Genomic DNA, 230,686 nt, shown 5'->3' with positions numbered 1-230,686 from the left:
CGATAGCTTGTGAATCTTCGCGAGCACGTCATCAGGATCAGCCACCAACACGTTTTCATTCAGCTCGAGCGTCAGTAACCCAGGATCCGCGCCGGTCCGGTCAAGCGTGTCAATGATCTGCTCGGCAAAATCGCCCTGCTGGAACTGCCGAGCGCTGACATTGACGGACAACCGCATCCGACGGCCTTCCGCCTTCAGCCGCAACTGCAACAGACACGCCTGCGCCAACACCCATCGATCGAGCATGAGAATGAGGTCCGTTGCCTCCGCGATCGGCAAGAACGCCGCAGGGGAGATCAAGCCGTCCTGGGGGTGCTGCCATCTCACCAGCACTTCCGCACCGGCCACCTCCCCTGCCGGGCGCACTTGCAATTGCAGATACAACTGCAATTCGCCCGCCAGGATGCCGCGCCGCAACTCGTCTTCCAGGCGCGAGCGCCTCACGGCGGTTTCGGCCATGGACGGCTCGAACATGGCCAGACGTCCGTCTCCCGACAGTCGTGCACGGCGCAGCGCAGTGCTGGCACGCCCCAAGGCAGCCTCGGCGGTGTCGTGAGGCCTCACGGGAAAACATGTCGCACCGACGCTGACGCTCAGGTTGACGCTCAACGGTTCATCTTCGAACATCAAGGGCCGTTGCAACTCGATCATGAATGCCTCGGCCATCGTGCGCGCTTCACGTTCGCCCCGGCGAGGGTCTGCGTCGACGTCCTCAAGCAACACGGCGAACTCGTCGGCGGCAATTCGGGCGACCGCGGCGCTATCGCCCGCCAGCCGCCGAAGGCGCGTCGCCACGGTGCGCAACAGCCGATCGCCGGTTGCGATTCCGTAGAGCTCATTGAAACTGGTGAAGCGATCGATGTCGAGCAGCAACAGTACACGTGGCCGGGATGCCTGGCCGCCTTCCACTGCATGGATCGCGTACAGCCGCTCGAATAGCCATTGCCGATTCGGCAGGCCGGTCAACGGATCGTAGCGGCTCAGCCGGCGCATTTCTTCGGTAGCCCGACGCAATTCGGTGACATCCTCCTTGTATTCGACGTAATGGGTCGTGTCGCCCGTCAGGCTGCGCAGCGGCACGACAGTGACCGCCTCTACGATCTCTTCGCCGCTCCGGCGACGGTTGATGACCTCGTCGGCCCAACATTCACCTCGTGCAAGGACAGTGTCCAGGCTCGCTTTCTGAAGAACGCTCAAGCCGTTGTTCGAACGCACTGCCGACAGATGGCCTACCGCCTCGTCGCGTCGCCACCCCGCGCGCTTCAGGTAGGCATCATTCACGTATTCGATCCGGCCCCGCCGATCGGTAATGACAATGCTGTCCGGATGTTTTTCCACCGCCCTTCGCATCGCGTTCAGTTCGCGCTCCAGCACTTGCGACTCGTCCAGCCGTCGGCGCAGTTGCTCCAACTGACGCTTCTGCGCGACAACGAGGCAGCAGGTCGTCCATGCCGACAACGCGAGCAATGTCGCGGCGTAAGGAACGGTCATGTGCCCCGCCAGCGAAAGCGGTTCCACGAGCGTCTGTGTCACATGAAGCACCATCAGCATCACGACGACAAGAGCCGACGCCCAGGCGAGCGCCCGCGCATTGGATCTGCCCGCCAGCCGGGCTGTCAACCCGATCACGAGGGGATACGTCAGCAGCGCGGGGGACGCCAGCCCACCCGTGATCGGCAGGCGCAGGCTGCAGGCCGCCCAGACGCTCCACATCAGCAGCAACGCCGCGGCACGAGGGTGGCCGGCACGCGTGCAGCACAACGCAACAGTGGCCAGGCCCGCAACTGCAAGGTCAGGCGCAATCCGGGATGGGCTGCCAGGGTCGTTGACAAGCGCGACCACGAGCAGACTGCATATCGTCAACGCCACGCCACTGAGATACAGGAACGACTGGTGGGACGCACTGCGGTCATCGGATTGGCAAGTCGGTCCCACAGGGGGTTCGGAACTGAGCACGTTCTTTCTCGGAAATCTCGCACCGCCCCCAGGGCCGGCGATGACGGGCCGCGCCAGTAGCGGGCAGCATCAACGCCGGGGGAGAGTCCCGACAGAGGATCGGATGGGCAAGGACAGTCGGGACGCGCGGCGAGTGCGCCGATGGTGAGTCATCCACGTCAGACGTGAAAATCGTAATTCGTCCAAATTCCAGGCATCGGCGCGTTGGCAGACAGACCTCTGACAACATTCTGATTTTTAGATTTTTTACGATGTTCGGGGATTCCCGTGGCCTGCATCATTTCACCATCGATGCAGACAACGCGCCGCCAACACTTCGACTGGCAACGCATTTGTTTTTGCACCGAGCCAACCTTGACTCAAACGGTGCCCATTATGAAAAAGTTTGCCCTCGTCGCCACTCTGTTTGCTGCCTTGCCTTTCACTGCGTCCGCGCAGTCAGCGAACACCATCAACTTCAAGGGGACGATCGTCGACACGGGCTGCTCGGTTTCGAGCTCCACAGTGTCGGGCGGTGTCGCGAACCTGCCCGCGAAAACCGACGGTATCGAAGTCAACCTGGGGACGGTGGCCGCAACGGACATCGGAACCGCAGGCACCGCATTCAGCGGTGGCGCAGGCGTGCCGGCCGGCACCGGCGCCAATGTCACATTGACCTTCGACTGCGGCAACGCGAAATCGGGAGGCACCGGCGGTGGCGCCCCCACGAAATTTACCGTGTCCTTCAATGCCAAGAACAGCGACATCGACAACACGGCACTTGGAACGCTCAAGATCGCCGGCGGCACCGGCGCCGCAGCAGGGGTCGCCATTGCCCTGTTCCAGGATGAAAAGCTGATCAACATCCAAAGCAGTCAGGCTCCGGTCACCGGAAACATTGCCAACGGCAAGGGGACGATGAACCTGCGTGCGATGTATGTCCGCAACGGTACGGGCGCGATCGTTCCCGGGATTGCCAACGCATCACTGCCGTTCACGCTGCGCTACGAATAAGCACGCGTCCCGCCCAGGCATCGCCAGACGGGACCCACGCGGTCCCGTCTGTACGTTAAGCACCGCATACAGGGCGCCAGCCGCGCGCCGTAATACTCTCCTATCCCCCTTCACTTCTGAGGAGACCCGTCTTGTCTCGCCCATGCATCCTGATGATGGCGCTGCGGTCGCTGGCACTGGCCATCGTCCTTTCTGTATCAGCTCCCGCGGCACGCGCCGCGATCGTGCTTCAGGCAACCCGGGTCATCTTCGACGCTTCCAACAAGGAAGCCACGATGCTGGTCAGAAACGACGGCATGGAAGAAGCATTGATCCAATCGTGGATGGCGTCTTCCGACGACAAGGACGATGCGCCCTTTGCGCTGGTCCCTCCCCTGGCGCGTATCCCGCCGCAAAGCTCGCAGTTGCTGCGCATTCTGTACGAAGGTAGCGGGCTGCCCGAAGACCGGGAATCCGTTGCGTGGCTTTACGTACAGGACATCCCGCGCAACCCGGCAAGCGAAAATGTCCTGCAATTGGCAGTCCGTCATGCGGTCAAGGTGTTCTACCGTCCGCGCGGCTTGAAGGGGAACGTGGCTGACGCCCCCCGCGCGCTGATCTGGCGACGTGTCAGTGGTCCGGATGGGACAGCCATCGAAGTGACCAACCCCACTTCCTTCCACGTGTCCATGGTCGGGATTCGTACCGGCGACGGTGACCGTGCACACACGTTGGCGGACGGCCAAATGATCGGCCCACAGGGCACGCACCGGTTTCCGCTGAATGCAGCTGCCGTCAGCGATGACCTGCTGGTGAACTTCACCAGCATCAACGATTACGGAGGTGATGACGTCTTTCAGGTGTCGTTGAAGCCGAACGCCACGGCGTACGCATCGCCGGTCGTTACCAAGGTGCCGTGACATGCCTCGCCGCCTATTCGCGCTTCTTCGCACGCGCCGGATCGCGCTGGCCGCGTGCGCCGTGGCATCCGGCGGCGCCTTTGCCCAGCCCGCGCCTGGCACGCAGCCCTCATCGACGCTCGGCGCCGACTTCGCCCCTGGTGCGACGCGCGCGCGTGCAAGCGGATTCAACTCCCAATTCCTGACCGGCAGTATCCCGCCAAGCGATCTTGAAGAGTTCCTCAAAGGCAATGGTGTGTTGCCGCGCAATTATTGGCTGGACGTTGCCATCAATCGCGTGTCGGCCGGGCGGCACAACATCAGTTTCGTGCGCGACGATGCACTGGGCAAGCTCGTACCCTGCCTCACCATGTCCGCACTGGAAGACTTCGGCGTCGAGGTGAATCGCTTGCGCAGCCGCGGGATCGAACAAGGGCTGGAAGCCACCGCGCCCTGCGTGGACCTGCCCCGCCTGATTCCCGAGTATCAGTTCGACTACCAGCCCAATCGCCTGCTGTTGCTGCTGAGCGTGCCGCAAGCGTGGATGCGCCCGAATGCCAGCCGCCGGGTGGACCCATCCAAGTGGGATGCCGGCGCAACGGTGGCATTCACCAACTACAGCGCCAATACCCGTCGCGACTGGCGCGACAACACAGCACCGGTCAGCAACACGTTCGTGGGACTGCGCAACGGCGTCAACCTGGGTGCCTGGCGGTTGCGCAACGACTCCAATGTCGTCAGCAGCACCTTCGGAGGGACAGCGTTTTCCAGCAATCGCACCTATGTGCAACGCGACATCGATGCGCTGCAGGCGCAGCTGACACTTGGGCAGCTGTTTACCGATGGCCAGGTGTTCGATTCCGTGCGCATCCGCGGGATGTCGCTAAGAATTGACGAATCGATGCTGCCTTTCAATGAGCGCGGCTACACGCCGGTGGTACGTGGCATCGCCGAGACCAATGCGACGGTGGAAATCCGCCAGAATGGCTATCTGCTGAGCAGTACACCGGTGTCGCCCGGACCCTTCGTGATTGATGATCTCTACCCATCCGGTTCAAACGGCGAACTGGAAATCACCCTCATCGAGGCGGGTGGACGGCGTCGAGTGACCCGACAGCCATTCGGCGCCTTGCCCATGATGGTGCGAGCCGACGCGCTGCGGTATCACGCCGCGCTGGGCCAGTACGATGGCGGCACCCGCGCGGACGCCCGCCCCCATCCTGCGGTATTCGCCGGCACGCTGGCCTGGGGCGCTCGAGAAAACTTTACGGCGTTTGGCGGCGTGCAGGCCAGCAGCGGGTTTCATGCCATCAACCTGGGCGGCGCCGTCAATACCTTCTGGGGCGCCCTGTCTACCGACCTGACGCAGTCACGCAGCAATGTGCAAGGCGCGACTACCAGCGGCCAAAGCATTCGCCTGCTCTACAACAAGACGTTTACTCGCACCAACACGAACTTCACGCTGGCAGGCTACCGATATTCGTCAGAAGGATTTCGCACGTTTCAGAATCACGTCGACGAACGCGGACTTGCTGACTCTGTCGGCAACGGTGCCTACGCCTATGCCGCCGTCCGCATGCGGACCAGTTTCAATGTCAGCGTCTATCAGCAACTGGGCGAACGGCTCGGCAGCGTCTACCTGAGCGCCAATGACCAGACTTACTGGAATTCCAGCGGAAATCGACGCACGCTACAAACGGGCTACAGCAATACGTGGGGCTCGGTCGCCTATAACTTTTCCCTTTCTCATACGAGTGACATCAACGCATCCTACCCAGGCGGCTTTTCGTATCGGGCAGGGTCCGACACACGAGCCATGCTGACACTGTCAGCACCGCTGGGCACCGGACGCCACGCGCCGACGGCGACGAGCTACTACAGCGACGGCAACACGGGCGGCAGTTCGATGTCCTTGGGACTGAACGGCGCGTTGCCCGTCGAACGGGATATCTACTATTCGCTGTATGCAAACAAGGATACCCAGGTGGCAACATCCGGCAGTCTGTCGGGTCGGCTTCCCGCCGCGCAAGTCAGCGCATCAGTGAGTCAAGGCAAGGGCTACCAGAGCGCGTCGTTTACGGCCAATGGCGTGGCGGTGGCGCATGGCGGCGGGATCAACTTTGGACATTCCGCAGGCGAGACGTTCGGACTGGTTCAGATCGCCGACACCCGCCATGTCGGCCTGCAGGGCGGCGGCACGACAGGCGCGAACGGCTATGGGATAGTGCCTTACCTTGTGCCGTATGCGCGCAATCAGGTTGGTGTCGATACCCGCAAGACCGACAGCGATATCGAAATCGAGCAGACCTCGCAGCATGTGGTGCCGCGACGCGGCGCCGTCCCCTTGATCGTATTCAAAGGCTCGACCGGCCGGCGCGTCCAGTTCGAGCTCATCGCGTCGAACGGCATCCCTCTGCCGCTCGCGGCGTCCGTAGAAGATGCAGACGGGCGGCAACTCGGCATCACCGATGTCAAGGGGCGCGCCATGCTCTTTCTGCAGCAAGACAAGGGGCTTCTGCGAGCCAGGTGGAATCGCAATGTATGCGAAGCGGAATACACCTTGCCGGACCGCGACCCAGCCAAGGCATTCCAGCGCATGAAGCTGGTTTGCCAGATTCGAAGCGACAACCGTATGCAGGCGACACGATGACATTCCCGACCCCGAGCTCGCGTCCCGCACGCTCTGAAATTCAGGATCCGAAAGCCCTGACCGGCAAGACGCGGATCGAGGCAAGGCGCCGTTCGAGCCATCTTGTGACTGCGCTGACCACGTGCGTGTGGCTCCTTGGCATCCTGGCCTGCGGACAGGCGGCAAGCCAGTCGGTCAAGTGCGCCTCGATGACAGTGAGTGACAGGCGCGACACGAATTTCAACGGGGAGTACGAACTCTACGTCAGGCAAGTGCCCGCAATGATGAAGTCGATTGATCGGGTCAATTCCAGCCAGTGGTATGCACTGACACCAGGTTTCACGATCGCCACACAGTCCTGGGCAAACCGCGTGTTGTGCTTCGAAGCCAACGCCGGTGCCGCGCCCATCTATCTGAAGGTGGTTCCGTCGGAAAGCTACCTGAATGCGTTGAAGACCAATGGTCTGGATCTCAGAATACGCAGCACGATCGAGGCTCCGTCTGACGAGCTGATGTTGATACGCGACGGTGTCACGCCCGTGCAGGGGCGTTTGCTGGAGCTCAAGAATTTTCGATCCGTGCAGTGGAGCGATCCTACGTTCCCATTCTATTGGTCGCCCCACAGCCGGCCGGAAACTTCAGGCCACGTTCCATGGCTGAACATTCAGCTGGACTTCGTTGTGGCCGATTCAACGCGAGCCGATTCCGACGCCCGACGGACCATCGTCATACCCCGGGGGTCTGATATTGCACTCAAAGTGATGGCGCTGGGCCATGAAGCCACCGGCCTCGAACTGTTCCCTTTGGCCAACAGCAGCGAGATGACCTTCGGTGTCTGCGCTCCACCGGTCATTCTGGTCAACGACATGAGCACGAGTGTCGCGACCATCGATATGGGCGTGGTGCCGCTCGACCTGCTCAAGCAGGAGCAGCGGGTCGAGCAGCCCTTTCCATCACCGTGAAGCCACGACCCCGGGTATCAACTGCATGCTTGGCAAGCCGGGGCAACAAAGGTCCTGCAATGCGATTCGTGGCGACCGGCGGACGATTCCGCAACGGTCTGTTCCATGGCGAATCCGGCAACCCGGCCTACCCGGGAAACAGCATCGTCGGCGTGCAGATTCGTGACGGCACCAAGGTGCTGGGCGCGAACCTGGGAGATTCGGACACCGACACAGAGGTCAGGTTCACACAAGCAAGCGGCAATACCCGAAACTTCACGGCGATCGTGAAATACCTGGTCGGCGGTACGGAACGTGTGGGTCCGTTTCTGATTCCCGTGACCCTCGAGGCTTACTACAACTAAGCCCCTGCCTGGCAACTCACGAAGCGATCCACTTATGTCATTTCCGCAAAGGTTTGGGACGTCCCGCGACGACTTGGCAAACCTTACGCCGATGCGTGCCCAAGCGAGCCCGGATGCCACGCGCTCGATCCCGCATATTCTGTTTTTCGAACCATCCTGGCTGGACCGCCTTCGTGGTTCAGCAACCATCAGGCGGGCCAATGCGCGCGTGCTTTCGGCAGCACGCGTTGACCAGGCGATCCACCACCTGAACACCGCACGCGTCGACATTGCGTTGCTAGACCTGGATTTCTCACAAGGCCGACATGACGTGCTGTTATGCATGCTCCATGAACGGGCTCCTGAAGCGTATGTCGTCGCGTCAAGCGCGACGGCAAGCGACGCAGATATGGAAGCGTGCTTTGCGCGAGGCTTCGACGACTTTGTTCCCAAGCCGTTGGCTGCGTCCAGGCTGCGTATCGTCATTGACGCTGCAGCCGATGCACATCGTGCTTCGTCGGTCAGCCGAGCGGTGCCGATCCGGAACAACGACGACTTCTACTCGCCCGAGCTACATGCTCAATTGCTGGTGCACCTCCGAGAGGAGACAGACAAGCTCTATACGATGCTGAGCACCTCTACCTCTCTTGGCACGCAGTTGCATCGCCGGATGCACCGCATTCGCAGCGGCTTGTTGTTGCTGGGCCTGCGCCCGCTGGCTGACGAGTGTCGCGACCTGGAACGCGATTGCGAATTGCCCCATGTCGACGATGGCGTCCTGCGTCGGCGTGGTTGGCGGATTGCCCGACAAATGCGCGCACTCAGCGCTCCTGCGACCACCGAGCCCCTGGATACGGCAGGGGGGAACTCGCCGGCCTAGATCAGCCCGCTTTCATACGCATAACGTAGCAGTTCGGAACTGGATTTCAGATTCAGTTTTTTCATTGCGGTGTGCTTTTGCGACGATACGGTACTGACCGATCGGGACAGGCGCTCTGCAATGGCTACGAGCCCATGGCCGGCCGCGAACAGACGCAACACTTCCATTTCCTTCGGGGTCAGCGCCGGCACCTTGGCATCGGGCATCGCGCCGGCATCGTCCAATAACCGCCGCACAGTCGGTGAGCAGTAGGGCAGATCCTGTGTGCGCGCGTGATGGCACGCTCGGAGCAGTTCGTCCAAACCGTCTTCTTTACTCACGATGGCGTTGACGGGTTCCTTCAACGCACATGCAAGCACCCCTGGGTGCGCCTGCGCGGTCAGCAGCACAACCTTCGCTGACGGTGCGACGCGGCGCACGCGCTTGACCAGGGCCAGACCGTCAACCGAACGGTCATTGCGACTCATGCTGAAGTCCATTACCACCAGGTCAGCCGGGCGTTGCGCCAGCATTTCCAACAGCGACTGCCCGGTCTGGCATTCATGCAGGATGGTGTAGGCCTTCGTGGCGCGCAGGGCATTGCCGACGGCCTGGAGAACGAGGGGGTGATCGTCAGCGATGGCGACAGTGGGGTTCATGGCAGCTTCCTGGTGGGCATAAGTAGCGGGGCTAGGACATGAAACGAGCCAATGATGGCTGCGCATCGCCATTTCCTGGCGTCGCCTGAGGCACCCAGTTGGCAAGCAACTGCGCCGCAGTGGCTTTGCGCATCGGCTTGAGCGCGTGGGCGTTCATTCCCGACGCGTGGATGCGCGCCACCTGCTCGGGCGATGCGAATCCGGTGACCGCGATGATGGGCACGTCGGAAAAAGGCGCAGGCAAGGCGCGTATGCGCCGCGTGGCCTCTACGCCGTCCATCTCGGCCATGTCGACGTCCATCAGGACCAGATCGTAACGCTCTGCCGCGCAAAGCGACACCGCGTCAAGGCCATGCTCGGCAACGGTCACCCGGCAGTCCAGGCTCTCCAGCATCTTGGAGAGCACGAGCAGATTCATGGGCATGTCGTCGACGATCAAGACCGAGATATCCCTGCGCAGTGGCACGACCGAGGCGGCCGCCGATGCCAGGGTCTCCCTTGGCACCGGCGTCTCGACGTGCGCCAGCGGCAGATTGATGCGGAACGTGGCGCCCTGACCGGGCATGCTGTGCACGGTAATGCGGCCATGCATCAACTCTATGAGCGACGCCGAGATGCTCAGGCCCAAGCCCCAGCCAGTGGTTCCCGCGCGGGCGCCCGACGTCTTGAAGTCGGACAGCCTGGAGAAGCGTTCGAACATGACCTGCTGCTGCGCGTGCGGAATACCGGGACCATCATCGATCACGGCCACATCGAGCCAACCCTGACCGTTTTCCTTTCGGTAGGACGCCTGGATAACGACCGTGCCGCGCTGCATGACCTTGATGGCATTGCTGACGAGGTTGACGATGATCTGGCGAACGCGCCCGGCGTCTCCGTCGAGCCAGGACGGCACGGAATCGTCGATGGCGCACACGACAGAGATCGGCCTGCGCCGAATGGCTGCCGAGGTCGATACGATGGAGAGCCGCACCACCTCACGCAGATCAAAAGGCTGGATCGTCAGGGGCACGCGGCCCGCATTCAGGCGAGCCACATCCAGAAGATCGCTGAGCAGCGTCAGCAACATGCTGCTGGCATCGCGCGCGCGGGTCATGAGCGTCAGTTGCTCGTGTTCCGACAACCGCGATTCGAGCGCGATATCGAAATAGCCGACCACGCCCGACACAGCGTTCCGGATCTCGTGGTTCAGGTTCTCGACAAATGCCGTTTCGGCAAGCCGTGCCGCCTCGGCCTCCCGCCGCAATTCGTCAAGCTTCCGGTTGCGGCTCAAGAGCTCGAGAAAGTTGCTGTGATTGATCCACAACATCCAGAGCACCGCGATCTGCATCATGGCGATCATGCCCGCCAGGATCCCGCCGTCGACCGTCCATTCGTTGATCGCGAAATAGAGGCCGATGGCGTACATCGGACCCGCATACAGTGCGAACGCGCGCGGCACGGCCTGTAGCACGCCAGCGGCGCCGGCACCGAGAAAGCACGAGCAGACCAGCAGCAGACGTTTGGTTTCATGGTCGGTGTATGGCAGGTATCCGATCATGGCGCATGCCCAGAACATGCCCAGCATGCCGGAGTCGGCCACGACACGCCGCAACACCTTGGCGGCCCATTGCGGATCAGTGCGGTGGCGCAGACGGCCCAGCAGCATGCTGACCGGAATGAACTGCAACACGCCCATCACGATGGGCAGATAGATCAGCTCTGACCACGTGAACGTGTCGTGCAGGATGGCGACGGTAATCAGGCAGGCACCACCGTTGCCGAACACGCCCAGCGGCATCTGGCGATACGCGTTATGCGCCTGTGCACGCGCGATCTCTTGAGGCATGGAATCAATATCGAAAGGACTGGCAGGGCACGGGCCGGGCCTGCATGGCGGCAACGCACACAAGGGGCGTTGAGAGCAGCCGTCAGTCATGGGATGACGCGCTGGTCGAAGGTATCACTTCCATTCACGCTTGCGCGATTAGGAGAACCCGACAGTCGCACCCCGGTGATCGGGGCGCGCGGCGCGCCCGACGGGACTTTCCGCTATTGCAGGAACAGCTCCGCCACCACTTTCCGCAGCCACTGATTGGCGGGGTCGTGGTGGCTGCGTTCATGCCAGAACTGCTTGACCTCGAAGCGAGGCACGTCGATCGGCAGGGGCAGCGTCTTCAGACCTGGCATGGGCTTCATGTACGTCATGACATAGCTCGGCACGATGGCCAGCAGATCGGTCTGCTGCACGATGCTCGGCACCACCATGAAGTGCGGCACGCGCAGCGCAATGCGGCGCTTCATGCCCTTGCTGGCCAGATAGCGTTCGATCAATGACGTTGTGGAATGTTGCGCGCTGGCATGGCTGTACCGCGAGCCGGCCGGTTCGATCAGGACGTGCGATTCGGCGGCGAATTGCTTCAGGGTCAGCCGTTTGCCGACGCGCGGGTGTGCGCTGCGCGCCAGGCACACATACGAGTCATCGAACAGCCGCTGCTGGTAGAAGCCGGCCTGCAGGCTGGGCAAAAAGCCCATTGCCAGATCGGCGTTGCCGGCAATGAAGGCATTGCGGTACGACTCGCGGGGCAGCTGCAACACACGCAGGTTGGCGCCGGGAGCGATCTGCGACAGCCGCACGATCAGCTGCGGCAGGTACACCAGTTCGCCGATGTCGCTGAGCAGCAGCTGAAAGGTGCGGTCGGTGGTGGCGGGTTCGAAATGCGTGACGCGGTTCAGGCCGGCCTGCATCAAGGCGAGCCCTTCGCGTATCGGGGCGTCGATCTGTAGCGCGTAGGGGGTAGGTTCCATGCCGCCTGGGAGCCGGACGAACAGCGGATCGCCGGTCAGTTTGCGCAGCCGTGTCAACGCATGACTCATGGACGACTGCGACAGGCCGAGACGCAGTCCGGCGCGCGTCACGTTCCGGTCCTGCATCAAGGCCTGGAAGGCGGTCAGCAGGTTCAGATCCATATCGGTCATATCGATTTTGGTCATAGTGTGTATGAAGCGCTTCGATTGTTGAGCATGCTCAGCGAATGGTACCTTGCGAAAAAATAAAGCACGACGACAAAAGCAGGCCACCGAGGAGACACGATGCAAACAGGCCGCACCCCCATGCGTTCCGCCATGGGCCGCAGTGACGCGACCACCATTACGGTGCAGGGACTGGATCTGTGTTCCGAGGTGCTGGGAACGCTGAACCTGGGCGACTTCGCCTTTCTGGAAATCACCGGCAAGCGCCCGCATGCGCACCAGTCCATCGTGTTCAACGCCATGCTGGCCACCCTGGTGGAGCATGGCATGACGCCCATGGTGATGGCCGCGCGGCTGACCTACCTGGGCGCGCCGGAGTCGCTGCAGGCGGCAGTGGCGGCCGGGCTCTGCGGGATCGGCAGCACGTTTGCCGGGACGGCGGAAGGCGCGGCGAAGTTGCTGCAGGCGGCGTACCAGGCACCGGGTGGCGCGGCGGGTAGCGCTGCTGAAGGCGCGTCGACGTCCGCCGAAGACACGGCGCCTTCTGAGGTAACCATCGCTGACCTGGCCGCACGTATCGTGGCCGAGCACCGCGCCGCGCGCCGCCCGATTCCTGGCATCGGCCACAACCTGCACAAGCCGGTCGACCCTCGCACGACGCGCCTGTTCGACCTGGCCAGGGAACACGGTCTGCACGGGCGGTATGTCGCCTTGATGAACGCGATCTCGGCCGAAGCGGAGCGCGTCGCCGGCAAGCCGGGCCAGTTGCCCGTCAACGCAACCGGCGCCCTCGGCGCCTTGTGTTGCGAGCTGGCGATCCCGTGGCAGCTGTGCCGCGGACTGGCGGTGATCGGGCGATCGATCGGTATCGTCGGCCATCTGGCCGAGGAGCTGCGCAATCCCATTGCGCGGACACTGTGGGAACGCACCGAGGCCGAGACCTCGGGCGTCGATGAGGCATCCGGAGGAGACCAACTATGAACCCCCTGGTCACCCAGCGGCGGCGCCTATTGCGCGCGGCCACGATCGAACCGATGCTGCGGCTGGCGTCGATAGCACCCACTCTGTCGATGGTGCTGGCGCCGCCCGCATCGGCCGCCGAGACGGGCAAGACCTTGCCCTGGCCCGTGCGCCCCGTGCGCGTCATCGTCCCCTTCGCCCCTGCCGGCACCGTGGACATGCTGGCCCGCTATGTCGGCAACCAGATGCAGAAGCAGACGGGTCAGGCGTTCGTCGTCGAGAACCGGCCGGGCGCCGGGGGCAATGTCTGTACGGAACAGGCGGTGCAGGCGCCGGCCGACGGCTACACCCTGCTGGTAAGCGGGCTGCCGACGCACATCTTCAATCCTTTCCTGTACGCAAAGCTGCCGTTCGACCCGATGCGCGACCTGACGCACATCGCGATGCTGGCATCGGCGCCCAACCTGCTGATTGTCAACCCGGGGCTCGACATAAAAACGGTGGGAGAACTCGTGGAGCGGGCGCGTGCGCAGCCCGGCAAGATCAGCTTTTCGTCCGCAGGCAATGGGACCAGCGGCCACCTTGCGGGCGAGCTGTTGCGCGGCCAGGCGGGCGTGGCGGTGCAGCATGTGCCCTACAAGGGCCAGTCGGATGCCATCTCGGCCGTGGTGCGGGGCGACGTCGCCTTCGCCTTCGTGACGATTCCAGGCACGCTGGCACTGGTCAACGACGGCCGGCTGCGCGCCATTGCCGTCACCAGCAAGGCGCGCAGCAAGCTGGTGCCCGACGTGCCGACCGTCGCCCAAGCCGGCTATCCGGATTTCGAAGTGCTGGCCTGGTACTCGATGGCAGCGCCCGCGCGCACGCCCCCCGATGTGGTCGACACCCTGGCCGCATCCATGAGCCGCATTCTGGGCACCGACGAATCGCGCGACTGGCTGGCTGCGCAGGGGCTGGAGCCCAACGTGCTGACCAAGGACGCCTTCCTGGCCTACATGCGTGCCGAGACGGCCAAGTGGGGTCCCATCATCCGCGCGTCGGGCGCGGTGGCGAACTGAGCGGCGGCCATGCGTCTCGTTCGCCACACGCTGTATCGCTACCGGCTGCCCTATGCACGTGCCGTCAAATGGTCGGACATTGTCGAAGACGGCGCCGACTTTCTGCTGCTGCGCCTGACCGCGGACACCGGGGATGAAGGCGTCGCGGAAACCGTCCTGAAGCCCACATGGAATGGCGCGAGCGCCCGCACGATCGCGGCTGCGCTCGAAGACGTCCTGCTGCCCTGGCTGCAGGATCAGGACGTGTCCGACCCGTCGGCTGTGGCGGCACGGCTCGCCATGATCCCTGGCCAGCAGGCTGCCTGCACGCTGCTGGACAACGCCCTGTGGGATCTGCGTGCGGCGGCGGCCCGGACACCGCTATGGCGACACTGGGGTGGGCGCGGCACGGTGGATCTGTCGTGGGTACTGACGCGTCAGGCGCCGTCCCTGATGGTGCAGGAGGCCGACGACATCATCGCCCGCCATGGTTTTCGCGCCCTGAAGATCAAGGGCGGCCAAGGGGTGGACGTCGACCTGCAGGCCGTGCGGGCGATCCGCGACGCGGTGGGCAGCCGCGTCGCCCTGTATGTCGACGCCAATGGCGCCTATCCGCCCGACGTGGCGCAGGGGTATGTGGATGCCATGACGGAAGCGGGCGCGACCCTGGTCGAAGATCCTAGTCCCCTTGCCCCCGATGCGGAATTCGAAGCACTGCAGGCCTCGCTGGTGTCCCCCGTGCTGGTGGATTTCGGCAACACCGGTCTGCGCGACACGGCATTGTTCCTGGAACGCGGCGCCCGGGCGATCAGCCTGAAACCTGGCCGCTTTGGCCTGAGCGCCACACGGCAGATGGCGCAGATGGCCGCAGCCCACGACGCGTTGACGGTCGTTGGCATGTTCGGTGAAAGCGCCCTGGGCACCTTGACGGCGCTGGCCCAGGCCGCGTGCTTGCCCGACGACGCCCTGCCCGCCGAGACCACCTGGTATCTGGCCATGACCGCCCAGATCGTCGACCTGCCCGCGATTCGTGATGGGCGCTTGCGCCTGCCCGAGGCCTGCGGGCTGACGCAACAGGTGGACTGGGACCGACTGACTTCTTTGACACGATCCTAAGGAAATTTGCACCATGCAGCAGTTCGGGCTCAATGAAGACCAACGTCTGATCAGCGACGCCGTGCGTACGCTGGCCAGGGAAAAGTTCGCGCCGGGCGCCGCCCACGCCGACCGGGAGTACCGGCCGCCCGTGGAAAACGTCCATGTCCTGGCCGAGCATGGCTACACGGGCCTGTTCCTGCCGGAAGCGTACGGCGGCGCGGGGCTGGGCCTGATGGACACGGTCCTGGTGATCGAGCAACTGGCGCGGTCCTGCGCCAACACGGCCATTCTGTTTTCGTGCACCGACGGCGCCACGCCGCGCGCCCTGCTTCACCTGGGCACCGATGCCCAGAAGGATAGGTATCTGCATCGCATCGCCAAGGGTGAAGTCTTGACGGCATGGAGCATGTCGGAAGCCAATGCCGGATCGGACGTGGGCAACGTGCAGACCAAGGCCGTCCGGGACGGCGACAGCCTGGTGCTGAACGGCAGCAAGCTCTGGTGCACGGCCGCGCAGGTGGCGGACCTGTTCCTGGTGCTGGTCAGACTGACCGCGGCGCCCGGACTGGCCGGCGTGGGCGCCGTGCTGATCGAGAAAGACACCCCGGGCTTTACCGTCAGCAAGCACCTGGACCTGTTGGGCCTGCGGGGCACGGGCATGGCCGAACTGGTGTTCCAGGACTGCCGCATTCCGGCCGACAACCTGCTGTTGCCCGCGGGCGGCATGCGCCAGCTGTTCCAGGTGCTGGACGCGGATCGCATCGCGGGCAATCCCCCCATCTGCCTGGGGGTCGCCGAAGCCGCGCTCGAGAACATCACGACCCATTTGCAGGAGCGCACGCAGTTCGGCAAACCGCTCGCCGAACAGCAGGGCCTGCAGTGGAAACTGGCCGACATGGCGATCGATGTCGAAGCCGCGCGTGCCCTGCTCTACCGCGCGGCCGCCCGCGTCGATGCCGGCGAGCCCAGCATCGTCGACACGTCCATTACCAAGACCTATGTGAATCAGATGGCGGTGCGTGTCACCAACGAAGCGATGCAGCTGGCCGGCGCCTATGGGCTGTCCGAAGAGTATCCCTACGAGCGCCACTTCCGGGACGTGCGCGGCATGTCCATCGGCTACGGCACGACCGAAATCCATCGCAGTTCGATCGCCCGCGAACTGCTCAAAGGCAACTACGCATTCTGAGGATGCCCATGATTAACCTATCCACCCCTGACGCATCGACGCCCCACCCTTCCGGCGCTTCGGCGGTTTCAACCGTGACCGTTCCTGCCGGCGACGGACAATCTTTCCAGGCCTATGTGAGCCGCCCCGCGGCGCCGAACGGCCGCGCCATCATCGTGCTGCAGGAAATCTTTGGCGTGACCCCCGCCATCCGTGACGTGGCCGACCGGTTCGCCGCCGAAGGATACCTGGCCCTGGCGCCCGACCTGTTCTGGCGCATTCGCCCGGGCATCGAACTGTCGCATTCCAAGGAAGACATCGCATTCGCCTTTGACGCCCTGAAGCAATTCGACGAGTCGCTGGCGGTGCAGGACATCAACCGTGTCGTCGAGCACATCCACGGCGAGATGGGGCCAGATGCGCCGGTGGCCGTGCTGGGCATGTGCCTGGGCGGCAAGCTGGCCTATCTGTGCGCGGCGCGGATCGACGTCGGCGCCGCCGTGTCGTTCTATGGCGTCGGCATCGAGAAGAACCTGGACGAGGCCGACAAGGTCTCGTGCCCTTTGCTTTTGCATATCGGTGCAAGAGACAACTATATCGACGCCATGGCCCGCGAGCAGATCGCCCACACGCTTGCCACGCGCCCCGGCGTCGCCCTGCATGTGTACGAACAGGCAGGCCACGGTTTCTATACCCGCGAAGCGTCAACGTCGCGCGAGACCGCACATGAACGCACCATGGCCTTTCTGGAAGCCAGCCTGGGCAGCGCGGCATGAATGGCGTGATGACCTTCGATGCGCTGGAGGTCGGCATGAGCTGGCGCAGTCCCGCCCGCACGCTGACTGAAGCCGAACTGTCGTGGTCGTGCATGACCAGCGGCGACTGGCATCCCATCCACGCCGATGCGGCGTTCGCCGCCACGACGGCTGCCGGCCAGCGCATGTTCCAGGGCAGCTACGGCATCCACCTGGCGCTGGGCATGGCGACGCACTTGCCTGAACTGGGCGATGCGGTCATTGCCGCCCTGGGTCTGAACGACTGGACGTTTCGCGCGCCCCTGTTCATGAATGACACCATCCACGCCGAAGTCGAGTTGACCGGCAAGCGCGAAACCCGCGACGGCGCGCGCGCCGTGATCGAACGACGCGTCCGCCTGCTCAAGTCCACCGGCGACATCGCGCAGGAAGGACAGATCTCTACCCTTATCCACCGACGGAGCCACGCGACATGAATATGGGAGACGTGTTCATCCGGAACGCTCAGTGCTTTGGCGATCATCCGGCCGTCCGCTTCGAGGGCCATACGACGACCCATCGCGACCTGTTCAGCCGTATCCAACAATTGTTGAGCGCGCTCGACAAGCGTGGCGTGCAGCGGCAGGACCGTATCGCCATCCTTTCGCGCAATTGCGTCGAGTACCTGGAAATCTATGGCGCTGCGGCCGTGGGCGGATTGATAGGTGTCGGTATCAACTATCGGCTGTCATTGCCGGAGCAGACGGTGATCCTGCAGGACGCGGATCCGGCGGTGGTGTTTTTTGAGGACTGCTACACCGATCGTGTGGACGCCCTGCGGGCAAGCCTGGGTCCGGCGGTCATGTATGTCTGCATCAGCGGGCCTGATGGCGCAGCAGGCCCCAACGCTGCGCCGCCCCCCTCGTGGTCGACCCCCTACGCATCGATGCTGGCCGCGGGCGCTGACGGGATCACCACCCTGCGCGCCCGTGACGACGACACCTTTCTATTGATCTACACCAGTGGCACGACAGGCCTGCCCAAGGGCGTGATGCTGGGCAGCGCCGGGCAACTGGAACAGACGCGTTCACAGGCGATTTCGCACCTGGCGAGCCAGACCGACCGCATGTTGATCGTGATGCCCTTCTATCACATCGGGGGGCCGACCGAGCTGTTCACGTACCTGATCACGGGCGGCACCATCGTGTTGCACCGGACCTTTGATGCGGTACAGATCCTGGACAGCCTTGCGGCCGAACGCGTGACCGTCGCGCATCTGGCGCCCACCATGATCCAGATGCTGCTGGACGCACTGACGCACCATGCGTGCGACCTGTCGACCCTGCACACGATCGTTTATGCCTCGGCCCCGATGTCGGTCGCGCTGTCGCGACGTGCCCGTGCGGCGTTCGGACCGATCTTCATGCAAATCTATGGCATGACCGAAGTCGGCCTGGGCAGCGTGCTGCAGAAACATCAACACGTGCTGGACGGGCCTGCCGAACAGGTCAAGCGCCTGGCGTCCGCCGGGCAGCCGTATTTCGATACCGACATGCGCATCGTGCGCGATGACTTTAGCGAATGCGCGGTTGGCGAAGTCGGCGACATCTGGGTGCGCTCACCGGCACTGATGCAAGGCTACTGGCGCCGCCCCGACGCCACCGCCGCCGCGTTCCACGAAGGCTTTCTCAAGACCGGCGACATGGGCTACTGGGACGACGACCACTTCCTGTTCATCGTGGACCGGCGCAAGGACATGATCGTGTCGGGCGGCGAGAACATCTACTCGCGCGAAGTCGAGGAAGCCCTGCTGATGCACCCGGCCGTGGCCGAGGCTGCCGTGATTGGCGTGCCCGACCCGCAGTGGGGCGAATCGGTGATGGCGGTGGTGGTGCTGCGCCCGGGCGCGGAATTGACTTTGGACGACGCCGTCACGCATTGCCGGTCGCTGATCGCCAGCTACAAGAAGCCGAAGATCCTGCAGATCGTCGACATCATGCCGCGCGTGGCCAGCACCAACAAGATCGACAAGAAAACCCTGCGCGAGCCGTATTGGCGCGACCAGAACCGACAGATCGCCTGAAGGCGACGACCACTGAGGAGACATCCATGCGTACCCTGCTTCGCAGCCTGGCGGCTGCCGCCCTGCTTCCTGCCTGCCTGGCATCCCCTGCCTATGCGCAGACCACTGCCAGCGCGCCAGCCTGGCCCGTCAAACCGGTCAAGGTCATCGTGCCCTTTACCGCAGGCGGACTGACCGATGTGCTGATGCGCGGCATTGCGCAGGAACTCGGCCAGCAGTGGGGCCAGGCCGTCATTGTCGAAAACCGTCCGGGCGCCAACACCATCATCGGGGCCGAAGCCGCGGCCAAGTCCGCGCCCGATGGCTACACGCTGCTGATGGCGAACGACCCGACCCTGTCCGCCAACCAGCAGCTGTACAAAAAGCTGCCGTACGACCCGGTCAACGACTTTGTGCCGGTCATCAATCTGGTGGCCACAGCAGGGCTGCTGGTCGTGCGTGAAGAGTTTCCGGGCAAGACCGCGCAGGACCTGATCGAGCAGGCCAAGGCGCGGCCCGGCCAGGTCACCTATGGCACCTTTGGCCTGGGCAGCAAGGCACACCTGGACGCCGAAGCGCTGGCCCGTGCTACCGGTGTCAAGTTCAACCATATCCCGTACAAGGGCGTGACCGAGGTCATGGCAGCGCTGTCCGGCGGGCAGATCGACTTCACGATCGCCGGTCCCCCGTCTGCCATCCCGCTGGTCAAGGGCGGCAAGATCCGCGCGCTGGCGGTGGCCGCCTTGCAAAGGCATCCCTTGTTCCCCGACGTGCCCACCTTTGCTGAATCCGGCATCACCGGCATGGCATCCAGTTCGTGGTTCGGACTCGTTGCGCCACGGGGCACGCCCGCACCCGTGGTCAACCGGGTTGCCGCCGACGTGTCCCGCATCATCCGGCGGCAGGAATTCCAGCAGCGCTACATCACCGGTGTGGGACTGACGGTCCTGGACATGGACCCGGCAGCGTATGCATCGTTTCTTGAGGGCGACCGGCGCAGGTATGCGGAGCAGATCAAGGCTGCCGGCGTGTCGCTGGATTGATCATGAAAAAGGGCCTGCCGAGTCGCCCCGGCAGGCCCTTCTTTTTTGATGCCCTCAAGTTCAAGGCATCAGCTGTCGCACTTAGAAGTTCAAAGCGCGCTTGTCCACCGCCAGAGCGGCTTCCTTGACGGCTTCGGACAGCGACGGATGCGCGTGGCAGATCCGGGCGATGTCTTCGGACGCAGCACGGAATTCCATTGCGACCACGCATTCCGAAATCAGCTCGGACGCTTGCGGACCAACGATGTGCACGCCGAGGATTTCGTCGGTCGTGGCATCGGCCAGGATCTTGACCAGACCGGTCGTGTCACCCAGGGCACGCGCACGGCCGTTGGCCAGGAACGGGAAGGTACCGGCCTTGTAGGCGCGGCCTTCGTTCTTGAGCGACTGCTCGGTCTGACCCACCCACGAGATTTCAGGGTTGGTGTAGATGACCCAAGGCACGGTGTTGAAGTTGACGTGACCGTGCTGGCCGGCGATACGCTCGGCCACGGCAACGCCTTCTTCTTCGGCCTTGTGCGCCAGCATCGGGCCGCGGACCACGTCACCGATTGCCCAGACGTTCGGCAGGCCGGTCTTGCAGTCGGCGTCGACTTCCACGAAGCCGCGCTCGTCCAGCTTCAGGCCAACGCCTTCGGCATTCAGGCCGGCGGTGTGCGGCACGCGGCCGATCGACACGATCAGCTTGTCGACGGCCAACGTTTGCGCAGCGCCAGCGGCATCGGTGTAGTTGACCGTAATGGTGTCGCCCGACTGGATTTCGCCAATCTTCACGCCCATCGTGATCTTCAGACCTTGCTTGGTCAGCGCCTTGAAGGCTTCCTTGGCAACCTGTTCGTCGGCGGCGCCGAGGAAGGTTGGCATGGCTTCAAGAATGGTCACGTCAGCACCCAGACGGCGCCACACGCTGCCCATTTCCAGGCCGATCACGCCCGCGCCAATCACGCCCAGGCGCTTCGGCACTTCGGGAATGGTCAAAGCGCCTTCGTTGGACAGGATCTGCTTTTCGTCGAAGGGCATGCCGGGGAAGGCGCGCGGGCTGGAGCCCGTTGCGACGACCACGTGCTTGCCGACCAGGTCTTCGGACGCATTGCCGGTGACCTTGATGGCCCAGCCGCCTTCGACCTGGCCGGCAAACGCTGCCGTGCCATGGAAGAAGGTGACCTTGTTCTTCTTGAACAGGTACAGGATGCCGTCGTTGTTCTGCTTGACGACGGTGTCCTTGCGACCCAGCAGCTTGGGCAGGTCCAGACCCAGGCCTTCCACCTTGATGCCGTGATCGGCAAAGTGGTGACCGGCTTGTTCAAAGTGCTCGGACGATTGCAGCAGCGCCTTGGACGGGATGCAGCCGACGTTGGTGCAGGTGCCGCCGGGAGCGGGACCGCCCTTGGCGTTGGACCATGCGTCGATACACGCGACCGACATGCCCAGTTGGGCTGCGCGGATGGCGGCGATGTAACCGCCAGGACCCGCGCCGATGACGACGACGTCGAATTGTTTAGCCATTATTCCGTGACTCCTTAGATGTCCAGCAGCAGACGCTGCGGATCTTCCAGGGCGTCCTTGATCGCGACCAGGGCCAGGACGGCTTCACGGCCGTCGATGATGCGGTGGTCATACGACAGTGCAAAGTAGTTCATCGGGCGGATGACGATCTGGCCCTTCTCGACCACGGCGCGTTCCTTGGTGGCGTGCACGCCCAGGATGGCCGCTTGCGGCGGGTTGATGATCGGGGTCGACAGCATCGAACCGAAGGTGCCGCCGTTCGAGATCGAGAACGTGCCGCCGGTCAGGTCATCCATGCCCAACTTGCCGTCCTTGGCCTTCTGGCCGAATTCGGCGATCTTCTTTTCGATTTCGGCCAGGCTCAGCTGGTCGGCGTTGCGCAGGATCGGCACGACCAGGCCACGCGGGCTGCCCACGGCAATACCGATGTCGAAGTAGCCGTGGTAGACGATGTCCTTGCCGTCGACCGAGGCGTTGACGACCGGGTAGCGCTTGAGCGCGGCAACCACGGCCTTCACGAAGAACGACATGAAGCCCAGCTTGACGCCGTGATCCTTCTCGAACTTCTCTTTGTACTTGTTGCGCAAGTCGATGACGGCTTGCATGTTGATTTCGTTGAACGTGGTCAGGATCGCGTTTTCGGCTTGCGATTGCAGCAGACGTTCGGCAACACGGGCACGCAGACGGCTCATTGGCACGCGCTGTTCCGGACGGCCATTGACCAGCGTCGTGGCGTCGGCAACCGGAGCCTTCGGCGCAGCAGGCGCGGCCGGGGCAGCGGCAGGCGCCGAGGCGCTCAGGGCGTCGCCCTTGGTGATGCGGCCACCACGGCCCGAACCGTCGACCGATTCAGGGGCGATGCCCTTTTCGGCCAGCAGCTTGGCAGCGGCAGGCGACGGGATCGACGCGGCAGGCGCCGACGCAGCAGGCGCGGCGGCCGGTGCCGCAGCGGCGGGGGCTGCGGCGGGCGCGGCAGCAGGAGCTGGCGCTGCTGCAGCAGGCGCGGCGCCGGCAGCGGCGGCGGTGTCGATCTTGGCAAGCAGTTCGCCCGAAGCGACGGTGCTGCCGTCGGCCTTCAGGATTTCAGTCAGCACGCCAGCCGACGGAGCCGGCACTTCGAGCACGACCTTGTCGGTTTCGATTTCAATCAGGATCTCGTCGACGGCAACGGCTTCACCTGGCTTCTTCTTCCAGTTGAGCAGGGTGCCTTCGGACACGGATTCGGAGAATTGGGGGACTACAACGTCATGAACAGCCATTTCAGTATCTTCCGCAAAAATTATTCTGGTTTGCAATCAAGGCGAGGGGCGCCTGCGGGACCCGCGCACGGGCGAGTCCCGGTCATTCCTTACTTGGTGAGGAACACCCCTTTCATCTTGCCGAACGCCTGGTCCAGCAAAGCCTTGAGCTGCTCCTGGTGCTTGGCGTAGTAACCCACTGCCGGCGATGCCGATGCGGCACGGCCTGCATAACCGAGCTTCTGACCGGTGGTCATGTTCTCGTACAGATGATGCTGCACGTAGAACCAGGGACCCTGGTTTTGCGGCTCGTCCTGGCACCAGATGACTTCCGTCAGGCCGGGATACTTCTTCATCTCTGCCGCGACCATCTTGTGCGGGAAGGGATAGAGCTGTTCGACGCGGGCGATCGCCACATCGGTGGCGTCGCGTTCGGTGCGCGACGCGACGAGGTCATAGTAGACCTTGCCCGAGCACAGCACGAGACGCTTGACCTTCGAGGCGTCGAGCGTCTCGTCGGTTTCGCCGATCAGCGTCTGGAAGCCACCCGACGTCAGGTCGGACAGTGGCGACGAGGCAGCCTTGTTACGCAGCAACGCCTTTGGCGTCATGATGATCAGCGGCTTGCGGAACTGGCGGATCATCTGGCGACGCAGCACATGGAAGATCTGCGCAGCGTTGGTCGGCTGAACGACTTGCATGTTGTTGTCGGCGCACAGCTGCAGGAAGCGTTCAATGCGACCCGACGAGTGTTCCGGACCCTGGCCTTCGTAGCCGTGCGGCAGCATCAGCACGAGACCCGACTGACGGCCCCACTTGGCTTCGCCGGAGCTGATGAACTGGTCGATCACGACCTGGGCGCCGTTGGCGAAGTCGCCGAACTGGCCTTCCCAGCACACGAGCGTGTTCGGCTCGGCGGCGGAATACCCGTATTCGAAGCCCATCACGGCTTCTTCGGACAGCAGCGAGTCGATCACGCGGAACGGAGCCTGCGCTTCAGACACGTTCTGCAGCGGCACGTAGACGCCTGCATCCCAGCGCTCGCGCTTCTGGTCATGCAGCACGGCGTGGCGGTGCGTGAAGGTGCCGCGACCCGAATCCTGGCCGGTCAGACGCACCGGATAGCCCGACGACACCAGGCTGGCGAACGCCAGGTGCTCGCCCATGCCCCAGTCCAGGTTGAGTTCGCCGCGCGCCATGGCGCGACGATCGTTCAGGACCTTTTCGACGATCGGGTGGACCTTGAAGTCTTCCGGCACGGTCGTGATGCGTTCGCCCAGGCGCTTGAGTTCGGCCAGCGGCATGGCGGTATCGCCCACGTCGGTCCACTTGCGGTTCAGGAACGGCGACCAGTCGACGGCGTACTTGTTCTTGTAGTTGGTCAGGACGGGGTCGACCGTGTGGCGGCCTTCGTCCATGGCGGCGCGGAAGTTCTTGACGAACTCGTCGCCTTCCCCTTCCGCCAGCACGCCTTGCGTGACCAGCTTGTCGGCATACAGCTTGCGCGTGCCAGGATGCTGGCCGATGCGCTTGTACATCAGCGGCTGCGTCAGGGCAGGCGTGTCCTGTTCGTTGTGACCCAGCTTGCGGAAGCAGACGATGTCGACCACGACGTCCTTGCCGAATTCGGCACGGAAGTCCATGGCCATCTGCGTCGCGAACACGACGGCTTCAGGATCGTCGCCGTTCACGTGGAACACGGGCGCTTCGATCATCTTGACGACGTCGGTGCAATACAGGGTCGAACGGGTGTCGCGGGGGTCGGACGTGGTGAAACCGATCTGGTTGTTGATGACCAGGTGAACCGTGCCGCCCGTGCCGTAGCCGCGGGTTTGCGCCAGGTTCAGCGTTTCCATCACGACGCCCTGGCCGATGAAGGCCGCGTCGCCGTGCACCAGCACCGGCAGCACTTCCTTGCCACCTTCCATGCCACGGCGTTCCTGGCGGGCGCGGGCGCTGCCTTCGACGACGGGGTTGACGATTTCAAGGTGCGACGGGTTGAACGCGAGCGACAGGTGGACCGGGCCACCGCGCGTGGTGACGTCGCTCGAGAAGCCCTTGTGGTACTTCACGTCGCCGGCCGCCAGGCTGTCGTCGTTGTGCTTGCCTTCGAATTCGGCAAACAGGTCCTTCGGCATCTTGCCCAGGGTGTTGACCAGGACGTTCAGGCGACCGCGGTGGGCCATGCCGATCACGATTTCCTGGATGCCGCGCGCGCCGGCGTGCTGGATCAGTTCGTCCATCGACGCGATGAAGCTTTCGCCCCCTTCGAGGGAGAAACGCTTCTGACCGACGTATTTGGTATGGAGATAGCGCTCCAGGCCTTCGGCAGCGGTCAGGCGATCCAGGATGTGCTTTTTCTGGTCGACCGTGAACGATGGCGTGGCTTGCGTGCTTTCCAGGCGTTGCTGGATCCAGCGCTTGATGACCGGATCGGTAATGTGCATGAACTCGACACCGATGCTGCGGCAGTACGTATCGCGCAGCGCCTTCACGATCTGGCGGAGCGTCATGTGCTCGGCGGTCGTGAAGTAGGTGTTGGTGGCCGAGTAAACCTTGTCCATGTCCGCTTCGGTCAGACCGTAGAAGCTGGGCTCCAGTTCGGGAATGGCCGGACGTTCGGTGCGCTGCAGCGGGTCGAGATCGGCCCAGCGCGCACCCAGAAAACGGTACGCGGCAATGATCGACTGGACGTGGACTTGCTTGGATGCGACGGCGAGGTCGGTATCGGCAGCACGCGGCAGGAAGCCATTGCTTCGGGCGCGTTGGGCAAACGATTCAACGACGGGGGCATGAGCCTGGTCGCGAGTGGATTCGTTACCGTCGACCGCTGGCATGTGTTGCAGCTGGTCAAAATAGGTACGCCAGTTATCGGGGACCGATCCTGGATTGTCGAGGTAGGCCTCGTAGAGCTCTTCTACGTAAGGCGCATTACCCCCAAACAGATACGAGGTACTGGATTCTTGTAGGCTGGACATGATGTGCGCTTCACCTTGCCGGGTGTTTCACCCGTTCGATGCAGGACGTACCTTCCGCGACACGGCTTTGCCGTTCAGCGGATAGCGAGTGCGGGCAGAAGGTGGTGGATGGGAAACCGTGGCCGTTCGCAACCAAACGATGTCGCTAACGTGACAGTTCTCTGTGGTCTTCGTAAACCGATCAAGAATAGCATTTCGCATTTGATACCGCACCTGCATACGCATCAAAAAACACCACTCTCGATAGAAAAAAAGGGTTGCCGAAGCAACCCTTTCAACTTACACCAAACTTACCGCACGTTCAAATCGGCTACGTCACGAGCCGTTTCACCGGTGTACAACTGGCGAGGACGGCCGATCTTGTAATCGGGGTCCGAGATCATTTCGTTCCACTGGGCCACCCATCCGACGGTGCGGGCCAGCGCGAAGATCGCGGTGAACAGCGAGGTCGGGATGCCGATGGCGCGCTGGACGATACCCGAGTAGAAGTCGACGTTCGGGTACAACTTGCGCGACACGAAGTATTCGTCTTCCAGGGCAACCTTTTCCAGCGCCATGGCCAGCTTGAACAGCGGATCATCCTGCAGACCCAGCGCTTCGAGCACTTCTCGGCAGGTCTCTTGCATGAGCTTGGCGCGTGGATCGTAGTTCTTGTAGACGCGGTGACCAAAGCCCATCAGCTTGACGCCCGACGACTTGTCTTTGACCTTGGCGACGAATTCCGGCAGCTTGTCCACGCCGCCCTGCGCCAGCAGTTCTTCCAGCATCTGCAGCGCGGCTTCGTTGGCGCCACCGTGCGCAGGGCCCCACAGGCACGCCACGCCGGCCGCGATCGCGGCGAACGGGTTGGTGCCCGACGAACCGCACAGGCGGACGGTCGAGGTCGATGCGTTCTGCTCGTGTTCTGCATGCAGGATGAAGATGCGGTCGAGCGCGCGCTCGACGACTTCATTCACCACGTAGTCTTCGCAGGGATTACCGAACATCATGCGCAGGAAGTTCGCCGTGTAGGACAGGTTGTTCTGCGGATAGATGAAAGGCTGGCCGACGGAATACTTGTAGGCCATGGCGATCAGCGTCGGCATCTTGGCGATCAGACGGATCGACGAGATGTCGCGGTGTTCTTTCTTGGTGATGTCGAGCGAGTCGTGATAGAAGGCCGACAGCGCGCCCACCAGACCCGTCAGCACCGCCATCGGATGGGCGTCGCGGCGAAAGCCTTTCAGGAAGGTCTGCAATTGCTCGTTCACCATGGTGTGATGGGTCACGAGGTGATCGAAGTCGGCCTTCTGCTTTTCGTCGGGCAGCTCGCCCTTCATGATCAGGTGGCAGACTTCCAGGAAGTCGCACTTGACGGCCAATTGTTCGATCGGGTAGCCGCGATACAGCAGCTCGCCCTTGTCGCCGTCGATATACGTAATGCTGGACGAGCACGAGGCGGTCGACATGAAACCGGGATCAAACGTAAACATCCCGGTTTGTGCATACAACTTGCGAATGTCGACGACGTCCGGACCCACCGTACCTTGATAAACCGGAAATTCGGCGCCCTGGCTCCCATCGGAGAAGGTCAGGGTCGCTTTTTTATCGGATAGTTTCATCGGTAGTTCCTCGTCTTTGTCAGTGTTCAATTGTTCGGAAAGCTGCGGCTCAGACCTCGCGCAACCGCTTGATCAAGTCCAGCATGGCCGGTGTGGCCAGATCGCCTTCGGGCTCTTTTCGGCCCAGGAGGTAGTCCATCAACTCATTATCGGTTGCCTCGAGCAACTCGGTCAGCAGCGCGACGTCGACGTCGGTCAGCGTCTCTTCGTGGGCATCGAGGAACCGGGTAAGAATCAAATCATTTTCCAGCAGGCCGCGCCGGGCCCGCCAGCGCAGCCTTGCCCTGTCGTGCGGAGACAGTTGAATGGCCACGTCGTTACACCGCGCGCCGAACCAACAGGTCCTTGATCTTGCCGATTGCCCGGGTCGGGTTCAGGCCCTTGGGACAGACGTCAACGCAGTTCATGATGGTATGGCAGCGGAACAGACGATAGGGATCTTCCAGATTGTCCAAACGTTCCCCGGTCGCTTCGTCGCGCGTGTCGGCCAGGAAGCGGTAGGCCTGCAGCAGACCTGCCGGGCCCACGAACTTGTCGGGGTTCCACCAGAACGACGGGCACGAGGTCGAGCAGCACGCACACAGAATGCACTCGTACAGACCGTCCAGCTCTTCACGCGCCTCGGGTGATTGCAGGCGTTCCTTTTCAGGCGCCGGCGACGTGTTGATGAGATAAGGCTTGACCGAGTGGTACTGGTTGAAGAAGTGCGTCATGTCGACGATCAGGTCGCGGATGACAGGCAGACCAGGCAGCGGCTTCAGAACGATAGGCTGCTTCAGTTCGCGCAGGTTGGTCGTGCAGGCAAGACCGTTCTTGCCGTTGATGTTCATGGCGTCCGAACCGCACACGCCTTCGCGGCACGAACGGCGGAACGACAGGCTGTCATCGCCGTCGTTCTTGATGCGCACCAGCGCATCCAGCAACATTTTGTCGGTCGGCTCGAGTTCGACCTGGAGCTTTTCCATGTAAGGACGCTCGTCCTTGTCCGGATCGTACCGGTAGATTTCAAACTTGACGATTTGCTTGGCACTCATGTGATGCTCCTGCTTGCTGCAGACCGGCGCCGGCTGTAGAGCCGGCCGCCGGGGGTGATACTGTCTGGTGAAGGCGGACCGGCCGCCTTCGTCGCTTTAGAACGTCCGGGCCTTGGGCGGGAAGCTTTCCACCGTCATCGGCTTCAGGTTCACCGGCTTGTAGTCCAGGCGATTGCCTTCCGAATAGAACAGCGAGTGGCGCAGCCAATCCTGGTCGTTGCGTTCCGGGAAGTCGCGGTGCGCATGAGCGCCACGGCTTTCGTTGCGCGCGGCCGCCGACACGATGGTCGCCTTGGCCACTTCGATCAGGTTGTCCAGTTCCAGCGCTTCGACACGTGCGGTGTTGAACACCTTCGAGCGGTCTTTCAGGGCCACCGACTTGGCGCGTTCGGCAAGTTCGTTGATCTGCACGACGCCTTCGTCGAGCAGTTCCTGGGTACGGAACACGCCGCAGTGATGCTGCATCGAGTTGCGGATGTCGTTGGCCACGTGCTGCACGCGCTCGCCAGTCTGGCGGCCTTCGATCGCCGCCACACGCGACAGCGTCGCGTCGGTGCCGTCGGCCGGCAGCGGCTTGTGGCTGCGGCTCTTGAGGTTCTGCGACACGATGTGGTTGCCCGAGGCGCGGCCGAACACGACCAGGTCCAGCAGCGAGTTCGTGCCCAGGCGGTTGGCGCCGTGCACCGACACGCAGGCGCATTCGCCGATCGCGTACAGGCCGTTGACGATGGTGTTCGGGTTGCCGTCCTTCGGCACCACGACCTGGCCGAACACGTTCGTCGGGATACCGCCCATCTGGTAGTGGATGGTGGGGACCACGGGAATCGGTTCCTTGGTCGGGTCGACGTTCGCGAACTTGAGCGCGATTTCGGCGATCGACGGCAGGCGCTTGTGGATCACATCGGCGCCCAGGTGGTCGAGCTTGAGCAGCACATAGCTGCCGTCCGGACCGGCACCGCGGCCTTCCTTGATTTCCTGGTCCATCGAACGCGACACGAAGTCACGCGGCGCCAGGTCTTTCAGGGTAGGCGCATAGCGTTCCATGAAACGCTCGCCGTCCTTGTTCAGCAGGATGCCGCCCTCGCCTCGCACGCCTTCGGTGATCAGCACGCCCGCGCCGGCCACGCCGGTCGGGTGGAACTGCCAGAATTCCATGTCTTCGAGTGGCAGGCCGGCACGTGCCGCCATGCCCAGGCCGTCACCGGTGTTGATGAAGGCGTTGGTGGACGCGGCCCAGATACGGCCGGCGCCGCCCGTGGCGAACACGGTCGTCTTGGCTTCGAAGATGTAGATCTCGCCCGTTTCCATTTCGAGCGCGGTGATGCCCACCACGTCGCCTTCGGAATCACGGATCAGGTCCAGCGCCATCCATTCGACGAAGAACTGCGTGCGTGCGGCCACGTTGCGCTGATACAGGGTGTGCAGCAGCGCATGGCCGGTACGGTCGGCAGCGGCACAGGCCCGCTGCACCGGCTTTTCGCCGAAGTTGGCGGTGTGGCCGCCGAACGGACGCTGATAGATCGTGCCATCGGCGTTGCGGTCGAACGGCATGCCGAAGTGCTCGAGCTCATACACGGCATTCGGGGCTTCGCGGCACATGAATTCGATCGCGTCCTGGTCGCCGAGCCAGTCGGAGCCCTTGACGGTGTCGAACATGTGCCAGAACCAGTTGTCTTCGCTCATGTTGCCGAGCGAAGCGCCGATACCGCCCTGGGCCGCTACCGTATGCGAACGGGTCGGGAACACTTTGGAGAACACGGCCACGCTAAGGCCAGCCTGCGCCAGTTGCAGGGAGCAACGCATGCCGGACCCACCGGCTCCGACGACCACCACATCGAACTGGCGGCGCGGAAGAGTTGAATTGACAGCGACCACGACTCAGATTCTCCAGAGAATTTGTGCTGCGTAGACGGCAGAGCCGACCAGCCACAGTACGGTAAATGCCTGCAAGGTCAGACGCAGGCCGGCGTGACGCACATAGTCCATCCAGATGTCCCGCATGCCAATCCAGACATGGTAGAACAGCGACAGGAAGGTCAGCATGGCGAGCACTTTGCCCAGCGGGAAATGCAAGACTTCAAAATTGAACAGGTGCACCCAGTTTTCGTAGGTGAATGCCGGCATCATCAGCGTGCCGACACCCAGCACCAGGGTGTAAATGACCATCACCACCGCAGTCACGCGCTGGATGATCCATTCCTTGATGCCATAGTGCGCGCCGACGACAAGGCGTTTGCGACCGATATTTTCCGAGGCAGCCATCAGAACACTCCGAACAATTTGAGACCGAACACAGCCGTCAGCACCAGGCTGACGGCGAAAACGATGGCGGCGCTACGCGCGGCGGATGCCTTTTCGAGGCCGATATGCACGTCGAGCAGCAGGTACCGGATGCCGGCACAGAAGTGATGCAGGTAGGCCCAGATCAGGATCAGCAACACGACCTTGACGATCGGGTTGGTGGCGAACTCGGCAAAGTCGGCAAAACCGATTTCGGAGATCAGGCTGCGTTCGAAGAACGGCAGCAGGATCAGCGGCAGCGCCAGGAACAGGAGAAAGCCCGTAATACGGTGCAGGATGGACAGCTTGCCTGCCAGGGGCAGACGGTAGCTGGCAAGCTGGCCGAACGTTAGATTGCGGAACTGCGGGCGGGGTTTTGCTGCAGAGTCGGACATCACGACCTCGGGGAAAGTAACCAAACCATGGAAAGAAACCTGTCTTAGACGCGGGGCAATCGGCAAGCCATCACTGGCCTGATCCGCCCGACCCCGCGGATATTCTTTTGTACGCTTTTCTTGCTCCTTCTCTTTCTCCCGACCGTGCCTGTGCGAGCAGTGCCCGTTCAGTGTTCGAACAAACGTTCGGCCTTAGAACAGACCCAGCGACGTTCTACCCGGCGAAATCCGAGAAACACGCTATTTTCCCACTTTCCGGGGGGTCCTATCAAATCAGGTCGATAAGGGGTTCAACTGAGGCTGTTTCTGTAGTGGTAGTGCGTAGTCAAATACAGCCCGCGACGCATTTCGACAGGCCGGTCTTCGTAGGTGAACGACACGCGCTCGATCTGCAGCAGCGGCGCGCCGGCCGCGACTTTCAAGAGGGCGGCGTCGCTGTCCGCGGCAGCCACCGCGCGGATTTTTTCATCGGCGCGGATCATGCGCACGCCGAATTCGGTTTCGAACAGGCCATACATCGGACCCGTGTACTCAGCCAGGCGTTCAGCGGTCAGCCCGCGAAACTGCGCGCCCGGCAAAAAGATTTCTTCGATGACGGCCGGCACGCTGTCGAAGGACAGCACCCGCCGGATCTGTACCACGCTGTCGCCGCCGCGCAGGTCGAGCGTGCGCGCGACTTCGGACGGCGCGCGCATGCGGCGGCATTCGAGGAAGCGGCTGTCGGACTGGACCGGTTCACCGTCGTCGGGCGTCATCCGCAAAAAGCGGAAGCGCACCCGGTCTTCGTGGTGGGTGGCGACGAAGGTGCCCTTGCCCTGCCTGCGCAGCAGCAGATTCTCGGCCGCCAGTTCGTCGATGGCCTTGCGCACCGTGCCCTGGCTGACCTTGAAGCGGGAGGCGAGATCGAGCTCGCTGGGGATGGCTTCGCCGGGCTTCCATTCGCCCCGGTCGAGACTTTGTACGATGAGTCCCTTGATCTGCCGGTAGAGCGGGCTGAACGCCGCGCCGGGGGCCGACGGCCCAGCGGCAGACGCCGCGGCGGGCGCGGCTGGCGGCGCCGCGGTCGCTGGCTCGGAGGCCGGACGCGAAGCAGGCGTGGCAGGGGTTATCGACATGGGACGAATTGTGTCATGGCGCCGGGTGGAGTGTCCAACCGGAATACGGATTTACATCTTATGTCTTATATAAAACATAAGATATTTTATTGCTGGCGAACTTTCGAGTCCGTAAACTCGGGGGCCATGCCCGATGATCGATGCTCTTCCCTCGGTACACACCCGGCCGGCACCTCGTTTGCTACCGTTGGTATCGACCCGGGCATCCCAGCACCCCCGATGCGGAGTTACACTTCGCGTCGCGTCATTCCCACTTATCTTCCGCTTCGGAGACAACCATGACTAAGCCCGCAATGCGCGTTGCCGTGACCGGCGCCGCCGGACAAATCGGCTACGCCCTCCTGTTCCGCATCGCTTCCGGCGAAATGCTCGGCAAGGACCAGCCCGTTATCCTGCAATTGCTCGAGATCCCTGACGAAAAAGCACAGAAGGCGCTGAAGGGCGTCATCATGGAACTGGAAGACTGCGCGTTCCCGCTGCTGGAAGGCGTGACGGCGCACAGCGACCCGATGACCGCGTTCAAGGACGCCGACGTCGCACTGCTGGTCGGCGCCCGCCCGCGCGGTCCGGGAATGGAACGCAAGGACCTGCTGACCGTGAACGCACAGATCTTCACGGCGCAAGGCAAGGCACTGAACGCCGTCGCCAGCCGCAACGTCAAGGTGCTGGTCGTGGGCAACCCCGCGAACACCAACGCCTACATCGCCATGAAGTCGGCGCCGGACCTGCCTGCGCGCAACTTCACCGCCATGCTGCGCCTGGACCACAACCGCGCCCTGTCGCAACTGGCTGCCCGTACCAACGTGGCTGTCGGCGACATCGAAAAGCTGATCGTCTGGGGCAACCACTCGCCCACGATGTACCCCGACTACCGTTTCGCCACCCTGGCCGGCAAGCCTGCCCTGTCGGTGCTGAACGACGACGCATGGAACCGCGACACCTTCATCCCGACCGTCGGCAAGCGCGGCGCGGCGATCATCGACGCGCGCGGCCTGTCGTCGGCAGCGTCGGCGGCCAACGCAGCGATCGACCACGTGCGTGACTGGGTCCTCGGCAGCAACGGCAAGTGGGTCACGATGGGTGTTCCGTCGGACGGCTCGTATGGCGTGCCCGAAGGCGTGATCTTCGGCGTGCCGGTCATCACCAAGAACGGCGAATACTCGGTCGTCAAAGACCTGGAAATCGACGCCTTCTCGCGCGAACGCATCGAGTTCACGCTGAAGGAACTGATGGAAGAGCGTGACGGCGTCAAGCATCTGCTTGGCTGATCCGGCGACTTTCGTTTCAGCGTAATCAGGACAACAGCCCCATGACGCATCCCTCACAGGTGCTGCATGAATCCGGTCGGCAGCCTGTCGTGCTGCCGGTCTGCGATCACTATGCAGGCTCCGAAAAACTGATGACCAAAAGCCTCGCGCTGCAAGCCGAGGCGGGACCGGTCTTCGATGTCACCCTCGACTGTGAGGATGGGGCTGCCGTCGGACGGGAAGCCGAGCATGCCGAGATGGCTGCCCGGCTTGCCGCCAGCGACGCGAACCGGCACGGTCGTGTCGGCGCCCGCGTGCACGACGTGCATCACAAGGCATTCATCAACGATCTCGAGACCTTGATCGGGATCGCGGGCCACAAGCTGGCCTACATCACGGTACCCAAACTCAATTCCGCCCACGACGCCGCCAACGCCGTCGAGGCCATCGAACGCATTTCGAACGAAGCGGGCCTGACGCGGCCGCTGTCGGTGCATGTGCTGATCGAAACGCATGGCGCGCTGCGCGAGGTGTTCCGCATCGCCGCGCATCCACGCATCGAATGCATTTCGTTCGGGCTGATGGATTTCGTGTCGTCGCATCGCGGCGCGATTCCGGCCGATGCATTGACCGCGGAAGGCCAGTTCGACCATCCGCTGATCGCGCGGGCCAAGCTGGAAATCAGCGCGGCCTGTCATGCGTATGGCAAAGTGCCATCGCATAATGTCGTGACGGAACTCGATTCGCCCGACGTGCTGTCGCGCGCCGCGACCCGGGCGAGCCGCGAGTTCGCGTACACGCGGATGTGGAGCATCCACCCTGCGCAGATCCAGCCCATCGTAGCGGCGCTGTCGCCCAGCGCCGATGACATCCGGAATGCCGAACGCATCCTGATGGCCGCGCAGGACGCGGACTGGGGTCCGATCCGCGACGACGATGGATCCGGCAAGCGCCGGCTGCACGATCGCGCCAGCTATCGCTATTACTGGGACGTGCTGCGGCGCGCCCACGCCACCGGGGCGAGCCTGTCGCCCGCGGCGACGCAACGGTTCTTTTCCTGAGTCCCGGCGCGCGCTGAACCGGCGCGCGCCGCGCCACGCCTTCGGGCCTGGCAGGAGCAAGACATGCGAACAGCATTACCCGGCGCGCCAACGCGCCGATCAAACCACCGCAGCGCGATGTCCGCGCCGCTCATCCACGTCGCGCAACCGGAAGAAACACCGGTGATCGAGTATGTCGATCACCGCGCGTAATCACGCCCGCAGCGAATTCCGCGCACGGGCCATGTTCCAATAGACGCAAGCAACAGGTTTTCATTCAACTGGGGTTCTGTCTTTCCATGGAGGCATTCATGCCGCACAACACATTCGATACGCTCAAAGACTTCAAGATCGGCAAGAAAACCGGTCAGTTCTATTCGCTGCCCGCGCTTGGTGAGGCGCTTGGCGTTGCCGTCGAACGCCTGCCGGTGTCGATCCGGATCGTGCTTGAAGCCGTGCTGCGCAACTGTGATGGCAAGAAAGTCACGGAAGACCATATCCGTGAACTGGCTGCATGGAAGCCGAACGCCCCGCGTGAAGATGAAATCCCGTTCGTGGTGGCCCGCGTCGTGCTGCAGGACTTTACCGGCGTGCCGCTGCTGGCCGACCTGGCCGCCATGCGCACCGTGGCCGCCAAGCAAGGCAAGAACGCCAAGTCGATCGAACCGCTGGTGCCGGTCGACCTCGTGGTCGACCACTCGGTCATGATCGATGAGTACGGCAAGCCCAAGGCGCTGGACCTAAACATGAAGATCGAGTTCACCCGCAACCAGGAGCGCTACAAGTTCCTGAAGTGGGGCATGCAGGCTTTCGATACCTTTGGCGTCGTGCCTCCGGGCTTTGGCATCGTCCACCAGGTCAACCTGGAATACCTGGCGCGCGGCGTGTTCAAGCGCGACAAGGTGTACTACCCCGATTCGCTGGTCGGCACCGACAGCCACACCACCATGATCAACGGCATTGGCGTCGTGGGCTGGGGCGTGGGTGGTATCGAGGCCGAGGCTGGCATGCTGGGCCAGCCGGTGTACATCCTGACGCCGGACGTCGTGGGTGTGGAACTGAAGGGCCAGCTGCGTGAAGGCGTGACCGCGACCGACCTGGTGCTGACCATTACGGAACTGCTCCGCAAGGAAAAAGTGGTGGGCAAGTTCGTCGAGTTCTGTGGCGAAGGCACCACCAGCCTGAGCGTGACCGACCGCGCCACCATCGGCAACATGGCGCCCGAATACGGCGCAACGATGGGCTTCTTCCCGGTCGATGACCGCACCATCGAATTCTTCAAGGGCACGGGCCGCACCAAGGACGAAGTCGAAGCACTGGAAGCCTACTTTCGCGCGCAGAACATGTATGGCGTGCCCGCGGCTGCCGACATCGATTTCACCAAGCTGATCACGCTGGACCTGTCCACCGTGACCCCGTCGCTGGCCGGCCCGAAGCGCCCGCAAGACCGTATCGAGCTCGGCAACGTCAAGAACACCTTTGCCGACCTGTTCAGCAAGTCGGCGGCCGAAAACGGCTTTTCGCAACCTGCCGACAAGCTCGACCAGGTCTTCAAGGCCGACAACGGCGTCGAACTGCAGAACGGCGACATCCTGATCGCCGCCATCACGTCGTGCACCAATACGTCCAACCCCAGCGTGATGCTGGCGGCGGGCCTGCTGGCCAAGAAGGCGGTGGAACGCGGCATGAAGGTGCGCAAGCACATCAAGACGTCGCTGGCGCCGGGATCGCGCGTCGTGACCGAGTACCTGGAACGCGCGGGCCTGCTGCCCTATCTGGAAAAGCTGGGCTTTAGCGTGGCGGCGTATGGCTGCACGACCTGCATCGGCAATGCCGGTGACATCGCCCCGGAATTCAACGAACTGATCTACCTGAACAACCTGGTGTGCGCGGCCGTGCTGTCGGGCAACCGGAACTTCGAAGCGCGTATCCATCCGAACATCAAGGCCAACTTCCTGGCCTCGCCACCCCTGGTGCTGGCCTATGCACTGGCTGGCACCATGAAGCGCGACCTGATGACAGAGCCCGTGGGCAAGGGCAAGGACGGCGACGTGTGGCTGGGCGATATCTGGCCGACGTCGGACGAGATCAACGAAGTCATGAAGTACGCCATGGACCCGGCCGTGTTCCGCGCCAACTATGCGCAGGTCAAGGAGAACCCGGGCAAGCTCTGGGAGAAGATCAAGGGCGGCGAAGGCGACGTCTACGAATGGCCGGATTCGACCTACATTGCCGAGCCGCCCTTCTTCGACAACTTCGAGATGGAACCCGCCCCGATGCCTGCCGTGAAGAACGCGCGCGCGCTGGGGGTGTTCGGCGATTCGATCACGACCGACCACATTTCACCTGCCGGGTCGATCAAGGACACCTCGCCAGCCGGCAAGTACCTGATCGCCAATGGCGTGCTCAAGCCCGACTTCAACAGCTACGGCGCGCGCCGTGGCAACCATGAAGTGATGATGCGCGGCACCTTTGCGAACGTGCGGATCAAGAACCTGATGATTCCGCCCAATGCAGATGGCAGCCGGGTCGAAGGCGGCATTACCCGCTTCCAGCCCGGTGGCGAAGAAATGTCGATCTACGACGCCGCCATGAAGTACATCTCGGAAGGCACCCAGACGGTGATCTTCGGCGGTGAAGAGTACGGCACCGGATCGTCGCGCGACTGGGCGGCCAAGGGCACGCAACTGCTGGGCGTCAAGGCTGTGATCGTGCGCAGCTTCGAACGTATCCACCGCAGCAACCTGGTGGGCATGGGCGTGCTGCCGCTGCAGTTCAAGGGTGAGGACTCGGTGCAGTCGCTAGGCATTACCGGCGAAGAGACGTATGACATCTCCGGCCTGGAAAACGGCATCCGCCCGCAGATGGATGTGACGCTGACCGTGCGTTGGGCCGACGGCCGCACGCGTGACGTGCCGCTGCTCTTGCGGATCGATACGCCGATCGAAGTCGACTACTACAATCACGGCGGCATTCTGCCGTTTGTGTTGCGCCAGCTCATGGCTGCGTAAGGATACGCAGCTGGCCGGGCACTGAGCCGGCCAGGCCGTGTCAGCCGCCGCCCGCTTCGGTGCACTCTGTGTACCGGACCGGGCGGCGGCGTCGTTTTCAGGAATCCGTATGAACGTTTCGCGCTTCGATCTCGTCACGCTGGCCTTGTTCGTGGCGGTCGCCCGGCATGGCAGCATCTCGGCCGGTGCGCGTCAGGTGCACCTGGCGGTGGGCGCGGCCAGCCGGCGGATTGCCGATCTCGAGGCCGCGGTCAACGCGCCGCTGCTGTACCGGCGCGCCTCGGGTATCGAGCTGACCGAGCCGGGGCAGGCCTGCCTGACGCATGCGCTGCGCATCCTGAAGGATGTGGAACAGATGGCCGGAATGATGTCGGACTATTCGTCGGGCGCGCGCGGCACGGTGCGGATCTGGGCCAATACGTCGTCGATCACACAGTTTCTGCCCGATGACCTGTCGTCGTTCATGGTGGCCCATCCGGCCATCCGCATCGAACTGGAAGAGCAGAACAGCAGCAGCATCGTCGCAGCGGTCCTCGAAAATCGCGCCGACATCGGCATCTTTGCGGACCGCACACAGGCGCAGGGGCTGGTCACCCTGCCCTATCGGGATGACGAACTGGTGCTGATCGTGCCGCGTGGCCACGCCCTGGCGCGCAAGGCATCGGTCCGATTCGTGGAAACGTTGGACAGCGATTTCGTCAGCCTGCCCGAGGCGACCTCGCTGGCCAACCGCCTGCTGGAGGAAAGCAGCCGGATTGAAAAGCCCCTGCGCCTGCGCATCCAGGTGCGCAGTTTCGATGCGGTGTGCCGCATGGTGGCGGCCGGCATGGGGGTGGGCATTCTGCCAAGGCTGGCGGTGGAACCGCATGTGCGGTCGATGCGTCTCAAGCTGGTGCCTCTGGAAGACGCCTGGGCGCATCGCAGCCTGTTGCTGGGGGTGCGGGATCCGGATGCATTGACGGTGTCGGCGCGACTGCTGCTGGGGCACCTGGAAGCGTCCTGACTGGCGCTGCGACGTGGGCTTACCTCAGGCAACGTTTGCATCGTGTCTTCCATCATTTCTCCAGACAAGTCCGATACACTCGCGGCAAGTGCGGCGCCTTTGCCCGCCGGGATCACCCGGCACGATGGATGGCGCGCCGCCGTGTTTTTCAGGAAGCCGTATTCATGCGTGGGACGTCCCCCTTACTTGCTCTGGTTTCGGTCGTGCTGCTTGGCAGCGCGCTGGCGGGCTGCGCCAGCCGCAAGACGTCGATGTACGACCATGAGGATTTCGATGAGTCGTCGACCTACTCGCGGTCCTATGCGGCCCCTGCCGGCATCGCGTGCGAGTCGGCGCGGCGAACCTTGTTGAGCCAAGGCTACGTCATCACCAAGGCGTCGCCGGACGTCATCGATGGCCGCAAGAGCTTTCAGCAGACGGCCGAAGCGCATGTCGAAATCGAGTTCCACATTGTTTGCGCACCCGACAGCGCCGACGGGGCGTCGTCGACCGTGTTTGTCAACGCCGTCCAGGACCGCTATACGCTCAAGAAGACGGCGAGTGCGGCCAGCCTGGGCGTGAGCGTGCTGGGGTCGGTGTCGATGCCGTTCGGCACCAGCGACGATTCCATGGTGAAGGTCGGCAGCGAGACGATCGCCGCGCCCCGCTTCTACAACGGCTTCTTTGGCTTGCTGGAACAATATCTGGCGCCCATGCAGGGCCGCGCGGCGGCGCAGGCGGCCGAGGCGGCGGCTGCCGCGCAAAAATCGGCGGCTGCCAAGTCTGCGGCGCAGAAAGCGGCTGATCCGAAGTCGGTTGAATTGAAGTCGACAGAAAGCAAGCCGGCTGAATCCAGGCCGGTGGACCTCAAGCCGGTGGAACCGGCGGCGGCCGAGGCCAAGGCCGCGGAGTTCAAGGCGGCAGAGTCAAAGGCAGCGGAGTCCAAGGCAATCGAACCCAAGGCTGCTGACGTGCCAGCCGCCCCCGCGACCGATGGCCCAGCCCCCAACTGACGCCCCCTTGGCTGGCGACACCTTCGTGGTGCGCATCGAGCCGATGGACTGGACGTTTGACGCCACGCCCAACGAGTCCCTGTTCGAGGCGGCGCGCCGTTCGGGGATCCGTTTGCCGACCTCCTGCCGCAACGGCACCTGCCGCGCGTGCATCAGCGTGCTGGTCGACGGGTCGATCCGCTATCGCGTGGAATGGCCAGGTCTGAGTTCCACCGAGAAAGAGGAAGGCTACCTGCTGCCGTGCGTGGCCGTTGCCCAGTCGCCGCTGGTGATCGATGTGCCCGAAGCGGAGCGGATCGAGCCGCGATAAGGCGTACCGGCGGTGACGGTGTTGCTCCACGCTATATGGAGCCAGCCATCAATGCTGCGCGGCGAACGCCGTGGGAAGGCCGTAGGCAAAAGCCGGCAACGCCACGCTGCCGTGGACCTCGCCAGGGAACATGCGGAACCGGCTGCGCAAGCGATCGGGCGCCAGGGCATCGAGCCGTGCCGACAGATCCCGGTCGCTGTCGACCGACCGGCGGCGGGATGCACGAGCGGCGCGCTCGGCGGCATCGGGCGCGCGCAGTTGCTCGGGCGACAGCGCCTGTTCGTACTCCCCCACCGTCACCACCGCGGCAATACGATGCGTCCCTGCCTTCACCTTGGCGTTGAAGCCGGGTTCTTCGGACAACACGTAGCGCCCGTTCCAGCCAAGTGACGGGCTGGACAGCAGGTAGGTCTGGAACATCTCGGGGCGCGTAAACAGCGCATGCACCGCCAGCAGCCCGCCATACGAATGCCCGTACAGCGCCTGACGCTGCGGATCGATCCGGTAGCTGGCCTGCATCAGCGGCTTGAGTTCCTTGTCGAGGAAGTCCAGGAAGCCATCGGCGCCGCCGTAGACATCGTCGATCATCGGGCGGCCGTCGGGCCGGCGTTCAATGTCGGGCGAGACAGCGGACGCCGGCAGGTAGTCGTAGGACCGGCGCGAATCGCCGGGGTAGCCCACCCCGACGATGATCCCAGGCGTCATCGACCCGTTGGACGTGCGGATGAGGTGGCTGGCCAGGGCAACGCCGGGCTCGAAATAGTCGTCGCCGTCCAGGACGTAGACGACGGGATAGCCCTCTGCAGGCGGTGGCGCAAGAGGCACCGCAACACGGATCCGGTAGTCGCCCATCGCCCTCGACTTGACGATACGGTCGCGGGTCGGAGCCGCTGCATAGATCCCCACCCTGCCGGATGCGGTGGTTCTGGCGATGGCCGCAGCGGCGCTGGCAGACGTAAAGACCGCGAACCGGTCTGCCGCCGACAGGGCGGGCGGGGTAACGGCCGGGGTGACGGGCGGGGTGACGGGCGGGGTTCCAGCCGGGGTAACGGCCGGGGTCGCGACCGGCGCGTCGGCGGCCGAGACGGCGGCACTCGCCACCAGCAGGGCGCCGCCCACAGCCAGGGCCAGGGCCAAGGCAGATCGGGCGGTCAGGAAAGCGGACATCATGGGGATTCTCCAACAGGCGGGGCGGCAGGCCGGCGCGCGCCCGTCGCCTGCGGTTCAGCCGACAGCCTAGCCGGGATTGGCGCAAACCACTAGTGCGTGCAGGCAAGAGGCTGCAGGCCGGGTAAGTCCCCGTCTTCGCGAATGGAGAAAGCCCGTTTGCCGAATCGGCGCTTCCGCCCGCAACCGGCGCTCAGGCACACTGCAGGCTCTGGAAAGAAGCAGAACAACAAACGACAACGGCACGACGCCTGGCCATCTGGCCGCGTCCACCGGCACGCCTGCCGGCCTGCCTGATAACGGAAGACGCCATGACCCGCCAAATCCTCGATGGCATCAAGATCATCGAACTCGGCCAACTGATTGCCGGACCCTTTGCCGCCAAGACCCTTGCCGATTTCGGCGCGCAGGTCATCAAGATCGAACCACCCGGCCAGGGCGATCCGCTGCGCAAATGGCGTCTGCTGCATGAGGGCACGTCGGTATGGTGGGAAGCGCAATCCCGCAGCAAGCAGTCCGTGTGCATCGACCTGCGCCAGGAAGACGGCCAGGACCTGGTGCGCACGCTGGCCGCCAGCGCCGACATCGTGATCGAGAACTTTCGCCCGGGCACGATGGAAAAATGGGGGATGTCCTGGGAGGCGCTGCATGCCATCAACCCGCGTTTGATCATGCTGCGTGTGTCGGGCTATGGCCAGACCGGCCCGAAACGCGACGAACCCGGCTTTGCCGCAATCGGCGAAGCGATGGCCGGCCTGCGCTACCTGACCGGTGAACCCGGCCGCCCGCCCGTGCGCGCCGGCCTGTCGCTGGGTGACACCATTGCCGGGCTGCACGGTGCGCTGGGGCTGCTGCTGGCCCTGTACGAACGCGATGCGCGCGGCGGTGAAGGCCAGGTGATCGATGCGGCCCTGTACGAAGGCCTGTTCAACCTGAGTGAAAGCCTGCTGCCGGAATATTCGGTGTTCGGCGCGGTGCGACAGCCCGCGGGCGGCGCCCTGCCCGGTATTGCACCGTCCAACGCCTACCGCTGCGGCGATGGCGAATACATTCTGATCGCCGCCAATGGCGACGGCATCTTTACCCGCCTTATGCGCAGGATGGACCGCCCCGACCTGGCCGAGGATCCGGCACTGGCCCGCAACGACGGCCGCGCGCTGCGCTCGGTGGAACTCGACACCGCGATCGAAGCCTGGACCACGCAGCACGACAGCGGCACCATCCTGGAAGCGCTGCGCGAAGCCCAGGTGCCATCCGGCCGCATTTATACCGCCCGCGATATTGCCGAAGATCCGCACTATCGGGCGCGCGACATGATCGCCAAGATTACGGCAGCCAGCGGCATCGAGGTCGAAATGCCCGGCATCGTGCCGCGGCTGTCGGCCCACCCGGGCGCCATTCGCCACCGCGCCCCCACGCTGGGGGAGCACACCGACCCGATCCTGCGCGAGGCAGGCCTGACGAACGAACAGATCGCGCTGCTGCGCACCAAGGGAGTGATCGCATGAGCAACGGACCCAGCCGCATCGAAATGAACGAAGTGGCGCCGCGCGACGGCCTGCAGATCGAAAAACGGCAGGTGCCGACCGACGAAAAGATTGCCTTCATCGACGCCCTGTCGGCCTGCGGCTTCAAGCGCATCGAAGTCACCAGCTTTACGTCGGCCAAGGCCATTCCGGCGCTGGCCGATGCCGAAGCCGTCATGCAGCGCATTACCCGCCGTCCTGGCACCATCTACACCTGCCTGGTGCCGAACCTGCGCGGGCTGGAGCGGGCCTTGTCCAGCCATGCCGACGAACTGAACCTGGTGATGTCGGTCAGCGAAACGCACAACCGCGCCAACCTGCGCATGACGCGCGAGCAGTCGACTGCGCAATTGCTGGCCATGCTGGCCGAAGCCGCCAAGGCGGGCGTGGGGTGCACCGTGTCCTTGTCGTGCACCTTTGGCTGCCCCTTCGAAGGTGACGTCGACCCCGCCGAGGTGCTGCGGCTGGCGCAGACCTTTGCCGACGCGGGCGCCAGCGGCATCACGCTGTGCGACACGACCGGCATGGCATTCCCGACCCAGGTAGCGGCGATCTGCGACCAGGTGTCGCGCGCACTGCCGAATGTGGCGATCACGGCCCATCTGCACAACACCCGCGGCATGGCGCTGGCCAATGCATTGGCCGCCTGGCAGGTCGGCGTCATGCGCTTTGACGCTGCAGCTGGTGGTCTCGGGGGCTGTCCGTATGCGCCGGGCGCCAGCGGCAACGTGAACACCGAAGAACTGGTTCACATGTTCGAAACCATGGGCGTCGACACGGGCGTCACACTCACGCCCCTGCTCGACGTGGTGGCCGGCCTGCCGCTACTGGTCGAACGTCCCCTGTCCAACCAGCTGCTGTCGGCCGGACCGCGCCTGCGGACCCACCCGGCGCCGGCCTGGCTGGCCGAGCACTTTGGCGCTGCCTGACCTTCCGAACCCAAGCCGCTGAGCCCTGGCCCCCTCTTCTACCCGGCGCGGCTTCCCAGGTCTACCTGCCCTGGCCGCGCCATGCATGACCCACAACAATATCGGAGACTCTCCATGCTACGTACCCTGACCCCGCTCGCTCTTGCTGTTTCTTTCGCCCTGGCCCCCGCCGCCCAGGCTGCCGACGCCAGCTTTCCGCAACGCCCGATCACCCTGATCGCGTCGGCTGCTGCTGGCGGCACGACCGACCTGGCGGCGCGCCTGATCGCCGAACCGCTGTCCAAGGCCCTGGGCCAATCCGTGGTCGTTGAAAACCGCCCGGGCGCGTCCGGGGGCATTGCCGCGCAGGCCGTTGCGCGTGCCAAGCCGGACGGCTACACCATGCTGCTGCAGTATTCCGGCTACCAGGTAATCACGCCGGCCGTCGTCAAGAATTTGAACTGGGACCCGGTCAAGGACTTTGCGCCGGTCGCCAACGTGCTGTCAGCCCCGCAGGTGATCGTGGTCAACGCCAACCTGCCGATCAAGACCCTGAAAGACCTGGTGAGCTACGCCAAGGCCAATCCGAACAAGCTGAATTACGCATCGTCGGGCAACGGGTCGCTGCAGCAGGTGGCCACCGAGCTGCTCAAGATGCAGGCGGGCATAGACATCACCCACGTTCCGTACAAGGGCACCGGTCCGGCGCTGACCGACCTGCTGAGCGGCGCGGTCGACCTGACCATCACCACCCCTCCCCCACTGATGGGTCATATCCAGTCCGGCAAGCTGCGCGCCTTGGCAGTCACGGACACCAAACGCATCGACAGCCTGAAGGACGTGCCGTCGGCCCCTGAAGCCGGCTTTCCCGATCTTGAAGTGTCGTCCTGGTTCGCGATGTACGCGCCGACGGGCACCCCGCAACCCGTGATCGACAAGGTGGCCGGTGAGATCGGCAAGATCATGGCAACGGACGCGTTCCGCAAGAAGGCCGCCGAGCTGGGCGCCGAAGCCCGTTTCATGGGCCCGAAAGAGCTGGGCGCCTATACGCAGAGCGAGCTGACCCGCTGGGCAGCCGTGGTCAAAGCCGCCAACATCCAGGAATAGCCCGGTCATTCGGACGAGGCGCCGGGGGCGGGACGCGCGAGGGAGATACACTAGCGGGTTGTTATCCCCCGCAAGCGATTCAGATCCTCCATGGCCCGACCCCGCAACAAGACCAACGCCCGCTACACCCGTGACGCCGAACGGCTCGTCGCACTGTCGTTAGCCCTCAATGGCTCCGGCAGCCGTGTGGAAGACCGTTACTGGGAACGCGAGATCGAGACCCTGCTGGCCAAGCTGCTGCATGCCGGGCAAGATGGCGCGGTCGAAGCGGCCCTCGACGCGCTGCTGGAAACCGATGCGGGCGGCTACGAAATCCTGGTCGAACAGGCCGAAACGCTGTCCGAATCCACCTTCATGGAAAAGGACGGCGAGTCCTATGACGTGCTGCTGGTGGTTGCCCCGGTGGTTGCCTGGACACGATTCACCATCCCGTCCGGCCGCATCCGCCAGGAATCGCTGGACGCGCTGAGCGCGCACCTGCACGGCCACATCCTGGCCACCGACGTCCGCCTGGCGCTGGCGTCCGAACTCTACAGCGTCGACCAGATGCCCCGGTCATTCAGCACCACGCTGCAATGGCTGATGCGTTTGGGCGCGCGCGCGCTCGACTTGCCGGTGCCGCGATCGACCCTGGCAGCGTCCGAGGTGCCAAACCTGCTGGCCGACACCCGTTACGTGGTGGGCGCGGTTGCCGTGCCCCGTGGCAAGCCGGTGTTCCGCTGGCAGGAAGGTATCGGCAGTCCTGGCGCAGCGGCTGGCGCAACCAACGTGGGCCGCGACGAATGCCTGGACGCATGGGTCGCGCAGGCTACGCCAATCTTTGCCGACCGGCTGCCGGGTTGCGGCTTCGAATGCCTGTTGCCCGACGCGTATTACGTCAACAACCGCGAAGCCGACCGCCGGGTGCGTCCTTTGTCGATGCAGGCCGCCGTCAGCTGGATCGAAACGGCCCTGAACATGCCGCCCGCGCAGCTGCGCGCGGTCATTGCCGGCTGCGGCGAGACCGATATCGAGGAATACCGGGTCGGCTTTACCGCCCGCAACCGCAATGACGTGATCTACGGGGCAACCTGGCCGGTGTTTGGTCGGGACGATGACACGGAAGAGTCGCCGACCATCGAGCAGATTGCCAGCATCCTGAAGGAACTGGGCGTGGATGACATCCGCCGCCTGCCGGGCCTGATGCCGCTGGAATTCTGTGAAGACTGCGGCGCGCCCTACTTCCCCAATCCGCTGGGCGAAATGGTGCATGCCGAGCCGCCGGAAGAAGCGGATACGTCGCCTACGCATTTCCACTGATCGTCCGGCGCTCGAACAGACGTCCATAAAAAAGTCCGCACCGGCCAAGGCCGTGCGGACTTTTTTGTTGCGGCGACCGCTCAGGCGGCCGGCTTGACCTTGGGGGCTTCGACTTCCACCGGCGGTTCGATCCGCGACGCGTACCGGCGCGCCAGCACCGCGCACACCATCAGCTGCATCTGGTGGAACAGCATCATGGGCAGCACGATGGCGCCCACCGCGCCGCTCGAGAACAGCACCTTGGCCATCGGGATGCCCGACGCCAGGCTCTTCTTGGATCCGCAGAAGACGATGGTGATTTCGTCTTCTTTCGAGAAGCCCAGCGCCCGGCTGATGAAGGTCGTGAACAGCAAGGCAATGAACAGGATGACGGCGCAGACAGCCAGCAGGCCGGCCAGCACGGTGCCTGACACCTGGTTCCACAGACCGCCCACCACGGCTTCACTGAAGGCGGTGTAGACCACCAGGAGGATCGAGCCCTGGTCCACATACTTGAGCATGGCGCGGTGCTTGGTCACCCAGCCACCGATCCAGCGGCGTGCGATCTGGCCCAGCACGAACGGCAGCAGCAGTTGCAGCAGGATCTTGCCAATGGCGTCGAACGACAGGGCGTGCGTGCCGCTGGTCGTCAGGATCACGCTGACCAGCAGGGGCGTGAGGAAAATGCCGAGGAGGCTGGAAGCCGACGCGCTGCAGATCGCGGCCGGAATATTGCCCCGCGCGATCGACGTGAGCGCAATGGCCGACTGCACCGTGGCCGGCAAGGCGCACAGGAACAGGATGCCCGTGTACAGCTCGGGCGTGATCATGGGCGAGAGCAGCGGCTTGAGCGCCACGCCCAGCACCGGGAACATGGCAAACGTGCACAGGAAAATCAGGATGTGCAGGCGCCAGTGCGTGATACCGGCCACGATGGCTTCGCGCGACAGCTTGGCGCCATGCAGGAAGAACAGCAGGCCGATGGCGATGTCGGTCACCCACTCGAACACGACCGCGGTCTGGCCGGAACAGGGAAGGAAACTGGCGATGAGCACGGTCGCCAGCAGGCTGAGCGTGAAGTTGTCGGGAAGAAAGCGGGGACGGGTCATGGAGAAGGTTCGGGAACGGACGAGCACACGGCGAAGAGCCCGGTATTATCCCCCGATCCCGTCCATACCGGAAACGTGGTTACCAAGAAAGCCCGGTGAACCCGGGGGTTATTGCTGCCAAACCGCAAACGATTCCCTGATAATCGGCCTTTGACATCCTGCGCTGTCTCTCCGCGCACGCCTCTTTACGGAGTAGTGAATGACGACACCCCGCGCCCAACCGGCCCAGCAGCAACCCATCGAGGTCCATTCCTGGCCGACGCCCAACGGCCACAAAGTGCACATCATGCTCGAGGAGTGCAAGCTGCCGTACACGGTCACGGCGGTGAACATCGGTGCGGGGGATCAGTTCAAGGAAGAGTTCCTGGCGATCAGCCCGAATAACAAGATTCCGGCCATCGTCGATCCCGAGGGCCCGGACGGCAAGCCGATCTCCTTGTTCGAGTCGGGCGCCATCCTGCTCTATCTGGCGGGCAAGACCGGCAAGTTCCTGGGCAAGACCGACCGTGAACGCTACAACACGCTGCAGTGGCTGATGTTCCAGATGGGCGGCCTGGGTCCGATGCTGGGCCAGGCGCACCACTTCCGGATGTATTCGCCCGAGAAGATCGACTATGCGATCAACCGCTACACCAACGAATCGCGCCGCCTGTACGGCGTCATGGACAAGCAGCTGTCGCAGCACGCCTTCCTGGCCGGCCGCAACTATACGATCGCCGACATGGCCTGCTGGCCCTGGACACGTTCGCATGCCAACCAGGGTGTGGATCTGAACGATTTCCCGAACGTGAAGCGCTGGTATGACGAGATCCAGAGCCGCCCGGCCGCGCAACGCGGCGTGGCCGTGCTGGCCGAACAGCGCAAGCCGCAGGACGCGACCTCGTTCGAAAACATGTTCGGCAGCAAGCAGTACGAAAAGCGCTGAAGCGCGTCGGCGGCCAGGTCCGGTGATCGGCCGCAAGCTGCGCGCCGCCGGCCGGGCCGCTGTCTGACCCTACTTGCCGGCGATGGCAGCCGGCGCCGTATAGGCCTTGGCGGCATCCCGCACGAAAGACTGCACGGCCTGCACATAGGCCAGCCCGCTGCGGCTGGCGTTCGAGTGCGATGCCCCGTCCACCTTGAGCAGCCGCCGCAGCTCCGGCGGCGCCGATGTGGCGGCGGCCAGCAACTGGTCGCTCATGGTGTGCGGAATCACCGAGTCGTTGGTGCCATGAATGATCAGCACGGGCGACCTTACCTGTGACATCTTCTTCTTTGAATTGAAGTCCTGGGTCACCAGGATGGGCAAGCCTGGTATCCAGCCGTACTTGGTCGTCTGCACCATCTCGCCGATGCTGGTAAAGCTCGATTCGACGATCAGGCCTGCAAACGGGGCGGCAGGCGTGGCCTGCGACGCCAGTTCGACTGCCACGGCGCCTCCCAGGCTGTGGCCATACACGAACCGTTTTGCCGGATCCGGCTGGCGGCGCGCCAGTTCGAGCAAGGCGGCGGTCGCGTCTTCGTAGGCGGTGGATTCGGACGGCAGGATTTCGGTGGACTTGCCAAAGCCCCGGTAGTCGATCGCCAGAATCGAAAAGCCCATGTCGGCCCAGCGTTCGATGCGGAACGCGCTGCCGTTCAGGTTCCACCGCGAGCCGTGCAGATACAGCACGGCGGGGGCCTTGGGGTCGGGGCTTTGCCAGTACCAGGCGTGGACCTTGTCACCGCTGGCCAGGGCCAGGTCGAACTGGTCGGTGCCTTCCAGGGGTTCGCGATACCAGCTGCCGTCGGTGCGGGCGGGCGCAAAAATCTTTTCGCGCTGCCACGTGTCCCAACTGGAGCAACCAGTCACGGCCGCAACAAGGCTGCCAAGCGCGGCTACGCTGCGCCAGAGAGGAAAGGATCGAGTCATGGACCGTCAGACCTGCGAACGCGGCCGGGGGTTCCAGGCCTAGACGAACAAACGGGACAGAATCGGCAGCAAGGCCACCATGAGCAGTCCGCTGAAGATCATGAGCAGGCTGGCCATCACGCCGGTCTGCTCGGAATGCTCACGCGCCTTGACCGTGCCGAGCGCATGGGCGGTGGCGCCGTAGCTGGCGCCCCGCGACAACGAGGACTTGCGCGGCAGCAGCGCCAGAATCAATTCGCCGGTAATGATGCCGGCCAGGCCGGTGAACACGACGAACATGGCCGTCATGTCGGCGCGCCCGCCCATCTGCGTCGCCATCTCGAGGGCGAACGGCGTGGACACCGACCGCAGCAGCAGGCTGTGCGCAACGTCGGGCGGCAGTTCGAACACCTGGCCCAGGCCCCATGAGGTGGACACTGCCACCGTCACGCCAATGACCGTGCCGGCGGCCAGCGCCATCCAGTGATCGCGGATCAAGGTGCGATGCTGATAGATCGGCACCGCGAACGCCACCGTGGCGGGGCCCAGGAACCACAGCAGCCAATGGGTATCGGTCAGGTAGGTGTCGAACGGAATGCCGATGACTACCAGCGCCAGGACGATCAGCGCCGGCGTCAGGATGACCGGGCTGAACAGCAGGCGTGGATAGCGGCGGTACAACTGCTTGTTGGCAAAGTACAGGGCAACCGTCAACAGCACGCAGAAGGCTGCGAGCATCATGCGGGCTGCTCCTGCGGTGCGACCGGCAGGCCCCGGCCCGGACCACCGCGGCGCACGATGGCTTCGACGGCAAAGGCGGTCAGGAACATGACGCATGCATTGCCGATCACGATCAGGGCCATCAGCTTGACGCCGCTTTGCAGCAGCAGGTCCTGGTAGCGCACGATCGCCACCACCGCCGGGATGAAGAACAGGATCATTTCGGTCAGCAGCAACTGGGCGCCCATCTTGACCCGGTCGACGCGCAGCATGCCAGAGAACAACAGCGCCAGCACCACACCCAGGCCCAGCACGCCGCCCGACAGCGGCAGGTGCAACAGGTGAACCGCCACGTCGCACGCCCACCAGATGCCGATGAGCAGCGCGACCTGGACAATCATGTGCGCAAGCCGGGTGAAGATGGAGCCGTTGGTCGTGCCGTTCATTATTCTTCCGCTAGGGTTTTCCCTCAATACCGTCATTCTAGAGACTGGCCTTGCATTATCAAAATGAATAATATGAATGGAAAACATTCCATGGCGGCATGAATGGACCTGCGTGAACTGCGGTATTTCCTGGAAGTGGTGAACCGTCAAAGCTACACGGCGGCGGCGGAAGCACTGTTCGTCACCCAGCCCAATGTGAGCAAGATGATCAAGCAGATGGAAGTCAGCCTGGGCGCACCGCTGCTGGTCAAGGAAGGCCGGCGCCTCTCGCTGACCGATGCCGGCCGGGTCGTCTACCAGCGCGGCCAGGAACTGCTGGCGATGCACGCGCAGATGCTGGCCGAGGTCGCCGACCTGGATCAGCTGACACACGGCGAACTGGTCATGGGCATTCCGCCCCTGTCCAACGGCCTGCTGGCTCCGCTGATCGCCACCTTTCATCGCAAATATCCCGGCATCGAACTCAAGCTGTTCGAAAAAGGGTCGCGCACGGTCGAAGACGAGCTGCGCGCTGGCACGCTGGAAGTTGGCGCCATGTTGCTCCCGGTGGACGACGAATTCGACACCTTGCCGATCTGCCGCTATCCGCTGCAGCTGATCGCTCCGGCCGACTCGCCCTGGGCCGGCAGGACGTCCGTGCGGCTAGCCGACCTGGCCCAGGAACCGTTTATCTTCTACGGCGAAGGCTTCGTGCTGAACGAGGTCGTCCACGCAGCGTGCGTGCGGGCGGGCTTCACGCCCAGGATCGCCGGGCGCAGCAGCCAGTGGGACTTTGTCGCGTCCATGGTCGAAGCCGGCGTGGGCATCGCACTGCTCCCCGAGCTGTTTGGCATGCAGCTGAATCGGTCGCGCTTCGTGGTGCTGCCCATCGACGCGCCGCAAATCTGGTGGAATATGGTCCTGGCCTGGCGCAAGAACAAATACCTGTCGTTCGCGGCGCGGGCCTGGCTCGAACTGGCACGGGATGCGCTGGAAGGGCCAGGGCTGGACATCACGTCGGCGGCAACGCGCTATCCTGGCGGCCGGCAATCCATCGGATAGTCCGACAAAGGACGGGGGAATCAAGTTGCGCGTGGATGTGTTCTGTCGGGTCGTCGACAATTTCGGCGATATTGGCGTCTGCTGGCGGCTGGCCCGGCAATTGACCGCCGAAGGCTGGCCCGTGCGGCTCTGGGTGGATGACCTGGCGTCGTTTGCCCGGCTCGAACGCCGCCTGTCGGCCCGTCTGCCAGCGCAATCCATCGACAATGTGGAAATCCTGCAATGGACCCTGCCCGCGCCCGACGTGCTGCCGCACGAGATCGTGATCGAGGCCTTTGCCTGTGATCCCCCGCCCGCCTTCGTCCACCGGATGCAGGACATGGTGCAGCGGCCGATCTGGCTGAACCTGGAATACCTGTCGGCGGAGTCCTGGATCGACACCTGTCACGGCCTGCCCTCGCCGCAGCCCAACGGCATCGTCAAGACCTTCTTTTTTCCAGGCTTTACCGAAACGAGTGGCGGCTTGCTCCGCGAGGCCGGCCTGCTGGCCGAGCGCGACGCCCTGCAAGCCGATCCCCACGCGCAGGCGAATTTCCTGGCACGCCTTGACCTCCCGGCGCGCCTGCCCGGCGAAAGGCTGGTCACCCTGTTCTGCTATCCCGACGCGCCCGCGTCCGTCCTGGCCCGGGAACTGGCCAACGCCGCCACCCCCACCCTGCTCGTGATTCCCGAGGGCGTGGCCCCGTACCTGGGCGCCGGACAGCGCGGTTCCTTGCGCATTGCCCGCACGCCTTTCGTCGCGCCGCCAGACTACGACCGCCTGCTCTGGTGCGCCGACCTGAATTTCGTGCGGGGAGAAGATTCCTTCATCCGGGCGCACTGGGCGGGCCGGCCCATGGTCTGGCATATCTACCCGCAGGATGACGCTGCGCACGTCGACAAGCTGTCCGCCTGGCTGGGGCGCTGCGCCCTGCCCTCGCACGCCCACGATATCCACCTGGGGTGGAATGGCGAGACGACGCTGGAAGGCTTTGCCGAGCAGCTGCGCTACGCCCTGCAGCCCGAACCGTGGGCCGCCTGGACCCGCCGCGCCCGTGCCTGGAGCGACGCCCTGGCGGCCCAGTCGGATCTGGTGGCGCGCCTGCGACGCCTGTGCGAGTCCCGCCGCCAGTGACGCTGGCGGGGAGTCGGTACTCCCGGCTATACTTGATGGCTTTTCGTGAATTGCAAGCCGCTCCTTGACTGACTACCTTGCGTAGGCTGGCTTGAAACTATTTCGTCAGGCCCAAGCTAGGTTGGGTCAGACCACACTTTCGACTTGGTCGACGGCTCCCCCCGCAGTCACTCTGCCCGGCCCTTACGCACCGCGACCCTGTCGCGATGCACCCAGCGCGCTCGTCGTTGCTGGCCGAGGCCGGAGAGCCCCGGGGCAGATCGTCAGAACCAGTCTCTCGCTAAGGTTGATTCAAGTATGAAAACCGCTCAGGAACTGCGCGTCGGCAACGTGATCATGGTCGGCCAGGAACCCCTGGTCGTGCAAAAGGCCGAATACAGCCGTTCGGGCCGTAACGGTTCGGTCGTCAAGTTCAAGCTCAAGAACCTCTTGTCCGCTTCGGCGTCCGAGACCGTCTTCAAGGCCGACGAAAAGTTCGACGTCCTCGTGCTCGAGCGCAAGGAATGCACGTACTCGTATTTCGGCGATCCCATGTATGTCTTCATGGACACCGAGTACAACCAGTACGAAATCGAAGCCGACAGCATGGGTGACGCCCTGAACTACCTTGAAGAAGGCATGCCTGCCGAAGTGGTGTTCTACGAAGGCCGCGCCATCACGGTCGACCTGCCGAACATGCTCGTTCGCGAAATCATCTACACCGAACCGGCTGTCCGTGGCGACACGTCGGGCAAGGTCATGAAGCCTGCCAAGCTGGCTACCGGCTTTGAATTGCCCGTGCCGCTTTTCTGCGCCATTGGCGACAAGATCGAAATCGACACTCGCACTGCCGAATACCGCAGCCGCGTGAAGTGATCGTCGGCGGGAGTCATCCCGCCACGAAAAAGGCCAGTGCGATCCGTTCGCACTGGCCTTTTTTTCGGGTGCGCGCAGTACGCGCCCGGGCCGCGCCGGCGCCCGCTCAGCCCATTTCGCGCTGCAGGTAGGTGCGCAAGGCGTCGGGCGGAATGGGCCGCGAAAACAGATAGCCCTGGCCCTTGTCACAGCCCCCCTGCGCCAGCCGCTCGGCCTGCCATTCGGATTCGATGCCTTCGGCCAGCACCTCGCGATCCGCCGCATGGCAGAGCTCGATGATGGCGTTGAGCACCTGCCACATCCGCTCGTCGCCGTCCTTGGGCAGCAGGCTCTGGTCGATCTTGATCTTGTCGACTTCGAGCCGCGTCAGGTAGCTGAGCGACGAATAGCCGGTGCCAAAATCATCGATGGCCGTGCGTACGCCAATATTGCGCAGGTTGCGGATCGCCTCGATCGCCAGCGTGAGCTCGCTCATGGCAGCCGTCTCGGTAATTTCCAGTTCCAGCCGGGACGGCTTCAGCTTGGACGCATGCAGGGCTGCATCGATCGCGTCCAGCAGACCCGGATCGCGAAACTGCACCGTGGACACATTCACGCTCATGCGCATAGATTCGGGCATGTGTTCCGCCGCGAACCGCGTGGTCTCGGCAATCACCCAGGCGCCGATCGGCACGATCAGGCCATTCTGTTCGGCCATCCGGATGAACAGGTCCGGCGGCACGGGCGGACGGCCTGGCGGATGCCAGCGCAGCAGCGCTTCGACCCCCGACGGGCGGCGCGACGGAAGCAGCACCTTGGGCTGGTACAGCAGCGAAAACTCGTTGCGTTCAAGCGCACCCATCAGCGCGGTCTCGATCACCAGCAGGTCTTGCGCGCGGCGCGCCATGTCGGGGTTATAGACGCCCACCCAGCTTTCGCCTCCCGACGCGCGCCGGGCCTGCCGCAGCGCCAGGTCGGCGGCGTGCATCAGGCCTTCCGCCTCGCGGATCTCGCCGGCAGCCCAGGCCACGCCCGCCATGGCGCGTGGCAGGATGCGGCGATCGCCCAGCACCACTTCCTTGCCAGTGATCGCCCAAAGCAGTTCTTCGGCCTGGCTCATGGCGTGGCGCGCCGAGTGGATGCCCGTCAGCGCCACGGCGAACCGCGCGCCCCCGATCCGGGCGATCCGGGTCGACTCGCCCGCAGCGGCCCGCAGGCGTCCGGCAATCTCGTGCAGCACCAGGTCGCCGAACGCATGGCCAAGCGCTTCGTTGATGGTGGCAAAGTCCGCCAGGTTGATGACGACCAGCGCAAGTTCGGCGTCTTCGCCGCGCGAGATCAGGCCATCCAGGTAGGAAAAGAAGAAGCGGTCGGTGGACAGGCCCGTCAGTTCATCGCGTGCGGCCTGCTCCTGCAGCAACTGCATGGCATTGGCCAGCTGGGACATATTCGTCACGACGACAACGAAGCCCCGGAAGTCGTCGGCGTCGACCCGGCTGATGTTGGCCAGCACCGAAAACTCGATTCCGTTGGGCCGCTTGGCCCGAAGCGGGTGGGTGCGGCCGCTGATCGCAGGTGCAAGCGCGACGCCATGCCCCCGCGCGCCGGCGGCGACCGGATGCAAGGCCCCTGGCAGCAGGTCGTTCAGGCATAGCGCAACCAGGGTGTCCCGGTCGCGATCGAACAGGGCGCAGGCGACCCGATTGACGGCACAGATGCGCCCGGAATCGTTGACCGCGAGCAGGCCCTCTCCGATAGCGTCCAGAAAGGTGACTGCGATGTTTTCCAGCATCGTATCTGGGCGTCCGTGGGTGACGGCACATCCCTGCGGGGACGAAGGACTGGAACGGGTCAAGATATCGGCTTCTGGGCAGGAACGATGGGCGGCAGGACACTGGCCGCTCCCGACGCCGCCAGGGGCGCCGCCGGGTGCACTACCCTAACGGCATTCGTCGCCCGGACTTGAGGGCCCCGGCCTGATTCTGAGAGTTTTCGTGAGAATTAAGCCGCGGCGCGCGCTGCGAGCATGCACCACGACTCCATCGTCATGGCCAGTTCGCCGCGCTGGTTCACCGCCGTCACCTTGGTCAGGATCGACCCCTGCCCCGGCTTGCTGCGCGAGGGCCGGGTTTCGAGGATTTCGACCTGCACCGTCAGCGTGTCCCCCGCGCGCACCGGCTTCTTCCAGCGGATGTCCTCGACGCCCGGGGAACCGATGCTGGCGCTTTCCAGCAGATATGCATCGCACATCAGGCGCATGATCACCGCGCAGGTGTGCCATCCGCTGGCGATCAGGCCACCAAAAGGCGACGACGCCGCGGCCTTCTCATCGACGTGGAAAGACTGCGGATCGTAGCGGGTGGCAAATTCAATGATGGCGGCGCTGTCCAGGGTCACCTGGCCGAGCGGCAGGATCTGGCCGACGGAAAAGTCTTCAAAGTAGAAACGGGGCATAGGTCGCTTATTGGAGGCGGTCGTCGTCAAACAGCGCCGGAATGGGCGCCACGGCAATTCCCTCGTCGGTCAGGGACTGGCGTTCGTCGGCGGTCGCGACGCCGCGGATCGGACGTTCCGGCGCATCGCCATGATGGATGCGGCGGGCTTCGTCGGCAAACTGGGTGCCGACGTTTTCGGTGTTGCGGATCGCCTGGCGCAGATGCTGCAGGAACTGCGCCTGCATGGCAGCCGACGGTGGCGGGCCGCCTGCCGGCGCTGACGACGACGCGTCAGCGGGCGCCGGCATGGGCGGCCGGCCTTCCCGCAGTCCCGACACGTTCAGGCGCGGCGCCGACAGCTTCTTTTCGATGACGCCGTTGCCGCACATGGGGCAGGTGATCAGGCCGCGCGAGTGCTGGGAGTCGAAATCTGCGTGCGAGCCGAACCAGCCCTCGAACACGTGGCCTTGCGCGCACTGCAAATCGAAAACCTTGAGAGACATGAGGTGTTGCGGGGAAGGGTTGCAGCCAAAGCGCCATGGTAACGCAAGGCCGACGCAGGGGCTTGCAGCACCGGCACGCGGCACTGCCGGCGCGTCGGTGCCCACCCGCCGTTCAATCAGGGCGCGGCCGTTTCTGGAAGTGCCTGCCCCTGAAACTGACAGCTGCGGTTGCGGCCGGCGTGTTTGGCGGAGTACAGGGCGGCGTCCGCACGCTTGACCAGATCGGCCGCGGACTGCCCGTCGGCCGGCGCCAGGCTGTATACGCCGATGCTGACGGTCATGACACCTCTGGTGCCTTTGACGTGGGGAATTTGCGCGTCATGCACGGCGCAGCGGATCTTTTCGGCAAGGATCAGCGCGCCATCGGCAGACGTGCGGGGCAGCAGCACGGCAAATTCTTCGCCGCCGTACCGCGCGGCCATGTCGCCGGGCCGCCGGATGCAGTCCTGGATGATCCCTGCGATTGCCTTCAGGTAGATGTCGCCCTGCTGATGGCCGTAGTAGTCGTTCAGCGCCTTGAAGTGGTCGGCGTCGATCAACAGCAATGCCAGCTCGGTGCCATCGCGGATCGATCGCCGCCACTCGCGGTCCAGCGTTTCGTCAAACCGCCGGCGGTTGGCAAGGTTCGTCAGTGCGTCCGTGGCAGCCATCGCCTGCAATTGCGCATTGGCCGCTTCCAGGGCCTGTTCCGCCTTCTTGCGGCCGGAGACATCGCGCACGTTCGAGATGTAGCTCGCACCGTCGATGTCCCCGGACAGGCGGCGCACGCGCGCTTCGAGCCAGATCCATTGGCCGTCGCGATGGCGCGCCGGGAAGGTCAGCGTGGCGGGCGCGCTGGCGTCCGTGCGCTGGTCATCCAGCACCATCAGGTGATCCTTGTGCACGAAATCACTGATGCGCTTGCCCTCGATGTCGGCAGGCGTCCATCCCAGCACGTCCACAATGGCCGGCGAAATGTAGCTGACCCGCCCATCGGCCCCGCTCATCACGATGGTGTCCACCGAATTTTCGGCCAGCAAACGATAGCGCCGCTCGTTGCGGCTGGCTGCCCGTTCGGCCGCCACCCGCCGCTGCAGTTCGCTGCGCAGCAGCCACACCAGCACCACCGTTGCGATCAATGACGCCGCCATGATCAGGCCGATGATCAGCGCCTTGACATACCAGGCTGCGTAGATGTCCGCATGCGCCAGCCCGACCACAACCACCAGCGGCAAGGCGCCGACCGCATGATAGGCGTACAGGCGCGACACGCCCGTCAGCCGCCCCGGACCGTCGAAATGGCCGGTGGGCTTGCCCGGAAACTGTTCGAACAGCGACACGTTCTGCAGCCGCTGCCCTAGCGCGCTGCCCGCTTCGGGAAAGCGGGCCATGATGGTGCCGTCGGCCCGAAGCAGCTTGAGCGATCCGGCATTGCCCAGCTCGAGCTGCTCGAACAGGCGTTCCAGGTGCGCCACCCGCATCGACCCGACCACCATGCCGCCAAAGCTGCCGTCGGCCAGGATGATGCGGCGCGCGACCGGAATCACCCACAGTCCGGTCAGTTCGGTCTTGACCGGCGGCGCGATGTACAGGGACTGGGACGGCGCATTGCGCAGCGCCTGAAAGTAGTCGCGCTGCGCCAGATTCATGGCGGGGCGGCGCGGCATCGATGAGTTGTGGATGACGTCTCCCTTGGCGTCGACCACCAGCACGGCGCCCAGGCCCCGGGTGTGATCGATGCGGTCGAACAGCACCAGATGGCGCAGTTCTTCGCTCAGGCCCTGGATGTCCGGACGCCGCAGGTTGTCGATGACGGCCTGCAGCGAGATGTCGATCCGTTCGACGTCCCGCTCGATGTTGGTCGCCACCATCAACGAAAGATTGGCCGAAGCGGCCCGCGCGGCCTGGCCGGCATCCTGCCGCGTGCCGTACAACGTCGACGCAGAAATCGCCGCGAAACAGACGGCCAATAAGGTGCCCCACAATGCTAACCAGCGCATGGATTGACGGTGCTGCTGCTTGGAACGCAAAGGGGCAACGTCCTTATGGAGTGCGAAACTTCAGGGTGGGTCGGATGGCGGACGGACCTGGGTCAAACTGCGCGCGCGTGGCGCGGCAGACAGGCATGGGCCGATTCGGATGCGGTGATGTGGGCGCGGGTCGGAGCGGAACAACACGGTGCTGGCGGCCGGTCTGGACCGGCCCGGCACGAGTCAGACAGTTTCGAGGGACGCAGGTGCTTCGATCGTTTCGGATACGCCGCGGATCGGCCGCAGGAATCGGTCGAGCAGGCCACAGATGTGCGGAGGATCGTCGAACGACGACGTGACCCAGCTCGGCGCCAGGCGCCCGCTGCGGTCCACCATCTTGAGCGGCCGGCTGGCGCGCTCGAAGGCCCACCGTCCGTTCTCGGCGCCCAGAGGCTCCACGACGGTGACAAATGTTCCGATATTGCATTCCGAGCCAGGATGGCTGGAGACGATGACGGCCAGATCGCCAGGCTTGCAGTTCACCGATACACCTTTCGCTGAAACGGTCTAGTTGGGGGATTTGGTAACGAGATAATTTTATCTCATCCCGATGGATTAGGCTCCAACCAACATCAACAAGTGCGTTTCAAGGAGAAAGACCTTGTATCTACGCCACGAAAGGATGAGTTCGAATGGTTGATCGTTGCTTGGTGACAACGAACTGCCGGCTACGACTGGTCACATACCTTTCATAGTTGGCAGTTGCCCGACGGCGGCCGCGCATTGTGCTCACCGGCTGTGGGATCCCGGGCAGTCTGGTCTTGCACTGTTTGATCTTGCACTGTTTGATCTTGCACGGTCTGGCCTCACACGGTCTGGTCGCGCAGCTTGTCGCGTAACGCGTGCATCAACGGTGTCCAGACGGCCCGGGGCCGGCTGATCAGCACCCATTCACGAGGCGTATCCAGCGCGGTGAACGGCAGCCTTTTCAGACGGCCTGCCATCCGACGCAGAAAAAGGTCCGGGACAAAACACAGCAGGTCGGTCTGCGCAACGATGGTCAGCGCGGCTTCGGTGTTGTGTTCGATCTCCAGCACCACCGTAGGTGCTGCCAGTCCCTGCGCGGCGTACTGTCGATCGACATGCGTGCGTGCGGCGCTGGCCCGGCTGGGCAAAGTCCAGCCGTAGGGCATCAGGTCGTTGAAGCCCAGCCCGTCAGGTCGACGGCGGTGCGCAGCGAACAAGGGATGGGTCGGGCGGGCAGCCACGACCAGACGGTCTCCCCCCACCACGGCGGGTTCATCTGCAACGGCTTGCACGGACGGTGTCGGGCTGGCAACGCCGTGCCCGGAGCGTGTGGATCCTGCGCCGGCTTGCCCGGCACGTAGGGATCCTGCGCCGGCCTGCCCGGGGTAGGCCGGCACCACGGCCAGATCCAGCATCCCTTGGTGCAAAGCACGCTCCAGATCGTCCGACTTGCCGATCTCCAGCTGGATGCGCAAGCCCGGACGGTGCCGCAGCAGATCTGCCACCGCTCGCGGCGCGGTTCCTTCCGATGTCGCCTGCGTCAGGCCCAGGCGCAACAAGCCGCTGTGCTGGGCGCGGATGTCACGCGCCGCTCGCAGCGCAGCCTCGTGCTGCGCAATCAAGGGACGAACCTGGTCGCGAAAGAGATGACCGCTGGCGGTCAGGACCACGCCATGCGCGCCGCGCTCGAACAGCGGCATGCCCACCGCCTTTTCAATCCGTTGAAGCGTCTTGGAGACGGCTGGCTGCCCCACCTGCAGGGCAGCGGCGGCGCGTCCGACGTGGCCATGATCGACCACGGCCTCGAAACACAGCAGGTCAGCGTACGCAAACGCCATCGATAAGCTCCAGTGACGGGATCACAGCGCGATCGCCAGCGTGTTGTGACGCCCCGTCGAGCCACCATATCGATATTCCTGCCCGGAATCAATTTTTGCGCCATCAGGAATCCCCCAGCCCAGGGGCATCGTTTACTTTGTCTGGACACGCATCTTCCGGAGCCGACCATGTCACCCAATATCGTTCTGATCCTTGCCGACAATCTGGGATGGGGGGAACTGGGCTGCTATGGCGGCGGCGCCTTGCGGGGTGCGCCCACGCCGCGCATCGACGCTCTGGCCAGGCAGGGCCTGCTGCTGCAGAACTTCAACGTGGAAAGCGACTGCGTGCCGACCCGGTCGGCGCTCATGACGGGCCGCCATCCGATCCGGACGGGATGCCTGCAGTCGGTACCCCCCGGCCTGCCGCAGGGGCTGACCCGCTGGGAAGTCACGCTAGCCCAGGTGCTGTCCCAGGCGGGCTACGCCACCGGACATTTCGGCAAGTGGCATCTGGGCGATGTCGAAGGCCGCCTGCCGTCCGACCGGGGTTTCGACGAGTGGTACGGCATCCCCCGCACCACCGATGAAAGCCAGTTCACATCCACCGTAGGGTTCGATCCTGACGTCGTCGATACCCCGTTCATCATGCAGGGTCGCGCGGGCGAGCCTTCCACCCAGGTTCAGGTGTACGACCTCGACAGCCGGCGCGCGATCGACGAAACCTTGGTCCTTCGCGCGATCGGCTTCATGCAGACCCATCATGCTGCGTCCAGGCCTTTCTTTCTGTACCTGCCGATGGTGCATCTGCACTTCCCCACCCTGCCCCATCGGGACTTTGCCGGGCGGACCGGCGCAGGGGATTTTGCCGATGCCATGGTGGAGATGGATCATCGTGTGGGCCAGATCGTCGACGAAGTCGACCGCCTGGGTATTGCGGATAACACGCTCTTCATTTTTTGCAGCGACAACGGGCCGGAATTTCGTGCGCCCTATCGTGGCACGGCAGGCCCCTGGCGCGGCACGTATCACACGGCCATGGAAGGGTCGCTGCGCGTCCCGTTCATTGCGCGCTGGCCCGGCAGGATTGCGGAAGGGGTCGTCAGCAACGAGATCGTGCACGTGACCGACCTGTTCAAGACGCTGGCCGCGATTGCCGGCGCCACGATCCCGGCCGACCGCCCCATCGATGGCGTCGACCAGTCGGATTTTTTGCTCGGCAAGCAAGCCAAGTCAGCTCGCGAAGGGTTCCTGTTCCATATCAAGGGCGATCTGCGGGCGGCCAAGTGGCGTGACTGGAAGCTGCACTTCTATTGGGAACCGGAAGTCAACGAAGGCAAAGGCAAGCTCGAATCGCCTTACCTGTTCAACCTGACGCGCGACCCCAAGGAAGAGACCGACGTGCTCGTGTTCAACACTTGGGTGATGGGGCCGGTGCTGCGGATGATCCAAGGCTTCAACCAGAGCAGCAAAGCCCATCCGAACACGCCGCCGGGTACGGCCGACTGAACACGACGGATCCCGCAACCTTCAACCATTGTCCGGAACGCAACCATGAACGCTACGACGCCTGTCATTCGCGCCGCACTTGCCTGGGTCACGCTGGCGCTGTCGGCGCTGCCGCTTGCAGGCGCGCTGGCCGCATCGCCCGCCGATATCGCGCCCTGGCCGACTGCCAGACCCATCACCTGGATCGTCGGGTTTCCGCCCGGCGGCTCGCTGGACGTCCTGACACGCGTGGCGGCGCGCAAGCTGAGTGAAAAGACAGGGCAGAGTGTGGTGGTGGAAAACCGTCCGGGGGCATCGGGCCTGATCGCCTTGCAGACGGCGGCCCGCGCGGCGCCCGATGCCTACACCTTGATTACCCTTCCCGGGCCCCTGCTGTTCACGCAGCGCGTGCCGGAGCTCGGCCGCGAACTGACTGCGGTGGCATCGCTTGCGCAAGGCCCGATGGTATTGGTCGGCCCGGCATCGAACGCGCCGTCCACCGTGCAGGAACTGATTGCCGACATGCGCAAGGAACCCAAGCTGTGGAGCTACGCCAGTTCAGGCAACGGCACCTCGCAGCATCTGGCCGGCGAGCTGTTCAATTTGGCGGCTGGCACGGCCATGACCCACGTTCCGTACAAAGGCGGCGGGCAGGCCGTGGCCGATGTGGTGGGCGGGCAAATTCCGCTGGCTATGCTGGGCGTCACGCCCGTGGTGCAGCAGATCCGGGCCGGCAAGCTCAAGGCGTATGCCGTGACCACCCGCTATCGCATCGACAGTCTGCCCAAGGTACCGACGATGCAGGAGGCCGGCTTGAAGGGGTACGACGCGTCGCAGTGGTACATCGTGGGGGCGCCCGCTGGCACCCCGGCGGATCGTATCGAGCGGCTCAATCAGTGGATTTCCGAGATTTCGACGTCGCAGGACATGAAACCGGCGCTGGACGCCAGCGGGTCGGTGGCCGGGACCGGCAGCGCACAGGCGGTGCATGATTTCGTCACGCAGGACCTTCAAAGATGGCGTGACCTGGCCGATAAAGCCAGACTCAATTTGAATTGACGCGGCGGGTAGATGCTCAGGAGGCCGCGCACGGAGGTGCTGTCGGAGGTGCTGTCGGAGGTGCTGTCGGAGGTGCTGTCGGAGTGGCTGTGGGAGTTGCTTTCGAAGATCCTTCCGGGGATGCCGACGGGGCAAGATCGGGGGCAACGAACAAGGCGGCAATGACGCGGCACGCTTTGGCGTGAACGAAACCTGCTCGCTTATGGACTAAGCTGGGACTTTCCCCCTTCCCTGCTTTCTGGACCCGCCATGTATTCCGCTCATCATGAATGACCCTTTCAAAGACCCCGTCGAGCTGCGCCATTACCTGGTGATCATGTCCGCCTCGAAAGAGAGCGCATCGACCGTGCAGAAGGCCCTGCGCAATCTGCAGGAAAAAGTCGACAACCGCGCGGCGCCGCTATGGATCGATTCGCGCGGCGTGGGCGTGTTCGTCGCCAGCGACTTTCCGGCCTGCGACATCTACACCTGCATGTTCGATGCAGCCGCCAAGACAGATTTTGAAGATGCCAAGGATGCGTTGATCGTCGAGCTGGGCAAGGATTGGCACGCCAAGAAGGACGGCAAGCCGGCCAACTGGCTGACGACGCATCTGGAAGCGCCGATGCCATCGCAACGGGTCGCGAAGCCCCGCCGCTGAGGGCAAAGATCCAAGTCGGGATCTGGAGTGGTCGAGGGCTGGCTGGGCGGCGATGCTGCCAGCCATGCAGCCTGCAATATGCCGGCGGTGCTGCCGACAAGGATGCCGGCGGTGCCGCCATGCCGCACACACGCCGCCGTGGGTGCCCACAGCGGGTCGATCAAGAAGTGGTGCGCCTGACCGGAGTCGAACCGGTACGCCTTGCGGCGGCGGATTTTCTTACCTGCTACAGCTCGCGCTGCCGGCGCCGCTGAACTGCCGCGATCACCGTTTGGGGTCTGGACTTTGTCTTGACCATCGCCGGTCGCATCCGAAGGTTCTCGGTCACGCCCGGCATTAGGCCCTCGCCGTCAAGTCTCTACACACGCCCGGCCGTTGCAACAACGACCTGCTTGGCTCGGCGTTCCCGTGCCAGGGGTTCTCCGAATTTGACGAGTTCTACTCCCGGCCTTTCGCCCGGGGCACTCCGCATTGCTGGAAGTCCGCTACGTCTACCTGTTTCGTCACAGGCGCACGGCGCGTATTGTCGCACAGCCCGGCGCGGCTTCCTGCACCGGCCTGCAGCCCCTGGGTTACAGCCCCGGGTCACAACCCATACGTATCGCGCAGCACGTTCTTCTGGACCTTGCCCATCGTGTTGCGCGGCAATTCGTTCACGACGTGCAGGCGCTTGGGCACCTTGAAGTTGGCAATGCGCGTCTTCAGGATGGCCAGCATGTCGGCTTCGACCAGGTCGGCGCCCGGCTTGGGCACGACCACGGCCACCACGGCTTCGCCAAAATCCTTGTGCGGCACGCCGATCACGGCGCTTTCCAGCACGCCGGGCATGTCGTCGATCAGCGTTTCGATCTCCTTCGGGTACACGTTAAAGCCGCCCGAAATGATCAGGTCCTTGCTGCGCCCCACGATGGCCACATAGTTGTCGGGCACCACGGTCCCTGCCCCGTCGCCGCCCCAACGGCCGACGTCGCCCGTCTTGAACCAGCCGTCGGCGGTGAACTCCTGGGCCGTCTTTTCGGGCATGCGCCAGTAGCCCTTGAACACGTTCGGGCCCTTCACCTGGATGTTGCCGATCTCGCCCGGGGCGCATTCCTGGTCGGCGTCGTTCACGACACGCACCGACACGCCCGGCAGCGGCATGCCCACCGTGCCGCCGATACGTTCGCCCAGCGACGGATCGTAAGGGTTCGACACCAGCATGGCCGTCTCGCTCATGCCGTAGCGCTCCAGGATCGTATGGCCGCTGCGCTCGCGGAAATCGTTGAATGTCTCCATCAACAAAGGGGCAGAGCCGGACACAAACAGGCGCATGTTCCGGCACACGTCGCGATTGAACGCGGGTTCGTCCAGCAGGCGCACGTAGTAGGTCGGCACACCCATCATGACGGTGCAGCGTGGCAGCTCGCGCAGCGTGCGGGCCACGTCCAGCTTCGGCAACCAGATCATCTTTGCGCCGGCGAGCAGCGCGCCATGGGCGGCCACAAACAAGCCGTGCACATGAAAGATGGGCAGCATGTGCAGCAGCACGTCGTCGCTGCGCCATCCCCAGAACTGGTGCAGCACCTTGGCGTTGGACGCCAGGTTGTCATGCGTCAGCATGGCGCCCTTGCTGCGGCCCGTGGTGCCCGATGTGTACAGGATGGCGGCCAGGTCCTCTTCGGTCACGGCCACGGTCTCGAAGCTGTCGGCGTGCGCCTGCGCCGCATCGAGCAGCGACCCGGTGTGATTATCGTCCAACGTGAACACATGGCCCGTGCCGGCCTTGGCCGCCGCAGCGCCTACCCAAGCGAGGTTCTTGCTGCTGCACACCACCACCGACGGTTCGGCGTCGCCCAGGAAGTAATCGACTTCGCTCGATTGGTAGGCGGTGTTGAGCGGCAGGTAGACGTACCCGGCACGCAGGGTGGCCAGGTAGAGCATCAGCGCTTCAGGAGACTTTTCCACCTGGGCGGCCACGCGCGCGCCCTTGGGCAGCTCGAGCGCGGCAAGCAGGTTGGCCATGCGGCTGGTCATCGCATCGACGTCCTTCCACGTGAAGTTCACCCCGTCATGGGCTTCGATGCAGAGGCTGAGTCGGTCGGCCGGGAAGCCCGACGACAGCAGGGAATAAAGGTTGCCGTTCATGGAGACGTCGCTATGAAAAGAGTCGGTGAAAGGATGATCAGATAATCAAATAATGGGATGGGACGGATCGGGCGCCGGCGGACGCGGGGCTACCGCCCGCTGAACACTGGCTTGCGGCCGGCCAGGAACGCAGTCACGCCTTCGACATGGTCAGCTGAATCCCAATAGGCAAAACAGGCAAGCCGTTCGGCCTCGGTCAAAGGCGCCGGTTCGGGGCTCAACCGTCGCACCGTGTCCTTGTTGATGCGCGCAGCCAGGGGGGCACCCACTGCGATGCGGTCGACGCAGCGCTGGGCCTCGGCCACCAGCGCCTGGTCATCCACGACACGGGTCAGCAGCCCCTTGGCATAGGCCTCATCGGCATCGAGCAAGCGGCCTTCCAGCAGCAGTTCCAACGTGACCGCGCGGCCCACCAGGGCCAGCAGCCCCTGCATTTCGCCAGGCGCCATCGAAAAGCCCAGGCGATTGATCGGCACGCCCAACCGCGATGATCGTGCGGCGATGCGCAGGTCGCAGTGCGCGGCGATTTCAAGTCCGCCGCCGACGCACACGCCCTGGATAGCGGCCACTGTCGGATGCTTGCACTGGGCGACCGCTTGCAAAGCCGGCGCCAGGATGGCGTCGTGATAATGCATCAGGCTTTTCAGGTCGCCGCGCTGATCCGGAAATTCCGAGATATCGGCCCCCGCGGCAAAGTTGCCGTCCGCGCCGCGCAGCAGCACGCATCGCAGGCTGTCGTCGTCTGACAGATCGTCGAGCATGTGCCGCAATGTCAGCCACATCGCAACATTGAGCGCGTTCAGTTTCCCAGGGTGGGACAAGGTAAGGGTGGCGACACCCCCGTTGCGCGTCAGCAGCACCGTGCCGGCGGCAGATGCGTCCGGTTCGTTGTCGGTGGTAATCGCGGCATCCGCGGCATCCGCGACTTCCGCGGCAGGGGTCACAGCCGTCGCCAGCACGTCAGCCTCGGCAGGCACGGCCGCTGCGATGGCTGCAGCTGCCGGCCCGTGTCCACGCAATGGGGCCGTCGTCATGCGTCAGTCCGCCTTCACGCCGGCGTCTTGCGACACCTTGCGCCAGCGCTGCACTTCGCTTTGCAGATAGCTTGCGAATTCCGGCTGCGTATAGCGCGGCGTGTCGGAACCGTTGGCCAGCCAGGTCTTTTTCAGTTCCGGCGAATCGAGCGCCTTGCGCAGCTCGGCGCCCATGCGGTCGACGGCTTCTTTCGGTGTGCCCTTGGGTGCGAAGATGCCATACCAGGTCGACACTTCGTAGCCCGGCAGGCCCGCCTCGGTCGCGGTGGGGATATCGGGAAAGGCCGCCGAGCGCTGCGGCGCCGCCACCGCAATCGCCTTGATCTTGCCACTGCGTATGTGCTGCGCACTGGACCCCAGGCCGTCGAACGCCACGTTGACCTGGTCGCCCATCAGCGCCAGCAGCATCGGACCCGCTCCGGTGTACGGCACGTGCGCCATGTCGGTCTTGGATTGCAGCTTGAACAATTCGCCTGCCAGGTGGTGCGTCGTGCCATTGCCCGCGGAACCGAAGTTCAGCTTGCCCGAATTGCTCCGCGCATAGGCCACCATGCCTTTCAGATCCTTGAATGACGCCGCCGGACTGGCGACGATGACTTGCGGGGGCTGCGCAACCACGGTCACGGGAATGAAGTCCTTTTCAATGTCGTAGCTCAGCCCTTTGTAGAACGACGGCGCGATCGCGTGGTGCGCGCTGCCCATGAAGAACGTGTAGCCATCGGGCGCAGCGCGCGCCGCGATCGCAGCGCCCACTGTGCCCCCTGCCCCGCCGCGGTTGTCGACCACCACGGTTTGTCCCAGCTGGGCCGAGAGCTGCTGCGCCAGCGGCCGCGCAAAGGTATCGGTGCCGCCGCCAGCGGGAAAAGGAACGATCAGCACGACCGGTTTGGAAGGCCAGGCATCGGCAGCAAAGGCCGGCCCCGCGCAGGCCAGACCGGCCAGTACTGCAACTACCGTAAAGCGTCGCGCCATGAGTGTCTCCTCGATGTCATCGGGTGGATGTCGGGCTGGCTATGCCGCCAGTTTCCCTGTTGTCGTACTGCTTGGTTGATGCGTCGTCTTGGTTGATGCGTCGTCTTGGTTGTTGCGTCGTTCGTGCGTGCGTTGTCACGTTCACAGCAAACGGGCGATCGCCCGGCTCATCTCCGGTTTACCGTAACCGAGTTTGCTCAGGTTTGCATCCAATTCGTCCAGGTCATACAGATAGTTGACCATCATGGAGCAGGATTGGGCCTTTCCCTTCTTGGAAAGGTCGGCGCCCCACACCAGACGTTCGATCCGCGCGCCGTTGCCCAGGTGAAAGCGGGCCACCGGGTCCACCGGTTGACCGCCCGGGTTGCCATGGACCAGGTAGTGCGCGGCAAGCCGAAGGCCCAGGGCCTGCGTCTCGGCATCGTCGTCCTGCTGCAGGCGCGTCAGCACCTGGGCGCCGGTCACCGCGGCGGTGTCAACTTGCGTATCGGACGGCTTGCGGCGTTTGTCGGTGATGTCGGCCAGGCGCGGGGGCGGCAACTTCTTGAGCCAGTCGGCAAAGCCCGGAATCGGCGACAAGGTCGCAAATTTCTTGACCTTCGGCAGGTCGCGGTTGAGCTCGTCGATCACCCGCTTGAGCAGGAAGTTGCCGAAGCTGACACCGCGCAGGCCGGCCTGCGTGTTCGAGATCGAATAAAAGATGGCCCAACGCGCCTTGTCCAGATCTTCGAGCGGCGCCGACTCATCCAGCAGGCTCTGGACACTGTCGGCCATCTCTGCGCAGAACGCCACTTCCACGAAGATCAAGGGTTCATTCGGGATCTGCGGATGAAAGAAGGCGTAGCAGCGGCGATCGGAATCCAGGCGATTGCGCAGATCGGTCCACGACGAGATCTCGTGCACCGCTTCGTAGATCATCAGCTTTTCAAGCAAGGAGGCCGGCGAGTCCCACGTCATGCGTTGCAGCTCGAGCAGGCCGACATCGAACCAGTGCGACAGCAATTCCTGCAGGTCCGCATCCAGCGGCGCGATACCCGGCAGGGCCTTGCGCCAGTGCAGCAAGTCGGCGCGCAGGCCGAGCAGGAAACGCAGTCCATCGGGCAAGCCATTGAGCCGCTTGAAGAAACGGACACGCCCGTCGCTCAGTATCTTGGCCAGCGCCGCGCCTTCAGGCGCCGGGCCGGGTGCGGCCGGCGGGGTGTTCGCCATTTCGGTCAGCACTTCGATCATGGCGCGCCGGTGCACTGCGTCGGCCGCCTGATACTGCTCCTGCCATGCCAGCGCCGACCGGTTGGCCGCGACATCGGTCAGGCGCGCCTGGAAACACGGGCGCAGCAGGTTGCGCCAGCGCGTCAGGTGACGGGCAGCGACCGTGGGCGGGGCGGCCACATCCGCCTTGGCCGCTCCGTCGGGCTTGGCGCTGTCCTTCTTGCCCCACCACTTGCCCCACCGCGCCAGGATCGATTGCGGCGACGGGTCGGGGCCCGGCAGGTTGGCCGACGGACGGCTGTCGGTGTCGCCGGATGCGTCGCGCACGTTCTCGCTATCGCGGGACATGTCCAGGGATTCGTTGGCACTCATGACAGGCTCTCTCGAAAAAAGGATGGGAGGGACGGGGTGTCGGCTTCAGGCGCTGCGCGGCAACGACGCCATCAGGTCGGCGAAACGCTGGCCTTGCACGACCACATGCGCGCGGGCGCGTTCGGCACTGGTTTCCGCGTCGCCGGCAAGCAGCGCATCGACCAGGCCGCCGTGTTCGTCGTACGAGGTGGCAATGCGATCGCGCACCCGCAACTGCAGACGTCGATACGGCGCCAGGCGGCGATGCAGCTTGATGGCTTCTTCGGCCAGGAAATCGTTGTGACTGCCCAGGTAGACGGCGCGGTGAAAAGCTTCGTTGAGGTAGTAGTAGGCGTCGGTGTCGCCCGCATCGCGCGATGCCTTGCAGGCTTCATGCGCGGCCTGCAGCGCAGCCTGTTCCGGCGCGCTCATGCGACGGGCGGCCAACCGGGCGCACATGGCTTCCATTTCGGCCATGACCTCGAACATTTCGACCAGGCGATGCGGCCCGATCTGCGCCACCAGCGCGCTGCGCCGAGGCCGCATGTCGACCAGGCCGGCAGACGCCAGCTGGATCAGCGCTTCGCGGATCGGCGTGCGCGACACGCCAAGCGCTGCGCCAGGATCGTTTCGTCCAGCGCGTCGCCCGGCGACAGTTCACCAACGGCGATCAGTTCCTCGATCGTCTCGCGCAGGCTTGCAGCGCGATTCTTTTCGACCAGCATGGGGCACCACCGCGTCTATCCAGTGGGCAGATATTTCCACAAAGCCGTCATGTATACAAGAACTTTGTTGTCGTACACAAAATGGCCGATATCGTGGAACGGGCGTGATTTCGCTGTGTTCAGAGCGGCCCGTTACGATGCAGCGTTTGCAGCAGGACCCTCGTTTCAGTCGGGATCGCGGCGGGCGTCTGCGTCGCACGCTCGACGTACACGTGGACATAGTGGCCCTGCGCCGACGCCTGCACCTCATCGTTGCGGAATACACCCAGTTCGTAGCGCACGCTGCTGTTGCCCAGATGCGCGACGCGCATGCCGATGGTGACGCGGTCGGGATAGCTGATCGACCGGTAGTACTGGCACTGGGTCTCGACCACCAGGCCGACGACGGGTGACGCGGCGATGTCGAGCACCCCGGCATCAAGCATGTGGCGATTCACGGCCGTGTCGAAAAACGAGTAATAGACGACGTTGTTCACATGGCCATAACCATCGTTATCGCTCCAGCGCGTTTCCATCTCCAGGAAATGCACATAGTCGTCGCGTTGGGTGGGCGTGGCTTTCATGGGGCACCTTGAGGGCGGCGCGGCGGGGGCCGCCGCGCCGGGTTAGACACCCCGTCACTCTATCGGGCGGCGCGCCGCTGCGTCCAGAGCGTGACCGTAAGCATCAGCGACGTGGTGACCAGCACGGTCACCACACTCATGGCCATGCCCTGCCCGACCGATCCTTGCTCGAACTGCCGCCAGATGAACAAGGACACCGTCTGCACCCCCGTGGGCGCCAGCAGCAACGAGGCGACAAGTTCCCGCGACGCCACAGCAAACACCAGCAGCATGGCCGCGAGCAGCGACGGCGCGAGCAAGGGCAACAGGATGCGGACCAGGGCCGTCACTGCGCCCGCGCCATGCACGCGGGCGGCGGCTTCGAGACTGTCGCCGATCTGCTGCAGGGCTGCCTGCGCGTAACGCACGGGGTACGGCAGCAGCAGGCAGCAGTAGGCCAGCAGCAAAATGCCCCAAGTGTTGTACGGCGTGACGGGCCACCACTTCTGGTTCCACGCCAGGATGAGGCCCACCCCCACCACGATGCCGGGCAAGGTGTTGGGCAACATGGCCAGGGCGTCCAGCAGGACGCGTCCGCGGGTCCGGGTCTTGACGACGCAATAGGCCACGAGCAGGCCCAGCACACCGGTCAGCAACGCGGCGCCAAGGCCCAGCGCCAGGCTGGTGCCGAGCGCCTGCATGGCGTCCCCACCCGTCTGCGCGATGGCGCGAAAGTGCACCCATGACAGATTGGACACCGCCAGCCCGCCTGACAGGGTCCGACTGAATGCGGTGGCGACAATGGCGCACAAAGGAGCGACGGTGGCCACCAGGGCCACCATGGCGAACAGTGCCGTCACCGGCACCCGCCACGGACCCAGGGCCCGCAGTTCGACATCGATCGGCTTGCCGGTTGCGGTTTCGAAGGTGCGCCCACGCATCAGGCGGCGCTGGAACAGGAAGGCCATCATGGCCAGCGCGACCAGAATCAAGGACAGCGTCGACGCGCCAGGCAGGTCGATGGGCCACTCGGAAAAGCGCCGTTCAATGCCCGTGACCAGCACAAAGAAGCCGTCGTTGGCAGCCAGTGCGGCAGGCGTGCCGTATTCTTCGATCGCCATCGCAAACACCAGCAACAGGCTGGCGGCGATGCCCGGGGTGGCCAGCGGCAGGCTGATGCGCCAGAAACAGCGCCACGCCCCGCCACCGCACACCCGTCCGACGTCGGCCAATCGCGAGCCCGACGCGGCCATGCCGCGGGACACCGCGAAGTACACGACGGGCAGCACGTTCAGCGTCATCACAAACACGACGCCGCCAAACGAAAACAGCAGCGGCCCGGCGTGCACGCCGACCAGTTGCTGCACATAGCCACGCGGCTGCAGCAGCATGATCCAGCCCAGTGCCGCAATGTATGGCGGGATCATGAAAGGCACCAGCAGCACCACATCCCACACCCGTGCGAACGGCACGTTGAACAGGCCGCGCAAGGTACCGAGCGGGATGCCGATCAATGCCGCCAGCGCCACCACGCACGCGCCAAGTTTGAGCGTGTTCAACGTGAGGTCGAGCAGGGCCGGATCGCCCAGGGTTCGGCCGATGTGGCCGAACGGCTCGGTAAAGCGTCCCTGCGCCAGCGCCGGAAAGACGGCCTGCAGAAAGACGAAGGCGAGCGGCAGGGCCACCAGCACCGCCAACGCGGCGATGGTGGTGCCCGTCAGGCCGATGCTTGCGCGGGTTGCAGTTGCCCGGGTTGCGGTCGTCCGGGTTGCAGTTGCCCGGGTTGCAGTCGCCATTACTTGCGTTGATAGAGCGTCGAGAAGCGCTCGAGCAGCGCCTGGCGGCCCGCACGATCGGCGTCATTTTCAGGCGGCAGGGCCTTGATGTCCTTGATGCCGGGGCGGCGTGACGGCACGTCGGTGCGCGCAGGAATCAGGAACGTCGCGGCAACGCGAGCCTGGCCTTCGTTCGACAACACGAAGTCAATGAAACGCTTCGCGTCAGCAGCGGCCTGGCTGGACTTCAGGATCATCATGGGACGCGCGGCGATCACGGTGCCGCTGCTTGGAAAGATGACTTCGATCGCTTCACCCGACGCCTGGCTGCCAAGCGCCACGTAGTCGACCGCGCCAAACACCGCAGCCTTGGCGCCTTGCAGCACCGGGTTCATGGCCTGCGCGTTCGGGCCGGCGATGGCCATGCCGTTGGTCTTCAGTGCACTGAACAGCTTCCACGCGGTCTCGCTTTGCGCCGCCTGCATGCCCGAGAGCAGTTCAAGCGCCGTGCCCGACTGCGCCGGGTCAGGCATGTTGACCTTGTCCTTGAACGCGGGCTGCGTCAGGTCATTCCAATCCTTGGGGCGCGGCGTGCCGCTTTGGGTGTTCCATACGATGGCCAGCGCCGACAGGCCCTGGGCAACATAGCTCGGGCCTTTATAGGCCGCAGGCACGGTTGCCGCGTTCGGGCTCACGTACAGGAGCAGCCAGCCGCGCTTGTCCAGGTCCAGCGCGCTGTCCCACGATGCCGAGATCACGATGTCCGCACGCGGGTTGCCGGCTTCGGCTTCCAGGCGGGCCATGACCTTGCCGGTGTCGGCCTGGAACACATCGACGGTAATGCCGGTGGATTTCTTGAAGTCATCCGCCAACTGCTTGGCCAGTCCGGCAGGGCCGGCGGTGTAGACAGTCAATGCCTGGGCGGCGGGACTGAGAAAGACGGCGCCCAGGGTCAGGCACAGGCCGAGCACGGAGTTGCGGGTTTGCATGGGTTATCCAGATGAAAGGAAAGAGGTCGTGGACTGGCGGGCAACCCGACAGGGCATGGCGTGCCACCCCGGCCGGGTCTCCCTGTGCTGGCTCAGGCAGCCAGCGGGAACCACCGCAGGCGCGTCCAATCGAGTTCGAGCCCGATCGGCGCATGCAGCGGCAATCTTGCGTGGGTCAGCAAAGAGAGTTCGAAGCCCCCGTTTTCCGGACCGACACGCACGGTCGTCGCGTAGTGGCCGCTGCGATAGCGTTGCGCCACGACCGTGCCGCGCAAGGGCGCCGCATCGGCCGGCCGCAGGGCCGAATGGGGAATGAAGAGATGGCCGGGGCCGGGGGCATGCGCGTGATCGAGCCCACCCGCGTGGTGCGGCGAGACCAGATCGATGCCCTGCCCCAGCCGCCATCCCGTGTCGGTCCGCTCGCCTGCCGCAACGGCGCCCAGCTTGAGGAATTCCGCGACCGCCAGGGATGCCGGGTCGCCCATCAGGGCGTCTGGTGACGCCATCTGCTGAATGCGCCCGCCGCGCATCACGGCCACGGTATCGGCCAGCGTGAAGGCCTCTTCATGGTCATGCGTGACATAGACGGCGGTGGTGCCCAGCTCGCGCAGCAATGCGCCGATCTCGCCGCACAAGGATTCGCGCAGGTCGCGGTCCAGATTGGACAGCGGCTCATCGAACAACAACAGTTGAGGACGCGCGACGATCGCGCGCGCCAGGGCCACGCGCTGCTGTTGCCCGCCCGACAGGCTGCCGGGCTGCCGCGCGTCATACCCGCCCAGGCCAACCAGGTCCAGCGCGTGGGCGACACGGGTGGTGGCTTCGCGCCGGCCCACACCCCGCATTTCCAGCGGGAAGGCCACATTGCGGCCGACCGTCATGTGGGGCCACAACGCGTAGTCCTGGAACACCATGCCCAGGCCGCGCTTTTCGGGCGGCAGAAAATGGTTGCCATCGACAACGGTTTGCCCGCCGATGGCAATGCGGCCTTCGGTCGGCCGCATCAGCCCGGCCAGCAGCTTCAGCAGCGTGGTCTTGCCGCAGCCGGACGGCCCGAGCAACGCAAGCACGTGGCCCGCAGGCACGTCGAGGTCGACCCGGTCAAGGACGGTGTGGGAACCGAAACGCTGCACCAGGCCGGCGATCGAAACGGCGGCGCCGGTGGAAGAGGAAACAGGCATTGGGGCAGCAGTCAGGCGATCGGTCAAAGGGCGAAGACATCGGCGAAGGAAGGCTCATAGTCGGGCCGGGTTGCTGCCGTCGTTGGAAATAACGATGCCAGCACGGCGGCCTGATGAGCAGGCGCAGAGTCTAAGACGATCAGATGACGGTTCCATGACGGACGAGGGGTGATCGGTGTATCAGCCCTTCACTTTCGACTCGGCATCGCGAAACGCGTCGCGCACGCCCTCTTCGATCACCGGGTGATACACCGGCATCTGCAAGATCGTTGCCACCGTCAACTTCTGCTGCACGGCCCAGGCCAGCAGGTGAGCGACATGTTCAGCCGCAGGGCACAGGCCTTCTGCTCCAAGGAAACGCCCGGTCCTGCGGTCCGCATACACCCGCAGCAGCCCTTCGTTCTTAAGCATGACGCGGCTGCGTCCCTGGTCCTTGAACGAGATCTCGCCGATCACGATCGCCTTCTCATCCAGGTCGGAAAAACGCTCGCCCACCATCAGCAAGGCGGGATCGCTGAACACGATCGCCAGTGGCGCCCGGCGCAAGCCCGGCTTCACGTCAGGAAAACACGCGGCGTTGCGGCCGGCGATGCGGCCTTCGTCGATGGCTTCATGCAGCACCGGGGGATCCGTGTCGTTGTCACCCGCAACGAACAGCGGAAGCTTGCCGACCTGCATCGTGCGCCGGTTGTAGGACGGGATGCCCTTGTCGTCCAGCCTGGCCCGCGTCATCTCCAAGCCCAGCTGCCTGACGTTCTGCGACCGGCCGATCGCCACCAGCACGAAGTCGAAGCTCTCGGTGGTTTTCCTTCCATTGGACTTCTTGAAGGTGATATCGACCGAGTCGCCATTACGGGTCTTTTCCATTACCTGGGCATCGGCATCCAGTGCAAACGCCTGGCCGAATAGCGAACATGCTTCGGCAATCACCGCCGGGTCGGTCAGGGGGCCGATCTTGCCGCCTTCGCCGAACATGCGGACCCGAACGCCAAGGCGTTGCAAGGCCTGCCCCAGCTCCAGCCCGATCACACCGGTGCCAAACACGGCAACGCTGCCGGGCAGATCCTTCCAGTCGAACACATCGTCATTGGTCACGGCCCGGTCGCCGAGCGCCTTGAAGTCGTCGGGAATGATGGACGACGAACCCGTGGCCAAGACCACTGCCCGCGCCTGGATCTCGCTATGCCCGTCGATGCTGAGCGTGTCATGCGATACGAAGCGCGCATGCCCGTGCACCTTGCGAGAGGCAGGAATCCTGTCAACCTCTTCCACCGCCAATGCCACGAAACGATCACGCTCCTTGCGCAGCCGGTTCATGACGGCCACCCCGTCGACCTCGACCCGCGACGTCCGCACGCCAAACGCATCGGCACGCCGTACCGCATCGGCCGCGTCCGCCGCGGCGATCAGCAGCTTGGACGGCATGCACCCCACCCGCGCGCACGTCGTCCCGTACGGCCCGCTTTCAACCAGGATGACATTGGCCCCCTCTTCCCGGGCCGCCCGGAACGCAGACATGCCAGCCGTTCCCGCGCCGACGACCACCACATCCGCTTTCCGTCGTTTCATGCCTTGCCTTGAAAATTGTTGTCCATGACCGCAGTGTCCCGGAGAGCCGCCAGGACGTCCAACCCAAGGTGCAAGCAATTTTCTCTGCGTGTGAAAGTGCGCGTGGGAGGCCGTGAATGTTGGCAAATCATCGTCATGCGTTTGACACGCATATTTTCGATTTGCTATAGTCTTGTTCTCGCAACGACGCGGACATAACTGCAGCGCAAGCAGCGGTGACACAAAGCGGTTGTTGAAGCAGTGCGCGCAGGCGGTACGTGTGCAGAAGTACAGTCAGCTAGCACAGCAAGGAAGTACAGCAACAAGTAACCCAAGCGGGAGTAGCTCAGTTGGTAGAGCGCAACCTTGCCAAGGTTGAGGTCGCGAGTTCGAGCCTCGTCTCCCGCTCCATATTCAAGTCACTTCGGTTCACATCGTGGTGGCAGCGGTAAAGCAGCAGATCATGCAGTCATGCAACGGTGTGGCAACCCTTGTTGATCTGGATGCGGCAGTACCACCGTCCTGAACGCAAGTTCACGACATGCGGGAGTAGCTCAGTTGGTAGAGCGCAACCTTGCCAAGGTTGAGGTCGCGAGTTCGAGCCTCGTCTCCCGCTCCAATTTATGATCTGCAGACTTCCATTGGCGTCTGTAGTCATTGAAAAAAAGGAGCTTCGGCTCCTTTTTTTCATTTCAGCGAAAGCCACTGGGGATCCGCCGACAGCCTGCGTTGCCGAGGCCAACAACCAGGCCAAAGAATGCGGGCGGTTTACACCGACGGCCTCGGCCTGGTGGTCGCCCCTAGCGGCGGGAAGTCGTGGCACACGCCCTACTACCGGCTCGGCAGGCAATAGCGCATCTCGCCGGGCAACGACCCCGCGGCCTCCCTGCACGAAGCGCCTAGCTGCGCGACGAAGTGCGGGCACTCCTGGCCAAGGGTTTCAACCCGCATACCCACCGCAAACAGAAGCGGCAGATCCTGCGCAGGCCTTCACCACCGCAGAAAAGCTCCGCACTTGGCCTAACTTGATGTTCTGCTATGCCTAGGTCATCGGCCGGGGCTGGAAGTCAACGCGGCGGCCGAGGGCGGTGTCTGAAATATCAGCGCGAGGCACGAGCACTGCGGCGAGGGGACCTCGGACCACGGTGCCTACTCCTGCGCGCCGCCGTTGCGGAACTTCTTCATCTCCGGCCATCCGAAGGCGATTTCCATGTCTCTGTCCGCCTTTATCGCGCCCAGCGATTCTGTCATGGCTTCCAGAAAGGCGCTCGCCGCGGGTGAGAGCGAACGTCCCTTCTTCTTGACGGCGAAGAGCTCCCTTTGAAGAGCGGGCCTGCTCAGCCTGGCGTAGACCAGGCCAGAGGAGACCAGCGGCTGGGCCGCAAGCGCGGGCAGGGCGGCATAGCCGAATCCCTTTTCCAGCAAAGGGAGCAGCGACGGCATGGATCCGACTTCATAGGCAGGCGCCTTGAACTCGGCGGCGATCCTGGGATGCTGGTCTATCAGTTCGCGGATGCCGTTCGATCTGTGCAGTCCCACCATCCGATGCCCGGACAGCCGGTTCCAGGAAAGCGGCGAACCTTCCAGGCGCAACTCGTGGTCTTTGCTGAAGACCGCTCCATAGGTGTCTCTGAGGATAAGCGAGGCATCCAACTCCGGCACTTTCGAGAACAGCGTGGTCACGCCAAAGTCGGCCTCGCCGGAGGCCAGCAGGCGGCACACGCCCTCGGTGGTCTCTTCCCGCAGGCGCACGCTGACTCCCGGGTAGCTGTTCGCCATCCGGATCATCGCCGGCGTCAATACATAGTTGATGAAAGACGCGGCAGCAGCGACGACGGCGGTCCCGCGCTGGCGCTGGGCCGTCATTTTCATTTCGTCGAGCGCCTCTGCCAGATCGCGCAGCATGCGGTCGGCAGCCGGCAGAAATTTCGCGCCCTGCAGGGTCAGTCCGACCGTTCGCGTGGAGCGGTCGAACAGCCGCATGCCGATCTCTTCCTCGAGAATCCGGATCGATGAGGTCAGAGTGGACTGCGTGACATGCAGCTTCTCGCCCGCCCGAGTGAAGCTGCCTTCCTGAGCGACGGCGACAAAAGCCCGAAGCTGTTTAAGGGTGATATTCATCTATCGCTCGAATCAATAAACACATTGAAATTATTCGTTGGGCAGATTTCTCATTGAACGCTAAATTGTCGCGAAACACCAATCTCATATGTGGGGAGACAATCAATGACGCAGCACGCAATGGACCGGATCGCCGTTCCGCGGAGTATTGGCGGACCTGCCGCCTGGCGCGGCAGCGACATGGCGCAATCGAGCGATTGGATCGAAGTCTTGAATGAAACGGAGATTGCCGAGATCGAGCAGGCGACCCGGGCGTTCCAAGCCTCGGGCCTGGGTTTTGACAACATCAGCGAAGAAACCTATCCCCTCCCGGGGCTGGGGCCGCGGCTGAAATCAATTCTGCGCGATGTGCTGGATGGGCGGGGCTTCGTGTTGCTACGCGGGTTCCCGGTAGACCGCTACACGATGGAGCAAAAGGCAATCGCCTACCTTGCCATCGGCTCATACCTGGGCAGCTTTTGCTCCCAGAACGCGGCGGGCCATCTGCTTGGCCACGTGAGAGACACGGGCGCCGACATCAAAAAGCCCAAGACACGGTTCTACCAAACCAACCGCGGGCTTGAGTACCACACTGACTCCTGCGATATCGTTGGCCTGATGTGTCTGAAGCGCTCGAAGTCCGGCGGCGAGAGCAGAATCGTCAGCTCGGTAAGCGTGTACAACGAAATGATGAAGCAGCGTCCCGATCTTGCCGCACAGCTCTTCCATCCTTTTCCGACCGACAGGCGCGGGGAAGTGCCTGAGGGCGGAAATCCCTGGTTTGATGTTCCTGTATTTAATTGGTACGCCGGCCAATTGACGACCATATTCGTCGGCCAATACATCCGCAGTGCCCAGCTCAACTTTCCCGAGGCACGCCGGCTGACGGAAGCGGAGATCGAGGCGTTGGAGTTCATGGACAAGCTGACAAACGATCCTGCCTTGTGCCTTGAAATGGAGTTTCTGCCGGGCGACATGCAGTTTCTCCACAACCATCAGATCCTCCATTCGCGCACCGATTACGAAGATTGGCCAGAGCCGGAGAACAAGCGCCACCTCCTGCGTTTGTGGCTTGCCCCCAAAGAAGGCAGACCGCTTCCCGACTCATTCGCCGCACGATATGGTTCCGTGACGCCCGGGAGCCGCGGCGGCGTCATCGTCCAAGGCACCAGACTGCATTTCGCCCTCGATCCCGCTTGAGGGGCCATCGTGGCCAACGCAGGCATAGATCAATACGTGGAGAGTGGGTATGAATCGTAGGCAATTTCTGTACGCCGCCGCTGCCCTCGGTGCAGCGGCCGCCGGCAACGGAGCGCAGGCCGCGCAGTGGCCAGAGCAACCGTTGAAGATCGTCAACCCCTATCCACCGGGCGGCATCGTCGATATCTTGGCCAGGACGCTCGCGGAGCAACTTGCGGCAAGGTTGGGCAAGCCGGTCATCGTGGAGAACCGGCCCGGCGCGGGCGGCAACATAGGCACTGCCATGGTGGCCAGGGCCAGAGGCGACTTACATACCTTGCTGCTTGGCGCAAGCGGTCCGCTCGCCATCAGCTCGTCGCTTTATTCCGACCTGGGGTACGACAGCATGCGCGACTTCAGCCCGATCACCTTGCTGGCGTCCACTCCCCTGGTCCTTGTCGCGTCTCAGCGGACCGGCATTCGCACGCAAGCGGAGTTGGTCAAGCTGATGCGCGACTCGACCACGCCACTTTTCTTCGGTTCGGCCGGCGCGGGGACGCCGCAGCATCTGGCTGGAGAGCTGTTCAAACAGAAGAGCGGCATGAACGCCACGCATGTGCCATACAAGGGCGGGGCACCGGTCATTGCCGCCCTGCTCGGTGGCGAGGTCGCCTATGCGTTCGAGAACCTGATTCTCGTCGAGCCGCACATCGCGTCGGGCAAACTGACGGCGCTGGCTGTTACCAGCCCGACACGCGTTACCCGTTTGCCTGACTTGCCTACCGTGGCGGAGAATGGCCTGAACGGCTTCGAGGCTCGAGGCTGGTATGGCTTGCTCGCTCCCGCGGGTTTCCCGCAGCAAATCATCGACCGCCTCGTCAAGGAAACGATGGCTATCGCCGGGCAGCCGAAATTCAGGCAGATGCTCGCGACGTTTGGCTCCGCCGATGTCGCGCAGGGGCCGGAAAAGTTGTCCAAGCTAATAGAGGAAGACACCCAAAAATGGGGTGCCATCATCCGAGCGGGCAATATCAAGTTGGATGCCTAGCCAGGGTGGGTAGCATTTACGAGTTCGAGCCTCGTCTCCCGCTCCACATTCAGTAGAAAAAGGGAAGCTGTCCGCAGCTTCCCTTTTTTTCGTCTGGCCAATGTGCGCACCGTCGTGTTGGCAGAGCACGCGCCAGCGCATCCCTGAGCGCCACTCCGAACGCCATTCCTCACCGCCATCCCGCTCCACTGCAAGCAGCCACGCCGCAGCCATGGCAGAGTCAGCCTTACTCGTTGCCTTGGTGCAGCGCTGAGCAGGCGCAATCGCTTGCCCCCACTCACACGCACCTCACATGAGCCAGCCAGCCTGCATCGATGCGGGTCGCTTCTAAAATTGCACGTTCGCACCGGTTCGCGGCGCAAAAATTGCTTGCTGCATTCGGTACGACTGAATGACGAGTGACTATGACCCCTTCCCTTCGATGCATCGTAATTGGCGCGTCCGCCGGCGGCGTGGATGCCCTTCTGAAGATAGCCTCGCAGCTAGCGCCTGACTTTCCGGCGCCCATCCTTTGCGTGCAGCACATTGGCGCCCATCGCAGCCGCCTGGCGCAGTTGATCAATGCCAAGGGACCGAACCGCGCCGTGACGGCGGTCGATGGCATGGCGCCCCTTCCCGGCACCATCTACGTGGCGCCGTCCGACCGACATCTGATCATGGATGACGAAGGCGTGATCCGAATTTCCGCGGCAGCAAAGGAACACCATGCCCGTCCAGCGATCGACCCGCTTTTCCGCTCCGCCGCCCTCGCCTTCGGCCCCCGTGTTATTGGCGTCGTGCTTACCGGCCTGCTCGATGACGCGACCGCCGGCCTGCGAGCCATCAAACAGCTGGGCGGCACCGCCGTGGTCCAGGATCCGACCGATGCCTACGCGCCAAGCATGCCCGAGAGCGCGATCGCCAACGTGGACGTCGACCACATTGTGCCGATCGAGGCCATGGGCGGCCTGCTGCACCGGCTTGCCCAGAAGCCCGCGCCCGACCTCACCCTCGATGAACTCGACGACATACGTCAACGCATCGAATACGAGCACTCCATTGGTATGAAGCCCCCGACCTTGAAAAAACTCAAGTCGATCGGCGAGCCGTCGACCTTCACCTGTCCCGACTGCGGCGGCGTCCTGTTCGAGCTGCACGACAAACAGCCCGTCCGCTACCGCTGCCACACCGGCCATGCCTTCAGCCTGCGCACCCTTGCGTACACGCAGGAACAGATCACCGATCAGGCGCTGTGGACCAGCCTGCGATCCCTGCAGGAAAAGGAATCCATCTTGCGCCGTCTGGCAGAAACCGGCGACGGCAGCCCTGGCGAGCTGTCACAGGACGCATTACGCGAAGCCGATCAGCTGGCGGCCGCGGCAACGACCCTACGAAGGTTGGTGGAAGATGCGCCCCGCCCGCAAAGTTTTGACGAGCCCACCGGGCAGGCCACGGCCGGATACGGAGAAGGTGACGCAGAGGGCAAGGAGCGGGGCTAGAGGAATCAGCAGGTCGTCCATCATCCGGACCGTGGATGCGGTTTGTATTGACATATCGGTAAATCTCGATATCATGGAGCCATGGACCTGATCGAAATATTCAAAGCCCTGTCCAACCCTACGCGTCTTCAGATACTGAAAGGGTTGAAGGATCCCGCCAGGAACTTCCCTCCCCAGGATGAGGGCGACGTGCTCACGGTGGGCGTTTGCGTCAGCAGCATCCAGGAAGGCATTGGACTATCGCAGTCAACGGTATCCAGTTATCTGGCCACGCTGCAACGCGTGGGCCTGGTCGAAGTCAGGCGGATCGGTCAGTGGACCTACTACAAGCGGAACGAAGCAACCATCAGCGCGCTTGCCGACATCATAGGAAAAGAGCTCTAACCGCTTCAGTCCGTTTCTTCACCCGTGTTTTTTTCATCTTATATATCGAGATAATTCGATATTCCTTTTTATCGATACAAGGATGCATCATGAAAGCAATGGTACTCACCTCATTTGGCGGCCCGGAATCGTTTGAACTGCGCGAGGTGCCCAAGCCTGTGCCCCAGACAGGACAGGTCCTGGTCCGTGTGCACGCAACCTCCATCAACCCGCTGGATTTCCAGATCCGCCGCGGCGACTATCCCGACCTGGTGCCCCTGCCGGCCATTACCGGCCACGATGTGTCCGGCGTGGTCGAAGCCATCGGACCGGGCGTGACACACTTCGCCCCCGGAGACGAAGTCTGGTACACGCCGCAAATCTTCATCGGGCCCGGCAGTTACGCCGAATACCACGTCGCGTCCGAAAGCATCATCGGAAAGAAACCCGCCTCGCTCAGCCATCTTGAAGCGGCAAGCCTGACCCTGGTCGGCGGCACGGTGTGGGAAGCGCTGATCGTACGTGCCGCGCTCAGGGTCGGCGAACGCATCCTGATCCACGGCGGCGCGGGCGGCGTCGGTCATGTGGCGATCCAGTTGGCAAAAGCCATGGGAGCACAAGTGTTCACGACGGTGCGCGAGGAGAACTTCGAGTTCGCACGAAGCTTGGGCGCCGACGTGGTCATCGACTACACCAAGGAAGATTATATCGACGCCGTCATGCGGGAGACCGGCGGCCGCGGCGTTGATGTGGTGTTCGACACCATCGGCGGCGACACCTTGTCGCGCAGCCCCGACGCACTGGCACAGCTAGGCCGCGTCGTCACCATCGTGGACATTGCACAGCCACAAAACCTGGTTCAAGCCTGGGGCAAGAACGCGAGCTACCACTTCATTTTCACCAGACAGAACCGCGGCAAGCTCGATGACCTGAGTGCGGTGATTGCGCAAGGTCGGCTGCGTCCCCATGTCGGTGCCGTGTATTCGCTTGCCGACATCCCGCTCGCCCACGCCCGGCTGCAGAGTCCCGACAACGGGCTTCGAGGAAAGATTGCGATCGCGGTGGACCCGTCGCTGATGCCTTGATGGGCGGACAGCTTAGGGGGGCAGACAGTTCAGGGGGCGGACTGATTGTGTTGAGTCCTTGGCGTGCTGGCGATGCATTGCGCATCGCCAGCACGCGACATAAGCACGAAGTGAAATACCGCACTCGCACGTAGCGGGCACAAGAAGACCGTCCCTGGCGACGATTACATAGCTTCGCGACTCAGGGCCAGCAAAATGTGGTTGCCCACCATCCTGGCGAAGGTGTCAGCATCGATGTCGGCGCCCTCGCGGCCGACCGTGAAGAATTCGCCCACATCCCCGGCAATGAACCTGAACTTCGGCGTTGCCTGGTACTGAATCTCAAGCGCTTTGTGCAGGCATTCACGATGCATGGCGCTCGCCGGCCGTTTGACCTCGAACACGATCGCGCCAATGATGCCCGCGTCGGTTCGACGCACGGCAAAACGGGTCGTGGCCGTCAACGCATACGCCGTTGCCGCAAGGCCGCCGTCGCCCGTCCTGACGTAATACAGGCCGCAAGCTGCCTGCGTCTTGACCCAGTCTTCGCCCGCGAAACGGTCAATCATCTCGGGATACTGAAGCCGGAGCTGATTCGCGATCCGCGCCTCTTCAACGAGCCGCTTCGCTTGGCCTTCGGTCACTAAGGTGTGCATAGCGCTCTCCTGGAAAAAGAGGCAGCTTGGCATATTGAACGCGGCTTATCAACGCGGCCGGCCGTCGGGACGAGCACCTACGGCACGCCTGGCACGTCTGCTTACAAGGCTGCTGATCCGTGCACTGGAATTCGCCGGTTGACTGGGGTGTGTTGATCAGCGGCTGAGCGGTGCTGAGCCCGGACCTCGTCGCGTTTCAACCTGCCAGTCCCGAACAAAAAAAATCGCCGCAACCTTTCGGCTGACCTGCGGAAGGTCGACCCGCGTCCAGCCATCGTGACCACCGGCGAATCGCCGCCGACGCGTTTATCTTGTCTTGGGCGCGGGCCCAGGCCGTGCTTCCAGACGTAGCTTGTCCAAGGTCTGGTTCAGGTTTTTCACGCGTTCGGTCGTAGTCGGGTGCCTTTCGACCGGTCGCGTGACCATATCGATGAGAGACTCGGCATCTTTGGCCGACTTTTGAACGGCGGACACGGTGGATCGTGCCGAGCTCATCGCGACCAGAGGGGGTTCTCCCTTGCTTCCCGTCACCTTCGGCAAGCCCGCCACGAATTCCTGCACCACGCGCACCATTTCCGGAGCGGACGGCTGCGTACGATTGAGGACACGGACGGCGCAACCGTCGGAGTGCAGCTCCTGCTCAACGTAGAATTTTTCGAACTGCAGCTTTCCCGCCAGGAGCAGGGTGACGACGGCCTTGGGGCTACTCTTTGATTCCCCCATCACCCTGGCCAGGTCCGGCAACGAACCCTTCAGCGACACCGTATCGATAATGCGTGCCTGCATGGCACGCGTCTGGTGCCGCTGCAGAACATGTCCGATTTCATGGGCCATCGCAAATCGGGCCTTGCGGGCCAAGGTGGGATCATCGAGCAGTGCGGGATCGATCAACACAAGACCGCCCGGCAGTGCCTCGGCATTTTTCCCGGGTCGAGTCGTGACGACGGCTTTGAAGGTGTAGGCGTGGGGTTCGTTGACGCCCGCCAACGTCTCCAGCAGAAGTTTGTCTGCTGCGGCGTACAGTTTTGGGCCCGACTCGCTTTCCAGTGGCTCGATCTCGCCTGCAGCCTGAAGTTGACGGGCGAGTTCCTCGCCATAGGCGACTTCCAGTTCCATCGGCACCCAATTCATCTGGTAAGCGGCAGCCCGGAGCTGATAGGGGATGTTGTGCTTGGCGCTTTTCTCGATCGCCTGCCCTGCTGCGCCCCCGAAGGGATTGCGTTTGTATCGTTCCCACCATTCGGTCAAGGTTACCTGTATCCCTTCCGTTCCCAAGTTCTGCAGCATTTCGAAATTGGTAGTCAGCTCGAAGGGCGCCACCAGTTGGGTGCAGGTCAGGTCTCCGGCATTCGTCAGTGCAACGGGCGGCTTTCTGGGCGCCGTGAACGGCCTGCCTGCCGCCGGTCGCATCCAGGGCTCGACCCGCGCTGGCTTCGCTGTCGTTCCGGGTGAGGTGGACGGGGTCGGCGTGGCCGAGGGCTGAGGGCCCGCTGCCGGGTCGGCTTTGCCCCAACCGGCCGGGACGGTGGCGCAAGACGTGAGCAGGATCGACGCCAGGCTCACCGCGATCGATGCCGGGCTCAACGATGGCACGGTAGTCATAGCGGCCGCTCCGGATCGAGTTGCTGAATCAGCAGGTTGCGCGCCAGCAGTTGACGCTTGTCGTGCATGACGACCGCTTCGAGCAGCACCCGTTGCTGCGCATCCGTCACACCGGCCCACTCGGCGGCCACGGCCGCCTGGATCTCGGCGTTCGCCCTTGCTGCGTCCAATTGCCGCTGCGCATCTGCGCGATCCGCAGCAACGTTACCTTCCAGTTGGCGACCCGCGAGAATCTTGCCACTTGCGATTTGCTTCAGGATGACGAGCAGCGACGCGCAACGACTGCTTGTCACCGGACCCGCCAGCGCAGATCGCAAACCGTCGTTTTTCATGGCTTCCCTCTTCGCGGATTCCACGTCGCACACTTTCTTGGATGTCGCAGAGGAAGTCTGACTGGCAGCCCCGGATACAAGACCGAGGACGACCAGACCTGCCAGCAGGCCAGTGGTTAGAACGCGCATGAAGGCTCCTTGAATGAACGCGGCAAGGTGGGGCTAACCGTAGAGCAGCAAATAAATGAATGTGCCCACACTAAAGAGCAGGGCCACGGCCGTCTTGAACGCTGCGTGCCTGCTTTGGAAGCCGAGAAAACGACGGTCGCTAGAAGGAGGCGCTGACGACCCGGCGCGGCGTTCCGGCTCGTGCAGCTTTTCTGCCGCCGCCTCGGGCCCCTGGACGACGGCAGCTTCGATGAACATGCCGATCACGATGCCAGCGGGGAAGATGGCGGTTGAGCACACGCCACCGAAAATGGCCAGCGATGCCATCCCTATGAAGACCAACAGGACGGCGCCCAAGATCACCATCCAGACGAGCCACCCGTACGCGGCTTCAGGTCGCTGCGGGGTGGCCCACTGGAGAAAACCGGATTTTTTGCGTCCGGAAGGCCTGCCCGCCGAAGCCGTCGCTTCCTTCAGCCGTTCGCCACTGACGGTGTTGTAATACCCTCTCCAACACACCCCGAACACCCAGCCCAAGAACACACCCAGGACCACGTCAACGACGAAGTGTTGTAAATGGGTAGCGCCTGCGCGGGGACATATCGCCAACGCGGCATGAAGATCGACGCCATCGCGTGGCCCGGCGAAGGTCGAGTATCGATCATCGGGCGAGTAACCACTGCCTACGATTGCCGCTTTGATGTCGGAACACACCTTGGTTTCGTCGATGCCTGGTCGGCACACGTCGTTCATCGACACGGCACTGCCCATCGAGAACAAGGCATCCGTAGAGCGAATGGCGATCTGGCGATATGCGTGGCGGTCCTTTTCGGTCTCGAGGTGTGCATCGTTCAGAAGTGCTTGCCGAAATGCCAGTCCCAGTGCCGGGTCTTCGCCTGCGAACGGAATTACCCGGCGTGGCATACCAAAATTCGTCTGAATTTCGACATGCGCGAATTGGGCGCCCGCCGCCGTTCTCGCGGCCTGCCACTCGTTCACCATCGTCGCCCGTACACCTGCGTCATCCGACACGGCATAGGGTTTCATGAGGATCAATCTGGGACGAGAAGGCCTGGCCGAAGCATCACGCTTGGCGAACGTGTCGAGGGTCTGGTTGATGCGTTTCTGGCATTCGGCATCCTCGCCCCGAGCGACACGATACGGCGACAGATCGAAGTCGACGGCCACCAACTGTAGCTTCGGCAGGCCGAACAGACGCTCCAGATCGGCGGCCATCACACACCGATCCAGCGGCGATCGGGCATCATAAGCGGCGTGGTAGTGCGCGTCATCGATTTTGACCAGGGCGACTTCTCGCAGCAGCCGCTTGGTGTCGGCCGGCATGCCGTCGATGGCACCCTCGAAGTGGACGCTGAGCCCCGATGCCACTATTTCGGCAGGCGCCCAGAAGAACGGCGTCCAGGCCACGACGCTCGCCACCGTGGCGCTTGCCAGAAGGCGAGGCAGCCATTTTTGCGCAACGCCGAGCAGCCGACCTCGCGCTGGGCTCTTGGGCGGATAAGGCGGCGATCCGACGTCCGTCAACAGATCCTCCGATACCCGAGCGACAGCACTCAAACGAGGGGTGCCGCCAGGTGAGATCGTCAGCCGTCTGACCGACCCACCTACGCAAAGCGCAGCAGTATCGCCGGATGACGGGTTAATTCTGTCGTGAGTGGAGGTTTCTTATCTATACATCTTTCGGCGGAGCGGCGAGGTGTTGGGGATGTTGGTGCTCGCCAAATCATCGAACGCGTAGGCAACCGGCTTGAGCTGCAGCTTGTTGCGTATCGTGACTTTGAAGCGCTCAAACTGCGCAATACACGCGTGACTCGATCGCTCGTTCGAGTGATTTTCAGCGTGTTTGAGGGGTATCTCAACGGGTTTTCGGTGTGTCGGGGATTCATTGCGAATCGCCAACCCGTTGATTTGTATAGAGAATTTGGAGGCGCGAGCCCGAGTCGAACCGACCTACACGGATTTTCAATCCACATTTTCCCAATCAAAACAATAGGTTAGCCATAAATCACTCGGACCAGAGCACTAGGGATCACGGTCGCGCCGGAATAGTTGAACTCAGGCACGGTGCTGTCTGGGACTAGCACTTTCAAAGCACGTCGCCATTCACTATTTCCAGGCCAGCAACATCCGAGAGTGTGGAAAAAAGCACTTCCATGAAAACATGTACGGCCGGGGCAAGTTCCTTATGTCTTGGCCATGTGGCAACAACACTGCGGCGTATAAGTGGTTGAATAAGTTGCACGCTCCTGAGTCGATTTCCAAAAGACTCAGGTAAGACCGTTGTTGAAGGGACAATGGACAACCAGCCAGGGCGAAGTGCCAACTGCAACAGACTTTGCAGTGAGTCGATTTCCATGCGAGGTTGCAGAGTGAGGCCGTGAAGGCCAAACTGCGAATCTATAAGATTTCGAAGTGATTTGTGACGTGATGGCAAAATCAGCTTGAATGCTGAAAGCTCGTTACCCTTCAGCACATCACGCGCCGCAAGTGTCTCGCAATGACCTACCACGACTAGATCCTCACGCGAAACCATCCTTGTATGCATGTTTAGCAGATCCTGCGTCGTGCTTAATAATGCGAAATCCAATTCTCCTTGAATTAGCCATTCAATGAGATCACTGCGATATCCATCGCGGGCGAGTATGGCAACGTCGGGGCATAGCTGGTGAAAGGTAGCGAGCGTCTGCCCCATCACGTACTGATTGAACGATGCTTGGCTGCCCACAACCAATTTTCCGCTAAGATGACTCGATCCCTGACTGAGGACTGCCCTTGCCTGCTCCAATTCAGTTAGCACACCGATGCAATGATGATAAAACCGATGTGCCAGTGCGTTAGGGGTTACTCCATGCGGATCCCGCTCGAACAACTGGACGTCAGCATTGGCCTCCAGGCGTTTGATCTGCTGGCTGATCGCAGGCTGCACGACATGCATGCGCTTAGCAGCTTTTGTGATACTGCCCTCTTCGTATAGGGCCACAAAATATTGGATTTGACGTATGTCCACGGCAGCACCTTGTCAAAGATTGCGTATGACCGATGCTACGCTGATCATTAGGCGCCCGGAACCACGCCAGGAGGAAGCGCGGTGACATGCTCCGCAATTGCTTGAGGTGTCGTCAACCAAATTCGATCGCGCTGCTGGCTGATGTGTTCTAGGATTCGGCGCAGCTGGCGAATACGATGAGGCTGACCTGTCAAGAAAGTGTGCAAGGACAGGCAATACACTTGTGGGTAATTTTCGGATTCGGCCAATTGTTCGTCGAAAGCATCAATCGCCATACGAGTAAACTCTTCGTCACTAGCACCTCGATTGACATACGCAGGCAGGTCATTCAGCTCCATTGAAGGATAAGGCACCGCTAGAATTGGACCGTTGTCTGTCCTAAACCACATAGGCTGGTCGTCAAACCACCAATCCAACATGTATTTAAAGCCCTGTGCTTTCAACAATTCGGGCGTGCGTGAACTTTGCGAAATGAACGGTCCGAGCCATCCAGCCGGCGGCTTTCCTTCATATCTTTGAATCAATGCGCAAACGTCCTGAAGCATCGATCGTTCGGACTCCTCGCTCATATCCGCCTGCTTTTCGGAATTAGTCCTCCCATGACCAACGATTTCGTCTCCACGCTTGCGAAACGCGTCAAGCACCTCGGGGCATACGTCATAGACTGAGCCATTAGCAAGCACTGCCAATGGCATTCCAAATTGTTCGAACAGAGCATGAATGCGCCAGACGCCAACGCGGTTGCCATAGTCCCGGTAAGCGTACCCGCGATGGTAAGGTGCCGACGGCATAGAAGTGAAGTCGTTACCCGGATTTCGCCCGAATTCAAAACCTTCGATATTTAGTGCGAAGTAGACGGCCAAACGTTTGCCATCTGGCCAATCGTACACCGGACGCGTAGTGATCGCGCTGTAGTCGTACCGATCATTGCCATTCTCAAATTTTTTCATCGTAGCTCCAAATCATCGATCGGCGAGCTGCGCCAGCGCGCACAGCGTTGCTTCGGTCGTCATGACATCTGCATATTTTTCGGACATGTCGTACAGGTTCACAACATGTGACGCATGATTTCGGTCGTAAACCGCATCCTCGGGCACTGTGACCCGATAGTTATAAGAGAACGCGTCGACCACACTTCCGCGTACGCAGCCCGACGTGGCGCATCCAGTGACGATCAGCGTGTCAGCTCCGCTGTTAATCAGATAGCTCGCCAACGCCGTGCCAAAAAAAGCGCTTGGGTGCTTTTTGGGTATTAATACATCGCCTGCTCGAGGTGCGATTGATTCGACGAACTCGTAGCCTGCGGGCGCTATGTCCATCATTGTTGGAACTTTTTCAGTCAATCTGCCAGTGTCGAATGCAAACTTTTGCGCCACATGCGGATATAGCACCGGCCAGCCTTGTTGGCGAAAGACCGTCAAGAGTTTCTCGATGTTGCCGATCGCATCCCAGGCAACTTGGCCACATGCAGTAGGAAATTCCTTCATTGCTTCTACTAGCGGCAAAGGCTTCGTCCCTGCTGTGCGGTATTGAACATCAATGATCAGTAATGCTGGCCTGCTTCCCATCCCTGAAGAGCGGCCAAAACCTGCGCGATGGGAAGCAATGCGGTCTGCTTCAGGAACTAGCTCATCCCAGGTTCTTGGACTCATGTCGTTTCCTCCTTATGAAGATCCGCTCCGCGGACGATGTCTAGAATCCGCCCTGCGTCAGTAATGTCGGCACCGCGCCAAGCCACATGGCCGTCCGGTCTGACAAGCACCATTGGTGAACCGTACAGCTCAGCAACTTCAGGTTTGTCGATTTGAGTAACCGCCAACGGGACTTCCCGATCCTGAGCAGCAGACAATAGGCAGTCAATTGCCTTTTTACGTCGATGGTCAAAAACCAGCAGTGCAAAACCGCGGCCGAACAGGTCGAGCGTGGATAGGCCATCAGCAAGCCAAGCATGAGGTGCACGCGATCCCGGCCTTGCTGTCGGGACGTAAGTCGAATAATCATCTGGTGTCGGAGGCGTTCCATCAGAAACGCAAATTGAACTGCCTTCGTACCGATAACCCACTTGCAGACCCCAAGATTGCCATTCAGCTTGGGTCGCTTTCTTTAAACCCATTCCGACGGTGCGCCTTGCTTCAATCGCGCGATCGGAATCCTCAAGCAAGAAATCGCACGGAGCTGGGGAAGTCCATGTTTTGAAATTGTGCGTTGAATAAGCGGCGTTGCGTATTGCTATGGGCTTGCGCTCTTCTTCGTATGACGCAATCAGACGGTTTCCACCCCACCCCTTAATTACTGCCTCTAACTTCCATGCGAGGTCTGTCGCGTCACACAAACCCGTGTTCATGCCCATGCCGCCCGTCGGGGACATTGTGTGTGCGGCATCGCCAGCTAACAGAATGCGATTGGTGCCGTAGCTTGAGGCAATCAGCTCAGTTCGTTTCCAAGGCAATACTGATAGCACTGTGAAATCGATCTGGTCAGTGCCAAGTGCGCGGCGTATCCATTCTTCGGCGTTGAAATTTTCCATGTCGAACTTCGTGGCACTGCCATACACGGTCAGGCGCCATACAGCACGGCCGTCAATTACCGTCAAGTTGCCCCAGGTACCCTCTGGACCAATAAATAGAAAACGCTCTGCAGTCGCTTTCCCGCAGCGCTCTAGCAGACTACGACTTTCAAACAAAATGCCCATCGAATAATTAAGATGGGCATTTCCCTCCATAGAAATACCCAGCAGCGTGCGCACAGTACTCGTACCACCATCGCAACCGACCACATACTTTGCGTGCACAGTAAGTGGAGCGCCTGTTTCGGTGTTAACTGCCGACACGGTCACACCGCCAGCCGACTCTTCTAGGCCATGTACAGACGCATTCAGCTCTAAGCTTGCCTCAGAAAAGTCGGCCAACCTGCGTTTCAGAATTGGGTCGAGCCAATGCTGAGGGCACCGTTGCTTTTTTTCTGGCGTCCACGTAGGTGTTTCCATATCCCGAATGCTCGGATAATTGTCGCGTTCCAGGAGGTGGCCCGTCATGCTCGTGCAGAATTCGATGGAAAGGTCAAAATCGTCCGGAAATCCGCAGTGGCGGACGTCGGAGGTCAATCCCCAGCGCCGGAAGAACTCCATTGTTCGCACGGCAATCAGTCCAAGTCGTGGATGGTCGACTTTGCCATCGCTTTTTTCGAGCAGCACGACGTCGACACCACGCCATGCAAGATCAATGGCAAGGCTCAAGCCTATCGGGCCGGCACCGACAATAGCAACCGAGGTGTTGATGGTGGTGGACATGTAGTGTCTCCTGCTTGTGTTTATTCGACGTGGACTTTGGCTTGGGTTACGACCTCGCGCCATTTGGCACCCTCGGTACGGATAGCCTGCGAGAACTCTTCTGGTGACTCATCGACCGCAAGATATCCCAGCTTTGCAATGCTTTGACGTAGCTCAGGACGATTGCTGGCGTGGCGGAATGCGAGGTTCAACTTGTTCAAGGCTTCAGGAGGAATACCTGTGGGAGCAACCAGTCCAAACCACTCCATGGACTCAAAACCGGGAAAGGCTTCTGCTACTGTCGGCAGATCGGGCACGAGTGGATTACGCTCGACGCTGGTAATCGCAATTGGTCGTATCGCACCATCTTGCATATGGGGCAGCATGTGCCCAAGAGCGACGAAGGCCAGTTGCAAAGTTCCGCCAGAGAGGTCGGTCATAACTTGACCGTTCCCTTTGTACGGAACGTGAACGATGTCGATTCCCGCCTTGAAGCGAAGCATCTCGCCTGTCAGATGAATAATTGACCCGACCCCTGCCGAACCGTAGTTGAGTTTGCCTGGATTTTCACGAGCGACTTTTACAAGATCGGCCATTGTGTTTATGGGAAGCTTCGCATTAACCACTAATACGAGTGGGCCGCGAACTGCTCGACTTACGGGCTGGAACGATTTCAATGGGTCATAAGGAAGCTTTGCAAACAGAGAAGGAGCGACAGCTAAGGTGCTTGTCCCACCCCAAAGCAGGGTGTGTCCATCCCGTGTCGCTCTGGCTGCTGCACCGCCGCCTGTCATGCCGCCTGCACCTGGTCGGTTATCTACTATGACCGGTTGACCCAATTCGGTTGAGATTTCCTTGGCAAATAGCCGGGCTGTGGCGTCAGTTGGGCCACCTGCAGCAAACGGTACGATCAAGGTAATTGGTTTAACCGGATAGTCGGCCGCGTTGCTGCACATCGGGGCGATCAGTGCCGCCAAGACAAGCGTCATAGTGAAATGGACGTGACGAGGCAACGCGTACTTTTTGAGTGCGTTCATGCTGAGCTCCAGGAAAGGCTAATTAGTGCCACTTAACGCGGCGTTAAACGGGGATGCGGGTCGACCAACCACCGAACAGTGGCTCCCCTGGACCAGGAGGGGTTAAGTAATCTTCCCCACCGCAGGCTTTAACCAATGCCCATGCCAAACAAAGATTAGATGACAGAACAGGTTTTCCGGTCAGCTCGCTGACCTCGGCGATAGCTCGCAGCGTTGGCATGCCAGTACCAGTAAATACGATTGCGTCAGCGTCTTGCCAACGGAGCGCTTGGAACGACTGCAATGCCATTGGAGTAGTTATTGAATAAATATCGCGTGTGTCAGTTGTGTCGAACGCGATCGACGCGCACGATGTGATATCCATGCCGCGCTCCACCCAATATGCTTTGCTAAGCTCGACCATCCAAGGCGGGTATGGAGCAAATACCGCGATTCGGCGCGCACTTAGGTGTTCAAGTGCGGCCAGGATCGCCTGCGCTGAGGAAATGATTGGATAGCCGAATTTCTCGGCCGCGTCGGAAAGCGCGCGATTTTCCGCTTCCGCGCCGACGACATAAGAGCTACCAGTGCAGGCGTATCCCACAGCGTCTGGCTTTGCAGTGTCATATGCATCCAAACTCATTGGGAGATTGGTCAGATAGTCGACCATGCGTTGCCGGGAATCCGTGCGACTACCGCTAAGTCGCGTTACCATCATAGAAAACCCTGCAGGCAGCAACGCTGCAAATTCGGGTTCAACAACAGGATTGGCTTGAGGAACGGCAATTCCGAGGATTGCACCGTTCCCATATTCACGCGTCGCGTGGGACTCGTGGAATTGACCAACTCCTTTCTCGTGATAGTCGTTTTTCACCTTGGGCCTCAGCGGTTAATGGCAGAGGCTTCATTATTGTCAGGGTGCACCAATCCTTCAATTAACTAAATTTGATAGGGGGTATCACAGCGAGGTAGACGGATTCAGTCGACGCAGCTTGGTGGTGGCAGGGCGGCAGTTCGGTGGATAACGAGGCGTTGCGCCGAATGCGTACTACGGTTGATCAGGCCGGCTGACGCCGAGCCCGGAACAGGCGTCACGGGGGCAACGGATCCTACTACTTGGGGCCGCGGGCCACTCGGACGGCTGTTGCACGTTACCCGAGCAAGCGCGCGCGTGTGTACCAAAGGGTCTAGGAGGAGGTGGCACGCAAACACGTGTCGATGGGGGACCAACCGTTGTGAATCGTCACGATCGATTCGTAGCATGACGGAGGTATAGGTACCTCGATACGTCGGAAGACTTTAAACTGGGTCTAATGGACGCGAAATCGCTAAGCGCTTCAGCGGTTTCCGGTCGCGCAGACTGACATTGACTGGATGCACTGCGGCCCAAACGAGGCGTTGCAGCACAGAAAAAGCCTGATGCAGCGGGCTCTTTTAATATGCCTGGCCACGGTTACGCAAAGCAAACCCTGTCGGAAGTTCTAATATGGTTCTGTTTTCTGGGTCCAGTTTTGTCGCACTTAGTGATCACCGCCTTCAGACGGTCCATTAAAACCCATATGATTTAACATTTTGCAGGCGCTGAACGTTGCGCCGTTTGAAGACCGATACTGTTGATGGTCCAACTGGATGGGTAATGCCCCCGTTTTGAACGGGTCTCAGAAGTAGCGTTAAGCGGCGATGGCCAACCGCTGCTTCGGAGTAATGCCACCCAAGGCCATATTTGGGCGTTCGTGATTGTAGGACCACATCCATTGGGTGGCATGGTCTTGCACCTGCGCCAGCTGTCCCGACAGCCATTCGTAGCGAGCCGTGCGATTGAATCGCTCGATATAAGCATTTTGCTGCGGCTTGCCTGGCTGGATATATTCGAGCTTTGATGCCATCAGTCGAATAGCCCCGTGGAAGCGATGTCAGTGGATTCGGTAGACCCATGTCCGGTGACGTTCGGATTTCCCACGCGAGCATCTCAGAAAGTGCACCCACCCGCTTCCGAATGGTGCCCGGCGCCAGGTTCCGGACGCGCTTCATTCCGCGCACCCAGTCGTCCGCCCAGCGATACGTCAGTTGGGAGCGTTCCAACTTACCCAGTTCGTCGAACAGTAAGTCCAGGATAGCAACGTCAGATTTGGATGGCTCACCCGTATTGATCCAGGCCCGAATGCTCGGACCAACCAGCTTTCGTGCCTTCGTCGGCTCCGCAACCATCGCCGTGGGCACGATGCCGGCGGCTAGCCACTTTTCGCACTGCTCTGCATAGGCCTCAGCGCTCGGCAAGTCGTCGAAGGTGTAGTAGAGCGGCTTAGGGAGCAGCCGATTGCGGATTGTGACGCTGAAGCGTTTCCCGTTCGGTGTAGGGCGGATGGTTGGCACGTGGGTTCCTCGGTAGTTCGACTACCGATATTGGAACTCATCTACACGGAAAACTGCGCAATACACGCGTGTTTCTACCACTCGGACGAGTGGTTTTGAGCGTGTTTGAGGGGTATTTCAACGGGTTTTCGGTGTGTCGGGGATTCATTGCGAACCGCCAACCCGTTGATTTATATAGAGAAATTTGGAGGCGCGAGCCGGAGTCGAACCGACCTACACGGATTTGCAATCCGGTGCATAACCGCTTTGCTATCGCGCCATTGCCGAAGCAGCCTGCGATTCTAGTATTTCCAGAGGAAGAGCGCAACTCGCCAGCCAAGGTTTTTTGCCGTGTCGATCCATTGGGCGGCCAGAAACGCTAGCAAGCGCTCGCCAGCCCAGCGTCAGGCACCTGATCACCCCACCGAATTTCGTCAACTCCCGCCTACAGGCAAGCCTCGAGCACCGCGATCCGCTTGGCCATGGCCTCGTCGTCCCCCGAGGCCATCCGATAAAGACTGACTTCGGTGTTGACCGGACCCGGCCGCAACTCGAGCCGCTCGCGCTGCCCTTCCGACTCGATCCGTTGCCCGTTGTCGTTGGAAGCCACCACCGCCGCAGCCGGGCTGTTCTCGGCCTGGTGGCGCCAGCCCCAGGCGATGCACTCGGCCAGTCCTTCCATGGGCTTGCGGGAAATGAAAAATGCGTCGGGCTTGGTGGTGGTGGAAGCAGACACCACGCCACCGTTGCTGTCGACCATTTCCGGCGACTTCCACGGTCCCGACGGACCCTGACCGCTGCAAGCGGCCAATGCTGCAAGGCTGGCTGCGCCCAGATACCGTCTCATGCTTCCCCCCCGGGAATGTGCGTCGGTCGATCATAACCCGGGGTAATGGGGGGCAATCAATGGCATTCGTGCGCAGACCGCGCGGCCTGTTGTTTCAGGAAATATCCAGCGATTCCGGCCATTCCCGCACGCGCTGCACGGACGTCGTGCCAACGACCAGATAAACGGCCATCAGGCCGGCCTTGTTGCGGACCAGGACATAGCGCTGGCCGTCGGCTTCGCGGATCAGCGAGTCCTTGCCGGGTTGGTCGGGGGACCCGCTGCGCAGGTATGCCTTGATCGCGCGCTTGATCAGCGCGGCATCACTTCCTTGTTCCATTGCACTCTCGTTCTGGGAAAAACTACAAACCGCGCAGCATGGCGCGGCGCGTTCCATCAACCGTTTGCCGCGGAAAAAGCGGCGTCACGCCCGGTAATGACAAGGGGATGACGGTTCATGGCATCCGGTTTCGCTGCGCGGCACAAAAATTGCTGGAGGCACAATATCACGGAGATTGACATGTCCACCGCACTGCCCGCCTACGACATCTACTATCGCGCCATGCTGCTCGCGGCAGAAATGGCACTGCCCTACCACGGCGTTCCGGATCCGGATGAAACCGACTCGGAACAACCCGTGGAACCGGACTCGCCGGAACCCTCGCCGAACAGCCCGGTACTGAGCTGACACGGGATAGAGTCCGTCGTACCCGGCCGCCTCAGGCGACGAGGCTGTCCAGGGCCACACTACAGGACTGTTGGACCTTTAACGTCAACAAGTCATCGGCACGTGTCTGGCCCAGATTCACCGCGCAAATGGGTATGCCCAGCCGCGACGCCATCTGCGCGTAGCGGTAGCCCGAGTGCACCATCAATGATGACCCGACGACCAGCATGCCACCGGCGCTTTCCAGCGCATCGATGGCACGCGCAATGCGTTCGCGGGGCACTGCCTCTCCGAAGAACACGACGTCGGGCTTGAGGATGCCGCCGCAGACCTGGCAGCGCGGTTCGCGAAACTGAGAAAAGTCCTGGTTGTCGAGGTCGGCGTCACCGTCGGGAGCATCGCTTGCCGCCAGGTGCACCCATACAGGGTTGGCGCTTTCCAGCATGACCTGGACTTCGGGCCGCGGAACGACTCGCTCGCAGCCCATGCACCGGACACGATCCAGCCGCCCATGCAGGTCCAGCACGTTGGTGCTGCCCGCGGCTTCATGCAAGCCGTCCACATTCTGCGTGACGAGCAGGACAATATGGCCCTGCGCTTCCAGGCGCGCCAGCGCGGCATGGGCGGCGTTGTGGCGCGCGCGCCCGAAGCTGCGCCAGCCGATCATGCTGCGCGCCCAGTAGCGCGCGCGCGCGACGGCGTCGCCCATGAAGACCTGGTAGGTCATGGGGGGACGGCGTTTCCAGCCGCCGGCTTCGTCGCGGTAATCGGGAATGCCTGAATCGGTACTGCACCCTGCCCCGGTCAGGACGAAAAGCCGGGGATGGCGGGTAATGAAATCCTGAAGTGCGCTGTCGTTCACGGTCATGGAGACCTTCACCTCTTGTCTGATCGCTTGATTCTAGTGGCTTTTGCGCCGCGCTCCGGTCGCGCGTTTTGGACGTCGTAAGCGAGTGTGCGCTACCATTGCCCGCGTCCAAGTGAGCCTTGTCCATGAAGAAAATTTTCCAATACACCCGCCGGGCCGCCCAGCGCCGCCTGTACGCGTTCGAAATGTCCGCCCGTCACCATGCGGCCACCCTGCAGTCCGAGCTGGACTTGGGTGAGCCGTCGTTCGACAAGGCGCCCAATCCCACGCTGGTGGAAGGCCCGGTGCTTCGTCGCAAGATTACCGATACCGAGTACGACGGGCACGTCGGCTGATCCCGCACGCATCACGCTGACATATCTCGTTACCCTCAGGCCATTTTTGCTCCACATTGCAGGGCGAAAATGATTTCATCCGCAAACACCGCGGGGCTGGAGATCACAATGAAACGCGTCGCAACCGGACTTTTGCTCATCGCAACCTTGACCATGGCAGGCCAAGCCGCTGCATGGGGCGGCGGCCGGGGGCATGGCGGCCACGGCGGACATGGTGGTGGCCATCGTGGCGGCGGCAATGTCGCTGGCGCCCTGATCGGTGGCGCCGTGATCGGCGCGCTGCTTGGCTCGGCTGCCACGCGGTATTACGAACCGCCTGTCGTCTACTCGGCGCCGCAGCCGGTGTACGTACCGCCCCCACAGGTTGTGTATGAAGCGCCCCCGCCGGTCGTGTATGTGCGCCCGCGTGAACGCTGCTTCGATACCTATCTGCAGGAATACGTGCCCTGCTACGCACCGCGTCCGCGCCATCGCGACTACCCGCCGGCGGACTACTACTACGGCCGCTGAGCTGAATGAACAAAGGGACCGAAAGGTCCCTTTGTTTTGCGCCGTACGATTACTTCTTCTTTTTCTTCTTTTTCTTGCCGTCGGCGTCGTCCGATGCGTCATTGGACGCCTCGGTCGCAACTTCCAGGGCCGGTTCGAATTCGATGTCAATCTCCTCGTCCAGCGTCTGCTCGTAGACGGTACCGCAGAATTCACCCCACAGCGCCACGGCTGCCTTGCGCGCCGCGCTCAGGCTCTGCCCTGAGATTTCAGGCGTGCCCAGGGGGTCCAGAACCTGATGCGTGGTCTTGTCGTCGACAACGATTTCGATGATTGCCGCTGCGCCGCTGTCATACCAGCCGACGATCCGTGCAATGGGCGCCGTTGTCGTATCGGTTCGCGATGTATCCGCCATGTGCTGCTCCACCTAAGATGAGGCGTGACTGTAGCGCGTCCGCGTTGCAGCCACCACCCTGCCCGCCATCTGGTTACGACGTCAGCCCGCCGATGCGGCCGCGCGGCGAATCGCCCGGGTCTTGGCATGGGCCAGGGCGTCGCTTTCCGTCATGGAAATGCCGATACGTTTCCACGACCCACCATCCAGTTCGATCTCCGCGCTCCAAAGGCCGTCGGTCATGTGCGTGGCGCGATAGTTACCGACCGGCGAGTCGCGCAGGATGGCATGCACCACGCCGTCCATCGCTTGTCTGGCCGCTCCCTCGCGGTCCCAGGCGTGGCGCAGGATCTCCAGTGCACTGACGGACTGCTCCCGCGCCACGCGCTGCATGGCGTCAAGCACATCGGCGTGCGCCTGTACCCAGGTGTCTATCGTGTCCTGATCATCATCAGTTTGCCGCATGGCGGGTGCTCCGGTGGGAGGCGTCGGAATCAAGGGACGTTTCGGCAAAGTCACCGTCGGACAACAGCAGCATGCCGTCGCGAGGAACCTTGACCGTGGCCACCTGGTGGATCCTGGCCTGGTGGTTGACGTAGGCGTCCAGCAGATCATCGGGCGCGTCACTGCGGGCCTGAAATATGCGACGCAAGGTGCTGCGGGCCACTTCGACCACGACGGGGCCGCGTGTGTCATGGAACAGGGTGAACCGTACGCCGGTTCCATCGACAACGGGAGTGCTGCCAGCGGCAGTCTGATTGGTCATTGGAGGTGTCCTTTGCAAGGGTACGACGGCGTGTCAGTGGTTGATGGCGCTGATGCCAATCCGGGGCGGCTTGGCGCACGTGGCATCGACACACTTGCCGGTGAACCACACCTGCCCGGATCCTATCATCAGGCCGTTGCTGTTCGAAAACAGCGTCTCGTAGGTCTGCGCGGCGATCGCTGCACGTACCTTGGGCGTCATGATGTCGTCGTAGCGGGCCAGGAAGGCCTTGGGTGTCTTCAGCACCTTGCGGCGGGCCGCCAGCAGGGTCGAGAACGGATAGTGGACCATGTTCGCAATGGCCTGCCTGTCGTTGGCGGCAGATGCCTTTTGCAACGCGACCAGGAAGTCGGCGTAAGGTTGATGGGCGCCATAGAGACGATCCAGGCGGGCATCGACGTCAGCCTTGGTCGCAAGCGGCTCAGGCGATGGGCTGGGCGGTGGGGCAAGCACGGGAGCGGGTGCAGGTGTTTCTGCAGGCGTGGTAACCGGTGCAGTGCTTCCACTGTCCGCCCTGTCCGCCGGCGTGACGTTCTGTGCGTTGACCGGCAGCGCCAGACACACCAGAAGCATTCCCCACCATCGCACGTTCACGTTCATGTATCCCCGCATCAAGAGTCGTCGCAACCGGCAAGTCGGCGGTTGCATCAGCCGTAACGCTAGCACCGAAAACTCATCCGGCTCCGGCCACCCATTGCCAAGGACGTAACCTAATGAATCCCGAGACCTCCCATTCCACCGACCCCAGCACCGGCGCGACAGCCCGCGGACAGCAACACCAGCAGCAGCAACACGAGCAGCACCCGGCGCAGCAACAGCCCGGTCCGTTCAGCCCGAATCCCACGATCCACGAAAATGACCTGGTGCTGTATCACGCGCCCAATACCCGATCGGCTGGCGCGCGCATTCTGCTCGAAGAACTGGGCGTGCCTTATCGGCTCCATGTGCTCAACATGAAAGCGAACGAGCAGCGCAGCCCGGCATTTCTGGCGGTTAATCCCATGGGCAAGGTCCCTGCCCTGGTGCACCAGGGCGTACTGATTACCGAGCAGGCGGCCATCTATCTGTACCTTGCCGACATGTTTCCGCAGGCGGGCCTGGCGCCGGCGGTCAACGATGTCATGCGCGGCGCCTATTTGCGCTGGATGGTGTTCTATGGCTCGTGCTTCGAGCCGGCGCTGATCGATCGCGCGATGAATCGTGAACCCGGCCCGCCCTCGGCCACACCGTATGGGGATGCCGAGACGACCATCGCCACGATTGCCAGTCACCTTGAAAAGGGTCCGTACATCCTGGGCGACCGGATGACGGCGGTGGATATCTTGTGGGGGACGTCGCTGCAATGGGTGACGCGGTTCAAACTGATGACGCCGACGCCCGCGGTTCAGGCGTATATCGACCGCATGGCTGAGCGTCCGTCCTTCGCCAAGATCCGCAATGAGGATGCCGCCCTGTCGGCGCAGCACGCGGCCGACACGGACCCGCAACAGGCCGCGGGGCCTGCGTCCAGCTGAGATCGGTCTTGCTGCCGCTGGCTGCGGCGGCCCTGGAAAGATGAAAAACGGCTGCCATGACATCGGCAGCCGTTTTGTCATGCCCTGCGCCAACATGCGCGCAGGGCCGGGCAGCAATCACGGGTCAGACCATCGTGGCGTCCAGCTGCCGCGAGAACCGACGGGTCGCCAGCAGGCCCGGTTCCGTGTGGTGCAAGGCAGGCGACATCCAGGCGATCAGGTGGGCGCGGGCCTCCGCCGGCGTTGAAGCCGAGGCAAGCTGGTCTTCGAACTCGCGCAGCTCTTCGGACGCAGGCTCGCCGCCGCGCTTGCCGTTATAGCCCGTCGCCGCTTCCACCGCTGCGGTTCCCACGGCTTCGTCATCGTGCACGGCCAAGGTATTGAACAGGCGCTGGCGGGCGCGGAACGAGAGCTGGCGCGGTGGGAAGGTTGGCGCGGGCTGCCCTTCCACACGCGGGGCCGGACGCATCAACGCGTCACCTGCGATCCAGTCATGGATGACCTGACGTTCGTACCCATCGAACACGCCAAACATTTCGGCCCGCTCGCCCTGCAACAGCTTCCAGAAGCGGCTGTTTTGCGGATCCTGGTGGCGCTTGATCCAGCCATGCTTTTCCATCGCCGCCAGAAAGCCGGGGATCTGGTCCGGTTCGGCCAGCCAGTCCGTGACGCTGCGACCACCGACACGGCAGTAGTCGGAATGCACCAGCTTGCCCACATCCGCCTTGCGGACCAACACATCGAGAACCTCGGCGTCCAGGCTGTAGTTCTTGATGACCGATTCGGTGCTGGCACCGAGCGAATTCAGCATGTAGCCATTCACGACACGCTGGTAATACGCGTCGCGATCGCCCATCTTGGGCGCAGCGGCAAGCATGCCCTGCACGGCGCGGTGGGCGTGACCGGTGCTGCCGTTGTCGATCGTCACGTGCAGCGTGAAGTAATACGGGTCGATGCCCAGCTCATTCAGCTCGTAGGACGTGATCAGCAGATGCAGGGGCAGTTGCTCGTAGCCCAGGTTAAAGCCGATGATTTCGGGCAGGAATTCGTCGGCATGCGTTGCCAGGGCAAGCTGGATCGCACCCTGGACGAAGTGATCGTCGTTCAGTGTCTGCCAGGTATTGCAATCATTGGAGTCGAGCAAGGCGTTATAGAGCACGACATGGTTCTTACCCGGATCGCCGTCTCCAAGCTCTTCAAGGTAGGTTTTGACCAACGGCGTATACCGCGCATCCCCGCTACGGCTGAGCAAGCCATACAGCCAGGCGCCATCCACCAGCTTGGTCGGTGCAACGCCGCGGATGAAATGCAAGGCATGGGCACGGGTTGTGAAGTAGCGGCGCGGGGCGCCGGCTTTGCGTTCTGCAAGGTAGGCGCGGTACTGCAGACCTACGTTGTCGGCATGATCGGCCAGGGCGTCGGCAACGTCGTGCATATCCGACGGCAGTTCCGGGGCCAGCTCCCGGGCCAGCGCGAGCTGATCCTTGAGGTAATCCCGAGCGGCATCGGTCTGGCGGGCGGAAAAAGTGGGCTGCGACAAGGCGTCGTAAATACGTCGAGCCGGCCCCACGTGGTGGGGTCGTCGCGACGTAACAACTGGCAAACTTTCCTGGACGTCGTTGAGCATGTTCAATTTCCTCTGCCGCACCGCCTGCGTCGGATGCCGACGCGGATGCTGTTTTATCGATGGGTACCCTGACGCAAAGACCGTTCCTGCCCTGTTCCGCCCGGCCCGCCGTCAGGAACCGCTTATGGTTGAGCAGGCTGCCGTGTATGCTTTGCGTCCCCGACGGCAGAGGCGCACACCATGGTTGAACACACCGCGATCCAGGAAGACGATGAACTGCGTATCGACGCATTGATCGCCCTCACCTCCTATTTAAAGGACGGGGGCTACCGGTTCATTACTCCGAGTCCGGCGACCCATGCACGGGTGAACAATCGCCCGACGAACGCCCTGGCGCAGCGCCTGGAAGACGTCTTCGGCTGGAGCCGGCCCTTCGAAGAGGGGCTGCTGCCCGACGTCGTGTTCGCCATGATGGACCATGCGGGCGTGGCGCTGCGCGATGGCGACGACTGGCGCAGCGCCATCCGCGTGTCGACCCTGGACGGTCTGTGGCTGATGCATTCGGCCTACCCCACCACGGAAGCCGACGCGGTATTCCTGGGTCCGGACACCTATCGCTTTGCCAGCGCCCTGCGCCAGATGATGGACGGGCGGCGCGCCCCGGTGCAGCGCGCGGTGGATATCGGCACGGGCAGTGGCTGCGCCGCCCTGATGATTGCGCGTCAGTGGCCGGACGCCGAGGTCTGGGCTGCGGACATCAATGCCGCCGCGCTGGAGGCCACGCAAGTGAACGCGTCGGTGAACGGCACGCCCAACGTGATCCCGTGCGAAAGCAACCTGCTTGCGGGTGTCGAGGGCGAATTTGACTTGATTGTGGCCAACCCGCCCTACCTGGTGGACGCCAGCGAACGGGCCTATCGCCACGGCGGCGGTCCGCTGGGCGCGGGCCTGTCGCTGGCTATCGTCGATGCCGCAATGGCTCGGCTTGCGCCCGGGGGCACGCTGCTGCTGTACACGGGGGTGGCCATCGTCCAGGGCGAGGACCCTTTTTTGCAAGCGGCCGTGCCTATGCTCACGCGCCCCGACATGACCTGGTCGTACCGGGAAATGGATCCGGACATCTTCGGCGAAGAGTTGTTGTCGGCGTGTTATGCCGACACCGACCGCATTGCCGCGGTGGTGCTGACGGCAACCCGGCGGGGCGCGTAGGCGCGGCAGCAGCCCTTGCGGGCCCGGGGCAAAAAAAAACCGGCGCGGGATATGCGCCGGTTTTTTCATTGCAATGTGATCACTGCGGGGTGATCACTGCAAGGTACGTGTGAACACGAAGGCGTCGTCGTGCCAATCCACCGGCACCACGTCGTTCGGGCCAAATCTGCCTTCCAGGATCAGCTTGGCGACCGGGTTTTCGATCTCCTGCTGGATGGCGCGCTTCAAGGGCCGCGCGCCAAACACCGGGTCGAAACCCGACCGTGCGATCTGCGCCACGGCGTCGTCCGACACTTCCAGGCGCATTTCCATCTTGGCCAGGCGGTCGGCCAGGCGCTGCAACTGCACCTTGGCGATCGACTGAATGTGTTCGGCATCCAGCGCGTGGAACACGACGACTTCGTCGATCCGGTTGAGGAACTCAGGCCGGAAGTGGTTCTTGATCTCGTCCCACACCACCGCCTTGATCTCGCCATACGGCTGGCCGGCCATTGCCTGGATCTGATGCGACGCCAGGTTCGACGTCATCACCACCACGGTGTTGCGGAAGTCGACCGTCCGGCCCTGCCCGTCCGTCAACCGCCCGTCATCGAGCACCTGCAGCAAGACGTTGAACACGTCCGGATGCGCCTTTTCGACCTCGTCCAGCAGGATCACGCTATAGGGTTTGCGACGCACGGCTTCCGTCAGGTAGCCGCCCTCTTCGTAGCCCACGTACCCCGGGGGCGCACCGATCAGGCGAGCCACCGAGTGCTTTTCCATGAACTCGCTCATGTCGATGCGGATCAGGTGGTCGTCGGAATCGAACAGGAAACCGGCCAGCGCCTTGGTCAGTTCGGTCTTGCCGACGCCGGTGGGGCCCAGGAACAGGAAGGACCCATACGGACGTTGCGGGTCCGACAAGCCGGCACGCGACCGGCGGATGGCGTCCGACACCAGCCGCACGGCTTCGTCCTGGCCGATCACCCGCTGGTGCAGGCGGTCTTCCATCGCAAGCAGCTTGGCCCGTTCACCCTGCATCATCTTCGACACCGGAATACCGGTGGCGCGTGACACGACTTCGGCGATTTCCTCGGCACCCACCTGGGTGCGCAGCAGGCGCGGCTTGTCGGACGGCACGCCGCCGTCGGCATTGCCGACTTCAGCGGACTTCAGGCGCGCTTCGAGCTCGGGCAGCTTGCCATATTGCAGTTCGGCCAGCTTGTCGAACTGCCCCTTGCGCTGCAGGTCGGCCATGTCGGCCCGCACCTTGTCGATCTCTTCCTTGATCGACTGCGTGCCCTGCACGGCGGCCTTCTCGGCTTTCCAGACTTCTTCGTAGTCGTTGTACTCGCGGCTGAGCTTGCTCAATTCTTCTTCGAGCAATTGCAGACGGCGGCGCGACGACTCGTCGGTTTCGCGCTTGATGGCTTCGCGCTCGATCTTGAGCTGGATCATCCGGCGTTCCAGGCGATCCATGACTTCCGGCTTCGAATCGATCTCCATCCGGATGCGGGCTGCCGCCTCGTCGATCAGGTCGATCGCCTTGTCGGGCAGGAAGCGGTCCGTGATGTAGCGGTTCGACAGTTCCGCCGCGGCCACGATGGCCGGGTCGGTAATGTCGACGCCATGGTGCAGCTCGTAGCGTTCCTGCAGCCCGCGCAGGATGGCAATGGTCGCTTCCACGGTCGGCTCGCCCACCAGCACTTTCTGGAAGCGGCGTTCGAGCGCGGCGTCTTTCTCGATGTACTTGCGGTATTCATCGAGCGTGGTGGCGCCGATGCAATGCAGTTCGCCACGCGCCAGGGCGGGCTTGAGCATGTTGCCCGCGTCCATGGCCCCCTCCGCCTTGCCCGCGCCCACCATGGTGTGCAGCTCGTCGATGAAGACAATGTTGCTGCCCGCGTCGTGCGACAGTTCTTTCAGGACGGACTTCAGGCGCTCTTCGAATTCGCCGCGGAACTTGGCGCCGGCCAGCAGGGCCGCCATGTCGAGCGACAGCACCCGCTTGCCCTTGAGGGACTCGGGGACTTCGTCATTGACAATGCGCTGCGCCAAACCTTCCACGATGGCAGTCTTGCCCACGCCCGGCTCGCCGATCAGCACCGGATTGTTCTTGGTGCGGCGTTGCAGGATCTGGATGGCGCGGCGGATTTCGTCGTCGCGGCCAATGACCGGGTCGAGCTTGCCCTGGCGGGCGCGCTCGGTCAGGTCCATCGTGTATTTCTTGAGGGACTCGCGGTTGCTTTCGCCTTCCTGGGAGTCCACCGACGCGCCGCCGCGGACGGCGTCGACGGCGGCTTCCAGCGCCTTGCGCTGCAGCCCGGCGTCACGCAGCAGGCGGCCAATCTCGCCTTTGTCGTCTGAGGCGGCAAGCAGGAACAGTTCGCTGGCGATGAAGTCGTCGCCGCGCTTGTGCGCTTCCTTGTCGGTCTTGGTCAGCAGCGACTGCAGGTCACGGCTGGGCTGCAGGGTGCTGTCGCTGCCCTGCACTTGCGGCAGGCGCGCGACGGCATTGGCCAGGTCGGGCGTCAGCTTGCTGACCGCCACCCCGGCGCGCGCCAGCAGGCTGCCCGCGCCGCTTTCCGGATCGGACAGGAGCGCCGACAGCAGGTGGACCGGCTCGATATAAGGGTGATCGTTACGGGCAGCCAAGCTCTGGGCGTCGGCCAGAGCCTGCTGGAACTTGGTAGTCAGTCGATCGAATCGCATGATGGGTCACATTAGGTTAGTGGGGCCTATCGGCCTGATAGCGAGCACGTATGGGCATACAGGGCGAAATCAAGCGCTTGTGACCAGGGTACGACGTTTTGCATGGTGCTCGTATTGATCGAGCGCAACCCATGCGTCGCTACTCGCCCCGCAGCTTGTCCAGCGCGGCGTCCAGGCGGTCCACCGCCCAGATTTCCAGGCCTTCGATCGGCTGGCGCGGTGCGTTGGCCTTGGGGATCAGCGCGATGCTGAAGCCCAGCTTGGCCGCTTCGCGCAGGCGTTCCTGGCCGCGCGGCGCGGGCCGGATTTCACCCGCAAGCCCCACTTCACCGAATGTGATCAGGCCTTTGGGCAACGCCCGGTTGCGCATGGACGAGGTAATCGCCAGCAGCACCGGCAAGTCGGCTGCCGGCTCGGTGATCTTGACGCCGCCCACTGCGTTCACGAACACGTCCTGGTCGAAGGCGGCAACCCCGGCATGCCGGTGCAGCACGGCCAGCAGCATGGCAAGGCGGTTCCCTTCCAGGCCGACCGACAGCCGGCGCGGATTGGGAACGTGCGCGGTATCGACCAGTGCCTGGATCTCGACCAGCAACGGACGCGACCCTTCCTGCGTGACCATGACGCAGGAGCCCGGCACCTGCTGGTCGTGCTGGGACAGGAACAGCGCCGACGGGTTCGGCACGCCGCGCAGGCCGCGGTCCGTCATGGCGAACACACCCAGTTCATTGACCGCGCCAAAGCGGTTCTTGAACGCCCGGATCAGGCGGAACGACGAATGGGTATCGCCTTCGAAATAGAGCACCGTGTCGACGATGTGTTCAAGCACACGCGGACCCGCCAGCGCGCCTTCCTTTGTCACGTGGCCGATCAGGACGATGGTGATGCCACGCTGCTTGGCGAAGCGCGTCAGCTGCGCCGCGCATTCGCGCACCTGCGCCACCGACCCCGGCGCCGACGTGAGTTGTTCCGAGTACACCGTCTGGATCGAGTCGATCACGGCAACTTCGGGGGCGACGTCGGTCAGCGCGGCCTGGATGGCTTCCAGGCGGATCTCGGCCAGCAGATCGACATTGCCGGTTTCCAGGCCCAGCCGGGTCGCACGCAAGGCGACCTGGTCTCCGGACTCTTCACCGGACACATACAACACGCGGCGCGAGGCGGACAGGGACGCAAGCGCTTGCAGCAGCAGGGTCGACTTGCCGATGCCCGGATCGCCGCCGATCAGGATCACCCCACCCGCCACCATGCCGCCGCCCAGCACACGATCGAACTCGTCGATGCCGGTCGGGAAACGCGGCGTTTCGCGGGCTTCGATTTCGGACAGCTTGCGCACTGGCGACGACGCCGCCAGCGGCGCGTAGCGGTGGGCGGCCCCCGTCGGCGATGCCGTGGGCGCAGTGGTTTCGTCCAGGGTGTTCCAGGCGCCGCAATGCGGGCACTTGCCTGCCCACTTGGGACTGGTGCCACCGCACTCCGAACACACGAACATCGATTTCACTTTGGCCATGTCTTGTTTACGCCTCGGATCGGATGGCTACGCGGGGCGCGACTGCGCAAAGTAATTCATAGCCGATGGTGCCGGCCGCATGCGCAACCTCGTCCACCGACAGTCCTTCGGCTCCCCACAGCGTGACCGGCGTGCCGACGTGGGCGCCCGGCACTGGCGTCAGGTCGACGGCAATCATATCCATGGAGACGCGGCCCACCAGGCGCGTACGCACGCCGCCCACGATGACAGGCGTGCCCGTGCCGGCATGGCGCGGATATCCGTCGGCATAGCCGCAGGCCACCACGCCAATACGCATGGGCGATGGCGCGCGGAACGTGGCGCCATAGCCGACCGCGCCACCTGCAGGCACGTCTTGTATGCCGATCAGCGCCGAGCGCAGGGCCATGGCGGGCTTCAAGCCATAGGATTCGGCCGACCGGTCATCGAATGGCGTCGAGCCATACAACGCGATGCCGGGACGAACCCAGTCAGCTGCGACTTCAGGGAAGCGCAGGCTGGCTGCCGAATTGCACAGACTGACCGGCCCCCGCAGCCCTGACGTGACGCTGCGGAAAACTTCCAGTTGCGCGGCAATGCCGTCCGGACCGTCCGCGGTCGAAAAGTGCGTCATGTGACCGATGGTCGCGATCTTTCCGCGCTGCGCGAAACCCGACAGACGCTGGAACGCGTCCCGATAGTCCGATGGCACGAAGCCGAGGCGGTTCATGCCGCTGTTCAGCTTCAGGAACACGTCGACCGGCCGGGCGAAGCGGGCGTGCTCGATCATGTCCAGGTGCTCGTCGGCCGTAACCGCAATGGTCAGGTGGTAGCGGCCCACAATGTCCAGGTCGGCCGGCTCGAACACGCCTTCGAGCAGCAGGATTGGGCCCACCCAGCCTGCCTCGCGGCACCGCACGGCTTCGGCCAGGTCCAGCATGGCCAGGCCGTCGGCATTCGAAAAGCCCGCCATGGCGCGCTCGATCCCGTGGCCGTAGGCGTTGGCCTTGATGACCGCCCAGATCCGCGCAGGCGCCACGGCCGGGCCGCCCGCCCCGGTCGCGGCCGCCGGCACCGCGGCCAGATGCTGACGGACGGTGGCGAGGTTGTGCGCGAGCGCAGAACGAGAGACGGTGGCGTAGATGGGACGAGGCATATCGGAATACTGTGAGGCTGAGGAGGACGATTTCAAGCAGAGCGCGGTGCATCCGGGCGCTTGACCCGGAAGCAGGCCGCGTAAAGAGCCGGCAAGAATAGCAGGGTAAGAAACGTGGCCACGATGAGGCCGCCCATGATCGCAACCGCCATCGGCCCCCAGAAGGTGCTGCGCGACAGGGGAATCATGGCCAGCACCGCCGCCGCCGCGGTCAGCATGATGGGCCGCGAGCGCCGCACCGCCGACTCGACGATCGCCGTCCACACCGCCTCCCCTTCCTTCACGTGCTGCTCGATCTGGTCGATCAGGATCACGGAATTGCGGATGATCATGCCCAGCAAGGCGATCACGCCCAGCTGCGCAACGAACCCGAACGGCGCCTTGAACAACAACAGCGCCAGCGCCGCGCCAATGATGCCGAGCGGCCCGGTCAGGTACACCAGCACTGCCCGCGACAGGCTGTGCAGTTGCGCCATCAGCAAGGTCATGACGAGCACCAGCATCAACGGCACATTGGCGACGATGGACGACTGCGCGGTTCCGGACTCTTCGGTCGCGCCCGCCACGGCGATCTCATACCCGGCAGGCAAGGTGCGCCGCAGGTCGGCCAGCTTGGGATCGATCTGCGCCGTCACCGTGGGCCCTTGAATGCCGTGACGCACATCGGATTGCACGGTGATCGCGTAGTCACGGTTCTGGCGCCAGATCACGCCCGGCTCCCAGACCAGATGCGGCGTCGCGATCTGGGACAGCGGCACGTAGCGGCCCGACGTGGTGGGCACGCTGGCTTCGGCCAGCCGGGTCATGGCGGCGCGTTCATCAGCCGGCTGCCGCACGACGATGTCGATCAGCTTGTTCTCTTCGCGGAATGTGCCGATGGTCGCCCCGGTCAGCAACAGCTGAGCGGTGCGCTGCAGATTCTGCGACGTCACGCCCAGGGCCCGCGCCTTGTCCTGGTCGATTTCCAGACGCAGCACCTTGACGTTCTCGTTCCAGTTGTCGTTCACCCCCACGACGTTCGGGTTGCCGCGCACGATCTCCTTCACCTGATCGGCAATGCGCCGAACCCCCTCAATATCGGTCCCCTGGACGCGGAACTGCACGTCATAGGGCACCGGTGGCCCGCTGGACAGAAGCTTCACGCGCCCACGCACGTTCGGGAAGTCATTGTCGAACAGCGTCTGCAGGCGCGCCCGCAGCGCGTCGCGATCGGCCAGCCCGCGCGAGGTGACGACGACCTGGGCAAGGTTGACCTGATTCAATTGCAGGTCGAGCGGCAGGTAGAAGCGGGGGCTGCCGACCCCGATGTACGTCAGGTAGCTGCTGACCTCGGGCTGGGCCGACAGCCACTTTTCCAGCTTGAGCGCTTCGGCCTCGGTCGCCTGGAAACTGGCGCCTTCGGGCAACCAGAGGTCCACGGTCAGTTCCGGGCGATTCGATTCCGGAAAGAACTGTTGTTCGATCACGCTGAAGCTGGCGGCGCCAAGCACCAGCATGGCTGCCGTGACGCCGATGACGATCCAGCGAAACCGCAGGCAGGCATCGACCAGCCGGCGCAGGCCGCGATAGAAACGGGTATCGAAGACGTCATGCTCGTTCGGGTGCGTCGCGCCAGCGTCGCCGCCGTTGCCGTCCGCTGTGTGCTGCGGCTTGATCCGCAGCAGCAAAAAGCCGATGTAGGGCGTGAAGATGACGGCCGCGATCCACGACAGGATCAGCGCAATCGCAGTGACGGCAAAGATCGAAAACGTGTATTCGCCGGCCGACGATTTGGCCATGGCGATCGGCAGGAAGCCAGCCACGGTGATCAGGGTTCCGGTCAGCATCGGGAAGGCGGTGGACTGATACGCGAACGTGGCGGCATCCAGCCGATCCATCCCCTCTTCCATCTTCCGGACCATCATCTCGACGGCGATGATCGCGTCGTCCACCAGCAGGCCCAGCGCAATGATCAGCGCGCCAAGCGAGATCTTGTGCAGGTTGATGTTGAAGATATACATGCAGAGGAACGTGGCAGCCAGCACCAGCGGGATGGTCAGCGCCACCACCAGGCCGGGCCGCACATCCAGCCGCAGGGGCCGCGTATGCAAGCCCAGCGCCAGAAAGCTCACGGCCAGCACGATGACGACTGCTTCGATCAGCACGTGCACGAACTCGCCGACCGATTCCTTGACCGCGCTGGGCTGATCGGCCGTCTTGACCATTTCGATGCCCACCGGCAGGCTGGCGTTGATCCGGCGTTCGACTTCGGCCAGGCGCTCGCCCAGCCCGACAATATCGCCGCCTTTCACCATCGATACCCCCAGGCCGATCACTTCCTGGCTGCCCGCCGCCGTGCCGTGACGCATCTTGCTGGTGGGCGGATCGACATAACCACGCTCAACCGTGGCGATATCGCCCAGCCGGACCGTGCCGCCTGCCGATACGCCCGCCGCACTTTGCGCACTGGCCGCGACCCGGATGGGCAAGTTGCGCAAGCCTTCCACGTCTGCGATCTGACCCGTCACCCGCACCCACAGGCGCTCGTCGGGCAGCACGAGTACGCCGGACGGTTCAATAGCGTTCTGGCCTGTCAGCTGCGTGGACACCCCTTCCAGCGAGATGCCGTACTGCGCCAGCTTGCGCTGCGGAATCTCGATGTAGACCTTTTCGTCCTGCACACCGAACAGCTCGACCTTGGCGACGTCCTGCACCCGCAGGAGCTGCTGGCGTACGTTTTCCACGTACTTCTTCAGCTCGGCATAGTTGAAGCCGTCCGACGAGAACGAGAAGATGACCCCGAAGGTGTCGCCGAACTCGTCGTTGAAGAACGGCCCGACCGTGCCGGCCGGGAAGGTGCCCTGGATGTCCGACACCTTTTTTCGAACCTGATACCAGCTGTCGGCCACCGCCGATACGGGCGCCCCCTCTTCCAATTGCAGGATGGTGAGCGTTTCGCCCGGCTTGGCGTAGCTGCGGATCTTGTCGGCGTACGGCACCGTCTGCAGGGCGCGCTCGATCCGGTCAGTGACCTGTTCGATGGTCTGTTCCGCCGACGCACCGGGCCAATAGGCCCGCACCACCATCGCCCGGAACGTGAACGGGGGATCTTCGTCCTGGCCCAGCTGCAGATACGAAAAGACCCCGCCGAGCAACAGCACGGCAATCAGATAGCGGACGATGGACTGATGTTCGAGCGCCCAGCGGGACAGGTTGAAGCGGTGCTGTTGGGAACCCGGCATCAACGTGGCGCTCCGCTTGCTGCAGCGGTGTTCGAAATCACCGACGCGGCGCCATCGGACGCGCGCGGGGCAGACCCGGCCGTGACTTCACGGGTGGAAGCAGAACCGGGCGCCGCTGCGGTCTCCAGGCGCCTGACCCGCTGCCCTTCACGCAGCAGATGGACACCTGCCGTGACGATTTCCGCCCGCGCGGGCAAGGTGCTTTCAAGCAGCGCTTCGGTATCCGTGACGGTCGTCAGACGAACCTGGGTGCGTGTGACGACCCCGGATTCGGGCGAGAAGACCCAGACCCACGTCTGATCATCCTGCCGCAACAGGGCGCTGAGCGGCACGCGTACCAGGGGTTGCGCGCTGCGGCCCGCGAAGCGCGCGGTGGCCGTCATGCCGAAACGCACGCTGGACGGCGGATCGATCAGGCGCAGGCGCGCGGCGAAGGCCCGGGTGGACGGGTCCGCCGATGCGCTGATTTCGCGGATGACGCCCTTCATGGGCGGCCCCCCCGACCACAGGGTGACTTCCGCCGTGTTCAGGCCCCGCACCTGGTCGACGCGATTTTCCGGGATCTGGAAGGCGGCTTCCTTGTCGGCCGTTCCGGCCACATGCATGACGGACTGCCCGGCCGCCACCACCTGCCCCACCTCGGCATCGACACTGGTCACGACCCCGTCGGCAGGCGCTGTCAGCACGGCGTAGTCGGCCTGGTTGGTCTGCACCGACAACCCGGCGCGCGCCTGCTCGTACTGAGCCTGCGACGCTTCGGCCGCCGTGCGGCGAGACTCGAATTCGGCTGCGCTGATGAAGCCCTTGCGGCGCAGTTCGCCGTACCGTGCAAGATCGGCCTGCTTCTGCTTGCGGTCCACTTCGGCCGCGGCAAGCTGCGCGCGCGAGGCGCTTTCATTCAGGCGCAGGTCGGACGCGTCGATCCGCGCAAGGACCTGGCCCCGCTTGACCTCCTGCCCGGCCTGCACACGCCGTTCCAGTATCTTGCCGGCGACGCGAAACCCCAAGGCCGAGTCGACACGCGGACGGATCTCTGCCGGGAATTCACCGACCAGGTTCACGTCGGCCGATTCGAGCACGAGCGTGCGGACCGGCCGCAAGACCTCGGCCTCGACCGGCGCTTTATCCTTGCACGCCGTCAGCCCTGTCGCGGCAGCCATGCCCAGCAGCAGCACCATGACGGTCCGCAGCATCCGCCTGGCAGACCTGGAAACAGGTTGCAGGCGTGGGTGGCGCGCGGTAAAGGCATCGGACATGGCAAAACTCGAGAGTCGTGGGTGCCCCATTATCGACCACCTCAGGGCAAATCACTAACCGTCAACCCGGACAGTTTCATCCTATCGAAAACCTGTCTTCGTTCTGTCGGTATGATGCCTGCCTGCCCTTACGAGCCCCCATGCCCGTCGATCACTACGAAAACTTTCCTGTTGCGTCCTTCCTGCTGCCGCCGGCGTTGCGTGCGTCGGTCACCGACCTCTACCGGTTCGCCCGCAGTGCCGACGATATCGCAGACGAAGGCGATGCCAGCGATGCGGAGCGGCTGGCCGGACTGGCGCGGTACCAGGCGATGCTGGACCGGATCGAAGCGTCGGCGGGCTCTGCACGGTCGCCCTCTTTCGACTCCGACCTGGATCCTATCTTTACGCCCCTGTCCGCCACCATTGGCCGCCATGACCTGCCGCTGGCGCCCTTTCGCCGCCTGCTTTCCGCGTTTGCGCAGGACGTGACGGTCAAGCGCTATGCGGACTACCCCGTGCTGGCGGACTATTGCCAACGTTCGGCCGACCCCGTCGGTGAATTGATGCTGCGGCTTTACGGCGCAGCCACCCCGCAGCATCTGGCGTGGTCCAGCGCAATCTGCACCGGCCTGCAACTGACCAATTTCTGGCAGGACGTGGGCGTCGATTGGGAAAAGGGGCGGATCTATCTGCCGCAAGACGACCGCACCCGCTTCGGCGTCAGCGAAGCGGCCATTGCCGCGCGCCGGGTCGACGCACCCTTCCGCGCCCTGATGGCCTTCGAGGTCGATCGCGCGCGGGCGCTGCTACACTTCGGGGCACCCCTGGCCCTGGCGCTTCCAGGCCGCATCGGTTGGGAATTGCGCCTCGTGGTGCTGGGCGGGCTGCGCATCCTTGAACGCATCGAAGCTGTCGGCTACGACGTATTCCGCCACCGCCCCGTGCTTGGCAAATCCGACTGGCTCGCGCTGATCTGGCGAGCGTGCCGCCTGCCGCACACCTTGCCCGCAACCTCCACCTCACTATGACGCCTGATCAGTACTGCCAGGAAAAGACCGCGCAGAGCGGTTCCAGCTTCTACTACAGCTTCCTGTTCCTGCCCCCCGAGCGCCGCCGCGCGATCACGGCCCTGTATGCATTGTGCCGGCAGCTGGACGACGCCGTCGACGAAGCAAGCGACGCGTCGGTGGCGCGCATCAAGCTGGCCTGGTGGCGCACCGAAATCCAGAAGCTGTTCGACGGCAAACCGGATCATCCGGTCACCAAAGCGCTGCAGCCGCACCTGGCAAGCTGCGGGATCACCCAGGCCCGGCTGGTCGCCATCGTCGACGGCATGGAGATGGATCTGGACCAGACCCGGTATCTGGACTACGCGGGACTGCGTAAGTACTGTTGGCATGTGGCCGGTGTGGTCGGTGAGCTGTCGGCCGGTATCTTCGGGTACAGCGATCCCGCCACGCTGGTCTACGCCGACAAGCTCGGCCTGGCCTTCCAGCTGACGAACATCATCCGCGACGTCGGCGACGACGCACGCAAGGGCCGCATCTACCTGCCCGTGAACGAGTTGCAGCAGTTCGACGTCAAGGCGTCCGAGATCCTGAATGGCAAGTATTCGGACCGGTTCACCGCGCTGATGCAGTTCCAGTGCGACCGGGCCCGCGCGGCCTATCGCGACGCCCTGGCCGCCCTGCCCGAGCAGGACCGCCGGCCGCAGCGCCCCGGCCTGATGATGGCCGCCATCTACTACGCGTTGCTGGACGAGATTGAAGACTCGCAATTCCAGGTGCTCCATCAGCGGATTTCGCTGACCCCCGTTCGCAAGCTGTGGTTGGCATGGCGCACCTATGTCAGTGGCGGCAAGTACGTACAACGCCGCATCGGCGTCTGAACGGTGGCTCCAAGACGGCCGTGGATCGCGGTGATCGGCGCCGGCTGGGCCGGGCTGGCTGCCGCAACACGCCTGACGCAGCGCGGATGCGATGTCACGGTGTTCGAAAGTGCGCATGAGCCCGGCGGGCGGGCGCGGCGCGTCGCCGTCGAGCACGCTGCCGGCGACCATTCCCCCGCCGATGTCGGCTTTGCCGCACATCTTGACAACGGACAACACCTGCTGCTGGGCGCCTATGCCGAAACGCTGGCCTTGATGCGCAGCCTGGGTATTGCACCGGAAGCCGCCCTGCTTCGGTCCCCGCTGCGTCTTGTCAGCGCCGATGGTCGATTCGCGTTGAAGGCGCCTGCGTGGCTGCCCGCACCACTGCACGTCGCGGTTGCCCTGATGACCGCGCGCGGCTTTGCCTGGGCCGACAAACGGTCCGCCGTCCGTCTGCTGACTGCGCTGAGGGCTGCCGCTTTCCGGCCGGCGCAGCGCACTGTCAGTGAACTGCTTGCAGCGACCCGCCAGACCGAACGAGTGACCGAGACCCTGTGGCGCCCTTTGTGCCTGGCGGCCCTGAACACGCCTTTGGACGACGCGTGCGCGCGCCTGTTTGCAGTCGTCTTGCGCGACAGTCTGGCGACGACACGGGCAGACAGTGATCTGCTGATTCCGAAGGTGGATTTGTCGGCGCTTTGGCCGCAGGCCGCCGCCGCGCGATGCACAATGCGCTACGGCCATGCGGTCAGGTCGATTGCGGTGGTGGAGCCGGGCAAGGAAGCATCCGGCGCCAACGGCACGGGGGCCGGCAGCGCCAGCGTTGCCGGCAACTGGAGTGCAGGGGGTGCAGGGGGTGCCGGTGATGCCGTCACGGACGCCGCTGCGATGTCCGCAGCGGGTGGCGTCGAAGTGGACGGACTGCGATTCGACCAGGTCGTCGTTGCCGTCCCGCCAGTGGCCGCCGCCCGCATGCTCTCGGGACTGGCGCATTCCGGCGCGCTGTGCGACACGCTGCGCGCCTTCAGCTACCTGCCGATCGCAACCCTGACCTTGCGTCTGGCAGGCCCCTACCGCCTGCCTTCGCCCATGATGCTGCTGTACGACGATCCTGCTACGGGCCGCGATGGCCAGTGGGTGTTCGATCGGGGCGCCTTGCTTGGATTGCCGGGTAATCGCGCCGAATTGACGATCGTGATCAGCGAAGCCAGCACACTGGCCGATCGTCCTCGTGACACGGCCATCGCCCAGCTCGTCGTGCAATTGCGTGAACAGCTGGCGGCCCATCCTGACGGGCTACCTAACTTGCCGGATGTCACGGACACCTCGTTGATCATCGAAAAACGTGCGACCTTTGCCGCCGTGCCGGATCTGGTGCGGCCCGGCAATCGCACGCCCTGGGCAGCGGTGACGCTGGCCGGTGACTACACGGACACCGGCTACCCCGCGACGCTGGAAGGCGCCGTGCGCAGCGGCCTGGCCGCCGCGGATCGGGTTTACAGGCGGATCGAAGCGATCAGGCATTCAGCCGACGCGTTTTAAGAAAAACCGTGAAGTGTGGACCGCGGTCAGGCCTGACCCGGCAAAGTGCACCGTTCGAAAAGGACTGCATGGCGCACAGGAGTCAGACCCAGCCCAGCCAATCCAGCCACGCCCTCAGCCCTGCCCCGGCAGGCTCCAGCGCCTGGCCGCGTCGTGATCGCTTTCGCGCGCATCGACCCAGCGCGAGCCGGCGGCCGTTTCTTCCTTCTTCCAGAACGGCGCCTCGGTCTTCAAGTAGTCCATGATGAACTCGCAGGCCTGGAAGGCATCGCCCCGATGTCGGCAGGCCACGGCCACCAGCACGATCTGGTCGGTCGGGCGCAGCTCGCCCACCCGATGAATCACCCGGACGGCGTTCAGTGTCCACCGCGCCTGTGCCTGCTCGACGATCTCGGACAGGGCCTTTTCAGTCATGCCCGGATAGTGCTCGAGTGTGAGAGACGCCACCCCGTCCCCGGCATTGATGTCGCGCACCGTGCCAACGAAACTGGCGATGGCGCCCACGGACGGATCCTGCCGCAGGGCCGTCAACTCGGCGCCGGTGTCGAAATCTTCATGCTGCACGCTCACGGACATGATCAGCCGCCCGTGACAGGTGGAAAGAACGCGACTTCGGCGCCGTCGTGCAAAAGTGCGTCGGCGGTGACCATGGTCTGGTCGACTGCCGCGCGCACGGGGCGTGTCCCGCCCAGCGCGGCTGCCCAGTCTTCTCCACGCGCAACCAGCCACGCCCGCAAGTCGCCCACGGTCTGCACCTCGGGGGGCACGGTGGCGCGTTCGCGGTCCTTGCCCAGCGACTCGCGCAGCGACGCAAAAAAGCGCAATTCGATATTCATGTCAGAAGATCCGCAAAGCTGATGAACTGGACCATGTCGCCCTGGGCGATGGTCTGGCCCGGTGGATTGTCGATCACCCCGTCCCCCCAGACCGTTGACGTTAGCACGTTGGACAACTGGTTCGGGAACAGGTCCAGGCCGCCTTCAGCATTGCGCCGCACGCGCAGGAATTCCCGGCGGCGATCGCCCTTGGGCCAGACGAAATCGGCGCGCATGGGCACGCGCACCGGCGTCACCTCGGCCACGCCCGCGAGCCGCAGCAACAGCGGCCGCACGAAGAACGCAAACGTGACCAGGCTGGACACCGGGTTGCCCGGCAGCCCGATAAAGGCTGCCTCGGTGGCGTCGGCGCGGCGCACGCCACCGAACGCCAAGGGTTTGCCAGGCTTGATCGCCAGGTTCCAGAGGTCCAGATGCCCTTCGGCTTCCACCGCCGGCTTGACGTGGTCTTCTTCGCCTACCGACACGCCGCCGGTCGTGATGACCAGGTCGTTGTCGGCCGCGGCGCGGCGCAGCGTCTCGCGAGTCGCGTCGAGTGTGTCCGGGACGATGCCAAGGTCGACATGTTCCACAGGCAGGGCCTGCAAGAGGCCACGCAGCAGGAAGCGATTCGAGTTGTAGATCTTGCCAGGCGCCAGCGGTTCACCCGGCATGGCGAGTTCATCGCCAGTGAAGAAGGTGGCGACCCGCAAGCGCGGCCGCACGGTCAGGGTGGCCACGCCGACCGAGGCCGCCAGCGCCACGTCTTGCGGGCGCAAGCGCATGCCGGCCGTCAGGATGCGGGCGCCCGCCTCGATATCACAGCCGATCTGGCGCACCCACTCGCCGACGGCGGGCGTGGCGGTGAACCGCACCCGGTCGCCGTCGACCACGGCCTGTTCCTGCATGATGATCGCGTCGGCGCCTGCGGGCACTTCGGCACCCGTGAAGATGCGCGCGACGCTGTTCGGCGCCAGGGGGGTCGGCACGGATCCAGCGGGAATACGCTGCGAGACCGGCAGCCCCTGGGCCAGCGCATCCGCGTCCGCAGTCCGCACCGCATAGCCGTCCATCGACGAATTGTCGACCGACGGGACGTTGATGGTCGAGGTGATGTCGACGGCCAGCACACGGCCGGTGGCGTCCATCAGGTCGACGTCCTGGGTCGCATCGGTCGGCGGCGTTGCGCGTGCCAACAGACGCTCCAGCGCCTCGTCCATGGTCAGCAAGGGGGGTGCAACGGGCTTCACAAGGTCTCCTTCGTGCCGCTAACGCGCGGCAGGCAAGCGGTTCAGAGTATCGAGCAGCCACCGCGCAATCTGCGCCGGCTGGTCGAGGTCCAGCACATCCCGTTCCCCCGGGTCGGGGATCGTGTCTGGACAGTCGGTTGCGATCGCGATCACCGACGGGTCATCGAGGTACATGGGCGGCTTGCCGGTCGAGGCGCGCCACACCTCGAGCTTGGGCAACGGCCAGCGTTTGTACCCTTCCACCAGCACCACATCGCAGGGCGACAGCACGGCCAGCTGCGCCGCCATGTCCGGTTCCGCTTCGTTGCGCGATTCATGCATCAGCACCCACCGGTGCGCCGACGTGAGCAGGACTTCACTCGCGCCGGCTTCACGATGCCGGTAGGAATCCTTGCCCGGCCGATCGATGTCGAACCGGTCATGCGCGTGCTTGATCAACGATACCTTCAGCCCGTGCTGGACCAGGACGGGGATGACATGTTCGATCAACGTGGTCTTGCCCGCTCCGCTATGGCCGGCAATCCCGAAGACTTTCATCGGCCGGTCAGGCAGCGCCATGCTTGACGATATAGTCCTTGATCGTCTGCACATCGGCGTCCAGGATCTGCACGCGTTGCGGCAGCGCTTCGATGCCTTCAAAGGCCGGTGGGCGTGGCGCCAGTTCACCCAGCGCCTCTTCGATCGTCTCGCCGAACTTGATTGGCAAGGCGGTTTCCAGCACCAGCATGGGGATGCCGCTTTCCACGAACGGACGAGCGACCTTCACGCCATCGGCCGTGTGCGGATCAATGACCAGGCCCGTTTCGGCCTTGACCTGGCGGATGGTGGCCAGGCGGTCGGCATGCGTGCTCGCACCCGACACGAAACCAAATCGCGTTTCGAATTCGGGCTTGTACAACGAGAGGTCGAAGCTGCCTTCGGTTGCCAACTGTTCCCACAAGGCCTTGACCTTGGCGGCATCCCGTCCCATCAAGTCATAGACGAAGCGCTCGAAGTTCGACGCCTTCGAGATGTCCATGGACGGGCTGGAGGTCTGATGCGTTTCGGCCGACGCGCGAGGCCGGTAGATGCCCGTGCGGAAGAATTCTTCCAGCACGTTGTTTTCGTTGGTGGCAAGCACCAGGCGACGGATCGGCAGACCCATGCTGCGGGCGAAGTGGCCCGCGAGGATATTGCCGAAATTGCCCGACGGAACCGCAAATGACACCTGCGGCAGTTCGCCGCCGGTGGACGGTTGCGTCGCGATACGCCAGCCGTGGAAGTAGTACACCACCTGCGCGGCGATGCGCGCCCAGTTGATGGAATTGACCGCGCCGATGCGATGCTCGATCTTGAACGACAGATCGCCACTGACGGCCTTGACGATGTCCTGGCAGTCGTCGAACACACCCTGCACCGCGATGTTGTGGATGTTCTCGTCCTGCAGCGAATACATCTGCGCCCGCTGGAACGCGCTCATCCGGCCTTGCGGCGACAGCATGAACACCGACACGCCCTTCTTGCCGCGCATGGCATATTCGGCCGCCGATCCGGTGTCGCCCGACGTGGCGCCAAGAATATTGAGCGTGGAATGTCGGCGGCTGAGCGTGTATTCAAAGAGGTGGCCCAGCAACTGCATGGCCATGTCCTTGAACGCGAGCGTCGGGCCTTCGGACAGCCCCAGCAGCGACATGCCGCCCGCCAGGGGCTTGAGCGGCACGATCACGTCGCTGCCGAATACTTCCGGCCTGTAGGCGGCATGCGTCAGTGTGCGCAGGTCGTCGGCCGGAATGTCGGTCAGGAAATGCTGAAGGACTTCGAACGCAAGGTCGGCATACGACAGGTCGCGCCACGATTCCAGCTGTTCCGCCGAGATCTGCGGAATGCTTTCGGGCACGGCCAGACCGCCATCGGGCGCGAGCCCTTCCAGCAGCACGTCGGTGAACGGTTGCGGCGCCATGCCGCCACGGGTGGATAGATATCGCATCAGGGTCTCAGGCCAGGTTTTCGAGTCGCAGGCGGGTCACCTTGGACTGGACGGTGTTCAATGCTTCGATCCGGACAATGGCGGCATTCACATTGCGTTCGACGGCTTCGTGCGTCAGGAAGATGATGTCGGCCTGCGTCGAGCCTTCGCGCGGCTTCTGGATCATGGAACCGATCGAAATCGACGCGTCGGCCAGGATGCGTGTGATCTCGGCCAGCACACCTGGCACATCGTCGACCGTCAGGCGCAGGTAGTACGAGGTCGTGACGGCTTCGATCGGCAGGATCGGCTTGTCGGACATCGACTGGGGTTGGAAGGCCAGGTGCGGCACGCGGTGTTCCGGATCGGCAGTGTGCAGACGGGTGACATCGACAAGGTCGGCCACCACGGCCGACGCCGTGGGTTCTTCGCCCGCGCCCTTGCCGTAGTACAGGGTCGCGCCTACGGCGTCGCCCTGCACCAGCACCGCGTTCATCGCGCCTTCCACATTGGCCAGCAGACGCTTGGTCGGGATCAGCGTGGGATGGACGCGCAGTTCGATACCGTCGGGACGTGCCTTGGTCACGCCCAGCAGCTTGATCCGGTAGCCGAGTTCTTCGGCGTACGAGATGTCGATTTGGGACAGCGACGAGATGCCTTCGATGTAGGCCTTGTCGAACTGCACCGGCACGCCGAAAGCGATGGCCGACAGCAGCGTCAGTTTGTGCGCGGCGTCGACGCCTTCGACGTCAAAGGTCGGATCGGCTTCGGCATAGCCGAGCTTCTGGGCTTCGGCCAGGACCTCGGCAAACGGCAGGCCCCGGGCACGCATTTCGGACAGGATGAAGTTGGTCGTGCCGTTGATGATGCCGGCCACCCATTCGATCTGGTTGGCCGTCAGGCCTTCGCGGATGGCCTTGATGATCGGGATACCGCCGGCCACGGCGGCTTCGAACATGACCATCACGCCCTTTTCGCTGGCAAGCGCGAAGATCTCATTGCCATGCTTGGCCAGCAAGGCCTTGTTGGCGGTGACCACATGCTTGCCGTGGGCGATCGCCTCGAGCACCAGTTCGCGCGCCAGGCCGTCGCCGCCAATCAGTTCCACGACGATGTCGATGGACGGGTCACGCACGATCTCGAACGGGTCGGCCACGACCTGCGCGGCGTCGCCAACGCGGCTCTTGGCCTTGACGAGGTCACGCGCGGACACCTTGGTCACGACGATGTGGCGCCCGGCACGGCGGGCGATTTCTTCGGCGTTGCGCGCCAGCACTTTGAATGTGCCGCCGCCAACCACGCCAAGGCCCAGGAGGCCTACTCGGATGGGTTCCATGCTGCTTCCGGGGGGGATTGCTGAAAAAAATCGCGGTGATGACGCGACAATGACGCCAGTTTAACGGACGCCGGGGCCAGCCCGGCGTCCAGCAGGACAAATCAAGCCATCCGGATCACGCCGGACGGGGCACCAGACCGTCCTTGCGGAACATGTCCTTGATCCCGCGCACGGCCTGGCGCGTGCGCTGTTCGTTCTCGATCAGGGCAAAACGGACATGATCGTCGCCGTATTCGCCAAAGCCGATACCGGGCGAAACCGCCACGTGCGCATCCGCCAGCAAACGCTTGGCAAACTCCAGCGAGCCCAACGCCGCGTAGGGCTCGGGAATCTTCGCCCAGATGTACATGGACGCCTTGGGGTTCTCGACCATCCAGCCGGCTTCGTGCAGCCCCTTGACCAGAACGTCGCGTCGGCGGCGGTACTGCTCGACGACTTCGGCCACGCATTCCTGCGGGCCTTCCAGCGCGGCGATCGACGCCACCTGGATGGGCGTGAACGTGCCGTAGTCGTGATAGCTCTTGATCCGGGCCAGCGCATTGACCAGGTCCTTGTTCCCGACCATGTAGCCGACCCGCCAGCCGGCCATGTTGTAGCTCTTGCTCATGGTGAAGAACTCGACGGCGACGTCCCGGGCGCCCGGCACCTGCATGATCGACGGCGCCACATAGCCGTCGAACGTGATGTCGGCATACGCCAGGTCGTGCACGACCAGGATGTTGTGCTCGCGGGCCAGCGCCACGACGCGCTCGAAGAACGACAGATCCACGCACTGGGCAGTCGGGTTGCTCGGGAAGCCCAGGATGATCATCTTGGGCTTGGGAATCGATTCCTTGATCGCGCGTTCCAGCTCGACGAAAAAGTCGACGCCCGGCGTCATGCGCACCGACCGAATGTCGGCGCCGGCGATCACGGCGCCGTAGATGTGGATCGGGTAGCTCGGGTTGGGTACCAGTACCGTGTCGCCGCGGTCCAGGGTTGCCAGCATCAGGTGCGCCAGGCCCTCCTTGGACCCGATCGTTACGATCGCTTCGGTTTCCGGATCGATATCCACGCCATACCGGCGGCCGTACCAGTCCGCGATCGCCTTGCGCAGACGCGGGATGCCCTTGGAGACCGAGTACCCATGGGTGCCGGGCCGCCTGGTGGCCTCGACCAGCTTGTCGACGATGTGCGCGGGCGTATCGCCGTCAGGATTGCCCATCGACATGTCGATGATGTCCTCGCCTCGTCGACGCGCCGCCATCTTCAGCTCCGCCGTGATATTGAACACATAGGGCGGCAAACGCTGAATGCGCGAAAACTCGCGCGATGGGGTCGACATGGTGATTCCTTGTAAGTGACGAAAAAGCGGCCAGGGATCGATCCGGGGGTGGGCAAAAGCGTCCAGGTCCGGCCTGTGCCAGGCCGCATAAACCTATAATCTAGCTAAACGGGCTGCCCCTAGCAAATCGCTGGCGGCGCCTTCCCCGGCGGCCTTCCGCGTACCGGTGTGTGTTACTGACCCGGCAACGCGTCGGCCTGCCGCTCGCCCCTTTTCTTTCGGAGCAGAACGTGAAGTTGCATTCCGACCCCAATACGTCCCTGAACACCGTGACCGGCTACGGCGACGGCTATATCGAAGTGAACAAGACTGAGTACGCGCACGCCGTGGTCTTCGGCCCCGAAGGCGACGTGGCGCGCTGGTCGCCCGAGTCCGTCGAGCAGATCGACGCGACCGCGATGGCGCAACTGGTCGACCTGGACGCCAAGCCCTTGCCTGAAGTGCTGCTGATCGGCACGGGCAACAAGCAGCGTTTCCTGGCCCCTGCCCTGCTGCGGCCGCTACTCAAGGCCGGTGTGGGCGTCGAGATGATGGACAGCCAGGCCGCCTCGCGCACCTACAACATCCTGATGTCCGAAGACCGCCGCGTGGTGGTCGCCCTGCTGCCGGGTTGACCGGCGCGGCGGGTGCTGCCGCGGCTCCCGGTCGCGCCGTTCTGACTGTTCGTTTTCTGTTTCCGTTCTCCGCTGGCCCTTCAGCGACGTTTTCCCAAGGATCCCATGACCCTCGCCATCGACAGCCCTGCCCCGACCTTCACCGCCCCCGGCACCGACGGCGAATTTTCGCTGGAAGCGCTGAAAGGCCAGATCGTGGTGCTGTATTTCTATCCGAAAGACAACACGCCAGGGTGCACCACGCAAGGCCAGAACTTCCGGGATCTGCACGCCGAGTTTGAGGCCGCTGGCGCGCGGATCTTCGGGATTTCGCGCGACACCCTTTCGTCGCACGCCAGATTCCGCGAAAAGCAGGAATTTCCGTTCGCCCTGATTGCCGACCCCGACGAAAAGGTATGCGAGCTGTACGGTGTCATGAAAATGAAAAACATGTACGGCAAGCAGGTGCGCGGCATTGAACGCAGCACCTTCCTGATCGATGCCGACGGCGTGCTGCGCAAGGAATGGCGCGGGCTGAAGGTGCCTGGCCATGTCGACGCCGTACTTGCCGCGGTGCGCGAACTGGGGTGACCCGGCGGGGCGCGGCCGGCAGGCGCGGACGGTCACATCTTTTAATCGGCTCATCACGACGAAACGTCTACCGAAGTGCAGTATCGTTAGGATTCCAGTACGAGGAGATACGCGCTCATGCCGCTTCCAAAGATGCCCACCCGGCCCGCAGCTATTTTGTCTTTTCCTACGGGTGAACCGGCGCGACCCGCAACACGCACCAAGAAGTCGGACACCGCCGCGCCCCAGGCGTCTTCTTCCCTCCCGCTTGAAGTCCAACCTGAACTGTCCGGCATGCAGGCGGCGCCCGCCAAGACCTCGCGGCCCCGCGCCAGCAAGTCGGCCGCGGCCAAGACAGCTGCCGCCGCGCCTGTTGGCGTCCTGTTGACGCCAGACGCGCCGTCGGCAGCGCCACCGGCTGCGTCAGCTCCGGCGCTTGCCGCCGTGCCGGCCCCGGCCAACGCGCCGCAGGCTCGCAGCACGCCTGCGCCTGCTGAACCCGTCAGCAAGGCAACGACGTCGCCCAGGAAGCCGCCCGCTCCCAAGCAGGGCGGCGCAACCGCACGCGCCAAGGCCAAAGGCTCGCAAAAGACCAAGATGTTCGTGCTCGACACCAACGTGTTGCTGCACGATCCGAGCTCGCTCTTCCGGTTCGAGGAACACGATGTGTTCCTGCCGATGATGACGCTCGAAGAACTCGACAACCAGAAGAAAGGGATGTCGGAAGTGGCGCGCAACGCACGCCAGGTGAGCCGCTCGCTGGACATGCTGGTCAGCGATGTCGAGGACATCGAAAACGGCATTGCGCTCAACAAGCTGGGCAGCCGGGAAGCGCTTGGCCGCCTGCGCCTGCAGACAACGCTGGTCGAAACCGTGCTGCCGGCCAGCCTGCCGATCGGCAAGGCCGACAACCAGATCCTTGGCGTCGTCCGATCCCTGCAGGAACAGTATCCCGACCACGACGTGGTGCTGGTGTCCAAGGACATCAACATGCGCGTCAAGGCGCGCGCGCTCAGCCTGCAGGCTGAAGACTATTTCAATGACCAGGTGCTGGAAGACTCCGACCTGCTCTACACCGGCATCCTGCAGTTGCCAAGCGACTTCTGGGACAAACACGGCAAGGGCATCGAGTCCTGGCAACAGGGCGGCAGCACGTTCTACCGGATCACCGGGCCGCTGTGCACCCAGTTCGCGATCAACCAGTTCGTGTACTTCGAAGGCAGCATGCCCTTGTACGCGCAAGTCAAGGAAGTCATCGGCAAGACGGCCGTGCTCCAGACTCTGCGCGACCACACGCATTCAAAGAACAATGTGTGGGGCATCACCGCCCGCAACCGCGAGCAGAACTTCGCCATGAACCTGCTCATGAATCCGGATTGCGACTTCGTGTCGCTGCTGGGTCAGGCGGGCACCGGCAAGACCTTGCTGGCCCTGGCGGCCGGCCTGACGCAGGTGCTGGAAACCAAGCGCTACACCGAAATCATCATGACGCGGGTCACCGTGCCGGTCGGTGAAGACATCGGTTTCCTGCCGGGTTCGGAAGAAGAAAAGATGTTGCCGTGGATGGGCGCGCTCGAAGACAACCTTGACGTCCTGAACATGGGCGAGTCGGACTCGGGCAATCATGGCGGCGACTGGGGTCGCGCGGCCACGATGGACCTGATCCGTTCACGCGTGAAGGTCAAGTCGCTCAACTTCATGCGCGGCCGGACCTTCCTGAACAAGTTCCTCATCATCGATGAAGCGCAGAACCTGACGCCCAAGCAGATGAAGACGTTGGTCACGCGGGCCGGTCCGGGCACCAAGGTCATCTGCCTGGGCAACATCGCGCAGATCGACACCCCGTACCTGACTGAGGGCAGTTCGGGCCTGACGTACGTGGTCGACCGTTTCAAGGGATGGGCGCATTCGGGCCATGTCACCCTGCAACGGGGCGAGCGTTCCCGCCTTGCCGATCACGCCGCCGAAATCCTCTGATCCTGCAAGACGCTTCGGTGCACAGCACCGAAGCGTCTGCGGTGGGATAAGGAGGACGCAGCAGTCGCTTGCGGTCTCCAGCCAAAAAATCCCGGTTACGAAGCCTTCGTAGCCGGGATTTTCTTTACCTGCGTGCGCGCGCTGATGCAGCCCAACTCAATCGAACCGCCGCCCTTCCGATGCCAGCCGCACCAGCAATGGGGATGGCACCCAGTCATGCGTTTCGATGGGGCAGGTTTCGCCATGTTCGAGCAGGCTGGCCACCATGCAGTCGAGTCCGCGTTCGTGTGCATAAAAGAGCGGACCGCCAGTGTGCGCGGGAAAACCGTAGCCTTTCAGGCAGACCAGGTCGATGTCCGAGGCGCGCTGGGCGATGCCTTCGTGCAGCAGGTGAGCCGCCTCGTTGACCAACCCGCACATCAGATATTCAACGATCTTCGCATCGTCGATTTCACTGGTGTCGGGCGCGACGGCTTCCGGCGGCATGTCGGGCAACAAGGGAGGCGGATCGAAGCCGAAAGCGCCCAATGCCTGGACAATGCGCGCAAGCGGCACGCCGCGGTCCTGCAACGATTCGACATGACGGCCGTATCGACGACGCATGCGCTCGCCGATCATTCCATTCAGTCCCATGCACACGACGAACGGCAGTTCGATGCGATTGGCAAAGGCGACCGCCGTGGCGACGGTCCTGTCATCGGTATGTTTGCCGCGGCCGATCTCGAGCACGCCCAGCCTGAGCGACGAGCGGCAGCCATGCAAGGCCACGACTTTGTCGGGGCGCTGCGTGAAGCCCGCCAGCGCGTCGATGTCGGTGGTGGCCGCATCGGCCGCCAGGATCGCCTCGGGCTTCATCAGTTCGTCCAGGTCTTCGAATAGCGGCAGGTCGGGATCCATGCCGGGCTGCGACGTCACGATCACCAGGTCCGCGTCGGCAAGCGCTGCAAGGTCGGTCACATGGGTCAGGTTGTCGAAGGTGTCGGTTGCCTCGGCGTTTGCTCCGACGCTTGCTCCGGCACTTGCTCCGGCACTTGCTCCGGCACTTGCTCCATCCGTCGCCGCAATCGCCGCATCCGTGGCGGCGCCTGCCGTGTTGAACCACAACACCTTGCAGCCCGCGCGCGCAGCAATCTGCGCCAGGTCCAGGCCATGCCCGCCTTCTCCAACAAAGGCAATGACACCCAGCGGTCCGGCGGCCACGTCGGCAGGCAGACCATCGACGCCGCCTGCCGCCTGCTCACTGATCAACCCCTGCCGCAACGCGCGCGACTGGGGCGATTCGAGCAAGGCCAGGAAGTATTCCCGTTCGCGGCGCAGGCCTTGTTCGAACGGGTCGGTGGTGGCGGCTTCGATGGCGTCGATGCATCGAGCAGGCGCAGGCAAATGCGGGGACGTGTCCGCAATGCCCGCACGTGCCTGTTCAATCGCCAGCGCGGCGCCGTCGGTCTCCACCGCAAGGTCACGCAAGCGCGGCAGGCGCCCTTCGGATGCCGCCGGCATCGCCACACGACGTGCGAAGTCACAGGCGCCGTCGACCAGGTCGCCTTCGATCAGGGCCTGGATCAGCGGGGTGTCGGCAAAGTCGGTGGCCGGCATGGCATCGCCCGACAGGATCATGGCCAGCGAACGCGCAACACCAATGGCGCGCGGCAGGCGCTGCGTGCCGCCCGCGCCAGGCATCAAGCCAAGCCGCACTTCCGGCAAGGCCAGCCGCGCGTCGGGACTCGCGACACGATAGTGACAGCCCATGGCCAGTTCGAGTCCCCCGCTCATGGCGACCCCATGCATCGCGGCGATCACGGGCTTGCTTGCCGCTTCGACACGATCGATGGTCGACAACAGAATGGGTTCCTGCAAGGCCTTGGGCGTGTTGAATTCCTGCGTGTCCGTCCCGCCAGAAAACGCCTTGCCGGCGCCGGTGACGACGATGGCGCGAATGGCCTCGTCCTCACAGGCGCGCTGCACGCCTTCGACCAGATCGCGGCGCGTGTCGAAGCCCAGCCCGTTGACAGGCGGGTTGTCGAGGGTAATGACGGCGATGTCCTCTCGGACCTCATAGGCGGCAGCCATGGCAATCCTTGTCGTGATGTCTGCTCGGGGTCGTGCCCATGCCGGCAACGCGGCAGCGCACGGGTGTCAGCTACAGCTCTATCCAGTCGCGGCGCACGGCGGCATCCAGGCGCAGCGCATCGGGACTTCCTTCGAACGCGATCTTGCCATGGCCGAGCACATACAGACGACTGGAAATTTGCAAGGCAATGTCCAGACGCTGTTCAATCAGCAACACGGATCGCCCCCGATCGCGCAGCGCTTCAAGGCAATGGGCGACCTGGTCCACCAGCATTGGCGCGAGGCCTTCGGTGGGCTCGTCGACAATGAGCAGTGCGGGGTCGCCCATCAGCGTACGGCTTAGCGACAGCATCTGCTGTTCCCCGCCAGACAAGGCGTGCGCGGGCGTGTGGGCACGTCGTTCGAGTTGCGGAAAACGCCGCCACGTGTCGGCCAGGGTCCATGCCGACGACGCCGCCCCGCGGCGCACGCCCAAGGCCAGGTTCTGCAAGACGGTCAGGGTCGGGAAGACGTCACGGCTTTCCGGCACGTAACCGATGCCCGCGCGTGCAATGTCGACGGTGCGCCGTCCCAGCCATTGCTCGCCCCGCCAGAGCATCTGGCCGCGCGCCTGCACCATGCCCATCATCGCGCGCGCCGTGGTGGAACGGCCCGCGCCATTGCGGCCAAGCAAGGCCACGATCTCGCCCGGCTGCACGTTCAGGTCGACGCCCTGCAGCACATGGCTTGCGCCGTACCAGGCGTGCAGGTCTTGCACTATCAGAGAGGAGGCAGCACGGTCATGGCGCGTCATGGCGTCGCCTTGTCATCCGCGTGCGAGCGATTGCCTTGCGCGGCCTGGCTCTCGCCAGGCGGGATGTGTCCCAGATAGGCAGCCCGTACGCCAGGATCCTGCCGCACCACATCGGGCGCACCCGTCGCGATGACTTCGCCTTGGACCAAGACCGACAGCCGATCGGCCAACGCAAACACGACGGTCATGTCGTGCTCGATGATCAACAGCGACCGCCCGGCCGCCGCGTCGCGGACCAGATCGACCATACGCGCAGCTTCGCTGCGGTTCATTCCTGCCGTGGGTTCATCGAGCAGCAACACGCGCGCATCGGTGGCGATGGCCATCCCCAGTTCAAGCGCGCGCTGCTGCGCATAGGTGAGCTCGCCCGCCAGCCGCCTGCGGTCGGCGTGCAGGCCCAGGCGATGCGCCAGGGCGTCGGCACGTTCGTTGATCGGGCCCTGCGTCGACGCGTGCCGCCAGAACGCATACCCTGCCCCCAGCGACCACGACGCGGCGCATCGCAGGTTGTCGATGACCGTCAAGCGCGGGAAGACATTGGTGACCTGGAAGCTGCGCGACAGCCCCCGCCGGTTGATGACATGCGGAGCGAGACCGCCAATATCCCGTCCTTCGAGAAGGATCCGTCCGCCGCTTGGTGAAGCCAGTCCAGAAATGACATGAAAGAGCGTGGATTTGCCGGCGCCATTGGGACCGATGACAGCGTGACGTTCCCCGGCGGACACCGACAGTGTCACCGACCGCAAGACCTCGACCTTGCCCCAGCGTTTGGAAACGCCGGTCAACTGCAAGGCGGGTGTGCCTGACGATTCCGCCGATCCGAACGATCCCGGCGATCCGGAAGATCGCGAAATGCGAGCCACATCGTGCGCCATCAAGCCCCTCCCCGACGCGACGCTGCAGGAGCTGTATCCGCCCCGGCCCCGCGCCGATGGACCACGGCCAGTACCCCCGCCCCGACAGCGATTGCCATCACCGCCATCCACCAAGGCATGCCGCCGCCGATCTGCCACCAGGCAGACACTTCGCCCGCGACGTGGTGCACCGGCGTGACCGCCTGTCCAAGCCGCAACCGCTCGCGATACAGCGGTTCGACGAGTTCGACGGTGCCGAAGCCAAGCACCAGCAGGCCCACGCTTGCCATGCCATACCTGGCCAATGTCTTGCGCCATCCCGCCTGCCGGCCTTGCCGGGCAAGAGCCGCTGCGAAGCCGGCCATCCCGCCCGGCACGAACATCACGGTCCCGGCAAAGGCAAGCCCGAGGTACAACTGCCACGCCGGCGTGTGGCGTGACAAGGCCATCGCCATCAGGGTGACCGCGATGGCGCCAAGCACCGGTCCGATGAAGTACGCCGATCCGCCGATCACCACCGCCAGGAGTACCATGCCGGATCGCATCGACCCCAGGCTTTCGGCACTGATCACTTCGACGTTCAGCGCGGTCAGCGCCCCGGACACGCCAGCAAAAAATGCGGCGGCGACCAGCATCGTGCAGCGCACCCGCCGCGGGTCATAGCCGATGAAGCCAACCCGTTCGGCGTTATCGCGCACCGCCCGCGCAATCTGCCCAAGTGGCGTAAGGGTCAATCCGTACATGGCGAGGGCGGCCAGGAATGTCCACGCCGCGGTCAGGTAATAGACCTCGATGTCCGGGCCGAAAGTGATTCCCCACACGGGATCGCCAATGACCCGATTGGTGGCGATGCCTGCCTCACCCCCGAACCCGGCGGGGAACATGGCCGCCACCGCGTACACCAGCTCGCCGATGCCAAGCGAGATCATCGCGAACGGCGTGCCACCCCGGCGCGTGGTCAACCATCCGAACAGCAGTCCAAAGGCCGCGCCACCCAGGCCCCCGACCAGCGGCACCAGCGAGACCGGCAGCGGCAGTCCGTCACCCGCCAGGTTCAGGGCGCGCACCGCGACCCAGCCACCCATGCCCGCGTAGACCGCATGGCCGAACGACAGCAATCCCGTCTGGCCGAGCAAAAGGTTGTAGGACAGCGCAAACACCGTTATCGCGCAGATGTGGGACAACAGCGTTATTGCGTAGGCGTTGCCGGACGGGCCACCCAGCAGCATTGGCGCAAGCAGCAAGGCGATCGCGGCGCATAGCCACGTGATCAGCGACGCGGCCCCACCGCCCCCACCGGCCAGCGGCAATGCTTCACTCTCCATATCGATATGGCCTGCATCGTCCTTCATGATTCACGCCGCCCCAGCAAACCGAACGGCCGCCAGATCAGGACGATCACCAGCAGCAGATACGGCAACACCGGCGCGACCCGCGACAGGGGCAAGGCCAGCACGGGCGCCAGGGACGACAAGACCGACGAAACCACCGACGCAAACAAGGACGAAAACAACGACGACGCAGCCTCGGACGAAGACGGCGCATAAACACCCGGGTCCCCGGTCAACCCGAGCAGGTCGCCGACCGACGTATCGAACCCAACCGCGAAGGTCTGCAGGACACCAATCAGCAGACTGGCCAGGAACGCTCCTGTCAGCGACCCCAGCCCGCCGACCACGGTCACGACGAACACGATCGGCCCGACCGCCAGAGCCATGCCCGGATCGGTCACGAACACGCTTCCTCCGACGGCGCCGGCCAGTCCGGCCAGCAGGCACCCGCCAGCGAACACGGCCATCAGCACCCGAGGCACGTCGTGCCCCAGCGCTTCGACCATGGAAGGATGCGTCATGGCTGCCTGGATCACCAACCCGACACGCGTACGGTGCAGCAGCACCCACAATGCCAGCAGCATGCCGCCCGCCACGGCCATCATCAGCGCGCGGTAGGCCGGAAACTGGGTGCCATCGACCACGAACAGCGGCTGTTGCAGCACGTCTGGCAGGCGATACGGCACGGCCGATCGTCCCCAGATCAGTTGCACGACTTCGGCAATCACGTAGGCCAGCGCGAAGGTAAACAGCAGTTCGGCAACATGGCCCTGCCCGCGCACCCGCCGCAAGCCATACCGTTCCACCAGCGCGCCCAGCAGTCCGACCACCAGCGGCGCCAGCACCAGCGCAGCCCAGAAGCCGGCGCCGGCCAGCACCGGCACGGCGTCGATGCGGGTCGCGATGGCATAGGCGGCATACGCCCCCACCATATAGAAGCTGGCGTGCGCGAAATTGATTACGCCCATCATGCTGAAAATCAGCGTCAGCCCTGCCGACAGCATGAACAACAGCAGGCCGTAGCTGATGCCGTTGAGCAGGGCAACCAGTCCCCCTTCCAAACCCGCTTCCCCCCATGAAAACACTGTTGAAAACCGCCCGCAACCTGTTCCGCAACGCGTCCTGAACCTGGCGCTGGACCACGCGATACGCCCCGCAACACCTTGCGACGAAGCCCGCCGTCGCGAGTAGCCAAATAGGTTAACCTTCTTTTATCGAGTCACCCTGCTCTTGCCCTGGCCATGACTACCCCTCTCGCTCCTGCGCTCGACGCCTTGAAGGTCGTCAATTCCTTTGCCGACGCGTCTCCCGATTTCTATACCCGGGTCACTGCCCAACCGCTGACAGACCCGTGGCTCGTGCATGCCAATGCCGATGCTGCTGCGCTGATCGGTTTGTCGCCCGAAGCATTCACCACCCCCGAATTCCTGCGTGTGTTTTCCGGCGCCGAACCGCTGCCGGGTGGCGTGTCGCTGGCCGCTGTCTACAGCGGCCATCAGTTCGGCGTGTGGGCGGGCCAACTCGGTGACGGCCGCGCCTTGCTGCTGGGCGAGATCGACACGCCCGCCGGCAATTGGGAACTGCAATTGAAGGGCTCGGGGCGTACGCCGTACTCGCGCATGGGCGATGGCAAGGCCGTGTTGCGCTCGTCGGTGCGCGAGTATCTCGCGTCCGAAGCGATGGTAGGCCTGGGCATTCCGACCACACGCGCCCTGGCGCTGGTGGCGTCCGACGATCCGGTGCGCCGCGAGACCATGGAAACCGCGGCCGTCGTGACCCGCATGTCGCCGTCGTTCGTGCGTTTCGGATCCTTCGAACACTGGGCCAGCCGGCAACAGATCGAACCGCTGCGCATCCTGGCTGACTATGTGATCGATCACTTCTACCCGGAATGCCGCCCGGCGCCTGCGGGCGAGGCGGACGTGGCCGGCGGTCCGTATCTGCGCCTGCTGGCGGAAGTCACCCGGCGCACAGCCGCGCTGATGGCGCAGTGGCAAGTCGTCGGCTTCTGTCATGGCGTCATGAACACCGACAACATGTCGATCCTGGGGCTTACGCTGGACTATGGACCCTACGGTTTCATGGACGCGTTCGATGCCCACCACATCTGCAACCATACCGACAGCGCAGGCCGCTATGCGTGGGACGCCCAGCCGGCGGTCGGCCACTGGAACCTTTACAAGCTGGCCGGCGCGCTGTTTCCGTTGATCGAAGACGAAGACGCCATCCGGGCCTCCCTGGACGGCTACGAGAACACCTTCCTGGACACCTTTCATGGGCTGATGGCGCGCAAGCTCGGGCTTGTCGCCTGGCGCGAGTCGGATGCCGATCTCGTCAATGCCCTGTGGGCCGTCATGCACCGCAATGGCGCCGACTTTACGCTCAGCTTCCGCCGGCTGGCTCAGATCCACAAGGATGCGGCTACCGAAACGGCCGCATCGGCAGGCCGGGAAACCTTCGTGGACCTGTTCGCCGATCGCGCGGCAGCCGAAGTGTGGCTCGAAACCTACCGGACGCGGCTGCGCCTGGATGATCTGGAGGATGCGGAGCGCGCCGACGCGATGAACCGTATCAACCCGCTCTACGTCTTGCGCAACCACCTGGCCGAGACAGCGATCCGTGCGGCCACGCAGCGCGACACGTCAGAAATCGAGACGCTGGTGATGCTGCTCAAGGACCCGTATACGGAAAGACCGGGATTCGATGCGTACTGCCGTATCCCGCCCGACTGGGCGAGCCATCTGGAAGTCAGTTGTTCTTCGTGAGGACCCCCGCATGACAGCTCTAAAGAAAGTGAACAAATCCGACGCCGAATGGCGCACCCTGCTCACCCCGATGCAGTACGCGGTGGCGCGGGAAAAGGCAACTGAACGAGCTTTTACAGGCGAGTACTGGGATCACCACCAGCCGGGCATCTACCGCTGCGTGGCCTGCAATACGCCGCTGTTCGCGTCTGACACGAAATTCGATTCGTCTTGTGGCTGGCCAAGCTATTTCGCCGCGCTCAATCCTGACAATGTGCGGGAAGAACGGGACACCACCCACGGCATGGTCCGCACCGAAGTGCTGTGCAACGTGTGCGACGCGCACCTGGGTCATATCTTTCCCGATGGCCCTCCGCCAACGGGTGTGCGCTACTGCATCAACTCCGTTTCCTTGAAGTTCGAACCGTTCAGCCCGCCCGACCGCGCCTCGCGCTGACCCTCCCCCAGGATGTCGCGGGCTGCCAAGGGGCCGCGACATCCGGCCGGCGTGTGCCCGGCCAGCCCGCCGGACAGGACACCTGAAGCAGAGACCCCTCTACCTCTATATATAGAGGGCCTGCACGACTTTGCCGCGGCACCCCTCGACAGGATGCGGTGACCGTCGAGCTACTATCCGAGATAAGCTCCCTTTTCCTGCCGCCGCCTGCGCGCGTCTGCCCGCCGCCGCGCCATCACCTATTTCCTGACTATCGAGACTCAATGAAACTCCTGTTCGATCTATTTCCCCTTCTGCTGTTTTTTGGCGCCTATAAATTTGCCGATCTGTACGTGGCCACTGGCGTCGCCATGGCGGCCAGCGTGGTACAGATTCTCTGGCTGGTCGCGCGCCGCAAGAAAATCGAGCCCATGCACTGGATCAACTTGACGATCATCGTGGTGTTCGGCGGGGCGACGCTCTTCCTGCACAACGAACTTTTCATCAAGTGGAAGCCCACGGTGCTGTACTGGCTGTTCGCGGTGGTGCTGCTGGGTGGCCAGTGGATTGCCAAGAAGAATCTGATGCGCAGCATGCTGGGCGCGCAGATCCAGTTGCCCGATGCCATCTGGAACCGCTTGAACACGGCATGGGCCCTGTTTTTCGCGGTGGTCGGCTGCGTGAACTTGTACGTGGCCTATAACTGGCCGACCGAAACGTGGGTGACGTTCAAGGTGTTCGGCATCTTCGGCCTGCTGCTTGCGTTCGTCATCATCCAGTCGATCTACCTGGGTCGCCACATGAAGACGCCGGTCAAGGACGGTGCGGCCAAGGTCATCAAGGCGGAAACCGACGCCGGGGCGGAACGTTCATGACCGCCGCCCGCGTTGCCACCATCCGCAGTCTGCTTGGCAGCCTGGACCCGCAAGCCCTCGATGTGATTGACGAGTCGCACCTGCATGCCGGTCACGCCGGCGCCGCAGGCGGGGCCCGACACTTCCGGGTACGGATCGTTTCGGACCGTTTCACGGGCTTGTCAAGGGTTGCCCGACATCGCCTGGTGTATGATCAATTGAAGGATCTGATGCCTGACGAGGTGCATGCGCTTGCCATTACGGCGCTCACTTCCCAAGAAAATTCCGACAAGACCTAACAAATCAGGCTGGCTTCCGGCCGATCTATTCATAGTAAGGATTTCCCTGATGAAGCGTGTTTTGATGTTGACGGCTGCGCTGGCCGTGGCAGTTCCCGCCTTTGCCCAAAACGCTGCCGTCGTGAACGGCAAGGCCATTCCTTCTTCGCGCGTTGATCAATTCGTCAACCTGCTGACCAAGCAAGGCCAGCCTGACTCGCCGCAACTGCGCGAGCAGATCCGCGAAGAACTCATCAACCGTGAAGTCTTCCTGCAGGAAGCCGACAAGCGCGGCATCGCCAAACAGCCGGAAGTGCAGGCCGAAATCGACCTGACGCGCCAGAGCGTGCTGATTCGCGGCCTGTTCAACGACTACCTTGCCAAGAACACGATCACGCCGCAGCAAGTCCAGGCCGAGTACGACCGCGTCAAGTCCGCCCAGGGCGACAAGGAATTCCGTGCGCGCCACATCCTGGTCGAAACCGAAGCGCAGGCCAAGGACATCATTGCCCAGCTGAACAAGGGCGCCAAGTTCGAAGACCTGGCCAAGCAATCGAAAGACCCTGGCTCGGCCGCCAATGGTGGCGACCTGGACTGGGCGCCGGCCAGCACGTATGTAAAGCCGTTCTCGGACGCACTGGCGGGCCTGTCCAAGGGTCAGACCACTGCCAACCCGGTGCAGACCCAGTTCGGCTGGCACGTGATCCGTCTGGAAGACATTCGCGACAGCCAATTCCCGCCGCTCGATCAGCTGCGCCCGCAGATCGAGGAATCGATGCGCCAGGCTAAATTGCGTGACTTCCAGGCCAGCCTGCGTCAGAAGGCAAAAATCAACTGATGGCAAACGTTGGTTTGAACCAACACTAAAACTCATCCGGGCAGCTTAATTTACCGCTATCAGGGTTTGCCTTAGTTGTATAAAACGCTCCATTGAGCGGTGACGTCATGTCACTGCAACATGGGGCGTTTTTACTGAAACGTGTTTTGGCGCATCACGCTGTTTTCCCTCGCTATTCCAAGCTTCGGTTGCAAGGATGTCACAGCGTTTAGGGCAAATCGCAACACATCAATGTTGCAGCGGAATTAAGAGTTGGCACGCCTTCGGCTTTTCTGGTGAAATTCATTCCAGATTTCTCGCAGCCAGCACCATCGCTCACTGAAATCGAGAGCAAGGCCGCCGCGGCACATAGACAAAGGTTCGGCCCTAGCCGAGCGCTTGTGTATGACGCTGTTGGCTTATCGTGTTATTCACTCCGTTGGAGACCTAATTAAATGAAGAAGACCCTTCTCGCCGCCGCTCTGTTGGCTGGCTTTGCCGGTGCAGCTAACGCCCAAAGCAACGTTACGTTGTACGGTATCGCTGACATTGGTTTCCAGAACGAAAAGACCGAAGGTCAGAGCTCGCGTAGCGCCCTCGACAGCGGCCTTGGCGCTCAATCGCGTTGGGGTATCCGTGGTTCGGAAGACATCGGCAACGGCCTGAAGGCAATTTTCCAATTGGAAAGCGGCTTCCAGCTGGATGACGGCGCATCGACGCAAGGTCGTCTGTTTGGCCGTTATGCATTCGTTGGTCTGGAAAGCGCCCGCGCTGGCCGCCTGACCCTGGGCCGTACGACCAACCTGGGCTTCATGTGGGCTGCCGGTATCGTCAACCCGTTCGGTCTGTCGTACTCGCGTTCGGCAGTCAGCACCACGTTCGGCTACAACACGGGTGACTTCGGTGCCGGTTCGCGTGTCAACAACTCGGCTTACTACTACTCGCCAGTCATCGCCGGTTTCCAAGGCGCTGTGGGTTATAGCTTCCAGACCGGCACCGCTGGTGCTGAGCAGGAAGTCGCTGGCAACGGTAACAACAACCGTATGCTTGACGTTGGCCTGAAGTACGAAAACGGTCCTTTGAAGGGTGTTGCTACGTACTCGTACGCAAACCTGTCGGGCCCTCTGGAAGCTGCAAACGGTGGCGAAAAGCCCCAGAACCTGATCGTCGGCGCTTCGTATGACTTCGGCGTGGTTGCTGCGTACGCTGGCTGGTCGCACATGAAGAACCCGCTGAACAACGTTGGTGCTAACCTGGTGACGAGCGGCGTGCCTTCTGCTGCTAACCAGTTCGCCAACCTGTATGGCAACGACAATGCGTACACCCTCGGCCTGAGCGCACCTCTGGGCGCCGGCAAGGTCATGGCCGCATACCAGTACACCACCAAGTCGGAAATCGACGGTTACTCGGTTGGCTATGTGTATGACCTGTCGAAGCGTACCAACGTGTATGTCTTCTTCAACGACTACGATCAGCGTCAATTCCGTAGCCGTACCGACTACTCGGATCTGAGCAAGCGCCAGCTGGCCTTTGGCCTGCAGCACAAGTTCTAAGCATTTGATTCAGGCGCAAGCCTGATTCTCGGAACGTCGCAAGGCGTTCCAATGCTTAAGAATGAACAAAACCCCCGGGCTTGCCTGGGGGTTTTGTTTTATGGTTGCTCGGCTGCGCTCCCCCCGCGGGTGATCGCCCTTGTAGCTGTGCCGCCCGCGGTATGCCTGCTCGCACGACTGCATAAAAAAAGGCCTGTCCGTCTTTCGACGAACAGGCCTTTTTGTTCAGCGGCTCTACCCGCTACGTGGGGCTGCCTTGGTCGCCGGGCGTGATCAACCCACCCAGACCCGCGCGTTACGGAACATGCGCATCCACGGCGAGAATTCACCGCCGCTATCCTGCTCGCCCCAGCTCTTGGGCGCCCAAGACATCTGGACGTTGCGGAAGACACGTTCGGCGTGCGGCATCAGGGCCGTGAAGCGGCCGTCAGCCGTCGTCACGCCCGTCAAACCGCCCGCGCTACCGTTGGGGTTGTACGGGTACGTTTCGGTCGCCTGGCCGCGGTTGTCGACGTAGCGCAGTGCACCCAGCACCTTGGCTGCATCACCCTGCTGCGTGAAGTTGGCGTATCCCTCGCCGTGCGAGACGGCGATCGGCACCTGCGAGCCGGCCATGCCTTGCAGGAAGATGGACGGCGAGTCCAGGACTTCCACCATGGCAAAGCGGGCTTCGAACTTCTCGGACTGGTTGCGCGTAAAGCGCGGCCAGTGCTCGGCACCGGGAATCATCGATGCCAGGGCAGCCAGCATCTGGCAGCCGTTGCACACGCCCAGCGCAAACGTTTCCTTGCGGCCAAAGTAGGCCGAGAACATGTCCGCCAGCATCGTGTTGAACTGGATGGTCTTGGCCCAGCCTTCGCCCGCGCCCAGTACGTCGCCGTAGCTGAAGCCACCCACGGCCACCAGGCCGTGGTACTCGTTCAGGTCCACCCGGCCAGCCAGCAGGTCGGTCATGTGCACGTCGTGCGAGGCAAAGCCTGCCTTGTCAAAGCCATAGGCCATCTCGACATGGCTGTTGCAGCCCTGCTCGCGAAGGATGGCAACACGCGGACGCTTGCCGGTCGCGATCATCGGCGCAGCCACGTCGGCCTGCGGATCGAAGGTCACGCGCGGCGACAGGCCCGGGTTGTCCTTGTCGGCCCAGACGGCGAATTCGGCCTTGGCGCTGGCCGGATTGTCCCGCAGGGCCATGATGCGGTGGCTCACTTCGCTCCAGGCCTGCGCCAGTTCGACGCGCGGCTTGGACCAGATCTTCTTGGCGTCGCGATAGATGTCGATCGTGTCGGAGGTGTTCAGGCTGCCGATCACGTGCGAGTGCTTGGACAGGCCCGCGCCGCGCAGCACTTCCATGACCGCATTGCGGCTGGCCGTGGGCACCTGGATCACGGCGCCCGCCTCTTCCGAGAACAGCGCCTTGAAGGTGAGCTCGGCGCGCTGCACGGCGACCTGATCGGCGCGGATCTTGAAGTCGCCCCAGTCGGCGGCATGCGGGTCGAGCGTCAGCATGTCGATGTTCAACGTCACACCCACACGCCCGGCAAACGCCATTTCGCAGACGGTGGCGAACACGCCGCCGTCCGAACGGTCGTGGTAGGCCAGGATGACGCCGCTTTCTGCCAGGGTACGAACCGCGGCAAAGAAAGCCACCAGCTGGTCGGCCGACTCGATGTCCGGCACGCTGTCGCCGACCTGGTTGATCACCTGCGACAGCACCGAGCCGCCCAGGCGGTTGCGGCCCTGGCCAAGGTCGATCAGGATCAGCGAAGTGTCGCCTTCATCGGTGCGCAGTTGCGGCGTGAGCGAGGGGCGGACATCCTCGATGGATGCGAACGCGGTCACGACCAGCGAGACCGGCGAGACCACCTTGCGGTCTTCGCCATCCACCTGCCAGCCGGTGCGCATCGACAGCGAGTCCTTGCCGACCGGGATCGACAGGCCGACCTGCTGGCAGAGCTGGCTGACGGCGTCGACCGTATCGTACAGGGCGGCATCCTGGCCCGGCTCACCGCAGGCGGCCATCCAGTTGGCCGACAGCTTGATGTCTTCCAGGCGCGCCACGGGGGCCGCGACGATGTTGGTGATGGCTTCGGCCACCGCCATGCGTCCGGACGCCGCAGCGTCGATCACGGCCAGCGGGCTGCGTTCGCCCATGGCCATGGCTTCACCCCGAAAGCCCCGGTAATCGGCCAGGGTTACGGCGCAGTCAGCCACCGGCACCTGCCACGGGCCCACCATCTGGTCGCGCGACGACATGCCTCCGACCGTGCGGTCACCGATGGTGATCAGGAATGTCTTGTTGGCGACCGTGGGATGGCGCATCACGCGCAGCGCGATGTCGTCCAGGTCCAGGCCCACCACGTCCATGGGTTCGCGCACGCCGGGCAGGCGCGCCACGTCGCGCAGCATGCGCGGCGTCTTGCCCAGAATGACGTCGATCGGCACATCGACCGGACGGGAGGTGCTGGTCCATTCCTGGGCCGACGTGTCCGCGGCGTCGAAGCCTTCGCCGTTGACCACGCGCAACTGCCGCTGCTCGGTGGCGACGCCCACCACACCGTAGGGGCACCGTTCGCGGCGCGCCAGGGCGTCGAAGCGTTCCAGGTCGTTTGGCGCGATCGCCAGAACGTACCGTTCCTGCGATTCGTTGCACCAGATCTCGGCTGGCGACAGGCCGGATTCTTCCAGCGGCACCTGGGTCAGGTCGAAGGTCGCGCCACGATTGGCGCCGTCCACGACTTCGGGGAATGCATTCGACAGCCCACCGGCGCCCACATCATGGATCGACAGGATGGGATTGTCGGCGCCGAGCTGCCAGCAGCGATCGATCACTTCCTGGGCGCGCCGCTCGATTTCGGGGTTGCCGCGCTGCACGGAATCAAAATCCAGGTCAGCCGTGTTGCTGCCGACGCCCATGCTGGATGCGGCGCCGCCGCCCATGCCGATACGCATGCCAGGGCCACCCAGCTGGATCAGCAGCGAGCCCGGAGGCAAATCGAGCTTGTGGGTGTAGCCGTCGTCGATGCTGCCCAGACCGCCGGCGATCATGATGGGCTTGTGGTAGCCCCAGCGCGTGCCGCCCGCCGTCTGTTCATAGCTGCGGAAGTAGCCGACCAGGTTGGGGCGGCCGAATTCGTTGTTGAACGCCGCGCCGCCGATCGGCCCTTCGAGCATGATGGACAGCGGTGACGCAATGCGGTCCGGCAAGCCATGCGAGTCGGTTTCCCAAGGCTCGGGGGCGTCTGGAAAGCGCAGGTTCGACACCGTAAAGCCGGTCAGGCCCGCCTTGGGCTTGGAGCCGCGGCCGGTGGCCCCTTCGTCGCGGATTTCGCCGCCTGCGCCCGTGGAGGCGCCTGCAAACGGTGAAATGGCGGTCGGGTGGTTATGCGTTTCGACCTTCATCAGCGTGTGCACGATGGCGTCGCGCTTGGCGTAGGCCAGCGTCGTGTCCCCCGCCTGCACGTGGAAGCGCTCGGCCGGGCCGCCCTGCATCACGGCAGCGTTGTCGGAGTAGGCCACCACGGTGCCCAGCGGCTGCGCAGCGTGCGTTGCGCGGATCATGCCGAACAGGGTGTTGGGCTGGTCGGCGCTGTCGATGCGCCACTGTGCGTTGAAGATCTTGTGGCGGCAGTGCTCGCTGTTGGCCTGCGCGAACATCATCAGCTCGACGTCGGTCGGGTCCCGGCCAAGGCCGGTAAATGCGTTGACGAGATAGTCGATCTCGTCATCGGACAAGGCCAGGCCCATGGTCAGGTTGGCGGTGGCCAACGCGGCAATGCCCTGCTCCAGCACGGGCACCGTTTGCATGGGCTTGCCGGGCAGCGTCGCGAACAGCGGCGCGCCATCGAACTCGCCATCGACGACCGTTTCGGTCATGCGGTCATGCAGGACGGCGGCTACGGCCGCCAGGTCTTCCGGGCTCAGCGTCTTGGCGCCCGTGAATCCGCTGAGCAGGCCGCGTTTGGGCGACAGGGTGTACAACACGCCGCGTTCGATCCGGCGCACGCCTTCTAACCCGCAGTTGCGCGCAATGTCGGTGGCCTTGCTGGCCCAGGGCGACAGGGTGCCCAGGCGTGGAATGACGAGGAGCGACTGGCCCGCCGGGCTGGCCACGAACGGCTCGCCATAGTGCAGCAGCTTGTCGAGGCGCTCGGCGTCGGCACTCGACAGCGGCCCGTCGGTGTGCACGAAATGCACGTAGCGCGCCGTGACGTCGGCAATCGCGCCAGGCAGCGACTGCAGGCGTTCGAGCAGGCGATCGCGACGGAAAGAGGAAAGGGCGAGGGGTCCGGGCAGGCGCAAAATGGAGGCCACAATAAGAGACGACACTAGAATCGAGGAAGGGGAAACGCGGTTTCGCCCTCCATTTTACTTCGATGCGGGCAATCGAGGGAAAACGCGAAGAGCAAGCAGCCATCCGCAGGCGTCGGCCAGGGGAGACAGCCGCTTTAAGCCTGACTGGAACCGCGTACAATCCGATGCCCGCAGGTGCCCGCACGGGCCCAGCCACCCGGCGCGCGGGCGGGCGACAATCCTGCATCTCCTCCCGGCCACCGGGCCACCCCACAACGTTCAAGAGTCAATCAGGTTTTTATGCATGTGATAGTGGTGGGTGCAGGGATCGTGGGGGTGTGCACCGCCTATTTCCTGAGCCAGGAAGGCATGCGGGTCACCGTCATCGACCGCCGCAGCGGCGTGGCGCAAGAGGCCAGCTTCGGCAATGCCGGCTTCGTGGCGCCGGGCTATGCGTCGCCCTGGGCAGCACCGGGCCTGCGCGCCACCCTGCTTAGCGGACTGTTCAGGCCCGAAGCGCCCGTGCTGCTGCGTCCTTCATTGGATCCCACCGTGTGGCGCTGGGCGCGGCAGTGGCTTGGCCAGTGCCGCGCCGACCGGTCCATGGCCAATCACGAGATCATGCAGCGCCTGGCGCGATACAGCGGCGATCAGTTGCGCGTGCTGCGCGAGACGCATGCGCTGGAATACGAACAGCGCACGGGCCTGCTGCAACTCTTGCGCAGCGACCGCGATGTGGCCGCGTCATTGCACACGCGCCGTGTTCTTGAAGCCACCGGTGTCTTGCACGCCGTGCTGTCCCGTGACGACACCGCGCAGCTCGAACCCAGTCTGGCGCGCGCACTGGAAATCGGCACGCCGCTGGCCGGCGCGATTCACTTCCCGAATGACGAATCCGGCAATTGCCCGCTGTTCGCGCGGCAGCTGTCCACCCTGGCCGAACAGGCCGGCGTGACCTTCCTGTTCAATGCCACCGTCAGGCAACTGACGGCACAGGCCGGCGCCGTGCAGGGCGTGCGCCTGACCGACGGCCGCACACTGACCGCCGATGCGGTCGTGATGTGTGCAGGCGCAGACTCGTCCCGGCTTGTACGCCCGATGGGCGTGCGTCTGCCCGTGCTTGGCGTCAAGACCTATTCCGCCAACGTGGCCTTGCGCCCCGACACCATCGGTCCGCGTCAGACCGTGATGGACGAGGCCTACAAAACGAGCATCACCCCCTTCGGGCAGCGTCTGCGCATCGCCGGCACGGCCGAAATCGGCTCGCGCGACGCGACTTTGCGAAACAAGGCGTTGCGGACATTGTCACGGGTGGGCATGGATTGGCTGCCCGGACGGCTCGATCTGTCGCGTACCGCGTGGTGGTCGGGCGTGCGCCCCATGACCCCCGATGGCCCGCCCGTGCTAGGCCCCACGGGCATGCCAAGGCTGTTCGTCAACACGGGGCACGGGTCCCATGGATGGACATTCGCGGCCGGCGCGGGGCGCGCCGTCGCCGATCTGGTGGCCGGCAAGGCACCGGCCATCGATCTGACCGGATTGGACATCGGACGGTACACGCGCAAGAATTAAACGCTTGACGACCTCTTCGGAGTCCTGCGTATGCCTGCTTCCCCTCTTCTGCTGACTTCGACGGCCTTGCGCCGCATCGAAACGGACGCGGCCGCCACCTTGCCCTCCGGTACCCTCATGGACCGCGCCGCCCGCAGCGCCGCGTCCCGCATTGCCACCTCGTGGCCCAGCGGCGCCGTCGTTGTGCTGTGCGGGCCAGGCAATAACGGCGGCGACGGCCTGGTGCTGGCCAGGATGCTGCATGAGGCCGGCCGCCATGTGAAGGTGTGGGCCCTGCCCGCGGCACAGACGGGACGTCCGGACGACGCGCAACGCGCATGGGACGCCTTGCCGGCGGGGCTGTTGCAGACGGGTGATCCGGCGTGGCCCATCGGGAATGCGGGAACGGGTGCTGACGGGGGTCTGGACGGTGGCGCGGGGGACAGTGCCGCGGTAGACGCCGCTGACGCTGCCATGGAAGACATTACGCCGATTGCAGTGACCGCCGCACATCTTGCGGCTGAAGACGTCACCGCAACGGACGTGACGGCTGAGGACGTCACGGCGGAGGACTTCACCGCAAGCGACGTTACGGCCCGAGCCGCCACCGCAAGCGATGTCGCAGCCGGCGTCACCCCGGACGAACCGGCCGGTGCGACCGACGCAGCAGACGCGGGCATGTCCACCGATCCGCTTGCCGACACGGCCGACGCCGACTCGCTGTTTGCCTCGGGCGACCCGGCCGACGACCTGTCTCACGAACCGCTGTCCACCGGCGCCTTGTTCGATGCGCCGCTGCTCGACCAGGGGCGTATCACCGATGGCCTGCTGCTGGGCGGTGACATGCCCCGTGGGGTGATCGTCGATGCCCTGTTCGGCATCGGCCTGACGCGCCCGCTGGCTGCGCAGGCGCAGGCCTGGATCACGTGGGCCAACGCCCAACCGGTGGCGCGCCTGGCCATCGATGTGCCGAGCGGCCTGAATGGCGACACCGGCGCCGCACAGGACGTCTGCCTGCAGGCGACCCACACACTCACCTTCATCGCCGACAAGCCGGGCCTGCACACCCGTGCGGGCAGCGACGTGGCGGGCACCATCGAGGTGGATGACCTGCAGCTGTCGGCCTTTGTTGGTGCCACGGCGGACGGCATGGGGCATCTGATCGCGAAAGCCGACTGCCCTTCGCTGTTCCGGGCCCGCAGGAACGACACGCACAAGGGCAGCTACGGCACGCTGGCCGTACTGGCGGGCGCGCCTGGCATGACTGGCGCCGCCCTGCTGGCCAGCCGCGCGGCATTGCTGACTGGCGCAGGCAAGATCTTCGTGGCCCTGGCCGACACACTGCCACTCAGCCTGCCCTGCGACCCGGTGCATCCGGAACTGATGGTGCGCGACGCGACGGGCGTGCTCGACACCGCCGACGCCTTGGGCGTTGACACCTGGGTGGCAGGGTGCGGCCTGGGGACCACGGACGCCGCCAAGGCCTGGCTGACCCGATTGCTCCAGGAGCGGCCCGCGGCCCATGTCGTGCTGGACGCCGACGCCCTGACGCTTCTGGGGTCGGACACGGGCTTGCAAGGCCATTTCATGCAGCGCACCGGGATCAAGGTGCTGACGCCGCATCCACTGGAAGCGTCGCGTCTGCTCGGTACCGACACGCATTCGGTGCAGGCAGACCGCATTGCGGCCGCGCGGGCCATTGCGTCACGGTATGGCGCATGGGTGGTGCTGAAAGGCGCCGGCACGGTAGTCAGCAGCCCGTCGGGCGCCTGGCGCATCAACACCAGCGGCAATCCTGGGCTCGCCACGGCGGGCACGGGGGATGTGCTGTCGGGGATGCTGGGCGCCCTGCTCGCGCAGGGCCTGCCGGCCGACGAGGCCATTCCCGGAGGCGTATGGCTGCATGGCGCAGCGGCCGACCGGCTGGTGGAACAGGGAACCGGACCCATCGGCCTGAGCGCCAGTGAAGTCGCGCAAGCGGCGCGCTGGATCCGCAATCACGGGTGACTGCGCCACAGGGGATGGAGGCCCGGGCGGGGCAAGGACGCATCGCGGCATCCGTCGCCCGCCGACCGAATCGGACACTGACCGAATCGGACACTGACGGACTGAGACGGGCTTGGTCGGACTCAGACGGGCCCAGCCGGACTCAGACGGCTTCGACCGCCGAATCGCGCACCAGCCGCCCACCTGCAATGACCAGCTGACGACCACAGCGCTGCGCCAGTTTCAGGTCGTGCGTGACCATAAGCAGTGTGGTGCCGTTTTCGCGGTGCAGATCGAACATCAGGTTGATGATCGCTTCGCCCGTCGCCGAGTCCAGGCTGCCTGTCGGCTCGTCGGCAAACAGCAGGTCTGGACGCACGACAAACGCGCGCGCCAGGGACACGCGCTGCTGCTCGCCGCCGCTCAGCGTTTTCGGATAGTGGCGCAGGCGTTCGCCCAGCCCGACCCGTTCCAGCATGTCGCGCGCCGGCTCATGGGCCGGGAGGCCGGCCAGCTCCAGCGGCAACATCACGTTTTCCCAGGCCGTCAGGTGAGGCAGCAACTGGAAGGACTGGAACACAAAACCGACATGCCGCGCGCGCAACCGCGCCCGGTCATCCTCGCTCAAGGCATACAGGTCGTTGCCGGCCAGTTCGACCCGGCCGGCCGATGGCACGTCCAGTCCGGCCAACAGGCCCAGCAAGGTGGATTTGCCCGAGCCAGAACTCCCGGTGATCGCGACGGTCTCTCCCTTGGCCACCGTAAAATCGACGGCATCCAGGATCGCCAGCTGCCCGGTCGTGTCGGTGACATGCTTGGCCAGACCCTGCACGGCAATGGCGGGCGTGGCGCCCACGGCTGCCGTGCCCGTTCTGCCGGCGCCAGCAAGCCCTGACGGCTCGCCCGGCCTGACCACGGTGGTGGTGCCGGGAAGCGTGCCGACGTGAGCCGGTGCGTGGTGCTGCAAAGAATCGTCACCCGGGGGCTGCTTGCCCAGGGGTGCGCGGGTCTGTCCCGTCATAGTGGATCGCCCATTAAAAGGAAACTCATGATAAAGCCTTGCCCCCTGCCCTTTGCCGATACAGCGGCCCGATCCGCGCCGTTGCGCAAGGGGCAGTCGACCACCCTGCTGCAGCGGGGCCTGGGACGCCTGATGGCCATCTGCTGCCTGGCCATTCCTGCTGTGCTGCCGGCGACCAACGCCTTTGCACAGACCACCGGCGCAGCCGGGGGTTCCGCACCCGTGCTGATGGTGCTGGGCGACAGCCTGTCGGCAGAATACGGCATTGCACGGGGAACGGGCTGGGTGCCCCTGCTCGATCAACGCCTCAAAGAACGAAAGATCGATTACCGCGTCGTCAATGCCAGCATCAGCGGCGACACGACCAGCGGCGGCCGCAGCCGCCTGCCCGCCTTGCTCAAACAGCATCAACCCAGGCTGGTGATCGTCGAACTGGGCGCCAACGATGCGCTGCGCGGTCTGGCCCTCAACATGACCGAGGACAACCTGAACGAGATCGTCTCGTCATCCAAGCGCGCCGGGGCGCAGGTGGTGCTGGTGGGCATGCAGATCCCGCCCAATTACGGACGCGACTACACGCAGCGCTTCAAGGATCTGTTTGGCAAAGTCGCCGACAGGCAGAAGGTGCCGCTGGTGCCTTTCCTCCTGGAAGGCGTGGCGCAGCAGCCCGCCATGTTCCAGGCGGACCGCCTGCACCCGCTCTCATCCGCGCAGCCCACGATTCTGGAAAACGTGTGGCCCACGATTGCGCCGCTGTTGACGAAGAAATAAGGCAGTCCGTAACGGCGCAAAAAAAAGCGCCCCATTCCTGGGGCGCCATGCTTTTCGCATCCGGATCCTGAGGCTGCCAGACGGGCCAGCTTCAGCTTGGGCATGTCGTCAAGGGCATGCCATCAGGGGTGTCCCATCATCAAGGCTGCGCCGTCGTTGCCGTGGTCAGCGCCGTACCGTCGGCGGTCAATTTGACGCCGTACTTGTCACGCAGCGCCTGCAGCACGGCCAGTTGTTCTGCCTGGGCATAGCGGCGGTCGAGCGTCGATTTTTCGTTGTCGACCACGTTCGTGGCCGGACGCGGTGCTGCTTCCACCTTCGACACCCGTGCGATCACGTAGGCGTCGCCGGTCGACACGCCCACAAAGGCCGGCAGCTTGTCGGTCGGCGCGCGCATGACGGCGCCCAGCACCGCCGTCGGCATGCCTTGCGGGGCATTACGAGCCACGGTCACAGCCGGGGCGAAGCCGGTCTGGGCATCGGCCGCCTGCAGGGCTTTCAAACGCGCCTCGCCTGCTGCACGGGCCATTTCAGCCGCCTTCTGCTGCTTGAGCTGATTGGTGATCTGGGTCGAGACGTCGGCCAGCGGACGCACGGTGGCGGGCTGGTGCTTAAGGGCACGTACGGCCACCAGGGTATTTGGCGCCAGTTCGATCACGCCCGAATTGCGCTTCTCGCGCAGCACTTCTTCCGAGAACAGGGCCTGCAGCACCTTAGGATTGCTGCGGATGTCGGCGGCGGCGTTGGGTGCCTGCGGCGCTGCGGTGCGCGTCACGCCTTCAGCGGTCTGCAGCTTCAGGCCGAACTTGCTCGCGGCCGGCTCCAGCGTGTCGCTCTGCTCATAGACCAGGTTGGTGAACTGCTCGGCGGCGGCGGCGAACTGGCGGGCGGCCTGCTGCTGGCGCACTTCGGTCTGGATCTGCGCCTTGACCTCGGCCAGCGGCTTGACGACGGCGGGGCGCACGCCGGTCAGCTTGATGATGTGAAAGCCGTAATCGGTCGGCACCACACCCGAGATCTCGCCGTTCTTGAGGCCGAACGCAGCATCTTCAAACGCCTTGACCATCTGGCCCTTGCCGAACCAGTCCAGGTCGCCACCGTTGGCGGCGGATCCCGGGTCCTGCGAGTTGGCACGTGCAAGCTTGGCGAAGTCGGCGCCCGGCGCCTTGACCTGGGCCGCCAGATCGTCGGCCTTCTTGCGCGCGGCTTCGCGGTCCGCGGCCGATGCGCCGCTGTCGACCGTGATCAGGATGTGGCTGGCGCGACGCTGTTCTTCCTGGCGAAAACGCGCCTGGTTCTGGTCGTAGAAGCTTTGCACATCGGCGTCCGACACCGAGATCTTGGACGTCACGGCGTTCTGGTCCAGAACGACGTACTGCGCGTCCACCCGCTCGGGCAGTTCGAAGGAACGGCGATTCGCGTCATAGAAGGTCTTGACGTCGGCGTCGGTGATCTTGACCTGCGGCAGGTAGGTCGACGCGCTGATCGACAGCGTCTGCACCTGCCGGCGTTCGGTCGCGATGGCGATCAGGCGATCGAGCACGCTCGACGGCATGATGACCGATTCGGCCACCGGGGCAAGCACCTGCTGCAGCGACAGATCGCGGCGCAACTGGCTTTCGAACATGACCGGGGTCATGCCCTGGGCGGCCAGCGCTTCGCGATATCGCGTGTTGCTGAAACGGCCGTCTTCCTGCACCGCAGGGATGGCCTGGATGGTGTCGCGCAGGCGTTCGTCGGATGCCGAAAAATGCGCCTTCGAGGCTTCGGTCGCGATCAGGCGCGTGTTGATCAATTCGTCGAGGACGGCCTTGCGCATCACCGGCGTGTCGAAGGCGGCGGGGTCGAACTGCGGGCCCATCATCGAGCGCAACTGGTCCAGACGGCTGCGCACGGCGGCGTCGTATTCCTGCTGCGAGACGGCTTCGCCGTCGACCTTCGCCAGCGACTTGTCGTTGTCCATGAAGCTGGAATAGCCCTGGACACCCACAAACACGAACGAAGGCAGAATCAAGAGCAGCAGGACGAACTGCATCCAGCGGCGATGATTTCGGATAGTTTCAAACATTCACGCGTACTCCGATCGATTGCTCACAGCAAGGCGGGGCAACAAACAAAGTGCCCATAGGCAGCACGCCGATGGGCACTCTTTGACTGGCCAGATTCTAGCATGGTGCGCCCCGCCTGCCGGGGCGCCGGGCCCCGGACGCACCAAGGGAAAACGCCGGTGCGACAAGGGTGGGCGGCGGTCCTGCGACGCGACTGCTCCGCCTGTCTGCCCCGGCGTGGGTGCTCTGCCTCAGTCCCGATCCGCAAACACCATGCACACCGGACTGCCGCAGGCCACCGAACGCCCGGTGTCCGCCAGTTGCCCCGACCTGCCATCCACCGCAAAGGTCACGATGCGGTCGGTGTCTTCATTCAATACGAACATGTGCCGGCCGCCGTGCGCCAGGGCAAAGAAACGCGGCGTGCGGCCGCCCGAAGGCGTGGCGTCCACGAACGCCAACCTGCCGGTGGCCGGATCGACGCGGAACACGGCGATGCTGTCGTGGGCGCGGTTCGATGCGTACAGCGTGCGCCCGGCCGCATCGATTGCGATGCCCGACGCCCGGCTGTCACGCGTCCAGCTATCGGGCAAGGCAGAAAGGACCTGGAAGGCTTCCAGCTTGCCGGTGTCGGCCGCGTAGTGATACGCCGTCACCGTCGAATCGAGTTCGTTGATCACATAGGCATACGGCGCTGAAGGATGGAAAGCCAGGTGCCGCGGTCCTGCCGTCTCGCGGCTGTCCACCCAGGGCGTTGGCGCGGGTGACAGGGCGCCGTCGTCGAAGCGGAACACGAACACCCGGTTCACGCCTTTGTCGGGCACGACGACATGGCGCCCCGCAGGGTCGAAGGGATTGAAGTGCGGCTTGGCGAAGGGCTGCTCGACGCGATGCGGCCCGGGTGACCCCGGCAGGCTCACGATCTGCGTTGGCCCCGATAATTCGCCTGACGCCGCAACCGGCAGGACCGCCAGGTTGCTGCTGAGATGATTCGATACGACCAGATGACGTTCGGTCGGGTCCAGCGCCAGATGCACGGGATTCCTGCCACCACACGGCACGGTGCCCAGCAAGGCCAGATTGCCGTCCGCCAACACCTCGAATGCACTGGCTTCCTCGCTGTCACCATGCACGGCATACAGGCGATCGGCACGGCGATTCAAGGCGAGGTAAGACGGGTTTTTCAAGCCGCCCACGACGTGCAGCAAGTGCAACGAGCCGGTATCTGCATCCACCCGAAACACGCTGATGCCCTCCCCGCGCGCATTGCGCTGGCGCGTCGTACGCGATCCTACGTAGGCAAGTGTCATAGGGGGTCCTGCGCGCCCAGTGTCTCATGCAGGATGGCGGGGATCACGCCGCCTTCGCGCAGCAGACGCACTTCCAGCTGCGTTTCCACCGCGGCCTGCGCATCAAATGAGTCGATGTCGCCATTGGCCCGCAACACGCGCACGGGCACCGCCACGCGGGGCGCGATCGTGTCGAACGGCGCGTCGATCTCGATGCGGTCCCCCGGCAACAGTGCCAGGGTCGTCGGGTTCACGCCGTCGGGCATACGCAACGGCAGGATGCCCATGCCGATCAGATTGGATCGGTGAATGCGTTCGAAGCTCACCGCCAGCACCGTCCGGATGCCCAGCAGGCGCTGACCCTTGGCCGCCCAGTCGCGGGACGACCCGGTGCCGTACCGCGCACCCGCGACCAGCACCACCGCCTGCCCAGCGTCGCGATAGCGCTGCGCCACGTCCCAGATCGGCTGCACCGTGTTGCTCGGCACATGAAGGGTGTGGGCAACCGGCATGCCGGGCTTGAGCAGATTCACCAGCGTCTTGGAATGGAACGCGGCCCGCATCATCACTTCCCAATTGCCGCGGCGGGACGCAAACACATTCAGGTCGTTGCGATCATCGCCCCGCGCCACCAGGAAATCGGCCACCAGGCTGTCGGGAGGAATCGCGCTGGCGGGCGAGATATGGTCGGTGGTGATGTCATCGCCTACCACTATCAGCGGATAGGCAACGTAATGTCCCAATTGGCTGCCTTCGGTTGCCGACGCAAATGGCGGGCGGCGCAGGGCGGTCGATGCCGGGTCCCAGGGATACAGTGGCGTATCCGGCGCGGCCAGGGCGTACCAAAGCGGGTTCCGGCTGGCGATCTCGAAGTCCCGGCGGTAGTCCGTCGGGTCCAGCGCATCCTGCAAGTGGGCGGCCACCTCTTCACGCGTGGGCCACAGGTCGGACAGCATGACAGAGCGGCCATCGGCCGTGACCTGAACGGGCTCCGTGCGCAGATCGCGCTCGGCATCGCCCGCCAAGCCAAAAGCGATCACCAGAGGCGGCGACATGATGAAGCCCAGTTCCAGATCCGGATGTACCCGGCCCGGAAAATTGCGGTTGCCCGACAGGGCCGCGACCGGCAGCGCGGTACCAGCCGATATGGCCTCGCGAATGGACACGGTCAAAGGCCCTGAATTGCCGATACAGGTCGTGCAGCCGTACCCGACGATGCCGAAGCCCACCGCTTCCAGGTCCTCGAGCAGGCCTGATCGTTTCAGGTAGGATGCCGCCGCCGGCGAACCCGGTCCCAGCGACGTCTTGACCCACGGTGGCACGCGCAAACCCAGCGCACGCGCCTTGCGCGCCAGCACACCCGCCGCGATCAGCAACGCGGGGTCGGACGTATTGGTGCAGCTGGTGATGGCGGCGATGGCCACCGGATGGCGCGGCAGCGTGGCGGTGCCTGCCGGCACAAATCCGATGGCGGCCAGCACTTCTTTCGTCTGCCCCGCTTCCAGCAGGTCCTGCGGCCGCTTCGGCCCAGCCACGTGACACCCGATGGTATCCAGGTCGATATGGATCGCGCGGGTGTACCGGGGCTCGGCATCGGGGTCAAACCAGATGCCCAGATGCTGGCTGAACGCCTCCACCCGCGCTACGTGTTCCACCGTCCGGCCGGTGGCGCGCAGATAGGCCAATGTGGACGCGTCGATCGGGAAGTAGCCGGTCGTCGCACCGTACTCGGGCGCCATGTTGGCGACGACGGCACGGTCGCCGGCGGTCAGGGTGCTTACACCGGGGCCATAAAACTCGATGAACTCGCCCGACACCGACAAGGCCCGCAGGCGCTGCGTGACGGTCAGCGCCAGGTCGGTGGCCAGCACACCGGGTTTCAGGGCACCGGTGAGTTTTACGCCGATCACGTCGGGAATGCGCAGCAGCGTCGGCATGCCGAACATGACGGTCTGCGCTTCCAGGCCGCCCACGCCCCACCCCAGTACGCCAATGCCGTTGATCATGGGCGTGTGGCTGTCCGTGCCTATCATCATGTCGGGCACCAGCCACGTCGCGCCGTCTCGAATTTCGGTCGTCACCACCGTGGCCAGCTGTTCCAGATTGATGGTGTGCATGATCCCGGTGCCGGGCGGATGGATGCGCACGCCGCGCATCGATTTGGACGCCCACCGCAGGAAACGATAGCGCTCAGCATTGCGGCGGAGTTCATGCTGCAGATTGGTCGTGGCGGCGCCTGGCTCGGCATAGGCTTCGACCGCCAGGGAATGATCGACCGACACATCGACCGGCAGCATGGGATTGAGCAGCGACGGATCGGCGCCAGCTTCCGCCAGCACATTGCGCATCGCGGCAATGTCGATCAACGCGGGCGTGCTCGTCGTGTCGTGCATCAGCACCCGGCCGGGCTGGAAGGCCAGTTCGGCTTCACTGGTGCCGGTGTCCAGCCACGCTAGCAGCGCCGCGATCGCGTCGCTGCGTTCAGCGCCTCGCATGTTGCGCAGGGCGTTTTCCAACAGGAGCCGCAGTACGACCGGCAAGCGGTCCAGGCGCGGTCCACACCCGCCGCGCAGGTCTGCACACGCGTAAGTCTGCCCGTCATGGGTAAACGATGCAGGAAGAAAGTTGTCAGTGTTTTCCATAGGATTGATTTTGCATATTTAATCAATAAAATGCAATCACGTGCAAACCCTAGACCTGCTGTTCACAACACGATCTGTACTCGGAGACACCGTCATGCCCCTGCGCCATCCCTTTACTTCCTCTACTTTGGCCGTGGCTGGCGCCGCCGCCCTTGGTGCGCTCGGTGCCATCGCCAGCTTGCCTGCGCACGCCCAGGCGCCCTACCCGTCCCGTCCCATCACCATCGTCGTGCCCTTCTCGGCGGGCGGCGGCGTGGATGCGGTGGCCCGTCTGCTGGGCGACCGCATGCGGGTTGCGCTCAAGCAGTCCGTAGTGGTCGAGAACAAGGGTGGCGCCAGCGGCATGCTGGGGGCGGCGGCGGTGTCCAAGGCGGCGCCCGATGGCTATACGCTGCTGATGGGCTCGGCCGGCGAAACGGCGATCAATCCGCTGATCTACAAGCAGATGCAGTACACCCCGGAAAAAGACCTGGCGCCGATTTCCCTGGTCACGCGTGTGCCCAACGTGCTGCTTGCCAGCCCGGCCCTGCCTGTCAAAAACGTGGAAGAACTGGTCACGTACGCCAAGGCACACCCCGGGGTCACCTACGGCACCAGTGGGGTCGGCAATCCGCAGCATCTGAACGGCGAATTGCTGGCATCCCTGGCCGGCATCAAGCTGAGTCACGTGCCTTACAAGGGCGCCTCGGCCCAGCTGGTCGATGTCGCATCGGGCAACGTCAACCTGACCTTCGTCAGCATGGCCGGCGCCCTCCCCTTCATCAAGGGCGGCCGCGTCAAACCTCTTGCTGTCACTTCGGCCAAGCGCGCGAGCTTTGCCCCTGACATTCCGGCCATCGCGGAATATGCGCCGCTGTCGGCCTACACGCTGGAAAACTGGTTTGGCCTCTTCGCGCCGGCCGGCACGCCCACAGACATCCAGGTCAAGCTGAACACGGTCGTCAATCAGGTGCTGCGCGATCCGGAAGTGATCCGCCTGTTGCAGGAACAGGGCGGCGAAGCGACGCCCATGACGCAAGACGCCTTCCGCGACTTCATCAAGACCCAGACGGCGCAATACGCCCGGATCGTGAAGAGCGCCAACATCACGGCGGAATGAAGCACGCCTCAGGACGCCAGCAGCCCCGCGATCCTTTCAAGATTGGTCAACGTGCTGGACAGATGCGTCCGTAGCGCCTCCGACGCCGCCTTGAGGCGTCCCGCCTCGATCAGGCTCAGGATTTCGAGATGCTGGTGGCAATGCTCGACATACCGTTCCCTGTCCTTCATGGAGCGATACGACAGCAAGCGCCGCACGCGGTTGACACGTTTGATCGTCTCGATAAAGAAGGGATTGCCCGACGCTTCCACCAGCGACTCGTGAAAGCGCACGCCCCGCTCGTGGATCTGGGCAGCCGAGTCGGTCTCGATTCCGCCCGCCAGCAAGTGTTCTTCGGCCGCCCGGCAGCGCGCCAGCACGGCCGCATCCAACCGGAAGCCGGGTTCCAGCAAGGCCGCCGGCTCCAGCGCCAGCCGCAGGCGGTAGGACTGCAGCAGGCTGTCGGGGGTACGCAGCATGGATGAAAACGTCCAGCCGTACCCCGGCTTGCGTGATACCCATCCTTCCTGCGAGATGCGGTTCAGCACCTGCGTCATTTGCGCGCCCGTCAGCCCGTACTTGGCGCGCAGCATCGTCTCGGTCACGTCGACCGGCAGGCGGTCCTGCAAGACGTCTTCGGCGATCCGGAAATAGGTGTCATCCAGCGCATTGCTGTCGTCGAGCTGCAAGCCCTGCGCATCGGCCGCGCCATTGCCCGCAGACGGCCCGCCCACAAAATAGCCGCGATTCGGCACCCGCTGCAGCACGCCGCGATCGTGCAGCAGCTGCAGCGCCTGGTTTACCGGCGAGCGCGACACCCGCAAGCGGTCCGCAAGCATCTGCGCGGGCAGATGGCTTCCTTCGGCAAGATTCTCGGTTCGCACGAACTCGTAGATCTGCGCGGCAATGGCTTGGGTCGATGGCATAGGACGTGATTGTCGCACCGGCCGCGCGGGCCGATCAACCACGGTCCGCCGGCATCCCGGGCGCGCCACTGTGCCTGAGCAGGCGTCGACCTTGACCGTGTCACGAGCAGCCTCAGCATGCTAGGCTTTCGTTCCAGGTTTCCATCCTTCAGGAGTCAGCATGTACCAGGATCTCGCGCTGTATATCGACGGTGAATTCATCAAAGGCGGCGACCGTCGCGAGCAGGACATCATCAACCCGGCCACGCAGGAAGTGCTGGGCAAACTGCCGCACGCCACGCCCGCCGACCTGGACCGCGCCCTTGCCGCCGCGCAGCGCGCGTTCGAAACCTGGAAGAAAACGTCGCCGCTCGAACGCTCGCGCATCCTGCGCAAAGTGGCTGAACTGACCCGCGAACGCGCCCAGGAAATCGGTCGCAACATCACGCTCGACCAGGGCAAGCCGCTGGCGGAAGCCGTGGCCGAAATCATGGTCTGCGCCGAACACGCCGAATGGCATGCCGAGGAAGCCCGCCGCATCTACGGCCGCGTCATCCCGCCCCGCAATGCCGACGTGCGCCAGATCGTCGTGCGTGAACCCGTCGGCGTCTGCGCCGCGTTCTCGCCCTGGAACTTCCCGTTCAACCAGGCCATTCGCAAGACGGCCGCCGCGCTGGGCGCCGGCTGCACATTGATCCTCAAAGGCCCCGAAGACTCGCCCAGCGCCGTGGTCGCCATCGCCCAGTTGTTCCACGACGCCGGCCTGCCTCCCGGCGTGCTCAACATCGTCTGGGGCGTGCCCAGCGAAGTATCGACCCACCTCATCACCTCGCCCATCGTGCGCAAGATCTCGTTCACCGGCTCGGTGCCCGTCGGCAAGCAACTGGCCGCGCTGGCGGGCCAGCACATGAAACGCATCACCATGGAACTGGGGGGCCACTCGCCCGTGCTGGTGTTCGACGACGCCGACATCGAACCTGCCGCCGAGATGCTGGCGCGGTCCAAGATCCGCAACGCCGGCCAGGTATGCGTGTCCCCCACCCGCTTTTACGTGCAGGAAAAGGCGTACGACAGATTCCTGGCCAAGTTCACCGATGTCATCGCTTCGATCAAGGTCGGCGACGGCCTGGCGTCCGACACCCAGATGGGCCCGCTTGCGCATGAACGCCGCGTGCTGTCGATGGAGTCCTTCCTTGACGACGCCAACCAGCGCGGCGGCACCGTCGTCACCGGCGGATCACGCCTGGGCGACAAGGGCTACTTCTTCTCGCCGGCGGTCATCACCGACCTGCCCGACGACTCGCGCCTGATGACCGAAGAACCCTTCGGCCCGGTCGCCCCGGTGGTCCGCTTCAAGACCACCGAAGAAGTCCTGCGGCGCGCAAACAGCCTGCCCTTCGGGCTCGCATCGTACGTGTTCACGAATTCGCTGAAGACGGCGCACCAGGCTTCGAATGGACTCGAAGCCGGCATGGTCAACATCAACCACTTCGGCATGGCGCTGTCCGAAACGCCGTTTGGCGGGATCAAGGATTCCGGCATCGGCAGCGAAGGCGGAACCGAAACCTTCGATGGGTATCTCGTGACGAAATTCATCACGCAGATCTGATCGGACGGCAGCGCCCGGGTGTCGGCGCCATGCGTCAGCGCACGGGTGTATTTGCGCGCAAGGCCTCGACCAAGGTGTTGGCCGGGCCTTCGATGTGGCGCTTGGCCAGGGTCAGCGCCAAGTCGACGTTGCGCGCCAGCGCGGCGTCCATCACGGCGCGATGATCATCATCCGGGTCGGCTACAAGCACCCGCCTTGCGTAATACCGGTAGCGTTCAGCATGGACAAACAACTGTTCGGCCAGCATGATCATTCGTTGAGATCCGCACGCGCTGATCAAGGCCGTGTGGAACGCCCGGTGCGGATCGTCATATTCAGGATTTCCCGTGGGCGGATCCAGGCACTCGTAGCGCGGCACCTTCTTCAAGCGGTGATAGCTCAACACCACGCGTTCTTCCCAGGCATCGTCGCCTTGTTCAATCGATGCGCGCAGCGCCGAGTCAGACATCAGCACCCGCGCGCGGCAGATGTCCAGCGCGTCACTCACGCTGACCATTGCTGCTGAAAATCCACGCTGTTCCGAATACGACACGAGCCCATCGGAAGCCAGCCGATTGAGCGCTTCGCGGATAGGGATGACGCCGCAGCCATAACGTTCGCTCAAATCCTGGATCCGCAGGCGTTCGCCGGGTTCGAGCCGCGCGCGAATCAGATCCAGGCGCAGGGCCTGATATACCAAGCTGACACTCGTCGTGCGTCCCTTCTTCGAGACGGGACGAACCTCGTCGGTCGATACGGGATAGGCAAGTTCAGGCTGGCGATCCAAAGCGGGCTCTCGTGCAGAGGGGAACAAAAGTATATGGCTTAGCCGGCCGGGATAACCGGCAGCACAAGGCAGGAAGCGAACTCACCTCCGGTGAAGACTGTGGTCACGCCTTGGAAGTCTTCGTGCGCGCGGTCTACGGGATGATTGTGCAGCAGGCGGCCGGCTTTACCTGCAAATTCGAAATCCTTGCCTTGCAGGGTGAGCGTCAATCGATAGCCTGCGGGAACTACTATCGACGTTGGCCAGATTTCGACGTCAAGCAAATAGCGCTGGCCCGGGTCGAGCTTCTGCACTTCATCGTGAGAATGGAATACGCGATAGGGAAGCGTTCGCGCTTCGTCAATCTTGCGGTGCGACGCGCGCAGCCACCCCCGCGTCAGTGGCGTCGTTTCGTGCGCACCATCGAAAACGACCTCGTTCCCGTCGGGATCGAACAGCCGCAATATGGCAAACAGATCGAGGTCCCGTGTAGAAGAAGCGGCCCAGATCCTCAAAGTCACAAAGCCAGTTAGTTCGGTCTCGCGCTCAAACGGCGCAGTGGTGAAATCGACGGACTCGTTCATGGCGTCGAAGCCGACGTGCGATGACGTTCCCGGTTCGCCGGGTGCAACGGTTCGGGCTGCGGCGTCGAGGTAGAACGGCGTCCACACGGTACGTGCCAACGGAAATTCGTGCTCTGTGCGGTGCGTGGCGCTTTGCACCTGCCGAACCGCAAGCTTGACCGGCGGTTCGTCTTCCCAGCCGTTCGCCTCGCCTTTCAGATAGCAGTCGAAAAAGCGTTTCTGCATCGCCACGTACTGGGGCAGATAGAAGCTTTCGTAATGCGTGCCGATGTGCATAGACAGCCACTTCTTCGTGGATCCTGCGCGCAGGTATCCTTCAATGTTGCCACGCAGATGGTTGCCGGGTCCGCCCCAGTTGCCGGCGGAAAGCACGGGCACTTCGATGCGCTCAAGTGCTGGCGATCGTTCCTTGTGCCACGCATCGCACAAAGGGTGACTCGCCATTTGCGCCGGATAGTCGCTGCGATTGCCATCGAGCATCGGCGTGTCCAGAGCGTCACCCGTCGTTGGCAGACCGGTGTCCCGATCGCGATACGGCGTCCCGCCACTTCCATGTTGGTTCGATAACACCTGCTTGGGCCACCATGCCTGCAGGAAGCCGTTGCTCATGATGCCACCATGGTATCCGTAGTCGCGGTAGTGATCCGACCGGCCCTCCCAGGGCACGATGGCGGCAAGGTGCGCCGGGCGCAGCGCCGCAACGCGCCATTGCGTCGCGGCGTAATACGAGATGCCGATCAGCCCGACCTTCCCGTTACTCCAGTCTTGCGTTCCAGCCCATGCGATCGACTCGACGTAATCTTCGATTTCGCGGGCGGACATCGGGTCGAGGAACCCTGCCGATTTGCCGCTCCCCCTTGCATCAACATGAACAACGACATAGCCATCCGGCACCCAGCGCTCCGGATCGACCGTTTCCCAACGCAGATACTTGCCGGTCGATCCGTTGCTGCACAGCTCGGGATAGAGCTTTAGCAGCTTCTCCCATTGAGGTTTCCAGCCATCGGCAAAATGGACGTCCTTTCCGTATACACCCTGCGCCATCACTACGGGAAAACGGCCGGGCGCGTCAGGACGAAATACATTGGCACGCAGGATGGCGCCGTCATTCATCGGAATGTCGACGTCTTTTTCGAACAGCATGGAATACGATGGCACGGCGGCGTTGCTCATGAAAAGGTCTCCTGGATAGCGGATATCAGATACGGAAGACGTACAGAACGTTGCCTGTGCCTCATTCTTTTTGGATCTTTGCTGCTTCAGCGATCTGAGCGTAGACGGTCGTCTCCTTTTGCAGATGCACCGCCATGTCCTGCGGTGACCCGCCGGCGACATCCAAGCCCATCGATGCAAAGCGCTGAGTCATCTCCGGCGCCTTCAAAACCTCGTCCAGCGTCCGGTTGAGTTTGGCGATGACATCAGCGGGCGTCCCGGCCGGGGCAAAGAACCCCTGCCATCCTCCTTCGACTTCGAACCCTGCAACTCCGGCTTCCTTCACGGTAGGAACATCAGGCAGTTGCGGAATACGCGAGCTTCCCGTCACCGCCAGGGCTTTCAACTTACCCTGCTTGACCTGCTCGATTGCCGACACAGGATTCAGGAAGGCGAGCTGCACCTCACCGGAAATGACCGCGTTCATGGCGGGGGCCGCGCCCTTGTACGGAATATGCACCAGGTGCGTACCGGCCTTGCTGTTGAAGTACTCGGCCACCATGTGCATGGTATTGCCGACACCCGCTGAGCCATAGGTGATATTCGACTGCGCGGGCCGGGCCAGCGCCACGAGTTCTTTCACATTCGTCGCGGCAAGACGCGGGTTGGCCACCAACACTTGTCCGCGCGTCACGCCAACTAGAGAAACGGGCAGAAAATCCTTGGCAGTGTCGTACGGCAACTTCTTGTATAGCAACGGATTGATGACATGGGACCCGGTCGTATAGAGCAGGGTGTAGCCATCGGCGGGCGCATTGGCTACGGCCTCCGTGGCGATGATTCCGTTTGCACCGGCGCGGTTGTCGATCAGCACTGTCTGACCGAATGTTTTGGTGAGCTCCTGCGCGAGGATGCGGGCGACCGTATCGGGGTTGCCACCGGGTGAGAAAGGCAACAGCACCTTGATGGGTCGGTCAGGATAAGTCTGTGCCTGTACGTGGCTGCCCGTCAGGGCCGAAGCGACAAGAAGGACGGCAGGAAGTCTGCCAAGCAAGTGGCGGAACATGTGTCTTCTCCATATATGCCGAGGCGGACTGCGCCGCCCTGTTGTCGGCCAACGATAAAACCGGCCGCTCAACTGGATAATATATGATTAACCGTTTTATGCCATATCCTATACACACAGGGTTTTCGCCTAGCGCGACTGCCCCCTTTACATATCAACAAAAAAGCCCCGCACGTGCATGCAGGGCTTGGTTGAAGCGCCACTTTTACGCGTCTGACAAGAACCGGCGCGGCAAATAAAAAAGCCCGTCGAATCAGCGACGGGCTTTCAAATACGTGAGCGGTACAGGCAACTGACTTTCACTAGGCACCGAATCTGGAACACCACCAAAACTTGGTGGGCGCTGAGGGGTTCGAACCCCCGACCTACGCCTTGTAAGGGCGCCGCTCTACCAGCTGAGCTAAGCGCCCGAGGGCGTTCGTTCAGTGCGAAAAAGATTATATCGGAAGCGAAGAACTTTTGCAGGGCCGGCGTGCGTCATGCGCGCGGCCTGCCACGCAGCGGGTGATCAGTTGACGGCGTCTTTCAGCGCCTTGCCCGGACGGAACTTGGGCACCTTGGCTTTCTTGATCTTGATCGCTTCGCCGGTGCGCGGGTTGCGGCCCGTGCGGGCGGCGCGCGCGGTGACTGCGAACGTGCCGAAACCGACCAGCGTTACCGTGCCACCCTTTTTGAGGGTGGTCTTAACCGCTCCGACCAAGGCGTCCAAGGAACGGCCTGCTGCTGCCTTGGAAATATCGGCATGCTTGGCGATATGGTCGATAAGCTCGGTCTTGTTCATTAGGCCCCTCTCAAGGTCTGTCTATGGATAATGGAACGGACATCTCGACACTGGTAAGGGTCGAGTTCCAGGCGCATCGATACCGGCAAAACGTCGCTTTACCGGGGATAGGCAAAGGACTATTTAAGCCTTGCGTGGAAATACGTGTCAAGGGAAAACGGGGCGTCTTCCCAGGGGAAATGGGCGTTTGAGACAAGGGTCGAAAAAAAAGGGAGTGCTTGCGCACTCCCTCTATTGACGAGCAGGCCAGAGCCTGATTAGACCGTCGGTTGAATCCGTGGATTAATGCTTCAACCCGGGATCTGCAACGCCGGCCGCAGCAGGCGCCGCAGCGACGTGGCCTTCGACCTTCTCGCCTTCCTTCACCGCGGGCGTGGCCTCTTCTTCAGGCAACGCATCGGGGAAACGCTCTAGTGCCAATTCCAGCACGCGATCGATCCAGCGAACCGGAATGATCTCGAGGTGGTTCTTCACCGAATCCGGAATCTCGGCCAGATCCTTGGCGTTCTCTTCCGGGATCAGCACGGTCCGGATACCGCCACGATGCGCGGCCAGCAACTTTTCCTTCAGTCCACCGATAGGCAGCACTTCGCCACGCAGCGTGATCTCGCCTGTCATGGCGACATCGGCGCGGACGGGGATACCCGTCAGCGCGGACACGATCGCGGTCGTAATCGCAGCGCCTGCCGAAGGACCGTCCTTCGGGGTGGCACCATCCGGCACGTGCACGTGAATGTCGCGCTTTTCCAGAATCGACTGCTGGATGCCGAGGCGCCGGGCGCGAGCCCGCACCACCGACCGCGCAGCTTCGACCGATTCCTTCATCACGTCACCGAGCGAACCCGTACGCTGGACCGCGCCCTTGCCGGGCATGACCGCGACTTCGATCGCCAGCAGATCGCCGCCGACTTCCGTCCACGCCAGGCCGGTTACCTGACCGATCTGGTTGTCTTTCTCGGCCACGCCGAACGAGTACCGGCGAACGCCCAGGTAATCGTTCAGGTTGTCGGACGCCACCGTCACACGTTCCTTGCCGCCCTTGAGCAACAGGTGCTTGACGACCTTGCGGCAAATCTTGCTGACTTCACGTTCCAGCGCCCGCACACCGGCTTCGCGTGTGTAGTAGCGAACGATGTCGCGCAGCGCCGATTCTTCGATCAGCAGTTCTTCCGGCTTGAGGCCGTTGTTCTTCATCTGCTTCGGCAGCAAGTGCTGCGAGGCGATGTGCACCTTTTCGTCTTCCGTATAACCGGACAGGCGAATCACTTCCATCCGGTCCAGCAGCGCCGGCGGGATGTTCAGCGTATTGCTGGTCGCCACGAACATGACGTCGGACAGGTCAAAGTCGACCTCGACATAATGGTCCTGGAAGGTGTGGTTCTGTTCCGGATCCAGCACTTCGAGCAAGGCCGAGGCCGGGTCACCGCGGAAGTCCATGCCCATCTTGTCGACTTCGTCGAGCAGGAACAGCGGATTGCGGGTACCGGTCTTGGACAGGTTCTGCAGGATCTTGCCAGGCATCGAACCGATGTACGTCCGGCGATGGCCACGGATCTCGGACTCGTCACGCACGCCACCGAGCGCCATCCGCACGAACTTGCGGTTCGTGGCCTTGGCGATCGACTGCCCGAGCGAGGTCTTGCCGACCCCTGGAGGTCCGACCAGGCACAGGATAGGCGCCTTGACCTTGTCCACGCGCTGCTGGACTGCCAGATATTCAAGGATGCGTTCCTTGACCTTGTCCAGACCGTAGTGGTCGTCGTCGAGCACGCTTTCGGCATGCGACAGCGAGTTGTTGACCTTGCTCTTCTTCTTCCAGGGCAGGCCGATCAGGGTGTCGATGTAATTGCGCACCACCGTGGCTTCGGCCGACATCGGAGACATCAGCTTGAGTTTCTTGAGCTCGCCGTCGGCCTTCTTCTTGGCTTCCTTGGGCATGTGCGCGGCGATGATCTTCTTTTCGAGTTCCTCGAAATCCGCGCCGTCTTCGCCTTCGCCCAATTCCTTCTGGATCGCCTTGACCTGTTCGTTCAGGTAGTACTCGCGCTGGCTCTTTTCCATCTGCTTCTTGACGCGGCCACGAATGCGCTTTTCGACCTGAAGGATGTCGATTTCGGCTTCGAGCTGGGTCAGCAGGGATTCGAGGCGTTCGGACGTGGAAAACACTTCCAGCATCTTCTGCTTCTGTTCGAGCTTGAGCGGCAGGTGCGCGGCAATGGTGTCGGCCAGGCGACCGGGTTCGTCGATACCGGCAAGCGAGGTCAGGATCTCGGGCGGGATCTTCTTGTTCAGCTTCACGTACTGATCGAACTGCGACACGATCGCGCGGCGCAGGGCTTCGGTTTCGGAGCCTTGACCACGGTCGGGGTCGATCGGCACCAGTTCGCATGCGAAGTGGGCGCCGACGTCGTCGATACGGGTGATGCGGGCGCGCTGCGCGCCTTCGACCAGCACCTTGACGGTACCGTCGGGCAGCTTGAGCATCTGGAGGATGCTGGCAACGCAACCGATTTCATAGATGTCATCAGCGGACGGTTCGTCCTTGGCCGCGGATTTTTGCGCGACCAGCATGATGCTCTTGCCGGCTTCCATTGCGGATTCCAGCGCTTTGATGGACTTAGGGCGTCCCACAAACAACGGGATGACCATATGCGGGAACACGACCACGTCGCGCAGCGGAAGCAGCGGCAACTCGATCGGTTCTGAAGGCAGTATCAGGCTCGCAGACATGGTTCGTCCTCGGATTCGAATGCTTACAGGATGAGGGCGGATCCGTGCAATTCAAGCCATCGAAGCGGATGTTTCGGTCTGCGTGGCAACGATGCGCAGAAAGTGCATCCCCAAGGCCAGGATTGCTGATTGCACGCCGTTAAAAACCACTGTAGCACGGCAGGAAGATCCTGCCGTGCTACAGCGTTACTGCATTGGAGCGAAGGTTCAACCGGGTGTTACACCGGCAGCAGCATCAGGGCGTAAGCCTCAATGCTTGGCGGCAGACGCCGCCTTGGCCGTTGCCTCGCCGTAGATCAGGAGCGGCGGGCCCTCGCCATTGATGGCGTTCTCATCCAGTACGACCTTGGTGACGTTGCCCTGGCTGGGCAGGTCGTACATCGTATCGAGCAGGGCCGCTTCGATGATGGACCGCAGGCCCCGTGCGCCCGTCTTGCGCTTGAGTGCGCGCTTGGCGATGGCGTGGAGTGCCTGGGGACGCACGTCGAGTTCCGCGCCTTCCATGGACAGGAGCTTCTGGAACTGCTTGATCAGCGCGTTCTTGGGCTCGACCAGGATCTGGATCAGCGCTTCTTCGTCCAGCTCGGCCAGCGTGGCAATCACGGGCAGACGACCGACCAGTTCGGGGATGAGCCCGAACTTGACCAGATCTTCCGGCTCGGCATCGCCAAACAGCTCGCTGGTCGACCGCTCGGATTGGGCCTTGACTGACGCACCGAAGCCGATACCCGACTTTTCGGTGCGACCGCGAATGACCTTTTCCAGGCCGTCGAATGCGCCACCGCAAATGAACAGGATGTTCGTCGTGTCGATCTGGACGAAATCCTGGTTGGGGTGCTTGCGCCCCCCTTGCGGCGGCACCGAAGCGACCGTGCCTTCGATCAGCTTGAGCAGGGCCTGCTGCACGCCTTCACCCGATACGTCACGGGTGATCGACGGGTTGTCGGCCTTGCGCGAGATCTTGTCGATTTCATCGATGTAGACAATGCCGCGCCGCGCCTTTTCGACGTCATAGTTGCAGTTCTGCAGCAGCTTCTGAATGATGTTTTCGACGTCCTCGCCCACGTAACCGGCTTCGGTCAGCGTGGTGGCATCGGCGATCACGAAGGGCACGTTCAACAGCCGCGCCAGCGTCTGCGCCAGCAACGTCTTGCCCGAACCCGTGGGTCCGATCAAGAGGATGTTGCTCTTGGACAGTTCGACGTCGTCGGTCTTGCTGCCACCGGACTGGCGAATGCGCTTGTAATGGTTGTAGACCGCGACCGACAGGATGCGCTTGGCGCGCGTCTGGCCGATCACGTATTGGTCGAGGATCTCTTTGATCTCGGCCGGCGTGGGCAACTCCGACTTGGCGCCGGTTTTCACATCCGCGGCGACTTCGTCGCGGATGATGTCGTTGCACAGGTCGATGCATTCATCGCAGATGAACACCGAGGGACCGGCGATCAGCTTGCGAACTTCGTGCTGGCTCTTGCCACAAAACGAGCAATAGAGCAGTTTTTCGTTCGACCCTTTCTTTTCCGACATGCTCAACCCTGTTCAGTTCGGCTCGTGAACACTTTATCGATCAAACCATACCCGAGCGCATCGGCTGCCGACATGAAGTTGTCGCGTTCGGTATCGAGCGCGATTCGTTCTATCGGCTGGCCGGTTTGGTCCGCCAGGATACGGTTCAGACGTTCGCGCAGATAAAGGATTTCCCGTGCGTGGATTTCGATATCGGTGGCCTGACCCTGCGCACCGCCCGAAGGCTGGTGAATCATGATGCGCGAATTCGGCAGTGAGAAACGCTTGCCCTTCTGGCCGGCGGCGAGCAGGAACGCGCCCATGCTGGCTGCCAGCCCCGTGCACAAGGTCGAGACCTCTGGCTTCACGAACTGCATCGTGTCGAAAATTGCCATGCCCGCGTAGATCGAACCCCCGGGGGAATTGATATACAGCGAGATGTCCTTGTCGGGATTTTCCGATTCAAGGAACAGCAACTGCGCCACGATCAGGTTGGCCATCTGGTCTGCGACCGGGCCCACCATGAAGACCACCCGCTCTTTCAGCAGACGCGAGTAGATATCGTACGATCGTTCACCCCGACCAGACTGCTCGACAACCATCGGAATATAGCCGAGAGCTTTCGGGCCGAGCGACTCGGACCCGTACATCGATGCGTAGAAATCTACAAAGCGCTGCATTATTGGGCGGTTCCCATCAAGTCGTCGAAGGATACTTGCTCTTCAGCCACCTTGGCCTTGGCAAGGACATGCTGGACTACGTTGTCTTCCAGAACGATGGATTCGACTTCGGCAATACGAGCCTTGTCGGAGATGTAGTAGCGCACCACTTCTTCCGGACGCTCATAGCTCTGGGCGAATTCTTCGATCTTTGCGCGGATCTGTTCCGGCTTGACCTTCAGGCCTTCAGCCTGGATCAGTTCGTTGATCAGCAGACCCAGGCGCACGCGGCGCTCGGATTCGGCGGTGAACGCGTCGGCCGGGATCGGCATCGTGTCGGCGTTCGGCACACCGCGCTGCTTCAGGTCTTCACGGGCAGCGGCGATACGCTTCTCGGCGTCTTCGTTCACCAGGGCCTTGGGCACGTCAAACGAGACGGCCTTGGCCAGGGCTTCCATCACGCTGGCCTTGGTACGGGCCAGGGTGCGGCTGCTGACTTCGCGTTCCAGGTTCCCGCGGATGTCGGCACGCAGCTTTTCCACGTCGCCTTCGGCCTGGCCGAGCTGCTTTGCGAATTCGCTGTCGAATTCAGGCAGCACGCCCTCTTCGACCTTCTTGATCGTGATCGTGAACTGCGCGGTCTTGCCAGCGACGTCGGCCGAGCCGTAGTCAGCCGGGAAGGCCAGCGGGAAGGTCTTGGTTTCGCCAGCCTTCAGGCCACGGGCGGCTTCCTCGAATTCGGGAAGCATGCGGCCCTGGCCCAGCACGAACGCGAAGTCTTCGGCAGTGCCGCCGTCGAACGCGACGTCGTCGATCTTGCCGGCGAAGTCGAGCGTGACCTGGTCGTTGTCTTGCGCGGCGCGGCCTTCACGTTCGACGAACGTGACGCGCTGCTTGCGCAGGATGTCGATGGTGCGCTGGATTTCGGCGTCGCCGACGTCGCTCTTGGCCTTGGAGACTTCGAGCGTGGACAGGTCGGGCAAATCGACGTCGGGGTAGACCTCGAACGTCGCGGTGAACGCGACGACGCTGTCATCGTTGCCTTCGGTCTTGGGCGCCACGTTGGGCGAGCCAGCCAGGCGCAGCTTGGATTCGCTCACGGTTTTTTCCAGTGCGTCGCCAATCTTGGCGTTCAGCACTTCCATGCGCAGCTCGGGGCCATACGACCGCGAGAGCATGGACATAGGAACCTTGCCTGGACGGAATCCAGGCATTTTGGCGGTGCGAGCCATACGCTTGAGACGCGAATCGACTTCTTTTTCGATGTCGGCTACCGGCACGGAAAGATCCACGCGACGCTCAAGACCCGACAGGGTTTCAACCACAGGCTGCATGCAAAAACCTATATGAGTGTTATGTAGTAATCAATGGGACGGATCCCGGACAAGCCCGGGAAGGCGCTTGATGCGGGACGGGATTCGTCCGGGCATCCTTGAATTGTGCCACAGCGCGGGATAGAAGCCCTTGCGCGGCGCACCATGGCAGTGTCCGCTTGGGCCAAGCTGGGAAGATGAGGCTGACGCCATGGATAACAAGTGGCGCCTGCCCCGCTGGCGCAGCGCACGACGCACACGGTCAATTCACGGGATCAGGAATGAGTCAGGGACGGCAGGCCCGGGTGGCATGGCACCACCCCCTGCATGAACACCTGGTGCGACCGAGAGGAATCGAACCTCCACAGGATTTCTCCCGACAGGACCTAAACCTGTTGCGTCTACCAATTTCGCCACGGTCGCGTAATTCGGCATTCTAACCCGAACTTGGAACGTTTCCAGGCCGTGACAGGCAGGATGACCGCGACGACCCCGGCACAGCAAGGTTACAATGCTGCCCCATGAACCCACGCCTTGGCGCTCTGCAGCCCTATCCCTTCGAAAAACTCCGTGCGCTGCACGCCGGGGTCGTCCTTCCCGCCGATCGGCGGCCGATCAATCTGTCGATCGGCGAGCCCAAGCACCCGACGCCCACGTTCATCGAGGACGCCATCCGCGAGAACCTCAAAGGACTGTCGGGCTATCCGCTGACGCGCGGGACCGACGCTTTGCGATCGGCCGTCGCCGGCTGGCTGATGCGCCGCTACGATCTGCCCGCCATTGATCCGGCCACGCAGGTACTGCCCGTGCTCGGCTCGCGCGAGGCGCTGTTTGCGTTTGCGCAGACCGTGCTGGACCCCGACGCCAATGCCCGGGTGCTGTGCCCCAACCCGTTCTATCAGATATATGAAGGCTCGGCCCTGCTGGCCGGCGCCCGCCCCACCTTCATCAATGCCGATGCCAGCCGCGACTTTGCAGCCGACTGGGACAGTGTGTCGGATGAGGTGTGGACCGAGACGCAGCTGATCTATGTGTGCTCGCCGGGCAACCCGGCCGGCAACGTAATGACGCTGGACGAGTGGCGCATGCTGTTCGACCGCGCCGATCGCCATGGCTTCGTGATTGCGGCCGACGAGTGCTATTCGGAGATCTATTTCGACGAAGCCCATCCGCCGCTGGGCGCACTGGAAGCTGCGCATCGCCTGGGCCGCACCGACTTTCGCAATCTGATCTGCTTTTCGAGCCTGTCCAAGCGGTCCAATGTGCCCGGCATGCGCTCGGGCTTCGTGGCCGGCGACGCCAACCTGATCAAGCAGTTCCTGCTGTACCGGACCTACCACGGCAGCGCCATGAGCGACGTCGTGGCTGCAGCCAGTGTCGCCGCCTGGAATGACGAAGCGCACGTGATCGACAACCGCCGCATGTACGCCGAAAAATTCGATGCCGTGCTGCCTGTTCTGCAGCCCGCGCTGGACGTGACCCGGCCGCAGGCGGCGTTCTATCTGTGGCCGCGCACGCCCGGGTCGGATACCGACTTTGCGCGCGCGCTGCTGGAGCAGGAAGCCGTGACCGTGCTGCCCGGAAGTTTCCTGGCGCGCGACGCGTCGGCCGATGGCCGAGGCGGCAATCCGGGCACGGGCCGCATCCGGATTGCGCTGGTTGCTCCCCTGGACGAGTGCGTGGAGGCGGCTCACCGCATCGCGCGCTTTGCGAAGGCCTATGCAACGCGTTGAACCAGCACGCTGACGCGCGCCCGGCTGACACCCGCCTGGCACGCCGCCGGATCGCGCGATCCGGCCACTGACTGTTTTACCGCGCGGGGCCTGTTGCCGCCGCGCCGCTCACCTTATCGAACTACCGGAATCCAACATGACGCAAGCCTTGCAGAACACCATCGAACAAGCCTGGGAAGACCGTGCCTCGCTGTCGCCCGCCGGCGCCCCGAAGGACGTCATCGACGCCGTCGAGCACGTGATCGAATCGCTGGACAAGGGCCGCCTGCGCGTCGCCGAAAAGATCAACGGCGACTGGGCCGTGCATCAGTGGATCAAGAAGGCCGTGCTGCTGTCGTTCCGCCTGAATGACAACGGCGTGCAGAGTTCGGGCGGCCCGCTGCAGTTCTATGACAAGGTCGAAAGCAAGTTCGCCAGCTACACCGAAGAAGACTTCAAGCAAGGCGGCTTTCGCGTCGTGCCGCCCGCCGTGGCGCGCCGCGGTTCGTTCATTGCAAAGAACGTCGTGCTGATGCCGTCGTATACCAACATCGGCGCGTATGTCGATGAAGGCACCATGGTCGACACGTGGGCGACGGTCGGTTCGTGCGCCCAGATCGGCAAGAACGTGCACCTGTCGGGTGGCGTGGGCATCGGCGGCGTGCTGGAACCCCTGCAGGCCAACCCGACCATCATCGAAGACAACTGCTTCATCGGCGCACGTTCGGAAGTGGTCGAAGGCGTCGTGGTCGAAGAAAACTCGGTGCTGTCGATGGGCGTGTTCATCAGCCAGAGCACCAAGATCTATAACCGCGAAACCGGCGAGATCACCTTCGGCCGCGTGCCGTCGGGTTCGGTGGTGGTGCCGGGGTCCTTGCCGTCTGCCGATGGCAAGTACAGCATGTACGCCGCGATCATCGTGAAGCGCGTGGATGCGCAGACGCGTGCCAAGACCAGCATCAACGATCTGTTGCGCGCCTGACGTCCTGCGGGCCCGTAGGGCTGCCCACGCAGCCCCTGCGGAGGCCCTGCCAGGCAGCTTTGATGCCTGGCAAAGCGTGCCCTGCCAGGCCGTCGAAGGCGTGGTAACGAACACCCGGCAGGCTGCTTGCGGCCTGCCCCGAACCAGGCGGGAGGCTGCACCGGCGGCCTGCCCGCCGTTGCAAGACCCGCTTGCATCGATCCGCCCTGCTGGCGACACCCCGCTCCAACAGGCGCCGGGGCCCGGCAGCGCCGGCCGCCCGCCCTTCCGCTTTCCCTAGATAGTCGCTACTGATTCCTTGAACATGACCTCGCCTGCCTCGCCCGTGCTGTCCCTGGTGGAAGACCTGATCCGCCGCCCGTCCGTGACGCCTGAAGACGAAGGCTGCCAGGCCGTGCTGGTCGCGCGGCTGTCGGCGGCCGGCTTCGTGTGCGAAACCATCGCCAGCGGGGGCGTCGTGAACCTGTGGGCGCGCCGCGGCACCACCGCGCCGCTTGCCATCTTCGCGGGCCATACCGATGTCGTGCCGCCCGGGCCGCGCGATCAGTGGCGCACCGATCCCTTCGTGCCCACCATTACCGACGGCAAGCTGTATGGCCGTGGCGCGGCCGACATGAAAAGCTCGATCGCGGCGTTCGTGGTGGCGGCCGAGGAATTCGTGGCAGCGCATCCGGATCACACCGGGTCGATCGGCCTGCTGATTACATCAGACGAAGAAGGTCCGGCCACCGACGGTACGGTCAAGGTCTGCGAACTGCTGGTGGCGCGTGACCAGAAGCCCGACTTCTGTATCGTGGGCGAACCCACATCGGCCACAAGGTTCGGCGACACGATCAAGAACGGCCGCCGCGGCTCGCTCTCGGGCAAGCTGACGGTCAAGGGCAAGCAGGGCCATGTGGCGTATCCCGAAAAGGCCCGCAACCCGATCCACCTGGTGGCGCCGGCATTGGCCGAACTGGCCACCACGGTTTGGGACCAGGGCAACGAATACTTTCCGCCTACGACCTTCCAGGTGTCGAACTTCCATAGCGGTACCGGCGCGACGAACGTGGTTCCCGGCGACGCCGTGATCGATTTCAATTTCCGCTTTTCGACCGAAAGCACTGCCGACGGGTTGAAGGCGCGGGTGCAGGAACTGCTGGGTCGCCATGGCCTGGACACGCACATTGCGTGGAACCTGAGCGGTCTGCCTTTCCTGACGCCCAAGGGCACGCTGTGCGCGGCGCTGACCGACGCGATTGCTGCCGAGACGGGTGTGGCGGCCGAATTGTCGACCACGGGCGGCACGTCGGACGGCCGCTTCATTGCGCAGATCTGCCCGCAAGTGGTGGAATTCGGTCCCATCAACGCGACCATTCACCAGATCAACGAGTGCATCGACATCGACAGTCTCGATCCGCTCAAGAACATCTATCGCCGCACGTTGCAGACGCTGCTGGCCGCGCAACCCTGAACGGAGCGACACCCATCATGACTTTCCTGGCTCCTGTTGCCGAGACCGCCGCGCTGCGCACCGTGCGCGACCTGCTTCGATATGCCGTGTCGCGGATGAACGCCGCGGGCGTGGTATTCGGACACGGCACGCTGGACGCGTACGACGAAGCGGCCTACATCGTGCTGCACATGCTGCATCTGCCCATCGACCGGCTTGAACCGTTCCTGGAAGCCGCCGTGCTGGACAGCGAGCGCACCCAGGTGCTGGACCTGCTGCAGCGCCGGATCGACGAGCGCCTGCCCGCCCCTTACCTGACCAATGAAGCCTGGCTGCATGGCCGCCGATTCTATGTGGACCAGCGTGTGATCGTGCCGCGTTCGTTCATTGCGGAACTGCTGAACGATGCGCTGTCGCCGTGGGTCGAAGATCCGTACCAGGTCGAATGGGTGCTCGACATGTGCACGGGATCGGGCTGCCTGGCGATCGTCGCGGCCGAGACCTTCCCGCACGCCCAGGTCGATGCCGTGGACCTGTCACCCGATGCGCTGGAAGTGGCGCGCCGCAACGTCGATGACTATGGCCTGCAAGAACGCGTGATGCTGCATGAATCGAATCTGTTCGAGACCTTGCCGCCCGCGCGCTATGACGTGATCCTGTGCAACCCGCCGTATGTGAATGCGTCGTCAATGGCCGCCCTGCCCCCGGAATATCTGCACGAGCCTGACATGGCGCTGGCCGGTGGCGCCGATGGCATGGACCTGATTCGTGTGCTGCTGGACCAGGCCGCGGCCTACCTGCAACCGCACGGCATCCTGGTCCTGGAGATCGGGCATGAACGCGCGTTCTTCGAGCAGGCGTTTCCTGAGCTCGAACCCGTGTGGCTGAGCACGTCGGCCGGCGACGACCAGGTGCTGATGCTGCGCCAGGACCAGTTGCTGTAAGCAGAATCTTCTTTAATCAGGCATCTTTTGAAAGCAGTCCGTTGACGTGATACGAGCATCTGGCATTACCCTCAGGCGCGGCACCAAGGTGCTGCTGGAGAACGCGGAATTTGTCGTGCATCCAGGCGAGCGCGTCGGCATCGTTGGCGCCAACGGCGCAGGCAAATCGACGCTGTTCGCCTTGCTGAACGGGCACCTGGATACCGATGCCGGACAGGTGGTGATTCCGGCCACCTGGCAGATCGCGTCGATCGCACAAGAGATCGATGACACCGATCGCCTGGCCATCGAGTTCGTGATGGACGGCGATACCCGACTGCGTCGCCTGCAGCACGAACGGGCGACCGTCGATGCGGAACACGACGGGCTGCGGCTGGCCGAACTGGAAGCGGAACTGTTCGATGCGGGCGCCTTTTCGGCGCAATCGCGCGCCGAACAGTTGCTGGTCGGACTGGGTTTTGCGTTCGACGAGTTCACGCAACCCGTGGCGAGTTTTTCGGGCGGCTGGCGCATGCGCCTGAACCTGGCGCGCGCGCTGATGGCGCCTTCAGACCTGCTGTTGCTGGACGAGCCGACCAACCATCTGGACCTTGACGCCATGCTGTGGCTCGAGCGCTGGCTGACCAGTTATGCGGGCACGGTCATGGTGATCTCGCATGACACCGAATTTCTGGATTCGGTGGCCAAGACCATTTTGCACTTCGATGACAGCAAGCTCGTCCGCTACAAGGGCGGCTACGAAGACTTCCTGGAACAGCGCGCCGAACGGCTGCGCCAGACGCAGATCGCCTTCGATCGCCAATCGCGCGAAGCCGCGCACTTGCAGAAGTTCATTGACCGCTTCAAGGCCAAGGCAAGCAAGGCCAAGCAGGCGCAGAGCCGCGTCAAGGCGCTGGCGCGGATGCAGTTGCTGGCGCCGGTGCGCGCCGCCTCGGGCATCCACATCACGATTCCGTCCCCCACCCAGATGCCGGACCCGCTGCTGTCCCTGGACAGGGTCAGCGCAGGCTATGGCGACACCCCGATTCTGCGCGATGTGAAGCTGTCGGTGCGGGCCGGCGCGCGAATCGGCATCCTGGGCGCGAACGGCGCGGGCAAGAGTACGCTGGTCAAAACCCTGGCCGGTGAACTGGCGCCCTTGAGCGGTCAGAGCAAGGAAGCACGTGGCCTGGAGGTCGGGTATTTCGCGCAGCATCAGCTGGACATCCTCGACCCCGAAGCCACCCCCATGCAGCACCTGGCGCGCATCGCACCCGACACGCGCGAGCAGGAACTGCGCAACTATCTGGGCGGCTTTGGCTTTTCAGGCGACTTTGCCACGGCCAAGGTCAAGCCCATGTCGGGCGGCGAAAAAGCCCGCCTGGCCCTGGCGCTGGTGGTGTGGAAAAAGCCCAATCTGCTGCTGCTGGACGAGCCAAGCAACCATCTGGACGTCGATACCCGCGAAGCCCTGACCGAAGCCCTGGCCGAGTTCGAAGGGACCATGCTGCTGGTGTCGCATGACCGGCATCTGCTGCGCACGACGGTCGACAGTTTCTGGATCGTTGCCGATGGCAACGTTCAGGAATTCGATGGCGACCTGGAAGACTATCGCGACTGGCTGGCGACCCGCCGGTCCGAGGCGCCCCCGCCGGTCAGGCTGGACGGTGGCGATGACGCGTTGCCCGAGCTCGATCGCAAGGCGCAGCGCCGCGCCGATGCGGAAACGCGTCAACGCATGTCGGTGCTGAAGAAGCCACTTGAAGCCCGACTGAAAAAAGTCGAGACGGCGATGGCGACCTTCGAAGCCCGGAAAAAAGAACTGGATACGCTGATCGCGGATCCCACGCTGTACGACGACGCGCGCAAGGAAGAACGGCGCAAGGTCCTGCTGGAGCATGGCGAAGCCGGCAAGCAGCTGGAAGTGCTGGAAGAGGAATGGCTGACCCTGCAAGGGGAACTGGAAGCCATCGACGGCTGAACCATCGGCGGTTGATAGACCGACGGCTGATCGATCAGCAGACGACCGATTGTCCGCTGGTCACGGAGGGGCGCGCCGCGCATCGGCAGCGCCCTTTTTTTCGTCTGGTCGTTCGGTTGACCGGACCAATTGGTCTTCAATTAAGCAAGTCTCCCACGCTTGTAACCGCTGACTTGGCCTCTTATTTCCTGATTGACAAACGGCCGAGCTGGTACCAAAGTTCGCCTATTGGTTAGATATCGAACCAATTTATACCAATCCACAATAAAGTCGGCACGCACGGGCGTCGCCACGATCAGGAGACAGGCACATGAGCGCAACCCCATCGGTGGTGTGGACGGGCGGCACGGAGCATTGGATCAAGAAGGGCGACGTCAAACTGTTCCTCTGGAACAAGCCACGCGCCGAAGGCACCCAGCCTGCCGGCACTCTCCTGTTTGTTCACGGATCGTCCATGGCCGGCCAACCTACCGTTGACCTGACCGTGCCTGGCCGTCCGGATTCATCGGCCATGGACTGGTTCCGTGAACGGGGCTTCGACACCTGGGTCATGGACAACGAAGGCTACGGACGGTCGGACAAGAGCCGCCCCATCAACTTCGACATCTCGAACGGCGCGGACGACCTCGAAGCCGGCGCCAAATACATTGAACAGACCACCGGCGCCAAAAAGCTGCACCTGTACGGCATCTCGTCGGGCGCGCTCAAAGCCGCCCTGTTCGCGCAGCGCAATCCTGACCGCGTGGCCCGCCTGGCGCTCGACGCCTTCGTCTGGACCGGCAAGGGCAGCCCCACGCTGGACGAGCGCAAGAAGAAGCTGGCCGACTTCCAGAAGAACAATCGCCGCCCGATCGACCGCGCATTCGTGCGAAGCATTTTTTCACGCGACCACGCAGGGTGCGCCGATGATACGACCGTCGAGGCATTCGCCGATGCGATCCTGACGCTGGACGATTCCATGCCCACAGGCACGTATGTGGACATGTGCTCGAAGCTGCCGCTGATCGACCCGAAGAAACTGAACGTGCCGACCCTGCTGATGCGCGGCGAGTACGACGGGATCGCAAGCATCGAAGACCTGATCGAGTTCTTTGCGCTGCTGCCCGACATGGACAAGCAGTTCACGGTGATGAAGGGCATTTCGCACGCCAGCTTTCAGCAGAAGAACTACCGGATGGTCTATCACATCCTGCATGGTTTCCTGACGCAGGCAGACCCGGTCTATGTCGGAGAGGATGCATGACCGCCGGCAGGGTCGGGGCGCTCCGCAGCGGCCCCCGCGTCGGTCGTCTTCGTGTGGCGATGGCGCTGGCGGCCGTGTGCGCAAGTTCGGCAACGTCCCTCAGCGTGGCGCAGACCGTGGTGGAGCCGGCCGGGAATTACCCGTCGCGGCAGATCAAGATCGTGGTGCCATTTTCGCCAGGCGGCTTCACCGACGTGGTGGCGCGTATCCTGTCGATCAAGCTGGGCCAGTCGCTGGGCCAGACCATCATCATCGACAATCGCCCGGGTGCGGGCTCGACCATCGGCGCCGACCTGGCCGCCAAGGCCTCGCCCGACGGCTACACCTTGTTGATGGTGTCAACGACCCACGTGATCGGCCCGTTCTTGTACAAGTCGCTGCCGTATGACGCGTTGAAGAGCTTCGTGCCAATCGGCAAGATGGTCGAAGCGCCCTATGTGCTGGTGACCAATGCAACCGTGCCGGCGTCGACCGTCAAGGATCTGGTGGCCTACACCAAGTCCAAGCCGGGCGAGGTCAATTACGCGTCATCGGGCAACGGCAGCACGCAGCACCTGGCCGGCGCCTTGTTCGCGAACATGACCCAGGCGCCGATCAATCATGTGCCCTATCGCGGCAGCGGGCAGGCCACCGCCGACCTCGTCAGCGGTCAGGTGCAGATGGGCTTCGTGGGCATTCCGATTGCGATCCAGCAGGTCAACGCCGGGCGGCTGAAGGCGCTGGCTGTCACGACCGACGCGCGTTCGCCCCAAATGCCGAACGTGCCAACGCTGAACGAGTCCGGCCTGACGGGCTACAACGCGTCGGTCTGGCTGGGCCTGCTGGCGCCCGCCGGCACGCCGCCCGAGATCGTGACCCGCCTCAACAGCGAAGTCGCCAAGGCGCTGGCCGCGCCGGACACGGCCAAGCAACTGGCCGAAGCCGGCGTCGAGCCGACGCCGTCCACGCCGCAAGCCTTCGGTGAATTGCTGGCCGCCGAGTATGTGAAGTGGGGCAAAGTGGCGAAGGACACGGGAGCGACGATCAACTGAGGGTCGTTGGGTTTAAACAAAGCCTGCGGACGCCGGAGTCAACATCCGGCGGCCGCAGGCTTTTTGCTGAGACGTCTAGGTTTTCGCAAGCGTGGATTTGGCGGCAGCGACTTTGGCAGAACTGACCTTCCCCTCTGCCGCCGGCGCCGCCGTCGACCCACGTACGATCAGTTCCGGACGCAGCACGATGCTGACGCCGTCGGACGCAGGCTCGGCGATCCGTTGCAGGATCAGGCGGCCGGCGTGGGCGCCCATCTCGCGCAGCGGAATGCGGATGGTGGTCAGGGCGGGATAGAGGGCGTCGACGAACGGCATGTCGTTGTGGCCGACCACCGAGATGTCTTCGGGGCAGCGCAGCCCCCTGCTGCGCAGCACGTCATAACAACCAAGCGCCACCAGGTCGTTGCTGGCTGCAATCGCCGTCAGGCCGGGCAGCCTGTCGAGCAATGCCGCGCAGGCCACCTGCCCGGCTTCGCGGGTGTAGGCGGTGCTGTCGATGCTGACCCACTGCGCCTTTTTCAGGCCGTTGGCCTTGACGGCATCGATGAAGCCTTCCTTGCGCAGAAAGCCGGTGGACAGGGTGTGCGGTCCGCTGATCTGGCCGATCTTGCGATGGCCGAGGCCGACCAGATGATCGACCGTCAGGCGCATTGCCAGGCGGTTGTCGCTGACGACGCAGGACACGCGGCCGATGTCTTCTCCCCGGTTGACGATCACAACCGGTATGCCTTCCTTGACGCAGTGATCGAGGATCGCGTCGTCGCGTTCGGCCGTGGCCAGGACCAGGCCGTCGACCTGACGGCCGACCATCTGGTCGATGATGAACCGCTGGCGCTGCGTGTCGGCGCCGACGTTGACGACGATGGGCACGTAGCCCTGCTCGGCCAGGACCTGCTCCAGGCCCCACAAAATGGAGGGAAAGATGGGGTTGCCGATGTCGGGCAGGACCACGCCGACCAGGCGCGAGCGGCCCGTGCGCAGTCCGGCCGCGACGCGGTTGGGACGAAAGCCGAGGTCGTCGGCCGCCTGCATCACCCGCGCGGCCACATCGACCGCTACCATGTGCCGCGTGGCCGGATTCATGACGCGCGAAACGGTCGAATAGTGCACGCCCAGCTGATGGGCCAGGTCTTTCAGAGTCAACCGCTTACGTTGCATAGATGGTGCGCGTCTCCCGCCGCTGTGCCGTTACGGGGACCTGCCCCGCCCGACATTCTAATGCGGCGGCGAGTTCGCATCCGCCCGCCTGCCGCCGCGGTGAGCCGCGCGCCACGTGCTGACGCGCGGCCACAACGCTGGTTCGCCGGCCCACCGGGGCCTGCGACGATCAGTTGGACGCCGACGCGCCCGACTGGCGCACCACGGGCGCGAGCTTGGTGACTTCCGACGCGATGAAGGTGTCGAAGGCTTCCGGCGTCGACGGCGTAGCTTCGGCGCCCAGCGTCAGCAGCTTTTCCTTCACGTCGGGCAGGGCCAGCGCCTTGACCACTTCGGTATTGAGCCGCTTGATCACGTCGCGTGGCGTGCCCGCCGGGGCCAGGATGCCGAACCACGAATCGAAGGCGTAGTTGGGCACGCCGGCTTCGGCCAGCGTCGGCACATTGGGCAGCGCGGCGGCACGCTTTTCGGTGGTCACACCCAGGGCGCGCAGGCGGCCCTGTTCGACGAACGGCACCGCCGACACGGTAGGTGCGAGCATCAATTGCACGCGGCCGGCCATGACGTCGGTCAACGCTTCGCCCGTTCCTTTGTACGGAACGTGGACGATGTCAACTTTCCCCAGGCTCTTGAGCAATTCACCGCTCAGATGCGTCGAGCTGCCGGTGCCGGCCGAGGCGAAGTTGATGGTGCCAGGCTTGGCGCCGGCCGCCGCCAGCAAGTCTTTCACGCTTTTATAGGGGCTGGCGGCATCGACCACCAGCACGTTCGGGATGGAAGCCACGAGCGAGACGGCCGAGAAGTCCTTGATGGTGTCGTAGGGCAGCTTGGGGTAGAGCGTCGCGTTGATGGCATGGCCCGCCGATACCAGCGCGAGCGTGTAACCATCGGCGGGCGCCTTGGCCAGCACGCCGGTGCCGATGGATCCGCCGGCGCCCGGACGGTTTTCCACCACCAGCTGGATACCCGCGTCGCCCAGTTTCTGGCTGAGGATGCGGGCAAGGATGTCCGTGGCGCTGCCCGTGCCGAACGGGACGATCATGCGGATGGGATGGTTGGGATAAGGATCGGCAGCGTAGGCCGTGCTGGTCGCCGCAGCGGCCAGGGAAGCCAGGGCCACGACAGCGGCAGTGCGCGTGGATGTCGCGAGGAAAGTGGTGCGGTGGGTCATTGTCTCTCTCCAGGGAACGGGTGGCCGCGTCTGCGCGCGCGCCTCCTCCGTTCGTTACGTGCCGGCGGCGGGATGCGCCGGGGTGGACTGCAAAACCGTCAAGCAAACTACAAACGTTTGCAAATCAGCGCACAGAAGGCGTCAGCACGATCCGGTCAGGTGCGCCGGCCAGCACCGCGCGGTAGGCATCGGTCGCCTGGTCCAGGCCGAACACGCCGTGGGGGAAAACCTCGAAGGGGCGCAGCGCACCACTGTCGAACAAGGGAGCGAGTTCATCGAGGATCAGCGCGCCGGCCAGACTGTCGAGCGCCAGCGTGTCGATGCCGACGTAGGTGTGCTGACCGCGATAGAACGAGAAGATGTCGAACGGGACGGCGCGATCGAAGGTGGAGATGAAGATCTGCCGCGCGCCGATCCCCATGGCGCGATTGGCTTCGGCAAAGTACGGGCTGCCCACGGTGTTGTAGACAATGTCCGCGCCCTTGCCACCGGTGGCTTCGAGCACCGCGTCGGCAATGCTGCCCGCGCTGGCGTCGAGCATGGTGACGTCACTGCTGGCATGGCCGCGGTAAGGCTGTGCGGTGCGTTCCACGCCAAAGACGCGGGCGCCCCGCGCGGTGGCGATCTGCGCGGTCGCCTGTCCCACCTTGCCATTGCCGCCGAGCACCAGCACCACCTCCCCTTCCTTTGGCAGACCGGCGCGGCGCAGGCCTTCGTAGGCGGTGATGAAGGGCACGCCGATCGCGCCTGCTTCGAGCAGCGACACGTTGGCTGGCTTGACGCGCAGCGACTTTGCGTCCAGCACGAGATAGCCTGCGTGCGTGCCGTCGCGGCGAATGCCAAGCTCGCCGCCGCTGCCCCACACTTCCTTGCCAACCATGTCCGACGGGCCATCGACCACGACACCCGCGAAATCGCGGCCCGGGGTGCGGGGCCACACGGCGTGCGGCATGGCGCCCAGGGTGGCTTTTACGTCGCTGGGATTGACGCCGGCGCTGTGCACTTCAACCAGGCACTGGCCAGCGGCCAGGACCGGACGGGCGGCATCGTGGGCAGGCAGGCGAAGCGCGTCGATGTCGGCGGCTTTTTCGGTGACTCTCAAGGCTTTCATGGGGACTTCCTGTAATGAATGAAGGTGCCAGTTGGATGGCTGAAGGATCTGGGTGAACAACGTATCTGAATGACTGGAGATCTGGATGACTGCAGGTCCGGATGACTGCCGGTCTGCCTGTCTGAATATCTGGATCACGGGGCGCTGGACCATGCAGCCATGGATTCATGCGCCTCCGGATCCGTGCATGCCTGAATGCGTGCCGTCATGGATGAACGTCAGGCGCTGCGCCGCGCCAGTTGCAGCAGGTCGCGGGCTTCGCGCGGCGTGGCCAGTTCACCACCGAGCGCTTCGAGAATCCCGCGCGCCTTGGCGACCAGCGATGCGTTGTCTGGCGCCAGCACCCCCTTGGACAGGTAGATGTTGTCCTCCAGGCCCACCCGCACATGCCCGCCCGCCAGCCACGCCTGCGCCACGATCGGGAACTCGGCGCGGCCAATGCCAAACGCCGCCCAGCGCGCACCGGCCGGCAGCATGTTGCGGGCATACATGAGCGCTTCGGGCGTCGCGCCAAATCCGTATTTGACGCCCAGCACGAAGGTCCACAGGCCGGGGCCTTCCAGCGTGCCGTCCTGAATCAGGTCCAGCGCCAGCGCGATGTCGCCACTGTCGAAGATTTCGAGCTCCGGCATGACGCCGGCTTCGCGGATCACGTGGGCCATCTTGCGCACGTTCTTGGGGGTGTTGATGACGACATCCCCGCCCGAGTTCATGGTGTTCAGATCCAGCGAGCAGATGTCCGGGCGCAGTTCGGCGATGTGCTCCACACGCAGTTCCGGCCGCAGCAGGGTCGAGCCTGGCGCGGCGACACGCGGATCTTCATCGCTTGGAATGAAGCGGCCGCCCGGGCCGGTGGTCAGGTTGATGATGAGGTCGGGGTTCTCGGCGCGGATCAGCGTGATGACTTCGCGGTACAGGGCGATGTCCATCGACGGCTTGCCGCTAGCGGGATCGCGCACATGGATGTGGGCGACCGCAGCGCCTTCGCGGGCGGCGCCCAGCGCGGCGTCGGCGATCTGGCGCGGCGTGACGGGCAGGCCCGGATGCTGGGCCACGGTGGTCAGGTTGCCTGTGACGGCGCAGGTCAGGATGGTTTTGCGTGGATGCATGGTGGACCTCAACCGAGACGGCGGCCGCCGTCGACGACGAGCGTGGTGCCGGTACTGAATCGCAGGGACACCGCGCAGGCCATGACGGCGTCGGCGATGTCATCGGGTTGCCCGACGCGCTTGAGCGGCGTCGTGGCGGCGGTCTTGTCGTTGAACGCCTGGTCGCGGCCGGCGACGAAATCGGTCTGCACCACGCCGGGCGAGACGTTCAGTACACGGATGGCCGGGGCCAGCGCGCGGCCCAGCGACATGGCCATCACATCGAGCCCGGCCTTGGCGGCGCAGTAGGCAATGTTGCTGCCGGTGCCCGTCGATCCTGCGATCGAAGAAATGTTGACGACCAAGCCGTCGTTGTTCGCGCGCAGCAGCGGCGCAAAGCTGCGAATCGCCGCGAACTGCCCGCGCCAGTTCACTTCGAACATGCGGTCGATGAAGTCGTCGGTCAGCGCATCCAGATTGGCGTGGGCGATCGGCTGCGTGAAGCCCGCCGTGTTGACGAGGATGTCGGCGCGGCCGTACCTGGCCTGGACCGCGGCGGCCAATGCCACCAGCGACGGTGTGTCTTCGACCGCGGCCAGCATGCCGGCGTGGCCTGCCGGATTCGAGATGGCGGGCAGCGCCGCAGCCAGCGAGGCGGCTTCGTCCAGCTTGCTGCGGCTGGTCAGCACGACCGCGGCGCCGTGCTCGGCAAGCCGGCGTGCGGTGGCCTGGCCGATGCCGCCCGTGCCGCCCAGAATGACGGCGACCTTGCCGTCGAGTGCGAGGGGTGTGCTCATGATGAACCTATGCGATGGGAGGAGTGGGATAGGTTGGCGTACCGGCCGCCAACGTGAAATCGAAGTCGAGGGTGTAATGCGGCCCTGCCCCGTCGCCCCAAGGGAAGGCGCCGTCTTCATGCCATTCGAAGTGGCCGACCAGACCGCGCTGCACGCCAAAGACGACGTCGGTCTCCAGGTATTCGGAGTCGTCCGCAAACACCTGAGCGACGAGCGTGTCGTGATCCGCCGCCGACACGATGAAATGCACATGCGCGGGGCGATAGGGATGACGATGCTGCATGGCCAGCAGCTTGCCGATCGGTCCATGCACGGGCACCGGATAGCCCGCCGGACGGACGCTGCGGATCTCGTAGCGGCCGTGTTCATCGGTACGAAATTGCCCGCGCAGATTCTTGTCGGGCTGGTTGGGATCCTGGTTGTCGTACAGACCCACCGGTGATGCCTGCCACACGTCGAGCAGCGCATTGGCCAATGGCTTGCCGGTGGTATCTCGCACCACGCCGCGCATGAACAGCGGGACGCCGGGCGTGCCGTCCCGCGCGATGTCGGCGCCGCCTTCGCATTCGGGCGCATTGCCGCGATAGAAGGGACCCAGCAAGGCGCCCGGGGTGCGGTCGCCCTGCCCTGTCGTGTTCAGCACTGTGACCAGCGTCGAGATGCCGAGCACATCGGCGGCCAGCACGACTTCGTTGTGGGAGTCGGTGTTGGCCTGGCCGACGGCCGCGATGAACTGCAGGCCCCGCTCGAATTCCTGGTCGGTCAGTTTGACCTCGCGCAGGAAGGCATGGGCATGGTCGACGAAGGCATCTACGATCTGCTTGAGGCGAGGGTCGTCGTTCAGCGCCATGGCGGCCTTGACGATGGGAGTGACCGACGCTGCGTCGTCGATCAGCCGCAAGCCTTCCCCCCGGTTTTCTGTGAGCGTGGTGTTCATGATTTTGCTGCCGTCTCCATTGCAAACGTTTGCATTGTGCGAGCTTTTTGCTTAGAGTCAAGCATCGTTTTCACGATATGTGTCGGGGCCCAGCGCCCATCCCTGTAGCAACATCAAGGAGCCATGCCATGCACGTGACCCGCTTTTCCCAGGCGCCCGCCTACCATCCGCCCCGCCATGACAACATGGCCTGCGTGCGCCTGCAGGGGCATGAAGCCGGGCCGTCCGAGTCGATGTGGCTGGGGGTGTCGCACGTCTTGCCGGGCGGGCAGACCGACCTGGCGGCGTCGCCGGTTGAAAAGATGTATGTGGTGCTGGAAGGGTCGGTATCGATCGGCAACGGGACCGAGGAAGTCGAGCTGCACCTGCATGATTCGGTGCGGCTGGCGCCGGGGGAATCACGTCAGGTGATCAATCGCGGGACGCGGACGGCAATGGTGCTGCTGGTGATGGCGTATCCGAAGGCGTAAGGCGCGACCGCAGCGAACCGACGGTGGAGTCCTTGCGTATGACAACGATCGTGCAGGCTGGGCGGGATCGTTGCGCTTATCAACGATCGTGCAGGGACCATCCCAGCAGTTGCGCCGCCACGGCAACGGCAATGACCTCCGGGCGTTTGCCCGGCAGGTCGGCGATCCCGATCGGGCACACCATCGACGCGATGCGGTCGTCGGCGATGCCGCGTGCGGCAAGACGTCGTTCGAACGTGGTTCGTTTGGTGGCGGATCCGATCAGCCCGCAGTAGCCTGCATCGCCGCGGGCGAGCACGGCCTGTACGATGTCGAAGTCGATCGCATGGCTGTGCGTCATTACCAGGTGGCAGGCGCCGGCGGGGGCCTCCCGGGCTTCTGCCGCGGCGTCTTCCGTGTGATGCAGGACGACATGCGAAGGGAACGGGCCGTCGGGCAGCATCTCGTCGCGGGTCTCGACCCAATGGATTTCGAACGGCAAGGGCAGCAAGGCGTAGACGATGGCGCGCGCGACGTGGCCCGCGCCATACAGCCAGACGGCGCGGCGTGGCGGCTCCAGGGCGGCAAGCGCCGGCAGCTCGTCGTCGGTCAACGGCGAAAATCGCAATTCGACCGCCCCGCCACAGCACTGGCCCAACGACGGGCCTAACGGAAATCGGCGATTGTCGACGGGGAAGTCGACAGGAAAGCCGCCATGATTCTCCAGCTTTTCCCGAGCCAGCCGGATGGCTTCCAGTTCAAGGTGTCCGCCGCCTATCGTGCCGCCAAAGCCGGTTGCATCCACCACCAGCGACGCATCGGTGGCGCGAGGCACGCTGCCATGTACGGCAGTAATCCGCACCACGCAGGCCGGGCGTGCCGCGTCGCGACAAGCGACCGCATACGCGTGCGCCGAGACCGGCAATAGCGAGTCGTTAAGCATGAACGACGATCCGCCATTCGTTGTCATGCGCAACGTTCTGCACGCGATGGCTCACGAGGACACCGCACGCAGCACCGCTTCCGGTGTGGCGGGGGCGGACAGCGGTACGCGTGCATCGGATATCGTCAATGGACGCGACGCGGTGCCCGCCTCTGACGCCGTCGCCGCGCCGGTCGTCGTCCGGCCATCGCCTGCGCTGGGCAAACCAGCGACCCGATCCGCCCGCGCCGCCGCAACCGCGTCGCGAATTGCAAAGAACGCCGCAAACCCCAGCATGAACGGCGGCTCGCCCACTGCCTTGGATCCGAACACGTTGTCTTCGCGATTGGCCTCGTGCCACAAGGTCACGGAAAACTGCTCGGGCACATCGGCCGCGGTCGGGATCTTGTAGGTGGACGGCGCATGTGTGGCGAGCAGGCCGTCGGCCTTCCACACCAGTTCTTCGGACGTGAGCCAGCCCACGCCCTGCACAAAACCGCCTTCGATCTGGCCGATGTCGATCGCCGGATTGATGGAGCGGCCCACGTCATGCAGGATGTCGGCACGCAGCAGGCGGGTCTCGCCGGTGAGCGTGTCGATGGCCACTTCGCAGGCGGCCGCCCCATAGGCAAAGTAGTAGAACGGCCGGCCCCGCATGGTCACGCGGTCGTAGTGGATCTTGGGCGTCGCGTAATAGCCGTCGGACCACAGGGACACGCGCGCGGCATAGGCTTGCTGCACGACCTGCACAAAGGGCAAGGTCTTGCCGGGCAGGTGCACGGCGTTGGCGCGGATGGCGATATCGTCCAATGCCACGTCATGCGCCTGCGCAACGTAGCGGCGCAGCCGTTCACGGATTTCAATGGCGGCAAATTCCGCTGCGCGGCCATTCAGGTCGGTGCCGCTCGATGCGGCCGTGGCCGATGCATTGGGCACGCGGCCGGTGTCGGTCGCGGTAATGCGGACCTTGTCGAGGCTGATGCCCAGCGTGTCCGCCACGATCTGGCAGACCTTGGTGTGCAGGCCCTGCCCCATTTCGGTTCCGCCGTGATTGACCGTGACCGAGCCATCCGTGTACACGTTCACCAATGCGCCGGCCTGGTTGAACATCGTGGCCGTGAACGAGATGCCGAACTTGACCGGCGTGATCGCAATGCCGCGCTTGATGACCGGGTGCGTGGCGTTCCATGCGGCGATGGCGGCGCGACGTTCAGCGTACTTGCAATCGTCGGCCAGCCGGGGCAGCAGGTCGGGCAGGATGTTGTCTTCGACTTCCATGCCGTAGTGGGTGCGATTGCGCGGCGCATCACCATACAGATTCACGGTGCGCACGGCCAGCGGATCCAGGTTCAGATGCCGCGCAATGTCGTCCATGATGGCTTCGATCATCGCCACACCTTGCGGTCCACCAAAGCCGCGAAACGCGGTGTTCGATTGCGTGTGCGTCTTGCAGCGATAGCTGTGGATGGCGATTGCGGGCAGGAAGTAGGCGTTGTCGGTGTGGAAGATGGCGCGGTCGGCGATCGGACCCGACAGGTCGGCCGAAAAGCCACAACGCGCAGCCTGCAGCATGTCGATGCCGCGTACCTTCCCGTCGTCGTCGAAGCCCACCGTCCATCGGCCGGTGAAGTCATGCCGCTTGCCGGTGATCAGGAAGTCGTCATCGCGGTCCAGCCGCATCTTGCATGGCGCCTGTGTCAGCCACGCCGCCACGGCGGCCCAGACCGCGATCTGGCCGGCCTGCGTTTCCTTGCCGCCAAAGCCGCCGCCCATGCGCCGGCATTCAACCTGCACGGAGTGCGTGGGCACGTGCAAGGCGTGTGCGACCCAGTGCTGGACTTCGCCCGGGTGCTGGGTGGACGACAGCACTTTCATCGTGCGGTCTTCGCCCGGCAAGGCCAGCGCTATCTGCCCTTCCAGATAGAACTGTTCCTGACCGCCTACTGCAAATTCGCCCTTCAGCACGTGCGGGGAGGCGGCCAGTGCTGCGGGTACGTCGCCTTCGACCAGATGCACCGGCGGCAGCACATAGGCTTCAGCTTTCAATGCCGCATCGATGCTCAGGATGGGAACGAGCGGCTCGATATCCGCCACCACCGCACGCGCCGCCACCCGCGCGGCCTTGGCGCTGCGCGCGACCACGAGCGCAATGGGCTGGCCGACGTATTCCACGATCTCGGCGGGCAGCACGGGTTCGTCTTGCGCCGAACCCAGCAGATTGGTGCCGGGCAGGTCGGCCGCGACGATGATGCGCACCACGCCCGGCAAGGCTTGCGCCGCGGCGAGGTCGATGCCGCGCAGGCGGCCATGCGCCACGCGCGACAGCACGGGCGCAACGAACAGCGTGCCTTGCGGCTCGGCCACATCGTCGACATACAAAGCGCGGCCGCTGACATGCAAGTGGGCGGCTTCATGGGCGGGCGACGTGCCGCAACTGCGCGCGTCGACGGGTAGCGCAAGGACGCCGGGGCGGTCAGGTGCGTTCATGGCGTGATCTCCATCAGGACGGGCGACAGGTCGGCAAGCGTGTGGCCGGATGCGGCAGATGGCGCGGCGCCGGACGCGGTGGACAGGGCAAGCCAGGATCGGAGCAGCAGATTGGCCGCGACGTCGCGGCGGTACGCGGCGCTGGCGCGCAAGTCATCGAGCGGCGCGAATTCGTTGCGCAAGGTGTGCAGGGCATCCGCCAACGGCCCTTGCGCCGCGGGCATGACGGCGTGCGTCGCCACGTCCAGGCTCGCCAACGCCGCCTCGGTCCTGGGGGCGCGGCTCGGGACAGCGGCCATGCCACCCACACCGATCCGGACCTGAGAGACCTTGCCGCCGGTGAGCCGGAATGCCGTGGCGACGGCCACTGCGCTGATGTCCTGCTCCAGGCGCTTCGATACCTTCCAGGCATGGACGTCGACATTGGCCGGCACGGGCACGCGCACCGCGCGCACGAACTCGCCGGGCAGCAGACAGTTCTTCTGGTAGCCCAGGTAGAAGTCGTCGAGCAGCACGACGCGTTCCACGCCGCCACGATGCAGCACCAGGCTCGCGCCCAGGGCCAGCATGAGCGGCGGGCAGTCGCCGATGGGCGAGCCATTTGCCAGGTTGCCGACCAGCGTGCCGGCGTTGCGAATCGGCGTGGATGCAAAACGATCGAAGTAACTGGCGCAGTTCGGCAAGTGCGGCAACAAGGCGTCGAGCGCATCGCTCAGGCTGACAGCGGCGCCGATCTCCAGGACGGGTGTGCCGTCGCCCCAGACTGCCGCGGCCGCGTCGCCAGACATCTCCTGCATGCCCTGCAGCTCGCGTACCGCGCCGAGCCACACCACGTCACCAACTGCGCGATGCTGTTTGGTCACCCACAGGCCGACATCGGTCGACCCGGCAACAATGCGCGCCTGCGGCCGTTCGGACAGCACCGCGCTCAAGGAACGCAGCGTCCGCGGCGCGTAGAAGCGGCCGGCGGCATGGCCCGGCCACTGCGTCGCCACGTCGGCACCCGACGCGAACACCGCATCGCCGTCCGCGGCGACCGCTGCCAGACGCGTCTTCCACAGTGCCATGTCGGGCCCCTGCCACGGTGCGGCGCACATGGCGCGCGTCGCGTCGACAATCGGCCGATACCCCGTGCAGCGGCACAGATTGCCCGACAGTGCGCGCAAGGCGTCGTCGCGGCTGACCTCGGGATCGGCCGCGGCACGCCGGGTTTCGTACAACGCGAACATCGACATGACAAAGCCCGGCGTACAGAAGCCGCATTGCGACCCGTGGCAATCGACCATGGCCTGCTGCACCGGGTGGAGCGCGTCGGGGGTCGCGATGTCCTGTGCGCTTTGCACGGCCTTGCCATCCAGGGTGCCCAGGAATTGGATACAGGCATTGACGGCGCGGACCTGCGGTTCGCCGTCAGCGTTCAGGTCGGTGACGGCCACGGTGCACGCACCGCAATCGCCCTCGGCGCAACCTTCCTTGACCGAGGCACAGCCGCCACGCTCGCGCATCCATTCGAGCAGGGTCAGCGTGGGCGGCGCATGGTCGACGCTGACCTGCCGGTCGCCCAGCCAGAAGCGGATGGGGCGTTCCGACGCAGCGGCGGATGGCGATGGCGATGGCGATGGCAAGGCCGATGGCGACGCGGCGTTGACAGAGGAATCGGGAGAGGCAGCAGTCATGGCGGGCACCGGAGGTCCGCCAGGATCGGCGGCAAGCTGGAAAAGGGCGTGCAGTCTCACAACATACGCTGACCGCGCGGCGCTATCATCCTGTTTCTGCGATAACGCTCATCATCTATTGATGATGAGACATCGGCCAAGGCCGTATCAGCGCCAGACAGTCCGCCGATTTCCCGCCACCACAGCCAGAACGCATCAGACCTTCCATGCCAACGCCCGCGACTTCTCCGACCACGCCTCGCAGCGACCTGTCCCGGCTCAGTCTGGCCGATGTCCAGGCTTTCCTGACCCTGCTCGATACCCTGCACGTGTCGCGCGCGGCCATCCGTCTCGGGGTAGGCCAGCCGCAGCTGTCGGCGCGGCTGGCGCGGCTGCGGCGATTGACCGGGGACACCTTGTTCGTACGTGCAGCGGGCGGCGTGGTACCGACGGCAACCGCCTTGTCGCTGGAAGCGCCCGCCCGCGAATTGTTGCTGCAGGCCGACCATTTCCTGGCCCCGCCGCCCCGCTTCGATCCGCAGCGCGCCGAAGGCGAGCTGCATCTGGCGGCGCCGGACTATCTGGACCCGATGCTGTTGCCGCGATTGGCGGGGCGTTTGCGCCAGCTTGCTCCCGACATCCGCTTGACCGTGCACCCGCTGACCGACGACCAGGACTATGCCGAAAAACTGGCGGATGGCCGGCTGGATCTGGTGATCGCCAATTGGCCCGATCCGCCCGCGCAATTGCACCGCTTGCCGATCATGGACGACGAATTGGTGGTGATGATGGGCAGCCATCACCCGCTGGCGGATCGGCCCCTGACTGCCGCCGCCTATTTCCAGGCGCAGCATGCGGCGCCCACGGCCATGCGGCCCGGCCTGCGCAGCACGGTGGATACGCTGCTCGCGCGCGCCGGCCACACGCGCCGCATCGCCCTGGAATTTCCGGTGTTCAGCGTGATTCCGTATGTATTGACGCAGACCGACCTGCTGCTGACGACAGGCCAGCGCTTCACGCAGTTCTTTGCAAGCTCGTTGCCGGTCAAGGTGCTGCCCTTGCCGGTCGCCCTGCCGCCCCTGCAGTACTGCCTGTTGTGGCATGCGCGGGCCCGGCGCGAGGCACCGGTGCGGTGGCTGCGCGAGCAGATCGTGGCGTGCATCGGGCCCACCGTGACTCCGCAGCGGGGTCCGGCGGGCTGACGCGGGGCTCAGCTCCCCCGATAGGTGCTCCAGCTCCATGGGCTGACCAGCAGCGGCACATGGAAGTGCTGGCTGGCGTCGGCAATGCCGAAGTTCAGCGCAACACGATCCACAAACCGCGGTTCGGGCAGGTCGATACCGCGCGCGGCGAAGTACGCACCGGCAGCAAACACCAGGCGGTAGGCCGCCACAACGAAGTCCGGGCCTTCCAGCAGCGGGCCGTCGATCCGGCCATCGTCATTGGTCACGACCCGCTTGAGCAGCACGGCGGACGCGGGGTCGGCGACGTCATTCAAGCGATACAGATCGATGGTCAGCCCGGCGGCGGGGCAGCCGTGCGCGGTGTCGAGAACGTGAGTGGTCAATTTGCCCATGGGATTCCTGAGTGGGTGCGCCTGAGTGAGTGCACCCGGGTGGGTGCAAGTAAGCCAAAGCCGGTTCGGCCCCAGCCAAAAAGTGTATATAGTTTCAGGTCGCTCAGCAGCCACCTTCTTCCATGACTTCCTATCCCCGCGATCTTGTCGGCTACGGCCGCACTCCTCCCGACGCCCGTTGGCCAGGCCGCGCCCGCGTCGCCGTGCAGTTCGTCCTGAATTATGAAGAAGGCGCCGAAAATTCAGTGCTGCATGGCGATCCGGCCTCGGAACAGTTCCTGTCCGAAATCGTTGGCGCGGCGGCTTACCCCGACCGCCACATGAGCATGGAGTCGATCTATGAATACGGCTCGCGCGTGGGCGTCTGGCGCATCCTGAAAGAGTTCGAAAAGCGAGGGTTGCCATTGACCGTGTTCGGCGCGGCCATGGCGCTGGAACGCCATCCGGAAGTCACCCAAGCGTTTGTGGACCTGGGGCACGAGATCGCCTGCCATGGCTGGCGCTGGATCCATTACCAGGGCATGGACGAGGCCACCGAGCGCGAGCACATGCGCATTGGCACCGAGATCGTGCATCGCCTGACCGGGGGCCAGTGGCCGCTGGGCTGGTACACCGGCCGCGACAGCCCCAACACCCGCAAGCTGGTGGTGGAACACGGGGGCTATGTGTACGACAGCGACTATTACGGCGACGACCTGCCCTTCTGGACCCAGGTCGAAGCCGCCCAGGGCGGCACCGTGCCGCATCTGGTGGTGCCCTACACGCTGGATACCAACGACATGCGGTTCGCCACGCCGCAGGGCTTCAACACGGGCGACCACTTCTTCGACTACCTGCGCGACAGCTTTGACGTGCTGTATGACGAAGGCGCCGAGTCCCCGCGCATGCTGTCGATCGGCATGCACTGCCGCCTGCTGGGGCGTCCCGGGCGCTTTCGCGGCCTGCAGCGTTTCCTGGACCACCTGGAAAAGCACCCCGACGTGTGGGTGTGCCGACGCATCGACATCGCGCGCCACTGGCAGCAGCACCACCCCTACCCTTCTACCGCCCTGTGATGACCACGCCTTCTTCCACGCCACCGTCGCCCTCGTCGCTCCCCCTGCCCGGCGCATCCGTCCCGGCTCCGCTGACCCTGGACGTGCTGAACGCGGCCAGCCTGGACGACTTCACCCAGCGCCTGGACGGCCTGTACGAACATAGCCCGTGGGTCATGGAACGCGCCGCCGCGCGTCGCCCGTTCAAGTCGGCGGCAGCGCTCAAGCTGGCGCTGGCCACGGCGGTGCGGGAAGCGAGCCGCGATGAACAGCTTGCCCTGATTCGCGCGCACCCGGAACTGGCCGGCCGTGCAGCCATTGCTGGCGAACTGACAGCCGACTCGGCCGGTGAACAGGCGCGCGCCGGGCTGAACGCGTGCACGCCCGAAGAGTTCGCGACGCTCCAGACACTGAACGCCGATTACCGTGCACGGTTCGGTTTTCCGTTCATCATCGCCGTGCGCGGCCCAACGGGTGCGGGCCTGACACGCACGCAGATCATCGCGGCGTGGCAACGTCGGCTGCGGCATGCGCCCGACCAGGAGTTCAAGGAAGCGCTGCGCCAGATCGACCGCATTGCCGAGATCCGTCTGGCCGATCGCCTGCCGCAGCCGCGGGCCTTTGGCGAGCAGATCATGCAGTGGGCCGAAACGCTGGCGAGCCATTCCGATTCCCCGGACGATCTGACCTGCACCTACCTGACCCCGGCGCATCGCGCGGCCGCCTCGCAGATCGCGACCTGGATGCAGGCCGCCGGATTCGACAGCGTGCGCCATGATGCCGTCGGCAATGTGGTCGGACGGTACCGCGCCGATCCGGCCATTGACGCGCCCGCGCTGGTCTCCACCGGCAGCCATTACGACACGGTGCGCAACGGCGGCAAGTACGACGGCCGCCTGGGCGTGCTGCTGCCCATCGTGCTGGTCGAGCATCTGCACCGCGCCGGCCGCCGCCTGCCCTATGACCTGGACGTGGTGGCGTTTGCCGAGGAAGAAGGCGTGCGCTACGGCAGCACCTTCCTGGGGTCGTCGGCCTATGTGGGCCGCTTCGATCCGGCCGTGCTGGACGCGGTCGATGCGCAAGGCATCGCCATGCGGGATGCCTTGAGGGCGGCAGGCCTGGACCCCGAGGCGATAGACGCGGCCGCGGTGGACGTGGCACGGCTCAAGCACTACTTTGAAGTGCACATCGAGCAGGGCCCGGTCCTGTTCGAACGCAACCTGCCGGTGGGCGTGGTCACGTCGATCGCGGGCAGCTTGCGGCGTCTGCTGACGCTGCGCGGCGTGGCCAGCCATGCCGGGACGACGCCCATGGACATGCGGCGGGACGCGGCGTGCGCGGCGGCCGAGATCGTGCTGGCGGTGGAGCGGCGCTGCGCCGGCACGCCGTCATTGGTAGGAACGGTAGGCGTACTCACAGTCCCGAACGGGTCGGTCAACGTCATCCCGGGCGCCTGCACGGTGTCGCTGGACATACGCGCGGCCGACAACGCCGTGCGGGATGCGGCCGTGGCCGATCTGGAGACCGAGATCGCGGCAATCTGCGCGCGCCGCCAGATCTCGGTGGTGACCGAAGAACTGATGCGGGCCGCCGCCGCGCCTTGCGCGCCGCACGAAATGGCGTACTGGTCAGAGGCTATTTCGGCACGGGGCCTGCCGGCTTGCGCCCTGCCCTCGGGCGCGGGCCACGACGCCATGAAACTGGCCGAGGTCGCGCCCGTCACCATGCTGTTCACCCGCTGCGGCAATGGCGGCATCAGCCACAACCCGCTCGAAATCATGACGGCCGACGACGCGCAACTGGCGGCGGAGTTGACCCTGGACTTTCTGGAACGACTGGCCGCTGACACCTGAGCGCACCATAACGAAGCGCTGGCGCCGGCCAGCGCATCAAACTGGTGCGCCGTCCACGAACACTTTCAGTTCGCCCGACGCGAACGGCAGCCAGGTTTCGTTCGCCGTCAGCGGCTCGGTCACGATCACGGCCACCCGGTCGTCGGGCGTCGTCACCTCGGCAAAGTTCACCGTGACCTCGTCGTCGGACAAGCTGGCCGTGGCGAAGGGATGCTGGCGCACCAGGTAGTGCAGGCGCGTGGAGCAGTGCGCATACAGCTCGGTGCCGTCCGACAGCATCATGTTGAAAGTGCCGTGCGTTGCGATCCCGGCGCACAGGCCGCGCAGCGCCTCGGCGAGCACCTCGCGCGACGGCCGCGACGCAAAACGCGCCCGCAGCGATTGCAGAATCCAGCAGAAGGCCCGTTCGCTGTCGGTGGACCCCACTGGCTGGTAGGGGCCGTCCAGTTCGGGGTGGTAATCCTTGAGGTCGCCGTTGTGTGCGAACACCCAGTACCGGCCCCACATCTCGCGGATGAAGGGATGGCAGTTCTCGAGAATGACGGATCCGACCGTTGCCTTGCGGATGTGCGCGATGACGTTGGTCGATTTGATCGGGTAGCGCCGGATCAGATCGGCAATCGGTGATACCAGCGCGGCCTGGTGATCCACGAAATGGCGCACGGCGCGCCCTTCGAAGAACGCGATGCCCCACCCATCGATGTGTTCGCCCGTGCGTCCGGCCCGGTACGCAAACCCGGTGAAGCTGAAGACGATGTCGGTCGGGGTATTGCAGTTCATGCCGAGAAGCTGGCACATGGTCGGGATCCTGGAAGGCTGAGCCGCAACGATACCGCACTGCCCGGATGGGCGAAGGTGGTGCGCAATGCGTGGTACACAGATGGGCACGGTTCCTGCTTTAACACCTTGCAATACTCTTTGGCACCAGCCTGGTGAGTGCAATGCACCAGGACAGGGACCGCTTCGGCGGGGCCGAGGGGTCACAACCATCCAGAAAACCTGACAGCCGGCGGCACCGTCCAGCCGGCGTGACTTGAGGAACGACCATCATGAAGCATTTCTCCCGCACTCTGGGCCGTCGTGCCGTGCTCGCCAGCCTCGTCGTCGCGATGGCCGGCGCGTGGGCAGCGCCGGCCGCGGCGCAGGACACCAAGATCCGCTTCCAGCTCGACTGGCGTTTCGAAGGCCCCAGCGCGATCTTCCTGGTGGCGGCCAAGAAAGGCTACTTCAAGCAGGAAAAGCTCGACGTCACGATCGACGCGGGCAACGGTTCGGGCGGCGCGGTCAACCGCGTGGCTTCGGGCGCCTATGAAATGGGCTTTGCCGACCTGGCCGCGCTGATGGAATTCCAGGGCAACAACCCGACGGCACCCAACCAGCCGACCGGTGTGATGATGGTCTACAACAACACGCCAGCCGCCGTGTTCTCGCTCAAGAAAGCCGCGATCAAGACGCCCAAGGACCTGGAAGGCAAGAAGATCGGCGCACCGTCGTTCGACGGCGGCCGCCGGTCCTTCCCGATTTTTGCTCAGGCCAACAAGATCGACGACAAGAAGGTGAACTGGGTCAGCATGGAACCGGCCCTGCGCGAAACGATGTTGGCGCGCGGCGACGTGGACGCCATCACCGGCTTCTACTTCACGTCGTTGCTGAACCTGAACGCCCGCGGCGTGAAGGACAGCGACATCGACATCATGCTGTTTCCCGAATACGGCGTGAAGCTGTATGGCAACGCCATCATTGCCGACCGCGCATTCGCCAAGAACAACCCGGAAGCGGTCAAGGGCTTCCTGCGCGCTATCACCAAGGCCACCCGTGACGTGATCGCCGATCCGGCCGCATCGATCAAGACCGTGAAAGAGCGCGACGGCATCATCGACGAGCCGCTGGAACTGAAGCGCCTGCGCCTGGCGATCCAGACGGCCATCGACACGCCGGACGCGCGCGCCGAAGGCTTTGGCGACATCAACCCGGGCCGCATGGCGCTGATGGCCTCCCAAGTGGCCAGCACCTATGCAACCAAGACGCCGGTCAACCCGGACCTGGCCTTTGACCGGTCCTTCCTGCCCGCGAAGGACCTGACCGCCGGCGTGCTGCGCGCCAAGAACTGAGCGAGCGGACCGATCGCACGAAGCACCTTCAGGCAGGCATGCCGGATGTCGGCATGCCGATGATGTTTCCCCGCCGCCCGCCCCGGCCGTTATGCGCGGGGCCACTTTTGCGTAGCTTTCCATGACTCCTTTTGTCGATTTCCAGCACGTCTCGCTGGCCTATACCGACGTGTTGGCCCGCGCCGGCGAATATGCCGTCGAAGACGTGACGCTGTCCATCAATCAGGGCGAATTCGTCGCCATCGTCGGCCCGTCGGGCTGTGGCAAGTCCACGTTCATGAAGCTGACGACGGGCCTGAAGATGGCCACGCGCGGCACGGTCAGGGTCGAAGGCCAGCCCGTGACCGGCCCGCTCAAGATTGCCGGCATGGCCTTCCAGGCGCCCACGCTGCTGCCTTGGCGCACCACCATCGACAACATTCTGCTGCCGCTCGAAATCGTCGAGCCGCATCGCTCCACCTTCCGCGCCAAGCGGGACGAACACATGGCCCGCGCCAGCAAGCTGCTCGCGACCGTGGGATTGTCCGGCTATGAAGACAAGTTTCCCTGGGAACTGTCGGGCGGAATGCAGCAGCGCGCGTCGCTGTGCCGCGCGCTGATCCACGAACCGAAAATGCTGCTGCTCGACGAGCCCTTCGGCGCGCTCGACGCCTTCACCCGCGAAGAGCTGTGGTGCGTGCTGCGCGATTTGTGGACCGAGCAGCGGTTCAACGTGATCCTGGTCACGCACGATCTGCGCGAGGCGGTGTTCCTTGCCGACACCGTGTATGTCATGAGCAAGCGTCCGGGCCGCATCCTGTCGCGCCGCGAAGTCGAGTTGCCGCGCCCGCGCGAACTCGAAACCACCTACACCGACGAATTCAACCGCATCGTTCTTGAGCTGCGGACCCAGATCGGCCACGTCCGTTCGACCTGAGAGCCATTCCATGACCCGTTTCGCCGAACGCACCGCTCCGTTTGCCCTGCTCGTGGCCGTGATCGCCCTGTGGGAGATCATCTGCCGCGTCTTCAACGTTTCCGAATTCATCTTTCCCAGCCCGTCGCAGATCCTGCAAGCCACCATCGACTATGCCCCGGTCATTGCCGGCCACGCGTGGCGCACCTTCTGGGTGACCATGACCGGCTTTGGCATTTCGATCGTGGTGGGCGTGCTGCTGGGCTTCCTGATCGGCAGCTCGCGCATGGCCTACACCGCCGTGTACCCGCTCATGACCGCCTTCAATGCCCTGCCCAAGGCCGCCTTCGTGCCGGTGCTGGTGGTGTGGTTCGGCATCGGCATCGGCCCGGCCATGCTGACCGCCTTCCTGATTTCCTTCTTCCCGATCATGGTCAATATCGCGACCGGCCTGGCGACGCTGGAACCCGAGCTGGAAGACGTGCTGCGGGTGCTGGGCGCCAAACGCATGGACGTACTGCTGAAGGTCGGCCTGCCGCGGTCCATGCCCTACTTCTTTGCGTCGCTCAAAGTCGCGATCACGCTGGCCTTCGTCGGTTCCACCGTGTCGGAAATGAACGCATCCAACGAAGGTATCGGCTACCTGCTGGTGTCCGCCGGGTCATCGATGAAGATGCCGCTGGCCTTCTCGGGGCTGATGGTGATCGGGGTCATGGCCATGGCCATGTACGAACTGTTCGCCGTGATCGAAAAGCGCACAACCGCCTGGGCGCATCGGGGCCAGCGCTGAGCCAGCGCGGCCAGCCACGAGATCGCGGAGCAAAGCTCACCAAATCCTTTCGCATCCGTAACAAGACACACAATTTTTGGCGTCAAAACGTGTCGAAATCGCCAAGGCCGCTGGAGCGTATAAGGGATATTTCTTATCATTAGCGCCTCTCCAAGGCCTTGGCGACATTCTTAGTGACCCAGACGAGTCGAACACTCAGTACGGTCGAACTCGACAACTGCGCAAACGAACCGATCCGCATCCCCGGCAGCGTGCAACCGCATGGCTTTCTGCTGGTGCTGGATCGTGTCTCGCTGGCGGTCGTCCAGACCAGCACGTCGGTCGAGACCCATCTTGGTTTCAAGGCCGAGGCGCTGCTTGGGCGCACGCTGGCCGAACTGATGCAGCGCGACGCCGCGCCGCTGGCCGTCGAGCTTGAACAGCTCACGGCGCACACCGCCACGCCGCACCACCTGAGCACGTCGCTGCGGCATGACGACGGCACCCTGCGCGACTTCGACATGGTCGTCCATGCGATCGACACGCTGTTGTTGGCGGAGTTCGAACCGGCCACCGTGCGCACGCTGGGCGCCGCGGCCATGTACCCGTCGCTGATTTCCTTCGTGACGCAGCTGCAGCAAGCGCGCACCACCGATGCCGTGTGCGAGCTGGCCGTGGCCGAGGTCAAGCGGGTGACCGGCTTCGGGCGGGTCACCGCCTACGCCTTCGACGAGGAAGGCCACGGCCGGGTCAACGCCGAGCGCGTCGATCGGGGGTACGACGCGTTCCTGGGCCTGCAGTTTCCGGCCGCCGACATCCCGGCGCAGGCGCGAGAACTGTATGTGCTCAACCGGATCCGCGTGATTCCGGACGCCCGGTACGTGCCGTCGCGCCTGGTGCCACCGGAGTGGCCTGCTGGCGGGCCGACCGACCTGAGCAACGTGGCGCTGCGCAGCGTGTCGCCCGTGCATCTGGAATACATGCGGAACATGGGCACGATGGCGTCGATGTCGATCTCGATCGTCGTCGAAGGCCGGCTGTGGGGCATGATCTCGTGCCACAACACGGATGCGCTGACGGTGCCGGTACAGACACGCGTCGCCTGCGACCTGCTCGGCAAGATGGTGTCGCTGCAGGTCGAGGCGCGCGAAGCCCATGCCGATACCGGACGCCGGCTGGAACTGCGGCAGTTGCTGGTCCGCATGCTGTCGTCGATGGCCGACCACGACAGTGTGGCGCGCGGGCTGTATCACATGCCCGACACCTTCCTGAATTTTGCGCAGGCGACCGGCGCCGCCATCGTATCGGGCGACGAATGCCTGACCTTTGGCGAAACGCCCGATCGCATGACGATCAAGGCCCTGTGCGCCTACATCGCGGCGCAGCCCGAGCGCGACGTCTTCCACACTGACCGGCTGAGCCTGGTCGAACCGGACTTCGACCCGGTCATCGAACAGGCCAGCGGCGTGCTCGCCGTGTCGATTTCCGAGCTTCACCCGAACTTCATCATGTGGTTCCGGCCGCAACAGCTGCGCACCATCGAGTGGGCCGGCGCGCCGAGCAAGCAGGACGTGCACGAGGAAAACGGGACGCTGCGGCTGCACCCGCGCAAGAGCTTCCAGTCCTGGCAGGAAGAAGTGCGTGGCCAGTCGCGGCCGTGGGATCGCGCCGTGGTCGATGCCGCGGCTGAACTGCGCGCGGCGGTGCTGGGCATCGTGCTGCGCAAGGCCGAAGAGCTTGCCGACATGGCCAACGAGCTCGACCGGACCAACAAGGAGCTTGAGGCGTTTTCGTACAGCGTGTCGCATGACCTGCGCGCGCCGCTGCGCCACATTGCGGGATATGCGGAACTGCTGGATGAATACGAGGGCGGCAAGCTGTCCGAGAAAGGCGTCCGTTTCCTGAGCAACATCGGGGATTCGGCGCGCTTTGCCGGCAACCTGGTGGATTCGCTGCTGACCTTTTCGCAGATGGGACGCAATGCGCTGCGCCCGTCGAGCGTCGACCTCACGCCCGTCATCGACCAGATCGTTCGCGAGTTCCAGCCCGATATCCAGCACCGCGAGATCGAGTGGGAAATCCGCCCCTTGCCGCGCACCTATGGAGATGCGGCGTATCTGCACCTGGCGCTGCGCAACCTGATTTCCAACGCCATCAAATACACCCGCACGCGCGAGCGGGCCCATGTCGAAATCGGCGCCATGCCGGGCGACGGCGAGACGGTGTTCTATGTCAAAGACAATGGCGTGGGCTTCGACATGAAGTACACGCCGAAACTTTTCGGGGTCTTCCAGCGTCTGCATCGTATGGAAGACTTCGAAGGGACGGGCATCGGCCTTGCGAATGTGCGGCGCATCGTGGAACGCCACGGTGGACGCGTGTGGGCCGAAGCAGAAATCGACAAGGGTGCGACCTTCTTTGTCGCGCTCCCGGACCCAGGGTCGGCGAACGCCGGCGCGCGGGTCCAGAAACGAGGTTGAACATGCTCAAACCGATCTTGCTGGTCGAAGACAACCCGCATGACCTGGAACTGACGCTGATTGCGCTCGAGAAAAGCCAGTTGGCCAATGATGTCGTCATCACGCGCGATGGCGAGGATGCGCTCGACTACCTGCAACGCCGCGGCGCCCATGCGAATCGCGACGAAGGCAACCCTGCCGTCGTCCTGCTGGACCTGAAGCTGCCGAAGGTGGACGGGCTCGAAGTGCTCAAGGTGATTCGCAGCGATGCCACGCTCAAGGCGACGCCCGTCGTGATGCTGACCTCGTCGAATGAAGAAAGCGACCTGGTGCGCGCCTACGATCTGGGCGTGAACGCGTATGTGGTCAAGCCTGTGATCTTTCAGGATTTCGTCCGCGCGATCAGCGACCTGGGCGTGTTCTGGGCGGTCTTGAATGAACCGCCTCCCGGGTCGCTGCGGCGCGCCCGCGCCACCGCCAACGGATAAACGAATTGGGCAAAGCCGAAGCCGCGCTGAACACCGGAATCATCCGCATACTGATGGTGGAGGATGCCCCGCGCGATGCCGATCTGTCGCTGCAGCGCCTGGAGCTGGCGAGCCTTGATGTCCAGGTCACGGTGGTCGATACGGCTGACACCTTCATTGCGGCGCTGGACACCGGCGACTACGACCTGGTGCTGTCCGACTTCCACCTGCCCCAGTTTTCGGGGCCGGAAGCGCTGCGCATCCTGATGTCGCGGCCGCAGCACGTGCCCTTCATTTTCGTGTCGGGGGTGCTGGGTGAAGAGCATGCCGTCGACATGCTCAAGGAAGGCGCAACCGATTACGTGCTCAAGCAGCGCCTGGAGCGCCTGCCTATCGTGGTGCGACGCGCGCTGGCCGAGGCTACCGAAAAGCGGTCGCGCCAGGATGCCGAACGCAAGCTGCGCGAGCGGGAAACCTACTTCGGCCAGCTGATCGACGCCTTGCGCGACTACTCCGTGATCGCCATGTCGAACACGGGCGTGATCGAAAGCTGGAACCAGGCGTCGGAATGGATGTTCGGGTACAGCGCTGACGAAGTGCTCGGCAAGACCTACGACATGTTCTTTACGCCGGACGAGACGCCGCGTGGCACGCCGCAGGCGATGTCCCAGGCCCTGTCCCAGGAACTGGCGCTGATCGGCGCCATGCGCAGCACGTCCGAAGAACGATGGCTGCGCCGCAAGAACGGCACGACCTTCTACGGATCGGTGGTGACCACCGCCATCTTCGGCGACGCCGGTGAAGTGCGCGGCTTTTCGCGCATCGTCCGTGACATGACCGACACCCGCGTGGCCGCCGACCTGCTGGAGACTGCGAAGGAACAGGCCGAGAACGCGAACCGCGCCAAGGACCACTTCCTGGCGGTGCTCTCGCATGAACTGCGCACGCCGCTCGGCCCCATCTATGCGGCGGCGCAGGCGCTGGACATGCAGACCGACCTGCCCCCCAAGGCGCGCCGCAGCGTGGGGCTGATCAAGCGCAACGTCGAGATCGAAGCGAGGCTGATCGACGACCTGCTCGACATTTCCAAGATCGTGAACGACAAGCTGACGCTGCACTTCGAGCCCACCGATCTGGTGACGCTGCTGGGCGGCATGGCGGATCTGTTCCGCGACGAAGCGGCGGCCCAGGGCATCGCATTGCTCTATGCGCCCCTGCCGACGCCCGTGATCGTGCAAGCCGACCCCGCCCGTCTGCAGCAGGTGCTCTGGAACCTGCTCAAGAACGCGATCAAGTTCACCCAAAAGGCAGGCACCATCCGCATCACGCTGTTGCCGCCGCGGCGCGGCAAGGTCACGGTCGAGGTATCCGACACCGGCATCGGCATCCAGCAGCAAGCGCTCAAGCGCATCTTCAATGCCTTCGACCAGGGCGACAACGAGCCCGGCGAAATGCGCGGCGGGCTGGGCCTGGGATTGGCGATCGCCAGTTCACTGGCGCAGCGCCATGGCGGCACATTGAACGTGCACAGCGACGGCGTGGGCCGGGGCGCGACGTTTGCCCTGACCCTGGACTATGCGGGCGATGCGCGCGAGGGGGAAACCGGCGCCCGGCCGCCCGTGGCCGCCGGATCGCGGCGTGCACCGGTACGCATCCTGCTGGTCGAGGACAACGCCGATACCGCCGAGGCCATGCAGTTCCTTCTGAGTGAACTGGGCTACGTCGTGAAAGTGGCCGTGTCGGTGGTCGACGCCCGCAACACGCTGGCCTCGAATACGTTCGATGCGCTGGTCAGCGACATGGGCCTGCCCGACGGGGATGGCATCGACGTGCTGCGCATGTTCGATCGCACCGGCGGCAAGCTGGCGATTGCACTGACGGGATATGGCATGGAAGCCGACGTGCAGCGCTGCCTGAAAGCCGGCTTCGATCAGCATCTGACCAAGCCGCTGGACATCGATCGCCTGACGGCGCTGCTTGGCGGCGGGGCGTCCTGATTACACTGGGACGCATGGACCGCTTCAAACAGATCGAAACTTTCGTCGCCGCCGTCTTGCGGGGCAGCCTGTCGGCCGCCGCCCGCCTGGAAGGCGTGGCGCCTGCCGTCATCGGACGGCGCATCGACGCGCTCGAGGCCCGGCTGGGCGTCAAGCTGCTGCAGCGGACCACCCGCCGCATCTCGCTGACGGCCGAAGGCGGCGCCTTCTTTGAAGAATGCCAGCGCATCCTGACGGCCATGGAAGGCGCCGAGAACGCCGTATCGGCCGGCGGCGGCACGCCCAGTGGTGCCTTGCGCGTGACGGCGCCTGCGGGCTTTGGCCGACGCCACATCGCACCGCTGCTGCCTCGGCTGATCGACGCGTACCCCGGCATTACGGTCACGCTGGACCTGAGCGACCGGCTGGTGGACCTGATCAGCGACAACTTCGACTGCGCCATCCGGATCGGCGACCTGGAAGATTCCAGCCTGGTGAGCGTGCGGCTGGCCGACAACCGCCGCATGGTGGTCGCCGCGCCGGCGTATCTGGCGGAGCACGGCACGCCTGACCATCCGGACGACCTGACGCGGCACAACTGCCTGTCGTTCGGCACAGGCGGCAACCAGGCCCGCGGCTGGCTGTTCCGCATCGACGACAAGGTCGTTGCGCACCGGGTATCAGGCAACATGGAATGCACCGATGGTGCGGTGCTGCATGCCTGGACCCTGGCCGGCCGCGGGCTGGCCTGGCGATCGATGTGGGAAGTGGAAGACGACCTGGCGCAGGGCCGCCTGGTGACGGTGCTGGACGCCTACGCCGCGCCGCCCAATGGCATCCACGCCGTCTTTGCGCAGCGCAAGCATCTGCCGCAACGTGTGCGAGTGTTCATTGATCTGCTGCGCACCACCTTCGGGGATCCCGATTACCGGTGGACGGGGTCTGCCGCGGATTGAGGGCGCCGCCGGTGGCGCAGCAAGCACACTGACAGTCCCCTGTGCTTGCTCCTGCGTACAGACTTGTACACAACTGGTACGCGCCTTGCTTGTCAGGATCACCTTTGGAAAGAGAACATCATGTCCGCCTGGATCCGCCATTTCGCTGCCCCGATTCAAACCCTGACCACGGGTCCCCTTGCCAACCGACGCGTTGCGATCAAGGACAACATTGATGTCGCGGGCATCCCGACGACCTGCGGTGCGCCGGAGTTTGCCTACACCCCGCACAAGAGCGCCGATGTGGTGCAGAAACTGCTCGATGCCGGTGCGGCCATCGTCGGCAAGACCAATCTGGACCAATTCGCATGCGGCCTGAATGGCACGCGATCGCCATTCGGCGCCGTGCCCAATGCGCTTCGTCCGGAATATGTCAGCGGCGGATCGAGCAGCGGATCCGCCTGGGCGGTGGCCACGGGCGCAGCCGACATTGCGCTGGGCACGGACACGGCAGGTTCCGGCCGCGTACCGGCGGGCTTCAACAACATCGTGGGCCTCAAGCCTTCGCTTGGCCTGCTGAGCAGCGCCGGGGTCTACCCCGCGTCGCGCAGTTTCGACACCGCCAGCATCTTTGCGCGCACGGTGGCGGAGGCCGTCGATGCGCTGAACGTGATGGTGGCAGGCACCACCCTGCCCTACGACCTGACGGCCATGCCGTCGACGTTTCGGTTCGGCGTACCGGCCGTGCCCGACTTTGCGGACGACACGCTGTCGGAAGCCGCCTTCCAGGCCGCGTGCGCCAAGCTGGTCGAACTGGGCGGCACGGCCGTCGCCATCGATGATGCCCCCCTGAACGAGGTTGCCCAGTGGCTGTACGAAAGCGCGCTGGTGGCCGAACGCTACCAGGCCATCCAGGCGTTTTTCGACGCGCAGCCCGAAGCCGTGATCGAACCGGTCCGCACGATCATTGGCGCGGGCGCCCGGTACAGCGCGGCCGACGTGCTCGAAATGCAGATCCGGCTGGAAGAGGCACGCGTGCGCCTTGCGCCGATCTGGCAGGACATCGACCTGCTGGTGGTGCCTACCGCGCCCACGCATCCCACCATCGAACAGATGCTGGCCGACCCGATCGGCGCCAACCGCCGCCTGGGCCGCTACACCAACTTCGTCAACCTGCTGCAATGGGCGGCGCTGGCGGTGCCGGCGTCGATGCGGCCCGACGGCCTGCCCTTTGGCATTACCCTGATCGGCAAGGGCGGTTCCGACTGGCGGCTGGCCCAATTGGGACAGCGTTTCCACCACGCCACTGGCCTGACGCTGGGCGCAACCGGAGAGCCGCTCCCGGAACCCCGTGCGATTCTTCCCCCCATGCCGCTCAGTTTGCCGATTACCGTCGTCGGCGCGCATCTGACCGGCATGCCCCTGAATTGGCAGCTGACCGACCTGGGCGCGCAGTTCGTGGAAGCCACGACGACTGCGCCGACCTATCGCCTGTATGCCCTGCCCAATACCGTGCCGCCCAAGCCAGGCCTGGTGAAGGTGGATGAGGGCGGCGTGGCCATCGCCGTGGAAGTATGGCAACTGCCGCTGACGCAGGTCGGCGCCTTTCTGAAGCAGGTGTTGGCGCCGTTAGGCATTGGCAGCCTGACGCTGGCCGATGGCAGCCAGGTGCACGGTTTCATTTGCGAGCCGTGGGCAGTCGAGGGCGCGCAAGACGTATCGTCCTTTGGCGGGTGGCGCGCGTATGTGACAAGCCTGAAGCGCTGATCGCTGACACACCGATGACCCCCTTGTGAGCCGGCCGGGTGAGTAGGATGCCTACTCCCCGCCGGCTTTGTCACATCTGGAAATAGGTCGCTGCAGTCGCGCTGCGGTATGAACTCGCGTTATCTTAAGGGTAAGCCTGTAGTCCTAGTTCTTACGCATGAGATGCGGCTAGCAAACAGAGTGTTGCTTTGGCGACGAAATGTAAAAAATGCTCGGCGATTCAACGGCTTAGCGCGCGTCCATAAATATATCCAGGAAATGGCGTCGATACAGGCAGTTACCAGATTGCAACTTTTTACCTAGGGTATACCCTTAACCTCTGCGCGTAATTTTTCGTACGAACTCTCACGCATTGCCAATGTTGGCCGATTAACCTTCAAACGCATTTTCACCTTACGCCCACGCGGCAGGAGCTGTTTTGAAGGTCCAGACATTCGCCGGTTCGGCATTGCTTTGCATTTCCACCGCCGCCCTTGCCCAGGCGGTTCCCGATGCCGGTACGCTTCTGCGAGGCATCGAACAGCAGCAGCCACGAACCCCCGCACCTGCGCCTGACGCAGCCCCCGACCGCCCCACTCCTTCCGCCACCCCCATCGGCACCTCCTTCCAGCTGCAGCGTGTCGTCCTGCAAGGCGTGAGCCTGATGGACGAAGCGGTCCTGATGAACAGCCTGTCGGGCCTCATTGGCCAGCAAGTCACCCTGGCCGATCTGGAAAAAGCCACCCAGGCGATCATGGAAAGCTACCGCGCGTCGGGCTACCTGGCCCGTGCGTTTCTGCCGCCGCAAAAGATTGCCGATGGCACCGTGATCATCCAGGTCATCGAAGGCCGCTTTTCATCGGTGCGCGTGGAAGCCGGCGATCCGCCTGCGCGCTTCGATGCGGACCGCGCCGCACGCTACCTGACGTCGCGCCAGCAACCTGGCCAGCCCTTCCGCAGCGATGCGGTCGAACGCGCCATGCTGCTGCTCAATGACCTGCCGGGTGTGCAGGCCAGCGCCACGCTGGATGCGGGCAGGCAGCTGGGCGATACCGACCTGATCCTGCGCCTGGCAGACGGCCCCCGCGTGGACGGCTTTGTCGATGCGGGCAACACCGGCGCGCGCAGCACCGGCGAATTCCAGGCATCGGGCGCACTGAACCTGAACAATCCGCTGGGGTTCGGCGACCAGGCCAGCGTTCGGGTCCTGGCCAGCGAAGGGTTGAAGTATGGCCGCGTCGCCTACGTGGCCCCGGTCGGTGTCGAAGGTCTGAAGCTGGGCGTGAACGCATCGCGGCTCGACTATGAACTCAAAGGCGACTTTTCGCGCCTGAACGCGGAAGGCGATTCGACCACCGCCGGCCTGACGGCCAGCTACCCGCTGCTGCGCGGCCGCCTGCACAACCTGAATCTGGTCGGCGCCGCCGACCAGCGCGATTACGACAACGAAGCGCAGGGCCTGACCGTCAGCGACAAACGCACGCGTACGGTCAGCGGCGGCGTGACCGGCAGCCGGTATGACAGCTTCCAGGGCGGCGGCCTGACGGCCTACTCCGCCATCGTGACGGCCGGACGCCTGCGCCTGAATGACCCGGGCAGCTCGCAGACCGATGCCATCGGCCCGCGCGCGGCAGGCAGCTACCAGAAGCTGTACTGGAACGTGACCCGTCAACAGACCCTGACCCCGCGCCTGGCATTGACCGCCGCCCTGACCGGACAGTTCGCGAGCGACAACCTGGATTCGTCAGAGAAGTTCTATCTGGGTGGTCCGGCCGGCGTGCGTGCCTATCCGGTCAACGAAGCCGGTGGCGACGAAGGCTGGCTGCTGAATGTCGACGTGAACTACCGCGTGACGCCCGAGTTCCGCCTGACGGCATTTGCCGACACGGGGTCGGTCCGCACCGCCCGCAACGGCTATGCCACCTTCACCGGCCCGCGCCGCGTGCAGTTGTCGGGTGCGGGGGTTGGCGCGGGCGCAAGCCTGGCCGGCTGGAATGCCCGCCTCAGCATTGCCTGGCGCATCGGTGACAACGAGCTGGCCAACCCGGCCAACGGCAAGGACACCGACGGCACCCGCCATGTGCCACGCATCTGGCTGCAGGTCGCCAAGGCCTTCTGACCCCGGCACCGCGCGCACTGAATTTCCAGAACATCACGACTCGAACCGGCCTCCTTTCAGCGAGGCCGTACCGCCCCCTGGGCAGGACTGCCATCATGAGCAAGCAAGACACTCAAGCCAAACCCCGCGTCATTCATATCCGCATCGGCGGCCGCAAGGCGACGCTGACATGGCGCCCCCGCAAACGGCTCTCGGCGCTGCTGCAGCGGATGATGTCGCGTGCACGCGAAGCCCTGGTGGCGGCGATCCTGGCCGGCGCAACCGGCTCGGTGTTTGCGGCGCCGCCCGTGGTCAACGCCCTGCCTACCGGCGGCCAGGTCGTTGCCGGCCAGGCCACCATCACGCAGGCCGGCAACGGCATGACCGTGGTGCAGGGCACCGACAAGGCGATCCTGAACTGGGGGTCATTCAACATCGGAAGCCAGGCCTCGGTCGACTTCAAGCAGCCCGGCATGGGTTCGGTCGCGCTGAACCGCGTCGTCGGCAATGACGCCAGCCAGATCTTCGGCAGCCTGACCGCCAACGGCAGCGTGTTCCTGGTCAATCCGAACGGGGTCATGTTCGGCGCCGGTGCGCGCGTGGACGTGGGCGGCCTGGTCGCCAGCACGCTGAACATCCGGGACGACGATTTCCTGAAGGGCAATTACCGGTTTGCGCGGGATGGCGCGACCGGCTCCGTCGTGAACCAGGGTGAACTGCATGCAGCCGACGGCGGCTACGTCGCCCTGCTCGCCCCTGAGGTGCTGAACCAAGGCGTGGTGGCGGCCAAACTTGGCACCGTCGCCATGGCAGCCGGCGAAACGATCACGCTCGACATGGCCGGTGACGGCCTGGTCAGCGTCAAGGTCGACCCGGCCACGGTGCGCGCGCTGGTCGAAAACCGCCACCTGGTGCAGGCCGACGGCGGCCGCGTGATCATGGCCGCATCGGCCGCCAACGCGCTGCTCGGCGCCTCGGTCAATGCCCAAGGCACGATACAGGCGCACGGCCTGGTCGAACGCGATGGCGCGATCTATCTGGATGCGGGATCGAACGGCGACGCCGTCGTGACCGGCAAGCTCGATGTGTCGAGCGCGACCGGCCAGGGCGGCACGGTGCAGGTCACCGGCCAGCGCGTGGGATTGTTCGATGGGTCGGACATCGATGCAAAGGGTGCGGCAGGCGGCGGCACGGTCCTGGCAGGCGGCGACTGGCAAGGCAGCAATGCGTTGGTTGCGAACGCGCAGAAGACGGTCGTTGGCCAGCAGGTCACGATCGATGCCTCGGCCACTGAGCAAGGCCATGGCGGGAAGGTCGTGGTGTGGGCCGATGGCGACACGGTGTTCGCAGGCAACATCAAGGCACGCGGGGGCAAGGCGGGCGGCGACGGCGGCAAGGTCGAAGTGTCGGGCAAGGAAAACCTGAGTTTTACGGGCACCGTGGATGCGGGCGCGGACCAGGGCAAGGCGGGTTTGCTGTTGCTGGATCCCAAGAACCTGACGGTGGTGACCAGCGGCGGCGATACCACGCCGACCGGCGCCACGGTGGGCTTCAACACGGCGCCCAGCGCCGACGCCAACGTCGATGCCGCCACTATCACGGCCATCACCAACACGGGCACGGCAGTCACCCTGCAGGCCAACAATGACCTGACCGTCAACAGCAGCATCACGACGTCCCCCAATAACGGCGTCACCAAGGGCGGCGCCCTGACCTTCCAGGCGGGCCGCTCCATCGATATCAACGCGGCGATCTACAGCGCCGACGGCGACGTCACCTTCAAGTTCAACGACACGGCGGCAACGTCCAATCGCGATGCGGGCGATGCCTCGTTCAGCAACAGCGGCAGCATCGATGCGGGCACCGGCAAGGTCACGATGGTCAACGGTGGCAAGGGCGCGTCGTCGACCCTGTCGACCGGCAAAGTGACCGCGGGGCAGTTCGACGTCACGCACCTGGGCTCCGCCACGGGCGGTGTGGACCTGGGCGAACTGTTCGTGACCGGCGCGCTGAACGTGACGTCGAACGGTCGCGACATCACGGGCAGCACGCGGACCATCGTGAACCGCAACCTTGCCACCTTGAATGCGGGCAGTGGCAACATCACGCTGAACAATGCCAATTCCGACTTCAGCGTTGTGAGCGCGATCGGCAACAACGTCATGGTGCGCGACCAGAACGCGGTGCAGCTGGGCACATCGACCGTCGCAGGCAACCTGTCGGTCACCACCAGTGGCGCCGTGGGCTCGATCGGCAACGTCACGGTGGCCGGGGCAACCACCATCAACGCGACCAGTGGCGGCTTTGGCGCCGCCCTGTCCGACGTCACGCTGGCAAACAACAACGACTTCCAGGGCGCACTGACGGTCACCTCGGCAAACGGGTCGGTGAATATCCGTGACGTCAATGCCTTGGCGCTGGGGTCGATCACGGGCGCGAACGTCACGCTCGCCGCGGGCGGCAACATCTCGCAGAGTGGCGTGTACACCGCGACGAGCTACAGCAACATCACGACAACGAACGCGGGCACGGTCATGCTGGGCAATGCGGGCAACGACTTTGGCAGCTACCTGCAGGTCAACACCGCCGGCTCGGCCACCTTCGTCGACAAGAACGACCTGATGTTCGGCACGGGCGCCAGCACGGTCGCCGGCAACCTGTCGGTTACGGCAGCCGGCAATATCAGCCAGTACAACAACGAGTACAATAGCGCCCCGCTGACCGTCACCGGGGACGCGAGCTTTACCGTCACCGCCGCCGGCAAGAACCTGTTCCTGGGGTCGTCCAACCTCCAGGACGGCAACATTCCCGGCGCATCCAACAGCATCGGAGGCACCGTCACGCTTGCCACGTCGGGTGCCGGATCGTTCCAGGACATCCAGCTGCGCAATACGAATGCCAATGCGGCGGTCATCAACGGCCTGACCACCGTCGGCCAGCTGCGCAACGTCAAGCTGCGCTACGACAACGCACCGAGCGTCTCGCTGCCTGGCATGACGCTGACCGGCAATCTGCAGGTGTATGCGAACAGCGGCGGGATCACCCAGACCGGCGCGATCGTCGTCAACGGCATTGATTCCAACGGGTACTCGACCTTTCTGGCGGGCGGCGCGAGAGACATCGTTCTGACCGACACCGGCAACAACTTCAACCGAATCACCATTGCAGGCGGCCGCTCGGCGTCGATCTACGACAGCAATGCGATCGAACTGTCGTCGACCAACGGCAACTTCAACGTCGGCACCCTGTCGGTCACGACCAATAATGGCGCGATCACGCAAAGCAGCAACTTCAACACGGTGGTTTCTTCTGCCACCAACCTGAATGCCGGCACCGCCGACATCACGTTGAATGCCGACTACGGCAACACGTGGACGCGGCTTGCGATCGCCGCAGCCCGGAACGCCACGGTCCGCAATACCTCGGGCGTGCTGACGCTTGGCGACATTGCCCTGACGGGCAACCTGAACCTGTCGTCCTACAACAATGGCACGTTGAATCAGGCCGCGAACACGTCGGTCCAAGTGGGCAGCAACACAACGACGTCCTTCACGTCGTTCACGAACATTGCACTGAACAACGCCAGCAATGTGCTCGGCAACATCGCCATCTCCAATGGATCGACGATCTCCCTGCGCGAGAACGACGCCATCACGCAAAGCGGCGCCTGGTATGCGCCGAGTTCCGTGTCGGTGACCACCGCCAACGACCAGGCGATCAATCTGAATCAGGCAGGCAATCTGTTCGGCGGCTTGACGGTCACTCAGGAAAACACAGGCGCCACGTCAGCCGGCGCAGTCACCATTGTCGAGTCGGACAACATTGCGCAGAACCTGGCCTGGACCACGCACGGCAACACCACCGTGAACGCACAGGGCTACAACGTCACGCTGACCAACGCCAATAACGTGCTGGCCCCCCTGCAAGTGCTGGGCGGCGGCACTACGGCCATTACGGCCAAGGACACGGCGGGCAAGGACGCGATTACCGACTTTGCTGCGTGGAACACCGGCTTCACCACGCTCAACGCCTACAACAGCGCGGGCGTCGTCAACGGCGGCGGCAACATTTCGCTGACTCAGGCAGGCAACGTACTGGGCGACATCACGCTGCGCGGCAACACCGTGACCATCACGGAAAACAGCAGCATCACGGACAACGGTCAGTGGGTGACGACGGGCACGACGACCCTGAAAGCCACCAACGGACCCATTGCGCTGGACAATCTGGCGAACACACTGGGCAACATCGCCATCCAGGGCACGCCATCGTACGTCTTCATCACCGAAAACGACGCGATCACGCAGGCTGCGGCCTGGAAGGTGGGCGCCGCGCCCGTCACGCTGAACTCGCGCGCCTTTGGCATTGATCTGACGGCGTCAGGCAACGTGCTGGGCGCCATCGACATCATCACGACCTCGGGCGTGCCCGCGTCGGTCAAGATCACGGAAGACGACGCGATTACGCAAGGCAGCGCGTGGTCCCTGTCCGGCAGGAACGTCGACCTGGTTGCGGAAAACAACAAGGCGATCACGCTCGGTAACGTCGCCAACCAGATGGGCAACCTGACCATCACGGGCGGCCCGGTCTCGATTACCGAAAACGATGTGATCACGCAGGGCGGCGCCTGGACCACGACAGGCACGACATCGCTGACGACGACAGCCGTCAACGCGGGCGTCACGCTGACCAACGCGGCCAACGTGCTGGGCAACCTGGCGGTCTCTGGCGCCACCAGTGTGGCGATCACCGAGAACGACAACATTACCCAGGCCAGTGCCTGGACCCTTGGCACCGCGTCGGTCGCCCTGAATGCCGGCACGCATGACGTCGCGTTCACGCAAGCGTCGAACAAGGTGGGCGACCTGGTCGTTACCGCAGCCAATGCGGCGATTACCGAGAACGACCTGATCTCCGACGGCGCGGCCTGGAACGTCAGTGGATTGACGACCCTGACGGCCGGCGTCAACAAGATCGTGCTCGATGCCAATCCGCGCAGCGATTTCGGCACCATGAAGATCGTGTCGGCCGACACGGCGGACATCCTTGCAAAGAATGGCATTGTCTTTGACACGTCGACCGTCACGAACGGCATGACGGTGAACGCGGGCGGCGCCATTACCCAGATCGGCGCGATCAAGGCCGACTCGCTGCTGCTGAGCGGCGCGGGCCCGGTCACCCTTGCGAACGCCGGCAACCACGTCAACAAGCTGGCGGCGGGCCTGACCGGCGCGCTGAACTACACCGACAACGGCACGTTCGACATCACCAATATCGGCAGCACGACGGGCATCAACGTTGGCGCCAACACCGTGACGCTCAATGCCGGCGGCACCGTCACCGGCCTGGGCAGCGTCAATTCCGCCAGCACCGGCCTGTTCGTCACGACGGGCAGCGCGCTCAGCCTGCCGACCATGACCATCGCAGGCGCCCAGTCCTACACCTCGGCGGCCGGCATCACCGTCAACGCCAACGTCAGCAGCACCGCGGCAGGCGCCATCACGTTCACGGGTCCCGTCACACTGGCCAACGATCTGACCGTGCAATCGGTCAATTCGGCCATCACGTTCGATGGGACGCTGGGCGGCGCCAACAAACAATTGATCGTCAACGCGGGAGCTGGCGCGGCCAACTTCCGGGGCGCCGTGTCCAACATCGGCAGCGCGGCGAATGCCAGCCCGGTCCTGCAGCTGACCTCGGGGGGTGCGACTTTCGACAGCACGCTGCAGACCAACAACGGCGTGTCGATGACCGGCCCGGTCACGTTCAAGAACGACGTCACGCTCGGTTCTGCGATCAGCAACGCAAGCTCACTCTTCACGGGCGAAGTCACCCTTGCCAAGCCGACGGCACAGACCCTGTCCGCATACAGCGGCCTGACCTTCCGCAACGGCCTGGTACTGCAGAACGCCGCTGCCACGGTCAACTCGAACAACAGCGCCCTGGCCTTCGCCACGGCCGGCACGGTGCGTGGCGCGCAAGGCCTGACGCTGAACGCAGGGACAGGCGCACTGACGGGCCTGGAGCGCATCGGCACCGACCTGACATCGCTGTCGGTCACGGGCAGCAGCCTGACCCTGCCTGGCGCCGGCATCAGCATCGCGGGTGCGCAAACCTATACGGCAACCGGCGGCACGGCCATCACGCTGAACGGCGCAGTGACCAGCACCGCAGCAGGCGGCGTCACCTTCAATGGCCCGACCACGCTGGCGGGCACGACAAGCGTCACCACGCTCAATTCCAACGTGCTGTTCAACGGGACGGTCGACGGCGCGCGCGATCTGACAGTCGCCACCGGCACGGGCACCAAAACATTCGCAGGGGCATTCGGCAGCACGATCGCCACCGGCGACGGCGTGGGCGCGGCGCTGACCCTGATGGGTGCGGGCGCAACCAGCTTTGCCGATACGGTCACCACCCGAAGCGGCATCAACGCGCAAGGTCCGGTCACCTTCGCCAAGGCGGTTGCCATGGCCAATGGCGACACCGGGTCCACCTTCGGCGGCGCGGTCACGATCGGCAGCACACTGAGCGGTTACGACGGCCTGGCCTTTAATGGCGGCATGTCGTTGACGGGCGCAACCACCGTCACATCCAACGGCGGCACGATTGCGCTGGGTGGCGCGGTGACCGGTGCACAGACGCTGACCTTGAACGCACTGAGCGGATCGACCGGCGCAATCACCGGCCTGAACACTCTATCGCCCTTGCTGACCGGCCTGTCGCTGACGGCACAGACATTGAGCCTGCCTGCCAACCTGGCGGTGGCGGGTGCGATGAACTTTACTGCCCCCGGCGGCATCACCGTGGCGGGCACTGTCGGCAGCGGTGTGAACGGTGGCGCGATCGCCTTCAACAACGGCGTGACCCTGACGGGCGACGCGACGATCGCCACCGCCAACTCGGCCGTTACGTTCGCCGAGACGCTGGCAGGCGGCGCACGCAACCTCGTGGTCAACACGGGCACCGGCGCAAAGACCTTTACCGGCGCCGTCACGAATGTCGGCACCGGAACGGGCGCAGCCCTGACGCTGCAAGGCGCAGGCGCAAGCACGTTCGACAGTACGGTCGGCGCCAACGCCGGTTTGCTCGTGCAGAACGGCAGCGCCACGACCTTCCGTAACAACGTTACGCTGGCCGATGGTTCGGTCGGCACCCACCTGGGCGCCGGCAAGGTCACGATCGGCCGCAGCGGCGCAACCACCACCCTCAGCGGCTTCGACGGGATCGAAACCACTGCGGTGGACGTGGCGGGCGATGTGATCGTCACGTCCAACAACGGCGCCGTCATGGTGGGCGGCGCACTCAATGGCGCATCCAACCTGACCGTCAATAGCGGCACGGGAACGACCACTTTCGCGGGCGCGATCGGCAGCACGACCGCGCTTGGCAACGGTATCGGCGCGGCCCTGACGCTGACCGGCACCGGCGCCACCGTCTTCCAACAGGCCACGACGTTGCGCTCCAACCTGGCGGCAACGGGCGACGTGACCCTGGCGGGCAACGCCACGGCCGGCGGCACGAACGCCAGCACCGTGGCCGGACGCCTCACGCTGGGTGGCGCATCCACGGTTGCCGCCAACGGAGGCCTGACGGTCGCCGGCGGCACGACCCTCGCGCAAGGCCCGGTGTCGATCTCCAGCAGCAACAGCGCGATCACGCTGGAAGGCGGCATTGACGGCGCGCAGGCGCTGGCGGTGAATGCCGGCGCGGGCAGTGTGCAACTGAGCCCCGTTGGCGCCAGCACGGCGCTCGCCTCGCTGTCGGTGACCGGCGGCAATGTGTCGGTCGGCAACGTCCGCACCAGCGGCGCCCAGACGTACACCGGCGCCACCACGACCGCCAACGGCGCGCTTGAAGGCACGGGCGTCCGCGTCAACGGCGCGCTGGTGACGACGGCCGGCACGGCGCTCAACGCGCGCACCGGGACCTTGGACCTGAACGGCACTGTCACGGCAGGCGCCAATCCCCTGCGCTTCATTGGTGACAATGTCGACCTGGGCGGCGCGATCAGCAGCACCGGCACGCTGGCCATCGAGACCTTTACCGCGGGCCGGGCCATTACGCTCGGCGCGTCGACGCCCACTGCAGGTTCGCTCAGCCTGACGGCGAGCGAACTGGGCCAGCTGCCCGCCGGCCTGAGCTCGCTGTCCATCGGGGTGGTCGACTCGGGCAACCTGACCCTGGCCGGCAACGTGGCGGCCGGCACGACCGGCCTCGCGCTGACCACGGGCGGTTCGATCACGCAGACCGCGGGCGGGCTGACCTCCGGCGCGCTGGCCGTCTCGGCACCGGGCGCCGTTTCGTTGACAAGCGCAACCAATTCGTTCGGCGCGGTGTCGGTATCGACGCCGGCATCGGCATTGGCACTGACCAACACCCGCGACATCGTGCAAGGCAATGCCTGGGCACTCGGTACGGCGGCCGTGACGCTGGACGCCGGCACGCACGACATCACCCTGAACCGCAGCGGCAACACCTTTGGCGTACTGAGCCTCAAGGGCAGAAACGCCACGGTGCAGGAAAATGCCGAGACCACCCTGGGGGCCACGACGCTGGGCGGCACGCTGACCGCGACATCGACCGCCGGCATCACCCTGGGCGCCACCACCAACATCACCGGCAATGCCACGCTGGCAGCCGCCGGCCTGATTGGCCAGGCCAATGCAGCCAAACTGACCGTGGGCGGCGACCTGTCGCTCACCACCACGCATTCCGCCGGCAATGTCTCCATCGACAACCGCGGTGCGGCGGCAACCGTCCTGGGCGACACGCTCGTCGGCGGCACCTACGCCCTCGATGCGACCGGCCAGACGATCAGCCAGGCAGCGGGCACGTCCGTGAAGGTGGCGGGTCAGTTCTCCCCTACCGGCGCATCGGTCAACCTGGGCAACACCGGCAACCTGTTCGGTCTGCTGGCCATTTCGGGCGCGACCGGTACGACGGTCGTCAAGCAGAACGGCGTCGTGACGCTGGGCGACCGTGTCGAGGCGGGCAATCTGACCGTCATCAGCGAAGCCAGCAGCGCCGTCTTTGGCGCCCAGGCGATCGCGGGCGATGCGGTCGGACTGTCGGGCGCGCAGAACGCGATCGGCGGCAAGATCTCGGTCGCCACCGTGGCGCCGACCATTGCCAGTGGCGGCGCGGATGTCCAGACCGGCATCGTGCAATCGGCCAACACCACATTGAAGGTCACGGGCAACGCCAGCTTCACGGCCACGCCGTCGGCGGCCGGCACGCTGGGCATCGACCTGAGCAATGCGGGCAACGAATTCGGCAGCCTGAACCTGACCGGTGACACCATCAAGGTCGCCAGCAGCAATGCGGCGCTCGTCAACAGCGCGACCGCGCTCAATGGCGTCGAGATCGCCAGCACCGGCGCCGTCACGATCGCAGGCGCGGTCAGCTCCGCCGCGGGCGATGCCCGCGTGACCTCGGGCGCCGATCTGACGATCGCGGCCGGCGGCAGCGTCAAGGCCCTGAACGGCAATGCCGTGCTGGCCACGGACACTGCCGGCCACTTCATCAACAACGCCGGCGCGGCCGCCGTCACGACCGACGCCAACCACCGCTGGCTGATCTATGTCGGCGACAAGGCCGGCAACACCTTCGGCAATCTGAACAGCCAGAACACCGCCGTCTGGAACGCCACGCTGGCGGGCCTTGCGCCCACATCGGTCACGGCGACCGGCAACCGCTACCTGTTCAACGCTACCCCGGTCCTGACCTTCAGCGGCAAGACGCTGAACAAGACCTACGGCGATGCGCTGGACGTCTCGGCCGCCTTCACCATTGGCGGTCTGGAAACGGGCGTGACCAACGCCTACGTGGGCGACTCGCTTGCCACCGTGCTGGCGGGATCGCCGGTTGTGACGTCCGACGGCTCGGCCGCGACCGCGGTCGTCACCGCATCGCCCTATGCCATCAAGCTCGATGGCGCGTCGCTTGTGACGGCCAACGGCTATACCCTGGGCGCCGTCACCGATGGCACCCTGACCGTCGACCAGCGCGTGCTGACTGTCAATGCCACCGGCAGCAAGTTGTACGACGCCACCACGGGTCTGACGGGTGCGACCTTCACGCTGGGCAACACCGTCAACAGCGACGAGGTCGCCGCCAGCGGCACCACTGTCTTCGCGACCAAGGATGCCGGCGCGGGCAAGGCGCTTTCGCTGTCGGGCGTTCAACTGAGTGGCGCCGCGGCAGGCAACTACCGCGTCGGTACCACGTCCGGCACCGGCACCATCACCAAGGCCGCGTTGGCGATTGGTGCGAACGGCAACGACAAGACCTACGACGCCACACGCGGCGCCACCGTGACGCTGACCGACAACCGCCTTGGCACCGACGTGCTGACACTGGGGTATGGCCAGGCGACGTTTGCCGACAAGAACGCCGAGGCAAACAAAGCCATATCTGTCGCGGGCATCACCCTGGCGGGAACGGACGCGAACAACTACACGTTCAACACCACGGCCGCCACGACCGCGACCATCAACAAGGCCGTGCTGACGGTGGGCGCCACCGGCGCCAACAAGACCTATGACGCCACCACGGGCGCTGCGGTCACGCTCAACGACAACCGCCTTGGCAGCGACGTCCTGACGCTGGCCCATGGCGGCGCGGCGTTCTCGGACAAGAACGCGGGCAACGGCAAGAGCATTACGGTGTCGGATATTTCCGTGACGGGTATCGACGCCGGCAACTACACGGCCAACACGACCGCATCGACCCAGGCCAACATCGCCAAGGCCAATCTGAGCATCTCGGTCAGCGGCGTCGACAAGGTGTACGACACCACCCGCAACGCGGCGGTGGCCTACACCGACGGCCGCTTTACCGGTGACCAGCTCACGATCAGCGGCACCGCCACCTTCGGCGACAAGAACGCCGGCAATGGCAAGGCCGTGACGGTTTCGGGCATTACCGTGGGCGGTGCGGATGCAGGCAACTACACAACCACGACCACGAGCGCGCTGACCAGCGCCAACGTCACGAAGGCCGCCCTGACCGTGGGCGCGACCGGCATCGCAAAGACGTACGACGCGACCACCACTGCCGCCGTGACGCTGAACGACAACCGCCTGGGGAACGACCAGCTGACGCTGGCCTACGGCCAGGCCGCGCTTGCCGACAAGAACGCCGGCGCCGCCAAAGCCGTGAACGTCTCGGGCATTACCGTGACGGGCACGGACGCGGCCAACTACACCGCCAACACGACCACCACGACCACCACCAACGTCGCGCAGGCCAGCCTGACGGTCGGCGCCACCGGTGTGGACAAGGTGTACGACGCCACGACGGTTGCCAAGATCAACTACACCGACAGCCGCTTTGCGGGCGACCAGCTCACGCTGTCGGGCAACGCCATCTTCGCCGACAAGAATGCAGGCGCGAACAAGGCCATCGCCATCTCCGGCATCACCGCCGGCGGCACGGACATGGGCAACTATGTGCTGGCCAACACCACGGCGTTGACCACCGCGTCGATCTCGAAGGCCCAACTGGTCGCCACTGCGACCGGCGCCGACAAGGTCTACGACGGCACGACCGTGGCCAATGCCACCCTGGCGGACAACCGACTGGGCACCGATCAACTGACGCTGGGCTATGCGTCGGCCAACTTCCTGGACAAGAACGTCGGGACCGGCAAGCTGATCAACGTGACGGGCGTGACGCTGTCGGGCACGGATGCCGGCAACTACACCGTGGGCACGACCGCCATCGGTTCGGGCGCGATCAGCAAGGCGCTGCTCGCCGTTTCGCTCCGGGGCACGGACAAGGTGTACGACGCCACCACGGCGGCGACCGTCAGCCTGGTCGACAACCGCGTCTCCAACACGGACGCGCTGTCGATCAGCTACGCCGGCGCAGCGTTTGCGGACAAGAACGCGGGCGTGGGCAAGGCGATCACCGTGACCGGTCTGCGTATCGTCGGCGCCGACGCCGACAACTACACGATCGACACCTCGGGCGTCACCAGTGCCACGGCCAACATCGCCAAGGCCACGTTGACCGCCAGCGCAACCGGCGTCGACAAGGTGTATGACGCCACCACCGGCGCCACCGTATCCCTGGCTGACAACCGCCTTGGCACCGACCAGCTCACCCTGGCGTACGGCGCCGCCGCGTTTGCGGACAAAAATGCGGGCTTGGGCAAGGCCGTGACGGTGTCGGGCATCACCCTGTCTGGCGCGGATGCCGGCAACTATGTGGTGAACACCGGCGCAGCCACAACCGCCACCATCGGCAAGGCCGCACTGACCGTCGGCGCGACCGGCATCGACAAGATGTACGACACGACCACGGCCGCAACAGTCAATCTGACCGACAACCGCCTGGCCAACGACAGCCTGACGGTGGCCTACGGCGGCGCGTCCTTTGCCGACAAGAACGTCGGCACGAACAAGGCGGTCACGGTGTCGGGTCTGACGATCGGCGGCGCCGACGCCGGCAACTACGTCATCGACACGACCGCGGCCACGCAAACGACGGCCTCGATTTCCAAGGCAGCGCTGACGATCGGCGCAACGGGTCTCGACAAGGTGTACGACGCCACCGCTGCTGCCAACGTCAACCTGGGCGACAACCGCCTGGGCGCCGACCAGCTGACCCTGGGCTATGACAGCGCGGCGTTTGCGGACAAGAACGCCGGCAACGGCAAGGCCGTCTCAGTGGCGGGCATTACCGTGACCGGCGTGGACGCGGGCAACTATGTCGCCAACACTACGGCCACCACCACCGCCAACATCGCCAAGGCGCAGCTGACCGTGGGCGCAACCGGCATCGACAAGGTGTACGACACCACGACGGTGGCCAACGTCAACCTGAACGACAACCGCCTGGGTACCGACCAGCTCACCCTCGGGTACGGCAACGCGTCGTTCGCCGACAAGAACGCCGGCAACGGCAAGACGGTATCGGTCGCGGGCCTGACCGTGACGGGCGTGGATGCGGGCAACTATGTTGCCAACACCACCGCCACCACGACGGCCAACATCGCCAAGGCCACGCTTGCCATCGGCGCAACCGGCATCGACAAGGTGTACGACACCACGACCGTTGCGAACGTCAACTTGAATGACAACCGCCTTGGCGCCGATCAACTGACGGTGGGCTATGGCAACGCCGCGTTTGCCGACAAGAATGCCGGCAACGGCAAGACGGTGTCGGTCGCGGGTCTGACCGTGACCGGTGCAGATGCGGGCAACTATGTCGCCAACACGGCCACTGCAACGACGGCCAACATTGCCAAGGCGCAGCTGACGGTGGGTGCAACCGGCATCGACAAGGTGTATGACGCCACCACTGCTGCCAGCGTCAACCTGGGCGACAACCGCCTGGGCGCCGACCAGCTGACCCTGGGCTATGGCAGCGCGGCGTTTGCGGATAAGAACGCCGGCAACGGCAAGGCCGTCTCGGTGGCGGGCATTTCCGTGACCGGCGCGGACGCGGGCAACTATGTCGCCAACACCACGGCCGCCACGACCGCCAACATCGCCAAGGCGCAACTGACGGTGGGCGCGACGGGCATCGACAAGGTGTACGACACCACGACGGTGGCCAACGTCAACCTGAACGACAACCGCCTGGGTAACGACAGCCTGTCGCTGGCCTACGGCAACGCCGCCTTTGCGGACAAGAACGCGGGCAACGGCAAGACGGTGTCGGTGGCAGGTATCAGCGTGACGGGTGCCGATGCCGGCAACTATGTCGCCAACACGACCACCGCGACCAACGCCAGCATCGCCAAGGCACAGCTGACCGTGGGCGCCACCGGCCTCGACAAGGTGTACGACACGACGACGGTTGCGGGCGTCAACCTGAACGACAACCGACTGGGTGCCGATCAGCTGACCGTGTCCTACGGCGTCGCCGCCTTTGCCGACAAGAATGCCGGCGCGGGCAAGACGGTGTCGGTGTCCGGCATCACGGTCGCGGGTGCGGACGCCGGCAACTATGCGGTCAACGGCGGCACCACCACCACGGCCAATATCGCCAAGGCGCAGCTGACCGTAGGCGCGACGGGCATCGACAAGGTGTACGACACTACGACGGTTGCCAACGTCAACTTGAATGACAACCGCCTGGGCGCCGACCAGCTGACGCTGGGCTATGGCAACGCATCGTTCGCCGACAAGAACGTCGGCAACGGCAAGGCCGTCTCGGTGGCGGGCATTTCCGTGACCGGCGCGGACGCGGGCAACTATGTCGCCAACACCACGGCTGCCACCACCGCCAACATTGCCAAGGCGCAACTGACGGTTGGCGCAACCGGCATCGACAAGGTGTACGACACCACGACGGTTGCCAACGTCAACCTTGACGACAACCGCCTGGGCAACGACAGCCTGTCGCTGTCGTATGCCAACGCGGCGTTCGCCGACAAGAACGCCGGCAGCAACAAGGCAGTCAACGTAGCCGGCATCACCGTCACCGGCGCCGATGCAGGCAACTACCTCGCCAACACCACGGCGTCGACGACGGCCAACGTTGCCCAGGCTGCGCTGACCGTAGGCGCCACCGGTATCGACAAGGTCTACGACGCCACGACCAACGCCTCGGTCGCGCTGGCCGACAACCGCCTGGGCAACGACAGCCTGACGCTGTCGTACGGCAATGCCGCCTTTGCGGACAAGAACGCGGGTGCGGGCAAGCTCGTCAATGTGGCCGGTATCGCCATCGCTGGCGCCGACGCAGGCAACTACGTCGCCAACACTACGGCTGCCACCACGGCCAACATCGCCAAGGCATCGTTGACAGTCGGCGCGACCGGCACGGACAAGGTGTACGACACCACGACCGTTGCCAACGTCAACCTGAACGACAACCGCTACGGCAATGACCAGTTGAGCCTGGGCTATGGCAACGCCGCCTTTGCCGACAAGAATGCCGGCAGCAACAAGGCGGTCAGTGTGGCCGGCATTGCCGTGACGGGCGCCGACGCAGGCAACTATGTCGCCAACACCACGGCCGCCACCACCGCCAACATTGCCAAGGCGCAACTGACGGTGGGCGCAACCGGCATCGACAAGGTGTACGACACCACGACCGTTGCCAACGTGAACCTGAACGACAACCGCCTGGGTGCCGATCAACTGACACTGGGCTATGCCAACGCAGCATTTGCGGACAAGAACGCGGGTGCGGGCAAGCTCGTGAACGTGGCCGGTATCGCCATCACGGGCGCCGACGCCGGCAACTATGTCGCCAACACGACGGCAGCCACCACGGCCACCATCGGCAAGGCATCGCTGACGGTGGGTGCGGCGGGCGTCGACAAGGTGTACGACGCCACGACGGTTGCCAACGTCAACTTGATCGACAACCGCCTGGGCGCCGATGAACTGACGCTGGGCTACACCAACGCTGCGTTTGCCGACAAGAACGCCGGCAGCAACAAGGCGGTCAATGTCGCGGGCATCACCCTGGGTGGGGCCGACGCAGGCAACTACGTGGCCAACACCACTGCAGCCACGACGGCCAACATCGCCAAGGCGCAACTGACGGTGGGCGCAACCGGCATCGGCAAGGTGTACGACACCACGACCGTTGCCAGCGTCAACCTGAACGACAACCGCCTGGGCGCCGACCAGCTGGCCGTGACATATGCCAATGCGGCGTATGCCGACAAGAACGCAGGCGCCAACAAGCGAGTGGACGTGGCCGGCATTTCGGTCACGGGCGCGGACGCGGCGAACTATGTCGCCAACACGACCGCCACTACCACGGCCACCATCGCCAGGGCGGCCCTGACGGCAACGGCCACCGGCATCGACAAGACGTACGACGCTTCGACTGCGGTCACGGTGGCGCTGGCCGACAACCGCCTGGGCAATGACAGCCTGACGCTGTCTTACGCCAACGCATCGGTTGCAGACAAGAACGCCGGCCTGGACAAGCAGGTGTTGGTGTCCGGCATCAGCGTCTCGGGTGCGGACGCCGCCAACTACACCGTCAACGGCACGGCGTCGACCACGGCGGATATCGCCAGGGCCTCGCTGACCGTGACCGGTACGGGTCTGCCCAAGGTGTATGACGGATCGACCATTGGCATCGTGGAATTCGCCGACAACCGCATTGCCGGCGACAACCTGACCATCGTGAACCCGATCGCCGCCTTCCTGGATACGGAAGTCGGCCAGGGCAAGACGCTGAACGTCTCGGGCTTCTCGCTCGGCGGCGCCGATGCCGGCAACTACCTGCTCGCCTCGAACAGCTTCACGACCACGGCGGACATCATCGCCGCATCGGCCTTGCCGCCGGTGCTGCCGCCGGCCGTGCCGCCGACAATCATGGCCACGCAGACGCAGGCCGTGCTGACCCCGCCGCCCGCGGCAACCGAAACGCTGCCGGTCATGACCAACCTGGCCATGACCTCGAGCACCGGCGGCGTCGTGATCGGCGCGGCCACCGTGCCGACATCGGCCACCACGGGCAATGCCGCGAACGTGGTCGGCGCCACGGCGGACGGCCGCGCCGTCACCGGTACACTGACGCTCGTGCCGCGTGGCGAGACGTCCACGATGGACCTGGCGGTGCAGACGGGCAACAGCACGAGCTGGTCGTTCAAGGTGCCAGCCGACGCCGTGAAGGCCGTGCTGCCCGCCAGTGCCGTCGCGGTCGATGCCGTGCTGGACAACGGCCAGGCGCTGCCGGCGTGGCTGCAATTCGATGCCAAGACCATGACGTTCACGGCGATCGATGCACCCGCCGGCGCCCTGCCCCTCAAGGCTGCGGTACGCTTCAACTCTACGAGCCAGGTGATCGACGTCCTGGTCACCCCCTGATCTACGCAAGGATTCTTCATCATGACAACCGACAAGGTCGAAACCGCCGAAGCCGCCGCCGTGCAGCTGTTCCAGCAGGCGGCCCCGCTCGACCCCGCGCGCCATCAGGACCTGAAGCTCGACCGATCGGTCGGCTTCGCCTTCGCGCGCAACCAGACCGCCGTGCCGATCGTGGCCACCGAATTCGCAATGGCCGCGCGTGACCTGCCGATCGTGTTCGCAGGCGAAGGCCGCCTGCCCATGGCCGTGCTGGGCATCCGTTCCGGTGAAAACCTGCTGGTCGGCGACGACGGCGCCTGGGTGGCCGGCCGCTATGTGCCGGCCCACCTGCGCCGCTACCCGTTCATCCTGCAGGAAGACGAGGCGCAGCAGCGCTTTGCGCTCTGCATCGACGAAGCGGCGCCGCACTTCCAGTCGAAAGACAAGGGCGAGCCCTTGTTCAACGACGCGGGCGCCACGCCCCTGGTGACCGAAATGCTGCAATTCCTGGGCGAGATTCAGGGCGGCTTTGCGCAGACCCAGGCGTACGCGGCTGCCCTGGTCGCCGCGGACCTGCTGATCGAACGTTCCGCCGTGGTCGAACTCAAGGGCGGCGAGCGCGTGACGCTGGAAGGTTTCTTTGTGGTGGACGAAGACAAGTTCTCGCGCCTGCCGGTCGAGACCCTGACGGAATGGGCGCAGAAGGGCTGGTTGCCCCTGACCTACTTCCACCTGCAGTCGCGGTTGAACTGGACCCACCTGGTGGATCTGGCGGTCTGACCGTCCGTGCCGGCCGGGTCAGTCCCGGCGGCAGAGGTACCCGAACACGGCAAGCTGGCTTGCCGTGTTTTTTATTGATCGATGGATTACCACGTGCGTTGCAGAAAGTCGTTCGCTACACCGTGATCAACTCACGTACCCTGTTCTGCTGCATATCCGTCCCCCTGCCATTCGCCACGATCTCTCCCCGGCTCATCACCCAGTAGCCGTCGGCGATCTCTTCGGCGAAGTCGTAGAACTGTTCGACCAGCAGCACGGTCATGCCGGACTCTTCGACCAGGCGCCGCAGGGTGCGGCCGATGTCCTTGATGATGGACGGCTGGATGCCTTCGGTGGGTTCGTCCAGGATCAGCAGGGTCGGCTCGCTCATCAACGCGCGGCCGATCGCCAGTTGCTGCTGCTGTCCGCCCGACAGGTCACCCCCGCGCCGGTGCTTCATGGTGTGCAGCACCGGAAACAGGTCATAGATGCGGTCGGGCACGCCCTTGGGCGCAGCCTTGCTGGCCGCGCCGACCAGCAGGTTTTCCTCCACGGTCAGCCGCGAGAAGATGTCGCGGCCCTGCGGCACGTAGCCAAAGCCCCCGGCCACGCGCGCGGGCGTCGGCAGGCTGTCGAAGGCCCTGCCTTGCCAGGCGATGCGGCCGCTGCGGGCCCGCACGACCCCCATCAGGCATTTCAGCAGCGTGCTCTTGCCGACGCCATTGCGGCCCAGCAGCACGGTCAGCTCGCCCGCTGGCGCCGTCATCGACACATCGCGCAGGATGTGGCTGCCGCCATAGTATTGGTTGAGCTTGTCGACCTCGAGCATGCGCTCATCTCCCCAGATAGGATTCGATCACGGTGTCGTTGGCGCGCACCGTGTCCAGCGTGCCTTCGGCCAGCACGCTGCCTTCGGCCATGACCGTGACCTTGCCCGTCTCGCCAGCCAACGCACCCACGAAGTCCATGTCATGCTCGACCACCATCATCGAGCAGGACCCGCGCAGGCCGTTCAACAGCGCGGCCAGCTCCATGGTTTCTTCATCGGTAATGCCGGCGGCGGGCTCGTCCAGCAGCAGCAGGCGCGGCTGCTGCATCAGCAACATGCCGATCTCCAGCCGCTGCTTCTGGCCGTGCGACAGGTCCCCTGCCAGGCGGAACGCATCGCGCTCAAGGTTGAGCAGGCTCAGGATTTCTTCGACGCGGGCCTGCGCCGGCCGGGTGAAGCGCGAGCGCAAGGACGGCCACCAGCCCTTGTCGGTCTTCATGGCCAGTTCCAGGTTTTCCCACACCGGATGGCTGGAGAACACGGTGGGCTTTTGGAACTTGCGGCCGATGCCGATGCGCGCGATCGACGGTTCGTCCATGCGCCTCAGGTCGATGGTCTGGCCCAGAAAGACCTTGCCACTCTGGCACCGGGTCTTGCCGGTGATCACATCCATCATGGTGGTCTTGCCGGCGCCGTTGGGCCCGATGATGCAGCGCAGTTCACCCTCATCGATGGACAGCGTCAGCTTGTTCAAGGCCTTGAAGCCATCGAAGCTGACGGTCACATCCTCCAGGTACAGAATCGGGCCGTGCGAAACATCGATCTCGCCCGGGCGGACGATGTGGCCCAGACCCGTGGTGCTGCCGCTGGCGTTGGTGCCTTCGTCGCCTTCCTTGTCGCGCGTCAGATAAGGATTCATCGCGCGCTCCGCTTGCTGTGGGATTTCATCGCGCCGCCCCCTTGCGGAACAGGCCCACGATGCCATTGGGCAGCAGCAAGGGCACCAGCACAAAGATCGCGCCCAGGAAAAACAGCCAGTATTCGGCAAAGAAGGTGGTGAAGAAGCTCTTGGCGCCATTGACCGCAAACGCGCCGATGATCGGGCCGATCAAGGTACCGCGGCCGCCCACGGCCACCCAGATCGCCATCTCGATCGAATTGACCGGCGACATTTCATTGGGGTTGATGATGCCCACCTGCGGCACATACAAGGCCCCGGCAACGGCGCACAGCACCGCCGACACGGTCCAGATGAAGAGCTTGTAGCCGAGCGGACTGTAGCCCAGGAACATGAGCCGCGATTCGGCATCGCGCACGCCCGTCACGACCCGACCCAGCTTGGACGTGACGATGGCGCGCGCCGCCAGAAAGGCCAGCACCAGCACCACGAAGGTCACCAGGAACAGGACCGTGCGGGTGCCCGGCTGCGTGATGCCATAGCCCAGAATCCGCTTGAAGTCGGTAAAGCCGTTGTTGCCGCCAAATCCGGTTTCGTTGCGGTAGAACAGCAGCATGGCCGCGAAGGTCATGGCCTGCGTGATGATGGACAGGTACACGCCCTTGACCCGCGACCGGAAGGTAAAGAAGCCGAACACCCAGGCCAGCGCAGCCGGCACGACCACCACCAGCAGCATGGCGTACGCAAAGTTGTCGGTACCCTGCCAGAACCAGGGCAGTTCCTTCCAGTCCAAAAAGACCATGAAGTCCGGCAGGTCGCTCTGGTAGGACCCTTCCCGGCCGATAGCCCGCATCAGGTACATGCCCATGGCGTACCCGCCCAGGGCAAAGAACAGGCCGTGTCCCAGGCTCAGGATGCCGCAATAGCCCCACACCAGGTCCAGCGCCAGGGCGGCGATGGCATAACACATCAACTTGCCGGCCAGCGTCATGCCATAGGCCGACAGGTGCAGCGGATGGTCGGCGGGCAGCCACAGCGCGCACAGCGGCACCGCCACGCCCACGACCACGATCAAGGCGAGCAGCACGATCCACGCCGTCCGGCTGAGCAGCGCCGGACGGGCGGGCAAGGCAAGTGCAAAGGGCAAGACCGGGACGGCCCCGTTCACGGTGGTCGTCATATCAAGCCTCCGCGCTGCGGCCCTTGAGGGCGAACATGCCCTGGGGTCGCTTTTGAATGAACAGGACGATCAGCACCAGGACCGCAATCTTTGCCAGCACGGCGCCCCAGAACGGTTCGATGAGCTTGCTCAATATGCCAAGTCCCATCGCGCCGACCACGGTGCCCGCAAGCTGCCCCACTCCGCCCAGGACCACCACCATGAACGAATCGATGATGTAGCTCTGGCCAAGATCGGGGCCCACATTGCCGATCTGCGACAGCGCGCAGCCGCCCAGCCCGGCAATGCCCGCGCCGAACGCAAACGCATAGCTGTCCACCTTGTGCGTCTGCACGCCCACGCAGGCGGCCATGGTCCGGTTCTGCGTCACGGCGCGCACGAACAGGCCCAGCCGCGTGCGGTTCAGCACCGACCATGCAATGGCCAGCACGGCGAACGAAAACACCAGGATCACCACCCGGTTGTACGGCAGCACCAGGTTCGGCAGGACCGCGAACCCGCCGCTCATCCACGCAGGGTTCGTGACTTGCACGTTCTGCGCGCCGAACAGCATGCGGGTCGCCTGGATCAACAGCAGGCTGATGCCGAAGGTGGTCAGCAAGGTTTCCAGCGGACGCCCATACAGGTGGCGCAGCACCAGGCGTTCGAGGATGAAGCCTGCCAACGCAGCCGCGGCAAACGCGACCGGCACGGCCGCCAGCGGATACCAGTCGAAGCCTGCCGGCAAGTAGGCACGGAACAGGTTCTGCACCGAGAACGTCGCGTACGCGCCGATCATCAGGAATTCGCCGTGCGCCATGTTGATGACGCCGATCAGTCCGTAGGTGATCGCCAGCCCCAGCGCGGCCAGCAGCAGCACGCTGCCCAGGCTCAGCCCCGCGAACGCGGTGCCGGCCAGGTCGCCCCAGCGCTGGCGGCTATCCAGGGTATCGATACCCGCCTGCGCGGCCTTGCGCACCTGTTCGTCGGGCTCTGCATAAGTGCCGTCGGCATTACGGACCAGCAGCGGCTGCAGCAGTTCGCGCATCTGCAGATCGTTGCGCGCGGCAACCAGTCGCACGGCCTCGTACCGCAGGGCCGCATCGGGATCCTGCAAGGACGCCATCGCCCACAGGGTGTCCAGGCGTTCTTTGGTCGGGGTGTCTTTTTCTCGATCGCGCGCGGCGTCGATCTGTTTCTTGAATGCGGGGTCGGGGCTTTGCAGCAAGGCATCGACCGCCGCGCGGCGCACCGCAAGGTCAGGCGATGCGAGCTTGGCCGCCGCCAGGCCGCCGGACACCAGTCCGCGCAGCCGGTTGTTCAGACTGACGGGGTCGGCTTCCGACCCCACCGATTCGGGCACCGGCCGCCCCGTGACGGCATCGGTGAACCGGTCGCCCGATTGCAGCAGGACCTGGCCCGACGAAGTCGCCACCACGGTGTCGTCATCGAGCGCCTGCAGCACGGCCAGCGCGGGCGCATCGCCCGCATCGACCAGCCGCTGGATCGCCGCTTCCTTGTCGGCGTATTCGTCCTGCGCAAGCGGAGCCACATCGGCGGCGGTCATCGCGACCGCCCCGACATGCCACACCAGCGCCAGACTTGCCGCGAACGCAAGCCAGCGCGTCGTCATCAGGCCGTCCGGCGCAGCGACGACTCGAGTTCCTGCAGGCGCGCCGCCGCAACGGTATCCGGCTTGCCCTTGTTGCCTTCAATGAACGGGCTCCACGGCTGGGCGCGAATCGGTCCCTTGGTCTGCCACACGACGTTGAACTGGCCGTTGGCCCGGACTTCACCGATCATGACGGGCTTGTGCAGATGGTGGTTGCCATCCATCTCGAGCGTGAAGCCCGACGGCGCGGCGACCTTCTGCCCGATCACGGCCGGACGCACCTTGTCCACGTCGGTGCTCTTGGCTTTCTCGACTGCCTGCTTCCACATCTTGATACCGACGTAGGTCGCTTCCATCGGGTCGTTGGTGACCGCCTTGTCCGCGCCCGGCAACTTCTGCGCCTTGGCCCAGGCGGCCCACTGCTTCTTGAACGCGTCGTTGGTCGGATTCTTGACCGACATGAAGTAGTTCCATGCCGCCAGGTGTCCCACCAGCGGCTTGGTGTCGATGCCGCGCAGTTCTTCTTCGCCCACCGAGAACGCCACCACTGGCACGTCCTTGGCCTTCAGGCCCTGGTTGCCCAGTTCCTTGTAGAACGGCACGTTCGAATCGCCGTTGATGGTCGACACCACCGCGGTCTTGCCGCCTTGCGAGAAACGCTTGATGTTCGCAACGATCGTCTGGTAGTCGCTGTGGCCGAAGGGCGTGTAGACCTCTTCGATATCGCTGTCCTTGATCCCCTTGGTCAGCAGGAAGGCGCGCAGGATCTTGTTGGTGGTGCGCGGGTACACATAGTCGGTGCCCAGCAAAAAGATGCGCTTGGCGGCCCCGCCCTCTTTGCTCAGCAAATATTCGACGGCAGGAATGGCCTGCTGATTCGGCGCCGCGCCGGTGTAGAACACGTTGCGCGACATTTCTTCGCCTTCGTACTGCACCGGGTAGAACAGCAGGCCATTCAGTTCTTCGAACACCGGCAGCACCGACTTGCGCGACACCGAGGTCCAGCAGCCAAACACGGCGGCCACTTTGTCCTGCGTCAGCAGCGCGCGGGCACGTTCGGCAAACAGCGGCCAGTTCGATGCGGGGTCGACCACCACCGGCTGGATCTGGCGGCCCAGGACGCCGCCGCTTTTGTTGATTTCATCAATCGTCATCAGGGCCACGTCTTTCAAGGACGTTTCCGAGATGGCCATGGTCCCCGACAGCGAATGAAGAATGCCGACCTTGATCGGCGACTTGTCCTGCGCCCACAGCACGGACGGCGCACCGGCCATCGACAGGGCACCGGCGATAGAACCCATTTTCAGCAACTCGCGTCTGTTCATCTTCATTCCTCGGGGGGTGTGGGGGTGGGGAAAACGTCGTGCTCAGGCTGCCGCGTCGAGCGAGATCAGGGGGTCACCCGCGCTGACGAGCATGCCGGCCTGGCAGTAAATCGATCGCACCACGCCGTCATGCGGGGCGACGAT

At 64.0% G+C, this 230,686-nt stretch carries 181 protein-coding genes, 5 tRNA genes and 2 pseudogenes (2 of these 188 cut by a window edge); 82 read left to right on the top strand and 106 right to left on the bottom strand.

The features are described from left to right. Positions 1–1,842 carry the 5' portion of a putative bifunctional diguanylate cyclase/phosphodiesterase gene (locus tag IE116_RS01905; protein ID WP_189609291.1) on the bottom strand. 342 nt of this gene lie to the left of the window's left edge, so 1,842 of the gene's 2,184 nt are visible here — the first part of the coding sequence; the start codon lies at positions 1,840–1,842; its stop codon lies off the left edge, out of view. 381 nt (positions 1,843–2,223) lie between these two features. Between IE116_RS01905 and IE116_RS01900 the strand changes: the two genes are divergently transcribed. From IE116_RS01900 to IE116_RS01875, 6 genes are all read left to right on the top strand, one after another. Next, positions 2,224–2,949: a fimbrial protein gene (locus IE116_RS01900; RefSeq protein WP_189609289.1), complete on the top strand. Its 726-nt coding sequence runs from the start codon at positions 2,224–2,226 to the stop codon at positions 2,947–2,949. Positions 2,950–3,080: 131 nt separating this feature from the next. Beyond that, positions 3,081–3,848, top strand: coding sequence for a fimbrial biogenesis chaperone (locus IE116_RS01895; protein WP_189609287.1), 768 nt, complete (start codon positions 3,081–3,083; stop codon positions 3,846–3,848). A 1-nt stretch (position 3,849) separates the two neighbouring features. Next, a complete protein-coding gene (locus IE116_RS01890; RefSeq protein ID WP_189609285.1) occupies positions 3,850–6,477 on the top strand; it encodes a fimbria/pilus outer membrane usher protein in 2,628 nt (875 codons plus the stop codon). After that, positions 6,474–7,418, top strand: coding sequence for a hypothetical protein (locus IE116_RS01885; protein ID WP_189609283.1), 945 nt, complete (start codon positions 6,474–6,476; stop codon positions 7,416–7,418). Before IE116_RS01890 ends, IE116_RS01885 begins: the two co-directional genes overlap by 4 nt. A gap of 59 nt (positions 7,419–7,477) precedes the next feature. Further along, complete coding sequence (locus IE116_RS01880) at positions 7,478–7,762, top strand: hypothetical protein (RefSeq protein ID WP_189609281.1); 285 nt, start codon at positions 7,478–7,480, stop codon at positions 7,760–7,762. A 73-nt stretch (positions 7,763–7,835) separates the two neighbouring features. Continuing rightward, positions 7,836–8,621 (top strand): response regulator, encoded by a 786-nt coding sequence (locus tag IE116_RS01875; protein ID WP_189609279.1) that lies wholly within the window; start codon positions 7,836–7,838, stop codon positions 8,619–8,621. Here the strand turns inward: IE116_RS01875 and IE116_RS01870 are convergent. The 3 genes from IE116_RS01870 to IE116_RS01860 form a co-directional block, all read right to left on the bottom strand. After that, a complete protein-coding gene (locus IE116_RS01870) occupies positions 8,618–9,325 on the bottom strand; it encodes a response regulator (protein ID WP_229827953.1) in 708 nt (235 codons plus the stop codon). The genes IE116_RS01875 and IE116_RS01870 overlap by 4 nt on opposite strands. Next, entirely contained in the window at positions 9,291–11,087 is a 1,797-nt protein-coding gene (locus IE116_RS01865) for an ATP-binding protein (protein WP_189609278.1), read from the bottom strand. Before IE116_RS01865 ends, IE116_RS01870 begins: the two co-directional genes overlap by 35 nt. 203 nt (positions 11,088–11,290) lie before the next feature. Beyond that, a complete protein-coding gene (locus IE116_RS01860) occupies positions 11,291–12,232 on the bottom strand; it encodes a LysR family transcriptional regulator (protein ID WP_189609276.1) in 942 nt (313 codons plus the stop codon). Positions 12,233–12,331: 99 nt separating this feature from the next. Between IE116_RS01860 and IE116_RS01855 the strand changes: the two genes are divergently transcribed. The 8 genes from IE116_RS01855 (at position 12,332) to IE116_RS01820 (ending at position 20,313) form a co-directional block, all read left to right on the top strand. Beyond that, positions 12,332–13,192 (top strand): citryl-CoA lyase, encoded by an 861-nt coding sequence (locus IE116_RS01855; protein ID WP_189609274.1) that lies wholly within the window; start codon positions 12,332–12,334, stop codon positions 13,190–13,192. Next, entirely contained in the window at positions 13,189–14,229 is a 1,041-nt protein-coding gene (locus IE116_RS01850; protein ID WP_189609272.1) for a Bug family tripartite tricarboxylate transporter substrate binding protein, read from the top strand. The genes IE116_RS01855 and IE116_RS01850 overlap by 4 nt, the downstream gene beginning before the upstream one ends. A 9-nt stretch (positions 14,230–14,238) precedes the next feature. Further along, positions 14,239–15,324: a mandelate racemase/muconate lactonizing enzyme family protein gene (locus IE116_RS01845; RefSeq protein ID WP_189609270.1), complete on the top strand. Its 1,086-nt coding sequence runs from the start codon at positions 14,239–14,241 to the stop codon at positions 15,322–15,324. Positions 15,325–15,337: 13 nt separating this feature from the next. Next, positions 15,338–16,495: an acyl-CoA dehydrogenase family protein gene (locus IE116_RS01840; RefSeq protein ID WP_189609268.1), complete on the top strand. Its 1,158-nt coding sequence runs from the start codon at positions 15,338–15,340 to the stop codon at positions 16,493–16,495. 74 nt (positions 16,496–16,569) lie between these two features. After that, positions 16,570–17,250 (top strand): dienelactone hydrolase family protein, encoded by a 681-nt coding sequence (locus IE116_RS01835; protein ID WP_189609266.1) that lies wholly within the window; start codon positions 16,570–16,572, stop codon positions 17,248–17,250. Then, on the top strand, positions 17,247–17,705 hold the full coding sequence (locus IE116_RS01830; protein WP_189609264.1) for a MaoC/PaaZ C-terminal domain-containing protein: 459 nt from the start codon (positions 17,247–17,249) through the stop codon (positions 17,703–17,705). Before IE116_RS01835 ends, IE116_RS01830 begins: the two co-directional genes overlap by 4 nt. After that, a complete protein-coding gene (locus IE116_RS01825; RefSeq protein WP_189609263.1) occupies positions 17,702–19,291 on the top strand; it encodes a class I adenylate-forming enzyme family protein in 1,590 nt (529 codons plus the stop codon). Before IE116_RS01830 ends, IE116_RS01825 begins: the two co-directional genes overlap by 4 nt. 26 nt (positions 19,292–19,317) lie before the next feature. Further along, positions 19,318–20,313, top strand: a complete 996-nt coding sequence (locus IE116_RS01820; RefSeq protein ID WP_189609260.1) for a Bug family tripartite tricarboxylate transporter substrate binding protein — start codon at positions 19,318–19,320, stop codon at positions 20,311–20,313. Positions 20,314–20,394: 81 nt separating this feature from the next. On the opposite strand, the gene lpdA is transcribed toward IE116_RS01820, so the two are convergent. From lpdA to IE116_RS01770, 10 genes are all read right to left on the bottom strand, one after another. Next, positions 20,395–21,819, bottom strand: coding sequence for a dihydrolipoyl dehydrogenase (lpdA, locus tag IE116_RS01815; protein ID WP_189609259.1), 1,425 nt, complete (start codon positions 21,817–21,819; stop codon positions 20,395–20,397). A 14-nt stretch (positions 21,820–21,833) separates the two neighbouring features. Continuing rightward, positions 21,834–23,078 (bottom strand): 2-oxoglutarate dehydrogenase complex dihydrolipoyllysine-residue succinyltransferase, encoded by a 1,245-nt coding sequence (gene odhB, locus IE116_RS01810; RefSeq protein WP_189609257.1) that lies wholly within the window; start codon positions 23,076–23,078, stop codon positions 21,834–21,836. A gap of 89 nt (positions 23,079–23,167) precedes the next feature. Then, positions 23,168–26,035 (bottom strand): 2-oxoglutarate dehydrogenase E1 component, encoded by a 2,868-nt coding sequence (locus IE116_RS01805; protein ID WP_189609255.1) that lies wholly within the window; start codon positions 26,033–26,035, stop codon positions 23,168–23,170. A gap of 290 nt (positions 26,036–26,325) precedes the next feature. After that, positions 26,326–27,636, bottom strand: coding sequence for a citrate synthase (locus tag IE116_RS01800; protein WP_189609253.1), 1,311 nt, complete (start codon positions 27,634–27,636; stop codon positions 26,326–26,328). A gap of 49 nt (positions 27,637–27,685) precedes the next feature. Continuing rightward, complete coding sequence (locus tag IE116_RS01795; RefSeq protein ID WP_179588100.1) at positions 27,686–27,949, bottom strand: FAD assembly factor SdhE; 264 nt, start codon at positions 27,947–27,949, stop codon at positions 27,686–27,688. A gap of 4 nt (positions 27,950–27,953) precedes the next feature. Then, positions 27,954–28,670, bottom strand: a complete 717-nt coding sequence (locus tag IE116_RS01790) for a succinate dehydrogenase iron-sulfur subunit (protein WP_189609250.1) — start codon at positions 28,668–28,670, stop codon at positions 27,954–27,956. A gap of 96 nt (positions 28,671–28,766) precedes the next feature. After that, a complete protein-coding gene (sdhA, locus tag IE116_RS01785; protein WP_189609249.1) occupies positions 28,767–30,545 on the bottom strand; it encodes a succinate dehydrogenase flavoprotein subunit in 1,779 nt (592 codons plus the stop codon). Between the two features lie 3 nt (positions 30,546–30,548). Then, positions 30,549–30,932 carry a succinate dehydrogenase, hydrophobic membrane anchor protein gene (gene sdhD / locus IE116_RS01780; RefSeq protein ID WP_189609246.1) on the bottom strand — a complete coding sequence of 128 codons (384 nt, stop codon included), beginning with the start codon at positions 30,930–30,932 and terminating at the stop codon, positions 30,549–30,551. Continuing rightward, on the bottom strand, positions 30,932–31,345 hold the full coding sequence (sdhC, locus tag IE116_RS01775) for a succinate dehydrogenase, cytochrome b556 subunit (RefSeq protein ID WP_189614386.1): 414 nt from the start codon (positions 31,343–31,345) through the stop codon (positions 30,932–30,934). The genes sdhD and sdhC overlap by 1 nt, the downstream gene beginning before the upstream one ends. A gap of 290 nt (positions 31,346–31,635) precedes the next feature. Then, positions 31,636–32,460 carry a GntR family transcriptional regulator gene (locus IE116_RS01770; RefSeq protein WP_189609244.1) on the bottom strand — a complete coding sequence of 275 codons (825 nt, stop codon included), beginning with the start codon at positions 32,458–32,460 and terminating at the stop codon, positions 31,636–31,638. A 278-nt stretch (positions 32,461–32,738) separates the two neighbouring features. On the opposite strand from IE116_RS01770, the gene IE116_RS01765 reads away from it, so the two are divergent. From IE116_RS01765 to IE116_RS01740, 6 genes are all read left to right on the top strand, one after another. After that, positions 32,739–33,728 (top strand): malate dehydrogenase, encoded by a 990-nt coding sequence (locus tag IE116_RS01765; protein ID WP_179588105.1) that lies wholly within the window; start codon positions 32,739–32,741, stop codon positions 33,726–33,728. A 41-nt stretch (positions 33,729–33,769) separates the two neighbouring features. Then, complete coding sequence (locus tag IE116_RS01760) at positions 33,770–34,768, top strand: HpcH/HpaI aldolase/citrate lyase family protein (RefSeq protein WP_189609242.1); 999 nt, start codon at positions 33,770–33,772, stop codon at positions 34,766–34,768. A 290-nt stretch (positions 34,769–35,058) separates the two neighbouring features. Then, the gene (gene acnA / locus IE116_RS01755; RefSeq protein WP_189609240.1) at positions 35,059–37,758 is read left to right on the top strand and encodes an aconitate hydratase AcnA; all 2,700 of its coding nucleotides are present in this window, start codon (positions 35,059–35,061) and stop codon (positions 37,756–37,758) included. Positions 37,759–37,867: 109 nt separating this feature from the next. Beyond that, positions 37,868–38,761 (top strand): LysR substrate-binding domain-containing protein, encoded by an 894-nt coding sequence (locus IE116_RS01750; protein WP_189609238.1) that lies wholly within the window; start codon positions 37,868–37,870, stop codon positions 38,759–38,761. Positions 38,762–38,925: 164 nt separating this feature from the next. Next, positions 38,926–39,753 (top strand): DUF2242 domain-containing protein, encoded by an 828-nt coding sequence (locus tag IE116_RS01745; RefSeq protein WP_189609236.1) that lies wholly within the window; start codon positions 38,926–38,928, stop codon positions 39,751–39,753. Continuing rightward, complete coding sequence (locus IE116_RS01740; RefSeq protein WP_189609234.1) at positions 39,734–40,063, top strand: 2Fe-2S iron-sulfur cluster-binding protein; 330 nt, start codon at positions 39,734–39,736, stop codon at positions 40,061–40,063. The genes IE116_RS01745 and IE116_RS01740 overlap by 20 nt, the downstream gene beginning before the upstream one ends. Positions 40,064–40,111: 48 nt before the next feature. On the opposite strand, the gene IE116_RS01735 is transcribed toward IE116_RS01740, so the two are convergent. Next, positions 40,112–41,233 (bottom strand): alpha/beta hydrolase, encoded by a 1,122-nt coding sequence (locus IE116_RS01735; protein ID WP_189609233.1) that lies wholly within the window; start codon positions 41,231–41,233, stop codon positions 40,112–40,114. 308 nt (positions 41,234–41,541) lie between these two features. On the opposite strand from IE116_RS01735, the gene IE116_RS01730 reads away from it, so the two are divergent. The 4 genes from IE116_RS01730 to IE116_RS01715 all read left to right on the top strand — a co-directional run bounded on the left by IE116_RS01730 (position 41,542) and on the right by IE116_RS01715 (position 46,070). After that, the gene (locus tag IE116_RS01730) at positions 41,542–42,738 is read left to right on the top strand and encodes a CaiB/BaiF CoA transferase family protein (RefSeq protein ID WP_189609232.1); all 1,197 of its coding nucleotides are present in this window, start codon (positions 41,542–41,544) and stop codon (positions 42,736–42,738) included. After that, positions 42,735–43,685: a hydroxymethylglutaryl-CoA lyase gene (locus tag IE116_RS01725; protein ID WP_189609231.1), complete on the top strand. Its 951-nt coding sequence runs from the start codon at positions 42,735–42,737 to the stop codon at positions 43,683–43,685. Before IE116_RS01730 ends, IE116_RS01725 begins: the two co-directional genes overlap by 4 nt. Positions 43,686–43,799: 114 nt before the next feature. After that, positions 43,800–44,771, top strand: coding sequence for a Bug family tripartite tricarboxylate transporter substrate binding protein (locus tag IE116_RS01720; protein ID WP_229827952.1), 972 nt, complete (start codon positions 43,800–43,802; stop codon positions 44,769–44,771). Between the two features lie 90 nt (positions 44,772–44,861). Beyond that, entirely contained in the window at positions 44,862–46,070 is a 1,209-nt protein-coding gene (locus IE116_RS01715) for a DUF2863 family protein (RefSeq protein WP_189609229.1), read from the top strand. A gap of 80 nt (positions 46,071–46,150) precedes the next feature. On the opposite strand, the gene IE116_RS01710 is transcribed toward IE116_RS01715, so the two are convergent. Beyond that, positions 46,151–47,158 (bottom strand): bile acid:sodium symporter family protein, encoded by a 1,008-nt coding sequence (locus IE116_RS01710; RefSeq protein ID WP_189609228.1) that lies wholly within the window; start codon positions 47,156–47,158, stop codon positions 46,151–46,153. A 199-nt stretch (positions 47,159–47,357) separates the two neighbouring features. Between IE116_RS01710 and IE116_RS01705 the strand changes: the two genes are divergently transcribed. Next, a complete protein-coding gene (locus IE116_RS01705; protein ID WP_189609226.1) occupies positions 47,358–48,083 on the top strand; it encodes a glutathione binding-like protein in 726 nt (241 codons plus the stop codon). A 69-nt stretch (positions 48,084–48,152) separates the two neighbouring features. On the opposite strand, the gene IE116_RS01700 is transcribed toward IE116_RS01705, so the two are convergent. From IE116_RS01700 to IE116_RS01690, 3 genes are read right to left on the bottom strand one after another with little or no spacing between them, the layout of a single operon-like run. Further along, positions 48,153–49,049, bottom strand: coding sequence for an alpha/beta hydrolase (locus tag IE116_RS01700; protein WP_189609224.1), 897 nt, complete (start codon positions 49,047–49,049; stop codon positions 48,153–48,155). A 39-nt stretch (positions 49,050–49,088) separates the two neighbouring features. Further along, positions 49,089–49,769 (bottom strand): LrgB family protein, encoded by a 681-nt coding sequence (locus tag IE116_RS01695; RefSeq protein WP_229827951.1) that lies wholly within the window; start codon positions 49,767–49,769, stop codon positions 49,089–49,091. Beyond that, positions 49,766–50,194, bottom strand: coding sequence for a CidA/LrgA family protein (locus tag IE116_RS01690; RefSeq protein WP_189609221.1), 429 nt, complete (start codon positions 50,192–50,194; stop codon positions 49,766–49,768). Before IE116_RS01690 ends, IE116_RS01695 begins: the two co-directional genes overlap by 4 nt. Positions 50,195–50,296: 102 nt before the next feature. On the opposite strand from IE116_RS01690, the gene IE116_RS01685 reads away from it, so the two are divergent. From IE116_RS01685 to efp, 3 genes are all read left to right on the top strand, one after another. Continuing rightward, complete coding sequence (locus IE116_RS01685) at positions 50,297–51,235, top strand: LysR family transcriptional regulator (protein ID WP_189609220.1); 939 nt, start codon at positions 50,297–50,299, stop codon at positions 51,233–51,235. Between the two features lie 25 nt (positions 51,236–51,260). Next, a complete protein-coding gene (gene earP / locus IE116_RS01680; RefSeq protein ID WP_189609219.1) occupies positions 51,261–52,349 on the top strand; it encodes an elongation factor P maturation arginine rhamnosyltransferase EarP in 1,089 nt (362 codons plus the stop codon). 297 nt (positions 52,350–52,646) lie between these two features. Further along, on the top strand, positions 52,647–53,204 hold the full coding sequence (gene efp, locus IE116_RS01675; RefSeq protein WP_189609218.1) for an elongation factor P: 558 nt from the start codon (positions 52,647–52,649) through the stop codon (positions 53,202–53,204). Between the two features lie 106 nt (positions 53,205–53,310). Here efp and IE116_RS01670 read toward each other — a convergent pair whose 3' ends face one another. The 6 genes from IE116_RS01670 to IE116_RS01645 form a co-directional block, all read right to left on the bottom strand. Beyond that, positions 53,311–54,975: a putative bifunctional diguanylate cyclase/phosphodiesterase gene (locus IE116_RS01670; RefSeq protein WP_189609217.1), complete on the bottom strand. Its 1,665-nt coding sequence runs from the start codon at positions 54,973–54,975 to the stop codon at positions 53,311–53,313. A gap of 209 nt (positions 54,976–55,184) precedes the next feature. Further along, positions 55,185–55,637 carry a MaoC family dehydratase gene (locus IE116_RS01665; RefSeq protein WP_189609216.1) on the bottom strand — a complete coding sequence of 151 codons (453 nt, stop codon included), beginning with the start codon at positions 55,635–55,637 and terminating at the stop codon, positions 55,185–55,187. Between the two features lie 7 nt (positions 55,638–55,644). After that, positions 55,645–56,121 carry a DUF1178 family protein gene (locus tag IE116_RS01660; RefSeq protein ID WP_189609214.1) on the bottom strand — a complete coding sequence of 159 codons (477 nt, stop codon included), beginning with the start codon at positions 56,119–56,121 and terminating at the stop codon, positions 55,645–55,647. Positions 56,122–56,237: 116 nt separating this feature from the next. Next, complete coding sequence (locus IE116_RS01655; RefSeq protein ID WP_189609212.1) at positions 56,238–58,100, bottom strand: diguanylate cyclase domain-containing protein; 1,863 nt, start codon at positions 58,098–58,100, stop codon at positions 56,238–56,240. Between the two features lie 213 nt (positions 58,101–58,313). After that, positions 58,314–58,613 (bottom strand): hypothetical protein, encoded by a 300-nt coding sequence (locus IE116_RS01650; protein ID WP_189609209.1) that lies wholly within the window; start codon positions 58,611–58,613, stop codon positions 58,314–58,316. 323 nt (positions 58,614–58,936) lie between these two features. Continuing rightward, positions 58,937–59,935 carry a LysR family transcriptional regulator gene (locus IE116_RS01645; protein WP_189609207.1) on the bottom strand — a complete coding sequence of 333 codons (999 nt, stop codon included), beginning with the start codon at positions 59,933–59,935 and terminating at the stop codon, positions 58,937–58,939. 168 nt (positions 59,936–60,103) lie between these two features. On the opposite strand from IE116_RS01645, the gene IE116_RS01640 reads away from it, so the two are divergent. The 3 genes from IE116_RS01640 to IE116_RS01630 all read left to right on the top strand — a co-directional run bounded on the left by IE116_RS01640 (position 60,104) and on the right by IE116_RS01630 (position 63,101). After that, positions 60,104–61,423, top strand: a complete 1,320-nt coding sequence (locus IE116_RS01640; RefSeq protein ID WP_189609205.1) for an arylsulfatase — start codon at positions 60,104–60,106, stop codon at positions 61,421–61,423. A 45-nt stretch (positions 61,424–61,468) separates the two neighbouring features. Next, entirely contained in the window at positions 61,469–62,461 is a 993-nt protein-coding gene (locus tag IE116_RS01635) for a Bug family tripartite tricarboxylate transporter substrate binding protein (RefSeq protein ID WP_189609203.1), read from the top strand. Positions 62,462–62,726: 265 nt separating this feature from the next. Continuing rightward, positions 62,727–63,101 carry a hypothetical protein gene (locus IE116_RS01630; RefSeq protein WP_189609201.1) on the top strand — a complete coding sequence of 125 codons (375 nt, stop codon included), beginning with the start codon at positions 62,727–62,729 and terminating at the stop codon, positions 63,099–63,101. 585 nt (positions 63,102–63,686) lie between these two features. Here IE116_RS01630 and IE116_RS01625 read toward each other — a convergent pair. The 10 genes and pseudogenes from IE116_RS01625 to IE116_RS01580 all read right to left on the bottom strand — a co-directional run bounded on the left by IE116_RS01625 (position 63,687) and on the right by IE116_RS01580 (position 75,572). After that, the gene (locus tag IE116_RS01625; RefSeq protein ID WP_189609199.1) at positions 63,687–65,225 is read right to left on the bottom strand and encodes a malonate--CoA ligase; all 1,539 of its coding nucleotides are present in this window, start codon (positions 65,223–65,225) and stop codon (positions 63,687–63,689) included. A gap of 89 nt (positions 65,226–65,314) precedes the next feature. Continuing rightward, positions 65,315–66,259: an enoyl-CoA hydratase/isomerase family protein gene (locus tag IE116_RS01620; protein ID WP_189609197.1), complete on the bottom strand. Its 945-nt coding sequence runs from the start codon at positions 66,257–66,259 to the stop codon at positions 65,315–65,317. A 3-nt stretch (positions 66,260–66,262) separates the two neighbouring features. Continuing rightward, positions 66,263–67,231 carry a Bug family tripartite tricarboxylate transporter substrate binding protein gene (locus tag IE116_RS01615; RefSeq protein WP_189609195.1) on the bottom strand — a complete coding sequence of 323 codons (969 nt, stop codon included), beginning with the start codon at positions 67,229–67,231 and terminating at the stop codon, positions 66,263–66,265. A 141-nt stretch (positions 67,232–67,372) separates the two neighbouring features. Continuing rightward, on the bottom strand, positions 67,373–68,788 hold the full coding sequence (locus IE116_RS01610) for a malonyl-CoA decarboxylase domain-containing protein (protein ID WP_189614385.1): 1,416 nt from the start codon (positions 68,786–68,788) through the stop codon (positions 67,373–67,375). A gap of 69 nt (positions 68,789–68,857) precedes the next feature. Next, positions 68,858–69,516, bottom strand: a pseudogene (locus IE116_RS01605) (GntR family transcriptional regulator). A 119-nt stretch (positions 69,517–69,635) separates the two neighbouring features. Next, a complete protein-coding gene (locus IE116_RS01600; protein WP_189609193.1) occupies positions 69,636–70,079 on the bottom strand; it encodes an acyl-CoA thioesterase in 444 nt (147 codons plus the stop codon). A gap of 59 nt (positions 70,080–70,138) precedes the next feature. Continuing rightward, complete coding sequence (locus tag IE116_RS01595; RefSeq protein ID WP_189609191.1) at positions 70,139–71,854, bottom strand: ABC transporter permease; 1,716 nt, start codon at positions 71,852–71,854, stop codon at positions 70,139–70,141. After that, complete coding sequence (locus tag IE116_RS01590) at positions 71,854–72,822, bottom strand: ABC transporter substrate-binding protein (protein WP_189609188.1); 969 nt, start codon at positions 72,820–72,822, stop codon at positions 71,854–71,856. Before IE116_RS01590 ends, IE116_RS01595 begins: the two co-directional genes overlap by 1 nt. Before the next feature lie 92 nt (positions 72,823–72,914). Continuing rightward, a complete protein-coding gene (locus IE116_RS01585; RefSeq protein WP_189609186.1) occupies positions 72,915–74,003 on the bottom strand; it encodes an ABC transporter ATP-binding protein in 1,089 nt (362 codons plus the stop codon). 180 nt (positions 74,004–74,183) lie between these two features. Further along, a complete protein-coding gene (locus tag IE116_RS01580) occupies positions 74,184–75,572 on the bottom strand; it encodes a dihydrolipoyl dehydrogenase (RefSeq protein WP_189609184.1) in 1,389 nt (462 codons plus the stop codon). Between the two features lie 314 nt (positions 75,573–75,886). On the opposite strand from IE116_RS01580, the gene IE116_RS01575 reads away from it, so the two are divergent. Beyond that, positions 75,887–75,962 (top strand) — tRNA-Gly (locus IE116_RS01575). Between the two features lie 132 nt (positions 75,963–76,094). Then, positions 76,095–76,170: transfer RNA gene (locus IE116_RS01570), tRNA-Gly, on the top strand. 530 nt (positions 76,171–76,700) lie between these two features. Here IE116_RS01570 and IE116_RS01565 read toward each other — a convergent pair. Further along, on the bottom strand, positions 76,701–77,672 hold the full coding sequence (locus IE116_RS01565) for a LysR family transcriptional regulator (RefSeq protein WP_189609183.1): 972 nt from the start codon (positions 77,670–77,672) through the stop codon (positions 76,701–76,703). Between the two features lie 105 nt (positions 77,673–77,777). On the opposite strand from IE116_RS01565, the gene IE116_RS01560 reads away from it, so the two are divergent. The 5 genes from IE116_RS01560 to IE116_RS01540 all read left to right on the top strand — a co-directional run bounded on the left by IE116_RS01560 (position 77,778) and on the right by IE116_RS01540 (position 82,804). Continuing rightward, positions 77,778–78,851 (top strand): TauD/TfdA family dioxygenase, encoded by a 1,074-nt coding sequence (locus IE116_RS01560; RefSeq protein WP_229827949.1) that lies wholly within the window; start codon positions 77,778–77,780, stop codon positions 78,849–78,851. Positions 78,852–78,900: 49 nt separating this feature from the next. After that, entirely contained in the window at positions 78,901–79,878 is a 978-nt protein-coding gene (locus IE116_RS01555) for a Bug family tripartite tricarboxylate transporter substrate binding protein (RefSeq protein WP_189609181.1), read from the top strand. A 404-nt stretch (positions 79,879–80,282) separates the two neighbouring features. Then, the gene (locus tag IE116_RS01550; RefSeq protein WP_189609179.1) at positions 80,283–81,356 is read left to right on the top strand and encodes a chemotaxis protein CheB; all 1,074 of its coding nucleotides are present in this window, start codon (positions 80,283–80,285) and stop codon (positions 81,354–81,356) included. Between the two features lie 81 nt (positions 81,357–81,437). Then, a complete protein-coding gene (locus IE116_RS01545; protein ID WP_189609177.1) occupies positions 81,438–81,740 on the top strand; it encodes an ArsR/SmtB family transcription factor in 303 nt (100 codons plus the stop codon). 89 nt (positions 81,741–81,829) lie between these two features. Next, positions 81,830–82,804, top strand: a complete 975-nt coding sequence (locus IE116_RS01540; RefSeq protein WP_189609175.1) for a zinc-dependent alcohol dehydrogenase family protein — start codon at positions 81,830–81,832, stop codon at positions 82,802–82,804. Positions 82,805–82,968: 164 nt separating this feature from the next. Here the strand turns inward: IE116_RS01540 and IE116_RS01535 are convergent, their stop codons facing one another. The 14 genes and pseudogenes from IE116_RS01535 to IE116_RS01470 all read right to left on the bottom strand — a co-directional run bounded on the left by IE116_RS01535 (position 82,969) and on the right by IE116_RS01470 (position 96,311). After that, positions 82,969–83,472, bottom strand: a complete 504-nt coding sequence (locus IE116_RS01535) for a hypothetical protein (protein WP_189609173.1) — start codon at positions 83,470–83,472, stop codon at positions 82,969–82,971. A gap of 273 nt (positions 83,473–83,745) precedes the next feature. Beyond that, on the bottom strand, positions 83,746–85,041 hold the full coding sequence (locus IE116_RS01530) for a M48 family metalloprotease (protein ID WP_189609172.1): 1,296 nt from the start codon (positions 85,039–85,041) through the stop codon (positions 83,746–83,748). Continuing rightward, positions 85,038–85,502 carry a hypothetical protein gene (locus IE116_RS01525; protein WP_189609169.1) on the bottom strand — a complete coding sequence of 155 codons (465 nt, stop codon included), beginning with the start codon at positions 85,500–85,502 and terminating at the stop codon, positions 85,038–85,040. The genes IE116_RS01530 and IE116_RS01525 overlap by 4 nt, the downstream gene beginning before the upstream one ends. A gap of 33 nt (positions 85,503–85,535) precedes the next feature. Next, entirely contained in the window at positions 85,536–87,026 is a 1,491-nt protein-coding gene (locus IE116_RS01520; RefSeq protein ID WP_189609168.1) for a hypothetical protein, read from the bottom strand. Between the two features lie 562 nt (positions 87,027–87,588). After that, on the bottom strand, positions 87,589–88,509 hold the full coding sequence (locus IE116_RS01515) for a LysR family transcriptional regulator (RefSeq protein ID WP_189609166.1): 921 nt from the start codon (positions 88,507–88,509) through the stop codon (positions 87,589–87,591). Between the two features lie 47 nt (positions 88,510–88,556). Then, positions 88,557–89,459, bottom strand: a complete 903-nt coding sequence (locus IE116_RS01510) for a polysaccharide deacetylase family protein (RefSeq protein WP_189609165.1) — start codon at positions 89,457–89,459, stop codon at positions 88,557–88,559. 12 nt (positions 89,460–89,471) lie between these two features. Beyond that, positions 89,472–90,161 (bottom strand): isochorismatase family protein, encoded by a 690-nt coding sequence (locus IE116_RS01505; RefSeq protein ID WP_189609162.1) that lies wholly within the window; start codon positions 90,159–90,161, stop codon positions 89,472–89,474. After that, entirely contained in the window at positions 90,158–91,798 is a 1,641-nt protein-coding gene (locus IE116_RS01500) for an FAD-dependent monooxygenase (protein WP_189609161.1), read from the bottom strand. The genes IE116_RS01505 and IE116_RS01500 overlap by 4 nt, the downstream gene beginning before the upstream one ends. 20 nt (positions 91,799–91,818) lie before the next feature. After that, positions 91,819–92,814 (bottom strand): Bug family tripartite tricarboxylate transporter substrate binding protein, encoded by a 996-nt coding sequence (locus tag IE116_RS01495; protein WP_189609159.1) that lies wholly within the window; start codon positions 92,812–92,814, stop codon positions 91,819–91,821. A gap of 43 nt (positions 92,815–92,857) precedes the next feature. Next, complete coding sequence (locus IE116_RS01490) at positions 92,858–93,667, bottom strand: maleate cis-trans isomerase family protein (RefSeq protein WP_189609157.1); 810 nt, start codon at positions 93,665–93,667, stop codon at positions 92,858–92,860. Positions 93,668–94,463: 796 nt separating this feature from the next. Further along, a pseudogene (locus tag IE116_RS01485) lies at positions 94,464–94,670 on the bottom strand (integrase core domain-containing protein); the annotation flags it as partial. Between the two features lie 681 nt (positions 94,671–95,351). Further along, positions 95,352–95,425: transfer RNA gene (locus IE116_RS01480), tRNA-Cys, on the bottom strand. A gap of 165 nt (positions 95,426–95,590) precedes the next feature. Beyond that, positions 95,591–95,992 carry a hypothetical protein gene (locus IE116_RS01475; RefSeq protein WP_189609155.1) on the bottom strand — a complete coding sequence of 134 codons (402 nt, stop codon included), beginning with the start codon at positions 95,990–95,992 and terminating at the stop codon, positions 95,591–95,593. Positions 95,993–96,086: 94 nt separating this feature from the next. Then, a complete protein-coding gene (locus IE116_RS01470; RefSeq protein WP_189609154.1) occupies positions 96,087–96,311 on the bottom strand; it encodes a hypothetical protein in 225 nt (74 codons plus the stop codon). Positions 96,312–96,491: 180 nt separating this feature from the next. On the opposite strand from IE116_RS01470, the gene IE116_RS01465 reads away from it, so the two are divergent. Beyond that, on the top strand, positions 96,492–96,659 hold the full coding sequence (locus IE116_RS01465; protein WP_189609153.1) for a hypothetical protein: 168 nt from the start codon (positions 96,492–96,494) through the stop codon (positions 96,657–96,659). Between the two features lie 31 nt (positions 96,660–96,690). Here the strand turns inward: IE116_RS01465 and IE116_RS01460 are convergent, their stop codons facing one another. Further along, positions 96,691–97,518, bottom strand: coding sequence for an NAD-dependent protein deacetylase (locus IE116_RS01460; RefSeq protein ID WP_308428197.1), 828 nt, complete (start codon positions 97,516–97,518; stop codon positions 96,691–96,693). Between the two features lie 113 nt (positions 97,519–97,631). On the opposite strand from IE116_RS01460, the gene IE116_RS01455 reads away from it, so the two are divergent. Both IE116_RS01455 and IE116_RS01450 read left to right on the top strand, forming a co-directional pair. After that, entirely contained in the window at positions 97,632–97,841 is a 210-nt protein-coding gene (locus IE116_RS01455) for a hypothetical protein (protein ID WP_189609151.1), read from the top strand. 108 nt (positions 97,842–97,949) lie between these two features. Then, complete coding sequence (locus IE116_RS01450) at positions 97,950–98,351, top strand: hypothetical protein (RefSeq protein WP_189609150.1); 402 nt, start codon at positions 97,950–97,952, stop codon at positions 98,349–98,351. A 49-nt stretch (positions 98,352–98,400) separates the two neighbouring features. On the opposite strand, the gene IE116_RS01445 is transcribed toward IE116_RS01450, so the two are convergent. From IE116_RS01445 to IE116_RS01430, 4 genes are all read right to left on the bottom strand, one after another. Next, positions 98,401–98,745: a hypothetical protein gene (locus tag IE116_RS01445; RefSeq protein WP_189609149.1), complete on the bottom strand. Its 345-nt coding sequence runs from the start codon at positions 98,743–98,745 to the stop codon at positions 98,401–98,403. 81 nt (positions 98,746–98,826) lie between these two features. Further along, complete coding sequence (locus IE116_RS01440; protein WP_189609147.1) at positions 98,827–99,189, bottom strand: hypothetical protein; 363 nt, start codon at positions 99,187–99,189, stop codon at positions 98,827–98,829. After that, positions 99,176–99,490, bottom strand: coding sequence for a hypothetical protein (locus tag IE116_RS01435; RefSeq protein ID WP_189609145.1), 315 nt, complete (start codon positions 99,488–99,490; stop codon positions 99,176–99,178). The genes IE116_RS01440 and IE116_RS01435 overlap by 14 nt, the downstream gene beginning before the upstream one ends. A gap of 33 nt (positions 99,491–99,523) precedes the next feature. Beyond that, positions 99,524–100,090, bottom strand: coding sequence for a hypothetical protein (locus IE116_RS01430; protein ID WP_189609144.1), 567 nt, complete (start codon positions 100,088–100,090; stop codon positions 99,524–99,526). Positions 100,091–100,203: 113 nt separating this feature from the next. On the opposite strand from IE116_RS01430, the gene IE116_RS01425 reads away from it, so the two are divergent. Next, positions 100,204–101,004: a glutathione S-transferase family protein gene (locus IE116_RS01425; RefSeq protein ID WP_189609142.1), complete on the top strand. Its 801-nt coding sequence runs from the start codon at positions 100,204–100,206 to the stop codon at positions 101,002–101,004. A gap of 124 nt (positions 101,005–101,128) precedes the next feature. Here IE116_RS01425 and IE116_RS01420 read toward each other — a convergent pair whose 3' ends face one another. Continuing rightward, on the bottom strand, positions 101,129–102,631 hold the full coding sequence (locus tag IE116_RS01420; protein ID WP_189609140.1) for an iron-containing redox enzyme family protein: 1,503 nt from the start codon (positions 102,629–102,631) through the stop codon (positions 101,129–101,131). Positions 102,632–102,811: 180 nt separating this feature from the next. On the opposite strand from IE116_RS01420, the gene IE116_RS01415 reads away from it, so the two are divergent. Then, positions 102,812–103,780: a methyltransferase gene (locus IE116_RS01415; RefSeq protein ID WP_189609137.1), complete on the top strand. Its 969-nt coding sequence runs from the start codon at positions 102,812–102,814 to the stop codon at positions 103,778–103,780. A gap of 93 nt (positions 103,781–103,873) precedes the next feature. On the opposite strand, the gene clpB is transcribed toward IE116_RS01415, so the two are convergent. From clpB to IE116_RS01390, 5 genes are all read right to left on the bottom strand, one after another. Beyond that, entirely contained in the window at positions 103,874–106,471 is a 2,598-nt protein-coding gene (gene clpB, locus IE116_RS01410; RefSeq protein ID WP_189609135.1) for an ATP-dependent chaperone ClpB, read from the bottom strand. Positions 106,472–106,610: 139 nt separating this feature from the next. After that, positions 106,611–107,981, bottom strand: a complete 1,371-nt coding sequence (gene radA, locus IE116_RS01405; protein ID WP_189609133.1) for a DNA repair protein RadA — start codon at positions 107,979–107,981, stop codon at positions 106,611–106,613. Positions 107,982–107,988: 7 nt separating this feature from the next. Continuing rightward, positions 107,989–109,116 carry an alanine racemase gene (gene alr / locus IE116_RS01400; RefSeq protein ID WP_189609131.1) on the bottom strand — a complete coding sequence of 376 codons (1,128 nt, stop codon included), beginning with the start codon at positions 109,114–109,116 and terminating at the stop codon, positions 107,989–107,991. Between the two features lie 32 nt (positions 109,117–109,148). Further along, entirely contained in the window at positions 109,149–112,337 is a 3,189-nt protein-coding gene (locus tag IE116_RS01395) for an efflux RND transporter permease subunit (protein ID WP_189609130.1), read from the bottom strand. Further along, the gene (locus IE116_RS01390) at positions 112,337–113,593 is read right to left on the bottom strand and encodes an efflux RND transporter periplasmic adaptor subunit (RefSeq protein ID WP_189609128.1); all 1,257 of its coding nucleotides are present in this window, start codon (positions 113,591–113,593) and stop codon (positions 112,337–112,339) included. Before IE116_RS01390 ends, IE116_RS01395 begins: the two co-directional genes overlap by 1 nt. Before the next feature lie 140 nt (positions 113,594–113,733). Between IE116_RS01390 and hpnC the strand changes: the two genes are divergently transcribed. The 3 genes from hpnC to IE116_RS01375 are packed head-to-tail and all read left to right on the top strand — an operon-like array spanning position 113,734 to position 116,987. After that, positions 113,734–114,603 carry a squalene synthase HpnC gene (hpnC, locus tag IE116_RS01385; RefSeq protein WP_189609126.1) on the top strand — a complete coding sequence of 290 codons (870 nt, stop codon included), beginning with the start codon at positions 113,734–113,736 and terminating at the stop codon, positions 114,601–114,603. Further along, on the top strand, positions 114,600–115,463 hold the full coding sequence (gene hpnD, locus IE116_RS01380; RefSeq protein ID WP_189609124.1) for a presqualene diphosphate synthase HpnD: 864 nt from the start codon (positions 114,600–114,602) through the stop codon (positions 115,461–115,463). The genes hpnC and hpnD overlap by 4 nt, the downstream gene beginning before the upstream one ends. Before the next feature lie 3 nt (positions 115,464–115,466). Then, entirely contained in the window at positions 115,467–116,987 is a 1,521-nt protein-coding gene (locus IE116_RS01375) for an FAD-dependent oxidoreductase (protein WP_189609121.1), read from the top strand. A gap of 114 nt (positions 116,988–117,101) precedes the next feature. Here the strand turns inward: IE116_RS01375 and moaE are convergent, their stop codons facing one another. From moaE to alaC, 7 genes are all read right to left on the bottom strand, one after another. Next, positions 117,102–117,563 carry a molybdopterin synthase catalytic subunit MoaE gene (moaE, locus tag IE116_RS01370; protein ID WP_189609119.1) on the bottom strand — a complete coding sequence of 154 codons (462 nt, stop codon included), beginning with the start codon at positions 117,561–117,563 and terminating at the stop codon, positions 117,102–117,104. 2 nt (positions 117,564–117,565) lie between these two features. Beyond that, positions 117,566–117,823, bottom strand: coding sequence for a molybdopterin converting factor subunit 1 (moaD, locus tag IE116_RS01365; RefSeq protein ID WP_189609118.1), 258 nt, complete (start codon positions 117,821–117,823; stop codon positions 117,566–117,568). Then, positions 117,820–119,031 carry a molybdopterin molybdotransferase MoeA gene (locus IE116_RS01360; RefSeq protein ID WP_229828331.1) on the bottom strand — a complete coding sequence of 404 codons (1,212 nt, stop codon included), beginning with the start codon at positions 119,029–119,031 and terminating at the stop codon, positions 117,820–117,822. Before IE116_RS01360 ends, moaD begins: the two co-directional genes overlap by 4 nt. A 39-nt stretch (positions 119,032–119,070) precedes the next feature. Next, positions 119,071–119,610: a molybdopterin-guanine dinucleotide biosynthesis protein B gene (mobB, locus tag IE116_RS01355; protein ID WP_229827948.1), complete on the bottom strand. Its 540-nt coding sequence runs from the start codon at positions 119,608–119,610 to the stop codon at positions 119,071–119,073. After that, positions 119,597–121,018 (bottom strand): threonine synthase, encoded by a 1,422-nt coding sequence (gene thrC / locus IE116_RS01350; protein WP_189609117.1) that lies wholly within the window; start codon positions 121,016–121,018, stop codon positions 119,597–119,599. The genes mobB and thrC overlap by 14 nt, the downstream gene beginning before the upstream one ends. Positions 121,019–121,025: 7 nt before the next feature. Beyond that, the gene (locus IE116_RS01345) at positions 121,026–122,333 is read right to left on the bottom strand and encodes a homoserine dehydrogenase (RefSeq protein ID WP_189609116.1); all 1,308 of its coding nucleotides are present in this window, start codon (positions 122,331–122,333) and stop codon (positions 121,026–121,028) included. Between the two features lie 115 nt (positions 122,334–122,448). After that, positions 122,449–123,657 (bottom strand): alanine transaminase, encoded by a 1,209-nt coding sequence (gene alaC, locus IE116_RS01340; RefSeq protein ID WP_189609115.1) that lies wholly within the window; start codon positions 123,655–123,657, stop codon positions 122,449–122,451. Positions 123,658–123,887: 230 nt separating this feature from the next. Between alaC and IE116_RS01335 the strand changes: the two genes are divergently transcribed. The 3 genes from IE116_RS01335 to IE116_RS01325 all read left to right on the top strand — a co-directional run bounded on the left by IE116_RS01335 (position 123,888) and on the right by IE116_RS01325 (position 126,797). Next, positions 123,888–124,271 (top strand): Mth938-like domain-containing protein, encoded by a 384-nt coding sequence (locus tag IE116_RS01335; RefSeq protein WP_189609114.1) that lies wholly within the window; start codon positions 123,888–123,890, stop codon positions 124,269–124,271. A 105-nt stretch (positions 124,272–124,376) separates the two neighbouring features. Continuing rightward, a complete protein-coding gene (locus IE116_RS01330) occupies positions 124,377–124,841 on the top strand; it encodes a peroxiredoxin (protein WP_189609113.1) in 465 nt (154 codons plus the stop codon). A 117-nt stretch (positions 124,842–124,958) separates the two neighbouring features. Next, on the top strand, positions 124,959–126,797 hold the full coding sequence (locus IE116_RS01325) for a PhoH family protein (protein WP_189609112.1): 1,839 nt from the start codon (positions 124,959–124,961) through the stop codon (positions 126,795–126,797). Between the two features lie 156 nt (positions 126,798–126,953). On the opposite strand, the gene IE116_RS01320 is transcribed toward IE116_RS01325, so the two are convergent. The 5 genes from IE116_RS01320 to IE116_RS01300 form a co-directional block, all read right to left on the bottom strand. Further along, entirely contained in the window at positions 126,954–128,867 is a 1,914-nt protein-coding gene (locus tag IE116_RS01320) for an enoyl-CoA hydratase-related protein (RefSeq protein WP_189609110.1), read from the bottom strand. Positions 128,868–128,937: 70 nt separating this feature from the next. Beyond that, complete coding sequence (locus tag IE116_RS01315; protein WP_189609109.1) at positions 128,938–129,660, bottom strand: ABC transporter ATP-binding protein; 723 nt, start codon at positions 129,658–129,660, stop codon at positions 128,938–128,940. Next, on the bottom strand, positions 129,657–130,535 hold the full coding sequence (locus IE116_RS01310; protein ID WP_189609108.1) for an ABC transporter ATP-binding protein: 879 nt from the start codon (positions 130,533–130,535) through the stop codon (positions 129,657–129,659). The genes IE116_RS01315 and IE116_RS01310 overlap by 4 nt, the downstream gene beginning before the upstream one ends. Further along, positions 130,535–131,866 (bottom strand): branched-chain amino acid ABC transporter permease, encoded by a 1,332-nt coding sequence (locus IE116_RS01305; protein ID WP_229827947.1) that lies wholly within the window; start codon positions 131,864–131,866, stop codon positions 130,535–130,537. The genes IE116_RS01310 and IE116_RS01305 overlap by 1 nt, the downstream gene beginning before the upstream one ends. Next, the gene (locus IE116_RS01300; RefSeq protein WP_189609106.1) at positions 131,863–132,906 is read right to left on the bottom strand and encodes a branched-chain amino acid ABC transporter permease; all 1,044 of its coding nucleotides are present in this window, start codon (positions 132,904–132,906) and stop codon (positions 131,863–131,865) included. The genes IE116_RS01305 and IE116_RS01300 overlap by 4 nt, the downstream gene beginning before the upstream one ends. 180 nt (positions 132,907–133,086) lie before the next feature. Between IE116_RS01300 and IE116_RS01295 the strand changes: the two genes are divergently transcribed. The 6 genes from IE116_RS01295 (at position 133,087) to IE116_RS01270 (ending at position 138,527) form a co-directional block, all read left to right on the top strand. Continuing rightward, a complete protein-coding gene (locus IE116_RS01295; RefSeq protein ID WP_189609104.1) occupies positions 133,087–134,610 on the top strand; it encodes a protein adenylyltransferase SelO in 1,524 nt (507 codons plus the stop codon). A gap of 10 nt (positions 134,611–134,620) precedes the next feature. Next, complete coding sequence (gene msrB / locus IE116_RS01290) at positions 134,621–135,046, top strand: peptide-methionine (R)-S-oxide reductase MsrB (protein ID WP_189609102.1); 426 nt, start codon at positions 134,621–134,623, stop codon at positions 135,044–135,046. A 263-nt stretch (positions 135,047–135,309) separates the two neighbouring features. Beyond that, a complete protein-coding gene (locus IE116_RS01285) occupies positions 135,310–135,900 on the top strand; it encodes a septation protein A (RefSeq protein ID WP_189609101.1) in 591 nt (196 codons plus the stop codon). Then, a complete protein-coding gene (locus tag IE116_RS01280) occupies positions 135,897–136,178 on the top strand; it encodes a BolA family protein (RefSeq protein ID WP_189609099.1) in 282 nt (93 codons plus the stop codon). The genes IE116_RS01285 and IE116_RS01280 overlap by 4 nt, the downstream gene beginning before the upstream one ends. A gap of 49 nt (positions 136,179–136,227) precedes the next feature. After that, positions 136,228–136,995, top strand: coding sequence for a peptidylprolyl isomerase (locus IE116_RS01275; protein WP_189609097.1), 768 nt, complete (start codon positions 136,228–136,230; stop codon positions 136,993–136,995). A 434-nt stretch (positions 136,996–137,429) separates the two neighbouring features. After that, positions 137,430–138,527 (top strand): porin, encoded by a 1,098-nt coding sequence (locus IE116_RS01270; RefSeq protein WP_189609095.1) that lies wholly within the window; start codon positions 137,430–137,432, stop codon positions 138,525–138,527. 273 nt (positions 138,528–138,800) lie between these two features. On the opposite strand, the gene purL is transcribed toward IE116_RS01270, so the two are convergent. After that, entirely contained in the window at positions 138,801–142,838 is a 4,038-nt protein-coding gene (purL, locus tag IE116_RS01265) for a phosphoribosylformylglycinamidine synthase (protein ID WP_189614380.1), read from the bottom strand. Positions 142,839–143,117: 279 nt separating this feature from the next. Between purL and IE116_RS01260 the strand changes: the two genes are divergently transcribed. Further along, complete coding sequence (locus IE116_RS01260; protein WP_189609093.1) at positions 143,118–144,389, top strand: D-amino acid dehydrogenase; 1,272 nt, start codon at positions 143,118–143,120, stop codon at positions 144,387–144,389. A gap of 30 nt (positions 144,390–144,419) precedes the next feature. Continuing rightward, the gene (locus IE116_RS01255; RefSeq protein WP_189609091.1) at positions 144,420–146,375 is read left to right on the top strand and encodes an NAD(P)H-hydrate dehydratase; all 1,956 of its coding nucleotides are present in this window, start codon (positions 144,420–144,422) and stop codon (positions 146,373–146,375) included. Positions 146,376–146,517: 142 nt separating this feature from the next. Here the strand turns inward: IE116_RS01255 and IE116_RS01250 are convergent, their stop codons facing one another. Continuing rightward, positions 146,518–147,375 carry an ABC transporter ATP-binding protein gene (locus IE116_RS01250; protein ID WP_189609089.1) on the bottom strand — a complete coding sequence of 286 codons (858 nt, stop codon included), beginning with the start codon at positions 147,373–147,375 and terminating at the stop codon, positions 146,518–146,520. A gap of 132 nt (positions 147,376–147,507) precedes the next feature. Here IE116_RS01250 and IE116_RS01245 point away from each other — a divergent pair, with 132 nt between their 5' ends. Next, positions 147,508–148,146, top strand: coding sequence for an arylesterase (locus IE116_RS01245; protein WP_189614379.1), 639 nt, complete (start codon positions 147,508–147,510; stop codon positions 148,144–148,146). A 139-nt stretch (positions 148,147–148,285) separates the two neighbouring features. Here the strand turns inward: IE116_RS01245 and IE116_RS01240 are convergent, their stop codons facing one another. From IE116_RS01240 to acnA (IE116_RS01230), 3 genes are all read right to left on the bottom strand, one after another. Then, the gene (locus IE116_RS01240) at positions 148,286–150,214 is read right to left on the bottom strand and encodes a SurA N-terminal domain-containing protein (RefSeq protein ID WP_189609087.1); all 1,929 of its coding nucleotides are present in this window, start codon (positions 150,212–150,214) and stop codon (positions 148,286–148,288) included. Between the two features lie 231 nt (positions 150,215–150,445). Further along, the gene (locus tag IE116_RS01235; protein ID WP_189609085.1) at positions 150,446–151,504 is read right to left on the bottom strand and encodes a lactonase family protein; all 1,059 of its coding nucleotides are present in this window, start codon (positions 151,502–151,504) and stop codon (positions 150,446–150,448) included. Further along, on the bottom strand, positions 151,501–154,125 hold the full coding sequence (gene acnA / locus IE116_RS01230) for an aconitate hydratase AcnA (RefSeq protein ID WP_189609083.1): 2,625 nt from the start codon (positions 154,123–154,125) through the stop codon (positions 151,501–151,503). The genes IE116_RS01235 and acnA (IE116_RS01230) overlap by 4 nt, the downstream gene beginning before the upstream one ends. A 94-nt stretch (positions 154,126–154,219) precedes the next feature. Here acnA (IE116_RS01230) and IE116_RS01225 point away from each other — a divergent pair, with 94 nt between their 5' ends. Further along, positions 154,220–155,224: a Bug family tripartite tricarboxylate transporter substrate binding protein gene (locus IE116_RS01225; protein WP_189609081.1), complete on the top strand. Its 1,005-nt coding sequence runs from the start codon at positions 154,220–154,222 to the stop codon at positions 155,222–155,224. A gap of 8 nt (positions 155,225–155,232) precedes the next feature. Here the strand turns inward: IE116_RS01225 and IE116_RS01220 are convergent, their stop codons facing one another. Further along, a complete protein-coding gene (locus IE116_RS01220; protein WP_189609079.1) occupies positions 155,233–156,129 on the bottom strand; it encodes a GntR family transcriptional regulator in 897 nt (298 codons plus the stop codon). Between the two features lie 160 nt (positions 156,130–156,289). Here IE116_RS01220 and IE116_RS01215 point away from each other — a divergent pair, with 160 nt between their 5' ends. Further along, complete coding sequence (locus tag IE116_RS01215; RefSeq protein WP_189609077.1) at positions 156,290–157,717, top strand: NAD-dependent succinate-semialdehyde dehydrogenase; 1,428 nt, start codon at positions 156,290–156,292, stop codon at positions 157,715–157,717. Positions 157,718–157,751: 34 nt separating this feature from the next. Here the strand turns inward: IE116_RS01215 and IE116_RS01210 are convergent, their stop codons facing one another. The 10 genes from IE116_RS01210 to IE116_RS01165 all read right to left on the bottom strand — a co-directional run bounded on the left by IE116_RS01210 (position 157,752) and on the right by IE116_RS01165 (position 168,676). Then, positions 157,752–158,483, bottom strand: a complete 732-nt coding sequence (locus IE116_RS01210; RefSeq protein ID WP_189609075.1) for a GntR family transcriptional regulator — start codon at positions 158,481–158,483, stop codon at positions 157,752–157,754. Between the two features lie 38 nt (positions 158,484–158,521). Further along, positions 158,522–160,219 (bottom strand): CocE/NonD family hydrolase, encoded by a 1,698-nt coding sequence (locus IE116_RS01205; protein ID WP_229827946.1) that lies wholly within the window; start codon positions 160,217–160,219, stop codon positions 158,522–158,524. A 61-nt stretch (positions 160,220–160,280) separates the two neighbouring features. Beyond that, positions 160,281–161,264 (bottom strand): Bug family tripartite tricarboxylate transporter substrate binding protein, encoded by a 984-nt coding sequence (locus IE116_RS01200; protein WP_189609073.1) that lies wholly within the window; start codon positions 161,262–161,264, stop codon positions 160,281–160,283. Positions 161,265–161,598: 334 nt separating this feature from the next. Next, positions 161,599–161,674 (bottom strand) — tRNA-Val (locus IE116_RS01195). A 98-nt stretch (positions 161,675–161,772) separates the two neighbouring features. Continuing rightward, complete coding sequence (locus tag IE116_RS01190; protein WP_179588214.1) at positions 161,773–162,045, bottom strand: HU family DNA-binding protein; 273 nt, start codon at positions 162,043–162,045, stop codon at positions 161,773–161,775. 282 nt (positions 162,046–162,327) lie between these two features. After that, positions 162,328–164,775, bottom strand: coding sequence for an endopeptidase La (gene lon, locus IE116_RS01185; protein WP_189609071.1), 2,448 nt, complete (start codon positions 164,773–164,775; stop codon positions 162,328–162,330). Positions 164,776–165,024: 249 nt separating this feature from the next. Beyond that, positions 165,025–166,302: an ATP-dependent Clp protease ATP-binding subunit ClpX gene (gene clpX, locus IE116_RS01180; RefSeq protein ID WP_189609069.1), complete on the bottom strand. Its 1,278-nt coding sequence runs from the start codon at positions 166,300–166,302 to the stop codon at positions 165,025–165,027. A 2-nt stretch (positions 166,303–166,304) separates the two neighbouring features. After that, positions 166,305–166,961, bottom strand: a complete 657-nt coding sequence (clpP, locus tag IE116_RS01175; protein WP_189609067.1) for an ATP-dependent Clp endopeptidase proteolytic subunit ClpP — start codon at positions 166,959–166,961, stop codon at positions 166,305–166,307. Further along, entirely contained in the window at positions 166,961–168,274 is a 1,314-nt protein-coding gene (gene tig, locus IE116_RS01170; protein ID WP_189609065.1) for a trigger factor, read from the bottom strand. Before tig ends, clpP begins: the two co-directional genes overlap by 1 nt. A 315-nt stretch (positions 168,275–168,589) precedes the next feature. Next, a tRNA-Leu gene (locus IE116_RS01165) sits at positions 168,590–168,676 on the bottom strand. A 98-nt stretch (positions 168,677–168,774) separates the two neighbouring features. Here IE116_RS01165 and dapC point away from each other — a divergent pair. From dapC to IE116_RS01130, 7 genes are all read left to right on the top strand, one after another. Beyond that, a complete protein-coding gene (dapC, locus tag IE116_RS01160; RefSeq protein ID WP_189609063.1) occupies positions 168,775–169,986 on the top strand; it encodes a succinyldiaminopimelate transaminase in 1,212 nt (403 codons plus the stop codon). A gap of 136 nt (positions 169,987–170,122) precedes the next feature. Then, positions 170,123–170,947, top strand: a complete 825-nt coding sequence (dapD, locus tag IE116_RS01155) for a 2,3,4,5-tetrahydropyridine-2,6-dicarboxylate N-succinyltransferase (RefSeq protein ID WP_189609061.1) — start codon at positions 170,123–170,125, stop codon at positions 170,945–170,947. A 304-nt stretch (positions 170,948–171,251) separates the two neighbouring features. Next, on the top strand, positions 171,252–172,400 hold the full coding sequence (gene dapE / locus IE116_RS01150; RefSeq protein WP_189609059.1) for a succinyl-diaminopimelate desuccinylase: 1,149 nt from the start codon (positions 171,252–171,254) through the stop codon (positions 172,398–172,400). A gap of 17 nt (positions 172,401–172,417) precedes the next feature. Next, positions 172,418–173,323, top strand: coding sequence for a 50S ribosomal protein L3 N(5)-glutamine methyltransferase (gene prmB, locus IE116_RS01145; protein WP_189609057.1), 906 nt, complete (start codon positions 172,418–172,420; stop codon positions 173,321–173,323). 46 nt (positions 173,324–173,369) lie between these two features. Further along, complete coding sequence (locus tag IE116_RS01140; protein WP_189609055.1) at positions 173,370–175,283, top strand: ABC-F family ATP-binding cassette domain-containing protein; 1,914 nt, start codon at positions 173,370–173,372, stop codon at positions 175,281–175,283. Between the two features lie 310 nt (positions 175,284–175,593). Beyond that, the gene (locus IE116_RS01135) at positions 175,594–176,526 is read left to right on the top strand and encodes an alpha/beta hydrolase (RefSeq protein ID WP_189609053.1); all 933 of its coding nucleotides are present in this window, start codon (positions 175,594–175,596) and stop codon (positions 176,524–176,526) included. Continuing rightward, complete coding sequence (locus IE116_RS01130; RefSeq protein ID WP_189609051.1) at positions 176,523–177,557, top strand: tripartite tricarboxylate transporter substrate binding protein; 1,035 nt, start codon at positions 176,523–176,525, stop codon at positions 177,555–177,557. Before IE116_RS01135 ends, IE116_RS01130 begins: the two co-directional genes overlap by 4 nt. A 75-nt stretch (positions 177,558–177,632) precedes the next feature. Here IE116_RS01130 and IE116_RS01125 read toward each other — a convergent pair whose 3' ends face one another. The 6 genes from IE116_RS01125 to IE116_RS01100 form a co-directional block, all read right to left on the bottom strand. Further along, positions 177,633–178,715 carry a LacI family DNA-binding transcriptional regulator gene (locus tag IE116_RS01125; RefSeq protein ID WP_189609048.1) on the bottom strand — a complete coding sequence of 361 codons (1,083 nt, stop codon included), beginning with the start codon at positions 178,713–178,715 and terminating at the stop codon, positions 177,633–177,635. Positions 178,716–178,884: 169 nt separating this feature from the next. Further along, on the bottom strand, positions 178,885–179,886 hold the full coding sequence (locus IE116_RS01120; RefSeq protein ID WP_189609046.1) for a tripartite tricarboxylate transporter substrate binding protein: 1,002 nt from the start codon (positions 179,884–179,886) through the stop codon (positions 178,885–178,887). A gap of 124 nt (positions 179,887–180,010) precedes the next feature. Further along, positions 180,011–180,997 (bottom strand): quinone oxidoreductase family protein, encoded by a 987-nt coding sequence (locus tag IE116_RS01115; protein WP_189609044.1) that lies wholly within the window; start codon positions 180,995–180,997, stop codon positions 180,011–180,013. A gap of 218 nt (positions 180,998–181,215) precedes the next feature. Continuing rightward, positions 181,216–182,106, bottom strand: coding sequence for a beta-keto acid cleavage family enzyme (locus tag IE116_RS01110; RefSeq protein WP_189609042.1), 891 nt, complete (start codon positions 182,104–182,106; stop codon positions 181,216–181,218). 8 nt (positions 182,107–182,114) lie between these two features. Continuing rightward, on the bottom strand, positions 182,115–182,882 hold the full coding sequence (locus IE116_RS01105; RefSeq protein WP_189609040.1) for an SDR family NAD(P)-dependent oxidoreductase: 768 nt from the start codon (positions 182,880–182,882) through the stop codon (positions 182,115–182,117). A gap of 7 nt (positions 182,883–182,889) precedes the next feature. Then, entirely contained in the window at positions 182,890–183,819 is a 930-nt protein-coding gene (locus IE116_RS01100; protein WP_189609038.1) for a dioxygenase family protein, read from the bottom strand. A gap of 128 nt (positions 183,820–183,947) precedes the next feature. Here IE116_RS01100 and IE116_RS01095 point away from each other — a divergent pair, with 128 nt between their 5' ends. Next, entirely contained in the window at positions 183,948–184,289 is a 342-nt protein-coding gene (locus IE116_RS01095; protein ID WP_189609036.1) for a cupin domain-containing protein, read from the top strand. A gap of 79 nt (positions 184,290–184,368) precedes the next feature. On the opposite strand, the gene xdhC is transcribed toward IE116_RS01095, so the two are convergent. Genes xdhC through xdhA form a run of 3 tightly spaced genes read right to left on the bottom strand, consistent with a single transcriptional unit; the run spans position 184,369 to position 189,353 of the window. Next, positions 184,369–185,211: a xanthine dehydrogenase accessory protein XdhC gene (gene xdhC / locus IE116_RS01090; RefSeq protein ID WP_189609035.1), complete on the bottom strand. Its 843-nt coding sequence runs from the start codon at positions 185,209–185,211 to the stop codon at positions 184,369–184,371. Between the two features lie 51 nt (positions 185,212–185,262). Beyond that, positions 185,263–187,677, bottom strand: coding sequence for a xanthine dehydrogenase molybdopterin binding subunit (gene xdhB / locus IE116_RS01085; RefSeq protein ID WP_189609033.1), 2,415 nt, complete (start codon positions 187,675–187,677; stop codon positions 185,263–185,265). Further along, positions 187,674–189,353 (bottom strand): xanthine dehydrogenase small subunit, encoded by a 1,680-nt coding sequence (gene xdhA, locus IE116_RS01080; RefSeq protein ID WP_189609031.1) that lies wholly within the window; start codon positions 189,351–189,353, stop codon positions 187,674–187,676. Before xdhA ends, xdhB begins: the two co-directional genes overlap by 4 nt. A gap of 206 nt (positions 189,354–189,559) precedes the next feature. Here xdhA and IE116_RS01075 point away from each other — a divergent pair, with 206 nt between their 5' ends. Then, positions 189,560–190,534, top strand: coding sequence for a LysR family transcriptional regulator (locus tag IE116_RS01075; RefSeq protein WP_189609028.1), 975 nt, complete (start codon positions 189,560–189,562; stop codon positions 190,532–190,534). An 8-nt stretch (positions 190,535–190,542) separates the two neighbouring features. Here IE116_RS01075 and uraH read toward each other — a convergent pair whose 3' ends face one another. Then, entirely contained in the window at positions 190,543–190,908 is a 366-nt protein-coding gene (gene uraH, locus IE116_RS01070) for a hydroxyisourate hydrolase (RefSeq protein WP_189609026.1), read from the bottom strand. Positions 190,909–191,030: 122 nt separating this feature from the next. Between uraH and puuE the strand changes: the two genes are divergently transcribed. Both puuE and IE116_RS01060 read left to right on the top strand, forming a co-directional pair. Then, the gene (puuE, locus tag IE116_RS01065; RefSeq protein WP_189609024.1) at positions 191,031–191,963 is read left to right on the top strand and encodes an allantoinase PuuE; all 933 of its coding nucleotides are present in this window, start codon (positions 191,031–191,033) and stop codon (positions 191,961–191,963) included. Further along, positions 191,963–193,795: an allantoate amidohydrolase gene (locus IE116_RS01060; RefSeq protein WP_189609023.1), complete on the top strand. Its 1,833-nt coding sequence runs from the start codon at positions 191,963–191,965 to the stop codon at positions 193,793–193,795. The genes puuE and IE116_RS01060 overlap by 1 nt, the downstream gene beginning before the upstream one ends. 36 nt (positions 193,796–193,831) lie before the next feature. Here IE116_RS01060 and IE116_RS01055 read toward each other — a convergent pair whose 3' ends face one another. Next, on the bottom strand, positions 193,832–194,593 hold the full coding sequence (locus tag IE116_RS01055; protein ID WP_189609021.1) for a class II glutamine amidotransferase: 762 nt from the start codon (positions 194,591–194,593) through the stop codon (positions 193,832–193,834). 311 nt (positions 194,594–194,904) lie between these two features. Here IE116_RS01055 and IE116_RS01050 point away from each other — a divergent pair, with 311 nt between their 5' ends. The 11 genes from IE116_RS01050 (at position 194,905) to IE116_RS01000 (ending at position 224,800) form a co-directional block, all read left to right on the top strand. Then, the gene (locus IE116_RS01050; RefSeq protein WP_229828327.1) at positions 194,905–195,906 is read left to right on the top strand and encodes an ABC transporter substrate-binding protein; all 1,002 of its coding nucleotides are present in this window, start codon (positions 194,905–194,907) and stop codon (positions 195,904–195,906) included. A gap of 121 nt (positions 195,907–196,027) precedes the next feature. Further along, positions 196,028–196,822 carry an ABC transporter ATP-binding protein gene (locus IE116_RS01045; protein ID WP_189609017.1) on the top strand — a complete coding sequence of 265 codons (795 nt, stop codon included), beginning with the start codon at positions 196,028–196,030 and terminating at the stop codon, positions 196,820–196,822. 10 nt (positions 196,823–196,832) lie between these two features. Beyond that, the gene (locus IE116_RS01040) at positions 196,833–197,591 is read left to right on the top strand and encodes an ABC transporter permease (RefSeq protein WP_189609015.1); all 759 of its coding nucleotides are present in this window, start codon (positions 196,833–196,835) and stop codon (positions 197,589–197,591) included. 173 nt (positions 197,592–197,764) lie between these two features. Beyond that, positions 197,765–200,050 carry an ATP-binding protein gene (locus IE116_RS01035; protein ID WP_189609013.1) on the top strand — a complete coding sequence of 762 codons (2,286 nt, stop codon included), beginning with the start codon at positions 197,765–197,767 and terminating at the stop codon, positions 200,048–200,050. Positions 200,051–200,052: 2 nt separating this feature from the next. After that, positions 200,053–200,517, top strand: a complete 465-nt coding sequence (locus IE116_RS01030) for a response regulator (protein ID WP_189609010.1) — start codon at positions 200,053–200,055, stop codon at positions 200,515–200,517. Positions 200,518–200,522: 5 nt separating this feature from the next. After that, positions 200,523–202,493 carry a hybrid sensor histidine kinase/response regulator gene (locus tag IE116_RS01025; RefSeq protein ID WP_229827945.1) on the top strand — a complete coding sequence of 657 codons (1,971 nt, stop codon included), beginning with the start codon at positions 200,523–200,525 and terminating at the stop codon, positions 202,491–202,493. Between the two features lie 14 nt (positions 202,494–202,507). Continuing rightward, positions 202,508–203,428 (top strand): LysR family transcriptional regulator, encoded by a 921-nt coding sequence (locus tag IE116_RS01020; protein ID WP_189609008.1) that lies wholly within the window; start codon positions 202,508–202,510, stop codon positions 203,426–203,428. 120 nt (positions 203,429–203,548) lie between these two features. Beyond that, the gene (gene atzF, locus IE116_RS01015; RefSeq protein WP_189609006.1) at positions 203,549–205,174 is read left to right on the top strand and encodes an allophanate hydrolase; all 1,626 of its coding nucleotides are present in this window, start codon (positions 203,549–203,551) and stop codon (positions 205,172–205,174) included. A 418-nt stretch (positions 205,175–205,592) separates the two neighbouring features. Beyond that, positions 205,593–207,272: a ShlB/FhaC/HecB family hemolysin secretion/activation protein gene (locus IE116_RS01010; protein WP_189609004.1), complete on the top strand. Its 1,680-nt coding sequence runs from the start codon at positions 205,593–205,595 to the stop codon at positions 207,270–207,272. A gap of 95 nt (positions 207,273–207,367) precedes the next feature. After that, positions 207,368–224,041, top strand: coding sequence for a YDG domain-containing protein (locus tag IE116_RS01005; protein WP_189609003.1), 16,674 nt, complete (start codon positions 207,368–207,370; stop codon positions 224,039–224,041). A 21-nt stretch (positions 224,042–224,062) separates the two neighbouring features. Next, the gene (locus IE116_RS01000) at positions 224,063–224,800 is read left to right on the top strand and encodes a SapC family protein (RefSeq protein ID WP_189609001.1); all 738 of its coding nucleotides are present in this window, start codon (positions 224,063–224,065) and stop codon (positions 224,798–224,800) included. A 115-nt stretch (positions 224,801–224,915) separates the two neighbouring features. On the opposite strand, the gene urtE is transcribed toward IE116_RS01000, so the two are convergent. The 6 genes in view from urtE to uca are tightly spaced (at most 42 nt apart) and all read right to left on the bottom strand, a layout consistent with a single transcriptional unit that may run on beyond the window. After that, a complete protein-coding gene (urtE, locus tag IE116_RS00995) occupies positions 224,916–225,608 on the bottom strand; it encodes an urea ABC transporter ATP-binding subunit UrtE (RefSeq protein ID WP_189608999.1) in 693 nt (230 codons plus the stop codon). 4 nt (positions 225,609–225,612) lie between these two features. Continuing rightward, positions 225,613–226,467 (bottom strand): urea ABC transporter ATP-binding protein UrtD, encoded by an 855-nt coding sequence (gene urtD, locus IE116_RS00990; RefSeq protein WP_189608997.1) that lies wholly within the window; start codon positions 226,465–226,467, stop codon positions 225,613–225,615. Positions 226,468–226,492: 25 nt separating this feature from the next. Next, positions 226,493–227,626: an urea ABC transporter permease subunit UrtC gene (urtC, locus tag IE116_RS00985; protein ID WP_189608995.1), complete on the bottom strand. Its 1,134-nt coding sequence runs from the start codon at positions 227,624–227,626 to the stop codon at positions 226,493–226,495. A 1-nt stretch (position 227,627) separates the two neighbouring features. Beyond that, positions 227,628–229,238: an urea ABC transporter permease subunit UrtB gene (gene urtB, locus IE116_RS00980; RefSeq protein WP_189608993.1), complete on the bottom strand. Its 1,611-nt coding sequence runs from the start codon at positions 229,236–229,238 to the stop codon at positions 227,628–227,630. Further along, entirely contained in the window at positions 229,238–230,542 is a 1,305-nt protein-coding gene (gene urtA / locus IE116_RS00975; protein WP_189608991.1) for an urea ABC transporter substrate-binding protein, read from the bottom strand. The genes urtB and urtA overlap by 1 nt, the downstream gene beginning before the upstream one ends. Before the next feature lie 42 nt (positions 230,543–230,584). After that, positions 230,585–230,686, bottom strand: the final stretch of a protein-coding gene (uca, locus tag IE116_RS00970) for an urea carboxylase (protein WP_189608989.1). 3,537 nt of this gene lie beyond the right edge of the window; the window shows 102 of its 3,639 coding nt (coding positions 3,538–3,639); its start codon lies beyond the right edge, outside the window; it ends in the stop codon at positions 230,585–230,587.

Origin of the sequence: Pigmentiphaga litoralis, from assembly GCF_014651835.1 — a bacterium.
GTDB lineage: Bacteria > Pseudomonadota > Gammaproteobacteria > Burkholderiales > Burkholderiaceae_B > Pigmentiphaga > Pigmentiphaga litoralis.
This window is presented reverse-complemented; position numbering and strand designations above follow the sequence as displayed.

Coding starts and splice junctions, on each gene's coding strand:
- IE116_RS01890 (WP_189609285.1), top strand. CDS start 3,850: ATGCCTCGCCGCCTATTCGCGCTTCTTCGCACGCGCCGGATCGCGCTG.
- IE116_RS01885 (WP_189609283.1), top strand. CDS start 6,474: ATGACATTCCCGACCCCGAGCTCGCGTCCCGCACGCTCTGAAATTCAG.
- IE116_RS01880 (WP_189609281.1), top strand. CDS start 7,478: ATGCGATTCGTGGCGACCGGCGGACGATTCCGCAACGGTCTGTTCCAT.
- IE116_RS01870 (WP_229827953.1), bottom strand. CDS start 9,325: ATGCGCAGCCATCATTGGCTCGTTTCATGTCCTAGCCCCGCTACTTAT.
- IE116_RS01865 (WP_189609278.1), bottom strand. CDS start 11,087: ATGCCTCAAGAGATCGCGCGTGCACAGGCGCATAACGCGTATCGCCAG.
- IE116_RS01860 (WP_189609276.1), bottom strand. CDS start 12,232: ATGACCAAAATCGATATGACCGATATGGATCTGAACCTGCTGACCGCC.
- IE116_RS01855 (WP_189609274.1), top strand. CDS start 12,332: ATGCAAACAGGCCGCACCCCCATGCGTTCCGCCATGGGCCGCAGTGAC.
- IE116_RS01850 (WP_189609272.1), top strand. CDS start 13,189: ATGAACCCCCTGGTCACCCAGCGGCGGCGCCTATTGCGCGCGGCCACG.
- IE116_RS01845 (WP_189609270.1), top strand. CDS start 14,239: ATGCGTCTCGTTCGCCACACGCTGTATCGCTACCGGCTGCCCTATGCA.
- IE116_RS01840 (WP_189609268.1), top strand. CDS start 15,338: ATGCAGCAGTTCGGGCTCAATGAAGACCAACGTCTGATCAGCGACGCC.
- IE116_RS01830 (WP_189609264.1), top strand. CDS start 17,247: ATGAATGGCGTGATGACCTTCGATGCGCTGGAGGTCGGCATGAGCTGG.
- IE116_RS01825 (WP_189609263.1), top strand. CDS start 17,702: ATGAATATGGGAGACGTGTTCATCCGGAACGCTCAGTGCTTTGGCGAT.
- IE116_RS01820 (WP_189609260.1), top strand. CDS start 19,318: ATGCGTACCCTGCTTCGCAGCCTGGCGGCTGCCGCCCTGCTTCCTGCC.
- lpdA (WP_189609259.1), bottom strand. CDS start 21,819: ATGGCTAAACAATTCGACGTCGTCGTCATCGGCGCGGGTCCTGGCGGT.
- odhB (WP_189609257.1), bottom strand. CDS start 23,078: ATGGCTGTTCATGACGTTGTAGTCCCCCAATTCTCCGAATCCGTGTCC.
- IE116_RS01805 (WP_189609255.1), bottom strand. CDS start 26,035: ATGTCCAGCCTACAAGAATCCAGTACCTCGTATCTGTTTGGGGGTAAT.
- IE116_RS01800 (WP_189609253.1), bottom strand. CDS start 27,636: ATGAAACTATCCGATAAAAAAGCGACCCTGACCTTCTCCGATGGGAGC.
- IE116_RS01790 (WP_189609250.1), bottom strand. CDS start 28,670: ATGAGTGCCAAGCAAATCGTCAAGTTTGAAATCTACCGGTACGATCCG.
- sdhD (WP_189609246.1), bottom strand. CDS start 30,932: ATGGCTGCCTCGGAAAATATCGGTCGCAAACGCCTTGTCGTCGGCGCG.
- sdhC (WP_189614386.1), bottom strand. CDS start 31,345: ATGTCCGACTCTGCAGCAAAACCCCGCCCGCAGTTCCGCAATCTAACG.
- IE116_RS01770 (WP_189609244.1), bottom strand. CDS start 32,460: ATGTCGATAACCCCTGCCACGCCTGCTTCGCGTCCGGCCTCCGAGCCA.
- IE116_RS01765 (WP_179588105.1), top strand. CDS start 32,739: ATGACTAAGCCCGCAATGCGCGTTGCCGTGACCGGCGCCGCCGGACAA.
- IE116_RS01760 (WP_189609242.1), top strand. CDS start 33,770: ATGACGCATCCCTCACAGGTGCTGCATGAATCCGGTCGGCAGCCTGTC.
- acnA (WP_189609240.1), top strand. CDS start 35,059: ATGCCGCACAACACATTCGATACGCTCAAAGACTTCAAGATCGGCAAG.
- IE116_RS01750 (WP_189609238.1), top strand. CDS start 37,868: ATGAACGTTTCGCGCTTCGATCTCGTCACGCTGGCCTTGTTCGTGGCG.
- IE116_RS01745 (WP_189609236.1), top strand. CDS start 38,926: ATGCGTGGGACGTCCCCCTTACTTGCTCTGGTTTCGGTCGTGCTGCTT.
- IE116_RS01740 (WP_189609234.1), top strand. CDS start 39,734: ATGGCCCAGCCCCCAACTGACGCCCCCTTGGCTGGCGACACCTTCGTG.
- IE116_RS01735 (WP_189609233.1), bottom strand. CDS start 41,233: ATGATGTCCGCTTTCCTGACCGCCCGATCTGCCTTGGCCCTGGCCCTG.
- IE116_RS01730 (WP_189609232.1), top strand. CDS start 41,542: ATGACCCGCCAAATCCTCGATGGCATCAAGATCATCGAACTCGGCCAA.
- IE116_RS01725 (WP_189609231.1), top strand. CDS start 42,735: ATGAGCAACGGACCCAGCCGCATCGAAATGAACGAAGTGGCGCCGCGC.
- IE116_RS01720 (WP_229827952.1), top strand. CDS start 43,800: ATGCTACGTACCCTGACCCCGCTCGCTCTTGCTGTTTCTTTCGCCCTG.
- IE116_RS01715 (WP_189609229.1), top strand. CDS start 44,862: ATGGCCCGACCCCGCAACAAGACCAACGCCCGCTACACCCGTGACGCC.
- IE116_RS01710 (WP_189609228.1), bottom strand. CDS start 47,158: ATGACCCGTCCCCGCTTTCTTCCCGACAACTTCACGCTCAGCCTGCTG.
- IE116_RS01705 (WP_189609226.1), top strand. CDS start 47,358: ATGACGACACCCCGCGCCCAACCGGCCCAGCAGCAACCCATCGAGGTC.
- IE116_RS01700 (WP_189609224.1), bottom strand. CDS start 49,049: ATGACTCGATCCTTTCCTCTCTGGCGCAGCGTAGCCGCGCTTGGCAGC.
- IE116_RS01695 (WP_229827951.1), bottom strand. CDS start 49,769: ATGATGCTCGCAGCCTTCTGCGTGCTGTTGACGGTTGCCCTGTACTTT.
- IE116_RS01690 (WP_189609221.1), bottom strand. CDS start 50,194: ATGAACGGCACGACCAACGGCTCCATCTTCACCCGGCTTGCGCACATG.
- IE116_RS01685 (WP_189609220.1), top strand. CDS start 50,297: ATGGACCTGCGTGAACTGCGGTATTTCCTGGAAGTGGTGAACCGTCAA.
- efp (WP_189609218.1), top strand. CDS start 52,647: ATGAAAACCGCTCAGGAACTGCGCGTCGGCAACGTGATCATGGTCGGC.
- IE116_RS01670 (WP_189609217.1), bottom strand. CDS start 54,975: ATGCTGGAAAACATCGCAGTCACCTTTCTGGACGCTATCGGAGAGGGC.
- IE116_RS01665 (WP_189609216.1), bottom strand. CDS start 55,637: ATGCCCCGTTTCTACTTTGAAGACTTTTCCGTCGGCCAGATCCTGCCG.
- IE116_RS01660 (WP_189609214.1), bottom strand. CDS start 56,121: ATGTCTCTCAAGGTTTTCGATTTGCAGTGCGCGCAAGGCCACGTGTTC.
- IE116_RS01655 (WP_189609212.1), bottom strand. CDS start 58,100: ATGCGCTGGTTAGCATTGTGGGGCACCTTATTGGCCGTCTGTTTCGCG.
- IE116_RS01645 (WP_189609207.1), bottom strand. CDS start 59,935: ATGGCGTTTGCGTACGCTGACCTGCTGTGTTTCGAGGCCGTGGTCGAT.
- IE116_RS01640 (WP_189609205.1), top strand. CDS start 60,104: ATGTCACCCAATATCGTTCTGATCCTTGCCGACAATCTGGGATGGGGG.
- IE116_RS01635 (WP_189609203.1), top strand. CDS start 61,469: ATGAACGCTACGACGCCTGTCATTCGCGCCGCACTTGCCTGGGTCACG.
- IE116_RS01630 (WP_189609201.1), top strand. CDS start 62,727: ATGAATGACCCTTTCAAAGACCCCGTCGAGCTGCGCCATTACCTGGTG.
- IE116_RS01625 (WP_189609199.1), bottom strand. CDS start 65,225: ATGAACGGCAACCTTTATTCCCTGCTGTCGTCGGGCTTCCCGGCCGAC.
- IE116_RS01620 (WP_189609197.1), bottom strand. CDS start 66,259: ATGACGACGGCCCCATTGCGTGGACACGGGCCGGCAGCTGCAGCCATC.
- IE116_RS01615 (WP_189609195.1), bottom strand. CDS start 67,231: ATGGCGCGACGCTTTACGGTAGTTGCAGTACTGGCCGGTCTGGCCTGC.
- IE116_RS01610 (WP_189614385.1), bottom strand. CDS start 68,788: ATGTCCCGCGATAGCGAGAACGTGCGCGACGCATCCGGCGACACCGAC.
- IE116_RS01600 (WP_189609193.1), bottom strand. CDS start 70,079: ATGAAAGCCACGCCCACCCAACGCGACGACTATGTGCATTTCCTGGAG.
- IE116_RS01595 (WP_189609191.1), bottom strand. CDS start 71,854: ATGGCGACTGCAACCCGGGCAACTGCAACCCGGACGACCGCAACCCGG.
- IE116_RS01590 (WP_189609188.1), bottom strand. CDS start 72,822: ATGCAAACCCGCAACTCCGTGCTCGGCCTGTGCCTGACCCTGGGCGCC.
- IE116_RS01585 (WP_189609186.1), bottom strand. CDS start 74,003: ATGCCTGTTTCCTCTTCCACCGGCGCCGCCGTTTCGATCGCCGGCCTG.
- IE116_RS01580 (WP_189609184.1), bottom strand. CDS start 75,572: ATGAAACGACGGAAAGCGGATGTGGTGGTCGTCGGCGCGGGAACGGCT.
- IE116_RS01565 (WP_189609183.1), bottom strand. CDS start 77,672: ATGAATATCACCCTTAAACAGCTTCGGGCTTTTGTCGCCGTCGCTCAG.
- IE116_RS01560 (WP_229827949.1), top strand. CDS start 77,778: ATGACGCAGCACGCAATGGACCGGATCGCCGTTCCGCGGAGTATTGGC.
- IE116_RS01555 (WP_189609181.1), top strand. CDS start 78,901: ATGAATCGTAGGCAATTTCTGTACGCCGCCGCTGCCCTCGGTGCAGCG.
- IE116_RS01550 (WP_189609179.1), top strand. CDS start 80,283: ATGACCCCTTCCCTTCGATGCATCGTAATTGGCGCGTCCGCCGGCGGC.
- IE116_RS01545 (WP_189609177.1), top strand. CDS start 81,438: ATGGACCTGATCGAAATATTCAAAGCCCTGTCCAACCCTACGCGTCTT.
- IE116_RS01540 (WP_189609175.1), top strand. CDS start 81,830: ATGAAAGCAATGGTACTCACCTCATTTGGCGGCCCGGAATCGTTTGAA.
- IE116_RS01535 (WP_189609173.1), bottom strand. CDS start 83,472: ATGCCAAGCTGCCTCTTTTTCCAGGAGAGCGCTATGCACACCTTAGTG.
- IE116_RS01530 (WP_189609172.1), bottom strand. CDS start 85,041: ATGACTACCGTGCCATCGTTGAGCCCGGCATCGATCGCGGTGAGCCTG.
- IE116_RS01525 (WP_189609169.1), bottom strand. CDS start 85,502: ATGCGCGTTCTAACCACTGGCCTGCTGGCAGGTCTGGTCGTCCTCGGT.
- IE116_RS01510 (WP_189609165.1), bottom strand. CDS start 89,459: ATGAAAAAATTTGAGAATGGCAATGATCGGTACGACTACAGCGCGATC.
- IE116_RS01505 (WP_189609162.1), bottom strand. CDS start 90,161: ATGAGTCCAAGAACCTGGGATGAGCTAGTTCCTGAAGCAGACCGCATT.
- IE116_RS01500 (WP_189609161.1), bottom strand. CDS start 91,798: ATGTCCACCACCATCAACACCTCGGTTGCTATTGTCGGTGCCGGCCCG.
- IE116_RS01495 (WP_189609159.1), bottom strand. CDS start 92,814: ATGAACGCACTCAAAAAGTACGCGTTGCCTCGTCACGTCCATTTCACT.
- IE116_RS01475 (WP_189609155.1), bottom strand. CDS start 95,992: ATGAGACGGTATCTGGGCGCAGCCAGCCTTGCAGCATTGGCCGCTTGC.
- IE116_RS01470 (WP_189609154.1), bottom strand. CDS start 96,311: ATGGAACAAGGAAGTGATGCCGCGCTGATCAAGCGCGCGATCAAGGCA.
- IE116_RS01465 (WP_189609153.1), top strand. CDS start 96,492: ATGTCCACCGCACTGCCCGCCTACGACATCTACTATCGCGCCATGCTG.
- IE116_RS01455 (WP_189609151.1), top strand. CDS start 97,632: ATGAAGAAAATTTTCCAATACACCCGCCGGGCCGCCCAGCGCCGCCTG.
- IE116_RS01450 (WP_189609150.1), top strand. CDS start 97,950: ATGAAACGCGTCGCAACCGGACTTTTGCTCATCGCAACCTTGACCATG.
- IE116_RS01445 (WP_189609149.1), bottom strand. CDS start 98,745: ATGGCGGATACATCGCGAACCGATACGACAACGGCGCCCATTGCACGG.
- IE116_RS01440 (WP_189609147.1), bottom strand. CDS start 99,189: ATGCGGCAAACTGATGATGATCAGGACACGATAGACACCTGGGTACAG.
- IE116_RS01435 (WP_189609145.1), bottom strand. CDS start 99,490: ATGACCAATCAGACTGCCGCTGGCAGCACTCCCGTTGTCGATGGAACC.
- IE116_RS01430 (WP_189609144.1), bottom strand. CDS start 100,090: ATGAACGTGAACGTGCGATGGTGGGGAATGCTTCTGGTGTGTCTGGCG.
- IE116_RS01425 (WP_189609142.1), top strand. CDS start 100,204: ATGAATCCCGAGACCTCCCATTCCACCGACCCCAGCACCGGCGCGACA.
- IE116_RS01420 (WP_189609140.1), bottom strand. CDS start 102,631: ATGCTCAACGACGTCCAGGAAAGTTTGCCAGTTGTTACGTCGCGACGA.
- IE116_RS01415 (WP_189609137.1), top strand. CDS start 102,812: ATGGTTGAACACACCGCGATCCAGGAAGACGATGAACTGCGTATCGAC.
- clpB (WP_189609135.1), bottom strand. CDS start 106,471: ATGCGATTCGATCGACTGACTACCAAGTTCCAGCAGGCTCTGGCCGAC.
- radA (WP_189609133.1), bottom strand. CDS start 107,981: ATGGCCAAAGTGAAATCGATGTTCGTGTGTTCGGAGTGCGGTGGCACC.
- alr (WP_189609131.1), bottom strand. CDS start 109,116: ATGCCTCGTCCCATCTACGCCACCGTCTCTCGTTCTGCGCTCGCGCAC.
- IE116_RS01395 (WP_189609130.1), bottom strand. CDS start 112,337: ATGCCGGGTTCCCAACAGCACCGCTTCAACCTGTCCCGCTGGGCGCTC.
- IE116_RS01390 (WP_189609128.1), bottom strand. CDS start 113,593: ATGTCCGATGCCTTTACCGCGCGCCACCCACGCCTGCAACCTGTTTCC.
- hpnC (WP_189609126.1), top strand. CDS start 113,734: ATGCCCGTCGATCACTACGAAAACTTTCCTGTTGCGTCCTTCCTGCTG.
- hpnD (WP_189609124.1), top strand. CDS start 114,600: ATGACGCCTGATCAGTACTGCCAGGAAAAGACCGCGCAGAGCGGTTCC.
- moaE (WP_189609119.1), bottom strand. CDS start 117,563: ATGTCCGTGAGCGTGCAGCATGAAGATTTCGACACCGGCGCCGAGTTG.
- moaD (WP_189609118.1), bottom strand. CDS start 117,823: ATGAATATCGAATTGCGCTTTTTTGCGTCGCTGCGCGAGTCGCTGGGC.
- mobB (WP_229827948.1), bottom strand. CDS start 119,610: ATGGCGCTGCCTGACCGGCCGATGAAAGTCTTCGGGATTGCCGGCCAT.
- thrC (WP_189609117.1), bottom strand. CDS start 121,018: ATGCGATATCTATCCACCCGTGGCGGCATGGCGCCGCAACCGTTCACC.
- IE116_RS01345 (WP_189609116.1), bottom strand. CDS start 122,333: ATGGAACCCATCCGAGTAGGCCTCCTGGGCCTTGGCGTGGTTGGCGGC.
- alaC (WP_189609115.1), bottom strand. CDS start 123,657: ATGTCGACCCCATCGCGCGAGTTTTCGCGCATTCAGCGTTTGCCGCCC.
- IE116_RS01330 (WP_189609113.1), top strand. CDS start 124,377: ATGACCCTCGCCATCGACAGCCCTGCCCCGACCTTCACCGCCCCCGGC.
- IE116_RS01325 (WP_189609112.1), top strand. CDS start 124,959: ATGCCGCTTCCAAAGATGCCCACCCGGCCCGCAGCTATTTTGTCTTTT.
- IE116_RS01320 (WP_189609110.1), bottom strand. CDS start 128,867: ATGGCTGCCGCCTATGAGGTCCGAGAGGACATCGCCGTCATTACCCTC.
- IE116_RS01315 (WP_189609109.1), bottom strand. CDS start 129,660: ATGACGCGCCATGACCGTGCTGCCTCCTCTCTGATAGTGCAAGACCTG.
- IE116_RS01310 (WP_189609108.1), bottom strand. CDS start 130,535: ATGGCGCACGATGTGGCTCGCATTTCGCGATCTTCCGGATCGCCGGGA.
- IE116_RS01305 (WP_229827947.1), bottom strand. CDS start 131,866: ATGAAGGACGATGCAGGCCATATCGATATGGAGAGTGAAGCATTGCCG.
- IE116_RS01295 (WP_189609104.1), top strand. CDS start 133,087: ATGACTACCCCTCTCGCTCCTGCGCTCGACGCCTTGAAGGTCGTCAAT.
- msrB (WP_189609102.1), top strand. CDS start 134,621: ATGACAGCTCTAAAGAAAGTGAACAAATCCGACGCCGAATGGCGCACC.
- IE116_RS01285 (WP_189609101.1), top strand. CDS start 135,310: ATGAAACTCCTGTTCGATCTATTTCCCCTTCTGCTGTTTTTTGGCGCC.
- IE116_RS01280 (WP_189609099.1), top strand. CDS start 135,897: ATGACCGCCGCCCGCGTTGCCACCATCCGCAGTCTGCTTGGCAGCCTG.
- IE116_RS01275 (WP_189609097.1), top strand. CDS start 136,228: ATGAAGCGTGTTTTGATGTTGACGGCTGCGCTGGCCGTGGCAGTTCCC.
- IE116_RS01270 (WP_189609095.1), top strand. CDS start 137,430: ATGAAGAAGACCCTTCTCGCCGCCGCTCTGTTGGCTGGCTTTGCCGGT.
- IE116_RS01260 (WP_189609093.1), top strand. CDS start 143,118: ATGCATGTGATAGTGGTGGGTGCAGGGATCGTGGGGGTGTGCACCGCC.
- IE116_RS01255 (WP_189609091.1), top strand. CDS start 144,420: ATGCCTGCTTCCCCTCTTCTGCTGACTTCGACGGCCTTGCGCCGCATC.
- IE116_RS01250 (WP_189609089.1), bottom strand. CDS start 147,375: ATGACGGGACAGACCCGCGCACCCCTGGGCAAGCAGCCCCCGGGTGAC.
- IE116_RS01245 (WP_189614379.1), top strand. CDS start 147,508: ATGGCCATCTGCTGCCTGGCCATTCCTGCTGTGCTGCCGGCGACCAAC.
- IE116_RS01240 (WP_189609087.1), bottom strand. CDS start 150,214: ATGTTTGAAACTATCCGAAATCATCGCCGCTGGATGCAGTTCGTCCTG.
- IE116_RS01235 (WP_189609085.1), bottom strand. CDS start 151,504: ATGACACTTGCCTACGTAGGATCGCGTACGACGCGCCAGCGCAATGCG.
- acnA (WP_189609083.1), bottom strand. CDS start 154,125: ATGGAAAACACTGACAACTTTCTTCCTGCATCGTTTACCCATGACGGG.
- IE116_RS01225 (WP_189609081.1), top strand. CDS start 154,220: ATGCCCCTGCGCCATCCCTTTACTTCCTCTACTTTGGCCGTGGCTGGC.
- IE116_RS01220 (WP_189609079.1), bottom strand. CDS start 156,129: ATGCCATCGACCCAAGCCATTGCCGCGCAGATCTACGAGTTCGTGCGA.
- IE116_RS01215 (WP_189609077.1), top strand. CDS start 156,290: ATGTACCAGGATCTCGCGCTGTATATCGACGGTGAATTCATCAAAGGC.
- IE116_RS01205 (WP_229827946.1), bottom strand. CDS start 160,219: ATGAGCAACGCCGCCGTGCCATCGTATTCCATGCTGTTCGAAAAAGAC.
- IE116_RS01200 (WP_189609073.1), bottom strand. CDS start 161,264: ATGTTCCGCCACTTGCTTGGCAGACTTCCTGCCGTCCTTCTTGTCGCT.
- IE116_RS01190 (WP_179588214.1), bottom strand. CDS start 162,045: ATGAACAAGACCGAGCTTATCGACCATATCGCCAAGCATGCCGATATT.
- lon (WP_189609071.1), bottom strand. CDS start 164,775: ATGTCTGCGAGCCTGATACTGCCTTCAGAACCGATCGAGTTGCCGCTG.
- clpX (WP_189609069.1), bottom strand. CDS start 166,302: ATGTCGGAAAAGAAAGGGTCGAACGAAAAACTGCTCTATTGCTCGTTT.
- clpP (WP_189609067.1), bottom strand. CDS start 166,961: ATGCAGCGCTTTGTAGATTTCTACGCATCGATGTACGGGTCCGAGTCG.
- tig (WP_189609065.1), bottom strand. CDS start 168,274: ATGCAGCCTGTGGTTGAAACCCTGTCGGGTCTTGAGCGTCGCGTGGAT.
- dapC (WP_189609063.1), top strand. CDS start 168,775: ATGAACCCACGCCTTGGCGCTCTGCAGCCCTATCCCTTCGAAAAACTC.
- dapD (WP_189609061.1), top strand. CDS start 170,123: ATGACGCAAGCCTTGCAGAACACCATCGAACAAGCCTGGGAAGACCGT.
- dapE (WP_189609059.1), top strand. CDS start 171,252: ATGACCTCGCCTGCCTCGCCCGTGCTGTCCCTGGTGGAAGACCTGATC.
- prmB (WP_189609057.1), top strand. CDS start 172,418: ATGACTTTCCTGGCTCCTGTTGCCGAGACCGCCGCGCTGCGCACCGTG.
- IE116_RS01135 (WP_189609053.1), top strand. CDS start 175,594: ATGAGCGCAACCCCATCGGTGGTGTGGACGGGCGGCACGGAGCATTGG.
- IE116_RS01130 (WP_189609051.1), top strand. CDS start 176,523: ATGACCGCCGGCAGGGTCGGGGCGCTCCGCAGCGGCCCCCGCGTCGGT.
- IE116_RS01125 (WP_189609048.1), bottom strand. CDS start 178,715: ATGCAACGTAAGCGGTTGACTCTGAAAGACCTGGCCCATCAGCTGGGC.
- IE116_RS01120 (WP_189609046.1), bottom strand. CDS start 179,886: ATGACCCACCGCACCACTTTCCTCGCGACATCCACGCGCACTGCCGCT.
- IE116_RS01115 (WP_189609044.1), bottom strand. CDS start 180,997: ATGAAAGCCTTGAGAGTCACCGAAAAAGCCGCCGACATCGACGCGCTT.
- IE116_RS01110 (WP_189609042.1), bottom strand. CDS start 182,106: ATGCATCCACGCAAAACCATCCTGACCTGCGCCGTCACAGGCAACCTG.
- IE116_RS01105 (WP_189609040.1), bottom strand. CDS start 182,882: ATGAGCACACCCCTCGCACTCGACGGCAAGGTCGCCGTCATTCTGGGC.
- IE116_RS01100 (WP_189609038.1), bottom strand. CDS start 183,819: ATGAACACCACGCTCACAGAAAACCGGGGGGAAGGCTTGCGGCTGATC.
- IE116_RS01095 (WP_189609036.1), top strand. CDS start 183,948: ATGCACGTGACCCGCTTTTCCCAGGCGCCCGCCTACCATCCGCCCCGC.
- xdhC (WP_189609035.1), bottom strand. CDS start 185,211: ATGCTTAACGACTCGCTATTGCCGGTCTCGGCGCACGCGTATGCGGTC.
- xdhB (WP_189609033.1), bottom strand. CDS start 187,677: ATGAACGCACCTGACCGCCCCGGCGTCCTTGCGCTACCCGTCGACGCG.
- xdhA (WP_189609031.1), bottom strand. CDS start 189,353: ATGACTGCTGCCTCTCCCGATTCCTCTGTCAACGCCGCGTCGCCATCG.
- IE116_RS01075 (WP_189609028.1), top strand. CDS start 189,560: ATGCCAACGCCCGCGACTTCTCCGACCACGCCTCGCAGCGACCTGTCC.
- uraH (WP_189609026.1), bottom strand. CDS start 190,908: ATGGGCAAATTGACCACTCACGTTCTCGACACCGCGCACGGCTGCCCC.
- puuE (WP_189609024.1), top strand. CDS start 191,031: ATGACTTCCTATCCCCGCGATCTTGTCGGCTACGGCCGCACTCCTCCC.
- IE116_RS01060 (WP_189609023.1), top strand. CDS start 191,963: ATGACCACGCCTTCTTCCACGCCACCGTCGCCCTCGTCGCTCCCCCTG.
- IE116_RS01055 (WP_189609021.1), bottom strand. CDS start 194,593: ATGTGCCAGCTTCTCGGCATGAACTGCAATACCCCGACCGACATCGTC.
- IE116_RS01050 (WP_229828327.1), top strand. CDS start 194,905: ATGGCCGGCGCGTGGGCAGCGCCGGCCGCGGCGCAGGACACCAAGATC.
- IE116_RS01045 (WP_189609017.1), top strand. CDS start 196,028: ATGACTCCTTTTGTCGATTTCCAGCACGTCTCGCTGGCCTATACCGAC.
- IE116_RS01040 (WP_189609015.1), top strand. CDS start 196,833: ATGACCCGTTTCGCCGAACGCACCGCTCCGTTTGCCCTGCTCGTGGCC.
- IE116_RS01030 (WP_189609010.1), top strand. CDS start 200,053: ATGCTCAAACCGATCTTGCTGGTCGAAGACAACCCGCATGACCTGGAA.
- IE116_RS01020 (WP_189609008.1), top strand. CDS start 202,508: ATGGACCGCTTCAAACAGATCGAAACTTTCGTCGCCGCCGTCTTGCGG.
- atzF (WP_189609006.1), top strand. CDS start 203,549: ATGTCCGCCTGGATCCGCCATTTCGCTGCCCCGATTCAAACCCTGACC.
- IE116_RS01005 (WP_189609003.1), top strand. CDS start 207,368: ATGAGCAAGCAAGACACTCAAGCCAAACCCCGCGTCATTCATATCCGC.
- IE116_RS01000 (WP_189609001.1), top strand. CDS start 224,063: ATGACAACCGACAAGGTCGAAACCGCCGAAGCCGCCGCCGTGCAGCTG.
- urtE (WP_189608999.1), bottom strand. CDS start 225,608: ATGCTCGAGGTCGACAAGCTCAACCAATACTATGGCGGCAGCCACATC.
- urtD (WP_189608997.1), bottom strand. CDS start 226,467: ATGAATCCTTATCTGACGCGCGACAAGGAAGGCGACGAAGGCACCAAC.
- urtC (WP_189608995.1), bottom strand. CDS start 227,626: ATGACGACCACCGTGAACGGGGCCGTCCCGGTCTTGCCCTTTGCACTT.
- urtB (WP_189608993.1), bottom strand. CDS start 229,238: ATGACGACGCGCTGGCTTGCGTTCGCGGCAAGTCTGGCGCTGGTGTGG.
- urtA (WP_189608991.1), bottom strand. CDS start 230,542: ATGAACAGACGCGAGTTGCTGAAAATGGGTTCTATCGCCGGTGCCCTG.